General features: G+C 35.2%; 204 protein-coding genes (1 of these 204 only partly in view). 100 read left to right on the forward strand and 104 right to left on the reverse strand.

Annotated elements, in window-relative coordinates; translation table 11 throughout:
- The first annotated feature begins 26 nt into the window (after window positions 1–26).
- The 4 genes from bioA to ACJJVT_RS18010 all read left to right on the forward strand — a co-directional run bounded on the left by bioA (window position 27) and on the right by ACJJVT_RS18010 (window position 4,661).
- Window positions 27–1,295, forward strand: a complete 1,269-nt coding sequence (gene bioA / locus ACJJVT_RS17995; protein WP_405400562.1) for an adenosylmethionine--8-amino-7-oxononanoate transaminase — start codon at window positions 27–29, stop codon at window positions 1,293–1,295.
- Between the two features lie 8 nt (window positions 1,296–1,303).
- Complete coding sequence (locus tag ACJJVT_RS18000; protein WP_405400563.1) at window positions 1,304–2,515, forward strand: beta-ketoacyl synthase N-terminal-like domain-containing protein; 1,212 nt, start codon at window positions 1,304–1,306, stop codon at window positions 2,513–2,515.
- A gap of 113 nt (window positions 2,516–2,628) precedes the next feature.
- The gene (gene bioB, locus ACJJVT_RS18005) at window positions 2,629–3,723 is read left to right on the forward strand and encodes a biotin synthase BioB (protein ID WP_405400564.1); all 1,095 of its coding nucleotides are present in this window, start codon (window positions 2,629–2,631) and stop codon (window positions 3,721–3,723) included.
- Between the two features lie 77 nt (window positions 3,724–3,800).
- Window positions 3,801–4,661 carry a cupin-like domain-containing protein gene (locus ACJJVT_RS18010; protein WP_405400566.1) on the forward strand — a complete coding sequence of 287 codons (861 nt, stop codon included), beginning with the start codon at window positions 3,801–3,803 and terminating at the stop codon, window positions 4,659–4,661.
- Window positions 4,662–4,680: 19 nt separating this feature from the next.
- Here ACJJVT_RS18010 and ACJJVT_RS18015 read toward each other — a convergent pair whose 3' ends face one another.
- The 5 genes from ACJJVT_RS18015 to ACJJVT_RS18035 all read right to left on the reverse strand — a co-directional run bounded on the left by ACJJVT_RS18015 (window position 4,681) and on the right by ACJJVT_RS18035 (window position 9,500).
- Window positions 4,681–5,157 (reverse strand): regulatory protein RecX, encoded by a 477-nt coding sequence (locus tag ACJJVT_RS18015; protein ID WP_405400569.1) that lies wholly within the window; start codon window positions 5,155–5,157, stop codon window positions 4,681–4,683.
- A gap of 35 nt (window positions 5,158–5,192) precedes the next feature.
- Entirely contained in the window at window positions 5,193–5,921 is a 729-nt protein-coding gene (locus ACJJVT_RS18020; protein ID WP_405400571.1) for a DUF3667 domain-containing protein, read from the reverse strand.
- 200 nt (window positions 5,922–6,121) lie between these two features.
- Entirely contained in the window at window positions 6,122–7,309 is a 1,188-nt protein-coding gene (locus tag ACJJVT_RS18025) for a tRNA modification GTPase (protein ID WP_405400572.1), read from the reverse strand.
- Between the two features lie 89 nt (window positions 7,310–7,398).
- A complete protein-coding gene (locus tag ACJJVT_RS18030) occupies window positions 7,399–8,946 on the reverse strand; it encodes an Rne/Rng family ribonuclease (RefSeq protein ID WP_405400573.1) in 1,548 nt (515 codons plus the stop codon).
- A gap of 263 nt (window positions 8,947–9,209) precedes the next feature.
- Window positions 9,210–9,500: an HU family DNA-binding protein gene (locus ACJJVT_RS18035; protein WP_027065813.1), complete on the reverse strand. Its 291-nt coding sequence runs from the start codon at window positions 9,498–9,500 to the stop codon at window positions 9,210–9,212.
- 127 nt (window positions 9,501–9,627) lie between these two features.
- Here ACJJVT_RS18035 and mutY point away from each other — a divergent pair, with 127 nt between their 5' ends.
- Genes mutY through ACJJVT_RS18060 form a run of 5 tightly spaced genes read left to right on the forward strand, consistent with a single transcriptional unit; the run spans window position 9,628 to window position 14,031 of the window.
- On the forward strand, window positions 9,628–10,677 hold the full coding sequence (mutY, locus tag ACJJVT_RS18040; RefSeq protein ID WP_405400574.1) for an A/G-specific adenine glycosylase: 1,050 nt from the start codon (window positions 9,628–9,630) through the stop codon (window positions 10,675–10,677).
- A gap of 27 nt (window positions 10,678–10,704) precedes the next feature.
- The gene (locus ACJJVT_RS18045; protein WP_405400575.1) at window positions 10,705–11,175 is read left to right on the forward strand and encodes a single-stranded DNA-binding protein; all 471 of its coding nucleotides are present in this window, start codon (window positions 10,705–10,707) and stop codon (window positions 11,173–11,175) included.
- Between the two features lie 20 nt (window positions 11,176–11,195).
- Entirely contained in the window at window positions 11,196–12,524 is a 1,329-nt protein-coding gene (locus ACJJVT_RS18050) for a gliding motility-associated protein GldE (RefSeq protein WP_405400576.1), read from the forward strand.
- Window positions 12,514–13,074, forward strand: coding sequence for a gliding motility lipoprotein GldD (gene gldD / locus ACJJVT_RS18055; RefSeq protein ID WP_405400577.1), 561 nt, complete (start codon window positions 12,514–12,516; stop codon window positions 13,072–13,074). The genes ACJJVT_RS18050 and gldD overlap by 11 nt, the downstream gene beginning before the upstream one ends.
- A gap of 9 nt (window positions 13,075–13,083) precedes the next feature.
- Window positions 13,084–14,031, forward strand: a complete 948-nt coding sequence (locus tag ACJJVT_RS18060; protein WP_405401058.1) for a pyridoxal-phosphate dependent enzyme — start codon at window positions 13,084–13,086, stop codon at window positions 14,029–14,031.
- 12 nt (window positions 14,032–14,043) lie between these two features.
- On the opposite strand, the gene ACJJVT_RS18065 is transcribed toward ACJJVT_RS18060, so the two are convergent.
- Both ACJJVT_RS18065 and ACJJVT_RS18070 read right to left on the reverse strand, forming a co-directional pair.
- Window positions 14,044–14,466 (reverse strand): hypothetical protein, encoded by a 423-nt coding sequence (locus ACJJVT_RS18065; RefSeq protein WP_405400578.1) that lies wholly within the window; start codon window positions 14,464–14,466, stop codon window positions 14,044–14,046.
- A gap of 1 nt (window position 14,467) precedes the next feature.
- Window positions 14,468–14,821 (reverse strand): heavy-metal-associated domain-containing protein, encoded by a 354-nt coding sequence (locus ACJJVT_RS18070; protein ID WP_405400580.1) that lies wholly within the window; start codon window positions 14,819–14,821, stop codon window positions 14,468–14,470.
- Between the two features lie 155 nt (window positions 14,822–14,976).
- Here ACJJVT_RS18070 and ACJJVT_RS18075 point away from each other — a divergent pair, with 155 nt between their 5' ends.
- Complete coding sequence (locus ACJJVT_RS18075; RefSeq protein WP_405400581.1) at window positions 14,977–15,867, forward strand: DMT family transporter; 891 nt, start codon at window positions 14,977–14,979, stop codon at window positions 15,865–15,867.
- 68 nt (window positions 15,868–15,935) lie between these two features.
- Entirely contained in the window at window positions 15,936–16,679 is a 744-nt protein-coding gene (locus ACJJVT_RS18080; RefSeq protein WP_405400582.1) for a head GIN domain-containing protein, read from the forward strand.
- A gap of 72 nt (window positions 16,680–16,751) precedes the next feature.
- Here ACJJVT_RS18080 and ACJJVT_RS18085 read toward each other — a convergent pair whose 3' ends face one another.
- A complete protein-coding gene (locus tag ACJJVT_RS18085; protein ID WP_405400583.1) occupies window positions 16,752–18,824 on the reverse strand; it encodes a M16 family metallopeptidase in 2,073 nt (690 codons plus the stop codon).
- Between the two features lie 8 nt (window positions 18,825–18,832).
- A complete protein-coding gene (locus ACJJVT_RS18090; RefSeq protein WP_405400584.1) occupies window positions 18,833–20,155 on the reverse strand; it encodes a M16 family metallopeptidase in 1,323 nt (440 codons plus the stop codon).
- A gap of 184 nt (window positions 20,156–20,339) precedes the next feature.
- Between ACJJVT_RS18090 and ACJJVT_RS18095 the strand changes: the two genes are divergently transcribed.
- From ACJJVT_RS18095 to rpmA, 3 genes are all read left to right on the forward strand, one after another.
- A complete protein-coding gene (locus tag ACJJVT_RS18095) occupies window positions 20,340–20,795 on the forward strand; it encodes a DUF4199 domain-containing protein (protein ID WP_405400585.1) in 456 nt (151 codons plus the stop codon).
- Window positions 20,796–20,892: 97 nt separating this feature from the next.
- The gene (rplU, locus tag ACJJVT_RS18100) at window positions 20,893–21,558 is read left to right on the forward strand and encodes a 50S ribosomal protein L21 (protein WP_405400587.1); all 666 of its coding nucleotides are present in this window, start codon (window positions 20,893–20,895) and stop codon (window positions 21,556–21,558) included.
- Between the two features lie 40 nt (window positions 21,559–21,598).
- The gene (rpmA, locus tag ACJJVT_RS18105; RefSeq protein WP_073240841.1) at window positions 21,599–21,859 is read left to right on the forward strand and encodes a 50S ribosomal protein L27; all 261 of its coding nucleotides are present in this window, start codon (window positions 21,599–21,601) and stop codon (window positions 21,857–21,859) included.
- A gap of 65 nt (window positions 21,860–21,924) precedes the next feature.
- Here the strand turns inward: rpmA and ACJJVT_RS18110 are convergent, their stop codons facing one another.
- Both ACJJVT_RS18110 and ACJJVT_RS18115 read right to left on the reverse strand, forming a co-directional pair.
- Window positions 21,925–23,265 carry a hypothetical protein gene (locus ACJJVT_RS18110; RefSeq protein WP_405400589.1) on the reverse strand — a complete coding sequence of 447 codons (1,341 nt, stop codon included), beginning with the start codon at window positions 23,263–23,265 and terminating at the stop codon, window positions 21,925–21,927.
- 57 nt (window positions 23,266–23,322) lie between these two features.
- A complete protein-coding gene (locus ACJJVT_RS18115; protein WP_405400591.1) occupies window positions 23,323–23,844 on the reverse strand; it encodes a 5' nucleotidase, NT5C type in 522 nt (173 codons plus the stop codon).
- Between the two features lie 145 nt (window positions 23,845–23,989).
- Here ACJJVT_RS18115 and ACJJVT_RS18120 point away from each other — a divergent pair, with 145 nt between their 5' ends.
- A complete protein-coding gene (locus ACJJVT_RS18120; RefSeq protein ID WP_405400593.1) occupies window positions 23,990–24,325 on the forward strand; it encodes a CCC motif membrane protein in 336 nt (111 codons plus the stop codon).
- 38 nt (window positions 24,326–24,363) lie between these two features.
- Here ACJJVT_RS18120 and ACJJVT_RS18125 read toward each other — a convergent pair whose 3' ends face one another.
- A complete protein-coding gene (locus tag ACJJVT_RS18125) occupies window positions 24,364–25,467 on the reverse strand; it encodes an SDR family oxidoreductase (protein ID WP_405400594.1) in 1,104 nt (367 codons plus the stop codon).
- A 232-nt stretch (window positions 25,468–25,699) separates the two neighbouring features.
- On the opposite strand from ACJJVT_RS18125, the gene ACJJVT_RS18130 reads away from it, so the two are divergent.
- Entirely contained in the window at window positions 25,700–26,284 is a 585-nt protein-coding gene (locus tag ACJJVT_RS18130; RefSeq protein WP_405400596.1) for a DUF3332 domain-containing protein, read from the forward strand.
- Window positions 26,285–26,357: 73 nt separating this feature from the next.
- Here ACJJVT_RS18130 and ahcY read toward each other — a convergent pair whose 3' ends face one another.
- Entirely contained in the window at window positions 26,358–27,674 is a 1,317-nt protein-coding gene (gene ahcY, locus ACJJVT_RS18135; protein WP_405400598.1) for an adenosylhomocysteinase, read from the reverse strand.
- Window positions 27,675–27,756: 82 nt separating this feature from the next.
- On the opposite strand from ahcY, the gene ACJJVT_RS18140 reads away from it, so the two are divergent.
- From ACJJVT_RS18140 to ACJJVT_RS18180, 9 genes are all read left to right on the forward strand, one after another.
- Window positions 27,757–28,395: a 4'-phosphopantetheinyl transferase family protein gene (locus ACJJVT_RS18140; RefSeq protein WP_405400599.1), complete on the forward strand. Its 639-nt coding sequence runs from the start codon at window positions 27,757–27,759 to the stop codon at window positions 28,393–28,395.
- 22 nt (window positions 28,396–28,417) lie between these two features.
- Window positions 28,418–28,678 (forward strand): thiamine-binding protein, encoded by a 261-nt coding sequence (locus ACJJVT_RS18145; RefSeq protein WP_133688374.1) that lies wholly within the window; start codon window positions 28,418–28,420, stop codon window positions 28,676–28,678.
- Window positions 28,662–29,294: a nicotinamide riboside transporter PnuC gene (gene pnuC, locus ACJJVT_RS18150; protein WP_405400600.1), complete on the forward strand. Its 633-nt coding sequence runs from the start codon at window positions 28,662–28,664 to the stop codon at window positions 29,292–29,294. The genes ACJJVT_RS18145 and pnuC overlap by 17 nt, the downstream gene beginning before the upstream one ends.
- Window positions 29,255–29,818, forward strand: coding sequence for an AAA family ATPase (locus ACJJVT_RS18155; RefSeq protein ID WP_405400601.1), 564 nt, complete (start codon window positions 29,255–29,257; stop codon window positions 29,816–29,818). Before pnuC ends, ACJJVT_RS18155 begins: the two co-directional genes overlap by 40 nt.
- The gene (locus tag ACJJVT_RS18160) at window positions 29,815–31,353 is read left to right on the forward strand and encodes a DUF4301 family protein (protein ID WP_405400603.1); all 1,539 of its coding nucleotides are present in this window, start codon (window positions 29,815–29,817) and stop codon (window positions 31,351–31,353) included. Before ACJJVT_RS18155 ends, ACJJVT_RS18160 begins: the two co-directional genes overlap by 4 nt.
- A gap of 206 nt (window positions 31,354–31,559) precedes the next feature.
- Complete coding sequence (locus ACJJVT_RS18165) at window positions 31,560–31,862, forward strand: hypothetical protein (RefSeq protein ID WP_405400605.1); 303 nt, start codon at window positions 31,560–31,562, stop codon at window positions 31,860–31,862.
- A 153-nt stretch (window positions 31,863–32,015) separates the two neighbouring features.
- Complete coding sequence (locus ACJJVT_RS18170; protein WP_405400606.1) at window positions 32,016–32,321, forward strand: hypothetical protein; 306 nt, start codon at window positions 32,016–32,018, stop codon at window positions 32,319–32,321.
- 617 nt (window positions 32,322–32,938) lie between these two features.
- Window positions 32,939–33,256: a hypothetical protein gene (locus tag ACJJVT_RS18175; RefSeq protein WP_405400607.1), complete on the forward strand. Its 318-nt coding sequence runs from the start codon at window positions 32,939–32,941 to the stop codon at window positions 33,254–33,256.
- A gap of 179 nt (window positions 33,257–33,435) precedes the next feature.
- Window positions 33,436–34,794 (forward strand): sigma-54-dependent transcriptional regulator, encoded by a 1,359-nt coding sequence (locus ACJJVT_RS18180; RefSeq protein ID WP_405400608.1) that lies wholly within the window; start codon window positions 33,436–33,438, stop codon window positions 34,792–34,794.
- 15 nt (window positions 34,795–34,809) lie between these two features.
- Here the strand turns inward: ACJJVT_RS18180 and ACJJVT_RS18185 are convergent, their stop codons facing one another.
- From ACJJVT_RS18185 to ACJJVT_RS18205, 5 genes are all read right to left on the reverse strand, one after another.
- The gene (locus tag ACJJVT_RS18185; protein ID WP_405400609.1) at window positions 34,810–35,394 is read right to left on the reverse strand and encodes a hypothetical protein; all 585 of its coding nucleotides are present in this window, start codon (window positions 35,392–35,394) and stop codon (window positions 34,810–34,812) included.
- Window positions 35,384–35,851, reverse strand: coding sequence for an RNA polymerase sigma factor (locus ACJJVT_RS18190; RefSeq protein ID WP_405400610.1), 468 nt, complete (start codon window positions 35,849–35,851; stop codon window positions 35,384–35,386). The genes ACJJVT_RS18185 and ACJJVT_RS18190 overlap by 11 nt, the downstream gene beginning before the upstream one ends.
- Before the next feature lie 2 nt (window positions 35,852–35,853).
- Window positions 35,854–36,372, reverse strand: a complete 519-nt coding sequence (locus tag ACJJVT_RS18195; RefSeq protein WP_405400611.1) for an alpha/beta hydrolase — start codon at window positions 36,370–36,372, stop codon at window positions 35,854–35,856.
- A gap of 11 nt (window positions 36,373–36,383) precedes the next feature.
- Window positions 36,384–36,698 carry an alpha/beta fold hydrolase gene (locus ACJJVT_RS18200; RefSeq protein ID WP_405400612.1) on the reverse strand — a complete coding sequence of 105 codons (315 nt, stop codon included), beginning with the start codon at window positions 36,696–36,698 and terminating at the stop codon, window positions 36,384–36,386.
- Window positions 36,699–36,786: 88 nt separating this feature from the next.
- A complete protein-coding gene (locus ACJJVT_RS18205) occupies window positions 36,787–39,213 on the reverse strand; it encodes a hybrid sensor histidine kinase/response regulator (RefSeq protein ID WP_405400614.1) in 2,427 nt (808 codons plus the stop codon).
- A 368-nt stretch (window positions 39,214–39,581) separates the two neighbouring features.
- Between ACJJVT_RS18205 and ACJJVT_RS18210 the strand changes: the two genes are divergently transcribed.
- Complete coding sequence (locus tag ACJJVT_RS18210; RefSeq protein ID WP_405400616.1) at window positions 39,582–41,744, forward strand: TonB-dependent receptor; 2,163 nt, start codon at window positions 39,582–39,584, stop codon at window positions 41,742–41,744.
- 103 nt (window positions 41,745–41,847) lie between these two features.
- Window positions 41,848–42,513, forward strand: coding sequence for a hydrolase (locus ACJJVT_RS18215; protein ID WP_405400617.1), 666 nt, complete (start codon window positions 41,848–41,850; stop codon window positions 42,511–42,513).
- A gap of 3 nt (window positions 42,514–42,516) precedes the next feature.
- On the opposite strand, the gene ACJJVT_RS18220 is transcribed toward ACJJVT_RS18215, so the two are convergent.
- Window positions 42,517–42,954 carry a hypothetical protein gene (locus tag ACJJVT_RS18220; RefSeq protein WP_405400618.1) on the reverse strand — a complete coding sequence of 146 codons (438 nt, stop codon included), beginning with the start codon at window positions 42,952–42,954 and terminating at the stop codon, window positions 42,517–42,519.
- Window positions 42,955–43,086: 132 nt separating this feature from the next.
- Between ACJJVT_RS18220 and greA the strand changes: the two genes are divergently transcribed.
- Both greA and ACJJVT_RS18230 read left to right on the forward strand, forming a co-directional pair.
- Window positions 43,087–43,563, forward strand: a complete 477-nt coding sequence (gene greA / locus ACJJVT_RS18225) for a transcription elongation factor GreA (RefSeq protein WP_405400620.1) — start codon at window positions 43,087–43,089, stop codon at window positions 43,561–43,563.
- 76 nt (window positions 43,564–43,639) lie between these two features.
- Window positions 43,640–44,032: an HIT family protein gene (locus tag ACJJVT_RS18230; protein ID WP_405400621.1), complete on the forward strand. Its 393-nt coding sequence runs from the start codon at window positions 43,640–43,642 to the stop codon at window positions 44,030–44,032.
- Here the strand turns inward: ACJJVT_RS18230 and ACJJVT_RS18235 are convergent.
- Entirely contained in the window at window positions 44,019–44,375 is a 357-nt protein-coding gene (locus ACJJVT_RS18235) for a hypothetical protein (RefSeq protein WP_405400623.1), read from the reverse strand. The two genes, ACJJVT_RS18230 and ACJJVT_RS18235, sit on opposite strands and share 14 nt — an antisense overlap.
- 2 nt (window positions 44,376–44,377) lie before the next feature.
- Window positions 44,378–45,526 (reverse strand): sensor histidine kinase, encoded by a 1,149-nt coding sequence (locus ACJJVT_RS18240; RefSeq protein ID WP_405400625.1) that lies wholly within the window; start codon window positions 45,524–45,526, stop codon window positions 44,378–44,380.
- A gap of 126 nt (window positions 45,527–45,652) precedes the next feature.
- Between ACJJVT_RS18240 and ACJJVT_RS18245 the strand changes: the two genes are divergently transcribed.
- Complete coding sequence (locus ACJJVT_RS18245; RefSeq protein ID WP_299321835.1) at window positions 45,653–46,030, forward strand: DUF3127 domain-containing protein; 378 nt, start codon at window positions 45,653–45,655, stop codon at window positions 46,028–46,030.
- A gap of 133 nt (window positions 46,031–46,163) precedes the next feature.
- Window positions 46,164–46,796 (forward strand): leucyl/phenylalanyl-tRNA--protein transferase, encoded by a 633-nt coding sequence (aat, locus tag ACJJVT_RS18250; RefSeq protein WP_405400627.1) that lies wholly within the window; start codon window positions 46,164–46,166, stop codon window positions 46,794–46,796.
- Here the strand turns inward: aat and ACJJVT_RS18255 are convergent.
- Genes ACJJVT_RS18255 through ACJJVT_RS18265 form a run of 3 tightly spaced genes read right to left on the reverse strand, consistent with a single transcriptional unit; the run spans window position 46,788 to window position 48,633 of the window.
- Window positions 46,788–47,480: a DUF2490 domain-containing protein gene (locus tag ACJJVT_RS18255; RefSeq protein WP_405400629.1), complete on the reverse strand. Its 693-nt coding sequence runs from the start codon at window positions 47,478–47,480 to the stop codon at window positions 46,788–46,790. The genes aat and ACJJVT_RS18255 overlap by 9 nt on opposite strands.
- The gene (locus tag ACJJVT_RS18260) at window positions 47,461–48,048 is read right to left on the reverse strand and encodes a hypothetical protein (protein WP_405400631.1); all 588 of its coding nucleotides are present in this window, start codon (window positions 48,046–48,048) and stop codon (window positions 47,461–47,463) included. The genes ACJJVT_RS18255 and ACJJVT_RS18260 overlap by 20 nt, the downstream gene beginning before the upstream one ends.
- A gap of 21 nt (window positions 48,049–48,069) precedes the next feature.
- Complete coding sequence (locus ACJJVT_RS18265; protein WP_405400633.1) at window positions 48,070–48,633, reverse strand: DNA-3-methyladenine glycosylase I; 564 nt, start codon at window positions 48,631–48,633, stop codon at window positions 48,070–48,072.
- A 222-nt stretch (window positions 48,634–48,855) separates the two neighbouring features.
- Between ACJJVT_RS18265 and ACJJVT_RS18270 the strand changes: the two genes are divergently transcribed.
- The 5 genes from ACJJVT_RS18270 to ACJJVT_RS18290 are packed head-to-tail and all read left to right on the forward strand — an operon-like array spanning window position 48,856 to window position 54,638.
- On the forward strand, window positions 48,856–49,542 hold the full coding sequence (locus tag ACJJVT_RS18270; protein ID WP_405400634.1) for a TetR/AcrR family transcriptional regulator: 687 nt from the start codon (window positions 48,856–48,858) through the stop codon (window positions 49,540–49,542).
- Window positions 49,535–51,217 carry a peptidase domain-containing ABC transporter gene (locus ACJJVT_RS18275; protein WP_405400636.1) on the forward strand — a complete coding sequence of 561 codons (1,683 nt, stop codon included), beginning with the start codon at window positions 49,535–49,537 and terminating at the stop codon, window positions 51,215–51,217. Before ACJJVT_RS18270 ends, ACJJVT_RS18275 begins: the two co-directional genes overlap by 8 nt.
- Window positions 51,210–52,562 carry an HlyD family secretion protein gene (locus tag ACJJVT_RS18280; protein ID WP_299321884.1) on the forward strand — a complete coding sequence of 451 codons (1,353 nt, stop codon included), beginning with the start codon at window positions 51,210–51,212 and terminating at the stop codon, window positions 52,560–52,562. The genes ACJJVT_RS18275 and ACJJVT_RS18280 overlap by 8 nt, the downstream gene beginning before the upstream one ends.
- A gap of 2 nt (window positions 52,563–52,564) precedes the next feature.
- Window positions 52,565–53,968: a TolC family protein gene (locus ACJJVT_RS18285; protein WP_405400637.1), complete on the forward strand. Its 1,404-nt coding sequence runs from the start codon at window positions 52,565–52,567 to the stop codon at window positions 53,966–53,968.
- A 58-nt stretch (window positions 53,969–54,026) separates the two neighbouring features.
- A complete protein-coding gene (locus tag ACJJVT_RS18290) occupies window positions 54,027–54,638 on the forward strand; it encodes a thioredoxin family protein (protein WP_405400638.1) in 612 nt (203 codons plus the stop codon).
- Here the strand turns inward: ACJJVT_RS18290 and ACJJVT_RS18295 are convergent.
- The 7 genes from ACJJVT_RS18295 to ACJJVT_RS18325 all read right to left on the reverse strand — a co-directional run bounded on the left by ACJJVT_RS18295 (window position 54,621) and on the right by ACJJVT_RS18325 (window position 61,179).
- Window positions 54,621–55,349: a hypothetical protein gene (locus ACJJVT_RS18295; protein ID WP_405400640.1), complete on the reverse strand. Its 729-nt coding sequence runs from the start codon at window positions 55,347–55,349 to the stop codon at window positions 54,621–54,623. The two genes, ACJJVT_RS18290 and ACJJVT_RS18295, sit on opposite strands and share 18 nt — an antisense overlap.
- Window positions 55,350–55,417: 68 nt before the next feature.
- A complete protein-coding gene (truB, locus tag ACJJVT_RS18300) occupies window positions 55,418–56,128 on the reverse strand; it encodes a tRNA pseudouridine(55) synthase TruB (RefSeq protein WP_405400642.1) in 711 nt (236 codons plus the stop codon).
- Window positions 56,129–56,150: 22 nt separating this feature from the next.
- Entirely contained in the window at window positions 56,151–56,948 is a 798-nt protein-coding gene (locus tag ACJJVT_RS18305) for an undecaprenyl-diphosphate phosphatase (RefSeq protein ID WP_405400644.1), read from the reverse strand.
- Entirely contained in the window at window positions 56,949–57,212 is a 264-nt protein-coding gene (locus tag ACJJVT_RS18310; protein WP_036157077.1) for a DUF3098 domain-containing protein, read from the reverse strand.
- A 9-nt stretch (window positions 57,213–57,221) separates the two neighbouring features.
- Window positions 57,222–58,100, reverse strand: coding sequence for a permease-like cell division protein FtsX (locus ACJJVT_RS18315; protein ID WP_324025091.1), 879 nt, complete (start codon window positions 58,098–58,100; stop codon window positions 57,222–57,224).
- A 43-nt stretch (window positions 58,101–58,143) separates the two neighbouring features.
- Entirely contained in the window at window positions 58,144–59,274 is a 1,131-nt protein-coding gene (locus tag ACJJVT_RS18320) for a DUF664 domain-containing protein (protein WP_405400645.1), read from the reverse strand.
- A 30-nt stretch (window positions 59,275–59,304) separates the two neighbouring features.
- The gene (locus ACJJVT_RS18325) at window positions 59,305–61,179 is read right to left on the reverse strand and encodes a T9SS type B sorting domain-containing protein (protein WP_405400646.1); all 1,875 of its coding nucleotides are present in this window, start codon (window positions 61,177–61,179) and stop codon (window positions 59,305–59,307) included.
- A 183-nt stretch (window positions 61,180–61,362) separates the two neighbouring features.
- Between ACJJVT_RS18325 and ACJJVT_RS18330 the strand changes: the two genes are divergently transcribed.
- The 6 genes from ACJJVT_RS18330 (at window position 61,363) to ACJJVT_RS18355 (ending at window position 68,346) form a co-directional block, all read left to right on the forward strand.
- Window positions 61,363–62,223: a UbiA family prenyltransferase gene (locus ACJJVT_RS18330; RefSeq protein WP_405400647.1), complete on the forward strand. Its 861-nt coding sequence runs from the start codon at window positions 61,363–61,365 to the stop codon at window positions 62,221–62,223.
- An 83-nt stretch (window positions 62,224–62,306) separates the two neighbouring features.
- A complete protein-coding gene (locus tag ACJJVT_RS18335; RefSeq protein WP_405400648.1) occupies window positions 62,307–65,357 on the forward strand; it encodes a leucine--tRNA ligase in 3,051 nt (1,016 codons plus the stop codon).
- An 87-nt stretch (window positions 65,358–65,444) separates the two neighbouring features.
- A complete protein-coding gene (locus ACJJVT_RS18340) occupies window positions 65,445–65,975 on the forward strand; it encodes a DUF6584 family protein (protein ID WP_405400649.1) in 531 nt (176 codons plus the stop codon).
- Between the two features lie 45 nt (window positions 65,976–66,020).
- Window positions 66,021–66,275, forward strand: coding sequence for a SemiSWEET family sugar transporter (locus ACJJVT_RS18345; protein ID WP_405400651.1), 255 nt, complete (start codon window positions 66,021–66,023; stop codon window positions 66,273–66,275).
- 139 nt (window positions 66,276–66,414) lie between these two features.
- Window positions 66,415–67,515: an alanine dehydrogenase gene (gene ald / locus ACJJVT_RS18350; RefSeq protein ID WP_324025097.1), complete on the forward strand. Its 1,101-nt coding sequence runs from the start codon at window positions 66,415–66,417 to the stop codon at window positions 67,513–67,515.
- Between the two features lie 135 nt (window positions 67,516–67,650).
- Entirely contained in the window at window positions 67,651–68,346 is a 696-nt protein-coding gene (locus ACJJVT_RS18355; protein ID WP_405400653.1) for a zinc metallopeptidase, read from the forward strand.
- Between the two features lie 52 nt (window positions 68,347–68,398).
- Here ACJJVT_RS18355 and ACJJVT_RS18360 read toward each other — a convergent pair whose 3' ends face one another.
- Both ACJJVT_RS18360 and ACJJVT_RS18365 read right to left on the reverse strand, forming a co-directional pair.
- Window positions 68,399–68,869 (reverse strand): Lrp/AsnC ligand binding domain-containing protein, encoded by a 471-nt coding sequence (locus ACJJVT_RS18360; RefSeq protein ID WP_027065872.1) that lies wholly within the window; start codon window positions 68,867–68,869, stop codon window positions 68,399–68,401.
- Between the two features lie 148 nt (window positions 68,870–69,017).
- Window positions 69,018–70,391 (reverse strand): saccharopine dehydrogenase family protein, encoded by a 1,374-nt coding sequence (locus tag ACJJVT_RS18365; protein ID WP_405400656.1) that lies wholly within the window; start codon window positions 70,389–70,391, stop codon window positions 69,018–69,020.
- Between the two features lie 81 nt (window positions 70,392–70,472).
- On the opposite strand from ACJJVT_RS18365, the gene ACJJVT_RS18370 reads away from it, so the two are divergent.
- The 4 genes from ACJJVT_RS18370 (at window position 70,473) to pckA (ending at window position 75,366) form a co-directional block, all read left to right on the forward strand.
- The gene (locus ACJJVT_RS18370; protein WP_405400658.1) at window positions 70,473–70,865 is read left to right on the forward strand and encodes a DUF423 domain-containing protein; all 393 of its coding nucleotides are present in this window, start codon (window positions 70,473–70,475) and stop codon (window positions 70,863–70,865) included.
- 32 nt (window positions 70,866–70,897) lie between these two features.
- Complete coding sequence (locus ACJJVT_RS18375; RefSeq protein WP_405400660.1) at window positions 70,898–72,364, forward strand: SLC13 family permease; 1,467 nt, start codon at window positions 70,898–70,900, stop codon at window positions 72,362–72,364.
- Window positions 72,365–73,492 (forward strand): glycerate kinase, encoded by a 1,128-nt coding sequence (locus ACJJVT_RS18380; RefSeq protein WP_405400661.1) that lies wholly within the window; start codon window positions 72,365–72,367, stop codon window positions 73,490–73,492. It abuts the gene before it with no gap.
- Between the two features lie 257 nt (window positions 73,493–73,749).
- Complete coding sequence (gene pckA / locus ACJJVT_RS18385) at window positions 73,750–75,366, forward strand: phosphoenolpyruvate carboxykinase (ATP) (RefSeq protein ID WP_405400663.1); 1,617 nt, start codon at window positions 73,750–73,752, stop codon at window positions 75,364–75,366.
- Between the two features lie 57 nt (window positions 75,367–75,423).
- Here the strand turns inward: pckA and ACJJVT_RS18390 are convergent, their stop codons facing one another.
- The 3 genes from ACJJVT_RS18390 to ACJJVT_RS18400 are packed head-to-tail and all read right to left on the reverse strand — an operon-like array spanning window position 75,424 to window position 78,502.
- The gene (locus ACJJVT_RS18390; protein WP_405400665.1) at window positions 75,424–76,167 is read right to left on the reverse strand and encodes a uroporphyrinogen-III synthase; all 744 of its coding nucleotides are present in this window, start codon (window positions 76,165–76,167) and stop codon (window positions 75,424–75,426) included.
- A gap of 8 nt (window positions 76,168–76,175) precedes the next feature.
- A complete protein-coding gene (locus tag ACJJVT_RS18395) occupies window positions 76,176–76,829 on the reverse strand; it encodes a DUF4271 domain-containing protein (protein WP_405400667.1) in 654 nt (217 codons plus the stop codon).
- Window positions 76,829–78,502 (reverse strand): ArnT family glycosyltransferase, encoded by a 1,674-nt coding sequence (locus ACJJVT_RS18400; protein WP_405400668.1) that lies wholly within the window; start codon window positions 78,500–78,502, stop codon window positions 76,829–76,831. The genes ACJJVT_RS18395 and ACJJVT_RS18400 overlap by 1 nt, the downstream gene beginning before the upstream one ends.
- Window positions 78,503–78,637: 135 nt before the next feature.
- On the opposite strand from ACJJVT_RS18400, the gene ACJJVT_RS18405 reads away from it, so the two are divergent.
- The 3 genes from ACJJVT_RS18405 to ACJJVT_RS18415 are packed head-to-tail and all read left to right on the forward strand — an operon-like array spanning window position 78,638 to window position 81,137.
- Window positions 78,638–79,366: a polyprenol monophosphomannose synthase gene (locus tag ACJJVT_RS18405; protein ID WP_405400671.1), complete on the forward strand. Its 729-nt coding sequence runs from the start codon at window positions 78,638–78,640 to the stop codon at window positions 79,364–79,366.
- A 2-nt stretch (window positions 79,367–79,368) separates the two neighbouring features.
- Window positions 79,369–80,706: a dihydroorotase gene (locus ACJJVT_RS18410; protein ID WP_405400673.1), complete on the forward strand. Its 1,338-nt coding sequence runs from the start codon at window positions 79,369–79,371 to the stop codon at window positions 80,704–80,706.
- Window positions 80,703–81,137 (forward strand): DUF4296 domain-containing protein, encoded by a 435-nt coding sequence (locus ACJJVT_RS18415; RefSeq protein WP_405400674.1) that lies wholly within the window; start codon window positions 80,703–80,705, stop codon window positions 81,135–81,137. Before ACJJVT_RS18410 ends, ACJJVT_RS18415 begins: the two co-directional genes overlap by 4 nt.
- Here ACJJVT_RS18415 and ACJJVT_RS18420 read toward each other — a convergent pair.
- On the reverse strand, window positions 81,118–82,125 hold the full coding sequence (locus tag ACJJVT_RS18420) for an NAD-dependent epimerase/dehydratase family protein (protein WP_405400676.1): 1,008 nt from the start codon (window positions 82,123–82,125) through the stop codon (window positions 81,118–81,120). The genes ACJJVT_RS18415 and ACJJVT_RS18420 overlap by 20 nt on opposite strands.
- 104 nt (window positions 82,126–82,229) lie before the next feature.
- Between ACJJVT_RS18420 and tyrS the strand changes: the two genes are divergently transcribed.
- The 4 genes from tyrS (at window position 82,230) to ACJJVT_RS18440 (ending at window position 85,062) form a co-directional block, all read left to right on the forward strand.
- Window positions 82,230–83,522, forward strand: a complete 1,293-nt coding sequence (gene tyrS / locus ACJJVT_RS18425) for a tyrosine--tRNA ligase (RefSeq protein WP_405400677.1) — start codon at window positions 82,230–82,232, stop codon at window positions 83,520–83,522.
- Window positions 83,523–83,547: 25 nt separating this feature from the next.
- A complete protein-coding gene (locus ACJJVT_RS18430) occupies window positions 83,548–83,931 on the forward strand; it encodes a hypothetical protein (protein WP_405400679.1) in 384 nt (127 codons plus the stop codon).
- Window positions 83,932–84,009: 78 nt separating this feature from the next.
- Window positions 84,010–84,543: a hypothetical protein gene (locus ACJJVT_RS18435; RefSeq protein ID WP_405400681.1), complete on the forward strand. Its 534-nt coding sequence runs from the start codon at window positions 84,010–84,012 to the stop codon at window positions 84,541–84,543.
- Between the two features lie 69 nt (window positions 84,544–84,612).
- Complete coding sequence (locus ACJJVT_RS18440; RefSeq protein ID WP_405400683.1) at window positions 84,613–85,062, forward strand: hypothetical protein; 450 nt, start codon at window positions 84,613–84,615, stop codon at window positions 85,060–85,062.
- Here ACJJVT_RS18440 and ACJJVT_RS18445 read toward each other — a convergent pair.
- From ACJJVT_RS18445 to ACJJVT_RS18465, 5 genes are all read right to left on the reverse strand, one after another.
- Window positions 85,059–86,036 carry an acyl transferase gene (locus ACJJVT_RS18445; RefSeq protein WP_405400684.1) on the reverse strand — a complete coding sequence of 326 codons (978 nt, stop codon included), beginning with the start codon at window positions 86,034–86,036 and terminating at the stop codon, window positions 85,059–85,061. The genes ACJJVT_RS18440 and ACJJVT_RS18445 overlap by 4 nt on opposite strands.
- A 74-nt stretch (window positions 86,037–86,110) precedes the next feature.
- Window positions 86,111–86,434, reverse strand: coding sequence for a T9SS type A sorting domain-containing protein (locus ACJJVT_RS18450; protein ID WP_405400686.1), 324 nt, complete (start codon window positions 86,432–86,434; stop codon window positions 86,111–86,113).
- Between the two features lie 180 nt (window positions 86,435–86,614).
- A complete protein-coding gene (locus ACJJVT_RS18455) occupies window positions 86,615–86,923 on the reverse strand; it encodes a T9SS type A sorting domain-containing protein (protein WP_036157027.1) in 309 nt (102 codons plus the stop codon).
- Window positions 86,924–87,168: 245 nt separating this feature from the next.
- Window positions 87,169–89,223, reverse strand: coding sequence for a hypothetical protein (locus ACJJVT_RS18460; protein ID WP_405400688.1), 2,055 nt, complete (start codon window positions 89,221–89,223; stop codon window positions 87,169–87,171).
- 55 nt (window positions 89,224–89,278) lie between these two features.
- On the reverse strand, window positions 89,279–92,107 hold the full coding sequence (locus tag ACJJVT_RS18465) for a TonB-dependent receptor domain-containing protein (protein ID WP_405400689.1): 2,829 nt from the start codon (window positions 92,105–92,107) through the stop codon (window positions 89,279–89,281).
- A gap of 184 nt (window positions 92,108–92,291) precedes the next feature.
- On the opposite strand from ACJJVT_RS18465, the gene ACJJVT_RS18470 reads away from it, so the two are divergent.
- From ACJJVT_RS18470 to ACJJVT_RS18490, 5 genes are read left to right on the forward strand one after another with little or no spacing between them, the layout of a single operon-like run.
- Window positions 92,292–92,978 (forward strand): response regulator transcription factor, encoded by a 687-nt coding sequence (locus tag ACJJVT_RS18470; RefSeq protein WP_299800508.1) that lies wholly within the window; start codon window positions 92,292–92,294, stop codon window positions 92,976–92,978.
- The gene (locus ACJJVT_RS18475; RefSeq protein WP_299800509.1) at window positions 92,979–94,049 is read left to right on the forward strand and encodes a cell wall metabolism sensor histidine kinase WalK; all 1,071 of its coding nucleotides are present in this window, start codon (window positions 92,979–92,981) and stop codon (window positions 94,047–94,049) included.
- Between the two features lie 52 nt (window positions 94,050–94,101).
- Window positions 94,102–94,770, forward strand: coding sequence for a tRNA (guanosine(46)-N7)-methyltransferase TrmB (gene trmB / locus ACJJVT_RS18480; RefSeq protein WP_405400691.1), 669 nt, complete (start codon window positions 94,102–94,104; stop codon window positions 94,768–94,770).
- 4 nt (window positions 94,771–94,774) lie between these two features.
- Window positions 94,775–95,401 (forward strand): LysE family transporter, encoded by a 627-nt coding sequence (locus ACJJVT_RS18485; protein WP_405400692.1) that lies wholly within the window; start codon window positions 94,775–94,777, stop codon window positions 95,399–95,401.
- Window positions 95,402–95,414: 13 nt separating this feature from the next.
- Window positions 95,415–95,759: an MGMT family protein gene (locus ACJJVT_RS18490; RefSeq protein WP_027065899.1), complete on the forward strand. Its 345-nt coding sequence runs from the start codon at window positions 95,415–95,417 to the stop codon at window positions 95,757–95,759.
- A 2-nt stretch (window positions 95,760–95,761) separates the two neighbouring features.
- On the opposite strand, the gene ACJJVT_RS18495 is transcribed toward ACJJVT_RS18490, so the two are convergent.
- Both ACJJVT_RS18495 and ACJJVT_RS18500 read right to left on the reverse strand, forming a co-directional pair.
- Window positions 95,762–97,108: a sensor histidine kinase gene (locus tag ACJJVT_RS18495; RefSeq protein WP_405400695.1), complete on the reverse strand. Its 1,347-nt coding sequence runs from the start codon at window positions 97,106–97,108 to the stop codon at window positions 95,762–95,764.
- Window positions 97,108–98,472 (reverse strand): sigma-54-dependent transcriptional regulator, encoded by a 1,365-nt coding sequence (locus ACJJVT_RS18500; RefSeq protein ID WP_405400696.1) that lies wholly within the window; start codon window positions 98,470–98,472, stop codon window positions 97,108–97,110. The genes ACJJVT_RS18495 and ACJJVT_RS18500 overlap by 1 nt, the downstream gene beginning before the upstream one ends.
- Window positions 98,473–98,672: 200 nt before the next feature.
- Here ACJJVT_RS18500 and ACJJVT_RS18505 point away from each other — a divergent pair, with 200 nt between their 5' ends.
- The 12 genes from ACJJVT_RS18505 (at window position 98,673) to ACJJVT_RS18560 (ending at window position 123,128) form a co-directional block, all read left to right on the forward strand.
- On the forward strand, window positions 98,673–100,046 hold the full coding sequence (locus ACJJVT_RS18505) for a TolC family protein (RefSeq protein ID WP_405400698.1): 1,374 nt from the start codon (window positions 98,673–98,675) through the stop codon (window positions 100,044–100,046).
- A 163-nt stretch (window positions 100,047–100,209) separates the two neighbouring features.
- On the forward strand, window positions 100,210–101,460 hold the full coding sequence (locus ACJJVT_RS18510) for an efflux RND transporter periplasmic adaptor subunit (protein WP_405400700.1): 1,251 nt from the start codon (window positions 100,210–100,212) through the stop codon (window positions 101,458–101,460).
- Between the two features lie 152 nt (window positions 101,461–101,612).
- On the forward strand, window positions 101,613–102,308 hold the full coding sequence (locus tag ACJJVT_RS18515) for an ABC transporter ATP-binding protein (protein ID WP_299322055.1): 696 nt from the start codon (window positions 101,613–101,615) through the stop codon (window positions 102,306–102,308).
- Between the two features lie 206 nt (window positions 102,309–102,514).
- Window positions 102,515–104,932, forward strand: coding sequence for an ABC transporter permease (locus ACJJVT_RS18520; RefSeq protein WP_405400702.1), 2,418 nt, complete (start codon window positions 102,515–102,517; stop codon window positions 104,930–104,932).
- A gap of 51 nt (window positions 104,933–104,983) precedes the next feature.
- On the forward strand, window positions 104,984–107,332 hold the full coding sequence (locus tag ACJJVT_RS18525) for an ABC transporter permease (protein ID WP_405400704.1): 2,349 nt from the start codon (window positions 104,984–104,986) through the stop codon (window positions 107,330–107,332).
- A 125-nt stretch (window positions 107,333–107,457) separates the two neighbouring features.
- Window positions 107,458–109,857, forward strand: a complete 2,400-nt coding sequence (locus ACJJVT_RS18530; protein WP_405400706.1) for an ABC transporter permease — start codon at window positions 107,458–107,460, stop codon at window positions 109,855–109,857.
- Between the two features lie 184 nt (window positions 109,858–110,041).
- Window positions 110,042–112,474, forward strand: a complete 2,433-nt coding sequence (locus tag ACJJVT_RS18535; RefSeq protein WP_405400707.1) for an ABC transporter permease — start codon at window positions 110,042–110,044, stop codon at window positions 112,472–112,474.
- Window positions 112,475–112,693: 219 nt separating this feature from the next.
- Complete coding sequence (locus ACJJVT_RS18540) at window positions 112,694–115,078, forward strand: ABC transporter permease (RefSeq protein WP_405400708.1); 2,385 nt, start codon at window positions 112,694–112,696, stop codon at window positions 115,076–115,078.
- 94 nt (window positions 115,079–115,172) lie between these two features.
- Complete coding sequence (locus ACJJVT_RS18545) at window positions 115,173–117,473, forward strand: ABC transporter permease (protein ID WP_405400709.1); 2,301 nt, start codon at window positions 115,173–115,175, stop codon at window positions 117,471–117,473.
- Window positions 117,474–117,509: 36 nt separating this feature from the next.
- On the forward strand, window positions 117,510–119,927 hold the full coding sequence (locus tag ACJJVT_RS18550; RefSeq protein WP_405400711.1) for an FtsX-like permease family protein: 2,418 nt from the start codon (window positions 117,510–117,512) through the stop codon (window positions 119,925–119,927).
- Between the two features lie 15 nt (window positions 119,928–119,942).
- Window positions 119,943–122,396, forward strand: a complete 2,454-nt coding sequence (locus ACJJVT_RS18555) for an ABC transporter permease (protein WP_405400713.1) — start codon at window positions 119,943–119,945, stop codon at window positions 122,394–122,396.
- Window positions 122,397–122,462: 66 nt separating this feature from the next.
- Window positions 122,463–123,128: an ABC transporter ATP-binding protein gene (locus tag ACJJVT_RS18560; RefSeq protein ID WP_348324741.1), complete on the forward strand. Its 666-nt coding sequence runs from the start codon at window positions 122,463–122,465 to the stop codon at window positions 123,126–123,128.
- 123 nt (window positions 123,129–123,251) lie between these two features.
- Here the strand turns inward: ACJJVT_RS18560 and ACJJVT_RS18565 are convergent, their stop codons facing one another.
- On the reverse strand, window positions 123,252–124,928 hold the full coding sequence (locus ACJJVT_RS18565) for an amidase (RefSeq protein WP_405400715.1): 1,677 nt from the start codon (window positions 124,926–124,928) through the stop codon (window positions 123,252–123,254).
- A gap of 193 nt (window positions 124,929–125,121) precedes the next feature.
- Between ACJJVT_RS18565 and ACJJVT_RS18570 the strand changes: the two genes are divergently transcribed.
- The 5 genes from ACJJVT_RS18570 (at window position 125,122) to ACJJVT_RS18590 (ending at window position 128,274) form a co-directional block, all read left to right on the forward strand.
- Window positions 125,122–126,264: a P-loop NTPase gene (locus ACJJVT_RS18570; RefSeq protein ID WP_405400717.1), complete on the forward strand. Its 1,143-nt coding sequence runs from the start codon at window positions 125,122–125,124 to the stop codon at window positions 126,262–126,264.
- Between the two features lie 2 nt (window positions 126,265–126,266).
- A complete protein-coding gene (locus ACJJVT_RS18575) occupies window positions 126,267–126,509 on the forward strand; it encodes a NifU family protein (protein ID WP_303598611.1) in 243 nt (80 codons plus the stop codon).
- A 72-nt stretch (window positions 126,510–126,581) separates the two neighbouring features.
- Window positions 126,582–127,640 (forward strand): NAD(P)/FAD-dependent oxidoreductase, encoded by a 1,059-nt coding sequence (locus ACJJVT_RS18580; RefSeq protein WP_405400718.1) that lies wholly within the window; start codon window positions 126,582–126,584, stop codon window positions 127,638–127,640.
- A gap of 70 nt (window positions 127,641–127,710) precedes the next feature.
- The gene (locus ACJJVT_RS18585; RefSeq protein WP_027065921.1) at window positions 127,711–128,043 is read left to right on the forward strand and encodes a 2Fe-2S iron-sulfur cluster-binding protein; all 333 of its coding nucleotides are present in this window, start codon (window positions 127,711–127,713) and stop codon (window positions 128,041–128,043) included.
- An 84-nt stretch (window positions 128,044–128,127) separates the two neighbouring features.
- Window positions 128,128–128,274, forward strand: coding sequence for a hypothetical protein (locus ACJJVT_RS18590; RefSeq protein ID WP_405400720.1), 147 nt, complete (start codon window positions 128,128–128,130; stop codon window positions 128,272–128,274).
- A gap of 426 nt (window positions 128,275–128,700) precedes the next feature.
- Here the strand turns inward: ACJJVT_RS18590 and ACJJVT_RS18595 are convergent, their stop codons facing one another.
- Window positions 128,701–130,440 (reverse strand): ABC transporter ATP-binding protein, encoded by a 1,740-nt coding sequence (locus tag ACJJVT_RS18595; RefSeq protein WP_405400722.1) that lies wholly within the window; start codon window positions 130,438–130,440, stop codon window positions 128,701–128,703.
- Window positions 130,441–130,604: 164 nt separating this feature from the next.
- Here ACJJVT_RS18595 and ACJJVT_RS18600 point away from each other — a divergent pair, with 164 nt between their 5' ends.
- Both ACJJVT_RS18600 and ACJJVT_RS18605 read left to right on the forward strand, forming a co-directional pair.
- A complete protein-coding gene (locus ACJJVT_RS18600; protein WP_405400724.1) occupies window positions 130,605–131,651 on the forward strand; it encodes a TPM domain-containing protein in 1,047 nt (348 codons plus the stop codon).
- 47 nt (window positions 131,652–131,698) lie between these two features.
- A complete protein-coding gene (locus tag ACJJVT_RS18605; protein WP_405400725.1) occupies window positions 131,699–133,876 on the forward strand; it encodes an acylase in 2,178 nt (725 codons plus the stop codon).
- A gap of 29 nt (window positions 133,877–133,905) precedes the next feature.
- Here the strand turns inward: ACJJVT_RS18605 and ACJJVT_RS18610 are convergent, their stop codons facing one another.
- The 8 genes from ACJJVT_RS18610 to ACJJVT_RS18645 all read right to left on the reverse strand — a co-directional run bounded on the left by ACJJVT_RS18610 (window position 133,906) and on the right by ACJJVT_RS18645 (window position 141,162).
- Complete coding sequence (locus ACJJVT_RS18610; protein ID WP_405400726.1) at window positions 133,906–134,559, reverse strand: hypothetical protein; 654 nt, start codon at window positions 134,557–134,559, stop codon at window positions 133,906–133,908.
- Window positions 134,560–134,925: 366 nt separating this feature from the next.
- Window positions 134,926–135,288, reverse strand: a complete 363-nt coding sequence (locus ACJJVT_RS18615) for a hypothetical protein (RefSeq protein ID WP_405400728.1) — start codon at window positions 135,286–135,288, stop codon at window positions 134,926–134,928.
- Between the two features lie 4 nt (window positions 135,289–135,292).
- Window positions 135,293–136,357 carry a dipeptidase gene (locus ACJJVT_RS18620; RefSeq protein WP_405400730.1) on the reverse strand — a complete coding sequence of 355 codons (1,065 nt, stop codon included), beginning with the start codon at window positions 136,355–136,357 and terminating at the stop codon, window positions 135,293–135,295.
- Between the two features lie 2 nt (window positions 136,358–136,359).
- A complete protein-coding gene (locus tag ACJJVT_RS18625) occupies window positions 136,360–137,472 on the reverse strand; it encodes a D-TA family PLP-dependent enzyme (RefSeq protein WP_405400732.1) in 1,113 nt (370 codons plus the stop codon).
- 5 nt (window positions 137,473–137,477) lie between these two features.
- Window positions 137,478–137,939: a RidA family protein gene (locus ACJJVT_RS18630; RefSeq protein WP_405400733.1), complete on the reverse strand. Its 462-nt coding sequence runs from the start codon at window positions 137,937–137,939 to the stop codon at window positions 137,478–137,480.
- A 17-nt stretch (window positions 137,940–137,956) separates the two neighbouring features.
- Window positions 137,957–139,273 (reverse strand): gluconate:H+ symporter, encoded by a 1,317-nt coding sequence (locus tag ACJJVT_RS18635; RefSeq protein ID WP_405400735.1) that lies wholly within the window; start codon window positions 139,271–139,273, stop codon window positions 137,957–137,959.
- Between the two features lie 101 nt (window positions 139,274–139,374).
- Window positions 139,375–140,067, reverse strand: coding sequence for an aquaporin Z (gene aqpZ / locus ACJJVT_RS18640; RefSeq protein WP_405400736.1), 693 nt, complete (start codon window positions 140,065–140,067; stop codon window positions 139,375–139,377).
- A 195-nt stretch (window positions 140,068–140,262) separates the two neighbouring features.
- Window positions 140,263–141,162 (reverse strand): metallophosphoesterase, encoded by a 900-nt coding sequence (locus ACJJVT_RS18645; protein WP_405400737.1) that lies wholly within the window; start codon window positions 141,160–141,162, stop codon window positions 140,263–140,265.
- A gap of 110 nt (window positions 141,163–141,272) precedes the next feature.
- On the opposite strand from ACJJVT_RS18645, the gene ACJJVT_RS18650 reads away from it, so the two are divergent.
- Window positions 141,273–143,645: a GAF domain-containing protein gene (locus ACJJVT_RS18650; RefSeq protein ID WP_405400738.1), complete on the forward strand. Its 2,373-nt coding sequence runs from the start codon at window positions 141,273–141,275 to the stop codon at window positions 143,643–143,645.
- On the opposite strand, the gene ACJJVT_RS18655 is transcribed toward ACJJVT_RS18650, so the two are convergent.
- A complete protein-coding gene (locus ACJJVT_RS18655) occupies window positions 143,634–144,851 on the reverse strand; it encodes a Pycsar system effector family protein (RefSeq protein ID WP_405400739.1) in 1,218 nt (405 codons plus the stop codon). The genes ACJJVT_RS18650 and ACJJVT_RS18655 overlap by 12 nt on opposite strands.
- Window positions 144,852–144,908: 57 nt before the next feature.
- Between ACJJVT_RS18655 and ACJJVT_RS18660 the strand changes: the two genes are divergently transcribed.
- Complete coding sequence (locus tag ACJJVT_RS18660) at window positions 144,909–148,631, forward strand: metallophosphoesterase (RefSeq protein ID WP_405400741.1); 3,723 nt, start codon at window positions 144,909–144,911, stop codon at window positions 148,629–148,631.
- Between the two features lie 9 nt (window positions 148,632–148,640).
- Here the strand turns inward: ACJJVT_RS18660 and ACJJVT_RS18665 are convergent, their stop codons facing one another.
- From ACJJVT_RS18665 to ACJJVT_RS18685, 5 genes are read right to left on the reverse strand one after another with little or no spacing between them, the layout of a single operon-like run.
- On the reverse strand, window positions 148,641–149,498 hold the full coding sequence (locus ACJJVT_RS18665) for a hypothetical protein (protein ID WP_405400742.1): 858 nt from the start codon (window positions 149,496–149,498) through the stop codon (window positions 148,641–148,643).
- 1 nt (window position 149,499) lies between these two features.
- Complete coding sequence (locus ACJJVT_RS18670) at window positions 149,500–150,390, reverse strand: AraC family transcriptional regulator (RefSeq protein ID WP_405400744.1); 891 nt, start codon at window positions 150,388–150,390, stop codon at window positions 149,500–149,502.
- Window positions 150,391–150,413: 23 nt separating this feature from the next.
- Window positions 150,414–151,745, reverse strand: a complete 1,332-nt coding sequence (locus tag ACJJVT_RS18675) for a vanadium-dependent haloperoxidase (RefSeq protein ID WP_405400745.1) — start codon at window positions 151,743–151,745, stop codon at window positions 150,414–150,416.
- 4 nt (window positions 151,746–151,749) lie between these two features.
- Complete coding sequence (locus ACJJVT_RS18680; protein ID WP_405400746.1) at window positions 151,750–155,001, reverse strand: VCBS repeat-containing protein; 3,252 nt, start codon at window positions 154,999–155,001, stop codon at window positions 151,750–151,752.
- Window positions 154,991–158,347 carry a VCBS repeat-containing protein gene (locus ACJJVT_RS18685; RefSeq protein WP_405400748.1) on the reverse strand — a complete coding sequence of 1,119 codons (3,357 nt, stop codon included), beginning with the start codon at window positions 158,345–158,347 and terminating at the stop codon, window positions 154,991–154,993. Before ACJJVT_RS18685 ends, ACJJVT_RS18680 begins: the two co-directional genes overlap by 11 nt.
- Window positions 158,348–158,623: 276 nt before the next feature.
- On the opposite strand from ACJJVT_RS18685, the gene ACJJVT_RS18690 reads away from it, so the two are divergent.
- A complete protein-coding gene (locus ACJJVT_RS18690; protein WP_405400750.1) occupies window positions 158,624–160,210 on the forward strand; it encodes a solute:sodium symporter family transporter in 1,587 nt (528 codons plus the stop codon).
- A gap of 684 nt (window positions 160,211–160,894) precedes the next feature.
- On the opposite strand, the gene ACJJVT_RS18695 is transcribed toward ACJJVT_RS18690, so the two are convergent.
- Window positions 160,895–162,487, reverse strand: coding sequence for a RagB/SusD family nutrient uptake outer membrane protein (locus tag ACJJVT_RS18695; protein ID WP_405400752.1), 1,593 nt, complete (start codon window positions 162,485–162,487; stop codon window positions 160,895–160,897).
- Window positions 162,488–162,505: 18 nt separating this feature from the next.
- On the reverse strand, window positions 162,506–165,571 hold the full coding sequence (locus ACJJVT_RS18700) for a SusC/RagA family TonB-linked outer membrane protein (protein ID WP_405400753.1): 3,066 nt from the start codon (window positions 165,569–165,571) through the stop codon (window positions 162,506–162,508).
- Between the two features lie 322 nt (window positions 165,572–165,893).
- Between ACJJVT_RS18700 and ACJJVT_RS18705 the strand changes: the two genes are divergently transcribed.
- Genes ACJJVT_RS18705 through ACJJVT_RS18735 form a run of 7 tightly spaced genes read left to right on the forward strand, consistent with a single transcriptional unit; the run spans window position 165,894 to window position 174,351 of the window.
- Entirely contained in the window at window positions 165,894–166,919 is a 1,026-nt protein-coding gene (locus tag ACJJVT_RS18705) for a LacI family DNA-binding transcriptional regulator (protein ID WP_405400754.1), read from the forward strand.
- 10 nt (window positions 166,920–166,929) lie between these two features.
- A complete protein-coding gene (gene pgmB, locus ACJJVT_RS18710; protein ID WP_405400756.1) occupies window positions 166,930–167,598 on the forward strand; it encodes a beta-phosphoglucomutase in 669 nt (222 codons plus the stop codon).
- Window positions 167,599–167,655: 57 nt separating this feature from the next.
- Window positions 167,656–169,959: a glycoside hydrolase family 65 protein gene (locus ACJJVT_RS18715; RefSeq protein WP_405400758.1), complete on the forward strand. Its 2,304-nt coding sequence runs from the start codon at window positions 167,656–167,658 to the stop codon at window positions 169,957–169,959.
- 45 nt (window positions 169,960–170,004) lie between these two features.
- Entirely contained in the window at window positions 170,005–171,780 is a 1,776-nt protein-coding gene (locus ACJJVT_RS18720) for an alpha-amylase family glycosyl hydrolase (RefSeq protein WP_405400759.1), read from the forward strand.
- Window positions 171,781–171,783: 3 nt separating this feature from the next.
- Window positions 171,784–172,530 carry a glycerophosphodiester phosphodiesterase gene (locus ACJJVT_RS18725; RefSeq protein ID WP_405400761.1) on the forward strand — a complete coding sequence of 249 codons (747 nt, stop codon included), beginning with the start codon at window positions 171,784–171,786 and terminating at the stop codon, window positions 172,528–172,530.
- Window positions 172,530–173,810, forward strand: a complete 1,281-nt coding sequence (locus ACJJVT_RS18730; RefSeq protein ID WP_405400762.1) for an NAD(P)/FAD-dependent oxidoreductase — start codon at window positions 172,530–172,532, stop codon at window positions 173,808–173,810. Before ACJJVT_RS18725 ends, ACJJVT_RS18730 begins: the two co-directional genes overlap by 1 nt.
- Before the next feature lies 1 nt (window position 173,811).
- A complete protein-coding gene (locus tag ACJJVT_RS18735) occupies window positions 173,812–174,351 on the forward strand; it encodes a DUF1697 domain-containing protein (RefSeq protein ID WP_405400763.1) in 540 nt (179 codons plus the stop codon).
- A gap of 1 nt (window position 174,352) precedes the next feature.
- Here the strand turns inward: ACJJVT_RS18735 and ACJJVT_RS18740 are convergent, their stop codons facing one another.
- Complete coding sequence (locus tag ACJJVT_RS18740; RefSeq protein ID WP_405400765.1) at window positions 174,353–174,826, reverse strand: TspO/MBR family protein; 474 nt, start codon at window positions 174,824–174,826, stop codon at window positions 174,353–174,355.
- Window positions 174,827–174,907: 81 nt separating this feature from the next.
- Between ACJJVT_RS18740 and ACJJVT_RS18745 the strand changes: the two genes are divergently transcribed.
- The 5 genes from ACJJVT_RS18745 (at window position 174,908) to ACJJVT_RS18765 (ending at window position 180,008) form a co-directional block, all read left to right on the forward strand.
- Entirely contained in the window at window positions 174,908–175,990 is a 1,083-nt protein-coding gene (locus tag ACJJVT_RS18745; RefSeq protein ID WP_405400766.1) for a diphosphomevalonate/mevalonate 3,5-bisphosphate decarboxylase family protein, read from the forward strand.
- A gap of 145 nt (window positions 175,991–176,135) precedes the next feature.
- Entirely contained in the window at window positions 176,136–177,074 is a 939-nt protein-coding gene (locus tag ACJJVT_RS18750) for a mevalonate kinase (RefSeq protein ID WP_405400768.1), read from the forward strand.
- A 13-nt stretch (window positions 177,075–177,087) separates the two neighbouring features.
- Complete coding sequence (locus tag ACJJVT_RS18755; protein ID WP_405400769.1) at window positions 177,088–177,993, forward strand: geranylgeranylglycerol-phosphate geranylgeranyltransferase; 906 nt, start codon at window positions 177,088–177,090, stop codon at window positions 177,991–177,993.
- A gap of 75 nt (window positions 177,994–178,068) precedes the next feature.
- Window positions 178,069–178,911 (forward strand): pseudouridine synthase, encoded by an 843-nt coding sequence (locus ACJJVT_RS18760; protein WP_405400770.1) that lies wholly within the window; start codon window positions 178,069–178,071, stop codon window positions 178,909–178,911.
- Window positions 178,912–178,946: 35 nt separating this feature from the next.
- Window positions 178,947–180,008 (forward strand): putative zinc-binding metallopeptidase, encoded by a 1,062-nt coding sequence (locus ACJJVT_RS18765; protein WP_405400771.1) that lies wholly within the window; start codon window positions 178,947–178,949, stop codon window positions 180,006–180,008.
- Here ACJJVT_RS18765 and ACJJVT_RS18770 read toward each other — a convergent pair.
- On the reverse strand, window positions 180,005–180,931 hold the full coding sequence (locus tag ACJJVT_RS18770; protein WP_405400772.1) for a PorP/SprF family type IX secretion system membrane protein: 927 nt from the start codon (window positions 180,929–180,931) through the stop codon (window positions 180,005–180,007). The two genes, ACJJVT_RS18765 and ACJJVT_RS18770, sit on opposite strands and share 4 nt — an antisense overlap.
- A 4-nt stretch (window positions 180,932–180,935) precedes the next feature.
- Complete coding sequence (locus ACJJVT_RS18775; protein WP_405400774.1) at window positions 180,936–188,510, reverse strand: BspA family leucine-rich repeat surface protein; 7,575 nt, start codon at window positions 188,508–188,510, stop codon at window positions 180,936–180,938.
- Between the two features lie 236 nt (window positions 188,511–188,746).
- Here ACJJVT_RS18775 and ACJJVT_RS18780 point away from each other — a divergent pair, with 236 nt between their 5' ends.
- Window positions 188,747–189,628, forward strand: coding sequence for a YihY/virulence factor BrkB family protein (locus ACJJVT_RS18780; RefSeq protein ID WP_405400775.1), 882 nt, complete (start codon window positions 188,747–188,749; stop codon window positions 189,626–189,628).
- Here ACJJVT_RS18780 and argH read toward each other — a convergent pair.
- The 17 genes from argH to ACJJVT_RS18865 all read right to left on the reverse strand — a co-directional run bounded on the left by argH (window position 189,625) and on the right by ACJJVT_RS18865 (window position 205,171).
- Window positions 189,625–190,902 (reverse strand): argininosuccinate lyase, encoded by a 1,278-nt coding sequence (gene argH, locus ACJJVT_RS18785; RefSeq protein WP_405400777.1) that lies wholly within the window; start codon window positions 190,900–190,902, stop codon window positions 189,625–189,627. The genes ACJJVT_RS18780 and argH overlap by 4 nt on opposite strands.
- A gap of 83 nt (window positions 190,903–190,985) precedes the next feature.
- Window positions 190,986–192,050, reverse strand: a complete 1,065-nt coding sequence (locus tag ACJJVT_RS18790) for a M20 family metallo-hydrolase (protein WP_405400778.1) — start codon at window positions 192,048–192,050, stop codon at window positions 190,986–190,988.
- A 1-nt stretch (window position 192,051) separates the two neighbouring features.
- The gene (gene argB, locus ACJJVT_RS18795) at window positions 192,052–192,831 is read right to left on the reverse strand and encodes an acetylglutamate kinase (RefSeq protein WP_405400779.1); all 780 of its coding nucleotides are present in this window, start codon (window positions 192,829–192,831) and stop codon (window positions 192,052–192,054) included.
- Window positions 192,821–193,003 (reverse strand): hypothetical protein, encoded by a 183-nt coding sequence (locus tag ACJJVT_RS18800; RefSeq protein WP_405400780.1) that lies wholly within the window; start codon window positions 193,001–193,003, stop codon window positions 192,821–192,823. The genes argB and ACJJVT_RS18800 overlap by 11 nt, the downstream gene beginning before the upstream one ends.
- Window positions 192,993–193,934 (reverse strand): acetylornithine carbamoyltransferase, encoded by a 942-nt coding sequence (locus tag ACJJVT_RS18805; RefSeq protein WP_405400781.1) that lies wholly within the window; start codon window positions 193,932–193,934, stop codon window positions 192,993–192,995. The genes ACJJVT_RS18800 and ACJJVT_RS18805 overlap by 11 nt, the downstream gene beginning before the upstream one ends.
- Window positions 193,931–194,698, reverse strand: coding sequence for a glutamate 5-kinase (proB, locus tag ACJJVT_RS18810; RefSeq protein WP_405400783.1), 768 nt, complete (start codon window positions 194,696–194,698; stop codon window positions 193,931–193,933). The genes ACJJVT_RS18805 and proB overlap by 4 nt, the downstream gene beginning before the upstream one ends.
- A gap of 70 nt (window positions 194,699–194,768) precedes the next feature.
- On the reverse strand, window positions 194,769–195,965 hold the full coding sequence (locus tag ACJJVT_RS18815; protein WP_405400784.1) for a glutamate-5-semialdehyde dehydrogenase: 1,197 nt from the start codon (window positions 195,963–195,965) through the stop codon (window positions 194,769–194,771).
- Window positions 195,962–197,086 (reverse strand): aspartate aminotransferase family protein, encoded by a 1,125-nt coding sequence (locus tag ACJJVT_RS18820; protein WP_405400786.1) that lies wholly within the window; start codon window positions 197,084–197,086, stop codon window positions 195,962–195,964. The genes ACJJVT_RS18815 and ACJJVT_RS18820 overlap by 4 nt, the downstream gene beginning before the upstream one ends.
- Before the next feature lie 48 nt (window positions 197,087–197,134).
- A complete protein-coding gene (gene proC / locus ACJJVT_RS18825) occupies window positions 197,135–197,929 on the reverse strand; it encodes a pyrroline-5-carboxylate reductase (RefSeq protein WP_405400788.1) in 795 nt (264 codons plus the stop codon).
- A 49-nt stretch (window positions 197,930–197,978) separates the two neighbouring features.
- On the reverse strand, window positions 197,979–198,953 hold the full coding sequence (gene argC / locus ACJJVT_RS18830; RefSeq protein WP_405400789.1) for an N-acetyl-gamma-glutamyl-phosphate reductase: 975 nt from the start codon (window positions 198,951–198,953) through the stop codon (window positions 197,979–197,981).
- On the reverse strand, window positions 198,946–200,136 hold the full coding sequence (locus ACJJVT_RS18835) for an argininosuccinate synthase (RefSeq protein ID WP_405400791.1): 1,191 nt from the start codon (window positions 200,134–200,136) through the stop codon (window positions 198,946–198,948). The genes argC and ACJJVT_RS18835 overlap by 8 nt, the downstream gene beginning before the upstream one ends.
- 130 nt (window positions 200,137–200,266) lie before the next feature.
- Entirely contained in the window at window positions 200,267–200,881 is a 615-nt protein-coding gene (locus ACJJVT_RS18840) for a GNAT family N-acetyltransferase (protein ID WP_405400793.1), read from the reverse strand.
- Between the two features lie 236 nt (window positions 200,882–201,117).
- Complete coding sequence (locus tag ACJJVT_RS18845; protein ID WP_405400795.1) at window positions 201,118–202,437, reverse strand: mannosyltransferase; 1,320 nt, start codon at window positions 202,435–202,437, stop codon at window positions 201,118–201,120.
- Window positions 202,438–202,515: 78 nt separating this feature from the next.
- Window positions 202,516–203,298, reverse strand: coding sequence for an agmatinase (gene speB / locus ACJJVT_RS18850; RefSeq protein WP_405400796.1), 783 nt, complete (start codon window positions 203,296–203,298; stop codon window positions 202,516–202,518).
- Between the two features lie 27 nt (window positions 203,299–203,325).
- Window positions 203,326–203,703, reverse strand: a complete 378-nt coding sequence (locus tag ACJJVT_RS18855; protein WP_405400797.1) for a nuclear transport factor 2 family protein — start codon at window positions 203,701–203,703, stop codon at window positions 203,326–203,328.
- 10 nt (window positions 203,704–203,713) lie between these two features.
- Window positions 203,714–204,259, reverse strand: coding sequence for a hypothetical protein (locus ACJJVT_RS18860; protein WP_405400799.1), 546 nt, complete (start codon window positions 204,257–204,259; stop codon window positions 203,714–203,716).
- Window positions 204,260–204,295: 36 nt separating this feature from the next.
- Window positions 204,296–205,171 carry an AraC family transcriptional regulator gene (locus ACJJVT_RS18865; RefSeq protein ID WP_405400800.1) on the reverse strand — a complete coding sequence of 292 codons (876 nt, stop codon included), beginning with the start codon at window positions 205,169–205,171 and terminating at the stop codon, window positions 204,296–204,298.
- Window positions 205,172–205,262: 91 nt separating this feature from the next.
- Between ACJJVT_RS18865 and ACJJVT_RS18870 the strand changes: the two genes are divergently transcribed.
- Window positions 205,263–205,613, forward strand: a complete 351-nt coding sequence (locus tag ACJJVT_RS18870) for a DUF983 domain-containing protein (RefSeq protein ID WP_133688221.1) — start codon at window positions 205,263–205,265, stop codon at window positions 205,611–205,613.
- Here the strand turns inward: ACJJVT_RS18870 and ACJJVT_RS18875 are convergent.
- A complete protein-coding gene (locus ACJJVT_RS18875; RefSeq protein WP_405400802.1) occupies window positions 205,610–206,500 on the reverse strand; it encodes a LysR family transcriptional regulator in 891 nt (296 codons plus the stop codon). The genes ACJJVT_RS18870 and ACJJVT_RS18875 overlap by 4 nt on opposite strands.
- A 99-nt stretch (window positions 206,501–206,599) precedes the next feature.
- Here ACJJVT_RS18875 and ACJJVT_RS18880 point away from each other — a divergent pair, with 99 nt between their 5' ends.
- The 4 genes from ACJJVT_RS18880 to ACJJVT_RS18895 all read left to right on the forward strand — a co-directional run bounded on the left by ACJJVT_RS18880 (window position 206,600) and on the right by ACJJVT_RS18895 (window position 210,609).
- Window positions 206,600–207,223 carry a LysE family translocator gene (locus ACJJVT_RS18880; protein ID WP_405400803.1) on the forward strand — a complete coding sequence of 208 codons (624 nt, stop codon included), beginning with the start codon at window positions 206,600–206,602 and terminating at the stop codon, window positions 207,221–207,223.
- A 317-nt stretch (window positions 207,224–207,540) separates the two neighbouring features.
- Window positions 207,541–209,343: a DUF885 domain-containing protein gene (locus ACJJVT_RS18885; RefSeq protein WP_405400805.1), complete on the forward strand. Its 1,803-nt coding sequence runs from the start codon at window positions 207,541–207,543 to the stop codon at window positions 209,341–209,343.
- 78 nt (window positions 209,344–209,421) lie between these two features.
- Window positions 209,422–210,093: a class I SAM-dependent methyltransferase gene (locus ACJJVT_RS18890; RefSeq protein WP_405400806.1), complete on the forward strand. Its 672-nt coding sequence runs from the start codon at window positions 209,422–209,424 to the stop codon at window positions 210,091–210,093.
- 99 nt (window positions 210,094–210,192) lie between these two features.
- Window positions 210,193–210,609 (forward strand): hypothetical protein, encoded by a 417-nt coding sequence (locus ACJJVT_RS18895; protein ID WP_405400807.1) that lies wholly within the window; start codon window positions 210,193–210,195, stop codon window positions 210,607–210,609.
- Between the two features lie 95 nt (window positions 210,610–210,704).
- Here the strand turns inward: ACJJVT_RS18895 and ACJJVT_RS18900 are convergent, their stop codons facing one another.
- From ACJJVT_RS18900 to ACJJVT_RS18955, 12 genes are all read right to left on the reverse strand, one after another.
- Window positions 210,705–210,920, reverse strand: a complete 216-nt coding sequence (locus ACJJVT_RS18900; RefSeq protein WP_405400808.1) for a hypothetical protein — start codon at window positions 210,918–210,920, stop codon at window positions 210,705–210,707.
- An 11-nt stretch (window positions 210,921–210,931) separates the two neighbouring features.
- Window positions 210,932–211,546: a hypothetical protein gene (locus ACJJVT_RS18905; RefSeq protein ID WP_405400809.1), complete on the reverse strand. Its 615-nt coding sequence runs from the start codon at window positions 211,544–211,546 to the stop codon at window positions 210,932–210,934.
- A complete protein-coding gene (locus tag ACJJVT_RS18910; protein WP_405400810.1) occupies window positions 211,536–212,597 on the reverse strand; it encodes a YHYH protein in 1,062 nt (353 codons plus the stop codon). The genes ACJJVT_RS18905 and ACJJVT_RS18910 overlap by 11 nt, the downstream gene beginning before the upstream one ends.
- A 165-nt stretch (window positions 212,598–212,762) precedes the next feature.
- Window positions 212,763–213,623, reverse strand: coding sequence for an SDR family oxidoreductase (locus ACJJVT_RS18915; RefSeq protein ID WP_405400811.1), 861 nt, complete (start codon window positions 213,621–213,623; stop codon window positions 212,763–212,765).
- 50 nt (window positions 213,624–213,673) lie between these two features.
- The gene (locus ACJJVT_RS18920; RefSeq protein WP_405400812.1) at window positions 213,674–214,225 is read right to left on the reverse strand and encodes a TetR/AcrR family transcriptional regulator; all 552 of its coding nucleotides are present in this window, start codon (window positions 214,223–214,225) and stop codon (window positions 213,674–213,676) included.
- A gap of 299 nt (window positions 214,226–214,524) precedes the next feature.
- The gene (locus tag ACJJVT_RS18925; protein WP_405400813.1) at window positions 214,525–214,884 is read right to left on the reverse strand and encodes a hypothetical protein; all 360 of its coding nucleotides are present in this window, start codon (window positions 214,882–214,884) and stop codon (window positions 214,525–214,527) included.
- 9 nt (window positions 214,885–214,893) lie between these two features.
- Complete coding sequence (locus ACJJVT_RS18930) at window positions 214,894–215,493, reverse strand: hypothetical protein (RefSeq protein ID WP_405400814.1); 600 nt, start codon at window positions 215,491–215,493, stop codon at window positions 214,894–214,896.
- A 15-nt stretch (window positions 215,494–215,508) separates the two neighbouring features.
- On the reverse strand, window positions 215,509–216,177 hold the full coding sequence (locus tag ACJJVT_RS18935; protein ID WP_405400815.1) for an SMI1/KNR4 family protein: 669 nt from the start codon (window positions 216,175–216,177) through the stop codon (window positions 215,509–215,511).
- Window positions 216,178–216,323: 146 nt separating this feature from the next.
- A complete protein-coding gene (locus ACJJVT_RS18940) occupies window positions 216,324–216,950 on the reverse strand; it encodes a hypothetical protein (protein ID WP_405400816.1) in 627 nt (208 codons plus the stop codon).
- Window positions 216,951–217,073: 123 nt separating this feature from the next.
- Entirely contained in the window at window positions 217,074–217,646 is a 573-nt protein-coding gene (locus ACJJVT_RS18945) for an SMI1/KNR4 family protein (protein WP_405400817.1), read from the reverse strand.
- A gap of 208 nt (window positions 217,647–217,854) precedes the next feature.
- Window positions 217,855–218,124 (reverse strand): hypothetical protein, encoded by a 270-nt coding sequence (locus ACJJVT_RS18950; RefSeq protein ID WP_405400818.1) that lies wholly within the window; start codon window positions 218,122–218,124, stop codon window positions 217,855–217,857.
- A 50-nt stretch (window positions 218,125–218,174) separates the two neighbouring features.
- Window positions 218,175–218,834, reverse strand: a complete 660-nt coding sequence (locus ACJJVT_RS18955; protein ID WP_405400819.1) for a hypothetical protein — start codon at window positions 218,832–218,834, stop codon at window positions 218,175–218,177.
- Window positions 218,835–219,218: 384 nt separating this feature from the next.
- Here ACJJVT_RS18955 and ACJJVT_RS18960 point away from each other — a divergent pair, with 384 nt between their 5' ends.
- On the forward strand, window positions 219,219–219,425 hold the full coding sequence (locus tag ACJJVT_RS18960) for a hypothetical protein (protein WP_405400820.1): 207 nt from the start codon (window positions 219,219–219,221) through the stop codon (window positions 219,423–219,425).
- 231 nt (window positions 219,426–219,656) lie between these two features.
- Here ACJJVT_RS18960 and ACJJVT_RS18965 read toward each other — a convergent pair whose 3' ends face one another.
- The 3 genes from ACJJVT_RS18965 to ACJJVT_RS18975 form a co-directional block, all read right to left on the reverse strand.
- Window positions 219,657–220,691, reverse strand: a complete 1,035-nt coding sequence (locus ACJJVT_RS18965) for a hypothetical protein (protein ID WP_405400821.1) — start codon at window positions 220,689–220,691, stop codon at window positions 219,657–219,659.
- A gap of 213 nt (window positions 220,692–220,904) precedes the next feature.
- The gene (locus ACJJVT_RS18970; protein ID WP_405400822.1) at window positions 220,905–221,225 is read right to left on the reverse strand and encodes a hypothetical protein; all 321 of its coding nucleotides are present in this window, start codon (window positions 221,223–221,225) and stop codon (window positions 220,905–220,907) included.
- Window positions 221,226–221,353: 128 nt separating this feature from the next.
- A complete protein-coding gene (locus ACJJVT_RS18975) occupies window positions 221,354–221,893 on the reverse strand; it encodes a hypothetical protein (RefSeq protein WP_405400823.1) in 540 nt (179 codons plus the stop codon).
- A 238-nt stretch (window positions 221,894–222,131) separates the two neighbouring features.
- Here ACJJVT_RS18975 and ACJJVT_RS18980 point away from each other — a divergent pair, with 238 nt between their 5' ends.
- Complete coding sequence (locus ACJJVT_RS18980; RefSeq protein ID WP_405400824.1) at window positions 222,132–223,430, forward strand: integrin alpha; 1,299 nt, start codon at window positions 222,132–222,134, stop codon at window positions 223,428–223,430.
- Window positions 223,431–224,046: 616 nt separating this feature from the next.
- Here the strand turns inward: ACJJVT_RS18980 and ACJJVT_RS18985 are convergent.
- From ACJJVT_RS18985 to ACJJVT_RS19010, 6 genes are all read right to left on the reverse strand, one after another.
- Window positions 224,047–224,490 carry a hypothetical protein gene (locus tag ACJJVT_RS18985; protein WP_405400825.1) on the reverse strand — a complete coding sequence of 148 codons (444 nt, stop codon included), beginning with the start codon at window positions 224,488–224,490 and terminating at the stop codon, window positions 224,047–224,049.
- Window positions 224,491–224,761: 271 nt separating this feature from the next.
- Complete coding sequence (locus tag ACJJVT_RS18990; RefSeq protein ID WP_405400826.1) at window positions 224,762–226,246, reverse strand: cellulose synthase family protein; 1,485 nt, start codon at window positions 226,244–226,246, stop codon at window positions 224,762–224,764.
- 1 nt (window position 226,247) lies between these two features.
- Window positions 226,248–226,937 (reverse strand): glycosyltransferase family 2 protein, encoded by a 690-nt coding sequence (locus ACJJVT_RS18995; protein ID WP_405400827.1) that lies wholly within the window; start codon window positions 226,935–226,937, stop codon window positions 226,248–226,250.
- On the reverse strand, window positions 226,937–227,428 hold the full coding sequence (locus ACJJVT_RS19000; protein ID WP_405400828.1) for a toxin-antitoxin system YwqK family antitoxin: 492 nt from the start codon (window positions 227,426–227,428) through the stop codon (window positions 226,937–226,939). Before ACJJVT_RS19000 ends, ACJJVT_RS18995 begins: the two co-directional genes overlap by 1 nt.
- A 55-nt stretch (window positions 227,429–227,483) precedes the next feature.
- Window positions 227,484–229,889, reverse strand: a complete 2,406-nt coding sequence (locus ACJJVT_RS19005) for a hypothetical protein (RefSeq protein WP_405400830.1) — start codon at window positions 229,887–229,889, stop codon at window positions 227,484–227,486.
- 155 nt (window positions 229,890–230,044) lie between these two features.
- On the reverse strand, window positions 230,045–230,686 hold the 3' portion of the coding sequence (locus ACJJVT_RS19010) for a 4Fe-4S dicluster domain-containing protein (RefSeq protein WP_282076124.1). Its footprint extends 942 nt past the window's final position; the window shows 642 of its 1,584 coding nt (coding positions 943–1,584); its start codon lies beyond the right edge, outside the window; the stop codon is at window positions 230,045–230,047.

The raw sequence follows: 230,686 nt of genomic DNA on the forward strand, positions 1-230,686 counted from the left end.
AATGAAGAATTATAAATTCTATGAAAGTGGAAAATCTATCTAGTCGAGATAAAAAATATTTATGGCATCCATTAACCCAGCATAAGTTAGGTAAGCCACAGTTACCTATAACTAAGGCAAAGGGTGCTTTATTGTTTGATGAGGAAGGAAAAGAGTATATTGACGGTATTGCATCTTGGTATACCGTAATGTACGGTCATGCAAATGATTATATTATTTCTGCAATGACCGAGCAAATGCAAAAGTTAGATTTTGTAATGTTCAGTGGCTTAACTCACGAACCGGCAATAGAATTATCTGAAAAATTAATGCCCATTTTGCCTGATAATCAAGCAAAACTATTCTTCAACGATAATGGTTCTACAGCTATTGAGGCAGCTATAAAAATGTCGCTTCAGTATTTTCATAATAACGGAGAAAAAAGAGATACATTAATCGCCTTTGAAGATGGTTTTCATGGCGATACGTTTGGTGCCATGAGTGCATCTGGTCTGTCGTCGTACAACGGTCCGTTTGAAGATTTTCTTTTAAAAGTAATACGAATACCTACTCCGCAAGAAGATAATATTGAAGAAGTAAAAAGCAAGCTATCTGAAATTTTGAAAGATAATAGCTGCGCAGCTTTTGTTTTTGAACCATTAGTACAAGGTGCAGCAGGTATGAAGTTTCATTCAGCTGAAGGTTTAGATGCTTTGATTGGTCTTTGTCAGGAGCATGAGGTGTTATGTATAGCAGATGAAATAATGACGGGTTTTGGTAAAACAGGTAAGAATTTTGCATCCGATAATTTAACGAATAAACCTGATGTTATTTGTTTGAGTAAAGCACTAACAGCAGGTATGTTTCCTTTAAGTATTACTAGTTGTTCGCAGAAAATTTATGATCGTTTTCTTAGTGATGAGGTGCATAAAGGTTTCTTTCATGCGCATACGTTTAGCGCGCATCCTTTAGGGTGTGCAGCTGCATTGGCGGGCATTGAACTTTTGAATTCTCCAGAAATAATAGAAAGAAGAAGTTATATTGAAAATGCCCATAACGCATACGCCAACAAAATTCAGAATCATAAAAAAGTAAAAGAAGTAAGGGTAATGGGTGCTATTCTTGCTATAGACCTTGAAATAAAAATGGAGCGTTATGGTAATTTACGTGATCAACTTTATAACTTCTTTTTAGAAAGAGGGGTTTTATTGCGGCCTTTAGGTAATACCATTTATACATTGCCGCCCTACGTAATTACAGATGCCCAACTCCAGAAAATTTACGACGCCATCAGTGAGGCTTTAGATACATTTTAGATTAGAATTTGAAAGAAAAAATATCCATAACAGCCATAGCTTCGATGTCACCTTTAGGTAGCACATTAGAAGAAATTTGGGCGGCTTATCAGAACAACGAACATTACTTTTCACTGGTTGAAGAGAATGAAGGTAAATCTTGGGTAGCGCCATTATCACTATCTGCACGATTAAAAGTAGATGAACTTAGAGCGTCTGATAGTAAATACAAAAAATTAGATGATAGTGTACTATTCGCAATGGTAGCTTCAAGAATGGCAGTGAAGCAATCGGGTTGGGAAAACACAGCTGAATTCGGAATCAATATGGGTTCGTCTCGTGGGGCAACAAAATTATTTGAGCAGTATCATTCAGAGTATTTAGAAACAGGTATTTCATCAACTTTAAGCTCACCAACAACCACATTGGGTAATATTTCATCATGGGTTTCTCATGATTTAGGAGCAACCGGACCAGAAATATCACATTCCATCACCTGTTCAACAGGCTTACATTCGGTTTTGAACGGAGTGGCTTGGCTTAATAGCGGAATGGCAACTAAGTTTTTGGTAGGTGCCAGTGAAGCTCCGCTGACCAACTTCACCATTGCCCAAATGAAGGCATTAAAAATTTACGCAAAAGCACCAGAGTCAAACACTGGTTCTGTAGTCGATATCTTAACGGTAGTTGAGCGTAGCCGAAACTACCCTTGCCAAGCACTAAACCTAAAGAAAGAATACAATTCTATGATTTTAGGCGAAGCTGCATCAGTAGCATGCCTAGAAACGGGAGTAGTAAAAAATGCCTTAGCTATAATAGACGGAGTAGGGTATGCAACTGAAATATTGAAACATAATACTTCTATTTCGGCTAATGCCGTATGTTTTCAGAAATCTATGAAAATGGCTTTAGGCGACTTCGATATAGCTGAGGTAGATGCAATAGTAATGCACGCGCCAGGCACTATAAAAGGAGATTCATCAGAATATAGTGCCATTAAAGAAGTATTTGGCGATGATATGCCTCAACTAACAACCAATAAATGGAAAATAGGGCATACGTTCGCTACTTCGGGTATGCTAAATCTAGAGTTGGCGGTTTTAATGTTGCAACATAATAAGATGATTACGGTGCCTTTTATTGAAGTAAAACCTAGTAGCAGAAATATTAAAAAAATACTGGTAAACGCAGTTGGTTTTGGTGGTAATGCAGTGAGTATTTTAGTAAGTAAAAACGAATAAACGAAGTTAAAAGAGAACAGATGTTGCGGCTTGGTAATTTTTTTAAAACCTACCAATTATTTTTTCAATTTAAATTCCGTTATTTTTGAACCCTGGTAACAACCTAAGATTATATGAGCGAAGCAAGACACAATTGGTCAAAAGAAGAAATTCTAGATATATACAACAAGCCTTTAATGGAGCTACTTTATGAAGCTGCATCTGTGCATAGAAAAAATCATGACCCTAATACGGTACAAGTTTCAACCTTACTTTCTATAAAAACTGGTGGTTGTCCAGAAGATTGTGGCTATTGTCCACAAGCTGCTCGTTACCACACCGACATTGAAGGAAATGACCTTATGGCTGTTTCTCAAGTTAAAGCTCAAGCGCTAAGGGCTAAGGCATCAGGTAGTTCTCGTGTTTGTATGGGTGCTGCATGGCGAAATGTAAAAGATGGTCCTGAGTTTGACCAAGTTTTAGAAATGGTACGTACCATTAACAAGCTTGACATGGAGGTTTGTTGTACTTTGGGTATGATTACCGAGAATCAGGCAAAGCGTTTAGCAGAAGCAGGCTTATATGCTTACAATCACAATTTAGATACTTCAGAAGATTATTATAAAGATGTAATTTCTACTCGTGCCTTTGAAGATCGTTTAGATACAATTGAAAATGTTCGTAAAAGTAATGTAACCGTTTGTAGCGGTGGTATTATTGGTATGGGTGAAGCATTGGAAGATAGAGCAGGTATGTTAGTTGCTTTGACATCATTGAATCCGCAACCGGAATCAGTGCCAATTAATGCATTGGTTGCCGTAGAAGGTACACCTATGGAAGATATAGAGCCAGTTTCTATATGGGATATGATCCGTATGGTCGCCACTACAAGAATAGTAATGCCAGAGACGCAGGTACGTTTATCTGCAGGTCGTACAGAAATGAGTAGAGAAGGACAGGCAATGTGTTTCTTTGCCGGTGCCAATTCTATTTTTGCAGGCGATAAATTATTGACAACCCCTAATCCAGATGTAAATGAGGATATGGCGATGTTTAAAATGTTAGGTCTAAATCCGCAAAAGCCATTTACAAAGGTATCACAACCTAAAACTGTAGAGGCAGAAGATTCTCAGATTGAATCTTTAGGTGAAAAACCAAAATGGTCTAGACCTGGTCATTCTATTGAGCGTAATGAAACTGCGAAGCAAAAAGCTAAAATTGTTGAATAATACTACATTATTACATTTTTAAGAAATTATTTTCTTAACGTTAATTACCTTTGTTTTCCCTAAAAAACCATGTGTAATTGAAGTTAGCAGATATTCCAAGGGTAAAACATATTACCAAGGAGAACTTTATTAATGATTACTTTAAACCTCAAAAGCCTGTTGTGTTAGAACAGGCTATTGAAGATTGGCCTGCTTTTAAAAAGTGGAATCTAGATTATATTAAGGAAATAGCTGGTGATATCACGGTGCCTTTATATGATGATAGACCTGTACAGCATAAAGATGGTTTCAATGAACCGCATGCCAAAATGAAAATGTCGGCGTATGTGGATTTATTGAAAAAAGAGCCTACCAAGTATAGAATATTTCTTTGGAATATTTTAAAAGAAGTACCGGCATTGCAAAAGGATTATAAGTTTCCTGATTTCGGATTAAGACTTTTAAAAGGGGTGCCAATGATGTTTTTTGGGGGACGTGACTCTTACACTTTCATGCATTACGATATAGATTTGGCGAATATATTTCACTTTCATTTCGATGGAGAAAAGGAAGTAGTACTTTTTCCTCAGTCAGAAACCGAAAAGCTTTATAAAGTTCCGCATTCTCTAATTACCCATGAGAGTATAGATTTCTCGAATCCTGATTATAATAAGTGGCCAGCTTTGAGAAAAGCAAACGGATTTAAAACGACCCTTTGTCATGGTGAAGTCTTATATATGCCAGAAGGTTATTGGCATTATATGAAATACAACACTCCGGGGTTTTCAATGAGTTTACGAGGGTTAGCGCGTAATCCTAAGAATTTGGCTAAAGCATCGTATAACATTGTGATAATGCGTTACTATGATGTGCTAATGCGCAAATTAAAAGGGCAAGATTGGATAGATTGGAAAAATAAAGAAGCAATTTCTAGAACCAACAAAAATCAAAAAGTATAAAGAGAAAATTGAATGCGTATTATTTTATAAGCTCAAATGTTTTCTCATACACTAAATGACTTTCCCAACCACGGTATAAAAGGTAATCGGCTAATTTTTTTCTCCGCTTTTGAATATTGGTTTCTGTAATTTGTTGCAATCTTTTATGAGCTAAATCATCTAAAGTTGTCAAGTAAGCTTCTGGTTCAATTTCTTTCAGGGCGGTGGTAATATTGTATTTAGAGATATTTCTGAATTTCAGCTCCCTAACAATTCTATTCTTACCCCATTTTTTAATATTGAATTTACCACGAGCAAAACTTTTGGCAAAGCGTTCTTCATTTAAGAATCTGTCTTCAATAAGCTGGGCAATAATAGTATCGACGGCTAATGGGATCATACCCATGTCTTTCAATTTCGAAACCACTTCTTTATGGCAACGATCTTGGTAAGCACAGTAGCTTTCTATCTTTTTTGTGGCTTCCTGAACGGTATAGCCTTTAGTTTTTTGGTTCAAATCTGATGTTTAAATAACATTTAAAATAAAGATGATTACGCTGCAAAAATATAACCAAAAGCAAAGGATAAAATAAAAAATACAATAATAGTCCCTACAAGGATAGCTATAAATAGTAAAACTTTAAGAATTGATTCTGCAACGCTTAAATTGTAAAGTTTTCCATAAGCATACGTATAATAAAAAACTAAAAAGAATACTGTTATAAGATAAACAGATGGCGATGTAAAAACTGAAACTGTAAAGATTATAGATGTAACTATAAAAGATATGCTTTGTATGTAAGAATTAATTATCAAATGTTCGGCATAATTATAAGGTTTTCGGTAAACAAGAAAAGCCATATAGGTATAAAGTGGCATTAATAAAATTACTAACAAGTTGAAATACTTTAGCATGAATGAACTTGCATTAGTATTAATTTCTAGAACTTCTTTTTCATATGCTACTTTGTCAAAATTTTCTCCTATTTGTTTCTCCATTATATTTGACATCATGGAAATTGATTGCTTACTTGATTCGAGGTTGAGAGCTAGGTATTGGTCCGCGAAAAAATTAAATAAAAATATTGCTATTGCAGTTGTTAATCCTAGAATGGTAAAAGGATTCATATAGCGCTTTCTTGTGCCGCCAAGATATTCTTTGAAGACAACATGAGGTCTTAATAATAGGTTTTTTATGGTAAAGAAAAATTTATTGTCCCAACCAAAAAGATTATTCGAAAGGTCTGTTGTTAACCCTTTAATAGATAATCTATCATTCACAATTTTAGCACCACATTGATTACAATAAAAGGAATGGTTAACAAGGGTTGAAGAACAGTTTTTGCAAGACATTTACTTTGGTTGATTAGGAATTTGATTGTTAAAATACATAAAAACCTAAAACAAAAAAAGCGACCCTGTTGAGGGTCGCTAGGTTTTTAATATTAGTGCAATACAGCACTACTTTAAATTATCACCTATTATAAAAAGTTATACCCAAGTACTATAGAAAGCACTTTGTAATCAGACGAAATAGCTGCATAGTTACTAAGCAATGCTCTTCTAGGGTTATAGTTCAATTTAATACTAGCATTTTTGTGAGCAAAACCTAATCCAAAATTAAAAGAAGTACGAGGTGCGATTTCAAAATCGCTGCTAGATTCAAAATCTATATTAGAATCTAAAGCTGTGTCAATTTGAAATGCAGAATTTAAAAATATTTTAGAATCGGAATTAAGAAAAAAGTAATGTCTTACCCCAACAGAAGTTTCAATTGATTTGTAATCTACAGAGACCTTTTGAAATTCAAATTGTTTTTCACCTTCAAAAGTTTGATACATAGGTTGGATAAACAATGACCATTTGTTTTTGTTAAAAGGCAAAATAGCTTCTAGTTCGACACCAAATCTTATACTTGAGTTGTTTTCAAGTTCAAAGTTAGTACTTGATTGAGGTGACTTAAAATCCATAGAAGCAGAATTTAAACCAGCACGTATGCCTAAGTTAAATACGTTTTTATTATTGTTTTGTGAGGTGGTAGAGTTTATATAGTTAGGATTTTTACATTGATTGTATAAAGTAAAAAACGAAAGTAATTCAGACTTTCTATAATCAGTAGATTTAACATCGTTAAGAGATAAATTTCCACATTTTAAGTCATCCCACAATTGTTTTTTATATTCAGTGTTCTCTCCAATGCGATTGTTTTCGGTGAGGTATTTTTTATAAATTAATTGTGTTGTAGAAGCGTTGTTTAGGTTGTAAAAGAATCTTATTAGATTACTATCTTCATAGTAAAATAAATTTGCATCACCTTCGGCTAGCTGTTCAAGAAATAAGGTTTCTTGGGTTAATTTAGCTTCTTTTATCTTACTTAATCTTTTAAGAATCGATTTAGACCTATCTATTTTCACCTCTTTTCTTGTGTACTTTTTTCCGTTTTCAATAGAGAATTCGGCTATGTTATGGATTCCACCTTCTTGAACTTCAGCATTGGAATCAATTTTATATTCAAATTTTGTAGGGTTGTTTTTCCAGCCGTTGTTCTTAATAAGACAATTTATCTTTTCTCCAGAATTATCAATAATATATCCTGGTTCAAAAGTAATTTGGCCAAAGGTGTTAAAACTCAAAAAAGTCAATAGAAATACAGATAGATATTTTTTCATCTTCAATTGAAATGGTTAAGATTAGTTAATATGCTTCATTCATTTTTAGCAACAAAAAAAGCGACTCCGTAAGGAAATCGCTTTTTTCATTAATATATTGTTTTGCCGTCTTTGTTTTTAAAACGGTATTCAAGATACGTATACGCATCACGTGGTTGAATTTTAATCCATCTTTTGTATTCTAAGAACCATTTTGTTCTCATTGATGGAAAACCTTTTGTTATATAGGCTGCTATAAACGGGTGTATATTTAGTGTTATACTATTGTCTTTTGCAGGTCCTTTAAGGAGTTTTTCAAGGTCCGATGTAATTTTATCTATTAAAACAATAGGTGCTTCCACCTCTTTCCCTGCATTGTTAGGGTCCTCTTCAGTTGTTTTAATATTCATTTCAGGTCGTACCCTTTGTCGGGTAATCTGAATTAAACCAAATTTACTAGGAGGTAGTATTTTGTGTTTGGCACGATCATCTTTCATCTCATCTCTAAGATGTTCAAATAGCCTTTTTCTATGTTGTGGTTTTACCATATCGATAAAATCTACAACTATAATTCCGCCCATATCACGAAGGCGTAATTGCCTTGCAATTTCTGATGCGGACAAAAGATTTACCTCTAGGGCAGTGTCTTCTTGGTTTTTGGCTTTGTTAGATCGGTTACCACTGTTTACGTCTATTACATGAAGTGCTTCTGTATGCTCTATAATTAAATAGGCGCCTTTGCTCATTGCGGCAGTTCGGCCAAAAGACGTTTTAATTTGTCTTTCAATACCAAATTTTTCAAAAATAGGTACGTTGGTGTTATAGTGCTTAACGATCCTCTCTTTTTCAGGAGCAATTTCCGACACATAGTCCTTAATTTCATTGTATAAGGTGTCGTCATCTACATGTATACCGGTAAAACTATCATTAAATACATCTCTTAAAATAGAAGATGCTCTGTTTAGTTCTACGAATACTTTTGATGGTGTTTGAGCACGATGTAATTTTTTACACATTGCTGTCCATTTGTTCAGCAAGTTTTCTAGATCTTTGTCCAGTTCTGCAACTTTTTGTCCTTCTGCGACTGTTCTAATGATAACACCAAAACCTTTAGGTTTAATGCTTCTAACGAGTCTTTTTAACCTGTCTTTTTCTTCCTTGCTCGCTATCTTTTGAGATACGGAAACACGGTCAGAAAAAGGAACCATTACCAAGTAGCGTCCGGCAATTGATAGCTCAGAACTAATTCTTGGTCCTTTAGTAGATATAGGTTCTTTTACAATTTGAACCAATAATGATTGGTTCGCTTTTATGACATCGGTGATAACACCATTTTTGTCAATATCGGTCTCGGTCGGGAAATTTCCTAAAGTGTAATCATTTAGTTTTCCTGTACTCACTTGTTTTATGAACTTAAGCATAGAAGACAACTGTGGACCAAGGTCATGATAATGCAAGAATGCATCTTTCTCATAACCAACGTTTACAAACGCTGCGTTAAGCCCAGTTACCGGCTTTCTGATTTTGGCAAGAAAAATATCGCCTACAGAAAAGTCGTTACTATTTTCTTCTTTATGCAGTTCAGTGAGTTTTCCGTCCTTTAACAAGGCAAAGTCAACAGATTGGGAACTAGATCTTACGATTAATTCTCTATTCACCTGAATATATTTTTAGTCGCATCGCCTATTAAAATAGGGAACGAACTGATTAAACAATACCATAGACAAATACAGATGTACTTGCCGAAATCCGAATTCTGGATCTCTATGTCAATGAACGTATTTTAAAAAGAAAAAGTAGTTATTAAAACTACTTTTTCTTGTGTCGGTTAGCTCTTCTACGCTTCTTGCGCTTGTGTGTAGCTACCTTATGTCTCTTTCTTTTCTTACCGCTTGGCATAAAGTTCTTTTTTTAAGATTAATTATTTTACGTGTACGTTGCTCTTAACTCCTTCTACAAAAACCTTTGCAGGCTTAAATGCTGGAATGTTGTGAGCGGGTATTTTAATAGTTGTGTTCTTGGAAATATTTCTACCGGTTTTTTCGGCTCTAGTTTTAATGATAAAACTACCAAAACCTCTTAGGTAAACATTATCACCACTTTCTAATGATGTTTTTACCTCTTCCATAAAAGATTCAACAGTTGCCTGTACATCTCCTTTTTCAATTCCCAGCTTATCTGAGATCTTCGATACAATTTCCGCTTTCGTCATCTTTCAATATTAGATTTTCTGTATGTTTTTTCGGGTTGCAAATATATAAATTAAATTCAATCTTTCTTTCTAATGGGTTAATTTTAAGTGTATAAACTGCTACTTTTATCACTTAGTATAGAATAGCATGTCATTTTCGAGTAAAATTTTAGATTGGTATCATGAAAATAAGCGCAGTTTACCATGGCGAGAGAGTACTGATCCATACAAAATTTGGCTATCAGAAATTATTCTTCAGCAGACTCGTGTAGCTCAGGGGACCCCGTATTACTTGAGTTTTGTAGAAAATTTTCCCACTGTTTATGATCTTGCCAATGCAAATGAAGAGCAAATTTTAAAACTTTGGCAAGGACTCGGGTATTATTCACGAGCTAGAAATCTTCATGCAGCTGCAAAAATGGTGGTCAAGCAGTATGATGGTAAATTTCCTGATAATTATAAGAAACTTTTAACACTGAAAGGGGTCGGCGACTATACTGCAAGTGCTATTTCGTCTATTTGTTTCAATGAAGCACAAGCCGTAGTAGACGGAAATGTGTATCGTGTACTCTCTAGATACTATGGTATAGACACACCTATTAATAGTACAGAGGGTATTAAATATTTTAAAAGCTTGGCTCAAAAAGTCATGGATCCCGCTAATATTCGAGATTATAATCAAGGTATTATGGAGTTTGGTGCTATACAATGCTCCCCGAAAAAGCCTTTATGCCTGCATTGTCCTTTAAATGATAGTTGTGTTGCTCTAGAAAAAGGCTTGGTAGATGCTTTGCCAGTAAAGTTGAAGAAGACAAAAGTGCGTAATCGATACTTCAATTTTCTTATACCAATATATAAGGATGCTGAAGGGAATCAATTTACAAGTATACATCAAAGAATCGGTAAAGGTATTTGGCAGAATCTATGGCAGTTTCCTTTACTAGAGTCAGATAATGCATTAGAAATTGAAGATATTACTATAAGGTATAAAGAAGTACTTGTTAATATGCAGTCTAATGAAGTGCTAGCATATAATGAAAATGCAATTGTACATAAGTTGTCGCATCAACACTTACATACAAAGTTCTGGTTAGTATATATAAATGATGATTTTGCAGATAAGATTCCCGTTGAAAAAATAAGCGATTTTCCGGTGCCAGTTTTAATCGCAGATTTTATCAAAGCATTTAAATTTTAGTACTTTTGATTTTTATATCTTTAAGTTATGAGCGGTACATTAAATAAGGTAATGTTGATTGGGCATTTAGGTGATGAAGTTAAAATGCATTATTTTGAAGGAGGCGGTAGTATTGGTAGATTTCCAATAGCTACAAATGAAACATATACCAATAAATCTACTGGTGAACGTGTTACAAATACAGATTGGCACAATGTGGTAGTTAGAAATAAAGCTGCTGAAATTTGTGAAAAATATTTAAGTAAAGGCGATAAGGTATATGTAGAGGGTAGATTGAAAAATCGCCAATGGCAAGGTGAAGATGGTAATACTAGATATTCAACTGAAGTTCATGTGCAAGAATTTACATTTTTGACTACCAAGAAAGAGGGTATGCAAAACAATGGAGGTTCAGCGCCTGCTGCTCAGAAACCAGCAAGTATTGAAAATAAAGCCCCATCTAAAGCGTCTGCACCTGCATCTGCAAGTCCAGATGAGGATGATGATTTACCGTTCTAACAAAATTTAAATAGCAACTATTGGACCCAGACCCCTTACCGTTATTAATGACAACATTGGTTGTAAACGGTGTTTTTGCAATGAATATAGTTGTACTATGCGTACTGCTTGTTTGCTCTGCACTTATTTCGGGAGCAGAAGTGGCTATGTTTGGTCTTTCAACAACTGAAATTAAAGAGTTACAAGACGAAAAATCTGCTAAAAGTTCTATTTTAATTAAGCTTCTAGAGCGCCCTAAAAAATTATTGGCAACTATACTGATAGCGAATAATGCCATTAATATTGGCGTGGTTTTATTGTTTAGTATCATAGGTGACACGCTTTTTGAAAATATAAATCAAGTATTGTTCGGTGTTGTATCGGTACGTTTTCTATTAGAAGTCGTGGTCGCTACTTTTCTTATTTTAATGTTCGGTGAAATTCTGCCAAAAGTATATGCCAACAGAAATAGAATGAGCTTTGCGCATTTAATGGCTTACCCGTTACGTGTGTTAGATTTTATTTTTTCGCCATTGAGTTTGCCAATGCGTTCAGGTACATTGTTTTTATACAACAAGCTTGGTAAGCAGAAATCAAGTTTAAGTGTCGATCAGTTGTCACAAGCTTTAGATTTAACCTCTCATGGCGATACTACTAAAGAAGAGAAAAAGATTTTAGAAGGTATTGTAACCTTTGGTAATACAGATACCAAGCAAGTTATGAGACCTCGAATAGATATTTTTGCCCTTAATGAGCAAATGAAATTTCCTGAAGTTTTAGGAGAAATAAAGAAGAACGGGTATTCTAGAATTCCGGTTTTTGGGGAGAATATCGATACTGTAAAAGGTGTTTTGTATGTAAAAGACTTGTTGCCTTATCTAGATCGAAAAACCTTTAATTGGATGACCTTGATTAGGGAGCCATATTTTGTACCTGAGAATAAAAAGTTAGATGATTTATTGGGTGAGTTTCAAGAGAAGAAGAATCACTTGGCAATAGTTGTAGATGAATATGGTGGTACATCTGGTTTGGTATCTTTAGAAGATATTATTGAAGAAATTGTAGGTGATATAAGTGATGAGTTCGATGATGAAGATTTGATTTTCTCGAAATTAGATGATTTTAATTATGTTTTTGAAGGAAAAACGCCTCTTAAAGATTTTTATAGGGTTATTAAATTAGAGGATAGCGAAATCTTTGAAGAGAACAAAGGGGAGTCAGAAACCTTGGCTGGTTTTGTTTTAGAAAAGGCAGGCAGTTTTCCAAGACGTGGAGAGAAAATAGTATTTGAGTCTTTTACCTTTGTTGTAGAGGCAATGGATAAAAAAAGATTAAAACAAATAAAAGTAACCTTGCCACATGAAGAGTAAGTCGTTCGTTGGATTTTTAGTAGTATTCCTTTTAATGGTTAGTTGTAATAATGAACCTACGCTTCCTAAGCCTAAGGCTAAAATGCGATTAGAATATCCGCAGGGTAAATTGGCAGATTTAGAAACTGAGAACTTTAGTTTTAAGTACAATCAACTGGCAAATGCCGAACCTAATGGCGATCAAGCTTATACCATTTCATATCCTGAAATGAAAGGTGCTATTTTTCTAAGCTATAAAAAGATTGATGGTAATTTGGATCAATTAATTAATGATTCTAAAAGACTTAGCTATGAACATGCTGCTAAGGCAGATAACATTGTAGAGCAACCATACGTAAATCCGGATAATAAAATATATGGTGCTTTATTTGAGGTACAAGGTAATGCAGCTTCGCAATCTCAATTTTTCGTCACCGATAGTACAGAGCACTTTTTAACCGGTTCTGTGTATTTCTATACAAAACCTAATTATGATTCAATTCTACCTGCAGCGTCGTATCTTCAAAATGACATTAGGGGAATCATAGAAACACTTCGTTGGAAAAAATAGAGATGAATGATGACAAAACAAGAACTTTTAGATTGTCATAAACGAATAGCTCCATTTGTTTACGATACAGCTGTTTTAACCTCAAGATTAATTGATAAAGAGGTAGGTGCTCAAGTTTTTTTTAAGTGCGAAAATTTTCAAAGAGCAGGAGCGTATAAAATGCGCGGTGCTACCAATGCTATTTTGCAATTATCAGAAGAGCAAAAGAAAAACGGTGTAGTAACACATTCGTCGGGTAATTTTGCCCAAGCTTTATCGTTGGCAGCACAGAGTGTTGGTGTAACAGCACATATTGTGATGCCAAATACAGCCCCAGAAGTCAAAAAAGTAGGGGTTAGAGAGTATGGCGGTAAAATATATGAGTGCGAGCCTATAGTAGAGGCAAGACAGGCGTATGCTGATCAAATAGGATTAAAAACAGGAGCTACTTTCGTGCATCCATCCAACGATACAAATGTTATTTTAGGGCAGGGTACAGCTGCGTTAGAATTGCTTCAAAAACAACCTGATTTAGATTTTATATTTTGCCCGGTAGGTGGCGGCGGACTCATTGCTGGTTCGGCGTTGGCGTCAAAATATTTTGGAAACAATTGTAAAGTATATGGTGCAGAGCCATTTGAGGCAGATGATGCCTACCGCTCATTACAAAGTGGTAAAATAGAAAGTAATGAAACCACTAATACCATTGCCGATGGATTAAAAACGATGTTGGGTGACAAGAATTTTCCTATTATAAAAGAACTGGTAAGTGGTATCGTTAGAATTACCGAAGATGAGATAGTTGCTGCTATGAAATTAGTTTGGGAACGTATGAAAATTATCATAGAACCCTCTAGTGCGGTAACAGTGGCTGCAGTTTTGAAACAATCAAAAGAGCAGCCAGAAGTTTTTCAAAATAAAAAAATAGGAGTTATAATTTCTGGTGGTAATGTAGACCTTTCTAATTTACCTTTTTAAAACACCTTGTTTTTATTGCTTGCTTAGAATCTCTTCAGCACGCTCTATACTGGAATTGATGTTCTCTTTTACTTGTTGAACTTTCTCTTCCTCTTCTTTTAGCCATGCTTTCTTTTCATCAGAAAGTTCTTTACCGTTCATTATTTCTTCCGAATCGAAACGATCACCAAAACCTTGCATCCAATCCATCATCGATCTATTGGCTTCTTGAAGGTCTTTCATTGCTTTTGCTTCAACCGACTCGGCTCCTAAAGAATCTGCCATTGGTTTTAACTGACCAACTAACTTTCCTAAAGTTCCCATTTTTGGCATAACCTCATCATGTATGCTCATTACATTCTCCATTTTTGAAGGCTCATCTACTTTCTTGGTTTCTTTGCAAGAAGTGAACGTAATTAATGTAGCTATGGCAAGTGTATAAAGTATATTTTTCATTTTAGTTTTCTTGAGGAATAATTGAAGTTATTGTGTACGTGTAATCTTTTACTTTAGTATTGGTAATAACAGCTTTAATATCTTCAATAGTCATAATTGTAGGGTCAAAAGTTATGAGTCCGTTTTTATTTTCAAAACTAATTTCTGAAGAAACTACACCTTCGGTTTCCATTAAATTTGATGAGATTTTGTCTGCACAACCTTCTTGGCAGGCCATACCCTCTATATTAACCAAAACGGTATTCGGGATATTGTTTATAATTTCATCAGGTAAAGCGTCATCTTCTTGAGCGAATGAAACATTGGTTGCTAATGTGAATATGGTCACAAATAGAAATAATACTTTGAATTTCATAACATTGAAGTGATGGTTGCATTGTTAGCGCAAACCTTATTATAAGGTAAAGATACCAAATATGTAAAATGGTTTATCTAATCAATAGTAAAAATTAGTCTGTAACTAGTTGTATTTTTTAGAAAAAACCCCACTTTTGCTGTAAACTAAAAGAATTGAAGAATATTGATCAAAAGTGGATTTACCTAGTAATTCTATCGCTTATATGGGGTTCTTCTTTTATACTTATAAAAAGATCTTTAGTTGGTTATACGCCACTTCAAGTAGGTGGATTAAGAATCGTATTTGCATCTGTCTTATTATTTGTTCTAGGTTTTAAATCTTTGAAGACACTTTCGAAAACCGATTGGAAATGGGTGGGTATCGCAGGGTTGTGCAGTTCATTTTTTCCGCCTTTTTTCTTTGCCTTGGCACAAATGGAAATTAGTAGTGGTATTACGTCTATTTTAAACTCTGTAGCACCTTTGTTTACAACATTGGTGGGTATAGCGCTTTTCGGACTTTCGCTTAAAGGAAGACAGGTGTTGGGGGTTTTGATAGGTCTTTTTGGTACTATAGTGCTTATTGCTGCGGGTATGGAGAATAATGTAAATCAGAATTATTGGTATTCTTTATTTATAATTATTGCTGCGTTGGGCTATGCTTTTAATATCAACATCATTAAGAAGTATTTGTCTCATTTAACGCCCTTGGCTGTTACAACGGCTAGCTTCGGTGTTGCTTTTTTTCCGGCATTGATTATATTGATTTATACGGGAGTATTTCAACAGTTTTCTGGTAATAGTGCTATGCATGAGGCAGTCTGGTATATAATGGCATTGGCATTTTTAGGTACGGCTTTGGCGAATATCCTATTCAATAAATTAATAAAATTATCTAGTCCTGTATTTGCTGCATCAGTAACGTATCTAATTCCGCTTGTAGCAGTGTTATGGGGTTTTCTAGATGGCGAAAATATTAGTATTCTACAACTCTTGGGCGGACTCATTATCTTATTTGGTGTTTGGCTGGTAAATAGAAAAAAAGTGATAGTTCTGGAAAAATAGTTAGGCGTACTGTAACAAAAGCTATTTATGGTTGTCTTTTTATAGAATTAATCAAAAAACTGAAAATCATGAAAAAAATCATATTTACGCTACTTGCAGTAACCTTTGTTGTAGGCGGTATACAGGCTCAAGAAAAAACATTCAACGTAAAATCTTTCGATAAATTAATTGTTAGTCCGCATATAGAATTAAATCTTATTGAAGGTGAAGAAGAAAGTGTTGTGATAGACAATGCAAAAATATCGTTAGATAAAATAAATGTAGAAGTAGAAGGTAGAACGTTGCGTTTGTACTTAGATGGTGCTAAGGTGGTAACCAAATCTGAACGAATTTCAACGGATCAATGGCGTGGTAGCAAATCGCTATACAATGGTACTATGGCTTCTGTAACGGTTACCTATAGAAAACTTGAAAATTTATCGATACGTGGGGAAGAAATTGTACGTTGCAAAAATTTATTCACAGCCGATGATTTTAAAATGTCGCTATACGGAGAAGCTAAAGTGTACTTTGATTCGGTTTCTATAGATGAATTAACAGTATCAATTTATGGTAGTAGCTACTTAGAAGTTGGAGAAGGTACTGTTGCTCGCCAAGTATTTAGAGCTTATGGGGAAAGCGAAGTAAACACTGAAGGTATGGTTGCCGATGAAACTAAAATTACCGCTTATGGCGAAAGTAATTTTAGGGTAAATGTTGTTGAAAGATTGAAAGTAACCTGTTATGGGGAAACAAATATAAACTACACTGGTAACCCAGAAGTAGATAAGGGATTGATCTTCGGAGAAGCAACAATCAGAAAAATAGGATAAGAACTTAACCTGGAAATTGAAAAACAAAAAACCCGCTATTTAGCGGGTTTTTCTATGTATAATAAATTGGATTTATTCAAAATCGGCAGGTGATACACCGTCATTGACTTTGATTTCAGAAACTATGAATTCAAAAGACTGTGGACCAACGGTCTGCATTATTTTATAAGGAAACAATATACCAGATACCTCTTTGTAATCTTCAAAATTAGAAGTACTTGCAATTTGCTGACCTTGCATTTCAGTAACTGTAACCTCTTGTAATTTGAGTCCGGTTTCAGCATCATAAAAAGCAGATTTGTTTTCGCCAACTTTAAGTTTGTAGGTGTTTTTATCGCCAACCATTTCCATACCTTCTAGGGCAATGGTGTTGTCACTTAATAATTGAAGTTCGGTAAAAGGAGCAGATTCTTTTTTAATCGCTTGCAATTCTTTTTCTTCAAGATCCTTACGTTGCCCTTGCATTATCATATAGCCTTTATCACCATTAAGTACTTGCTTACTAACCGAATTACCCATCATTTGTACATCTTGCATTAGTTGATCACTAGATGTTTTTTTGATGTTTAGATTAAGCTTCATGCCTTGCATTTCTGCTTCGGCCATCATTGCTAGGGTGTTGACACCTTCTAATTTCGATTTTCCGCCAATTGCCTCAATATATTTTTTAAGTACGGATTGCGCAGACACATCACTTGGTAATGCGGCATTGTAATCGGGAGTATCAACTCTGTCGGCAGTTTTAGAATAGGCAAGCACCGGAAGTTTTTTTCCTTTGAACTCCACATTTTCTAGGTTGGCTAAAATATCACTTCCCTTACCAACAACAATTACTCTGGCATTGTCAACGTTGAAATATTTTTTAGCAGCACTTTCTACTTCTTCTTTGCTAACCTTATCTAGTTTCTCTAAGAATGTTTTGTAGAAATCTTTAGGTAAATTTTCTTTCTCAACATTCAAAGCATATCTCGCAATGGTTTCTGGATCTTCTAGTGCCATTATGAAACTACCGGCATATAAGGCTTTGGTATTTTTTAATTCCTCATCGGTTACAGGTTTAGTGGTAATAAGTTCAAGTTCTTTTAACATTTCGACTACAGAACTATCGGTGACCATATTTCTAACTTCTGCAGATGCTCTAAATCTAGAAGGACCATATTTGTCGTTACCAATAGAAGAATAGGCACCGTAAGTGTAGCCTTTGTCTTCTCTTAAATTAGAATACAATCTACTATCAGATCCCCCGCCCAAAATTTCGTTGGCTAAAAGGGAAGCTATATAATCATCGTCTTTCATTTTAAGGTTTACAATATTCTGTACTGTAATTTCTGACTGAACGGCATTTGGCATATCAACGAAGTTAATTTGCGTATTCGGTACGTTCTTAGACTGGGAATAAGAGAAACTTGGTGGCACGGCTTTTGTCCAAGATGTAAAATAGGTTTCTGTTAAAGTCTTCACTTCTTCAAAATTTACATCACCAATAACAATTAAATAGGCATTAGCAGGTACAAAGTACTCTCGGTAAAACTCTTCAACATCACCAAGAGTAATATTGTTTACTGTAGCTTCGGTAGTAAATTCTCCATAAGGATGATTTTTACCGTAGGCTAATGCTCTTTGAACTCTACTAGAAATTGAAGAAACTACTTTCTCTTCAGACTTTAATCCGGTAATAAGTTTGTCTTTTTCTTTGTCAAATTCCTCTTGAGTAAAATTCGGATTAATAGCTGCGTCTGCCATAAGTTCCATCATTCTAGAAAAGTATTTAGAAAGAGATTGAGCGTAAGCACCTTGAGAGCTAAAATATAGTCTTGCTCCTAAAAAATCGATTTCTTCATTGAAGGCTTCTTTCGTTATATTTTTAGATCCTAGCCCTAAAAGACTACCAGTTAAACTAGCAGTACCAGCTTTGTCACCTTCTGAAATTGGCGGATTATCAATTGATAATTGCATAGAAACTCTTGGTAGTTTATGGTTTTCGACTATCAATACTTTTAATCCGTTATTGAGGTTAAAAGATTGCGGTTCTCCTAAGTTAATTTCAGGTGCTGGTCCTGGTTTGGGCATAACTGTACGGTCTACCTGTGCTTGAACAGCGAAAAAGGAGAATAATGTTAGTAGTAATATATATGTATTTTTCATAGTTATTTTTAGTTTGCAGTATTTTGTTCAGGTAAATATTCTAGAACCAATCTTTGGTTGGGTTTTAGATACTTATTGGCGACCTCTTTAATTTCTTCTCTTGTAATAGACCTATAAACCTCAATTTCTTTGTTAATTAAAGAAGTGTCACCGTAAAGCATATAGTATTCAGCTAGAGAACTAGCGATGCCTTCAACACTTGAATTACTGTTTACGAATTCATTTTCAAACTTGTTCTGCAATTTTTGATAATCATTTTCAGAAATAAGTCCATCTCTTAATTTTTCTACTTCTGTTTCAATAGAGGTATTAAGTGTGCTTAAGCTAGTCTCGCCCACAGGAAGTGCAAAAACGATATACATACCATAATCTTCTAAGGTTACCGGTATAGCGCCAATTTGTAAGGCCTGCTTTTCTTCGTCAACCATTTTCTTGTAAAGTTTAGAAGATGGTCCGTCAGATAAATAAGTAGAAATCATTTCTAGTACCTGGCTTTCTCTATTTTTTAGACCGGGAGTTCTATAAGCAATCATAGTAGCCGGTATTTGAATATTAGAGTCGTAAGCCTTTGCGTTAATTTCTGATGTTATAGGAGTTTCTTTTGGAAAGTTTCTTGCAATTTCTGCTCCTTTCGGGATATCCTTAAAGTAATCTGAAATTAATTTTTTGGCATTTTCTTTCTCAAAATCGCCAGCAATAACTAATACTGCATTGTTCGGAGAATAGAATTTTTTCTGAAAAGCAATGAACTCATCTAAAGTAGCGGCATCTAAATCTGCCATTTTACCGATTACCGTTTCTTTATAAGGATGGCTTTTAAAAAGGTTTCTCTTTATGTTTTCAATGAATTTACCGTAAGGTGAATTATCAACACGAAGTCTTTTTTCTTCTTTAACAACTTCATTTTGAGTGTCAACCCCTTTTTGATTGATAACAGGATGAAGCATTCTTTCAGATTCTAGCCAAAGTCCTAGTTCTAGGTTGTTGGAAGGAAAAACTTCATAATAGTACGTTCTATCTTCATTGGTGGTAGCATTACCTGATCCGCCATTAGAAGAGACTATTTTATCCCATTGTCCTTTTTTAATGTTCTCGGTGCCTTCAAAAAGAAGATGTTCGAAAAAATGTGCAAATCCGGTTCGTTTTGGATCTTCATCTTTAGATCCAACATGGTATAAAACCGAAATTGAGATAATAGGTGCGGTATTGTCTTGGTGTAGAATAACGTGAAGGTCGTTGTCTAAGTTGTACTCTTCAAAAGCGACCTCTTGTGCGAGTCCGGCAAATCCAAAAAAGGATACTGCCGAAACCAGTAGTAATTTCATTTTCATTTAAACTATTTTAGGTTAGTGTTTAATTGTTCTGTTTTGTTAGTATGTGATTTTATAAAAATGTTACACAAAAAAAATAATTTGTAAGAACAATCTTCAATATAAGTATTCTTTAACAGATTAAATTGAATTAATAGTTGTTTATTGTTTATATTAAAAGTCTAAACAAAAAAATATACTCGTTATGAATAACTATGCTCTACCAATTAGATTTGGCGTCGCTGCCAGTGGCTCTTTGATCGCTTATTTTTTAATCTTATCATTACTTGGGCTACATGTAAATGTGTTTTATAGTCTATTTAATGCTGTAATAACAGGCTTTGCCATTTATGAAGCTATTAAATACTACAAAATAAAAAAGGCAGATGATTTTACGTATGCTGGCGGATTTATGGCAGGTTTAATTACTGGTGGAGTGGCAACCTTAATATTTACCTTGTTTTTTGCGGTGTATTCAACAGAGCTACAGCCGGGCTTTTTAGAGGAATTATCTACCAAGTGGGCTAATACATATCGTAGTTTTGAGGCTATCGTGTTTTTAGTGGTTGCAGTAATGGGTTTTACGACAAGCTTGGTATTAACGCTATCTTTTATGCAACTATTTAAGACTTCGAACACTAGAAGTATGAAGAGTGTGTAAAATTCGTAAAAAAACACTTGTAAATTCACGATTAACAACTATATTTGCACCCGCCTATGGAAAAAATCCATCAGGTTTAATCATTACATTTAACAATATGTACGCAATTGTAGAGATGGCAGGGCAGCAATTTAAAGTTGCAAAAGACCAGAAAGTGTACGTTCACCGTTTACAGGTAGAAGAGGGTAAAAAAGTCACTTTTGACAATGTACTTCTTTTGGCTGATGGATCGAACGTTACTATCGGCGCCCCGGCTATAGACGGAGCCGCAGTAGAGGCTAAAGTCGTTAAACACCTAAGAGGTGACAAAGTAATCGTTTTTCACAAGAAAAGACGTAAAGGTTACAGAAAGAAAAATGGACATCGTCAGTCTCTTACAGAGATTGTAATCGAGTCAATTGTTTCTAAAGGAGCTAAGAAAGCAGAAACTAAAAAAGCTGAACCAAAGGCTAAAAAAGTTGAAGCAAAAGCAGCACCAGTTGCAGCAAAGCCAAAAGCTAAAAAAGCTACAGGTAAAGCTGATGACTTGAAAAAAGTTGAAGGTATCGGACCAAAAATCGCTGAGACCTTAAACAATGCAGGTATTTCTACTTTTGCTGAATTAGCAAAAACAGACGCAGCTAAAATTTCTGAAATTATTGCTGACGTTCGTGGAAATCACGTAACTGACACTTGGCCTAAGCAAGCACAATTAGCTGCTGATGGTAAATGGGATGAGTTACAGAAATGGCAAGACGAATTAGATGGTGGTGTAGCTAAATAAGCTAAACCATTAAGTATAATAAAATTTAAAACCTTAGACAATGGCACATAAGAAAGGTGTAGGTAGTTCGAAAAACGGTAGAGAATCAGAATCAAAACGATTAGGAGTTAAGATTTTTGGTGGTCAAGCTGCAATCGCTGGTAACATTATTGTTAGACAGAGAGGAACAAGACACAATCCTGGTGAAAATGTTTACGCAGGAAAAGACCATACATTACACGCACGTGTAGATGGTTTAGTAAAGTTTACTAAAAAAGCTGGTGGAAAATCATTTGTTTCCATAGAGCCTTTTGAAGCATAAGCTTTAAGCAAATTATTAAAAAAACCCTCTTCAGTAATGAAGAGGGTTTTTTTTATTCTATTATTTTAAATAGAGTCAGAAAATTCTATATTCTTGGAGGGTTGTGGATGTAGAAGTAGGGTATTGATTAATTCAATGTTAGTATTCGGCTCGTTGTTCCGGATAACCGTTAAGGAACCTCCGTAAGTACCACCATGTTCTTCGTAATTGTCAATATAAAAATTATGCTTTTTAATATATAAATCCTTTAATTCTATTTGTTTATTGTCGATTAGTTTAATCAATTTTTTTGAAAGATTATTGATAAGAGTTTTTTGTTTTTTATTTAGAGAATACACCCCAGGTATAAGTGCTCGTTGTTTGAGTTCTAGCTTTATAAGAATTTCTCCTTTCGGTACGTAATCTCTTTTATGTCTTTTGTGAGCTTTTAAATGCTCCGATAACGTTTTTTTTAAATCGTTTTGATAAGTATTCCGTAAAATTTCTAGTTCTAACTTAATATTATTAGGAATCTCTTTTTCAATAGTTTCTCGCCAATTACATAAAACTGGTAAGTGTTGTTTGATTAGGTAATCTAAATAACTCTCAGTTTCTTTTATTTTTTGAATTTTCCCTTTGTTCTCATCATCGAAATAAGAGATTCTTAGCTTTTCATTATGCTCTTGCCATTCTATATATTTTTTAAATTGTTGTTCGCTTAATATGGATTTTTTAAAAGATTTTTCTAATTCCCATTCTTCAAACTCGCTCAAAATTTCTCCACTAGAATCTTTACTGGTTTTGTTTTCTCTGTAATTATAAATTAGCTCGGCTTGCTCGTTTGTTAAATTTAGAGATTCATTCATATTAACTATCAATTCTATTTGACCTTTTAGAATCCAATCTTCATTTAATTGATCTACCTTATAAAACTCTTTTAATTGTTCTTGGTTTAGAAAAGTTTTTAATTTTTCATGGGCTATTTTTAAATATATTTTACGTCTATGGTTTACTGTATAATCTTCTACTTTATAGCCAGATTTATCACTCGTTTCCCATTGACTTTTTTGAAGTATTTCTTGAAGTTCTACTAATTCATTGTCGCTCAGTTTTAAAGAAGCGTATTCCTTTTTTTTGATTTCAAATCTTCTTTTTTCAAAATCTTGTTTTTCGTAATTACTTTTTAACTTTTGTTTTATTTCTCTAAATTGACTTCTTTGTTTAACATTTAATTTTCTGTAAATGGCCTTATAATAGCGCCAGCGTTCTATTTTTTCATCATAATCAGGATCAATACTCCATGCATAATCTTTAAGCTGCTTATAGGTGAGTTCATCAATTTCAAGAATCTGCCTTTTAGATAGGTTTAACTGCTCGCCATACTGATCTGTAACTGTTATTGTGTTCTTAATTTTAGGATGAGCCATAGGGTAAGAATGTAATTAACAAAGTGATTCACTTTAAATATAAATAATTTAAAGTAGTTACAACAACTTCTCCCCAATCTCGAACCAAGTATTAACACGTTCAAAACCTTCTGTATTTACATTGTGTGGTGAGGTGAATTGAAGGCTTCTGCCTTCAAAAGTTTCTAAGTTAAAACTACGATCGTCTATTAAAATATCTCCTTTGAGAATGTGTTTGTGACCACAAAGAATGCGATTTTGCCAAGGTAAAAAAGGAAAGTGTTCATCTAGCCATTCACTTTTTTCTTCCAAAGAATTTGGGAACTGCATTGCGGCGGATGCAATATACACTTCATGCTTATCGGCAAGTTGAGATAATATTTCTTGACTGCCTGCAATGGGTTTTAGATTTCTGAAAAAGCCTCTTCTAGTGGCATGTTTGCGAACACTATCTTGATGTGCCTCTGGCACCATACGCCATACTTCGGTACCCGAGCATAAATCTTTTGTTAGTTCTCCGTTAAATTCAGCATTATAAAGTTCTATATGGGCGCCATAGGTATCAGCGATTACCTCGTCCATGTCAACAAATAGTATCATATTATTTTTTTAAACGAAGTACGTAAAATCGTGGTTAAGAGAAAAGCGATAGTCCAAAAGTTGTTGTAAATCGATAGATATTTTACCAATTGATAAATTAAAATTTATTTAATATTTTTAAATAATTAATTTTTTAAAGCATTGTATGGAAATTAAAAAACTACCTAATTCTTTAACTATTTACCTGCTGGCTATATTAAGCTGTTTTATTTGTTGCTTTGGTGGTATTGGTATTATACCTGCAATTATTTCTTATTATTTAGCATCTAAATCTGAAGGTATTTATATAATGAATCCTGAAAGTTTCAGTAATTTTTCTACGATAAAGAAAAGTAAAATTATAGCTATTATAGGTATAATCTTAAATGTAATTATAATCGGTGTTACCATTTGGACATTGAGTACAATAGGTTGGGATGCCTGGTCAGAAGAGTTCGTAAGAAGATGGAGTGCAGGTATGGAAAGTTCTGGGGGTTATTAATTTTAATGTAGCCAATATGAGTATTTTGGTCAAATTTACTACCATTTTTGATTTCTAAATTCGTTGGTTTTAGCAAAAGTTATCGTGCTTCCTAGATACTCCTCTAGATTATATTTGGGTATGGGCAAAATTTTCTCTAGTTCGGTCGTGTCCCACTCACATGGCTTAGAAGTTAGGTAAGGAGTGATATGGACACCAATAGTTTCGTAATAAAATTTTTCTAATTTAGACTCAAAACCTGTTGTGGCATTTATAATATTTGGCGTAAGCTTAAAGTTTTCAAAATCTACAGTTTCTAATATTCTGGAAACACCTCTTGTAACATGTGTTGTTTTAGAATGTACAATGTTTAATTGTTTTATGGTCGTGTCAAATACTTTTACAATGACCTTGGCTGCATAATCTGTCGGTATAATGTTTAAACCACTATTTGAATTTGCGGTAATTCTAATTATATCTGTTGTAGTGTTGTTATAAAAGAATTTAGCGAATAGATAAAAGACCATGTATTTAGAAATAAAAAAACTAGGCTTGTTAGTTATATTCCCACCTAAAACACTAGGTCTTAAAATTTGTACAGGTATGTTTTGGGCTGCTCCAGTTTGGGTTAAAAATTGCTCTGAAGCAAATTTAGACGCTTCATAATGGTTTCTATGACTTTTAGGTTTCATTTGTAAATAGTCGTTAGAAATGATTCCGCCAATATTGCCAGCTGAAAAGGCGGTACTTATGTAAGTAAACTTCTCAATAAATGGAGTATAGGTTTCAAATATAGATTTAGTGAATTCAAAATTCTCTTTAAATATTTCAGCTTTAGCTTCGGGTCGTGTTGAAAGATTTACAAAACCTGCTAAATGTATAAAATGACTGATTTTTTTGCCATTTAAAAATTGTTCGGGTTTAAAAATATCTTTAGCAGAGATGACTACGGTTTTAACGAGAATGTCCTTAAGATTATTTTTAATGAAACTTGGTGCAAACTCACTATTAAACATATTTAAAATACGTTTCTCTGATGAAATCGTTTTCTTTTCACGTACAGGTAGATATAGTTTTTCTATACCGGAAAACCGTTCTTCTAATAGAGAGAATAAAACCTGAGAACCCAAAGTTCCTGTAGCGCCGGTAATTAAAATTATCATGATAATATTGATTGAGGCTGCAATATCGTACTAAATAAAGAAATTAATAGCGTCTTTTAAGAAAGGAGAGTCTCTTGTGTAGGGTTTGAGCGGATGGGTATTGTAATTTATTTTTGAATAGGTTATTAGATACGCGCATCTATATTTTTGAAGTCAATAAAAATTTTCTTTCGGCTATTTTCATGAAGGGTTAATTTATAAATTAATCTCGTAATCTAAAACAAATCATATCATGAAAAAATCAATTATCTGTGTTGCAATGGCGAGTACATTATTATTCTCTAGTTGCTTAGGATCTTTTAGCGCGTTCAATAATTTAAAAGACTGGAACCAAGGTTTGTCTGATAGTAAGTTTGTAAACAACGTGGTATTTTGGGGCTTAAATATAATTCCGGTATACGGGTTATTCTTTATAGGAGATGCTATTATTTTTAATGTAATAGAGTTTTGGGGCGGGTCTAACCCAATTGCGATGGAAGAAGGAGAGTCGGAGACTCAAATGGTAGAAAGAGATGGAAATACCTTTGAAATGACCGCAACAAAGAATAGAATGCAGGTGACTGTTGTTGACGGACCTAAAAAAGGAAAGAAAATAGATTTAGTTTATAAGCCAAGCGAAAAGTCTTGGAACGCTGTAAGACCTAATGGAGAAATTATTAAATTATCATCTTTTGAAGAAGGTTTTTATATCGTTTATATGCCAAACGGAAAAGAGGTTAAAATTAATCCGTTAAGCTCTAAAGAAGAAGGGTTGGCTCAGATTAAAGAGCAAACAGATTGTTATTACTTAGAAGGTATGTTGGCAGAAAATAACTAATCCGAAGAAAGTATAAAGCATAAAAAAAGTCCTGATTTTCATCAGGACTTTTTTAGTTTCTAAAACCAATGTTTTAGTATCTGTAGTATTCAGGTTTGAAAGGACCTTCAACTGTAACACCGATATAATCGGCTTGGTAATCTTTTAACTCTGTAAGTTCAGCTCCTAAACGAGATAAGTGAAGTTTTGCAACCTTCTCATCTAAATGCTTAGGTAACATGTAAACATCATTCTTGTAGTTGGCACTGTTTTTCCAAAGCTCTATTTGAGCTAGTGTTTGGTTGGTGAATGAATTACTCATTACAAAACTAGGGTGCCCAGTTGCACAACCTAAGTTTACCAATCTACCTTCAGCCAAAATGATTAAATCTTTACCGTTAATAGTATATTTATCAACTTGTGGCTTAATTTCATCTTTAGTATTACCGTGGTTTTTGTTCAACCAAGCCATATCTATTTCATTGTCAAAATGACCAATATTACAAACGATAGCTTTATCCTTTAGGGCTTCAAAATGTTCAGCTCTAATAATATCTTTATTCCCGGTAGTTGTAATTACGATATCAGCGTTACCAATAACCGTTTCTAATTTTTTAACCTCAAATCCGTCCATACAAGCTTGTAATGCACAAATTGGGTCAATTTCAGTAACGGTAACAATAGAACCAGCACCTTTAAAAGAAGCTGCTGTACCTTTACCAACATCTCCGTAACCTGCAACAACTACACGCTTACCTGCAAGCATAGTATCTGTAGCTCTACGTATAGCATCAACAGCACTTTCGCGACATCCGTATTTGTTATCGAATTTAGATTTAGTAACCGAATCATTAACGTTTATAGCAGGCATAGGTAAAGTTCCTTTCTTTACACGCTCGTATAAACGGTGAACACCTGTAGTGGTTTCTTCAGAAAGACCTTTGATTTCTCCGGCCATTTCCGGGTATTTATCTAATACCATATTGGTAAGATCACCACCATCATCTAAGATCATGTTGAGTGGTTTTCTGTCTTCACCAAAGAATAATGTTTGTTCGATACACCAATCAAACTCCTCTTCGTTCATTCCTTTCCAAGCATAAACAGGTACGCCTGTAGCTGCAATAGCTGCAGCAGCTTGATCTTGAGTAGAAAATATGTTACACGAGCTCCAAGTTACATCAGCACCAAGGGCAGTCAATGTTTCGATAAGTACAGCAGTTTGTATCGTCATATGAAGACAACCTGCAATGCGAGCACCTTTTAAAGGCTGCTCATTTTTGTACTCTTCTCTTAGTGCCATTAAACCTGGCATTTCAGCTTCTGCTAATTCGATTTCTTTTCTTCCCCAATCAGCAAGGGATATATCCTTAACCTTATAAGGCACATACGGAATAGTTTTCGTGCTCATATCTTTATTATTTTATACTTTCGTTAATCTGTGTACAGCAATTTTTAATTCGTGCAAAGGTACGAATAACACTAAGAATCCCATGCCGCTTTACAAAACTATAACAGTAAATGAAGAAACCTCCTTAGCAATTTGGAAGGTTGAAGAGACAGAAGAAAACCTTTGGACAGGTATTGAGCTTACACCCTATTGTCAAAATCGATTTGACGGAATGAAATCTGAACTCCATCGTAAGGCATTCTTGAGTATTAGGCACTTACTTGCTAAATATGATTATACAGATGCTGATCTAATCTATGATGAAAACGGAAAACCCCATTTAAAAGATGGAAAGTTGATATCGATTACGCATTCTCATAATTTTACGGGTATCATCATCAGTTCAGCTGAACATGTAGGTATTGATATTGAAATGCAGCGGGATAAGATTTTGAGAATAGCACATAAATTCACTCCGTTTGAAGAGTATAAAACATTGGCAAATACTGCAGCAGTAGTTAGAAAGTTGACCATTGTATGGGGAGCTAAAGAATCGCTTTATAAAATATATGGTCATAGGGGCGTTAGTTTCTTGCATCATATTAATGTGCAAGACTTTAAATTCGCAGCTAACAATACAACCGCTCAGATTATTTTCGAAGGAAATTTATCGAACTATAAGATCAGGTTTTTAGAATTTGAAGAGTTTACCTGCGTTTACGCTACAAGAGATAAAGAATAGAATAAAATATAGCATACTATATATGGATATATCAGTTGAATTGACCTTTTCGCCATTGCAAGACGATTTTGAACAGCACATTATAAACTTTATTAAAAAACTGCGTGAATGTGGCTTAACCGTTTTAGAGAATCCGTTAAGCACGCAAGTATTTGGTTCTTATGATGAAGTAATGAACGTGTTGAATACCGAAATTAAAATAGCATTTGAGTTGATGGACCGCGGACTCTTATTCATGAAAATAGTTAAATCTGATAGAAGCGACTATGAGCCCCATTTTTGATTATCTCTTTGGTCAATATTCCGATTATGATACCTTAGATATTATTCTAGAAATTGTAGCGGTCATTTTCGGGCTGTTATCGGTATGGTTTTCCAAACAGAATAAGATTTTGGTGTACCCAACCGGGTTGGTAAGTACTTCGATATTTGTCTATCTTTTATTAAAATGGGGCTTATTAGGCGATATGATGATCAATGCCTACTATTTTATAATGAGTTTGTATGGTTGGTATATATGGACAAGAAAAGTAGATGCAGAACATTACACACCGATAACAAGAGTAACCAGAAAAGAAAATATCACCTCAGTTTTCATTTTCATAGGTACGATCATTTTTGTTTTTACCGTGTATCAAGTATTTGATAAATGGAATAGTTGGACGGCTTATGTTGATACCATAACAACAGCTGTATTTTTTGTGGGTATGTGGCTGATGGCCAAGAGGAAAGTAGAAAATTGGATATATTGGATCATTGGAGATTTAATATCGATCCCGTTGTACTTTTATAAAGGATTTACGTTTACTAGTTTTCAGTATCTCATTTTTACAATATTGGCCTTTTACGGGTATAATGCATGGAAGAAAAATACAGACAAGAACCTTCAGACGTCTTAAAAGTGGTTCTTTTCGGACCAGAATCTACAGGTAAGACAACCTTGTCAGAACAATTGGCAAGGCACTACCATACCGTTTGGGTGCCCGAATATGCCAGAGATTATCTACAGGATAAATGGAATAATGAGCGAAAAACATGTGAACCTCATGATTTGTTACCTATTGCAGCAGGGCAAATGGCATTAGAAAACAAGTTGGCGAAAAAGGCGACCGACATTCTTATCTGCGACACTGATCTTTTAGAAACTAAAGTATATTCAGAGGCATATTACATTGGTGATTGTGATCCAATATTAGAAAAGTATGCTTTAGAAAATACCTATGATCTTTATTTGCTGACTTATATAGATATCCCATGGGAAGCTGACGACCTAAGAGATAAGCCAAATGAAAGAGAAAAAATGTTCAATTATTTTAAAGATACTTTAGAAAAATACGGCAAAAATTTTATTACCTTGAAGGGGAACAAAAAACAACGTTTAGAAAAAGCCATTAACCATATAGATACCTTATTACATAAATGATTGAACTTACAGATAAAGATATTAAGCAATTAGCAGAAAAAGGAATTTCAAAAGAGCAAATGTTGAGTCATATCAACACCTTTAAAGAAGGCATACCTTTTGTAAAACTAGAGAATGCAGCCGTTATCGGTAATGGTATTCTAAAATTCTCTGAAGCTGAAGAGAAAGAGCTTATTTCGTTTTATGATTCAAAATTAAAAGATCTTGATATTTTAAAGTTTGTACCAGCTAGTGGTGCAGCATCAAGAATGTTTAAAGCGTTATTTAGTTTTTTAGGTGCTTATAGCCCAAGTGAAGAAACTTTAGAAGCTTATTTGACTAGAACTAATGATAAAGATATTAAGAAGTTCTCTGAAGGATTAGAGCGCTTTCCGTTTTACCAAAAGGTGATGGATAGAATAGCTGTGAAATCTGAGGCTCAGGGAGAAAAGGTTTTTAGTTTTATCGCTGAACTATTAGGTGAGAACGCCCTGAACTACGGTTTTTTTCCAAAGGGATTATTACCATTTCATAAATATGAGTCTTCTGCAGCCACTCCTTTTGAAGAACATTTAAAAGAAGGAGCTCTTTATGCAGGCTCTAACGGAAAAGCTAATTTACATTTTACGATATCAGAACAGCATGAAGAAATGTTTGGTGAAGAGTTCAAAGCCTCTGGACCAAAAGTTTCTGCAGATACCGGTATTACATATAACGTAGACTATTCTTTTCAAAAACCATCTACAGATACCTTGGCGGTAGATATGGATAATAACCCATTTAGAAATGAAGATGGTTCTGTGTTGTTTAGACCAGGTGGTCATGGTGCATTGATTCAGAATTTAAATGAGCAGGATGCCGATGTTATTTTTATAAAGAATATTGATAACGTTGCCGTAATGAAAGATGCTAAGGCGGTTGCCGATAGTAAAAAGGTTTTGGCAGGTGTACTTCTAAAAGAGCAAGAAAAAGCATTCGAGTATGCTGCATTACTCGATAAGGGCGATGTAGATGATGCGCAGATCGAAGAAATCAGAAACTTTTTGGTAACAAACTTAAACGTTCGTTTCTCAGATGACTTTGATTCAAAATCTAACAGCGAAAAAATATCCGTACTAAAGGATAAGATTAATAGACCTATTCGTATTTGTGGTATGGTTAAGAATGAAGGTGAGCCAGGTGGTGGTCCTTTTTGGGTGACCAATGGTAAAGGTGAAGTTTCTTTACAGATTATAGAATCTGCCCAAATAGATATGGATAATAAACAACAGGCAGATCTTCTAAAGAATTCTACGCACTTTAATCCCGTAGATTTGGTTTGTGCTGTTCGTAATTATAAAGGTGAGAAATACGACCTATTAAAGTTTGTTGATGAAAAGCAAGGTTTTATTACAGGTAAAACCAAAGACGGTAAAGAATTAAAGGCTCTTGAACTTCCGGGATTATGGAACGGAGCTATGGCATTTTGGAATACAATCTTTGTAGAAGTGCCATTAGTAACCTTTAATCCTGTAAAAAGTGTGGTGGATCTTTTGAAAGATTCGCATCAGGCTTAAATAATAACATATAGTATAGTATAAAAAAGTGTGTAGTTTCTACACACTTTTTTCGTTTACACACATTTTTACCCACAGTTCAAAATGCCTATATAAATGTAATTATTTGATATAGAGTATTTTGCGTGTTATTGATGGGTGTATTTTTTAGTGGCACAGTTTTCCTAATATACTTTACAAGAATGTTTAATTTAAAATATATAAAGATGAAAAAATTAGTTTTTGCCACAGCTTTAGCCATAGGTAGTTTAACAATAGGTACTGCCGCTACCCCAATTATATTTCATGATGGTATAATGGAAGATATCTTTTTACAAGACTATACAGAAGTAGCTGCTTCTGATTTACCGACACCAATTGTAAATGCATTAGCAACCGATTACGAGGGTGCAATGTTGAGTAAAGCGTACGTTGATGATGAAAATAATTATAAATTAGAAATTACTTCACAAGACGGAGTTTCTAGTGTGCTCTATGCAGATGCAGAGGGTAACTGGTTAGAAATGTAATAATTATAAGTTTGAATTAGTTGTTTATGAAAAGCTGCCTAGGCAGCTTTTTTACGTTTAAAATTTTAAAATTTCGTTAAGTGATAATCCATATGTAAGATTACTCCGTAAGTATTTTAAGATTTAGAGTTATTAACGATTAAAATTATTAGCATGAAAAATTACGCATTATTAGTATTCTTGACTTTCGGAATCATGTTTAACGCAGCAGCAAAAACTAGTTTTGACATAGTTGAAACAGTAGCTGTAGTTAAAGCGGCAGATGAATACGTAAAAATTAAATCGAGCGAATTAACACCACCGGTAATTGAAGAAATATTAAAGCAATACCCAACATCTAAACTTGGCGGAGCTTTTAAAAATGATAAAGGAGAATTCAAATTAATAATGGTACTTAAAAGCGGAACAAGAAAGACCGTATACATAGACCAGCACGGTAATTGGATCAATAAAAGATAGTCTGTTTTACGGACAGGAATAAAAAAAAACCGCTAAATGCGGTTTTTTTTTTATTTAAAATGTGACCTATCAGAAAATGTTGTGTCTAAATAAGTGAAGCAAGTTATGAAACAATGGTCACATTAGTATTTATTTTAGTCTTAAGCACAGTTTTGATTTTTTCATTAGGTGTAATATCAAAATTATGTTTGGAGAAATAAATAATTAAAATATCACTTTCGCGTAAACACTAACCGTTAACTATGAAAGTGCCACCAGATAATTGTATTTGAAATAATCCCCCGGATTAGCATTGCCCAATTTTAGTTGTTGTTGAATTGATTGAGGTGTTGATTTAAAATTTTAAGACAAGAGTTTGATAGGTGGTTTGAGGGGGGCTGCAATTTGCAGCTCCTTTTTTTTGTCTTCAATAGTGTTCTAAGGTTATTCTTCAGTGATAATTTAAATGAGTAAAAATTATACAATAGTAGACAGCGGGTACAACTTTACTCAGCTATCTAAAAGATTTTAAAACATAAATATCTGATAGTCAATTGTTTTGTGTGATTTCTTTTTGTGGCACTCTTTTTTCTTTGTTAATAGTATTGATATGTATTATTAACTTAAATATAGAAAAGATGAAGACTTTATTTTTATTAGGAGCAATGACAATAGGAGGTTTTGCAATGAATGCACAAGATGCATTAGTTTCAGAAAATGGAATACAGCATAACCAGGTAAATGAGATTTCAATAGCAACAGAAGATTTCGAAGAGATTTCGGTTGCAGAAGTACCACAGGCAGTAACAGATGCAGTATCTAAGAATTTTCCAACGGCAAATCTAGATAAGGCGTATACAAATGAAAAGAAACAATATAAGCTGGTATTATCTCTTGAAGACGGTACACAAGGTACGGTGTATGCAGATGAAGAAGGTAATTGGATAGATATGTAATTATAGAGAAACTTGTTTGTTCAAGTTGGTTTGGTCAAGGAAAGGATAGCTAAAGGCTATTCTTTCCTTTTTTTATGTGTTTTTTTTAAATGAATGCATAAAACCTTTATGATAATTTTAAAATACAAATAGTCGGCTTATGGTATTTTTACGTAGATACTACGAACACCAAACTATCTATGACTAAAATTCTAATTATTGAAGATGATACTTCATTCGCTCAAATGCTTCAAAAGTTTTTAGCAAGAAATAGTTATGATGTAGTATTAAGTCATACTGGGTTAGATGGCGAAAAACAATTAAAAGAACACGATTTTCAATTAGTAATTACAGACTTACGGTTACCAGACTATGACGGAATTAAATTGGTGTCTGAGTTAAAAGGAAAGATTCCTGTCATTGTAATGACAGGTTATGCAGAAGTTTCTACAGCTGTAAAAGCAATGAAAATGGGAGCTTACGATTATATTTCTAAACCTTTTACTCCGGATCAGATGCTATTGGTTATTGATGGTGCATTGAATTCAAAGCCGGTAGCTTCAAAAGAGAGTCCCGTAGAAATAATTGAAAATTCTAATGATAAAGTAGTCAATAAAGAGCGTGAAGTTCTTTCTGATGAGTTGGTGTTAAATAGCGAGGCAACCCAAAAATTAGAAGAGCATATTATTTTGGTTGCACCTACAGATATGTCAGTTTTAATTATTGGAGAAAGCGGTACAGGTAAAGAAGTTACAGCAAAAGCCATACACCAAAAAAGTACGAGAAAAGAAAAGGCGTTTATAGCACTTGATTGTGGGGCAATACCTAAAGAATTGGCCGCAAGTGAATTCTTCGGACATATAAAAGGAAGTTTCACTGGAGCAGTCGCCGATAAAGTCGGGAGTTTTGAAGCTGCCAACGGTGGTACTTTATTTTTAGATGAGGTAGGTAATCTGTCTTACGAAAATCAAATACAATTATTGAGAGCGTTACAAGAACGTAAAATAAAAAGGATAGGTAGTAATACTGAAATAGAGGTTGATGTTCGAATACTATCTGCCACAAATGAAGATTTAAAAGCTGCAGTTGAAAAAGGTACTTTTCGTGAAGATCTGTACCATCGATTAAATGAGTTTTCATTGCAAATACCTGCTTTAAAAAATAGGCACGGAGATTTATCAGTATTAGCTTCTCACTTTCTAAGGAAGTTCAATGAAAAATTGAACAAACAAATTGTTGATTTTTCTGATGAGGTTTGGGATATTTTCAATGCTTATCATTGGCCTGGTAATATTCGAGAATTACGGAATGTAATACAGCGCGCAGTACTGTTATCGACTTCAGATAAAGTGGAGGCAAAGGTATTACCGACGGAGTTGATGTGTCCGGTTTTAGAGACTGTGGAATTAGGGAGTCTTTCAAAAGCGGATTTCGAAAAAGAACAAATTGTAAATGCTTTAAAACGCACTAATTACAATAAATCTAAAGCAGCTAAATTACTTCAAGTAACTAGAAAAACGCTATATAATAGAATCAACTATTATGATTTAGATCTGTAGCTATTTCTTTTTTTTTTAGGTCTGCTGGCTTATGGTTTCAAATTTTTTAATAATGCTGTCCAATTTATTTTTTTCCTTTTTGATTACTATCGGTCTTAGGTAGAACCAATTAAATGCTATCCATAATAATGTTGCCAAATAAGCAATAATTGACCAAGGAAAAGGTATTAAAGATACATACTCATATATGTATAAGCAGAGTCCAATTGTTAAGGAAATAAAGAAGGTCTGAAGCATTTTGGTTTGTAAAAACTTCTGACGTTCATTAAGTTCTATTAAAGATTTTAAAAAATCACTATTACTTAAATTCTCATTAACTTTTATTAATTCGGGAATAAGTTGATTGTAAACAAATAGATAAGCTAGTATACCAAAAAGAGTGATAATTATACCAATTTTTGTAGTTATTAACTTTGGTTCAAAGTATAACCAAACAAAAATTATAAATGCAATTGTTGCAAACATGATAATGTTGATAGCAATTATTTTGGTTAAATACCTACGCTTAATTTTGCTAAATTTTGAAAATAATTCTTCTTTTTGAGGTGGTATTGTAGTTTGTTTAGACCATAATTCGCTTAAGTTTTTATCATTCATCATACGCTTTGAATTTTATTCTTAATTTTTCTTTGATTCTGTGAATTCTAACTCGAACATTGGTATTTGACAATCCCACTATAGTTGCGATATCTTCCTGTTGAATGTTTTCCAATTCAAGAGATATAATTATTCTATCAGTTTCTTGAAGTTCTGATATGCATTTGTATAAAAACTTAATCTTTGGTTCAATATCAGTTGTGTTTTCTTCTGAAACCTGTTTTGAGATTTCATCTTTTGAATAACGATGTTGCCGTTCGATTTGTCGCAAGCAAATATTCGATGCAATTCTAAAAATCCAAGTACTTATTTTTGCTTCGTTCCTAAATTCTGGAAGTTTTTTGAATACAATTATAAATGTTTCCTGAGCAAGATCTTTTGCTAAGTCATTGTCATTTACATAGCCCATGCATAAACGATAGATTCTTTGCCAGTACTTGTTGTAGATTTCTTCGAACACGTTTAATTGTTGTCTAAAAAATTAGCTAATTGACTAAAGTACCATTCTTTGTCATCATACATAATGAAGTGAAGTCCTTTATTGGCATATTGTAAATTTGTAGACTCGAGATTTTTATATTGATTTTCAATGGAAGGTTTAAAATTTTTAAAGTATGATTCTAGAAGAATTAAGCTAGGACATTTTATAGTTGCAATCTTCTTTCTTAAATCTGTATTTGAAAAATCGCAATACATTTCTGCAAAAGTCTGTCTGTTTGACTGTACACTCCAATTTAATACGGTTTCTGCCATTTCTGTATTTTGAATAAGTTGAGGTATTGTCATTTTTTGCATTTGAAAAAATTGTTCTTCTGATAATGCTGTAATCTGATGTATTGCAATTGAGCAATCAATGTTTTCTTGTTGTTTAAAATCAGGATTGGTTAATGCAGCTAAACATGGTAAGGCGTCTACAATAATTATTTTTTCAATAAGCTCTGGGTAGTCGGCAGCTAAAGCCATAGCCAAACCTCCGCCCATACTGTGTCCAATTAAAATTGTTTTTCTATATTCATTTCCTTGATGTAGTCAGCAATTCTATTTTTCCAATTTTCAAAGCTAGGATGAGGTTGCGCTTTAACATCAGCAAATCCTGCCATGGTTAAGGTGAAACAGGTGAATTCTTTTTCATAAATTTTCTTTGTTTCTGTCCAAACTTTTCCTGAGCTCGCAAAACCAGGTATAAAAAGAATTGATTGAATTCCATTTCCGCTTTTTTCCACTTCAAAAGGATAATCTGAAATTGTTTGCCCAAAAGTAGGTGTGAGAATTATTAAAAGGATGAGAGAGAATAGTTTGTTTTTCATTTTATAGTTTTAGCTCATTTATCTTTTAGATACGAGGAACTATAAAATGTTACAAAGGCTATTATAATTTTTATCGATTAGAACTAAATCATTTAATGATTTCAAGAAGTTTTTTAATCTCCCTTTGTAATTCTACGTTCTTTGCCTTGAGTTGTTGGTCAGAAATATCATCGCTATTCAATACTTCCAATTTTTCTAAAATAGGAATAGCATTTTTAACATCTAGCTGCCGGAACATCGGCAGCATTTTATGAGCTACTTTATTTACTTGTAAAATATCAAAAGCAGCCATTGCGTTACGAAGTAAAAGAGCATTCTCTTCGGTGTCTTTTTTGAAAATAAGTAACACTTCGTCAATAGCATTTTGGTCATCACCCAAAAACATTTTTAAGGAATTCAAGCTATATAGTTGCTGAGAATCAGTGGCTATACGAGTGTCCTTGGTAGGGATAATTTCATCCGCATTATTTAAAAGAACATGAAGTTTTTGTAGTAGGTCTGTTTTAGAAAAAGGCTTACGAATAAGATTAGAGAAACCTTGTTCAGTAAAATGTTCTAAAGTTAAATCGCGTCGCCCGGTCATTGCCAAAATCGGTTGATTGTTGAAATTTTTAAATTCGCCAGATTTCAGCTGATTAACTATTTCATAACCCGTAACCGTAGGCATTTCAATATCTGTCAAAACCACATCAAAATAGAAATTTTCATTAGGTTTATACTCGTTGAAGTCTGAAAATAGTCGAGCTTCAATTCCTTCAGACTTCAGCATTTCTCCAATAAGTTTTAAGAATGAAGTGTCGTCGTCGAATACAATCATTTTCAGATTCTTAAAACCAATAAATGGCTCTAAAACTTCTTCTAATTGTTCTCCAAACGCAACAGGTATTTGAAGTGTAAAGGTGCTTCCTTTAGCAAGTTCACTTTCCAGTAAAATAGAGCCTTCAAGCAGTTCTGTAAGCTTTTTTGTGATTGTAAGTCCTAATCCGTAACCACCATACTTTTTGTCGGTATCATTTTCTGCCTGTGTAAATTCTTTAAAAATGAGTTCTTGTTTTTCCTTTGAGATACCAATACCGGTATCTGTTATTTCAAAGCTTAAAATGTTGGCTTTAGTGATAGATCCAGTCAATGTAATCGTTCCCTTTTTAGTGAATTTATAGGCGTTACCTAATAAGTTTGAAATGATTTGACGTAAACGAAAAGCATCCGAAATAATAGGGTGTTTTAGAGAATCATCCAAATTCAAAATTAGCTTAATATGCTTGTTTTGGTATTGAGATGATATATTTCTAGCGCTTTCCTCTATCAGTTTATCCACCCTGAAAGTAGAATTTTTAGTAACCATTTTACCTGCTTCTAGCTGTGAGAAATCTAATAAATCATTTACTAGATTGTTAACATAAGCAGTAGCAGATTTAATATGGCTAATATGGCTAATATGTTCTTTGTTATCCTTTTGGTTGTCACTTTCTTCAATAATATTGGCGTAACCACTAATAGTATTTAAGGGAGTGCGTAAATCGTGACTAACAGTAGCAATTAATTGCTCTCTACTTTTTAATAGCGATTCTGAAAATGCCTTTTCTTTTTCAAGTTTTTCTCGGTATACGTTTGCTTTCCAAAAATCACGATTCAATATAAAAGTAAAAATAGCTACCACTAAAAAGCCAAGTATGGCAGCGATAACAGCGAGTCGAATACTCCGTTTTAATAGCGTTTCTTTTTTGATAGAAGTTACTATGCTGTTCATTACAATCTCTTGTTCAAAAGAAGAAAGTATAGACCGTAATTGCTGAGAGAGTTCAATATCGGTTCTATTAATCGTCGATTCGCGTACGGTCAAAGATTTTTCTTTTAAGGTGTTTTCTTGCTGCACATCTTTTAGTAGGTTTTTAGAAACTTGAACCACACTGTCTATAGTTTGTGCATTCTGTTGCGGGTTATTCTCTGTAGGCACATTGGCATTTAGATAGTCTGCCATTTTTTTAATAGCATCTTGTGCTTTGGGTGAAAGCTCATCAAGATTTGGAGCTAAATCTTGGGGTTTAATAATTCCCAAAGACTCTTCAAGTTTATCGAACTCTTTTAAGGCAGAATTAATCGCTGTACCCGTTTGGTCGCTCAATCTTATGGAGCGCATAGCATTAATATTCGTCACTTTCTTGCTTAAAAGTGAGCTAAGACTATCTAAAAGTCCGTGTTGATAGTCACTTTCCGTAAGCGTTTTTAACTCTTCAATATTGATGTAGATAGAGTCTATTTTGTTTTCGTAAGCCGTAAAATTAATTTTACTTTTTGTTTGTAGTGCTAGTTTAGACAAGCTTTCAGCTTCATACAGTTGCGCAAGAAAAGAGTTTGTTTTAAGTAGTTTATTGTCTTTTTCATCGGTCGTTTCTGTTGTAATATATTCTTGAACTTCAGTGTAGATGTAATATGAAGCTATAGCCCCTAGAATAATTAATAATAGGTAGCTAATGGTAATTTTAAGGGTGAATGTATTTTTTTGTGCTTTCATAAATAAGGTCAATGCGCTTGTTATACGTACGTTAAAACACAGATGTTAAGTTGTAAAATGGTGTTAATTAAACAGATTGTTATTTTTTTAAATTTCTTTATGAGAGATGAATTATGTGTATTACATTTGCGGCATCTCAAAGGGGTGCCGAGTTCTTTATTTAGAACAAAGCTGAGATTATACCCAAAGAACCTGGGCGGGTAATGCTGCCAAGGGATAATCCAAAAAGTTTATTTTAATTTTTTTGGAATAAGATGTAGTATGATCATTTTTGGTCATATGTAGTCTTTTGGAAATCGAGCGTAGTTGCTCAAAAATCAATTTTAACATTAGAATAATAGCCCCTTTTATTCGTAATTATTTTACGAATGAAACTATCTATTTTCACAATTGCGGCGTTTTTTGCGCTGAGTATGGGTGTCTGTGCCCAAGAACAGGAAACCGACTCTTTAGAGGGTAAAAAAGTAGTGTTGGACGAAGTGTTCGTCTCAGCGATTAGGGTAACCAAGAAATCTCCGGTTACATTTTCAAATCTTACAAAAGAGGATATCAAGCCTAGAAATTTAGGTCAAGACATTCCTGTTTTAATGAATTTTTTGCCATCTGTAGTAACAACGACCGATGCAGGTGCAGGAGTTGGTTACACGGGTATTCGCGTAAGAGGTAGCGATGCTACGCGTGTAAACGTAACCATTAACGGCATACCTTATAACGATGCAGAGTCGCAAGGTACCTTTTGGGTAAACATGCCAGATTTTGCTTCATCAACAGAGAGCTTGCAATTGCAACGTGGTGTAGGTACATCAACAAACGGTGCAGGTGCATTTGGGGCAAGTTTAAATGTGTTGACCGACGGATTCTCGCAAGATGCATACGGACAAATATCCACCTCAATTGGTAGCTACAGTACCTTAAGAAATAACCTAAAATTCAGCACGGGACTATTAAACGACCACGTTGAGATTTCTGGGAGGTTATCTAAAATTAAATCTGATGGATATATCGATAGAGCCCGCTCAGACTTAGATTCTTACTTTTTGCAAGGGGCGTACAAAGATGATAATACGCTCATTAAAGCAATAATATTCGGTGGTCATGAAGTTACGTATCAAGCATGGTATGGTATAGACGGTCAAACTTTACAGGACGATAGAACGTTTAATCCTTCAGGTATTTATACAGATTTAAATGGTAATACTCAATTTCATAATAACGAGGTAGATAATTATAAGCAAGATCATGCTCAAGTATTATGGAACGAGCAAATTTCAGATTTTTGGAGTACTAATGTCGCTTTACATTATACTAGAGGTAGAGGGTATTTTGAGCAATATAGAGAGGCAGATGACTTTTCGACCTATGGTTTTGAACCGATAATAGTTGATGGTAGTGAAGTAAATACCACAGACCTCATTAGAAGACGTTGGTTAGATAATGATTTTTACGGTACTGTATTTTCTGTAAATTATAAGAAAGACAAACTAGATTTAATTATTGGCGGTGGGTTAAATAAATACGAAGGTGATCATTTTGGTGAAGTTATTTGGGCTAGAGATGCAAGTAACAGTAGCTACCGAGATAGTTACTATGATGACAGTTCGTCTAAAATTGATTTTAATTTATATGCCAAAGAAAACATTCAAATTAATGATAAATGGTCATTATTTGCTGATATTCAATATAGAAGAGTAGTTTACAGAGCAAATGGAAACGAAACAGGTTTAGTAGATGATACCTTCAATTTCTTCAACCCTAAAGCAGGGGTTACATTCGATTTAAATGCGAATAATAATTTTTTCTTATATACAGGAATCGCAAGTAGAGAACCAAATCGAAATGACTATGAAAGTGGAAATCCTGTGCCAGAGAGATTAAATGATTTAGAATTAGGCTGGCGATACGTATCTGCCAATGTACAGGTAAATACCAACCTTTATTACATGAAATATAAAGATCAGTTAGTGGTTACGGGCGAGTTAAATGATGTTGGTGCGCCTTTAAGAGAGAATGTTGGTGATAGCTACAGATTTGGTTTAGAGATTGATGCCAATATTAAATTGGGCGATAAGTTTGCGGTTCGACCTAATATTGCAATCAGTGATAATAAAAACAAAGATTTCTTTATTGATAGAGATGGTCTATTACAAGGTTTAGGTGATACTAATATTGCATATTCGCCAGGTTTGGTAGCAGGTAATATTCTTAGTTATATGCCTTGTGATGCAATGAGTATTTCGCTGTATTCAAAGTTTGTTGGCGAACAGTATTTGAGTAATACAGAAACAGAAGCCTCAAAATTAGATTCTTATTTCACGAACGATTTCAACATTACTTATGAAATCAAAATGAATAATGTAGTGAAGTCGATTGTGTTTTCTGGTTTGGTAAATAATATCTTAAACGAGAAGTATGTATCTAATGGTTATACCTATTTAGATAGTTGGTCTACGCCAGGTAATACTTTTGAAGTTCAAGGCTATTATCCACAAGCGGGTACAAACTTTTTATTGGGAGCAACGATTAATTTTTAAAATAGAGGCTAAGGTAATCCGTTACAAATTTGTCTTAAATATTTACTTAAAACGTACGGCGCGTAGAAGAATAATCTAAATTAGAACTCTAATATACAGGGTTATGGAGCGCAATATTCCGGTTTTTGGTAGTAGGTTAAGAAATAACATTGTAACGGTGCCAGAAGTAATTTCGCAATGCTCGGGTATACGTGTCTTCGGGCAATCGATAAAGTCATTTCTGTTTAGTACAGATGTAGCGATTATAAGAAATACAAATGCCAATGCGATTATAGCGGTGTACCCTTTTACACCACAACCTATAATTTCTAATGCATTAATCCTAGCTGCCGACAAACCTATTTTTTGCGGAGTAGGTGGCGGATTAACAACCGGATTACGATCATTAGAATTAGCAATACATGCAGAATTTCAAGGTGCTTTAGGGGTAGTTTTAAATAAACCTACCCCTAATAGCCTTATAACTATGCTCAAAGAAAAAATTGACATACCAGTAACCATCACCGTAGTATCTGAAAAAGATGATTTCAAAGGAAGGTTAGCTGCAGGTGTTGATATTTTTAATGTATCAGGAGCAGGTAAAACAGGCGATATCATTAAAAGAATAAGAGATTTAGACGCCAATGTTGGTATCATTGCAACAGGTGGTAAAACTGAAGAAACTATAGTTCAAGCTATAGATGCTGGTGCAAATGCTATATCGTATACTCCGCCAAGTACGGGCGAATTATTCAAAGAAATAATGGACAGGTATCGGTCAGAAGAATAGTGCTTAGTTAGATATCACTACACTACCGCCACTAAAACTTGCGCGGTATTCTAGCATGTCATAATAACGATTTTCATCATCGGGTCTATTCAATAGTTGACCGGTAAATAAACTATACTCATAATCATCACATGAGCAGGTGGCAACTTGTCCGCTAAAAGACATCGTAGAGCAATCATTAGGAGCATGATTTGGGCAACTACCTTCAAAAGCTCTAAATTGATCAAAGCCAGAGTTGATAACAAAAACACCTCTCGTGCCAGCAAGATCACTATTAATATAAACAGCACTGCCAGTATTTGTAAGAGGACTGTAGGAAGGGAGATTTAAGTTAGCTTCAAAACGAAAACCTATTTCCTGTAAATACGGATTCCTGTTTGTGCCATCATTACTACAAGCGGTGATAATCAATAGAATTACGATGGTTAATCTCTTCATCATGCTTAAATTTAGTTTTAAAAAACTTCAGCAAATGTGCGTAAAAATTATGTATATTTGTGTTAAATCCTCGCTTAAAAAGCCGAATTAACAGGCAATTGCAGAGGATTTGTCTATTTATAAAACGAGGAAGTTATGAGTAACATATCATACTATACAGTCGAGGGGTTAAAAAAACTCAAGGCAGAACTAAATCATTTACGGGATATTGAGCGCCCAAAGGCGTCTCAAGCCATTGGAGAAGCAAGAGATAAAGGCGATTTGTCAGAAAATGCTGAATACGATGCTGCAAAAGAAGCGCAAGGTCTTTTAGAAATGAAAATTTCAAAAATGGAGAATACGGTTGCCAATGCACGTTTAATTGACGAGTCTCAATTAGATACTTCAAAGGTTTTGGTATTATCTACAGTGAAATTGAAAAACCAGAATAATGGCATGGAAATGTCTTATAAGTTAGTAGCCGAAAGTGAAGCTGATACAAAAACAGGAAAAATTTCTGTGAATTCACCAATTGGTAAGGGACTACTTGGTAAAAAGGTAGGGGATACTGCAGAGATAGCAGTGCCAAGCGGAGCTATTAAATTTGAAATTCTTGAAATTACAAGAGCTTAAATTTTTTAAATAACTATATTTAATCCTATCCTTATTAAAGGGTAGGATTTTTTATTACCACTAAATACGAATTACTATGCCGACAATATTTACTAAGATTATAAATGGTGAAATTCCATGTTTTAAAGTAGCCGAAGATGAAAATTTCTTAGCTTTTTTAGATATCAATCCCAATGCAAAAGGGCATACATTGTGTATACCTAAAAAAGAGGTCAATAAAATTTTAGATTTAGATGAAGAAACCTATTTGGGTTTAATGTCTTTTTCTAGAAAAGTAGGTAAGGCATTAGAGAAAACGGTTGATTGCAAACGTGTAGGTATGTCTGTTATAGGTTTAGAAGTACCACATGTACATGTTCATTTAATACCCCTAAATGAAATGAAAGATGCTACTTTTCAGCATAAAGTAAAATTGAGTAATGAAGAGCTTAGTGATCTGGCTAAAGCAATAGGTTCTAAAGTTGAATAGCGCCAGAAATAAACAAGTATACTACACCAGCTACTAAAGCTATAAGAATCAAAATAAGGCTATAAAAAAGCAATGTTGGTTTAGATGATTTTTTAGCGGGTATAGCTGTTTTTTGATAGTAGTTGAACATGCGTTCAATATCATCTGTCCAGGTTACTGGGTAAATAGTAGAATGGCAGGTATTGCAAACTAATTTATTGCTTAGTTCACCTGTAATTTTATGAAAGAAGCTACCATAAGTATGTTTTTGATAAAAAGTAAGATTTAAATCTTGATTAAAACATTCAGGACAGTTATTACTTAGATTGGCTTCCTTAATAACTTCTAATTTTTCCTTGGCCATAATTAGTGAGACACTTTTAAAGAAATTTGCATTATAGTTCCTTCTTTGCCAGATGATAACACCTTTATTTTTCCATCGTGGTATTCTTCCACAATTCGCTTAACCAAAGAAAGTCCTAAGCCCCAACCTCTCTTTTTAGAGGTAAAGCCGGGTGTAAAGATACTATTATAGTTGCTTTTAGAAATACCATGTCCGGTATCGGCTATTAAAATGTTCACAAATTTGTTGTCTTGCACAATTTCAATGGCAATACTACCCTTGCCTCTCATAGCATCGATTCCGTTTTTAACTAAATTTTCTATGGTCCAATTATATAACGAACTGTTCATCATAACTGGTAGGTGCTCCACCTTGGTGCTAAAAGAAAAGTGAATAAGTTTAGAGCTTCTTCGCTTTAAATAGTCAAATGCATCTCGGGTTTCTTTTACAATATCGCTTTCTTCAAGTTTGGGTAATGATCCAATTTTAGAAAAGCGCTCGGTTATGGTCTGTAATCGATCAATATCTTTCTCTATTTCTTTTGTAATACTAGGGTTGATATCTTCAGATTTCAGAAGTTCGTTCCATCCCAAAAGAGAAGAAAGTGGTGTGCCGATTTGGTGTGCAGTTTCTTTGGCCATACCCGCCCATAGTTTATTCTGCTCTGAAGCTTTATTCGTTTTAAAAAGAAAATAAATTACCGCTGCAAAAAGAAAAATAATAAGTAGTAAGGCAATTGGGTAAAATTTTAATTTGGTCAGAACATCTGAGTTGCCGTAATAAAGCGTTGCTAAATGTTCTCCTTGTTGGTCAATAGATATAGGTATGTTTTCGTTTTTGAATTTTCTAAGTTGGCTTTGAATATAGACCGAGTCTTTTGACTTGTTCGGCGGAAAATTGTTTACCCTGATCGATTTATCTTTATTGATAAGGATCATTGGAGTTGAGGTATTGTTTTGAAAAACTTTTAAATGAAGGCTTCCTAAATCTACGGTTTCAGAAGATTGTAAAAATTCTGATTGTGCAGTAGCCCAAATTTCCATTTTAAGGCGCTCTTCTTCCTTAAATTGTTTGAAAAAGCTATTGGTGTTCCATAAGATTAGACTCACTACTACGAAGGAGCCTATCAATAGAAAAATGTTGGAAATTTTGTTTTTAGGAATAAAGTTCATCCAATAGTTATCTAATACTAAAGATAACCCTAATTGTGAATAATTGTTGTGTTGTTATCGCTGTACCATGTTTTATTAACGCATCATTTTATGTATTTTTGAACTCTATTGTAAAAAGAGTTCAAGATGGAAATAGAAGGTAAAGTAAAATTGATAGGAGAAACTCAAACTTTTGGGTCTAATGGGTTTAGAAAAAGAGAGTTAGTTGTTACTACAGATGAGCAATATCCACAGCACATCATGGTAGAATTTGTTCAAGATAAATGTGATTTATTGAATAGCTATGGTGTAGGGCAAGATGTAAAAGTGAGCATTAACCTTAGAGGAAGAGAGTGGACAAACCCACAAGGTCAAGTAAAGTACTTTAACTCAATTCAAGGGTGGCGTATAGAAGGCGCATCTGCTGGAGCACCAGCTGGTGGTATGCCTCCGGTAGCACCAATGGAGGCTTTTGAGCCTGCAGATAATTTGAATGAAGAGGATCATGATGATCTTCCTTTCTAAGAATTAAAATGAAATTATATAAGGCGTTATGTCTTTATAGTAAGAAACTTGTTTAGCTTAAATAGTTAAACAAGTTTTTTTGTTTTATGACCTTTATTTATTTTGAACGAAAATTAAAAAGCCTCAGCTAGTCATGTATTTTTTGACCGATGAACTTATTTTTCCACCAGTAGATAATGCCAATGTAGAAGGTTTGTTGGCTGTGGGCGGTGACCTCTCTCCAGAACGATTGCTATTGGCGTACCAAAGCGGGATTTTCCCTTGGTTCGATAATGATTCTATTATATTATGGTGGAGTCCGGATCCTAGAATGATACTTTTTCCTGATCAAATAAAAATTTCAAAAAGCATGAAGAAAGTTATTCGTAACGATCAGTTTCGATTAACCAAAAACACCTGTTTTAAAGAAGTGTTAGAGTATTGCTCATCTGTGCCACGCGAAGGTCAAGATGGTACATGGATTACCGATGACATGAAAAACGCTTACATAGCATTACATGAAAAAGATATTGCAAAATCATATGAAGTTTGGGAGGGCGATACTTTAGTTGGTGGTTTATATGGGGTTGATTTAGGTGATGTATTTTGTGGAGAAAGTATGTTCAGCTTAACATCTAATGCATCGAAATTTGCTTTCATAAAACTAGCCGAAGAATTACAAGCTAAAAATTATAAGGTGATTGATTGCCAATTACATACGGATCATCTAGAAAGCATGGGCGCACAAGAAATACCAAGAAAAGAATTTATGAAGTTTTTAGATTGAGATAACCAGACTGTTTAAGAAAAAGAAAACATGTTCTGTATGCTCGGTATAATTCTCCATTCTAAACTGAACTCCTAATTGCGCTTTTAGGTGTTCTGAAATAGACCAGCCAATTTGTGAAGTCAGTCGTTGATCGTACATAGGTTTTATGCTTTTACCTATACTCAACAAAGATTCTGTAGTAGCGACTAAATAGGGTTCGCCAATATCCATTTTTAAACCTTTTAATGGAATATCTACGGCAAAACGATATCTAAAACGATGCACAAGATTAGAAGGTTGAATGCGTTGCTCAATTCTAAAACGGTTACCAAAACGAGCAATATTCGTTTTTTTAACGATATTAAATTGCTGGGTAAGCCTGAGTTCATTTTCCTTGTTGCTTTCAAATGCTTCTCTAAATCGGTATTGAATACCTAGACCTATACTCTTATATGGGTCAATTGTTAAAGAGGAAAAATGCGCAATTTCTATTTGCCGTATCGTTAGTTGAGACTTGTTATTATGGTACGTATAATTTCTGTTCGATAAAGAAAAGTTTTGTTTAAGTAATGGGGTTAGCTTATAGTTTAAAGCAACTTCAGGCTCCCAATACGCGGTTGTATTATTTTGCGATCGAGCGTAAGTAGCACCTAACAATAATACGGCTATAATGAACCGAAATTTAGTACAGAACGTGATCATAGTTTGGAGGAAGAGAAGTTCTTATTTTTTTGAAATTGCCGTCAGCATCGAATAGAATTTCATAATCTAAATACCCTTTATCTTTTTTACCGACAATAACAATTTCGTAGTTATTAGTAGGTAGAATAAGGTTTTGAAAAGCGTTCTTGAAAATTTCATCAACGTTATCATTATTTGAAGGATATTGCTGTTGAAGCCTCTTTATTCTATATTTTGTGAAATTATCATTCAAATATGCTACTATTTTGGCATACGTATCATTAGGTACATCTGTAGGTTTTATAAGAATTTCTATATCTTCTAATGTGCCTTCTTCATTGAATTCAATGCTGTACCAAAGCTTGGCTTTTTTAAGTTTAGCTTCATAACTAATTTTAGTACTGTCGGTCTCCTTATAGAATTTAATACGCTTAAAGTCCGCTACATTTTCATCAATGTTCGCGATAGCCAAAGCCGGAAATTGAGATTTAAGAATACGATACTCCCTTTCATATTTGTATTGAGAATGACCCAATTGAAAACAAAATAGACAAGCAGCGATTATTAATTTTATAAGATTATTTTTCATGTTAATTGAAATTGATTTATGCTATACTTGATTATACCTAAAACAATCTAATTGGTGATCGTTTACCATACCTGTTGCCTGCATGAATGCATAAATTATCGTGCTGCCTACAAATTTGAATCCGCGTTTTTTTAGGTCTTTACTAATAGTGTCAGAAATAGGAGTGTTAGCAGGAGCTTCTTTGTAATTAATTACTTCATTGGTAATAGGTTCATTGTTTACAAATTTCCAAATATAGTTGCTAAAGCTCCCAAATTCTTTTTGGATTTCTTGATATGCTATGGCATTGGTAACAGTTGCTCTAACTTTTAATTTGTTTCTGATAATCCCTTCATCCTGCAGTAAAGACAAGATTTTAGTTTCTGGATATTTTGCAATTTTCTTGTAATCAAAATGATCAAATGCAACTCTGAAATTCTCTCTTCTTTTTAAAATGGTGATCCAACTTAAACCAGCTTGAAACGTTTCTAGTACTAAAAATTCAAACAAAAGTTCATCATCTTTTACAGGAACACCCCATTCTTGATCGTGATAAGCTTCGTAAAGCGAATCGCCTTTGCACCAGCCACATCTATTAGGTTCCATAGTAGAATATTTAAGTAACAAAAGTATTGAAAATGAGTTGAAATACGATGTACTTGGGTGTGTTGAGATATGATATTTATGATTTAAATAGGATTGCAATTCTTGTTAAAAAGATTCATATGAGTTACAAATTAATTGTATAGAGTTCTTTATTAAATGTTAAACTATTATATGTTGATAGTATTACTATTATATTTGCAATCGAATTAATTTCAGTCGATTATGGATAGATTGCTGCAGAGTGTACAAATAAGAATCAATGAGAAGCTTTTTCTAAAAGACCCCGAATCTTCTGATTTGGGTAGAAAAATCATTGAAATCAGTATTCAGATGATTAACGAAATAGGCTTTGAGAACTTCACGTTTAAAAAGTTAGGTGTGCAAATAAAATCTAATGAAAGCTCTATTTATCGCTATTTTGAAAACAAGCATAAACTACTGGTGTATCTAACATCGTGGTATTGGGGTTGGATGGAGTATCAACTCGTATTTGCGACCAACAGCATAAAAAATCCGAAAGAGAAATTGCTGAAATCTATTTTAATTATCACACGAGAGGTAAAAGAAGATTCATCGTTTTCGCATATCAACGAGGTATTGTTGAATAAGATTGTAATCAACGAGTATTCAAAATCATATTTAACTAAAGAAGTAGATACCGAGAACAAAGAAGGATTTTACGCTATCTATAAGAGGTTAGTAGGGCGATTAGCTGAAATGATTTCTGAGGTTGACGCTGAATATGAATACCCTACCAGTTTAGCAAGTACTATTCTTGAGAATGGTTTGCATCAACATTATTTAAAAGAACATTTTCCATCACTAACAGACTGTACCAATAAGATAACGCCAACACAATACTTAACACATCTAGTGTTTAACACCCTAAATAATACGATACATGAATAAAAATATACTAACCGCCTGGCAGCGTTTTTTAGGTCTTTTAAAATTAGACAAGAAAGACATATTTCAGGTATTCTACTACGCCATATTCGCAGGTGTTGTCAATCTTTCTTTGCCTTTAGGTATACAGGCAATTATCAACTTAATGCAAGGTGCGCAAATAAGCTCATCATGGGTAGTATTGGTAATAGGGGTAACCGTAGGTGTGGCTTTTGTAGGTATTCTGCAATTAATGCAAATACGAATTATTGAAAATGTACAGCAAAAGATATTTACTAGGGCATCGTTCGAATTTGCGTATCGCTTCCCAAAGATAAAGATGAGCGAACTTCATAATTACTATCCGCCAGAATTGGCGAATCGATTTTTTGATACATTAACCATTCAGAAATCGTTGTCAAAGGTTTTAATAGATTTCCCTGCGGCGTTATTACAGATAGTTTTCGGCTTATTGCTGTTATCTTTTTATCATCCATTCTTCATTGTGTATGGTATGCTGTTGCTTTTGTTGATATACGTGGTTTTTAAGTTTACGGCACAACGAGGTTTAGATACTAGTCTAGATGAATCTAAGCGTAAATATAAAGTAGCGCACTGGCTTCAAGAGATTGCTCGTTCTATTGTTAGTTTCAAATTATCGGGTAAAACTTCACATGCATTAGATAAGAACGACACCTTGGTGGTTGAATATTTGAATGCGAGAGAAAGTCATTTTAGAGTGATTGTATTGCAATTTATACAGATGATTGGATTTAAAGTTTTGGTAACGGCTGGGCTTTTACTTATTGGTGGTTTACTGGTACTAAATCAAGAAATGAACATTGGGCAATTTGTAGCTGCAGAAATTATCATTCTTTTGGTGATTAACTCGGTAGAAAAATTGATTGTGGGGCTAGAAACATTTTATGATCTATTGACATCATTAGAGAAAATGGGTCAGGTAGTAGATAAAGAGTTAGAAACACAAGAAGGAGAAAAACCATTCTTGGAAAATCAAGCATTTACAGTAGAATTAAGCGATATTTCGTATAGTGTTCCTGAGCCAAAAAGAGAGATAATTTCTAATTTAAGTTTAACTATTTCACCCACTTGTACTATTCTTTTAAGGGGAAATAGTGGGTCTGGAAAGAATACTTTATTGAGACTTATTGCAGGGATTATTGAGCCAGATAGTGGCGGAGTTTATGTAAACGGAGTCTCTTTAAAAGGGATGAATTTAAATTACTATCGTTCACATCTCGGTCAATCATTGCCAGAAGAATCACCTTTCGAGGGAACTATTCTTCATAATATCACTTTCGGTGATAAAGAAACAACTAATGAGCAAGTGTATTGGGCGTTGGATAAAGTTGGACTTACAGATTTTGTCAAGAAACAACCAGAAGGATTAAATACAATTTTATATCCCGAAGGAAAACAGATTCCGCATACGGTATCTAAAAAAATTGTGCTGGCAAGAAGCATTGTTCGTAAACCTAAACTACTTATTCTAAAAGATCCATTAGATCAATTTAATAGTGAAGAGGCTGATCGGATTTTGAACTTTTTAAGTGATTCATCTAACGGGTGGGCATTACTTGTAGTAAGTGAAAACGATAAGTGGATTAAAAAATGTTCTCGAATTATAACGATGGACAAAGGACAGATTATTAACGAAATCTCAGGAAAAGATGCTTAATATATCTCATAAGAAATTAAACGAAAAGGTGTCGATTGAGCGATTTAAATCCGTTCAAAAAGTAAATCACCAAAGGCATTACAAGCATTTTAATCGCTTTTTGTTCGCTTTTGCAGTGGTAGGTGTAATTGTATTGTTTCTACCATGGACGCAAACGATTAATGCTAGAGGATTTTTGACTACGCTAACCCCTGGTCAAAGACCACAAACTATTCAATCTCAAATACCGGGTAGAATAGAAGAATGGTATGTACAAGAGGGTGATTATGTAAAAAAGGGCGATACCATCCTTTTTATATCAGAAGTAAAATCAGAATATTTTGATCCAGATTTAGTAGAAAGAACAGGACAGCAATTAAAGTCGAAAAATTCTTCTGTAACATCATATGGTGATAAAGTAAAGTCTTTAGATAATCAAGTTGCTGCACTTTTTAATGAAAGAAGGTTAAAGCTAGAACAGGCTAAAAACAAGTTGCTGCAATCAAAATTGAAAGCACAAAGTGATAGTATAGATTTTGAAGCTGCTAAAACCAATATTAAAATAGCAGAGCGCCAATACGAGCGTACGGCTCTTTTACAAAGTGAAGGTTTAAAGGCAGTAACCGATGTTGAAGAAAAAAGGTTGAAGCTTCAAGAGACTCAGGCAAAGTTACTTTCTCAAGAGAATAAACTGTTGGCGGCTAAAAATGAAATCATCAATGCAGAGGTAGAAATTAATAGTGTTCAAGCCTCATATACCGATAAGATTTCAAAGGCGCAGAGTGATAAGTTTACGGCAATGTCAAATCAGTTTGATTCTGAGGCGCAGGTAAGTAAATTAGAAAATGATTATACAAATTACCAAATGCGAAGTGCGCTACGTTACATTCGAGCGCCGCAAAATGGTTATATCAATAAAGTACTCACGGCAGGCATTGGCGAGACTTTTAAAGAAGGTACCCCGTTAGTAGGTATTATGCCGGCCGAGTATGATATGGCTGTAGAAACTTTTGTGAACCCTATAGATTTACCGTTGATCCATTTAGGGGAAACGGTAAGAATTCAGTTTGATGGTTGGCCTGCAATTGTATTTAGCGGTTGGCCAAATGCATCTTACGGTACATATGCCGGTAAGGTGGTGGCTATTGAAACCTTTATAAACCCGAATGGGAAATATCGAATATTATTGTCGCCTGATAAAGAAGATCAAGCATGGCCAGAAGCTTTACGTGTAGGTTCTGGTGCAAATACTATTGCTTTATTAGAAGATGTGCCAATCTGGTATGAACTATGGCGTCAGCTGAACGGATTCCCTGCCAATTATTACCAGCCAGAAGGGGCTCAAGATAAACCTGTAAAAAAATAACGATGAAGAGAATTGTTGTCTTTTTATATCTAATTGCTGGGCTATTTTCTAATGCTCAGACTGCAGATTCTGTACAGCTAAATTTTAGAGAGTATTTGGGTTATGTGAAAAAGTATCATCCTATTGCTAAACAAGCAGAGATGGTCATGAGCATAGGTCAGGCAAATCTAATGAAAGCACGTGGTGGTTTTGACCCCAAAATTTCTTTAGACTATTCTACCAAAGAGTTCAAAGGTTCCGAGTATTACGATTTATTGAATTCCACCTTCAAAGTTCCTACGTGGTATGGTATAGAGTTGAAGGGAGAATTTGAGCAATATTCTGGTGAATACTTGAACGCAGAAAGAAATGTACCCGATGATGGCTTATATAGTGCCGGAGTTGCGCTATCGTTAGGTCGTGGCTCTTGGATAAACGAGCGTATGGCTACCGTAAAAAAAGCAAAATTCTTTAGGGAGCAGTCAAAAGCAGATAAAGATTTATTGGTAAATCAGATATTGTTCGATGCATCTTTGGCGTATTTCAATTGGTTACAAGCGTATAGAAATAGTTTATTGTTCAATGATTTTTTATTGAATGCTAAAGTCCGTTTGAAGGGTGTTAACCGAAGTGCACAAGCAGGTGAAATTGCTGCTATTGATACTGTAGAAGCAAAGATTTCAGTACAGAATAGAGCTTTAGAGCTTGAGCAGGCCAATGTTACTTTACGTAATGCCAGATTAGAACTTTCTAATTACCTGTGGATGGGAGAAAACATACCGATGGAATTGCAGCAAGATGTTGTGCCAGATACATCTTTAGATACCGAGATAGATCAGGCTTTAGAAATTTTAGGAAAACCACTGGATAGTTTCGTGTTAGAGAATCATCCGAAGTTAAAATCATTAGGCTATAAAATTGATGGTCTGGTTGTAGATAAACGACTAAAAACAAATAAGCTCTTGCCTAGAATAGATGTGGAGTATAAGTTTATTACAGATGAGCCAGAGTACTTGAATTCATTTGAAACACAGAATTATAAAGCAGGATTAAATTTTGAACTTCCGCTATTTCTTAGAAAAGAGCGTGGAGATTTAAAATTGGCGAAATTGAAATTAAAAGACGCTCAATTCGAGCTAGATAATGCTGAGGTTCAGATTCAGAATAAAGTAACTGCTATTTATAATGAGTTAAATTCTTTTGAAAATCAGAATGTGTTAATAGATGATATTGTAGCCAGTTATGAAGCGTTACTTGCTGCCGAAGAACGAAAGTTTAGTTTTGGTGAAAGTTCACTTTTCTTGATTAATTCAAGAGAAACCAAATTGATAGATGCAGTTCTAAAACAAAACCAGGTAGAGAATAAATACTTTACGGCAAAGGCTAAGTTGTTCAACAGTTTGGCGGTAAACCCTGAGAATTTGTAAGCATTGTACTTTTATTACTACTAAAGCGTTCGATTATAGTATATAAATTAGCATTCGCATGGAATTAGTAATAGAAGATTTGATTAAAAAAGGACTAGCGTCAAGTTATAGTTATTCAGCATATAGAACATTGGTTTCAGATTTGGCTGAAAAAGGTGAGGCTACTGGTCCTGAACAATCAGAGGCATTATCGCAGTATACCCAATTAAATAATAGCCGCATGCGCCGATGGGATAAAACCTTGAAGTTTAGTGATGAGGCTGTAGCTAAAATTAAAGCTGTCGATCAGAAAATTTCGTGGTTGGTATTATCAGAAAGCTGGTGTGGCGACGCTTCACCTGCATTACCTGTAATGAACAAGATCACAGAAATTAATCCGAATATATCGTTGTCTATAATTCTTCGCGATGAGAATTTAGATATCATGAACCAGTTTTTAACCAATGGTGGTATGTCTATACCAAAGTTAATTGCGATAGATGAAGAGGAAAGTGCCGTGGTGGCAACTTGGGGACCTAGGTCAATGAAGGCAACACAATTGGTAGAAGATTATAAAGCCGAACATGGTAAATTAACACCTGAGTTTAAACAAGACTTACAGGTTTTTTATAATAAAGATAAAGGGCAAAGTATTTTAGAAGATCTGCTGAAGTTACTTCCCTTGAAATAAGTAAGTAATCGTTCCTTTCTGAGAATCTTTATCAGAAGAATTAAATCTTGCTTTTAAAGCGTAATTAATAGCGTTTTCAACAAGGCATCCGTTAGAAGTGCCAGAACTTTTTTCATTATAATCTGCTTCGGTAACATAACCCAAAGCATTTACTTCAATATTTATAACAACTTTTCCTCCCTCGATACAAGTATATATCGGAGGGGGTAATTTATAATTATTTCTATCTACTAAAGAATACGAAACTGAAGTTCTTCTTGCCGCAAGGTTATTCGTAAACTCTTTCTTTTGCGCTTCCTTTTCGCCTAAAAGTTGTTTTTTCTCTTCTCGCTTTTTAGCTAATGCTTTTACTCTCTCAGAATAACCTGAGTCAGAAATTAGATTTTCGGTAGGGTCGCCATCGCTCATCTCATTACGCTCTTCCATTAACTCTTCTAGCGTTTGTAACGGCTCTGGATTGCCATAACTAGGTTTTGCAGTTTCGTTAAAGGCTAAATGACTTTTAATAGGGTCAGATGCTACTTGTTCTTCTAGTGGTTCTTCTTCTTTTAGAATTTCTTCAAGAACCTCTGGGTCCATGACCATTTCAACAACATAATCTTCTTTAGATTCTTCTTGACCGCCAAACTGAATATTATACAATACCAACACTACAATAGACATGCTAAAGATAGTGGCAAGTAATGATAATTGTTTTCTGTTCAGATTCATGGATATATAACCTTAATAATACCAAAATATTTTAGAAGATCGATAAAGAGTAATCAATAGTTTATTGTCTACTTTTCTTCTGGACCTAGTAATAAATCGGCAAAGACTAAAGGGTCTTGAGCATTATCTACGTTAAAATCACCTATTTTGGTTCTTCTTAATGCCGTTAAATGTGCACCAGAATTCAGAGCTTTTCCGAAATCGTGGGCAATAGATCGAATATAGGTGCCTTTGCTACAAGCGATTCTAAAGTGAATATTCAGGCCATCGATATCGGTAATTTCAAAAGCACTTACATTTACTTTTCGCTTTGGTATATCAACTGTTTTTCCTTCGCGAGCCAATTCATAAAGTCGCTTGCCATCTTTTTTTAAGGCAGAGAAGACAGGCGGAGCCTGTTCGATATCACCTATAAATTGATGGGTAGCAGTTTTTATACTATCAGGCGTAATGTGATCTGTTGCGAAAGTTTCGTTTATCTCTGTTTCAAGGTCGTAAGAAGCTGTGGTGCCGCCTAAGGTAAAGATACCTGTGTATTCTTTTTCTTGTCCTTGATATTCGGTAATTTTCTTGGTGAATTTACCAGTACAAATAATAAGGAGTCCTGTTGCTAATGGATCCAATGTACCTGCGTGTCCGATTTTAAATTTCTTTAAACTGAACTTTTTTCTAATTGCCCATTTCAATTTATTTACCGCCTGAAAAGAGGACCATTCTAGTGGTTTGTCGATCAATAATACTTGACCGTTTAAATAGTCTTCTTGGGTCAAATCTTTCATGAATTTGGGAGTTTAGGTAGTACTACGGATTAGTGAATCCGTATATAACGGCAATCAATCCTACAACAAGGCAATAGATGGCAAAATAGGATAGTTTGCTTTTTCGAACCAATTTAATCATCCAAGTACAAGCGGCAAGACCAGCAACAAAGGCAGCGATAAAACCTGCGCCCATGGCTACATTATTTTCTCCGTCAAAAGTTAAATCTCCGCTCATAAGATCCTTGGCAATTTTACCAAAAATTAACGGTACAACCATTAAGAAAGAAAAGCGAGCAGCTTTCGATTTGTCTACACCTAAAAGAACAGAAGTAGAAATGGTAGCTCCACTACGAGAAATACCAGGTAGCATTGCAATTGCTTGAGAAATACCTACAATAAAAGCATTTTTAAAACTCACCTTTTTTTCAGTATCCTTGGCTTTATCTGCGAAATATAGAAGTACTGCCGTAATGATCAGCATAAAGCCTACAAATCGAATATTGCCTCCGAAAAACGCCTCTAACTGTTCTTCAAAAAATAAGCCTACAAATACGGCCGGAAGCATAGAGATAATAATTTTGGCAGAAAACTGACTTTCTTCGTTCCATTTAAACTGAAACAAGCCGCTTAAAATTTCCCAAATGTCTTTTCTAAAAACAACAATGGTGCTTAATGCGGTCGCAAAGTGAAGTACTACTGTAAATAATAAACTTTCTTCTTGAACAGAGTTGTCTCCTAAAATGGCTTTACCCAATTCTAAATGCCCACTTGAAGAAACGGGTAGAAACTCGGTTAATCCTTGAATAATGCCGAGTATAATAGCGTCTAAAGTATCCAATTAATCTTTCTTTTTGTGAGGGTTTAATAAAATGGCATAAATTTCTATACCTAAGCCAATAAGCACTAAAGTTGGTGCAAGTCTAATTCTTCTAAAATTATAAATTTCAGGATTAAATACGTTGGGGTCATCGCTGCCGCCACCGCTCATTAAAATAAAACCTATCGCAATACAGGCAAGACCAATGAACATGAACATGTAATTTTTCTTCTGAAAAATAAATTCTTGTTTAGAGTGCTGTTCCACTTTGTTGTTTTTACTCATGCCGCAAATTTAATAATATAATTCGTCCGTTCTAAGATTTAAGAAGCGTTGGGTCGCGAAATAGGTGCTAATGAACGAAATAAGTATTCCCAACAGAAAAACGCTAACAAATAAAATGACTAAAATATAAGGTTCATCGAATAACCCTAAATCTTGAAAATTAGTATTTACATAGTATACGACACCACCAATAGCCAATAAAGCAATTGCGGCGCCGATCATGCCTAGTTTAATATTTTGCCATATAAACGGCCTTCTGATGAAGGTCTTTGTCGCCCCGACCATTTGCATGGTTTTGATGATAAATCTTTTAGAATAGATAGATAAACGTATAGAACTGTTGATTAATAGAACTGCGATAAAGGTAAATATGGCGCTGGCTACTAAAATCCAGAACCCAATTTGTTCAACACTTTTGGCTACCATGCTTACCAATACCTTGTCATAACTAACTTCATCGACAAAACTCTTTTCTGAAAGGGTATCGGCAATTTCTTGTACTTTTTCGGCAGTAACAAAATCTGCATTTAACTTTACGTCGATAGAGTTCTTTAGCGGGTTGTAGCCTAAATAATCAACAAAGTCTTCACCGATTTCTTCGCTATGCTGTTCTGCAGCTTCTTCTTTAGATACGTATGTAGAAGATTTTGTGTATTCAGACATTGCCAATGTCTTTTGAAGCTGTTCGATCTCAATTTCTTTGGTGTTTTCTTTTAAAAAGACAGAGATGGTGATTTGTTCTTTAGAACGATCTGCCATTTTTTTGGTATTTAAAACCAGTAATCCTAATATACCTAATAGGAATAAGACCAATGCAATACTTAGCACCACAGAAAAATAGGAGGAGATGAGTTTGCGTCTTTGATAATTTTCGAAGGAGTTCGCCATAAACTTAAAATTCTCTGTAAAAATAACAAAGTAACCTTATACTTTAGTTTTTATTTAGTTTAGGAAGCGTTAAAGGTTCAGGAGCTGGCGGAATTCTTTTTCTTAATAAAAGCATTTGACCAAGATGACTAGATTGATGTTCCATTACATGAAACCATGAAAAGTGATTGTTAATGTTTGATCCTGGGTAAACTTCTGCTAACCAAGCATCATCTCGAGCTTTGAAATTTTCTTTAGTTTTTGCTCTAACTTTTTTCCATAGATTAAAATAGTAGCTAGCTTCTTTCCCGTTGATACTGTTACGTGCATCCTCTCCAAGAGCCATTGCGATATCTAATTGTTTAGTGTCTTCCTCATCATATTCCATTTCATCAAAAGTTATGTTTTGGTAATATACTTCGGTAGCAATCAAGTGCATGATAAGTGCCCCTATAGAATTTGCTTCTTTATCCATGATGTAATCTAATTCCCTGACATCTAAAGAGCTCATTTGCTTTTCTATTCTAATGCTTAAGTTGTCTAGCATGGTAATTAAAGTGCCGATTTGTGGAGAATACCCATCAATAGGACCTATAAGGTTCGATTTATCTTCTACTACACCCTCGCCGACAATAACAATAGCATTTTTGCCATCAGTAGTATCACTGGTGTTTTTGAAAGTGAACTCTTTTATTTTTACAGGATTGTCTTGGCTAATGCCGCTAATCCATCCTAAGATTCCTTTGTCATCTAAACGTGTTTCAAAATTTGGATTTTTAATATCCAATTTTTCAAATGAACCATCTGACTTTTCTGTTTCAACAACAAAATTGTCATAATAGAATTCTCCGTTACCACTGCATAGTCCGCCGAATACCAAAGCTTTGGCGTTCTCGTCTATTTCACCTTCAATAGTGTATGAATTCCAATCTTTAGAAAGAATAGGTCGGTCTCCCATGTTATCAAAAAAACCATTTTCACCGTTTTTAGTATCTACTCTAGCCCAAAGTCCAGACCAGCTGTCAGTATTCTTGCCAATAGTTTTAGCCGATGCGGTTACTCTAAATTTAATTTTTTGGTCTGTAGTAATGGTAATAGTTTGAGCAAAAGAAGTCCATTCACGAGATATTTCTTTCTGTGAAAAAGATATAAATGTTGATAGCGTAAGAGTTAATACAAGAAGTTTAGTTTTCATCAATCATTTTTTTTAAATAGATAGTTTGTCTCAACGTTTTAAACTGAAGTGTCCCTTAAATTGAGTAGAATCAGCCTTAATTAGATACCAATAGTCATCTTCTGGCAAGCGTTCACCTTGAAAAGTACCATCCCAAGATGTGGAATTTGTATTGCCGAATTTTAAGAGCTTCCCGTAGCGGTCAAAAATTGAAATCGTAACAGTGCTAAAGACCTCTAATCCATCAGGTTCAAAAATATCATTAAAAGTATCTCCGTTCGGTGTAAAGAATTTTTGAATGACCAAGTGATAAAAATCTTGGGTTACTACGCCGCAATCTGTATTATCTTGAACGTAAACAGTGTAGAATCCGCCTTCTACAGCATCAAAAACGGGGCTAGGCTGAAATAAAATTCCGTCTAAAGAATATTCAAAATTTCCATTGTTAGAAGTAGAAACAACTATTGACGGTCCGTCAGATACTATTTTATCAATTTGTGGTAAATCTATTTGTTTGACAGTAAAATTGCGAGTAGCAGAGCATCCATTTGTATTGGTAATAATGACATCATAATCGCCAGCTTCGGTAATATCTATTGTTTGAGTGGTCGCACCAGTAGACCATTGGTAGGTGACATTCTCAACCTCGGCATCTAAAGTGATAAAAGAATCTTCACATAGAAAAGCATTAGAATCATCAGGAACTATGGGTAACGGATTAATGGTTAGTGTAACTGCAGTTCTTGTAGTAGATGCACATTCAATTTCTGTGGAGTTAGCTTCTGCATAATAGGTGCCAGCAATGCCGATTTCTAAGTTTCGATTATCAGATAAAACTAAATTACCGCCAGTAGCGGTATCATACCAATTGATAGCATATGCATTTTGTGTATTGACCGATAAAGTGCCTAATTCCCCTTCGCAAATTTCAACATCTCCGTTACTTGTTGGGGCAGGTGGAATAGGTAGAACAGTGATATCAAAAACATCAGATACCACATTGCACAAATCGTTATTGACATTGGCGATATCTTCTGCAATTTTTGTTCTAAAATAAGTGGTGCTAGTAACTGCCGGAGTGTTTAGAATTGCACTATTCTCGCCAGGTATGTCCGTCCATATTTGTTGATCTGTACTTTGCTGCCATTGGTAAGCGTGACTACTAAAAACGGAAGCATCTGGTGTTGCGGTCAACGTTCTTGACACACTGCCTTGGTCTTCGCAAACAACTAAGCTAGCTTCATTGGCTGCAGTAGCAATAGTAACATTATCGCCGCAGGATCTAAACAAAATATCATCAATGGCTACATCATTTCCACAGCCGCCATTACTATTGTTTCTCATTTTTAGAATAACCGATGTTTGCCCAGGTGCGGTTTTAAAAACTAAGGCATATTGTTCCCATGTTAACGTGCCGGTGCCAGGTATGCTTCCGGTATCGCCTTGTGCAAGCATATTGGTGTCTGTTTGATCCCATATTTGAAAACGAACATTAACAGGTATGCTATTGCCTTCGCAACTGCCTGCGGGTTGTAAGTTTATAAGCCATGATGAAAACTCATAGGTAGTATTTTCACACAAGCCTGTTACTTGACGTTGGTAAAATTCCCTAGCAGTAAAACTTGCGTTGACAATAAAAAGCTTTCCGTTACTATCGCCTGGTGTGTGGTCTTGAATAGAAAGCCAGTCGTAATAATTGGTAGAACTAGAAATAGTGTAATCACCATCAGCCGGTGTGCCGGTAGTGAAATTATAAGTGGTGGTGCCAGCTGGTAATGCTGGTCCGTCGGAGGTGCCAGACCCAAAATCTTCGGTAAAAATTGGGTCACCAGAATTACCACCACAAAAACCTAGTTGCGCGTGCAATGAAGTTATGCCGCAACACGTTAGTAGAATAGTAAGTAGAAAAAATCTGGAGTACATCATATTCACTGGTTAAAGATATACTTTTTACTACGATGAATAAATAATCTCAATTCAAGATACAGAGCCTATTTTGAGATTGGTATTTTTATGCGATAATCGAGATTTAAATAAAATTTTCAATTCATTGCTTCGCGGACTTGCCACGAGGTTGTTAACCAAAGTGATCACCTAATTTTTGATAATATGTTTAATCTATTGGATTTAAAAATATCCAGACCCGGACTTTGGTTTCCTACTATTTGGATTTATTTAGTTCCTTTTGCAAATCAGGTAGATTATTGGCAGTCAGTTAATTTTTGGCTCGGTTTGTTCTTCGTCACCTTCCCTTTAAATTATTTGGTCTACGGTCTAAATGATTTCAATGATGTTAGTGCAGATGCGGTAAACGATAGAAAAGGAAATTTTCTATTTGGCGCCAAGGCTTCAAAATCGCAACTCAAAGGTGTGCTAACTAAAATTACCATTCTCACAGCTGTATTTGTAATTGCCTTCACCTTTATTTCTGGGTTGAAAATGTTCTTTCTGCTGCTGTTTATGGTAGTCGTAAACATCCTTTATAATTTTAAGCCGTTCAGAATTAAAGAACGACCACCTTTTGAAATTCTAATTCAGGTAGGGTATGTGGTTACGGTATTCTTTTCAACAGAACTAAATAATTTAGAAACGCTGCCATGGCAGACCTTGGTCTATTTGTCATTATTTGCATTTCAAGCACATATTGCTGGCGAAATAATGGATGTTGAGCCAGATTTAGCTTCGGGTAAACGAACTACAGCTACTTTGATAGGGCGTAAAAATTCAAAATTATTGATGCTTTTGATATTGGTATGCGAATCTGTTTTGGTTTGGTATTGGTTCGAAGATTTGGTGTTGGCATCATTTCTTGGTCTTTTTTCGGCATTTATGGTATTAGATATTTTTGTGATATTTAAGGGTAGGGCGTATACCTTGCCAGAAATGAAATTGTTTGGTTATCTCATTAACTTATCGGCATTGGCATCTATGCTTTGGGTACTCTACGGCGGAAAGTTATTGATGGTTTAACCGAAACAGTATCAATGATGTTATTCTTTCGCTTTTAGCAGAATAAACCTATTTTTGCGACTTACAGAAAAGAAGTAAAGATCATGCAATACAATTTCAACGAAATTGAAGCCAAATGGCAAAAATACTGGGCAGAAAATCAAACATTTAAAGCAGAGAACGATTCTGAAAAAGAAAAATTCTATGTGCTGGATATGTTTCCTTATCCGTCTGGTGCGGGGCTCCATGTAGGGCATCCGTTAGGGTATATTGCAAGTGATATTTATGCACGTTACAAAAGACATAAAGGGTTTAATGTATTGCATCCGCAAGGCTACGATTCTTTTGGTTTGCCTGCAGAGCAGTACGCTATACAAACTGGGCAGCACCCTGCAGTTACTACAGCAGCAAATATTAAGACCTACAGAAGACAATTAGATCAACTAGGTTTTTCTTTTGATTGGAGTAGAGAGGTAAGAACTTCTAGTCCGGAGTATTACAAATGGACGCAGTGGATATTTATTCAGATTTTCAATTCTTGGTATAATACCGATACTGATAAAGCTGAAGATATAGAAACTTTGATTTCTAAGTTTTCTTCGGATGGAAATGCCAACGTAAAAGCTGTTTGTGATGATATTACATTATTTTCTGCGGATGATTGGAAAGCTTTTTCTGATGTCAAAAAACAGGAAATATTATTACAATATAGATTAACGTATTTGGCGGATACTGAGGTAAACTGGTGCCCAGCACTAGGTACGGTATTGGCAAATGACGAAATAGTAAACGGAGTATCAGAACGTGGTGGTCACCCAGTGGTTCGTAAAAAAATGACCCAGTGGAGTATGCGTATTTCTGCATATGCACAGCGTTTGTTAGATGGTTTGGCGAAAATCGATTGGCCACAGCCATTAAAAGATTCACAAACCAATTGGATTGGTCGTTCTCAAGGAGCTTCAGCTGTTTTTAATGTGAAGGACCATGATGAGAAAATAGAAGTTTTTACCACTAGGCCCGATACTATTTTTGGAGTTTCTTTTATGACTTTGGCGCCAGAGCATGAGATGGTTTCTAGAATAACGACTGCAGACCAGAAAGCTGAGGTTGAAGCATATATTGAGGCAACCGCAAAACGTTCTGAGCGTGATCGTATGGCAGATGTAAAAACCATTTCAGGTGCTTTTACAGGTGCATATGCAGAACATCCATTTACAAAAGAGCCTATTCCGATCTGGATTGGTGATTACGTATTGGCAGGTTATGGTACAGGAGCTGTAATGTCCGTTCCATGTGGAGATCAACGCGATTATGATTTTGCCAAGCATTTCAATATTGATATTCCTAATGTATTTGAAGACGTAGATATTTCTGAGGAGGCATATGCAGATAAGGATAAAACGGTAATAGCTAATTCAGATTTCTTAAACGGATTACCATATAAGAAAGCTATGAAATTAGCGATATATGAGTTGGAGAAAATTGGACATGGCGAAGGAAAAATAAACTACCGTTTACGCGATGCTGTATTTAGTCGTCAAAGATATTGGGGAGAACCATTCCCAGTATATTATGTAGACGGAATGCCACAAATGTTTTCTCCAGAACATTTGCCGATTGCCTTGCCAGAGGTTGAAAAGTATTTACCAACAGAAACTGGCGAGCCACCTTTGGGTAATGCTGAGGTTTGGGCTTGGGATACTGTAGCAAATAAGGTTGTAAATAATAGTGAGATAAATAATACCACTATTTTTCCATTAGAATTGAATACCATGCCAGGTTGGGCTGGTAGTTCTCAGTATTTCAATAGATACATGGATCCAGAGAATAGTGAAGAAATATTCTCACAGAAAGCCATTAATTACTGGCAAGATGTAGATTTATATATAGGTGGTAGCGAGCACGCAACAGGGCACTTGTTATATTCTCGTTTCTGGCAAAAATTCATGTTCGATAAAGGTTTGGTGCCTAAAGATGAATTTGCTAAAAAGCTTATTAATCAAGGAATGATTACGGGGACTAGTGCTTTTGTTTACAAGGTGCTATGGGAAATTACTCAAGCTGATGAACATTATAGTAAGGATGAAGTTGTAAAGTTTCATTCCGAGTTGATAAATAATAATCAAATTTTTATTTCTAAAAGTGTTAGGAGTAAACTTGTTCATTCTGAGAATCCTGATGATTTTAAGGAATTAATTGATGAGGTAAAAGGAATACTGAATAAGTTAGAAGAGGTTGCAAGAAAGAGGTTTCCAAAAACTGAAATAATACGTGTTGAATTGGATTTGGGTAAAAATTTCGCAATACCTATTCATGTTGATGTATCGATGGTTAATGGTTCTGATGAATTAGATGTCGAATCTTTTAAAAAATGGCGAAGTGAATATAAGGATGCTATTTTGATTGGTGAGGCGGGTAGCATTATTCAAGAAAAGAATGACAAATACATTGTTGGTCGCGAAGTCGAAAAAATGTCCAAATCTAAATACAACGTTGTAAACCCTGATGCTATTTGTGAGGAGTACGGTGCAGATAGTTTGCGTTTGTATGAAATGTTCTTAGGTCCGTTAGAGCAATCTAAACCTTGGAACACTGCTGGTATTACCGGTACACATTCTTTCTTGAAGAAATTATGGAGACAATTTCATACAAGTGAAAATGCTTCCTTTTTGGTTAGCGAAGACGAGCCTTCAAAAGAATCGTGGAAAACTTTACACAAAACAATTAAGAAGGTAGAAGAAGATATTGAGAACTTTAGTTTCAATACATCGGTATCCACATTTATGATTTGTGTAAATGAACTTTCATCTCAAAAATGTGTAAGCAGACAAATATTAGAGCCTTTGGCTATTTTAGTATCACCTTATGCACCACATATAGCAGAAGAGCTTTGGAGTAAATTGGGTCATACAGAATCTATAGCCACTGCAGCTTTTCCGAAGTTTGAAAAAAAGTATTTGGTAGAGAGTAGTAAAGAATACCCTATTTCTTTCAATGGTAAAATGAAGTTCACTTTAGAGCTTTCTTTAGATTTATCAAAAGATGAAATAGAAGCAGCGGTAATGGCAAATGAAAAAACACAGCAACAGTTACAAGGTCGCGAACCTAAAAAGGTAATTGTAGTGCCTGGTAAAATTGTCAATATTGTAGGGTAGTCATTAGAATATAAGTAAAGTGAGAGGCGATGATAATCGCCTCTTTTTGTTTCTTAGATTTGTTAGGATGTATTTAATTCTGTTGTATTGGATTTAAAAGAAAAATTAGATAAAATAGATTCTGAAATTGAAAAGGGTTTGAAATTTAAATCCTCGGATAGATTACGAAATCTAATACAGGATAATCCTAACGAAATTCAATTATGGTATAAACTTGCTGAATTATATTATGAAAGTGGTTTTTTGGATGCTGCGGGAAAATATTGGATTTTGACTGAGCCAACAGAAGAGCGAATTAGAAAATGTGTTTCCATTTATGAAAAATCTGTTAATTATTCAGGTTATCAAATATTACAGGATATAGTTTTTCGAGGTGACAAATCAAAATTAAATGATTATGCAAAAAGCAAACTCGCAGAATTAGAGTTAAGCAGTAGAGAGCAGGTTAATTACATTCCAGAATATAAACCCAAAAGAAAGAAAAGTAGAGTTAAGAAAGGAAATTCAAAAATCAATTTTAAGGATAAACTAATATCATACGCTATTTATGGGATTTTAATTTTGTTATTGATTTCTATGTTGATTGGATTGGTGACTTTAGTTGGATGGCTTTTTTAATATGAGAACTTAGTGTAAAGATTAGTTTGAAAATAGATTATAATTATGGACAGTGTTGAAATTTTAGGTTTGGTTGCAGCTACGTTGACCACAGCGGCATTTGTACCGCAGGTGTATAAAACTTGGAAAAAGAAATCTGTCGAAGATATTTCCCTTACCATGTACACTGTATTATTAATAGGAGTCTTGCTTTGGTTGGTTTATGGTGTTAATATCAATAGTCTTCCTGTTATTTTAGCAAATGGAATTACATCTGCCCTGTTAATTTTAATGATTATAATGAAATTTAAGTATAAATAATAATATACCCCCTAATTTTATAGGGGTCAATACGTATAAATACATATTTTTATCAATCAACCCCTACGTTTTATCGATTTTATGTTTGATATATGCATAATTAGCTTCAATTTTGCAATGAAACATAAATTGATAAATCATGATTGTTGGTATTCCAAAAGAAATTAAGAACAATGAAAGCAGGGTAGGTATGACGCCTGGCGGGGTTTTCGAATTGGTAAAGAACAACCACAAAGTATATGTCCAGTCAGATGCTGGTGAAGGCAGTGGTTTCTTCAATCAAGATTATCAACAAGCAGGGGCTATAATTCTAGATACTATTGGTCAGGTATATGCCATGAGCGAAATGATCGTAAAAGTAAAGGAGCCTATTGAAGAAGAATATAATTTAATTCAAGAAGGTCAAATACTTTTTACTTATTTCCACTTTGCATCGAGCGAAGCTTTAACGAAGGCAATGATCAAACAAAAAGCGGTTTGTATCGCTTATGAAACGGTAGAAGATGAAGAAGGTACTTTACCACTTTTAACACCAATGTCAGAAGTTGCTGGTAGAATGGCTATTCAGCAAGGTGCTAAATATTTAGAGAAACCTGTAAAAGGTCGTGGTGTATTATTAGGTGGCGTGCCAGGTGTAGCTCCAGGTAAGGTTTTAGTCTTAGGTGCTGGTGTAGTGGGTATACAGGCTGCTAAAATGGCAGCAGGTTTAGGTGCTCATGTAACGATACTAGATGTGAACATGAAACGTTTACGTTATGCTAACGATGTAATGCCGCCGCATGTAGTAACAGAATTTTCAAACGAATTTAATATTCGAAGACTTATAAAAACACATGATCTAATTATTGGTGGTGTTTTATTGAAAGGAGCTAAAGCTCCGAATTTGATTACTAGAGACATGTTAAAAGAAATGAGACCTGGTACGGTAATCGTAGATGTTGCTGTGGATCAAGGCGGATGTGTAGAAACAACCAAGCCTACCACACATGAAGACCCTATTTATATTATAGATGATGTAGTGCATTACTCCGTTGCAAATATGCCGGGTGCAGTACCTTATACATCAACAATGGCATTAACCAATGTAACACTTCCTTTCGCTTTGAAATTGGCAAACTTAGGATGGGAAGCAGCATGTGAGAAAGATGCATCTTTAAAGAAAGGATTAAATATCGTAGAAGGAAAAATAGTGCTCCAAGAAATTATTGAAGCCTTTGGTTGGGAAGAAGTAGTTGCCTAGTTAATACATTCTGTCAGTATAATAGACCTCGCCAATTCTGAAAAGGAATTTGGCGGGGTTTTTGCTTTTATATAAATAGATTCTTAAAAAGTAAGGATCTTTAGTATATTTAATCGATTTAAAAATTGAAAAGTTATGATGGGATATTATATACTGATTGGGGTAATTGCTTTGGTCAGCTGGTTAGTAAGTAATAAGTTAAAGAGTAAGTTTAAGTTCTATTCAAAAGTTCATTTGCAAAACGGAATGAGCGGGGCTGAGATTGCAGAAAAAATGTTGGCAGATCATGGTATTAGAGATGTAAAAGTAGTTTCTACACCTGGTATGCTTACGGATCATTACAATCCTGCTAATAAAACAGTGAATTTAAGTGAGGGAGTTTATAATCAAAGAAATGCTTCGGCTGCTGCAGTTGCTGCTCATGAAGTTGGGCATGCGGTTCAACATGCAGAAGCTTATCAATGGTTGGGTCTACGTTCAAAATTAGTGCCCGTAGTTAGTGTAACATCTAGCATGTCTATGTGGGTCGTATTTGGTGGTTTGGCATTAGGTGCCGCTGCTGGTGTAGGCTTCGGTTATTGGGTAGCTGTCGCTGGTTTGGTAATGATGGGTATGGCAACTTTATTCAGTTTTGTTACTTTACCTGTAGAATATGATGCCAGTAATAGAGCATTGGCATGGTTAAAGAATAAGCATATAGTTACCCCTCAAGAATATGAGGGTTCTGAAGATGCATTAAAATGGGCTGCACGTACTTATTTGGTTGCTGCAATTGGCTCATTGGCAACTTTGGTTTACTGGGGACTTCAAGTTTTTGGTGGTAGAGATTAAGCTGCTATTAGTATCGAATATAAAAAAAACCTTCCCATTTGGGAAGGTTTTTTTATATACTTATTTGTCTATCAATTTGTTGTGCTAATGATATAAAGGTTTCTGTTCTTGAAACGCCTTCTATGGCTTGTATTTCTTTATTCAATACCTGCATTAAATGTTCGTTATCTCTACATAATACTTTTATGAGAATAGACCAGTTACCGGTAGTGTAGTGGCATTCCAAAACTTCAGGTATTTTTTCTAGCTGTTTTACTGCCATTGGGTTGCTCATTGCTTTGTCTAGGTAAATGCCAATATATGCCATGGTAGTATATCCTAATGATTTAGGATTGACAATGAACTTAGAGCCAGATAGTAGTCCTGATGCTTCTAGTTTTCTTAAACGTTGATGTATGGCTGCGCCAGATATTCCAATACTTCTTGCAATTTCAAGAACCGGTTTACGGGCGTCTTCCATTAGAAAACGCAAGATTTTTTTATCTATACCATCTATTTTAGCCAAAGAAGTCGGTGTTTTCATGTTTTTTCAAATCAATAACCTCGACCCAAGGGTGCGAGGTTTGTCTATCAATATATCATTTCGAGGCAAACCTCGAGGAATTAAGTCCTCAATGAGGGTTTAAAACATAAATGTACTTATTTGGTTTTAATATGATAGTTAAAAAGCACTAGTTAACTACAGAATTCGGATTATAGCCTAAATACGGTATTTCGTATTCTTTAAAATTGACTCCGTAATCCTCAAGCTCCTTTAGAATAGGTTCGTACACTTCTTTGGTAATAGGGATTTGTACACCTGGGGTCGTAATATCGCCGTTCAATATTTTTAGAGCAGCCATGGCTACTGGTAAACCTACAGTTTTTGCCATTGCCGTAAACGTTTGGTTTTCGCCTGTAACTACCAGTTTAGAATCTATTTGTTTCTTTTCTCCGTTTAATTCGTAACCGAATTTATGATACATAACAATCATATCTTTCTCTTCGGCTTTAAGCGTCCAGCTGTCTTCTAGAATTTTTTGAAGCGCTTGTGCCGGTGTGGCATTCGGTATGCCTATCAGTTTGGTGTTATCAAAAATGTTCAGCTCTAATAATTTATCCCAACGGATATCATCTTGATCCAATTTCAGGTAATGCCTAAGTTTTAATTCAACAGAATCGGTAGGTGAATATGGAAGAAATAGATTAATGAATTCACGATAACTCATTTTTTCAGAGTTTTCGATCGCATACGTATCGTCGGTAGCGCCTAATTGAATAAACATATTCCATGCTTTCGAAAATCCTACACGACGCATGGTACCTCTGTATATGGTTAAGGCGTCTTGTAATTTATAAGCATCTCTGTAGTTTAAAGAATCGCGATTGGCATATCCTTCAAAACGACCATATCCTTCAATTTCAAAGAATTCGGTACGTCTAAACAAACGGTGGTAAGGTATGTATTTATAGGTGCCTTCTTGTAAGAATTTCGCGGTACCACCTTGACCTGCAAGCACTACGTTTCTTGGGTTCCAGGTAAACTTATAGTTCCAAAGATTGTTATCGTATTCAGGGGCAACGAGTCCGCCACAAAAAGATTCGAACAAAATTATTTTACCACCTTTATCGCGAATACGATCGATCACCTGCATGGCACTCATGTGGTCTACGCCAGGATCTAATCCTATTTCATTCATGAATACGAGACCCGCTTCTTTAACTTCTTTATCAAGAGCCAGTAATTCTGGACTTACATATGAGGCGGTAACCAAATGCTTTTTAAGGCGAACACAATCTTCTGCAACCTTTATATGAAAACGGGCAGGAAGCATAGAGATAACAATGTCTGAGTTTTCAATAGCCTTTTGCCTTGCCGTTTCCTCAAAAATATCAAGTTTTATAACATTGCAATGTTTATGATTTGCAATAGAAGGGGCAATTGCGGCAGGGTTGATATCACCAATGGTGATTTCTAAATTTTCGGTTTCAGATTTACCTAAAAGGTAATCTAATAAATAAGAGGTTGATTTACCTGCGCCTATTACAAGAATTTTTCGCATCATTCGATTTCAGTATTTTTGATTACTAACGATTTACTAAGGTATCAAATTGTTACATTTATAAAGAAAGTTATAGAAAAAGTTATGAAAAAAACAATTTTAGGTACGGCGTGCCTGTTTGGAATGCTGGCGGTAGTGCTAGGTGCGTTTGGTGCACACGGGTTAAAAAATTTAGTGGATGTACAAGCGGTAGCTACTTTTGAAACGGGAGTTCGGTACCAAATGTACCATGCATTTTTTCTATTTGCACTTGGGTTATTGCCTACAGGCTTATTGAAGTCTAAAAAAGCGATTTATATCTGTACGGTAGTTGGTGTGGTGCTATTTTCTTTTTCCATATACCTTTTGGCATTGAATTCTTTGGTAGCATTCGATTTTAAGATATTAGGTATTGTTACCCCTATAGGTGGTTTATTTTTAATTGCAGCTTGGGCAATGATGGGCTTCGGAATTATGAAATCTAAAATTGAGAATTAAATAGCGTATTTTCATGCTATAATGACAATTTTATGAGTAAGACTAAATTATTGGGACTAGTCTTGGGTCCGCTTTCATTTATACTAATTCTTTTCTTTTTTCATCCGGTCGGACTTTCAGAGCAAGCCAATGCAGTATTAGCTTCTACAGCTTGGATCGCTATTTGGTGGATTACCGAAGCGATACCTATTGCAGTAACAGCATTGTTGCCATTAGTGCTGTTTCCGCTATCTGGTGGGTTAGATTTATCATCAACCTCTGGCTCTTTTGGTCACAAGTATGTATTTCTATATATGGGAGGATTCATAATTGCCATTGCCATAGAAAAATGGAATCTACATAGAAGAATAGCATTGAATATTATCAATTTTATAGGGTCAGATGTTCGAAAGATAATTCTGGGCTTTATGATGGCAACTGCATTTTTATCAATGTGGATATCTAATACGGCAACTGCCGTAATGATGCTGCCCATTGGCTTGGCGATAATTAAACAATTAGAAGATAATCCGGATACGGTAGAAGATGAAAACAAGACTTTTGGTAAAGCGTTAATGCTGGCAATCGCCTATAGTGCTTCTATTGGTGGTGTGGCGACATTAATAGGTACTCCGCCAAATTTGGTTTTAGCCGGTGTAGTGCTCGATACCTATGGTTATGAAATTACCTTTATACAATGGTTCGCGTTCGGGTTACCTATATCTATCATTTTAATTTTTATATGTTGGAAATACTTGACCAAATATGCCTTTCAGTTTAAGCAGAAATCCTTCCCGGGAGGAAAACAAGAAATACAACGTCTTCTGTCTAATCTTGGTAAAATATCATATGAAGAGAAAGTAGTAGCATTTGTTTTCGCATTAACGGCATTCTGTTGGATCACGCGTTCGTTTCTATTGCAAAAAATATTACCTGGTTTAGATGATACCATTATAGCTATATTTTTTGCGATTGTATTGTTCTTGATCCCTTCAAAGAAAAGAGGAGAGCAAATTATAAATTGGGAAGAAGCGGTAAAAATGCCTTGGGGAATAATTCTCTTGTTCGGCGGCGGTATGGCTTTAGCAAAAGGATTTGAAGTTAGTGGTTTGGCAGTTTGGATCGGTAGTCAAATGACAACATTAGCTGGTTTGCCTATAATTGTTTTGATATTAGTGTTGATAGCTGCAGTAAACTTCTTAACCGAAATAACCTCGAATTTGGCAACAACGGCAATGCTGTTACCCGTTTTGGCGCCAATGGCATTGACGATAGACGTACACCCATTTGTATTAATGGTAGGCGCAGCGGTTGCGGCATCATGTGCTTTTATGTTGCCGGTAGCCACGCCACCAAATGCTGTGGTTTTTGGTTCAGGGTACCTGAGAATTCCTGATATGGTGGGCAAAGGATTCTTTATGAATATTATTTCTATCATTATATTAACCTTTTTCGTATATTTTGTTCTCCCAGAGTTATGGGATATTTCAATAAATAGTTTCCCCAACAAATTCAAATAAATGAGACTATTACTTATACCAGATAAATTTAAAGGATCGCTAACCAGTGAAGCTTTTACGAAGGCTTTTATTTCGGGTGTAGAGAAATCGGGTGTTTCTTTTACTTCTCATTTCATAAAAGCATCAGATGGTGGTGACGGTTTTATGAATGCCGTGGCAAGCTATAGACCATGCATTGCTATGCAGGTAATTAGTGAAAATCCATTAGGTAGGTTAATTCAATCGTACTATCTGTATAATCAGAAAACTAAATCTGCTTATATAGAATTGGCAAATACTTCGGGTATGGAGTTGCTGAAGCCAGAAGAACGAAATCCAATGTTAACGTCTACATATGGTACTGGCTTGCAGATTAAGGATGCCATAGATAAAGGTGTTGAACATATTTTTATAGGTCTAGGCGGTAGTGCCACAAATGACGGTGGTATTGGTATAGCACAGGCATTGGGCTATGTTTTCTATAATGATAAAGGAGAAGAGTTGGCACCCATAGGGTCTAGTTTGCAATTAATACATAGTATCGATGATTCGGCTGTTTCAGATAGCGTGAAGCAGGCAAATTTTTATGCGGTTAATGATGTTACCAATCCGTTATTCGGCGAAAATGGAGCGTCTTATGTATATGCAAGGCAAAAGGGAGCTACAGATGTTATTATTGAAGATTTAGATAAGGGACTTAGAAATTTAGATGGTGTGGTTTCTAAAAAATACAAAGTTAATAACGGAGAATTGCCAGGTGCAGGTGCAGCGGGAGGAACAGCCTTTGGATTAAAATCTTTTTTTGATGCAGAAATGTTGAGCGGTATAGATTTTATTTTAGAACTATCGGATGTACATAAATTATTGGCTCGTGAGAAATTTGATTATATCATAACCGGTGAAGGTAGAATTGATGAGCAAACATTAAATGGTAAATTATTACAAGGGATACTTAATTTGGGTAAAAAATACCATCTGCCTGTAATTGCTATTTGTGGAACATTAGAAATTTCTAAAGAAGCATTACTGGAGAGTGGTGTTTTTGATGTATTTGAAATTCAAGATGAGCGTAAGGATCTTGATTATAATATGAAGCACGCAGCGCTGCTTTTAGCTACAAAAACAGCTGATTATTTCAATGTAAAGTAAAAATAACGGTTCAAAAAATAGGTTCTTTTTTTATTCATTTCTTAAAATTATACACACAAAATAGCAATAATGTATTTAAAATACGTTATTCCTTTATAATGTGTATTAAAAGGGATAAAGTGTCTGCGAATATTTTTCATTTATATTGATTCTTTAATTGAATTCGTATTTCGACGATAAATGACGCTAATTGAGCTCTGAAAATCAGTGGTTCAGCTTTTATTTTTTTAGTTTTACACGAACAAATTTTCTAAAGCATGAAAAGCTCAATGACAAATGCGAATACCATATCCCTTAAAAATTATGGGATTACACACGCCAATTTTCATTATCAGGAAACACCAGAAGAACTTCAGAAAGCCACTCTAGAAATGGATATGGGAGTTGAAACCAGCAATGGAACACTTGCGGTCAATACAGGTGAATTTACAGGTAGATCCCCTAAAGATAGATTTATTGTAAAAGATAATATCACAAAAGATAAAGTCTGGTGGGGCGACATTAATATTCCGTTTGAAAAGGAAAAATTTGATGCATTATACACTAAGGTTATTTCTTATTTAAACGAAAAAGAACTTTTTGTTAGAGATAGTTATGCATGTGCAGATGAAGATTATAAACTGAACATTAGGGTTATCAATGAGTATCCTTGGTCGAATATGTTCGCTTATAATATGTTTTTACGCCCTACGGAAGAAGAATTGAAAGATTTCACCCCTGAGTGGACAGTAATCAACGCACCAGGCTTTATGGCCGATGCAGAAGTTGACGGTACAAGACAGCATAATTTTGCAATCTTAAACTTTACCGATAAAATAGCCCTAATTGGAGGAACAGGATATACCGGAGAAATCAAAAAAGGAATTTTCTCTGCCTTAAACTTTATTTTACCAGTATACAAAGAGACTTTGCCAATGCACTGTTCTTCTAATATTGGAGAAGACGGAGATACAGCAATCTTTTTCGGATTATCAGGAACAGGAAAAACAACTTTATCAACAGATCCTAATAGAAAATTAATAGGTGATGATGAACACGGTTGGACGAGTAGAAACACCGTTTTCAATTTTGAAGGTGGCTGTTATGCAAAAGTTATCAATTTATCTGAAGAGCAAGAACCAGAAATTTACGGTGCTATCAAGCCAGGTGCAATATTAGAAAATGTTGTATTGGATGATAATGGCAATGTAGATTTTGCTGATACTTCAATTACACAAAATACAAGAGTTAGTTACCCAATTCATCATATCGACAACATTCAACAGCCATCTATTGGTAAGAATGTAAAGAATATCTTCTTTTTAACTGCCGATGCATTTGGTGTACTGCCTCCAATATCAAAGCTTACTCCTAGTCAGGCTGCATATCACTTTATTTCTGGTTATACTGCTAAGGTTGCAGGTACAGAAGCAGGTGTTGTAGAACCGGTACCATCATTTTCTGCATGTTTCGGTGCGCCATTTATGCCATTGCACCCAACAAAGTATGCTGAAATGTTGAGTATGAAAATGAAAGAATCTGGTGTAGATGTATGGCTTGTAAATACAGGCTGGACAGGTGGACCTTACGGAGTTGGAACTCGTATGAAATTGAAATATACAAGAGCAATGATATCTGCCGCATTAAACGGTGATCTTGGTCTGTATTCTTATGATAAGTACCACATTCACTCTGTATTTGGTGTAGCGCAACCTAGAGAGTGTCCGGGTGTGCCAACGTCAGTATTGAGTCCGAGAGCAACTTGGAACGATGATGAGAAATATTACACCACTGCATTTAAATTGACAAATGCGTTTAGAGAAAACTTTAAAAAGTTTGAAAGTTATGCCAGTGAAGAAATAAGAAGAGGCGGACCGCAACGGTACGCATTTTAAGACAATAAAAAAGCCTTGCATTGCAAGGCTTTTTTTATATAAAGTTATTTGAGTGTATTATTTATTTACGCTCATAATATATTTCTGCAATGCCATCGTCATAGATGGTGTCTCAGGCGTTGGTGCTTTAATATCTATACGTAAGCCAGCATCTGTTGCTGCATCTACCGTAGAGTTGCCGAAAACAGCTATTCTAGTTTCCTTTTGATCGAAATCTGGAAAATTCTGTAATAAGGATTCAATACCAGACGGACTAAAAAATACCAAAATGTCATAGTATACATTTCTTAAATCAGAAAGGTCGCTAATTACAGTTTTGTAAAAGATGGCTCTTTTCCAATTGATACTTAAAGAATCTAAGGTATCAGGTACATCTTGTTTAAGTACATCTGAAGAAGGAAGTAAGAATTTTTCATCCTTATATTTCTTGATCAATGGTACTAAATCTGTAAATAATCTTTTCCCAACGTAAATTTTACGTTTTCTATAGACGACGTATTTTTGAAGGTAATAGGCTACCGCTTCAGATTGGCAGAAATATTTCATAGAATCTGGCACTTTAAAGCGCATTTCGTCTGCGATTCTAAAGAAGTGGTCCACTGCGTTTCTGCTTGTTAATATAATCGCGGTAAAATCATTCAAATCTATCTTTTGCTGTCGCACTGTTTTTGCGTCAACTCCTTCTACATGAATGAATGGTCTAAAATCAACCTTTACTTTCTCTTTGTCAATAAGCTTGGAATAGGGGGAGTTTTCCATTTTCGGCTCAGGTTGAGAGACCAAAATCGTTTTTACTTTCATATGCTGCACTATTTTAGAAAGCTTCCCATAATAACTAAGGGTGCAATTTCGAGTGCGCAAAGGTACAAAATAAAATAGAAAAAATAGGTGCTTATAAATTTTTGATAATTCCTGAGGACTGTTACCCAACCAATTATATTGATGACGAAAAACAGAATTAGGGCAATAACAATTACGATTTGTGAGTCAATAAAAACATAGGCTAAAAATATATTAGCAATGAAAAGAACAATGCCTGCATAGTTCAAGTAAGTTAGTTTCTTAAAAATCAACTCGTTAAAGGTATTGTATGAATTAAATATGAATCCGTTGAACAGTTGCGCCATTGTTTTCGTAGTTATAAATAAGAAAACACCTGCAAGAAGTAAGGGAAAAATATAGGGGTTTTTTGCTTCGGTAGGGTTTAAATATGAACGCCAAATAAAAAAAATAAATAAGGTGGTATTTATGATTTGAAACACGCTCATTTGAAAATGAAACCAATTAAACAGCTTTTCTTTCTTCGTATACATCGTAATGTACTTGTTGTTAAAAGGAAGAATAATGAAGTTTAAAAAGCGGGTGTAATAGATACTTTTGGCAATTAAGGGGAACAGCAAGCTGACCATAAGTGTTATGGTGATCCAATCAGTCTGCTCAAAAGTTCTTGCAATAGGTTCCATTATTTGATAGGAATTGCTTTTCCGTTGAGACCGTATAAAAGGTCGTTCTCAGAAATAACTACTCTAAAGTAACCAATGTTTTCCTTTTTTGTTTTAGGCAGTTGAAATATAAAATTAGTAGTGTCTTGTTGTTTTAAGAATGTGATGCCAGTTTGGGTGGTTTCTGGAGTCATTTGCAGCGTTTCTTGAGGACTTTTATAATCATCCATATAACTGATAGCAAATTTCAGTTTTTTAAGATCTATATCTTCTTGGTATGGATTGTAGATTTTAAGTTCAATACTTTCTTCTGAGTTCAAAGCAACAGGAATGTCTTCAACAATGCAATCTAATTTTCGGTACGATTGAAAGTTTGCGATGTATTTGCCTTTGTATAAGCCGCCATCTTCTCTGGTGTACGTAAATGTTGGGTTATTTGCATATTTAGAGACATAAGCCACGTCTTTACCGCGAACCTGCTCTTCAGAGCCATCAATTGAATATTGATTTTTGCGATACATGAAGTTATTCAAAGAAAAGGTCGGTGTGGCATTGGTATAAAAAGAGTACATAGGTGCGTTTCTATACGAGTTTTCAAATACCACAGGTATATTGCCAACTTCCTCTTCAATCGCCCCTGCCCATTCTTTATTACCGTGGCTTTCATAATAGAAATTAAAAAGTAAAGGTTGGTAGGCTAGACCCATTCTTAAATAAATAATAAGAACAGTATTGATGAGGCCTAATCTGAAAATCCAGGTTAGGGCCTGCTTGTTTTGCAGCATGTAGTTAAAGGCGATAATCACTAACGGAATGCAAACAATAATAATCCATTGTGTTTGAACCCTTCTATTAAAACTAGAAACAAAAAAGAAAATAAGTACACCGTATGTTAGGTAGATAAGCGCTTTGTTGTACAAGTCGCTTCCTTTGGCTTTAAACAGTGCCTTATAAATAAACGGAAAGGTTAAACCGAATATGGCAACCAAATTGACAAAGAAACCTAGGGTGTATTTTTCGAAACGATATGCACCGTTGGGGCGTTCATATAAATGATATTTTATAGATACAAAGTCATTTTCATATAGCCAATAAAAATGCGGGGCATAGCAAAACAAAGCAACTGCTACGGCTAGCCATGCATATTTGTTGGTAGTAAGTTTAAGGTTTGATAGTAGTGCAAAGAATATGACCAGTACGGCATGGTATTTACTGTACATTAAGGCAGCCATAAATATACCCATCACTATAGCTAAAGCTGCGGTTGGTTTTTTAATGAAGTACTTATATGTTAATAAAAAGCAACTCGTAAAAAATAATAGGGGTGTATCTGGTAATGTGAAAAATCCGTAAGCATTTAACAGCGTCATGGAAAAAACTAATACAAAGAAATGTTGGATGTATTCGTTCTTTTTTGGGTTGTCTATCATCAACCAAAGAAGAATGATATTGACGGTAGATAGTACGCAGCTCATGAAGCGAACACCGAGTTCGCCATTAAAAAAGAAACTACTTATTTTTACTAATAATGCCACCATCGGCGGGTGGTCAAAGTAACCCCAAGCCATATTCTGACTGTAGTACCAGTAATAAGCTTCATCAAAAATGAGTTGCGTAAAACTAGATTGTATAAGATTTAGAATGAATATCGCAGCTAAAAAAAAGTAAAACTGCTTCGGAATTTTAGTCAACATTTGCATCGATTACTAAATGGCAAAATTACAAATTTAAGGTTAGCTACCTAGTGTAAAAATTTCATAAAGGTATTGTTGTCCATTTTAATAAGACTTTTAAAACCTTACTTTTGTCGAAACACCTATAAATAATATATGTCTAGTAGTATCGTAATCATACCTACGTATAACGAAATTGAGAATGTAGAGGCTATAATTCGTGCGGTATTTGATTTGCAGAAAGAATTTCATGTGCTCATAGTGGATGATAATTCTCCAGACAAAACAGGAGATTGTGTTCGCGGTCTTCAAGAAGAGTTTAAGGGGAAATTGTTTTTAGAGACTAGACTAGAGAAATCAGGTTTAGGTACTGCATACATTCACGGTTTTAAATGGGCGATAGCGAAGGGTTACGACTATATATTTGAAATGGATGCTGATTTTTCGCATACACCATCAGATCTATTGAGATTGCTGAAAGCCTGTGAGAACGGTGCTGATTTGGCTGTGGGTTCTCGATATAAAAAAGGGGTGAATGTAGTCAATTGGCCACTACACAGAGTCTTGTTGTCATATGGTGCTTCAATATATGTAAAGCTGATTACCGGTATGCGGGTAGATGACCCTACCGCTGGTTTTGTATGTTATAGAAGAAAAGTATTAGAAGCTATAGATTTAGATTCGGTTCGTTTTGTGGGTTATGCATTTCAAATTGAAATGAAGTTTAGAGCGTATTTAAAGCACTTTAAAATAGAAGAAGTTTCTATTATTTTTAGAGACCGTGTATTAGGGAAGTCAAAAATGAGTTCCTCGATTATTAGTGAAGCTATTTGGGGTGTATTTGTAATGAAAATGAGAAGTCTATTTTTGAAAAATAAGTTTTAGTTATGGGTAAAATTTTATTGAAAAACGGAATAATAGTTAATGAGGGAGTAGCGCAAGAAAGTGATATTCTAATTGTTGATGACATTATCGCAAAAATCGGAAAAGACCTATCTGATGCAGATGCTGAGGTTATAGACGTGACGGGTAAACACATATTACCTGGTGTTATAGATGATCAAGTTCATTTTAGAGAACCAGGTCTTACCCATAAAGGCACTATAGCAACAGAAAGTAGAGCAGCACTTGCTGGTGGTATTACCACTTTTATGGAGCAGCCTAACACAACGCCACAAACGACCACAATAGAAAAGTTAGAAGAAAAGTTTGCAACTGCAGCGAATTCTGCATTTGCCAATTATTCTTTTCTATTTGGTGGTACCAATGATAATCTTGAAGAATTAAAGAAACTTGATAAAAATGCCTGTTCAGGTATCAAATTGTTTTTAGGATCATCGACAGGTAATATGTTGGTCGATGACGAAAAGGTAATTGAAAGTATATTCAGTAATACCGAAATGGTAATCTCTGCACATTGCGAAGATGAAACGACCATTCGTAAAAACATGGCGAAATATAAGGCAGAGTACGGTGATGATATTCCTATTGCTATGCATCCTATTATTAGAAGTGAAGAAGCATGTTATCTTTCTTCATCAAGGGCAATCGCTTTAGCTAAGAAAACAGGTGCCAGGTTACATGTTTTTCATTTATCCACCGGAAAAGAAACCGATTTATTCCGTAATGATATTCCGTTAGAGGAAAAGAAAATTACTGCAGAGGTTTGTATACATCATCTTTGGTTTTCTGATGCCGACTATGCAAAGAAAGGAACGTTGATCAAATGGAACCCTGCGGTGAAAACAGCTAAGGATAGAGATATGCTTTGGGATGCGCTGTTAGATGACCGAATAGATGTCATCGCAACCGATCATGCGCCTCATTTATTAGAGGAAAAAGACAATGTGTATACCAAAGCACCTTCTGGCGGCCCATTAGTGCAACATGCATTAAATGCCATGTTAGAGAAAGTGAAAGAGGGGAAGATCACACTAGAGAAAATGGTACAGAAAATGTGTCATAACCCAGCGATTTTATTTCAAATAGAAAAGCGTGGGTATATACGTGAAGGCTATTATGCCGATTTGGTAGTAGCAGATTTAAATAGTTCTTGGACGGTTACAAAAGAAAATATCGCTTATAAATGTAAATGGTCACCTTTTGAGGATACTACATTCTCATCTAAGATTGTACATACGTTCATTAACGGACATTTAGGGTATAGTAACGGACAGTTTTCTGAGAAGCGAAATGCAAAAAGGCTAACATTCAATAGACCATGAAGCACTTATTCTTTTTAGTGGTAGCGATGTTAATGCTTTCTTCGTGTGCAGAAGAATTAGTAGAAAAGCCAGATAATTTAATACCAGAAGATAAGATGGTAGCGGTTATTAAAGAGATGGCTATTGTTAATGCTGCAAAAGCGACGAATCTTTCTAAACTACGTGAAAATGGTGTGGAACCAACATCTTTCATATTTAAGAAGTTTGAAATCGATAGTGCCCAATTTGTAGATAGTGACAGGTACTATGCGTCAAAACCTTTACGATACGAAAATATGTATAAGAAGGTGGAGTCTGATCTTGAAGAGCAACGTTTAAAATTAGAGGCAGAGAAAAAAGTTAGAGATAGTTTAAGTCTTGTAGAGAAATCTAAAAAGAACATTGATATTAAAGCGAAAGACTCGGTATCGTCTAAGAGTGTTCAGAAATAAATAGCTTCGAAGAAAATTTCACTTGTTCGTCTAAGTCCTCAAATTCCATATTCAGCGTTTTCTTTATCTTCTCGTTATTGAATGTAGTAGGGTTTTTTAGTCCGTAGATAGTATTTGTTGTTATCGTTCTTGGGCTTCCGGTTATTAAGTTTCTAAGCCTATCTGCAAACTTCCCGATATTTAACTGCCAAAATTTTAAAGATGTAGAAGGTGGCTTTTTATCCATCGATAATGCAATTTTCTTCAGTATCTCTTGATACGTCAAGTTTTCTGCTACCAGTATAAAACGTTCATTATAAATATCAGAATTCATAAGTGCGATCATAATATTGGTAACGTCGTTTACGGTTACAAATCCTGATCCGCCTGGTGGGTAGTACTTATATCCTTTAGAAGCGGTTTTGAAGAAAGAACCACTACCACTATTCCAAAATCCTGGACCAAGAATCACTCCTGGGTTTACAATTACGACTTCAAGATTTTCTTGGGCACCACGCCAAACTTCCATTTCGGCAAGGTGTTTTGTTATCGCGTATGGGTTGGCATTCTGTCGTGTCCACTCCGTTTCTTCGTCAGCGTGTTCATCAGTAATCGTTCTGCCAATGGTGCCAATGGTACTTACGTGACATAATTTTTTAATACCGTTCGCAATACAGATATTTACAATGTTAGCGGTGCCTTCTCTATTTATACGTTCCAATTTTTTGAAATCTGACGGGTCAAAAGAAATATATGCCGCACAGTGGTAAACATAGGTAATGCTTTCGAAAGCATTTTCTAAAGAAGGTATATCTAAAATATCACCCTGTACCCAATCAATTTTAGCAAATAAAGAAGCAGAATCGTCAGCATAGTAAGAGAAGATTTTTTTTACCTGAGTAAGCTTGTCTTCAGTTCTATACAAAGCCCGAACAGCTGTATTGTTCATCGTTAATTTCAGTAGCAAATGCGACCCCACCAAACCCGTGCCTCCTGTAACTAATACCATAATTCAAATTTAGGAAATACAGATGGATAAATTCATGCTTTAATCTACTGTGTACTGGCAAGAATTCCATTTATATTTGCACTTCAATTAAAATTCAGGAAGAGATGACAAATTTTGTCAAGGAGTTACAATGGCGCGGAATGTTGCATGATGCAATGCCAGGAACAGAAGAACATTTATTAGAAAATATGCAGTCTGCGTATGTGGGTATAGATCCAACGGCAGATTCTTTACATATAGGTCACTTGGTAGGGGTAATGATGCTTCGTCATTTTCAATTGGCAGGGCATAAACCATATGCTTTAATAGGTGGTGCAACAGGTATGATAGGTGATCCTTCTGGTAAATCTGCAGAACGTAATTTACTTGACGAGAAAACACTACGTCATAATCAGAATGCCTTAAAAGAGCAATTATCTCGTTTTTTAGATTTTTCTGGAGACGGAGAAAATGCTGCTGTTTTGGTCAATAATTATGACTGGATGAAAGACTTCTCATTCTTAGAATTCATTAGAGACGTAGGTAAGCATATTACGGTAAACTACATGATGTCTAAAGACTCTGTGAAAAAGCGACTTTCATCAGAAGCTAAGGAAGGTATGTCATTTACTGAATTTACCTACCAATTGGTTCAAGGGTATGATTTTCTGCACTTGTACAGAGAACATAATTGTAGCCTTCAAATGGGCGGTAGTGATCAGTGGGGTAATATTACCACGGGTACAGAATTAATTAGAAGAATAGCCGGTGGTAAAGGGTATGCACTTACGTGCCCGTTAATTACAAAGGCAGATGGTACTAAGTTCGGTAAAACAGAAGGCGGTAACGTTTGGTTGGATGCTGAAAGAACATCACCATATAAATTTTACCAATACTGGTTGAACACATCAGATGATGATGCCAATAAATACATAAAGATTTTTACTTTTTTAGGTCAACAAGAAATTGAAGATTTAATAAAAGAACATGCAGAGGCACCGCATTTAAGAATACTTCAAAAGAGATTGGCCGACGAAATTACCGTTATGGTACACTCTAAAGATGATTTAGATAATGCAGAACGTGCAAGTCAAATTCTGTTCGGTAAGTCTACAGCGTCTGATTTAAAAGGATTGAATGAAAAAACATTCTTAGAAATTTTTGATGGCGTACCGCAAGCAGAACTTTCAAAATCTGAACTGACAGACGGTCTAGATATGATTGGGGCATTAGCAGCCAAAACTAACTTTTTAGGATCTAATGGTGAGGCAAGAAGAGAATTAAAGCAAAATTCGATTTCGGTAAATAAAGAGAAAGTAAAAGAAGCGTTTTTGATTACTACCGATGATTTGATCAATGATAAGTTTGTCTTGTTACAAAGAGGTAAGAAGAACTACTTTGTATTGGTATTTAACTAGATAAAACTTTTTTAGACTGTATTTTATGAAGTTGAAACTTGTAGCAGTATTGTTCTTGTTATTTATTTCTTGTAGTGATGATTATCCATTAATTGCAGATGCTGAATTAGAAGGCGAATGGACGCTTTCTGATGTTATCTGTTATTGCGGATTCGAATCTGATATTGATTTTTCTTTGACGACAATAAGTTTTAATCCAAATAGAAATAGCGTAACCGTTACCAGTGAAGGTGAATACTCTTTTTTTAGAAATAATGGAGACCATACTTATGGCGGACAAGCCAATAGAATTAATTTTTCTGACGGCTCTGTATACTTTTTCGAAACTAAAGGTGAGCAACTTAAGCTTACGTATGAGGACAATCCTGATATTGCCGATGATGAAGTAACTTATGTATTTACGCGCTAAGAAAGATTAGGTCATTTAGCGTAGCAATTTTTAAATATTTCTTGCAGATAAGCGTTTGTTAGCATAAACCCCCAAGTTATGTTTAAGAAGAGTATTGCTATTATCTGTTTGTTTACAATATTTACTGCTTGCGATAAGCTCGATGAGTTGACAAAGTTCGATATGGAATATAGCCAACGAGCTACCATACCTTCTTCTGCAGGAATTGATTTGCCTTTCGATGTTTTTACTCCAGAAATGGAGACGAATTCAGAATCTACTTTTGAAGTAAACGATACCCGAAAAGACCTTATTGAAGAAATTAAGTTGACCGAATTAGAATTGGTTATCATTTCGCCAGAAAGTGCTGATTTCAGCTTTTTAAATTCTATAGAAGTGTATATCTCTGCGGATGGATTAGAAGAAATTAGAATTGCGAGTTTAGACGAAGTTCCTGAAGATGCTGGTAATAAAATAACTTTAGATACTTCAGATACAGATTTGAAAGAGTATATAAAGAGCGATGAATTCAGCTTGCGATTAAATACCGTTACCGACGAGTTAATGAGCAGCGACCACGAATTAGAGGTGAATTCCACCTTTTTTGTAGATGCCAAAATATTAGGACTTTAATTTAAGATTGTCTTAACGCAACTATTTTCTAAGTTGGGTATCTTGTAATTAGTTAAACATCTTTGTTCTATGAAAAGATATGCCCTTTTGTTCTTGTTTCTTGTATTTCTTGCCTCTTGTGCTAATGACGATGATTTCGGTTTAGAGTCAACACAATTTGTATTCTCAGAGCAAAAATGGGAGTTAACTCAAATGTCTGGCAGTTTTCAAAACTCAGAAACTGCAGGAGAGGAAATGGAATGGCAAGAATATTACATTTTTTCACCAGAAGGTACTTTTGTAAAATCGAGAACTATTGGTGATGAGCTTGTTGAGGCTACGGGTAATTTTGAGGTCGTAGAATATGAAAATGATCTTAATCACTACCTAGAACTTACTTTTGAAACCGGTAACGAATTAGCAGGTAATTGTACGGGCGACGATAAAGAGCTTTTAATGTACAGAAATTCAACCACGATTTCAAGCCTGTGGATGGCTTGCGACGGACCTGGGTTAGATTATTCGCTGAGTAAGAATTAAAGCACCATTAAATTGCACCCTCTAATATCAGAATTATCGAATCTTCCGATAATTTCAAAAGTGCTGTCTTGGTTTATTTTACCTAAATCTTGAGTGGCAATAAAGGAGCATGAATTGATGTTTGCTAAATCGATTACATTGATTCCGCCAGATTTGCCATTGTTTAAATAGCTAAGTGGGTCTTCGGTATCGCGCACTAAAATCTTCATCCAAGCTGGGCAGTCGAAAACCCCATTTCCTTTAGAGTATGCTTGCGACAAAAGTTCTGTCATTCCGTATTCAGAATGTATGTTTTGTACACCAAATCCTGTTGATAGCAACTCATGTAATTCTTGACGTACAATTTCTTTTCTTCGCCCTTTCATTCCGCCAGTTTCCATAACAATAGTGTTATGGAAAGACATCTGGTATTGCTCGGTAAATTCTAGCAAGGCAAAAGAAACACCTATAATCAATATTTTAGTGTCCGTTTTTTGAAGTTCAATAAGTAGCTCGTGCAGTTGTTCGTATTCATTTAAAAAGAATCCGCTATTTGGGTGATTCGATTTTTTAATCAAATCATCTGCCATATAGATTAATGAAGAGCCTGTGCGTTCTAGATAAGAGGGTAACAGAGCAAGAACACAATAGTCGGCAATATCTCCGTAAAAGTGGTTGAAAGCCTTTAAATAACTCTGCTCGTAGAGATTTAAGTCGGTAACAAAGTGCTTACTGGTTTCACTACCTGTGGTGCCGCTACTGGTAAATGTAATTTCTGGTGTATCGGTCGTGCTAAGAACATCTTTAGACTTAAAGAATTCTATAGGTAAAAAAGGAATCTGTTCTAAAGTTTGAACAGCATCTGGTTGCACGTTTAAATACGTGCAAAAATTTTGATAGACTATGTTGTTTTGGTATTGAAACTTGAAGATACGCAATGCTTGGGTTAGAAAATCCCCATCCGTTTGTATATCAAAAATAGCATTATGCTTCATGTTCGGTACCAATTCTGGTAAAGGTACTGAACCAAATTATTTTAATTGTTTTGAGATGAAAATATGTAGGTTATTTATTTCACCACAAGCTTGCGGGTAATTGATTTTTCGTTTTCAGTTACTTGAACAACATAAACACCAGGTGATAATCTAGAAATGTTCATTGCCTTTGTAGATAATTTTTCGGTTAAGACTAGCTCACCGAATACATCATAAACTCTAACCTCTTTAAGGTTGTTGTTTTGTGTTGTTACATAAACAACATCTGCTATTGCTGGGTTGGGGTATAATTTGAAACCGACAATTTCATCGTTACGTAGGTTGTTGATATCTATAGTGTCTTGGGCATATACCCCAACGGAGACTACCATAAATAGCATAAAGTAGATTTTCTTCATTTGATATTGATTTGGGATCAACACTTCAAAGGTATGGTTAAGTGTAGCTTGAACACCGAAAATGTTGTGAAAGCTAAATTTATGTAGGTCAATGAAATACGTGAAGTATTTCGTCGTAAAAACGTGTAGTTAACCGATAGTGGTTAATTGAAAATGAGAGAAGGAAAACGTATAATTGGGCTATTTTACAATTAACTTACGTGTACACATCTTGTTTTTTTCAAGAACACGTAATACGTAAACACCGGCATCTAGATCAGAAAGGTTTAATTCTTTACCTAAAATCGTTGTCTTTAATAACAACGTACCAAATACATCGTAGATGAAAATTTCTTTAGGTGCGTTAATATTTGTGGAGATATAAACTTTACCTGTAGTAACCGGATTTGGATACATACTAAAACCATCAATATCTCCATTGCTTTGGGTACTTTGTCCATAGCTGAAAGAAATAATAAAAAAGAAGATGATTAGGTAAAGGTGCTTCATATATAGCTGGTTACAAATGCTATGCCACAAATATAGGAATTTAACAGTCCTTTTTATTTTTGTAAGAGTAGATATTGTGAAAAGATCGATGAAATGCAATATAATCGATGAAATGCACTATTTATGACCTTAACTACCTATTTTATTGTGGTTTTAAGTAGCGTGTAGTCTTTAATTGTAAGAATTATTCTAAACAAAAAAAGCCCGCAATTTGCGGGCTTTTAAAATATATATAATACTGTTAATTAGTTTCCAGTTGCCCAAGCAAAAATTGCAACATCAACTGCAGTTCCATTAAAAACATCGTCTTCAGCTGTAGTAAGTGCAGTTTCGTCAACAATTACATTTTCTAAAGGACCATTGTCTTTCATGTCTACATTAGTATCATAACCAGATAGGCTTACGTTAGTTAAGGTAGCACCAGAAGTCGCTTTGAATTGTAAAGCAGTACCGCCAACAGTAGAAACAGCAGTAAAGTCAATTAACTTAGGATTACCGTTTGCTTTATCAGCTTCAACAGCAGTTGAAAAACCTTCAACATTATGTAGTACATAAGCAGTTGTTACAGTTCCGTTCCAACCTTCTGTCCAGTCAATAGAATCATCTTGGTTGTTTTCGAAATACAAGTTAGTAGCAGAAACTGTTCCGCCAAAGAACTCAACTCCGTCATCTTCACCATCGATCATAGCAACATTGTCAATAGTTGTTCCAGAGCCTATAGCGTAAAGTGTAAGTCCGTTGTACTGAGATTCAGCATCAATTTGAGCACCAGCATTCTTAATTATCAAGTAGCTAATTGAACCAGAATTGTCATCATCAGTAGTACCACCATATTTAAAGTTACCTACTTCAGCAGTTGCATCTACTCCTTCTGTAGTAGTGGCATCACCTAAAATCACTAATCCGCCCCAATCTCCAGGATTATCGTTTGTAGAAGTCATAACTACTGGGTTAGCAGCAGTACCTTCTATTGAAATCATTCCACCTTTTTGTACTACAATATAAGTTTCAGTTTCGTCGCCAGACTCAACTTGAGCAGTAATTTTTGTACCTGCAGGTATTGTAAGTGTAGCGCCATCTTCAACGCTTAAGTTTTTAGATAAGAAGTAGTTTATACCTGCATCTAAAGTAAGGTCGCTAGTTAAGTTACCTGTTAAAATGCTGCTACCTACGGCTGCATCTGTATTTACCCAATCAAAAATTGCGATATCAACTGTTGCATTTGCATTGTAGCTATTGTCTGGGTTACCAGCTTCACCTTCTATAATTACGTTAGCCAAAGGACCATCGTCTTTCATGTCAATCGAAGTTTCGTAACCACTCAAAGAAAGTCCGGTTATCGTTGCTCCAGAAGTTGCTTTGAATTGTAAAGCAGTACCACCTACAGTAGAAACGGCAGTAAAGTTTATTAATTGAGGATTTCCATTCGCTTTATCAGCTTCAACAGCTGTAGAGAAACCTTCTTTAGTATGAAGAACATATGCATTGGTAACAGTACCGTTCCAACCTTCTGTCCAGTCGATAGAGTCATCTTGGTTGTTCTCGAAGTATAAGTTAGTAGCAGAAACAGTTCCGCCAAAAAACTCAACACCATCATCATCACCATCGATCATTGCAACGTTGTCAATAGTTGTACCAGAACCTACAGCATAAAGCGTAAGACCATTGTATTGAGATTCTGCATCGATTTGAGCACCTGCATGCTTTATAATTAAATATGAAATTGAACCAGAATTATCATCATTTGTAGATCCACCATATTTAAAGTTACCAACTTCTGCAGTTGCGTCAACACCTTCGGTAGTAGTTGCATCACCTAAGATTACTAATCCGCCCCATTGACCAGGTTGACCACCTGTAGATTGCATAGTTACAGGAGCAACAGCTGTACCCTGTACATCTATTTCACCACCTCTTTGAACAACAATGTATGTTGAAGTTTCGTCACCTGTTTCAACAGTTGCGTTGATTACGGTTCCTGCAGGTATAATTAATTTAGCCCCAGCTTCAATACTATAATTTTTTTCTAATGAATAGGTTTTAGTAGCGTCAAGTGTTCTTTCTTCAGTTAATTCACCAGTTAAAACTGTGCTTTCTTCTGGGTTTGTTGCTTCGCAAGCAGTACAAGAACCACCACAATCTACACCTGTTTCATCACCATTTTTTATACCATCGGTACAAGTCGGTGCTACAGCATCTGGTCCATTATCTGGATCATTATCATCACTACTACAACTGGCAAAGGTAATAGCTGCTGCAAGAGCAAAAACTTTTACAAAATTTTTCGTTTTCAATTTCATAATAAACATTTTAAAAGATTAAAATTAAAGATTAGTGAGTATTGAGAGTTTCTAATTAGAATTTGTAATTAAGCCCTAAGCTTATTCCCATACCGGTAGAGTAAGAGCTAACAGTTTGCTCTAATTCTATTTCAGTTACCGGATTGCGAATTAATTGTGTTTGTTTTATTTCTGGATTTAATAAGTTTTTACCTGTAAGGCTTACTTTAATATGCTCACCAAATTCTTTACTGATTTGGGCATTTAAGACTACGAAACCATTTTCAACGATAGCGTCATCATAAAAAATGTCTCTATTGGTTTGATCGGTAGGTACCCCTAAAGAATAAATTTTGTCTGATGCGTAATTTGCATTTATAGATGCTGCAAATGGATTGTCACCAGCAGTATCATAATTTAAACTAGTATTGAAAATCCAATCAGAAGCACCTTGAAGATCGGTTTTGGTGATACCTTTATATTGAAAGCTTCTTAACAAATTACCTTCATCGTTATAAATTTCTTTTAAATCTTGTTGATGCCACATACGGGTTACATTAAGAACCATGTTAAGGTTGTAACCAGATTCTGAACCATCGTCATCGTTGTAAGAAGGAGTTACTAAATCTAATTTAGTTTCTGCTTCAAGACCAAAAATTTCAGCTTTCTCACCAGAGTTGAAGTAAGAGAAAATACCTGCAGAACCTCTTTCTCTAACTCTGTTGATTGGGTCAGATATATCTTTATAGAATGCAGCAACAGAAACAAGTTGAGCGGCAGACGGAAAGTATTCCCATTTTAAATCTAGATTAATATCTTTTGAAGCTATTAAATCTGGATTACCTCTAGTTATTTGACCAGTAGGAGAAACATAGTTAAAAGGCGCTATTTCTTTAAATTCTGGTAATGTAATCGTGCGGCTAACTGCTAAACGTAATGCGTTTAGTTCGTTAATAGTGTACTTTATATTTAAGCTAGGGTAGAAGTTGCTGTAATCTTGATTGCTGTCTCCTGTTCTAGGCGAAAGGTTTCCTATATCGTAAGCAACTTTAATTTCATCTCTTTGAAAACGTAGGCCTGCATCAAAATTCCATTGTTCAAGTCCGACATTAAAAGAAAAGAATGCAGCTTTAGAATCTAAAGTTCCTAAATAGATGTCTTTTCTTTCGTCATTTGCATTTGAGCCTAAAAGATTAATTTCTAAGAGTCCCGCATCAAAATAAGATTGACGAAAAACTGCACCAAGATCATCAATAGATGATGGGTTAACTGCATTTGTATTCACTTCTTCTACACCAACAAATTCAGAACTAAAATCTCGTTCTTTATTTCTATAGGAAAGACCAAAGTTTAACTTAAAGTTTCTTGTTTCCTCATCAATGATTTTTAATTCGTCTTTTAAGTAAGCACTGAATTCGTTGTCCTCAATTTTTTGACTCGACTTACGTTGTTGAAAACCACCATTTCTACCTAGTTGAACAAGTGTGCCATCTGGATCAAAATTGACTTCATTTCTAATTCTATTTGGTTCATCGGCATTTAATAGGTTATAACCTGCAGCCCAATTCAGTGTGTTTTTCTCACCAATTTGATGTCTACCTATTAATTGCGTTACTAATAGTCTAGTTTGTTTTGTGTTCTGATCTCTAATAAATTGAAAAAGTCCTTCACTAGGGCTAGTTTCTTCAAAGATTGTTGCCTCGCCATTACGACCGCCTTCAAAAACATTTTCATCTAGTTTATTAACGAAAAAGGTGCTTGACTTAATTTTGTTTTTAGCGTTGGCTAAATAAGTAATATCTAATAACCCCGTATTTACAATTTTCTTTTGATACGTAGTTGCATCTGTAATTGTATCATCTATAAAGTTAGAACGGTATTGTCTAAAGACCCCTTCTCTATGCTCAAAAGATCTTGAGTGAGAAGCTGTAAAGAATATAGCAAGCTTATCTGCTATTTTCTTACCTGCTGCGATAGACATAGAATAGTCCATCGGGTTTTCTTGTCGTAAAGTATTCCACCCTTGGTTAGTAATTAACTGTTGTGTCGAAAGATTTTGGTCGTAGAAACCGAATGTTGTATTCTTAGAATTCTGTGATATTCTAAAGTTATCGTAAACTCCGCTTTTAGCTACATTAGAATTTACACCACCAGAAACGCCAATTGCTAGTTCACTAGAACCCGCTAATTCTCTAGAAGTAATATTTACTGTACCAGAAGCTTGATCGGCAGACCCTTCTACTCCGTATGTTTTACTGATACTTACATTCTGAAGAACACGTGTTGGGAATAAAGAAAGGTTGATATTCTTTTTGTCAATATCATCAGACGGCACAGGAAGTCCGTTTAGTGTAGAAGATAAATATCTATCACCTAATCCTCTAACGAAAACATCGCCAGAGGCTTCGCTACTAGATACCCCAGATATTTTTGTAGTTGCAGTAGCAGCATCAGATACTCCGATCTTAGCAAGTTCAACAGCACCTATGCTTTCTTTAATTTCGATAGCTCTTTTCTGATCCAATAATAACGCTGTCTCAGAATCTTTACGGGCTACAGTTGTTACTGTTACCTCGTCTAAAGAAACACCTTGCGATGCGCTAAGTGAAACATTAATAGTGGTAGACTTACCTGCTACAATTTCAACATTCGGCATTTCAACAGTTTCGTATCCTAAATAACTAAATGATATAGTATAGGTACCAGGCTCAATGTCTGAAATCTCATATAATCCGTCAAAATCAGAAGTAGTACCTTTAGTAGTACCTTTTAATAATACGTTTGCAAATGGTAATGGTTCGTCGTTTAATTCTTTGTCTGTAAGTGTTCCAACAATGCTTCCTGTGTCTTGTGCACTAGAAATAATAGCGATAAAAAGGAATGTAAAAAATAGTAACTTGTTCATTAGATATATCGATTCTTTAATCAGCGGCAAAGAAACAGAGAGGTTGTAATGTTCGGGTTAGATCCATGTTAAACATTTATTTTGTTAATGTTATGTAAACGTTACTACATTAAATCAATGTTAACTGACGTTGCAGTAATAGTATTATCTTTACTTTTGAGCGAATCAATCTAATTTGAAAACCATGAAAAAGAAGGACATTAAGATACTCTTAGTTGATGATGAACCAGATATTCTAGAGATAGTGGCTTATAATTTATCTGCTGAAGGGTACGATGTGTATACTGCTAAAAATGGAGCTGATGGTGTTGCCAAGGCAAAAAAGAAAATGCCACACCTTATTATACTAGATGTAATGATGCCCGAGATGGATGGTATTGAAGCTTGTGAGATTCTAAGAAGAACGCCTGGTATGGAAAATACTATTATTACCTTCTTAACTGCTAGAGGAGAAGATTATTCTCAAGTAGCAGGTTTTGATGCAGGTGCAGACGATTACATTACTAAGCCTATAAAACCAAAAGTTTTGGTTAGTAAAGTAAATGCACTTCTTAGACGATTAAAAAATGATGAAAATGCTCAAGAAGATATTACTCAGGTAGGTGATATCGTTATTAATAGAGAAGAGTACAAAATTATTAAGAAAGGTAAAGAGATCATTTTACCAAGAAAAGAGTTTGAGCTTCTTGCTTTATTAACTTCAAAACCTAGCAAAGTATTCAAAAGAGAAGTAATTCTTGATAAAGTTTGGGGTAATGAAGTGGTTGTTGGTGGTCGTACAATAGATGTACATATTAGAAAGCTTCGTGAAAAAATTGGAGAAGACCATTTTAAAACCGTTAAGGGAGTAGGATATAAGTTTGTACTCTAAATGGCTGCTAAAGTTCGTTCAAGAAAATCATATCGTTTTGCGTTTCGCTCATCGCTTTATATTGTAATAATCGGCATAGCTGTGCTAGCATTATTACAATGGCGATTTAGTACCATAAATTGGGGTATTTTGCTATTTGCAGCGTTGTTCTTTTTCATTATTTCTTTTATCACCTTACAATTAAGAATTGAAAAATTCATCTACAAACGAATCAAGAAAATTTATGACGATGTAGAGTTGTTAGAATCTAGTACTATACTCTCGTATCCTGTTACTACTGATATGAGAACCTTAACTGCGGAAATTGAAAAATTTGCGAAGGATAAGAAAATTGAAATAGACACCTTAAAGATTCGTGAAGAATACCGTAAAGACTTTTTAGGTAATGTTTCGCATGAACTTAAAACACCATTATTTACTGTTCAGGGGTATCTAGAAACTTTGTTAGATGGTGCTATTGATGATAAAAATGTTCGTAAAAAGTATCTAATTAGAGCTAATAAAGCGGTAGATCGATTAATTTATATTGTAAAAGATTTAGACCTAATAACCAAGTTAGAAGTTGGGCATCTTACTCTTGAAAAGCATTCGTTCGATATTATAGATTTAATACAAAGTGTATTTGATCTATTGGAGATGAAAGCGGCGAAGAAAAATATAACCCTGACTTTTGATATGGAATATGTTGATCCCATATTCGTATTTGCCGATAAAGAGAAAATACAACAGGTGCTAACCAATTTGCTGGTTAACTCCATTAAGTACGGCAATGACAATGGTACAACCGAAGTAAGTGTAGAAAACTTGGTCAAGAACAAGGTTATTGTAAGAGTAACTGATAATGGTGAAGGTATACCTGCGGTTCATATTCCTCGACTTTTTGAACGTTTTTACAGGGTAGATCAAAGTGGTAGTCGTCGTGAAGGTGGCTCTGGGTTGGGTCTTGCCATTGTAAAACATGTAATAGAAGCACACGGAGAAAAAATCTACGTAGAAAGCGCTGTTGAGGTCGGTTCAGAGTTTTCTTTTACCCTAGAGAAAAGTATCGTTCAAATAGAGGAAGTACAATAATCGCTAACCCTCTCTTTTTTCTTAGATTTGCCGCAGTTTAGATGTAATAATTGTGGGAAGTAAAAATAAATTAAAGAGATTTCAAGAAAACGAGACGTTTTCAAACGTAATTCAACCAACAAGAGAAGAAGTGGTAGGCGGTTTCCCGTTGAAGGGAAAGTGGAATACCCATTTCAAAAACGATAACCCTATTGTATTGGAATTGGGTTGTGGTAAAGGAGAGTACACCGTTGGTTTGGCGAAAAAATTTCCGAATAAGAATTTTATCGGAATTGATATAAAAGGCGCCCGATTTTGGAAAGGAGCGAAAGAGGCTGTAGAGGGAGATTTACCTAATGTTTGTTTTATTCGAACTCAAATCGAATTGGTGGATCATCTTTTTGGTAAAGAAGAGGTATCTGAAATTTGGATCACCTTCCCTGATCCACAGATAAAATATAAGCGTACTAAACACCGTATGACCAATGCGGTATTTTTAGAGCGCTACAAGCAAGTACTAAAACCTGAAGGAACCGTAAATCTTAAAACAGATAGTGAGTTCATGCATGGGTATACTTTAGGTTTGTTACATGGTCTTGGTTTAGAGGTGCTTTATGCCAACCACGATGTGTATAAGAATGAAGGTAGCCCTAAAGAAGTCTTAGAAATACAGACTTTCTATGAAAATCAGTATCTTGAAAAGGGAAAGCCTATTACTTTTATTAGGTTCAAGGTAAACTGATTCAATGCAACAATTACCTATTTTATTTGTATTCACTTTAGGTGCGGCTTTCTTCGCGTCACTACCACCCGGTTTGCTGAATTTAAATGCGGCAAAGACCAGTGTAGAAAAGGGAAAAGCAAATGGAATAATTTTTAGTTTGGGTGTTGCACTTGCCGTAATGTTGCAAACGTATGTATCGGTACGAATTGCCAAACTAATTTCTAGAAATCAGCATGTTATAGAAATATTAATGCAATTGGCATTGGGTATTTTCTTTGTGTTGGCAATAGTATTTTTTATAAAGGGCAAAAAGCAAGAGAATAAGCCGTTCATACTTACCGAGACTAAAAAACGAAATAGTTTTTCTAAAGGCGTATTCTTGGCACTTATTAATCTTTTGGCGATACCATATTATAGCGGTTTGAATACGGTTTTTCATTCGCAAGGGTTTATGACCTTTAAAATAATAGATGAGGTTTTGTTTATTCTTGCTGCAGGTAGTGGCACTTTTCTGGCTATGTATTTATATGTCATCTATTTTAATAAGTGGGAGCATAAAACAAAATCATTCTCTAAGAATAGTAATTTTATTTTAAGCGGATTAATGGTGTTGCTATTTGTAATCACTGCTTTTAGATTGTTTAATTAAACGGATGTAGCCGATGAAACCTGAAAATGAGAATTTCTTTGAAAGAGTATATCAGGTAGCGCGGTTAATACCTGAAGGGCGTGTAACTTCTTACGGCGCTATAGCTAAATATTTAGGTGCGGCACGTAGTGCAAGAATGGTAGGTTGGGCAATGAATGCATCGCATAATATGGATGACATTCCTGCACATAGGGTGGTCAATAAAGCAGGTTTACTTACTGGAAAACATCATTTTGATGGTACCAATCTCATGCAACAACTGTTGGAAGGTGAGGGAGTAGTAATTAAAGACTTACAAATAGTACAATTAGAAAATTACTTTTGGGATCCATTTACAGAGCTCAAGGCGGAATTATAAGACTATTGAAATGTCAAAGTAAATGTTGTCTTTTCATTCGATACTACCCGAATTGACCCACCGTGCATTCGCATAATTTGCTTGCTTAAGCTTAAACCGATACCTGTTCCAGTATTTTTTGTGGTGAAAAACGGAACAAATATTTCATCTAATAACTCCGCAGAAACCCCAGGACCGTTATCGGTAACCGTAATATATTTTTTACCCTGCGCATCTTCTTCAGCTTTTATAATGATGCTACCTTGATCTTGACCTTCAAGCGCTTGTTGGGCATTTTTGCCAAGGTTTAAAAGTATTTGGGTAATCTGTTTTTCGTCAATATAAAGTTCTAGATTTTCAGGTTCAGATGATACTTCTAAGGTAATATTATGTCCGTTGGTATACTCTTGTAATAATAACCGTACTCTTTCTAAAATCTTGCTAGCGGGTATTAATTCTCGATCAGGTTCAGGTACACTTAAAAATGTTCGGTACGACTGTACAAAACTCATTAAATCATTGCCTTGTTCTTTAATAACCTCTAAACCTTTTGCAGAATTTTTTATTTGAAGTTCTCCGAATTCTTCGGGCGTAGAAAGCACATTTCCTTTTTTAAAGTATTTTAAGATAGACTCAGAAATAGAAGTAATCGGAGTAATGGTATTCATGATTTCATGGGTTAGAACACGAATTAGTTTCACCCAAGAATCAGTTTCTTTATCATCTAATTCTTTTTGAATATCATGAACAATGACCAATAATAACTGCTTGCCTTCAATTGCTATGGGCGTACATTTTAAGGTCAATTCCTTTTTGCCACGTTCATTGCCTAAAGAATATAGCGTGCTTTCAAAAGGCTCTAAAGATTCAAATAGACTATAGAGATTAGGGTCTATTTGCTTTAATTGCTTAACATGATTTAAGGGCCTGTAATTTAATAAGTTTTGTACCGTGGGGTTCGCGTATAAAATATGCCCCTTGTCATTAACGGTAAAAATACCAATGTCTGCTTGCCTTAATATTTCTTGGTAATACTGCTCTTGGGCTTGTTTTTTTACATGAATATCTTGAATCATTCCATTCAGCATATTCAAGCTTTGGTTGAGTTCTTCAATAGATTTTACACTCAGTTTTTCAGGAAAACGTAAGGTAAAATCTTCATTCTTTATCGCATCAAAGAAATAAGCAATTTTTCTATTGGTCTGATTCACGTAATGTATGAGTCCGTATGTCTGTCCTATAAAAACAAGACTTAAAATAACACTGAGCAGGTAATGTTCTTTAAAAAATAGAAATGCGGTGAGTAGCGCACAAACGGCTATCAGAATAATCCTGAAAACAAGCTGGTAGTATATACTTTTGCTGACCATTATTTACCCGATTTTTTAAGTTTATTGTAAAGCGTTTGTCTCGAAATACCCAATTGATCGGCAGCGGCACTGTAATTTCCTTCATGGTCGTTCAGCGCTTTATTGATCATCACCAGTTCCATTTCTTCTAGCGTTTTTGGTCCGCCTTCAATGGTTACCGTAGTCTTGGTATCTAACAGAAAATCGGTTGGTTTTAATACATTTCCTTCAGAAAGTATAACAGCACGTTCCATGGTATGTAAAAGCTCTCTTACATTACCAGGCCAGGGGTAGCTCATTAATTTCTCTTGTGCAGATTGATTGATTTTTAAACTAGGTTTGCCGTATTTATTGGCGAATTTTTTCAAGAAGAAATCAGATAATACTAAAACATCATTGTCACGATCGCGCAATGCAGGTACCTGTACTTGTATGGTGTTTATTCGGTATAAAAGATCTTCACGAAACAATCCGTCAGCAACCATTTGGTCTAGATTGCAATTGGTAGCGCAAACCAATCTTATATCTACTGGTACAGGTTTATTGGAGCCTACACGCACAACAACCCTATTTTGAATAACAGATAATAGTTTTGCTTGCATTTGTAAAGAAAGGTTTCCTATTTCATCTAAGAAAAGCGTACCTCCATTTGCAGCTTCAAACTTACCTGCGCGATCATCTTTAGCATCTGTAAAAGACCCTTTTACATGACCAAAAAGTTCACTCTCGAATAAATTCTCTGATATGGAACCCATATCTACCGAGATAAAAACCTCGTTATTTCTAACAGATGATTTATGAAGCTCTCGGGCGATGAGTTCTTTTCCTGTGCCATTCTCGCCAGTAACTAAAATATTCACATCGGTTTTGGCAACTTTCTGTACTAGAGTAAGAACACTGTTCAATGCTTTAGAATTCCCGATAATGTAATTTGAATTCTGATTTATGACTTGCTTAAGGTTATTCTCTTTTTGTTTTAAATGCTGAACTTCTTTCTGTGACTTTCTAAGCTCATAGGCAGATTTTACGGTAGTTAATAGTCGCTCATTGTTCCAAGGTTTCAATACAAAATCGGTAGCGCCTTCTTTTATGGCTTCAACCGCAAGTTCAACGGCACCATAAGCTGTCATCATAATGACCGATATATGTGAAGCTTTCTTTTTTATCTCTCGTAACCAATATAATCCTTCGTTACCGGTATTCACTCCCGCAGAAAAGTTCATATCCAATAAAATGATATCAATTTCATTTAGGTTCGGGAAAGAGGTAAGCAGGTTGGGATTTGATATGGTTTGAACACTTTTATATTCAAACTGTAATAATATCTCTAAAGCGCTCAATACACTTTTGGTATCATCTACTACAAGTATTTTAGCATCTATCATGGTAAATTCTATTAACTGATTTAAATCTACACATAGAAGTTTATATTTTCATGGCAGTGTAAAAATTTTTGACATTATCTGTACAACATTTTTACACTGGTAAATAAGTGGCGATTATTTTAATGTTGTAATAAGCTGTTAATCAATATTTTAAAATTATGGCACGTATATAGTATAGAGAATGGCATACCAATGAAGAAATGAATCAAAAATTTAAAATAACGACACTTTTACTACTCTCTATTTGGGGGTCTATACATGCTCAAGAAAACTGGACATTAGATGAATGTGTTTCTTATGCAATGGGGCATAATTTGCAGTTGAACGACTTTAAATATACCAATCAATCTAACAGAGAAACCTACAGGCAATCGGTTCGTAATTTGTTGCCATCGGTAAATGCTTCTTCAAGCTATCTTATTAATTATGGTAGAGCAGAAGATCCTAACACAGGTACATTCGTAAATCTAGATTTTTACTCGAATAACTACTCTTTAGAATCTTCGATTGATTTGTTTCAGGGGTTTCAAAAAATAAATTCCATAAAAGCTTCTAAGTTGTTATTTAAGGCAACACAAGAAGAAGTATTACAGCAAAAGTATTTATTGGCATTTAGAGTCATGCAAGCTTTTTATGATATTCAGTTTTTTGAAGGATTGGTAGAAATATCAAAAGAGCAATTAACGGTATCGCAATCGAACTATAGCTTAGTTGAGAAGCAGGTAGAGTTGGGGTTGAAAGCAGGTGCAGATTTATATGAAGCAGAATCTTTACTATTGACAGATAAATTGAACGTAACTCAAAGCAAAAATCAATTGGCTTCAGCGAAGTTGACCTTGATTCAAGAAATGAATTTAGAGAACACTTCAGATATAACGATCCAGAAAGACTTAGAAGAAATAGTATCAGAATTTAATAGTCAAGAAATGAAATCTGATTCCGTTTACACCGAGGCAAGGGAGTTTATACCTATGATAAAAGCACAAGAATTTAGAGCAGAGGCGGCTAAAAAACAAGTGGCGGTTTCTAGAGGTAGATTATATCCTTCGCTATCGTTCTTTGCAGGTATTGGTACGGGGTATTTCGAAACTTTTAGAGATACATTAGGCAATACATTACCATTTAGAGAGCAGTTTCGAGATAATACCTCGCAATATATTGGTGTCAATTTAAATGTACCAATAAGTAATGGTTGGTCAGCAAGATCTAGAATAAAGCAATCTAAAATTGAAAAACTAAGAGCAGAGAATAATTTAAAAACGCAAGAACAAGTACTTTTTCAAGCCATACAAAAATTAGTGCAAGATTATAATTCTTTGCTGGTAGAATTGGTACAGAGCAATCAGAAAATGGAAGCGCAGAATTTAGCCTTTACCATAGCACAAAAACGATATGAAAAAGGATTGATAAATGCATTAGAACTTTTTACAGCTAAAAACTTATATGCGAGTGCGCAGAACGAAAACTTACAAGTAAAATTAAGATCAGAAATCAATAAGAGTACATTAGATTTTTATAGAGGCTTGCCAGTTTTTAATATTGAAGCCCCTAGCCCCCAAAGGGGGAACCAATAAAGCAAAACGTCTTTGCGAGGCACGAAGCAAACTGACGAACATAGAAGGAGCTGTTTTAAAAAAAGAAATGAAATTTTAATAAACAACATTATTGTTGGAGATAATTAAGTAACGAAAAACTATTAACCAACAACGAACAACGAACAAAGAATAAACGATTACGATGGATATAAAATTAGAAAAGAAAAAAGGATTGAAGCCAAAACATTTCGGCTATATCGCATTAGGTATACTGCTTTTATTTGTTGGGTATCAGCTATTGTTTGCCAGTTCTGTGTCAACCTTTAGAACAGAAAAAGATAAGCTTTCAATCGCTGAGGTTTCTGCAGGCAAATTTGATGATTATATTACTATTAACGGTAGTGTTGCGCCAATAGCCACCATTTATATGGATGCTTATGAAGGTGGTCGGGTAAGTGAGAAACTTATAGAAGAGGGTGCCATGGTAAAGAAAGGTGATATCATCTTGAAGCTAGAGAACATGAATTTGTACGAGCAGATTTTGGCTAGCGAAAGTAACTTGGCATTAAAGCAAAATGATTTAAGGTCAACCAAAATGAGTTTCGATTCAAGACAGGTAGAAGGCAGAAGGTCATTGGCGACGGCAAGTACAGACTTACAACGTTTGAAAAGAAATTATGAGCAGAACAAAGCCCTGTTCGATGATGAATTGATTTCTAGAGAAGCATTTCAGTTATCAAAAGAAAATTATGAATTATCTCAAAAACAGCATGAAATTATTAAAGTACAAACTGTACAAGATGATGAATTACGCTCAACATCATTAAAAGGTTTGGATACAGATTTAGACCGTATGCAAAAGACTTTGGGTATGGTTTACCAAAGACTAGATCACTTAAATGTTCGCGCTCCTGCAGATGGTCAATTAGGATTTTTAGATGCCGAAATTGGGCAAAGTATAGCACAAGGGCAGCGAATAGGGCAGATTAATGTACTTACTGATTATAAGATTGAAGCAGAAATCGATGAGCATTATATTGATAGGGTTAAAAGAGATTTAGTTGCGGTTTTAGAGCGTAACGGAACAGAGTTCCCGTTACGATTAAGAAAAGTATATCCTGAGGTTAGAAACGGTAGGTTTAAGGTTGATTTGGTTTTTACCGATAGCAAACCAGAGACCATTCGTTCAGGTCAGAGCTATAATATTAAATTACAGTTAGGCGAATCTAACGACGCACTATTATTACCAAAAGGTAGCTTCTTTCAAAGCACTGGCGGACAATGGATTTTTGTAGTAAACCCTGATGGAGGAGAAGCAATTAAGAGAAACATTAGAATAGGAAAACAGAATTCTAGATTCTATGAGGTTTTAGAAGGCTTAGAACCTGGAGAAAAAGTAATTACAAGTAACTATGATAATTTCGGTGAAGCTGAAAGAATAGTGTTGAAATAGCTTCGGCTTCGCTCAGCTACCTATAAAGTTCAGTTTCGAACCCTGAGCGTAGCCGAAGGGTGAAAAGGACGAAAGAATAGTATTAAAATAGAAAACCAACTGTCACATTTGGGGAAACTCAATGTCACTATAACAATCAAAAAAGTCGGAATATGATAACCATTACGAACCTTAAAAAAAGTTTTAGAACAGAAGAAGTAGAAACCTTGGCATTGAATAGTGTCAACCTAAAAGTAGAAGACGGTGAGTTTGTGGCTATCATGGGTCCGTCTGGTTGTGGTAAATCTACGTTGTTGAACATTATTGGAATGTTAGATAACCCAACAGATGGCAGCTACAATTTTGCAGGTAATGAAGTAGGCGGATTAAAAGAGAGTCAGCGTACCCAATTACGTAAAGGAAATTTAGGTTTCGTTTTTCAAAGCTTTAATCTTATCGATGAGTTAACAGTATTTGAAAATGTAGAGCTCCCATTAATCTATTTAAAGATGGGTAAGGCAGAGCGTAAAGAAAAAGTAATGAAAGTGTTAGAGCGTATGAAAATAGCGCATAGAGAAAAGCATTTTCCGCAGCAATTATCAGGTGGTCAGCAACAACGTGTGGCAATATCGAGAGCAGTAGTAACTAATCCGAAATTAATACTTGCCGATGAGCCAACAGGAAACTTAGATTCTAAAAACGGAATCGAGGTAATGAACCTATTAACAGAACTAAACCAAGAGGGAACCACAATAGTGATGGTAACGCATTCAGACAGAGATTCGCACTATGCTCACCGAGTAGTAAATCTATTCGATGGTCAAATTGTAACTGAAAGCCAGAACCGAGCAATCGGAGCCATGATGTAATCCCCCATGCCCCCGAAGGGGGTTGTTAGGAGTTTATTCATCAATCAATTATTGGCTATGTTCATTGAACAGAACCGAAGTGAAGACAACTAATCAGCCAAAAAACCAAACCTATCCCTTAATCACGGATAATAGAGTATCATCAATCAATCACCAAACCAATCCCCCTCCTTCGGAGGGGTTAGGGGAGGAAAAATCAAAAAATCATGTTTAGAAACCATCTTAAAATTGCTTGGAGAAGTTTAAAGAAAGATAAGCTCTTTGCCGCTATAAAAATTGGCGGTTTCGCTGTAGGTATTGCGGCATGTCTTTTAATTGCATTGTTCATTCGCAATGAGGTGGGTTTTGATCAACACTATGCCAATAAGGGTCAAATGTACCGTGTAGTTCTAGAAGGTATGTATAAGGGTGAAGTAATGAAAAGCACACACTTTCAATTACCTTTTGCAGATGCCTTGCAAAGCGATTTTCCTGAAATTATAAAAGCAGGAAAAGTTAATACAACAGGAATATTTGGAGCAGGTAAACGTGGTATTAGATTAGCTGGTGAGAAACAAAATAACCTAGAAGACGGATTTTTACTTGCAGACCAAGAAGCATTTGAGATCTTAGAAGTTCAGCTCGAACAAGGTAATGCAAGCACGGCATTGGCAAATCCGAAGAGTATTGTTATCTCAGAATCTAAAGCAGCAAAATATTTTAAAGGCGGTACGATTATAGGCGAAACAATCATTTTAGACAATGATGCTACAAAGCCATATACCGTAACCGGTGTTATGAAAGATGCACCTAAAAATTCACATTTAGCATACGATTTTTTAATTCCCATTGAGAACACCAATTCCAGTTGGACCAACCAAAACTACTTCACTTATATTCTAGTAGATCCAAATACAGATGTTCAGCAACTAGAGAAAAAAATGGTTTCTATTGTTGAGGACTATATCATTCCCGCACAACGAGAAAGAGGGCGCGCACCAGATTTTATTGATGTGCTAAGAACCATGGAATATAAGCTTCAGCCTATCACTGATATTCACTTGTATTCAGATATTAAAATGGCAGATGGACTAAAGCATGGCGATATTAGATTCGTTTGGCTATTTGCGGCTATTGCAGGTTTCGTGCTGCTGTTAGCGGTGATCAATTTTATAAATCTTTCTACCGCAAAATCAGCAAACAGGGCAAAAGAAGTGGGACTTAGAAAAACTATTGGTGCTTATAAAAGCAACTTGGTGGTTCAGTTCATGACCGAATCAATACTGTTCAGTTTTGTCTCTTTTATATTAGGGGTTTTATTGTCTTGGGCATTATTACCTTCTTTTAATACTATCGCATCAAAAACAATTGAAATGCCGTGGTCGGCGTGGTGGTTCATGCCAATTATATTAATTGCTGCGCTGTTAGTAGGTTCTTTGGCAGGGCTTTATCCTGCATTTTATTTGTCAGCTTTTAAACCAGTTAATGTATTAAAAGGAAGTTTGAGCATTGGTAGTAAAAGTGGAAAATTAAGAAGCGGACTCGTTATTTTTCAATTTTCTACATCTGTAATTCTGATTATAGCCACATTGATTATTTACCAACAAATGGACTTTATACTTCAAAAAGAATTGGGCTATGATAAAGAACAAGTGGTCATTCTAGAAGGAACAGGAGTTTTAGGAAATAGTGCCGAAAATTTTAAAGAACAATTACTGCAATTGCCACAGGTAAAATCGGCGACCATATCTAATTATTTGCCGGTAGATGGTGGCAGTAGAAACGGTAATACATTTAGAAGAGAAGATGAAGGTAATGAAGGTAGAGGCATACCTGCTCAAATTTGGAGAGTAGATTACGATTACATAAAAACCTTGGGAATTACAGTAAAATCAGGTAGGGATTTTTCTAGACAGTTTGCTTCAGACTCTTTGAATTCCATCATTATAAATGCCAATATGCAAAGAGAGCTTGGCTTGGATAATGCCGTTGGAAAAGAGATCAATAACAACGGACAACTATTTACGGTTATAGGGGTGGTTGATGATTTTCATTTTAAATCTCTAAAAGAAGATATTTCTTCATTGTCTTTAGTAATTGGTAAAGATCTGGGGTCCATATCGTTGAAGTTGGAAAAAGGAAATGTGAATCAGGCATTGGCATCTATCGAATCTGTATGGAATAAAAACATTCCCAATCAGTCTATAAATTATAGCTTTTTAGACCAAGAGTTTAGTCGTATGCATGACGATGTAGAGCGTATGGGTAAGATATTCAACAGCTTTGCACTGTTCGCCATATTGGTAGCATGTTTAGGGTTGTTTGCACTCTCTGCCTTTATGGTAGAACAACGTAAAAAAGAGATCAGTATTAGGTTAGTTTTAGGTGCACCATTTAAAAGTATATACCGACTACTAACGTTAGATTTTATGAAGCTTATTTTGATATCCATCATTATTGCAATCCCTATTGGTTGGTACATTATGAGCCGTTGGTTACAAGATTTCGCCTATCATATCACCATCGGTTGGGGCATATTTCTAGCTGCAGGTTTAATTGCGTTAACCATTGCAATACTGACTATAAGTTATCAATCTGTTGGTGCAGCATTAATACAACCTTTGAAAAGTTTACGAAAAGAATAAATATCCCATCCCCAGCCCATCCCGAAGGGAAGGGAGTAAAAAACGAGAACTATGTTTAAGAACTATATAAAAATCGCTTGGCGAAATCTTTGGAAGAATAAAGGCTATAGCCTATTGAATATTTTTGGTCTGGCAATAGGGATAACCTGTGCCGCTATGATCTTACTTTGGGTAGAAGATGAGGTAGGATATGATAAAGATTTTGCGAAACAAGATGTGGTGTATTACATACCTACCAACCAACAATACGATGGAGAATGGAGAACATTTTTTCAAGCTACTCCCGGTCCGTTAGCAGAAGTATTAAAGCAAGAAGTTCCAGGAATTGTAGGAGCTGCAAGAACAAAAAGTGATGATTTTTTGTTTCAGGTAGATGATACTTCTATTAATAAAAACGGACGATTTGCTGATCCAGATTTTTTAAGCATGTTCAGTCTAACTTTTGTAGAAGGCAATTTAGAAAGGGCTTTTAAAGATGTAGATGCCATTGTTATCTCACAAGAAACGGCTATCCAATTATTTGGAGAAAACACATCAGCCATTAATAAAGTGGTAAAAATAAATAACGAAACTAATTATACTGTCTCTGGTGTTTATGAAGATTTGCCAAACAATGTCACCTATACTTTTGACTGGTTGGCACCGTTTGAAAGATTTGCTGAGGGTAAAGAGTGGATGAAAGATTATGGGTCTAATTTTTCAGACACTTTTGTAGAACTTTCTCCAGAGGCAAATTTTGATGTTGTCAATAATAAAGTAAAAGCAATACTTCCTATGAAAACGGAAGATGACGAAACCATAGCATTTTTGTTTTCTATGAAAGACTGGCATTTACGGTCAGCTTTTGAAGGAGGCAAAAATATAGGAGGACAAATCACGTATGTAAGATTGTTCAGCCTTATTGCAATAATCATATTATTGATTGCCTGCATCAATTTCATGAATTTGGCTACCGCTAGAAGTGAAAAAAGAGCAAATGAAGTGGGTGTACGAAAAGTATTAGGCTCGGGAAGAAAAGGTTTAATATCTCAGTTTATGGCAGAGGCTGTAATCACAGCTTTGTTATCTGCTGTAATTAGTGTTTTGTTATTAAAATTACTGGTGCCACAGTTTAATATCATGATAGATAAACAACTAGACTTTAGTTTATTTAATACTACTCATATTTTAACCTTGGTCGGCATAACACTGGTGTGTGGTATTGTTGCGGGCTGGTATCCGGCGTTCTATTTATCTTCTTTTAAACCTGTAGATGTGTTGAAAGGAGCACGCAAAACAAAAGGGAGCGCATCATTTATTAGAAAAGGATTAGTAGCTACACAATTTGTAGTTTCCATCGTATTTATCATATGTACTATTATCGTCTACCAACAAGTACAATATGTAAAAGGACGTGACTTAGGATATGATAAAGAAAACCTGGTTAAGATACCCGTAACCGGAGATATGATTAAAAACTTCACCCCAATAGAAGAAGACATGAAAGCTTCGGGAATGATTGAAAGCATCGGACTCATTAATTCTGATATTTTATCCGGTGGAAATAATACATCTAATTTAGAATGGCAAGGAGGTGTCGATACAGAAAATGTGCTGGTATCTATTAGAAGTATTACATCAGATTTCTTTAATACCGCTGGGATGGAGATTGTAGAAGGTAGAGGATTTAGTAACAACCCTGTTCAAGACAGTACCAATATTATTATAAGTGAATCTTTTGCAAAGTTGATGGGTAGTGGCAGTGCTATAGGCAAAACGGTAGAAGGTGATTACCCAGTAATTGGTGTGGTAAAAGATTATTTATACGATGACATGTACGGATCTAGTGATCCGGTTATATTTTTTAATAACCCTAGTGATGCAAGTTTTATGTACGTAAAAGCGAAGTCTGGTATAGCAACAACATCGGCTTTGACAGCTATGGAAGCGTCTTTAAAAAAGTTTAATCCCGCATTTCCTTTCGAGTACGAATTTGTAGATGACACCTATGATGCGAAGTTTAAAAGTGAAAAGTTGATAGGTAGCCTTTCTCAGGTTTTTGCATTACTCGCCATTTTGATTTCATGTTTAGGCTTGTTCGGGTTATCAGCCTTTACAGCAGATCAACGTAGAAAAGAAATTGGAGTTCGTAAAGTATTAGGATCTAGCATTACAGGTATTGTAGGCTTGTTGTCTAAAGATTTTATGCAATTGGTAGTGATAGCAATTTTAATTGCTAGTCCGCTTGCATGGCTATTAATGCAAAATTGGTTAGAAGGGTATTCTTATCGTATTTCTATAGATCTATGGGCTTTTGTAATTGCAGGTTTTGTCGCTATTGTTATAGCGTTAGTAACGATAAGCTTCCAAGCTTTAAAAGCAGCTAGAGCGAATCCGGTTAAAAGTTTACGTACAGAGTAAAATCCCATCCCCCAACCCTTCCGAAGGGAAGGGAGTAAATAATAATCACCAAGCCATTCCCCCTCCACTTGTGCTGAGCGTAGCCGAAGTATTGGAGGGGTTAGGGGGAGGAAAAAACGAGAATCATGTTCAAAAACTATCTAAAAATTGCTTGGCGTAACCTAACTAAGAATAAAGGCTATTCAATTATTAATATTGGCGGACTGGCAATTGGTATGGCTTGTTTTCTAATGATTTTGATGTTCATTAATAACGAACTTTCATATGATGGCTATCATGAAAAGGGAGATAACATCTATAGGGTTGTGCATCACATGGATTCTAATAATGCAAAAGATAAATGGATTTGGGGAAATGCCCCTGTTGGTCCAGCACTCAAAGAAGATTTTTCAGAGGTTATTGAGAAAGTACAATTTTCGGGAAGGTCAGATGTATTGTTAGAATACAACTCCAATTCATTTCAAGAGAGTGATTGCTTTTATGTAGATGCTTCTGTTTTTAATGTATTTACTTGGCCTTTAATTTCTGGTAATCCAGAAACGGCATTAGAGGCGCCATATTCCATCGTACTGACCGAAACCACGGCGAAAAAGTATTTTGGTAATGAGGATCCTATGGGTAAAGTAATTGAAGGTGTTGGTGGTAGGGCCAATGATGGGCAGTACACGGTTACCGGTATTATGAAAGACGTACCTCAGAATTCACATTTTAGTTTTGATGTATTGCTTTCCATGAGTTCATTTTATCAATCTAGACCCGAGATATTTGATGCTTGGGGCTACGTAGATTTTTACACCTACTTTTTGGTAGGCAAAAATTTTAATGTCGATGCCTTTCAATCAAAAATGCCAGATTTTTTAGATAAACGCCGAGATGAAGAGGAAAAAGAGTATTTCTATAATCTTAGTTTCGAACCATTAAAAGATGCCTATTTAAAATCTAGTGCCGTTCGTCAACCAGGTATTGTAGGTAGTCTGCCAAACATTTACATTTTTGCTATAATCGGTCTTTTTATACTTGTAATAGCGAGTATAAATTTTATGAATTTGGCTACCGCAAGATCTATGGAGCGGGCAAAAGAAGTAGGGGTCAGAAAAGTTATTGGTGCCGATAAAAAAGGACTTGTTTACCAATTCTTAGGTGAGTCTTTGGTTATGGTAATAATATCTGCAATTATAGGTTTGGTATTGGTTTTTATGTGTATTCCATGGTTGTCTAGCATTACGGGAAAGCAATTTAATATCAACGAAATTTTTAACTCTTACATGTTGCCATTGTATTTTGGTACAGCTATCATTACCGGTTTATTTTCAGGTAGTTATCCCGCGTTTATTTTATCAAGCTTTAAGCCTGCCAGTGTCTTAAAAGGGTTAATAAGCTCATCGCCACAAGGAGTGAACCTTAGAAAAGGCTTGGTGATATTTCAATTCAGTTTGTCTATTGCTTTGATCGCGAGTACGGTTATCGTGTATTTTCAATTAGGGTTTATGCTAAACAAAAATTTAGGTTTTGACAATGAGCAACAATTAGTGCTAGATTTCAATTGGGATGGTCAAATACTTGACAACATTGAAACGGTAAAAGATGAACTTAAAAGTATACCAGAAGTCATTTCGGTTGCAGGGTCAAGAACGGTACCTGGCGGTCATTTTCCGGCAGCAGGAACAGAAATAGAAACTTTTGAAGGGAGTATGAAGCACTTTGAACCTTTTCTGTATGAAATTGATTTTGATTTTATTCCTCATTATGAAATAGAAGTAGTGGCGGGTAGACCTTACTCAAGAGAATTTGTAACAGATTCGGTACAGGCAATGATTGTGAATGAAGCTGCCGTTAAAGCATTTGGCTATGCTGACCCAGCGGATATCATTGGAAAAAAGTTTCAGCAATGGGGTAGAGAAGGGACTGTTGTAGGTGTTGTAAAAGATTTTAATTATTTATCGCTTCATCAAGAAGTAGCACCATTGTCCATGCGATACTCACGATTCGGGAGGTATATATCTTTAAAAGTAAAGACGGATAATATGCAACAGGCTATTGCCAGTATTGAACAAAAATGGGCGGAGTTAGCACCGCATAGACCATTTTTATATAGTTTTTTAGATGATAGTTTCAATGAACAGTATCAAGCCGATTTTATGTTTAAAAAGCTTTTTACCATTTTCTCTTTTTTAGCAATTTTAATAGCATGTTTGGGTCTGTTTGGTTTAGCTACGTATAGCGCTATGTTGCGCACTAAAGAAATAGGAATACGAAAAGTATTAGGTGCTGAAGTTTCCAGTATCGTAACACTGTTATCAAAAGATTTTATAAGATTAGTATTGATATCCATAGTAATTGCAACACCTTTTGCGTGGTACGCCATGAATAAATGGCTGAATGTGTATGCCTATAAAATTGATATTAGTTGGTGGGTGTTTGCTTTGGCGGGTCTAATTGCAGTGACAGTTGCTGTACTTACAGTAAGTTATCACGCTGTGAAATCTGCAAGGGCTAATCCGGTAAAAAGCTTACGGTCGGAGTAATATTAGCTGTAAATATATTAGACATAATCTGTCTAAATATTTGACACTTAGTAATTTGGTTTGAAATGTAATAAACTGTAAATCAGAAAATTGAATTAATGGCATGGAAATGGAATTTGACAAGCAGTAATCAAGTATCATCAACTAGTGCTTATCAATAATAAAGCATCAAAAAACGAGAATCATGTTCAAAAACTATCTGAAAATCGCCTGGAGAAGCTTAAAGAAGCAAGCCTTTTTTACCTTCCTAAATACATTCGGACTAGCCATTGGTATGGCTGGGGCATTGGTTATATCGTTATATATCTACGACGAGCTTAGTTATGATAAAATGTTTACCGATGCAGATAGGATTTATCGTATAGATACAGATATAAAATTTGGTGGAGCTGAAATGAAAGCAGGTGAAGCAGCCGCACCAATGGCAGAAACCTTAAAAAGAGATTATCCGCAAGTAGAATCAACTGTTCGTCTTAGAACTATAGGTAGTGCGTATGTGAAAAAAGAAGGAGGAAACAGAAGTGCCAAAGAAAACCATATAGCCTTCGCCGATTCTACAATGTTCGATTTTTTCGGAATAGAGTTGCTCGCAGGTAACGCTAAAACGGCATTGACCGGCACCAACTCGTTAGTCTTGACCAAAAGTGCAGCAGAGAAACATTTTGGTGATACAGATGTTATTGGTCAAAATTTACTTTTAGACAATACCGATACTTATACGGTAACCGGTGTGATTGAAGACATGCCCCAAAATTCCTATTTCAATGACTATAGTGTGTTTTTGGCAATGGCGGGCAACGTGGCATCTAGAGAAGATAATTGGGGTGGTAATAATTATTTTACGTTTGTAAAATTAATTCCTGAAGCCAATGCAGAAGATTTTCACAAGCCCTTGCAAGACATGTTAGAAAGGTATATGTTACCATGGTCACAAAAGTATTTTCCGGGTATGACGGCAGAGTCGTTTGCGGCATCTGGTAATTATATTAGGTACCATACCATGCCATTGACCAATATTCATTTGTATTCTGATAGAGATACGGAAATGAATGCAACAAGTAGTATTCAAAATATTTACATTTTATCATTTATTGGATTGTTTTTGATCATTTTGGCAAGTGTGAATTTTATGAACTTGTCTACGGCACATTCTTTAAAGAGAGCCAAAGAAGTTGGAGTTAGAAAGACTTTGGGTTCCAACAGAATGAATTTGGTTTTTCAGTTTTTGACAGAATCAGGTTTAATAGCATTTGTGTCTTTGTTAGCGGCACTAATAATTTCAATGATAGCTTTGCCTTTTTTCAATAGCTTCACGGGCAAATCAATTGTTATTCCGTTTACTCAGCCCTTATTTTGGTTGGCGTTATTGGGGGCAACCTTTTTACTAGGATTATTTTCAGGCAGTTACCCTGCATTTTTCATGTCAAGATTTACTGCCGTTAAAAGCTTAAAAGGTAGTAGTGCAGAAAGTGTAGGTAATGGTAGGGTGCGTAATGCCTTGGTCATATTTCAATTTTCAATTTCGGTATTTCTCATCGTAAGCACTTTGGTAGTTTTTCAACAATTAAATTATATACAGAACAAAGATTTGGGTTTTTCCAAAGATCGGGTGCTGTTAATTAACGAAATAGGGGCGCTAGAATCAAAGACCAAAGCTTTTAAAGAACAAATTGCTAACATGGCTTTTGTGGAAAGCGTTACGTTAAGCGATTACTATCCAACACCATCTTGGAGGTCAAATACCTCGTTCTTTGAAGAAGGTGCAAGAGATCAAGAATTTGCCATTCAAATGCAAGAATGGAAGGTAGATTCAGATTACTTAAAAACTATGGAAATGGAGATAGTTGCTGGGCGAGATTTTAATCCGAAATATGTATCAGATTCTACGGCTATCATTATAAATGAAGCTACGTTGCCTATTATGAATGTCAACGCAGAAGAAGCTTTGGGTATGCGAATATCAGAAGAAATAGAACTCGAAAACCCTACCTACTATACTATCATCGGCGTAGTTAAAGACTTTCATTTTACATCTTTGCGTAATAATATAGAGGCACTAGGTATACAACTTAAATCTGATGCCGAAAATATGGCGGTTAGAATGAGCGGCGGAAACTTTGTAAATAATATTTCAGCAATAGAAAGTACATGGAACGCCATGGCACCAGGTCAACCATTTGATTATCGCTTTATGGACGAAGCTTTCAATACCACCTATGAAGCGGAACAAAAACTGAGTAAGATATTTTTCATTTTTACTATGCTGTCCATTTTTATTGCTTGTTTGGGATTATTTGGATTAGCTGCCTTTAATGCCGAAAAACGAACAAAAGAAATCGGTGTTAGAAAAGTGTTGGGAGCTACTGTAAGTCAAATTTCTTACCGACTTACAGTAGATTTTCTAAAATTGGTTGGGGTGGCAATTTTAGTGTCATTGCCTCTAGGCTGGTTCGCCATGAACAAATGGCTAGAAGATTTCTCGTACCGAATAGAAATAGGATTTGGCATTTTCGCCCTTGCAGCACTACTTGCGATTATAGTGGCTATTGTAACAGTTAGTTATCAAAGTATAAAAGCGGCGGTTGTAAATCCGGTGAAGAGTTTACGGTCAGAGTAACGTACTATAGATTGCACTCGTTCTTATAAAGATGATGCAGAGGTTAATGTAACAATCCGTTTTTTAAATAGTCTATGTAAATATATTGTACATGTTTTGTCAAATTATTTGACACTACAATATTTAGTTTTTGTTGTAACTTATTGATATTATGTTCATTATGATAATGGCACGGATTTAGTTTTAATTTTTACATCATCAATCAAAAAACGCGCAATCATGCTAAAAAACCACCTAAAGTTATCTTTTCGGAATCTCTGGAAAAATAGAATGCTTTCCTCCTTAAATCTTTTAGGGTTAAGTATTGGTATTGGTGGTGTATTAACGCTTATGTTTTCGGTGTATGCTTATTATGTAGCAGATAATATGATTCCCGATCAGGATCAAATTTTTTATCTAAAGACACATTTGGCAGACGGTAATGACTACAATGAAGCCGTTTATCCGTTATTGGATAAAATAAAAAGCACCTCTCCAGAAGTAGTTGCTGGCACACATTTACATGGGTGGGGCAATATTTGGTTAGAGGTTGATGATAATGAATTTCAAAAAACAACTACATATGCCGACCCAGAATTTTTTGATGTTTTTGAATTGCCTTTAAAATATGGAAATCATAGTACTGCTTTAAATGAAAAGTATTCTATTGTTTTAACCGATAAGGTAAGCAAGCAGTTATTCGGAGAAGAGAATCCGGTTGGTAAAAATTTGATTGCTGCAGATACCTTAAACTTAACTATTACAGGGGTTTTAGAACCAATAAGTCCTTACTCTTCATTTCGGTTAGATGTTTTAATGCCGAATACCATTTTAAAAGACAATGTAAGTTTTAAAAATCAAAACAATTGGGATGACAGTTTTTCGCCAGTATTTATAAAACTTCGACCAGATGCGAATATTCCAGAATTTGAGAAGCGCGTAGGTCAATTAGTGAAAGAAAATTACAAAGACCCTACGGTAATTTCACGAATGGAGGTAATACCGCATACTGAGGTTCGTATGGATTCTATACCCGTAGTTGAAATTATTATAGCGGGTAACATAGCAACATCTTTCTTTGTGCTGCTTCTAGTTCTTGTAAACCTTTTGAACTTGAATACCTCTACCATGTACCGTAGAACAAAGGATATTGCAGTACGTAAAATATTAGGTGGAAGTAAAAAAGGTGTGATTACGCAATTTTGTTTGGAAAACGGAATTTTAGTGTTGTTATCAATATTAATTTCTGGCGGACTTTTCTTTGGCTTCTTACTGCCCAAAATGAATGATATTTTTGGGGCTGATTTTGGTGAGATTAAATTTAGTTTAGCAAATGATTATCCTGTGGTTTTAGGAGCCATTTTATTAGGTGTTTTGGTAACGTTGGTGGTTAGTATATTACCTACTTTACGCTTTATTTCCTTGCCGGTTTCCCAAGGGATAAAAGGAAAATTAGATAGTGCTAAAGGCAGTTTTATTTTAAGAAATACATTCATCATTTTTCAGTTTTCCATAGCCATTCTTTTTATCTGTGTTGCTGTTATCTTAAACAGTCAGATCAAGTTTATGAAAAAGGCAGATTTAGGTTTTGAAAGAGAACATGTAATTGTGGGCAACATTGATCTTGATTATAAAGATATGGATGCTGCCAATTCTAGTTTCAGAACACTTTTAAATGACCTAGAGGCAAATGCGTATGTGACAGATGTTGCTACAAGTCAGGCTATACCATCAGATTATTATTTTAATTATACCAGATATTATGACGCCGATACAGATACAGATGTGCGTCTTCGTCGATCATTTGCCGATGCGGGTTATTTAAGCACACTAAAAATTCCGATTGTATTAGGGAGAGATTTTAATGAGGAAATGGATAATGGAGACGAGAGACCTGTAATTATTAATCGTAGTGCAATGAAAGCATTTGGTTGGTCAACTATAGAAGGAAAGCGTTTAAAATATAAAAATGATGATTTTGTAGGTAATCCGGTAGTGGGTATTATGGAAGATTTTCATTATCAAGACTTGCAAAATGCCGTTGAACCATTGGTAAATTATTATAGAAGTGAAGATGATTTAGAAAAACATCGCTATTTGTCTGTAAGGGTAATAGAAGGTAAAGAAAAAGAGGTTAGAGATATGATTGCTTTAGCATTCTCAAAAATAGATTCCAGAAAAAACTATGCACAAAGTAATCTTGGAGAAAAAGTAAGCGGACAGTATCGTTTAATGGACGGCATGCTTAAAACCGTAAATGTGGTAGCATTACTTACCATATTTATTTCATGTTTGGGTATGTTCGGTCTTATCTCATTTATGGCAAAAAGGAGAATTAAAGAAATTGGTATCCGTAAAGTTTTAGGAGCAAGCGTTTTAAAAATAGTGGTGTTACTTTCAAAAGATTATATGATTTTGGTAAGCATTGGGGCTATAATTGCATTCCCGGTTGCATGGTATATGATGAACGCGTGGTTAGGTGGTTTTGCATATAGTGTGCCAATACAGTTTTGGATGTTTGCCCTAGCTGGTTGTATAGCATTTTGCATAACGGCATTTACATTGGGTATTCAAGCCATAAAAGCAGCAAAAGCAAACCCTGTAAAAAGCTTACGAACAGAGTAGTGTAAGGATTATCAATCAATCAAAAATAACAATCATGTTTAGAAACTATCTGAAAGTAGCTTGGCGGAATTTAATTCGGAATAAAAGTTTTTCGGTGTTAAACATTGTAGGGCTCTCGATAGGGTTAACTGTTTTTACACTAATTGTTCTTTGGATAAATTTTGAATTAGGCTTCGATAGATTTCATGAAAACCAAGAGCGTATTTATGAAGTAAATAATCAGTATGATGTAGATGGGGAAATTTGGACATGGAATTCCACACCTAAGGCAATGGCCCTTGCCATTAAAAAAGATTACCCAGAAGTAGAGCGGGTATCTAGATACTATTATGATACGCCTTTTTTGTTCTCTGTAGATGACAAACGAATTAAGGGGAATGGAACGATAGTAGATCCAGATTTCTTACATATTTTCAGTTTTCCTTTAGTTCAGGGAGATATCGAGAGCGTATTAAGCGACGTAAACTCGGTAGTAATTACAGAAACATTCGCAAAAAAGATATTCGGTGAAAAAGACCCTATTGGTCAATTGGTTAAAATTGATAATGCCGATAGCTTTAAGGTTACAGGAGTATTAAAAGACCTGCCCGATAATACCGATTTTACTTTCGAGTTTTTAGTCCCTTGGGATTATTTAATTCAAAAAGACTGGGATGATAACAACTGGGGGAACAATTCTGTAGCAACCTATGTAAAACTTAAAGAGGGTGTTGATTTCACTCAGTTTTCAGCAAAGATTAAGACCCTTCGTGAGAATTATGATAAAGACTCGCCAGATATGGAAACGCTATTATATCCATATTCAAGAACCTATTTATATTCAGAATTTGAAAACGGAAAAGAAATAGGTGGTAGAATAGAATTAATACGGATGTTCGGTTTTATAGCAGCGATCATATTACTCATCGCCTGTATTAATTTCATGAATTTAAGTACCGCTAGAAGTGAGAAAAGAGCTAAAGAAGTAGGCGTTCGAAAAGTAATGGGAGCTCCTAAAAAGTATTTGATATATCAGTTTTTGGGCGAATCAATGTTGATTTCTTCTATTGCGGCGCTACTCGCTTTTGTAATCATACTTCTAGTATTACCCGCATTTGGTAATTTGGTAGGTAAAGAGCTCGCCATAGATTTTACAAGTAAATGGTTTTGGTTATCTGCAATAGGTATTGTGTTATTTACAGGAATATTGGCAGGTAGTTATCCTGCATTATACTTATCTGCTTTTAAACCATCTGCAGTATTAAAAGGAACATTTCATAAAGTAAATACATTAATTACCCCTAGAAAAGTATTAGTTGTTGTTCAATTTTCGGTAGCTATAATTTTAATTACCGCAACATTAATTATTACACAACAATTAGAAAAAGTACAGGATAGGCAATTGGGCTACGCAAAAGATAATCTTGTTTACACTTTCATGGAGGGTGATATTGAAAAAAACTATGATGCCCTAAGAGAAGAACTTTTAAAGTCTGGCGCTGCCACTTCAGTAACTAAAACAAGCTCTCCAATAACAGAAAGTTGGAGCAATACTTGGGGTGTAGAATGGGAAGGTAAAAAAGAGAATAATAAAACAATCATTTTAAGAATGATGGCTGATGATGCCGTTGTTCGAACGTTAGGCTTTGAACTTTTGGAAGGAAGAGATTTAGACCTGCAAAAATTCCCGACAGATTCGACAGCAGTAATATTAAACGAAGCTTCGGTAGCGCTAATGGGTTTTGAAGATCCAATAGGGAAAATTATTAACGATAATGGCAAAAAATGGCATGTAATTGGTGTTGTTAAAGATTTTGTCTTCAATTCTCCTTTTCAAAAGATTGAACCTTTGGTTATTGAAGGGGCAATGGGTTGGTTCAACGTTGTTCATATGAAATTAAACGAGGCAAATACCACGGCAAATAATTTGGCTACGATAGAACGCGTGTACAAAAACTATAACCCAGAGTATCCATTTAATTATGACTTTGTAGATGGCGAGTATGCTAAGAAATTCATTGATCAACAGATTACAAGTAAGCTAGCCGGACTATTTACGTTGCTAACCATATTAATTTCTTGTTTAGGTTTATTTGGTTTGGCTAGCTATATGGCAGAAAATAGAATTAAAGAAGTAGGTATTAGAAAAGTATTAGGTGCTTCGGTTGGTACAATTGTAACACTATTATCAAAAGATTTTTTAAAACTAGTAGGTATTTCCATTTTAATTGCAATACCTATTTCGTGGTATTATATGTCTAATTGGTTAGAAGACTTTGCTTTTAGAATAGCTATTTCGTGGTGGGTTTTTGCAATCGCTGGTTTATTAACACTGGTGATCGCTTTAATCACTGTAAGTTTCCAAGCGATAAAAGCAGCAAAAGCAAACCCGGTAAAGAGTCTAAGAACAGAGTAGTTTAAAATCATCAATCAATCATTATAAAATCAAATCATGTTTAAGAATTATATAAAAATCGCTTGGCGAAACTTGTTTAAGAATAGGGTGTTTACCGCTGCAAATATTGTTGGACTTACTTTAGCATTTGCGGTGGCGTTGTTGTTGACCATGACAGCTTTATTTGAGTTGTCTTATGATCAATTTCATGTAAATAAGGCATCTACCTATCAAGTGTATTATTCAAACCAGACACCAAAAGGTCCAGATATTTCTACTGCCAACCCTGTACCTTTTGCTCCGGCATTAAAAGAAGAAGTTCCGGGTGTAAAACATATTACTAGAGCATTGAGTGAAAATGTCTTGGTGTCATATGGCGAGAACGATTTTAATTTAGATGCTGAATATGTAGATACAGATTTTTTTTCCATTTTTAATTATCCAACACTTGCGGGCGATAACAATAAACCCATACAAGATCAAAACTCAATAACACTTACAGAAGAGGCATCTAAAAAGTTATTTGGTACTACAGATGCTATAGGTAAAATGGTGAAAGTGCTCATAGGTAAAGACGAAAAACCATTTACGGTTTCAAGCATTCTAAAAAGTATACCAGATAATAGTAGTGTTAGTTTTGATATTGCTATCCCTTTCGATAGTCATTGGGAATACAAAGAGAATATAGATGTTTGGGATGCTCGTAATCACCCGGTATATGTTCAATTGGAAGACGGAATTTCTAAATCTCAGTTTGAAAAAAGTACGGTAGATTTCACTTTACTGCATAACGAAGAGTTAATAAATAATATGAAACGCGATGGCGCACAGCCAGATATTAATGGTAATTATGCTCAACTAGGCTTGTTGTCGTATACCGACAAACGTTTTGCGAACATTAATTCGGGCGTATTGCAGATAAAAAAAACCTTTCCGTATATGATTTTGGGTATTGCCTTTTTAATCATTTTCATAGCCTGTGCCAATTTTGTCAACATGAATATTGCTTTAGGCGAAAAACGTTTGAAAGAAATAGGCATGAGAAAAACATTAGGTGCTGTAAAAGGGCAACTTTTTAGTCAATTTTGGTTAGAAAGTCTACTGGTATTTGCAATATCAATTGTTCTAGCGTTGGTACTATCTAATTTGCTTATAAATCCATATAAGACCTTGTTCAATACAGATGCAACTTTTGCAAACTTAATGACACCAACAATTCTTGGTAGTTTTTTGTTAGGTATTTTATTGGTGACTTTGGTTACAGGCGGGTATCCGGCTTTACTACTTAGTAAATTGAATACATTAAAGGCATTAAAGGGTAAATGGGAATTGGGTAAAAACGGAGTTAGAAATGCTTTGATTGTAGTGCAATTTGTAATTGCAATTGTACTGATAACGGGTACTTTGGTTTTTCAAGGTCAAATTCAATTCATGAGAAATAAAAATCTCGGATTCAATAAAGAACAAGTAATATCGATACCCTTAAACGGAAAGAAAGATAGTTATCGCGTGGTAGAACTTCTACGAAATGAGCTGCAGGGCAATGGTAATATTTTAGCGGTTAGTGGATCAGATAATAATTTAGGGCGTGGTAAAGATGGGAGTATCTCAAGCAGTGTTTTAGGTTTTGAATACAAGGGTAGAATTGTACATAGTAATGTTCTTACGGTAGATTATGACTATGCAAAAACCTTAGATTTACAGTTAGTAGAAGGTCGTATGTTCAGTAAAGAATATAGTGCAGATAGCTTAAGTATGGTTATTAACGAAGCAATGGTGAGGGAGTTGAATGAAAAAGAAAACCCGTTAGCGACAAGAGTATATTTTGATGAAGATTCTGTAGCGTATAATGTCATCGGAGTATTAAAAGATTTCAATCATCAAGATATTAGTAAAAGCATAGAGCCGCTCACCTTTTTTCTAGATAGAGATTATGAGTTGTATTACGCTTATGTAAAAGTAGCACCTGCAGATATGGCAAGATCTTTCGATGCAATCAAAAATGCATGGCAAAAAATTGAGCCTAATGCTGAGTTTCTGGGATCTTTCTTAGATGAGAATATAGATAGAACCTTTAGACGAGAGAAAACCATGGCAACCATTGTAACGGCAGGTTCTGTTTTAGGTATAGTACTTAGCTGTATAGGTTTGTTCGCTATGTCATTATTGGTAGTTGCCCAGCGCACAAAAGAAATAGGTGTGCGTAAGGTCATTGGTGCAAGTACATCGTCAATAACCATATTATTAACCAAAGACTTTTTAAAATTGGTAGGTATAGCATTTGTTATAGGAACACCAATTTCATGGTATGTTTTGGATCAATGGCTACAAGATTATGCATTTAGAGTTCCGTTAAGTGTCTGGTTTTTTATCGGCGCAGGATTGTTAGCTGCTTTAATAGCATTATTGACCGTTGGTGCAAGAACCATGAAAGCAGCAGCAGCAAACCCCGTAAAAAGTTTAAGAACAGAATAGTTAATTGCAGAAACTATGTTAAGAAATTACATCAAGATTGCTTTTAGAAACATTTGGAAGAACAAGGTGTTTTCTTTGATTAATATTCTGGGTCTCTCCATTGGATTAAGTGCTTCATTCGTAATTGGTGCTATGGTTTTTTATGACCTGACTTTTGATAAATTTCATCCTGATGGTGATAGAATCTATAGGGTAACAACTTCGTTTGAAGGTAGTTCTGATGTGTTCTATAATGCAGGTGTTACGGTCCCTTTAGCTCAAGAACTTAAGAACTTGAAGGTGAATGATATTGAAACAGTGGCTCCGTTCTTTACAGCATATCCATTACATGTTGAAAATCAACAAACGGGAAATAAATTCAAAGAACCCGATTTTGTGATTTATACAGAACCTTCATATTTTAAAACTTTTGAATATGATTGGTTGGCAGGCGATATAAATAGTGCTTTGGTAGAGCCAAATATGGTGGTGCTGACTAAAGAACGAGCCATAAAATATTTTCCAAATCAAGAATTAGGTAACGTTGTAGGGAAGTCGCTTGTTTATAATGACAGTATACATGCTACTGTTTCAGGTATTGTTGATGGTTTTGAGGGTCGTACAGACATTGTTTTTGAAGAATTTATTTCATTAAAAACAGCCGTTACTCAAGATATGACCAATGTAGTAAATGAATCAGGATGGGATAATTCAAATTCTGCCTCGCAACTATTTCTTAAACTTTCAGAAAACGCTATTTCAAATAATGTTCAAAAAATATTAACACGAATTGCAAAAGAACATGATGAGCCAGAAAATTTGCATACGGGTGCTAGTAAAAGTAGATTCATGTTACAACCTTTAAGCGATATTCATCTAAACCCTAATTACGGGACCTTTGATTTTAATGATAGCCGAACGACTAAGGCAGCGCTGAAAAGCCTTCTTTTGTTAGCATTTATTCTATTGATATTAGGCTGTATTAATTTCATCAATTTAAATACCGCGCAAGCAATAAAAAGAGCGAAAGAAATTGGTATTAGAAAAACTTTAGGGAGTTCTAGATTGCAATTGATTTATCAGTATTTAGGAGAAACATTTCTGTTGACAATAACAGCAGCAGTAGTATCTGTTTTTCTGTCAAAATGGTTGTTGCTTTTGTTTTCAGATTTTGTTCCTGCAGGGTTAAGCTTTGATGTTTTTTTGAATCCATGGTTATTGCTAGGTGTTTTTCTGTTGCTAAGTTTGGTAACTGTTTTATCTGGATTTTATCCAGCGATAGTATTATCGAAATATAAACCAGTTTCCGTTTTAAAGCAACAAATTACCCCTAATTCAGATAAAGGTCTGTTAAGAAAGTATTTGACGGTATTTCAATTTGTAATCGCACAAATATTTATCATAGCCACATTAATGGTGGGGAAACAGTTGAGCTATATCATGAAAAAAGATATGGGTTTCAATACAGAGGCAATTGCATATTTTAAAACTCCGTGGCAAGATACATCTGCAGTAAAACGAACAAGGTTTGTAAAAAGAATACAAGATTTACCAGGCATATCAAGTGCGGTATTAGCAGGTAATCCTCCAGCTTCATTTACTACTATGACCATGGGGGTGAAATATATAAAAGATAGTACAGAAGTAAATTCATATTTACAACTTATGTATGGCACTGCTAATTATTTTGATTTGTATAATTTAAAACTATTGGCAGGTAGAATTCCTTTGAATGATTCTATTAGGGAATATGTGGTAAATAAATCTTATTTAAAAGAAATAGGTATAGAAAATCCTGCAGATATAGTCGGTGAGAATTTAAAAGTAGATGATGATAACTTACCTATAGTCGGCGTCATGGAAGATTTTAATCAGCATTCGCTAAAATATGGAGTATCTCCTATGGCATTTACTGGAAGTTCATATACAGGTAAGTGGACACAGTTTAAAACAATACATTTTAAGTTGAATCCAAGTGAAGTTTCTAATTGGTCAGAAACTATATCATCTATAGAAAGTATATGGAAAGAAATCTATCCTGAGTCGGATTTTGATTATGCTTTTATGGACGATACTGTAAAACGATTTTATGAAAGCGAACAAAAAACCGCAACATTGTTACAATGGGCTACGGGATTGGCTATTTTAATTAGTTGTTTGGGGTTATTTGGGTTGGTTATACATACCACTGAGCGCAGAACCAAAGAAATAGGAATTCGAAAAATACTAGGCGCCAATATATTTCAGCTTAATTTTTTACTGTCAAAGGATTTTTTGAAATTGGTCTTAATAGCTTTTATAATCGCAGCACCAATTGCATGGTACGGACTACATAACTGGTTAGAAGAATTTGCCAATAAAACAGAATTAAGTTGGTGGATTTTTGCTTTAAGCGGAGCCTCTATGGTGGTAATTTCATTATTGATTATGACCATTAAAACCTTAAATTCAGCCAAATCTAACCCTGTAAAAAGTTTAAGAACTGAATAATAATTAAGATATTTAACCAACAACCAACAACCACTATTTCACTAACAAACTAATTCACTAAATAAGATGTTACTACAATTAAGAAATATTTTCAAATGGGTACAGCAAGGCGGTCAACGTATTTTTTTGCTGAAGGATATTAATTTAGAAGTTCAAGAAGGGGAGTTCATTTCAATTATGGGTCCGTCGGGATCTGGGAAATCTACATTGCTTAATGTGATTGGAATGCTAGATACGTTTGATGAAGGAGAGTATGATTTCTTGAACGAATCGGTTCATACTTTAAAAGAGAAATACCGCTCTAACTTGTATAAAGAGTATATCGGTTTCGTATTTCAGTCTTATCATTTATTGGATGACCTCACGGTAGAAGAAAACCTAGAAATGCCTCTATTATATAAGAAAGTGAAGGGTTCTGAACGTAAGGCTTTGGTAGCCGATATGTTGGATAGATTCAATATTGTAGGTAAAAAAGATTTGTTTCCAGCACAATTAAGTGGGGGGCAGCAGCAACTAGTTGGTGTGGCACGTGCACTTATTGCAAATCCTAAACTGATTCTGGCAGATGAACCAACAGGAAACCTAAACTCGCAACAAAGCGAAGAAATCATGCAGCTTTTTAAGAAGTTGAACGAAGAAGAGGGAGTCACTATTATTCAAGTTACACACTCCGAAAAGAATGCAGAATACGGTTCAAGAATCATCAACCTTTTAGATGGCAGAAAGATTTAGTTTTTGAAATGATGATTTATCCTAATTTTTTGAAAATTAGGATAAATCATCACAAATAAATAGTTCTCGACTGAAAAAATGCAATATTCCAACAACCAACAACCAACAACCAACAACCAACAACTAATCCGTATACCCTTCAGGATGCATTTCATCAAACTCCGTTTGGTCTTGAAAAGCCTTTGCTAGTAAAAGAATACTTGCTTCATCGTACAGATTGCCAACTAGGGTAATACTTGTTGGGTGTTTCTCTTTATCTAGTCCGGTAGGTATGGCAATAACTGGGTGACCGGTAAGGTTGGTAATAATTAATTGTCTATTTCCGAAAGTTGGGGATATCAGCACATCGTAATCTTTCATGATAACCTGCATTTTCTCAATAAGCACTTGTCGGTGTCTATTTGCTTGTAGGTATTCTACAGCAGGTATAAATCGAGCCTGACGTAAAGAGTTTGCACGTGATCGTTGGTCTTGTTCTACCATTTTATCAACTTCCTCCGCGCGAACCATATCATCAAAAAATGCTCCGGCTTCTGCTCTTAAAATTACATCAAAACTGTTGTAGGGAATATCTTCTGGCAGTTCCACTTCGTTTAAAGTCAGTCCCATTTCTCTAAAAGTCTTCAAAGCTTTTTCAAGGTTGACTTTACTTAGAGAAGTGTCTTTGTCGATATCCTTTTTTAGGTATCCGATTCTTAGCGATTTGTAATCTTTTTTAGGTTCGAATCCGTCAGGGTAATCAGTGGTCATTCCGTCTTTTGGGTCTTTGCCGGTAATTACGCTATACACAATGGCACAATCTTCGGCACTTCTTGCCATAGGTCCCACTTTATCCATAGACCAACTCAAACTCATTACTCCGTGTCTACTAACTCGACCATATGTTGGGCGTAAACCGGTAATTCCGTTTCTATTACTTGGCGATGTAATTGAACCTAATGTTTCTGTACCTAAAGCAAAAGGAACCAATCCTGCTGAGGTTGCAGATCCCGAACCTGCAGATGAGCCGGTGGCACCTTGTTTCGTATCCCACGGATTTTTTGTTTTTCCATCGAACCAAACATCACCACGTGCCAATGAACCAGATACAAGCTTGGCAACTAAAACTCCGCCAGCAGCTTGCAATTTTTCAACTACCGTAGCTGTCATTTCAATTTGTTGATCACGGTAGGGTTCTGCACCCCATGTGGTTTTATAACCTTCGACCGCCATAAGATCTTTTACGCCGTATGGTATGCCGTGTAAAATTCCGCGGTAGTTTCCTGCAGCTAGTTCAGCATCTAAAAGTTTAGCTTGTTCTAAAGCCATTTCTTCGGTTATGGTAATGGTACATTCTAAAATAGGATTATATTTTTTTAATCGGGCTATAAAGAACTGGGTCAATTCTAACGAACTTATTTTTTTGCTTTTAATGAGTGAAGCAAGCTGAGGTATGGAGTAAAAAGCAAGATCAGCTTCTTTGTTTGGTAGTTCTACGTTATCGGCAATTTCCCATACAGGGAATCCCGCTTGTGCTTTTGGGGTAAAGTTTAGGGGTAGGGGATTAAACTGTATTGCAGGTACGACGTCGTTGTCTAAGGTGTATTTTCGCAGGGTATCAAAACCTTCTTTGTTCCTTTTTAGATAGGGGTATAGGGTGTCAATAAATTTTTTATCGAAATCTAATCCCACTAATTTTTGGGATCGTTTTACATCTTTTTTAGAGAATTCATTTTTTGAACTAGAGCAAGATGTAATGAGTAAGAATGTAAAGAGACCAAGAAATGAAAATAAAGCTATTCTTTTGGTAGGTTGGTACATGAGTTGCGTTTTAAAGAAGATTCTAAAATACGGTTTTTAGATAGTTTAATTCTGCTTGAAAATCATAAATAATTGAGAATTGAATTTCTGTTAATAAGAGGTTTTAATTATAATGGCATCTTCATTTTCAATACGCTAACTTCATAATCTAACATCTAAGGATTATCTTTGTTGTTTAGAATGAATTTATATAATGAAGATAGATAAGAAGGATATTTTAAAGGCATTGGAACATATTACCGTTCCTGGTGAAGGTCAAAACATGGTAGAAAGTGGTGCAGTTACCAATATCCAAATTTTTGGCGATGAGGTTGAGGTAGATATTACTATTACAAACCCAAGCCTGCAAGCACGTAAAAAGACTGAAGTAGAGATTTTAAAAATTATTCATAAAGAAGTTTATGAAAAAGCGAAAATTAAAATCAATATTAAGGTTGATGCTCCTGCTGCAAAGCCGAAAGTAAATGAGATAAAAGGTAAAGCAATACCAGGTATTTCTAATATTATAGCGGTAGCCTCTGGTAAAGGAGGGGTAGGTAAATCTACCGTAACGGCTAACTTGGCAGTTACTTTGGCAAAAATGGGCTTCAAAGTAGGTTTGTTAGATGCCGATATCTACGGGCCATCAATGCCTATAATGTTCGATGTCGCTAATGATAAACCACTTGCAGTAAATGTAGATGGTAAATCTAAAATGAAGCCGGTAGAAAGTTATGGGGTTAAACTATTGTCAATTGGCTTTTTTACACAAAGAGACCAAGCGGTAATTTGGAGAGGACCAATGGCTTCTAAGGCACTAAATCAAATGATTTTTGATGCACATTGGGGCGATTTAGACTTTATGTTGATCGATTTACCACCGGGTACTGGCGATATACACTTAAGTATTATGCAGGCATTACCGATAACTGGGGCTGTTGTAGTGAGTACACCACAAGAAGTTGCACTTGCCGATGCTAGAAAAGGTGTGGCAATGTTTCAACAAGATTCTATAAACGTACCTGTTTTGGGAATTGTTGAGAATATGGCATACTTTACACCTGCAGAGTTGCCAGATAATAAATATTATATTTTTGGTAAAGAAGGTGCAAAACACCTTGCGGAAGATTTAAATGTACCTTTTTTAGGAGAAATGCCATTAGTACAAAGTATTCGTGAAGCTGGTGATGTTGGTAGACCGGCAGCATTACAAACGGCAACACCTGTAGAAAAAGCATTTGAAGAATTGACAAAAAAGATTGTCAGTGAGGTAGTTTCTAGAAATAAAACATTACCACCTACAGAAGCAATTAAGATTACAACGATGGCGGGTTGTTCGCCTGTTAATAAAAAATAGATATGACATCAGCAGAACTAAAATTAAATGTTGAAAAAGCATTAGAAGAAATCAGACCTTTTTTACAAAGTGATGGTGGTGATATTACATTAGTTTCTATTGATGATGAATCTTCTGTTAAAGTAAGACTAGAAGGTGCTTGTGTTGGTTGTAGTGTAAATCAAATGACCTTAAAAAGTGGTGTTGAAATGACGATAAAAAAATACGCACCACAGATACAAGAAGTTATTAATATTGCAGGTTAAATCCTGATAATTGTCATAATTTTTAAGACCATAGATTGATAATTTTGAAGGGTATTACAAAGAATTGAAGTAATGATTAAGACCGATATATTGATTATTGGCGCGGGACCTACGGGTCTTTTTGCCGTTTTTGAAGCAGGACTTCTAAAACTAAAATGCCATTTAATAGATGCTTTGCCGCAGGCAGGCGGACAGTGTTCTGAAATTTATCCTAAAAAACCGATTTATGATATTCCTGGTTTTCCAGAGGTATTGGCGGGCGATTTGGTAGATAATTTAATGGAGCAAATTAAGTCTTTTCAACCTGGGTTTACGCTAGGTGAGCGTGCAGAAACAATCAAAAAATTAGATGACGGTACATTTGTGGTTACCACAAATAAAGGAACGGAGCACCATGCTCCGGTTGTTGCTATAGCTGGTGGATTAGGGAGTTTTGAGCCAAGAAAACCATTGTTAGATAATTTGTCAAAATTTGAAGATAACGGTGTAGCTTATATGATCAAAGATCCTGAGGTGTATCGTGATAAGAAAGTAGTCATAGCCGGTGGTGGAGATTCTGCCCTAGACTGGAGTATTTTTTTAGCTGATGTAGCCTCTCAAGTAACTTTGGTACATAGAAGAAACGAATTTAGAGGTGCCCTGGATTCTGTTGAGAAAGTTCAGGAATTGAAAAATTCAGGAAAATTGAACTTGATTACCCCAGCAGAAATTATAGCTCTAAATGGAGAAGAGAAATTAGAATCTGTTTTAATCAGAAAGATTTCTGATGCTAAGGAAGAGATTACTTTAGAGGTAGATAACTTTATTCCTTTATTCGGACTCTCTCCAAAATTAGGTCCCATTGGCGACTGGGGATTAGAGATAGAGAAAAATGCTATTAAAGTAGATACGTTCGATTATCAAACCAATATTCCAGGAATATATGCCATAGGTGATGTAAATACATACCCAGGCAAATTGAAACTAATTCTTTGTGGTTTCCACGAAGCAACGTTAATGTGCCAAAGTGCCTTTCAAAAAATTCATCCAGATAAAAAGTATGTGATGAAATATACTACCGTAGGTGGAGTAAGCGGTTTTGATGGAACAAAAAAAGAAGCGCCAAAAGCAGTAGTAAAAGCGATAGAATAAATAAACTAAAATGTCATCCTGAGCGCAGTCGAAAGGCTACAACGCTATAAGTTTGAAAAATTATTATTGAATGACCGACATCAAAATAAAAATTACAGACCGCGACGGAGTCTTACATGAGATAGATGCGCCGACCGATATGAATATGAATCTAATGGAAGTGGTTCGTTCATATGAGCTTGCTCCAGAAGGAACAATTGGAATTTGTGGAGGTATGGCTATGTGTGCTTCTTGTCAATGTTATGTGTTGTCAGATACCGAACTTCCAGAAATGGGTGATGATGAAGAAGCGATGTTATCTGAAGCATTTAATGTAAAGGATAACTCACGTTTAGGCTGTCAATTACATATCACCGAAGATATGGACGGACTAGAAGTAGAGCTAGCTCCAGAGGAATTATAAGAGTCTAGTCATTGCGAGAAAACGAGATGCAATCGAAATTGACGAAGCAATCTGTTTGATTGATTTCAAAAGCTCGTAATAGACTTGTGTTGGAAAATAAATTTTTATTTTCCAACAGCCAACAGCCAACAGCCAACAGCCAACAGCCAACAGCCAACAGCCAACAGCCAACAGCCAACAGCCAACAGCCAACAGCCAACAGCCAACAGCCAACAGCCATTAAGCAGATAGGTGTTCCAAACAAACAGATAGCCACGCTTTGCTCACTATGACGAAAAGATTATTGCTTCCGTCATTGCGAGAAGCATTTCGCGACGAAGCAATCTATTAAAGTCGTGTTCCTAAGTTTTTTGACTGCGCTTATAACAAGACATATTTTTTTTGCAGTTGAGTGTCAATATAGAATCGTATTGAAAGGGGTTTAGGTTCTGGCGAAGGTTCTCGATACTAATTTTCTCATACTTCGAAAATTCACTCAAACTGACATTTTTTTATTTTCCAACAACCAACAACAATTTTCGAACTTGAACTTGAACTTGTTTTTTGAATTAGTATTTATTTTTTTTCCTAACTCCTAACTCCTAACTCCTAACTCCTAACTCCTAACTCCTAACTCCTAACTCCTAACTCCTAACTCCTAACTCCTAACTCCTAAAATTATATCCTAGCCTGATACGTAAACAAGTTATGATATCTCCCTTCTTTTGCAATCAGTTCTTCATGCGTGCCTTGTTCTGCAATGCGTCCGTTTTCGATTACTAAAATCTGATTCGCTTTTCTGATTGTGCTTAAACGGTGGGCGATAACGAAAGTGGTTCTTCCTTTGGTTAATTCTGCTAAACTTTTTTGAATTAAAGCTTCACTTTCAGTATCCAGATTAGAGGTAGCTTCATCTAGAATTAGTATTCTAGGGTTTGCCAATACAGCTCTAGCAATCGCAATACGTTGGCGTTGACCCCCAGATAATTTTACGCCGCGTTCCCCAATAACCGTATTTAATCCTTCTTCAAATCGGTCTGTAAATTCATCAACATATGCTGCTTTAATTGCGGACTGTAATTCTTCTTCGGAAGCACCTGGTCTTGGGAAAAGGATATTTTCTCTAATAGTACCTTCAAAAAGAAAATCGTCTTGTAAAACAACACCTAAATACTGTCTAAAGCTGGTAAGGTCAACTTTTGATAAATCGGTGCCATCAATGGTAATTTCTCCCGAATCAGGATTCAAGAAACTAGCCGCCAATCCTGCGATGGTAGATTTTCCTGAGCCAGAACTACCTACAAGGGCAATCACATCACCAGATTTTGCTTCAAAACTGATGTTATGTAAAACATCTTTATCTTCTTCGTAGGCAAATGAAACATCTTTAAAGACCATATCACCTTTAATGTTTGAAAGTGTAATGGTTCTATCTTTTTCGTCAGATTCAGAAACTTTGTTCATTAACTCTTCGGTGCGATCTAGTCCTGCCAAGGCTTCGGTCAATTGGCTTCCTATATTACTCATTTGAACAATAGGCGCTACCATTAGGGCAAGTAGAAAAGTAAACTCAAAATATTCACCAGTGGTAAGCTCGCCCTGCATCATTTTATAACCGCCAAAGCCCATCATAATACCTGTTGTTGCGAGTCCTAATAAAAAAGTAGAAGCACTGGTCATAAATGCCGTAGCTGTTAAACTCTTCTTCACATTTTGGAATAATTTATCTACACCCTCTTCAAAAACCTTGCTTTCTTGTTCTTCGGCATTAAAACCTTTTATAACACGAATACCACCAAGGGTTTCTGTCAATCTTCCTTTTACTTCCGCATTAATTTTTCCGCGTTCTCGAAAAACAGGTCTAATAATTTTAAATGCTTTTAATGCAATCAGTGCAAAAAGAATAAGAGGTACAAAAGTCAAAAGTGTCATAGTAGGGCTAATTCTTAGTAATAAAATTAGAGACACTACTGCGGTAATTGTACCACCAACAAGTTGCACGAGTCCGGTACCGATTAAGTTTCTTACCCCTTCAACATCGCTCATAATTCTAGAAACCAAAGAACCAGATTTAGTGTTGTCAAAAAAGCGAATAGGCAATGATAGTACTTGTTTCTGCACTTGAGATCGTAATTCAGAAATCATATATTGAGCTTGTATACTCAGTACTTTGGTCAATAAAAATGACATGACCGCTTGCACTAAAAAAGCAAAGATCACAACCGCGACCAATATTTTTAATAAGTCGTAATCTTTATTGGGTACAATATCATCTAAAAAATAACGTAGCGAGACCGGAGCAACAAAACTTGCTGCTTTACTAATTACAATGAGTAATAAACCTAGCAAAACCAGTTTTCTACGTGGCCATATAATAGTCTTAAATGCGGTTAATATGCTTACTTTTTTTTCTGCCATATGTGTTTAATTTTTCACTGTCTTGTCGAGCGAAGTCGAGACTAAAAGACAACAAGTCGCAAGTTACTTCAATTCTAAAGTTTTACCGAATCTAGAATAGGTTTTGATAATCACTATTTGTGTCAATAAAGGTTTTTATATTTGAGTATCCTGATTGCCGACCGATGCTTAAAAAAATCATTTTCTTTTTTTTGTTAGTTACGTTTTACGCGAATGCGCAAGACCAATACTATGAGTTACGAGATTTTGTAACTGATAGTGCACACATATTCACCGCTAGTCAAGTACTAGAATTAAATCAGCGTTTGGTAGCATTAGAGGAGAATACTACCAATCAACTAGTAATAGTTACGATTGAAGAATTAGGGTATGATACCATTGAAACCTATGCAAATGCATTATTCAATCAAAACGGAATCGGTCAAGAAGGTAAAGATAATGGGCTATTAATTCTATTCTCAGAATTAGACAGAGAAGTTAGAATAGAGGTTGGCTATGGATTAGAACCGTACATTACAGATGCCGTTGCCTCAAGAATTATTAGAAATACGATGATTCCTAATTTTAAAGAAGAGGCGTATTTTGAGGGTATTAACGAGGCTAGTAATCAGCTTATAGAATTTCTTAATAATCCAGAAGCACTTGACGAGTTTAAACAAGAAATTGAAGACGAAGAAAGTAATAACCAGCTTATAGGGTATATATTTCTTGGTTTTTTTCTTTTGATATTTGTCGGCGTAGGCGGTTTTTTCTTTTATAGAAGTTATAAGAATATCATTGAAGTTTTTCGTGGAATGCTCATGGGTAAACTTGGCGTATTACCAGGATTGTTTATGCTGATTGCAGGTTCATTATCATCTCTATTCGGTTTGCTTTTTATGCTAGGTCCAGCAAGTACTGCTTTTAGTATACTTACGTCTAGCCAATCTATAATGGGAGAGATTGTAGACAATCCAAAATTGTTGTTATGGGTATTACTTCCATTTTTTGGTATTGCTGTAATCATTGCGTTTATAAAACTAAAAATATCGGGTAAAGACGATTTGAATATATCATGGGTTAAAAATGATAAATCATACTTTAGAAAAACATTCTCTTCTTCAGGCACACATTCTTTCAGTTCGGGCAGTAGTTCTTCTGGCGGTAGTTCAAGTTCATTTTCCGGTGGCGGAGGAAGTTCTGGCGGTGGCGGATCTAGCGGTAGTTGGTAAAAATCAAGTACATTTATACATCTCAAGAATTTATTAAAATAGTAGCAATGAACAGAATTATTTATTTGTTGGCATTCATATTGGTTTTATCATGTAAGACTAATAAGCCAGAGAAGGGTGAAATTGAAAAATGGGAAGCTCAGGCTGCGAATGTTGAAATAATAAGAGATGATTTTGGGGTGCCCCATATTTATGGTAAGTCAGACGCCGATGCTGTTTTTGGTTTGTTATATGCGCAGTGCGAAGATGATTTTAATCGTGTAGAGCAAAACTATATTTGGGCAACAGGTAGGCTGGCAGAAGTAGATGGGGAAGAGGCTTTGTATAGCGATTTGCGTGCAAAATTGTTCATGACAGAAGAAGAGGCTAAAGCGAATTATGAGAAAAGTCCCGCTTGGTTAAAAGAATTATGTGATGCCTTTGCCGATGGAGTAAATTACTATTTATATACACACCCAAAAGTAAAACCAAGATTACTGACACATTTTGAACCGTGGATGCCGATGTACTTCAGCGAAGGTTCAATTGGCGGAGATATTGAGCGTATTTCAACAAAAAAGATAGCTGCTTTTTATGATAGCAATATGGCTTTGCCAGAAATGGAAGCAATACAGTTAAAGAAGGAGAAAGAAGCAGAAGAGCCACAAGGGTCGAACGGAATCGCTATTTCAGGTAAATTAACCCAATCTGGTAATCCGTTATTATTGATAAATCCGCATACCTCATTTTATTTTAGGGGAGAAGTTCATGTAGTTTCAGAGGAAGGATTAAATGCCTACGGTGCGGTAACTTGGGGTCAGTTTTTCGTCTACCAAGGATTCAATGAGAAAACGGGATGGATGCATACATCAACATATACTGATGTTATGGATGAATTCAAGGAGACAATAGTTAAGAACGATGATAATTTATTCTATCAATACGGTGAAGAATTACGACCGGTGCAATCATCTGAGATAGTGTTGAAATATCTTGATGGTAAAAAGCTGAAAGAGAAAAAGTACCCGGCATATAGAACGCACCACGGACCAATAACTCACGTTGCCGAAGGGCAGTGGACAGCATCTGCCATGATGTGGGAACCGGTAAAAGCATTAGAGCAGTCCTTTATACGATCTAAGCAAAGTGGCTATAAAGGATTTCGGGAGATGATGGATATCCGCACCAATTCAAGTAATAACACCGTGTATGCAGATGCGGAAGGTAACATCGCTTATTTTCATGGTAATTACGTTCCAAAACGAGATGTTCAGTTTAATTATACGGAACCTGTAGATGGTAGTAATCCTAAAACAGATTGGCAAGGCTTACATTCCGTTGATGAAAATATTCTAGTGTTGAATCCTAAAAATGGCTGGATACAAAACTGTAATTCCACACCGTATACATCGGCTTTAGAATTCAGTCCGAAGAAAGAAGACTATCCGAATTACATGTCAAAAGACCAAGAAAATTTTAGGGGAGTACACGCAATTGAATTGTTGACAGATAGAAAAGGATATACTGTAGATAGCTTAATTCAATTAGCGCATGATCCATATTTACCAGCATTCAAAGCTTTGATACCTGGGTTGGTGAAAGCATATAATGCACATGACGATAAGAATCCGAAATTGAGAGAGCCAATAAAGATTCTTGAAGAATGGGATTATACAACGGGTGAAGATCAGGTCGCTATGACCTTGGCACATTTTTATGGTACCGCAATGGGTAGTAGGGCGAAGCACCCAGATAATATGAGTGATATGGAACGCATGACCTATTTTGGTACCCATACAGAAGAATCTTTAAAAATATTCGAAGAAGTGATTGATCAACTAACGGCGGACTTCGTGACTTGGAAAATGCCTTGGGGAGAAGTGAATAGATATCAACGTATAACAGGAGATATCAAACAGCATTTTGATGATTCTAAACCAAGTATCCCAATTGGTTTCGCTTCTGGTAGATGGGGAGCGTTAGCTGCTTATGGTGCTCGTTACACCACAGAAGGGGCAAAGAAAATATACGGTACCAGAGGTAATAGTTTTGTGGCGGTCGTAGAATTTGGTGATACCGTAAAAGCTAAAAGTATGTTAGCTGGCGGGCAAAGTGGAGACCCAGCTTCACCACATTTCGATGATCAAATTATTAGATATAAGAATGTAGATTGGAAAGAAGTTCCTTTTTATCGTGAAGATGTTTTAAAAAGGGCAGAAGAAACCTATATACCTGGTAAGCGATAATTTTAAAGGTGAATTAAAGCAGAACAGTTTTACATAGATTCTTTAGTAACAATCAAAGTTGCCTTAGAACCAGCAGATAAAAGCCATTTGTTAGAATAGATCAATTCACCTTTATCATTGTATACATCTACCTGTGCGGTATTCGGTGCTGAAGAACCATGGTTTAGAGCTTCAAAATCTAAGCGATTAAAGCCGTCTTGTAAATCAACATTAATGCCTTTAAATGCTCCTGTTAACAGAAGGTTCTGTTCAACAACCATATCGTTCATGTAAATTTTCACACGATCACCATCTACATATTCGTGGTCTCTGCAAACAATGCCTATAAACTTTCCGCTACTCTTTACATCACCCAAATATTGGTCGGCAAAATACTGACCAGAACCACCTAATCGCTCACCAGGACCAATTCGCGGGTCAATTTTCATACCTGCGCCCGCTTGCACCAATTCTTCATCGCGTAACATTTTTACAGGATTAGGTGCTGTCATATCTACACTAGGCTGTTCTTTGATTAAATTGGGCATATTCAGAACTGATCCTTTATTTGGAGTGCCACTAGAGTTAATAGGGTTTACTCTATCAATTTTAAGCGGTTTGGATGTAGGTAAATCTGTTTGAGCAGAAACCTGAACCGCAGAAAAAGAGAATAAAATAATAAAAAGAAAAAAAAGTTTTCTCATCGAATCTTAAATATGATGAAATAAAGATAACAAATACCCTGCCATGCGTGCTTAAGGCTTCGTTAAAAAACTGTCGATTGAACTATAATTCGTTGAAATGATTGTTCTAACGGACTTAATCAGAATCTTCTTCTTGTTTTTGCTCAGTTTTGATAAAATTGCCGTTGATCATTTTTTCTTCTTCATATATAACATTTGATATGCCTACCATAAATGCGGCAATGAGGAGTATTAGCTTTCTTTTTAACCAAAGAAAGGCTTTATTTATTTTTTTGAAATACATAATAGTGATGATAAATGGTGAATACTAGTTATCATATGTGTACGCTTGGTACACATTAAAATAGCTGAAGAAGCTATGTTCTATTATGCGGTTCTTTGGTGTTTAGAAGTGATTTTTTTAGTAAGAAATACGGCGTTGTCAATGGTTGATTGGTAGACTAAGAGGTTGTCATTTTGAACGCTTATAGCTTGTTTAGTGCTAATGCCGTAATTTTTAGATAAAATGATAAAAGCAATATAAACGTCAGCAATAGAAGAGATAAATGCAGTACTGTTAATTTCATATGTCGCAGCATTGTTTTCTAAATGTTGGGCATGTTGAGAGGGAGTGTATAAAGAAATTTCAAAATGAGTACGCGTAGTATGTCTATAATTAAGATTGCAGTGCTGTACTGTAAGTCCGATTAAAAGACATAGCGATACTAAATATGTAAAAATCTTCTTCACTAAACTATTTTAAATTTCGTCTTAGAAAGTTAATGAAATTTCCATTCATAATTTTCTCAATGTCCGGTTGCCCATAACCTCTATCTTCTAGCAATCCTATGATTTTCTGTAAATCAGCAATAGTATCGACATCTGCGGGGCCTTGTTCTGTTCCGAATCCGCCATCAAGATCAGAGCCTATACCAACGTGATTTGCGTTACCAGCTAATTGGCAAATATGGTCGATATTATCTAGTATCTGCTGTAGACTTACGTTTGCAGATTGCGGAGTAGAAACACCTCTTTCCCAAGTTGGTGTCATCATCCAAGCATCTAAGACCACACCGATAACCCCTTTTCTACCAATAATTTCCTTTAACTGCTCATCGGTAAATTGTCTGTGATGATCTACTAAAGCTCTGCAATTATTATGGCTTGCCCAAAGTGGTCCGTCATAATTTACCATCGTTTCCCAAAAACTTAAGTCGCATAAATGGGTAACATCAAGTATAATACCTAGTCGTTGAATTTCTTTAAGAAGTTCTCTTCCTTTAGTTCCGATTCCGCCTACTGAATTTGTTCCGTAAGCATAAGTACCCGGACCATAATGTGCAGGACCAATAGCTCGTAAACCCGAATCGTAAGCTTTCTGAAGGTATGAGATATCTACGATAGAATCTGCACCTTCAAGACTAAGTAAGTAGCCGATAGGCTTTTTTTCTTCGTCCGTTTTCCAAAGTGCTAAGTGGGCATCAAGTTGAGTTTTATTGGTAATCTGAACCATTTCACCGGCATCTTCCATGCTTTTGTACCACGCTAGCTGCCCTTGAGTATGTGCCCATGCCTGTTGCGGCGATTTCCATCCCGGTAGGGAATTATCCTTATGTACAAAACGAGCAATTTGCGTCGCCATACAAAGTCCGACATTCCCTTTTCTCATCGCTTCTAAAGAAACCGTATTAGTACCACGACCAGGTTTATCGGTTAAACCTTGTTCACTTTTTCTAATTTCGTCAATAGACCAAGTCAGGTCGCGATTCCAGTCCATCGCATTCATGGACAAGTCTAAATGGGCATCAAATATAAACATGCTTAAATAGTAGATTTTTGTGTTCTCGCAGTCACCGGCCAATAGTCGACAACCGCGTTATCTTTTATTACAGTTAGGGTGTCGTATTTCGCCACTGTTGGACAAATGTGCTTTGGTATGGCGTAATGAGCGTCACCAACCTCTGGTATGGTTAAATCATCATACTCCACCACCAAGTGTTCTTCAGACTGACTTATTTGTTTGCTGTGTTTTAAATCTAAAAACTCAATTCTAGGAAAAGGCATTTCAGGAGCGACCGATTTATGACCGAGATCAAAACAGAGAATCCCGGTTGTTGGTTTGCTTATAATTCTTGTAAAGAGTACTGCAGCTGGTAAAAAGCCCATTTCTGGAAATAGGTTTCCATAACCAGAATCCCAAAGAAGGGTAGTGCCAGGGCTGGCATCAACATCTTGGCGTTTACAATGAAAAGGAAACGTTGGCGAACCGCCAGCCACTATTTTTGGGCTAGCGATGTTTTTATCTTCAATACTTTTCTTTAAGTCGATTACCGCTTCAAAAGCTGTATTACATTCTTGCTCTCGTATTTTAGGATCTGAATTACGGAGATGACCGTCATAAACATGTAAACCTTCAGCAATTAAATATTCATTTTCATGTAATTGAGTATAAAATTCTAGAGCATCGTGGTCAGGAATGATTCCTGTTCTGTTCATACCATTATTTATATCCATCCAAAGGGAAATTCTAATGTTGTTGGATGCTGCCAGTTCACTTAAAATGGATAACGTTTTAGAATTATCTACAAGGGTTGAAAACTTGGTATTCGGGTATTTTTTAATCAATTCAATAAAACGCTTTGCATTTGCACCAACAGGTTGCATTGCTAATAAAACGTCAACAGCATTGCAGTCACCAAGTAGTTCTGCTTCAGCAATAGTGGCACATTTGAATTTTTGAATTCCGCGTTCCATCTGCATCTTAATGATATTGGCATTTTTATAGGTTTTTACATGCGGACGTAGCCGATTTACATCGCCTGTCATGGAAATCATCAAGTCGATGTTATGTTGAATTCTATCTGGATACACCAATAAAGAAGGAGAAATCACTCCCTCGGGATGATTAATTGAATACCAATTTTCGTTTGCCATAATTTTTAATGATGTAGTTCGAAATGAGCCTCAATTTCAACAGGTATACCGCCAGGTAAAATCATACCAACGGCACTACGAACACCTACACCGTTGTCGGGTCCGAAAATGTCTGCCATGAGTTCGCTAAAACCGTTAATGACCAAAGGTTGTTGACCAAAATCGGGAGTGGAGTTGACCATTCCCAAGGTTTTTACAATCCTTTTAATTCTGTCGATATCTCCGAAATGTGTTTGTATCGTAGAAAGCATGGTAAGTGCAACTTGCCTTGCAGCAATTTTAGCTTCTTCCATTGTCATATCATGACCGGCTCTGCCGACAATCAATGAACCATCATTTTGCATAGGACCTTGACCAGAAATATATAAAAAATGGTCAACGACTAAAACAGGTTTGTACAAACCTGCAGGAGGTGGAGCAGGTGGTAAAATCAACCCCAATTCTTTAATTATTTCAGAAGGTTTCATTTGCAAATTATTTAATATTAAATAAATGTATTTATAACGAGAACACCAATAAGCCCCATAACGCCAACGGTAGTTTCCATCACGGTCCAGCTTTTTAATGTATCTTTAACCGATAGATTAAAGTACTCTTTAAATAACCAAAATCCGCTATCGTTAACATGAGAAAGCATTAAACTACCAGAACCTATTGCCAATACCATTAATTCAGGACTAGCCCCTGTACCTTGAACCAAAGGAAGAACGATTCCCGCAGCGGTTAAACCAGCTACAGTGGCAGAACCAACACAAACACGTATAATGGTGGCAATCAGCCAAGCTAATATTAATGGTGAGATTGATGATTGCTCTAATATTCCACCAATATATTCACTTACACCGCTATCGATCAAAACTTGCTTTAATGCGCCAGAGCCAGCAATTATTAGTAGCACCATAGTTATGCCCGTAATAGCACTGCCAACAGAATCCATAACCTCTTTCATACTTTTGCCCTGACCTAAGCCTAAAGTATAAATAGCAACTAAAACGGCAATAAGCATTGCAATAGCTGGGTTACCCATAAAAATTAAAATCTTGGTAAGAAAGAAATCTGCAGGGAGTAAAAGTTGAGCCAATGCGGCAACTGCAATTAGAATAACGGGTAAAAGTGCACTGATAATGCTATTTGCCATACTTGGCATTTCGTCGTCCTTTAAAACTACAGGGTTAAGAAATTCTTTAAGTGGTGTTGCGTTAATACCTTTTAAAGTTCTTGAAAGTAATGGTCCTGCAACAATAATTGCCGGTATGGCAACTATGATGCCGTATAGCAAAGTTTTACCAATATCTGCATTGAACATAGATGCAAGAGCTGTAGGAGCAGGATGCGGAGGTAGATAACCATGTGTTACTGATAAAGAAGCTAGCATTGGTAGACCTACATATAAAAGAGGTAAGCCGGTTGCTGCTGCAATCGTGAAAACTAGAGGAACCAGAATTACAAAACCTACAGAATAAAACATAGGTATACCAACAATGAAGCCGGTTAATACGACCGCCCATTGAATGTTCTTTTTTCCGAATTTCTCAACCAGTTTTGTGGTAATTCGTTGCGCTGCACCACTATCGGCAACCAACTTACCTAGCATGGCACCAAGACCTAAAATAATGACAAGAAATCCTAAAATGTTACCAATACCTTTTTGAATGGAATCGACCACACTAATGGGTTCCATACCTTCTGCGATACCAACGAATAAAGAGACGATGATGAAAGTGATAAAGGCATTTAGTTTAAATTTTGCAATGAGAATGAATAGGAGAAGAATTCCTAGAATAACAATAAATAAAGGCATATTTTAATAGAGTTAGTTTAGTTGATTCTCTAAATATACCATAAAAAAAAAGCTCATCATATTTAAACTAAACATGATGAGCTTGAACTAAAAAAAAGTTATTATTTATCAGTTATTTCTGGTGAAATAGCTTTGTAAACTATTCCGGCTAAAACAGCTCCAACAATAGGTGCTAGCCAAAATAACCAAAGTTGATCTATAGCCCAACCACCAGCGAATAAAGCCTGACTTGTACTACGTGCAGGATTTACCGATGTATTGGTAACAGGTATGCTTATTAAGTGTATTAGTGTAAGACAAAGACCGATTGCCAAACCGGCAAATCCTCTTGGTGCTTTTGTATAGGTAGAACCTAAAATAACAAATAAGAACATAAACGTCATAGCTACTTCTATGATTAAAGCAGAAGTCATACTGTATCCGCCAGGTGAATGTTCTCCGAATCCGTTAGAAGCAAATCCGCCTAAAACGAAATCTGATTTACCTGAAGCTATAAGAAAAAGTATGGCTGCACCTGCAATACCGCCCATTACCTGAGCAACGATATATGGAAAAACATCTTTTCCATCAAAACGCCCGCCTACCCAAACGCCAATTGTTACAGCTGGGTTTAAATGACAGCCAGAAATATGACCAATGGCGTATGCCATAGTAACTACGGTTAAACCAAAGGCTAAAGCGACGCCGGCAAAGCCAATACCTAGTTCTGGATAACCTGCGGCAAGTACGGCACTACCGCAACCACCTAATACCAGCCAAAGTGTGCCGATAAACTCTGCAATAAATTTTTTCATTTTAATAAGGTTTAATTGATTGTACTTATTAAGAAACCAATATTTTAATAAAGTCACAATTATTTTAATGATTTATTGGTTAATTTAAAATAAAATTGACTTATTAAGTAAGTATTCTTATTAAAATGATTTTATTAGTAAGTATTTAATAATTGTTAGGAAAGTGCTGTTTGAGATAGTGAAGCGTTTTTCAGCTTATTTATTTTCGATATAATCTTTTAGTTTTTGCGGACCTTCCAATAAAATGCGAACTACTCGTAATGTGCCGTCATCAGTAGTATTTATTTGCCATTTAATTAACGAAATGCATCCTTTTTCAATTTCAATACCGGTAATACTTCTTGGGTGAACACAGCTACCGTCATTAAAAAGAGGAATATCACCAGGCTCAGGAAAACGTGGTCTATGCGTATGGCCTACAACGGTAATTTTTAAGTCATTTTTTAGAATCCACTTTTTTGTACGACGCTCTACTTTTATAAGTTCTGTGTAGTTTTTGGCGGGTGAAGTTGGGTCGGCAATACCCCAAACTTGTAAGGGCTTCCAAAGAACACGTACCAAAAATCGTCCCCAGCGCCAAAAAGTGTAGTTCCACCAATCTGCTTGATGCCCATGGGTAAGAAAAACTTCTTGTTGGGTTTTTTTATGTTTTAAAATAAGTGCCTCATGATATTTTATACCTTCAAAAAGAGATTTGTCTTTGTCGTCTATAGGCTCAAAATAGCTAGAAAGGTGTTTTTTAACATAGGCTTCATCTTTGTAGACCATATCATGATTGCCCCATATCATATGCAGTTTATGTTCTAAATGAAATTGCTTTAAGAGCTTAAATACATTTTTATGCGCTTCAAAAATAGACTCGAAATGAATGTTCTCCCAAAGTTCATCGCCATCACCAAGTTCGCAGTAATCAAACCCTTCAGCATAGTAGAATTTTAACGCATGATAATAGATATTTCTATTGTTGGCAAATTCATCGGCAAAACTGTTGTCTCCTCTATGGCAATCGCTAAAAAGTATGAATTTAGAAGAGTCGTCGAACGGAATAACTTTAGCATTATTGTAAGCTCTAGTAAGTCTACTATCCGATGACATGGGCTATTTTTCGTTAAATATCCGAAAATCCAGTCAACCATAGGGCTTAGAGCCTTAAAAAACTTGGTATATTTTGTAACTTTACACACAATTAGTAGACTAACTGAACCATGGGAAAGCACGAGAGAAAGATAATGCCGGTTAAGCACCTCATAAGTTTTGAAAAACTTCTAGAGAAGTATGATGAACATTTGAAGGGTGATGATCCTTTTTTGGCGGCTACTGCTGAAAGAATATTATCTATTGAAAAAGGTTTTCCTGAGCTGCGAGATGGTTTTTCAGATTTTACTTTATTAGAGAAGAACAAAGATCTTATTAATCGTATTCTACAAGATACATTTACAGAAGCGTTAAGTGGTAACGAGATAAAGGTAGCAACGTTACCTTATCAAGATATGATCATAAAGTCTTCAAACCGGTTTCAAAAAATTATTGAAGAAGCGGGTGATAATTATGTGCCAGAATTAAGAAATGTTGGCGATGATATGGATTATATCATGAGCTGTGTAGTGGTGTTAAATTATTACTACGGTTATCATTTAGATTTTAGTCGCCCTTATTTTTATGACATTCCAGATGCAAATGGGGTAATGCGCCATTATCGTATTTTATACAATGCAGATTTTATTGATATAATCCCTACCGATAAATCTAAAGAAGTTACACAAGAAGATGTTGATGAATTATTGGCTAGTCCAAATGATATTAAGCTTTGGATGGAGAAGATTCCGCCAGAGAGTTTTATATCCAAAGGTTTTGTAATTGCCAATTTGTTCGATGTAACTATGGAACAGGCAATTTCGAATATTAAGTCAAAATTGATTTCTAAGAATACGATACAGCCAACAAATTTCATGCACGATTTGCAGGAAACTTTTAAGTCGTTTTTTAGATTACCGAATATTAAAGTAGGTTTTGCATCTTTTGATGCTAAGAACAATGAGTTTGAAGAAGTCTCAGGTATGGGCTTTGAAAGTTTTCTATTAGGTGGTGAGCATCATATGAACTGTAAAAGTGCATTATGTGAAGATTCATATGAGAAATTAATTGATAGGAACTCATATTTTACTATTACCGATATGGATCGTAAAGTAGAGCAATCTGGGAATATGAATCCGTACAAGGGGTTGAAAGAGCAGGGCATACAAAGTGCCATTTTTGCTCCTATAGCTTATGAAAATAATCTTTTAGGGGTATTAGAAATCGTATCTGAAAAGAAGGGTGTGCTTAATGGTGTAAATGCCCAAAAGCTAGATGATGTATTGCCATTTATTGTCTCTGCTGTAGTACGTGCCAAAAATGAAGAAAATAATAGAATAGACGCTATTATACAGAATGAGTGTACTTCTGTGCATTCATCGGTTTATTGGAAGTTTCAAGAGGAGGCTAAAAAATTCATGTTAGACGAAACTGAAGGTAGGTCTCCTTCATTTAAAGAAATCGTTTTTAAAGATGTCTATCCGCTATTTGGTCAAATAGATATTAAAGATTCTTCGCAAGCTAGAAATTTAGCCATTCAGCGCGATTTAATGATACAGCTTTCAGAAATAGATAATGTGTTGAATATTGCTGTAAAAACATGGGATCTGCCAATCTATGAGGAATTAATTTTCAGGGTAAATAATCATCTAGAAAGTATAAAGGAAATGCTTTATACGAATAGCGAGCAGGCTATTTTTGATTTTGTTCATGACGAAATATCTCCTGTTTTTGAGCACCTTAAAAAATCGAATAAAGACATAGAGAAGCATATTTTAAAATATGAGTCTAAAATTGATATGGGTACGGGCTCTTACTATGACCATAGAAAGAACTATGATGAAAGTGTAACATTAATCAATAAAAAGCTTTCATCTGTTATTGATAAAAGACAAGAAAGTGCACAGGCAATGTTTCCTCATTATTATGAGCGTTACAAAACAGATGGTGTAGAACATAATCTATACATTGGTGCTTCAATATCAGAAAGCAAGGAATATAATCCATTATACCTTAATAATTTAAGATTATGGCAATTACAGGTAATGGTTGAAATGGAAAATGCACATTACGCACTAAAGCCAAAATTACCGGTACAGTTAGATGCCGCTTCGCTGATATTGGTGTATAATACATCATTATCTATTCGCTTTAGAATGGATGAAAAACAGTTTGATGTTGATGGTACTTATAATGCACGTTATGAGGTAATAAAAAAGAGAATCGATAAATCGTACATAAAAGGAACTGACGAGAGATTAACTCAAAAAGGGGTGCTTTCTATTGTGTATTCTCAAAAGAAAGATGAATTAGAATATCTAAGATATATCAAATTCTTAAAGTCTAAAGGCTGTTTTACCAATAAAATAGAAATTGTAGAGCTAGAAGGTCTGCAGGGTGTATCTGGTTTAAAAGCTATACGTGCAGAGATTCTATATCAAAGAGAACAAGAACCTGAAAAGACATATACGTACCAAGATTTAATGGATGCTTTAAAAGAATAAAACTTCACTTAGTAATTGTATTTTACGATCAGGGCCAAAGAATTTAAATGAAACGGCAAATGCTATTACAGATAATATCATGCCAATCATGAATATAGTATAGGTCCAACGTAAAAGTGAATATTTTCTATTTAGAACTATTCCAAGAAAATAGAGATCTTTAGTTAAAGAGTTATAGATGTAATCTTTGTCCTTTAGCATTTCTTTTATTGCCCATTCATACTCGCTTAATGCCATTTTATGGAAGTTGCCGAAGAACAATAAGTTAACATTTTTGTTGGCGACATCTTCTTTAGTAAACTCACCGCTAGTAACATTTGGTCTTGTGGCCATTACAGCTAGTACCATAGAAACGACGCTAAAGAATACAAATATTACGGTAGGGTAAATAAGGTAATCGTTAGAAGGGTTGTCTAATTTAGGGATAAGATTAGATAGTGCTAAAGAAATAATAATGGCATTTACAGATAATAAAATGTTCGCCTTGGTATCTGCAATATCGCTAAGTGTAATATGGTTTTTTAGTGTTACACGATAAAGTGTTTGTATGCCTCGGTCGGGACTTTCGCTTTTAAATTGCGCTTTAAGTTTCTCTTTCTTAGCAAGTTTCTTTTCAGACTTTTTTTCTTTTATCAGTTTTCTTAAATTCTTATCTTTTTTCTCAAGCCAATGTTCTTTGGCGTAATCTGTATAGTATTGGTGATCGGTTCTGAATAATTGTATATTGAGTTCTAGCCATTCTTTTTGGCTGTAATTCTTAACTCCGAAAAGCTTTAGTTCTTCACGCAGTAGATCAGAAGTTTCTAGGTAGCTGCTCTGTGCAAAATGAGAACAGTCGGCATCGCGTATAATTTCTTCCATTAAATTATTCGGCTTTGCATCCCATTTTGTAGCGCGTATACACGATTTAATTTTTTCAATTCCGTCTTTGTTATAGCCCTGTTCAGTTAAAAATTTCTCTGCAATTTCGCAGCTACTTTCTTCGTGTTCATTGATTCCTTTTGTGAATCCCGTATCGTGAAACCAGGCTACGATTTCTAAAAGCTCTTTATCCTGATTGGATAGAGAACATGAATCAAGTAATTGTTTAGTACTTTTAACGACTCTTTGTGTATGTCTTAGATTATGGTATAGAAACTTCTTATCCAAATGATTGGTAAGTAAGTCGATTACAAATTGTTGTGAGTTATCTAAGATTTTTGACATAGAAGAAATGGATTTGAAATATCCAAATTACAAAATTTTAAAGAGGGCAACGTTACTATGAAAAAATTATATGCATATCTGTCGGTTTTTATATTCATTACTAGCTGTGCTACGTACAATACTAAATATGTAGATGAAAAATATGCTGTAGATGTAACCGATTCAAAAGAAGTTTCACATACTTTTTATTTAATTGGTGATGCGGGTTTATCACCAATGGGCGGAATGAATCCTGCATTAAAGATATTCAAGAATAGATTAAATAAGGCAGATAAGAACAGTACGGCAATATTTTTAGGTGATAATATTTACCCAGCTGGGCTACCAGACCCTAAAGATTCTACTGAAGCATATAGAACAGCAAAAAATCATTTAGATGCGCAGTTGAATACATTGAATGATTTTAAGGGAAGACCACTTTTTATACCCGGTAATCACGATTGGTATACAGAAGGTTTAGTAGGTCTTGAAAGGGAAGAGAATTATATTAAGAAAGCCCTTAAAGAAAAAGAAAAGGATCCTTTTTTACCAGAAAACGGATGCCCTATTGATGTTGTGGAAATAGGTGATGATGTTGCTATAATTACCATAGATACAGAATGGTATTTGACCAATTGGGACAATCGCCCAGATATTAATGATAAGTGTGATATAAAAAGTAGAGCAAAGTTTTTCTTAGAGCTTGAAGATGCGATAAAAGGCTTTCGCGACCGCACAACGGTTATTGCAATGCATCATCCTAGTAATAGTTATGGAGAGCACGGTGGTCAATATTCAATGAGAAAACAATTTTATCCTAAAGAAATGGCAGTGCCTTTGCCTATTTTAGGAAGCTTTATTAATGTGCTTAGAAGTACTTCGGGTGCATCTGTTGAAGATGTAAACAACAAACGATATAGAGAGTTGATGAATAGGGTAACAACCTTGGCACAATATTCTGATCGTGTAATATTTGCATCTGGGCATGAGCATACTTTGCAATATTTGGTTGAAAATAATACTCCGCAGATTGTAAGTGGTTCTGGGTCGAAAGAAGGTTTTACGCGATTGTTGAACGGTTCTCAGTTCAATACCGGTAAAATGGGATATGCGACTTTAGAAGTATACACCGATGGTTCATCTAGAGTACGTTTTTATGGCGTAGACGATGATGAGAGCGAAGAGTTTTTGTTTACCAATGAAGTATTACCGCCAACTAAAAAAGAATATATAGGTGAATTTACCGGTCAGTTTCCTGATAGTGTTAAAGCTTCTGTGTATACCAAAGAAGAAATTGATAAAAGCGGATTTTATAAAGGAATTTGGGGTGATCGTTACCGCGAGTATTATGGTACAGAAGTGAAAGTGCCGACTGTAAATTTAGATTCTTTGATGGGTGGTTTGGAACCTGTTAAAAAAGGAGGCGGACACCAATCAAAATCATTGCGTTTACGTGCAAAAGACGGTAGGGAGTATGTAATGCGAGCTTTAAGAAAAAGCGCAGAATTGTATTTGCAGTCGATGGCATTTCAAGATCAATATGTTCTTGACGATTTAAAGGAGACCTATACTCAAGAAATATTACAAGACTTTTATACGGGATCACACCCCTATGGTCCGTTTACAACAGCTGGTTTGTCAGATGCTGTTGGTGTTTACCATACCAATCCTGTACTGTATTACGTGCCTAAACAACCAGCATTAAAAGAGTATAATGAGACATTTGGTGATGAGTTGTATATGATTGAAGAGCATACAGGCGATGGTCATGGAGATTTAGCAAGTTTTGGGTATTCAAATAATTTAACCAGTACCGATGGTATGCTTGAAGACCTTCGAGATGATGAAAAATACGAAGTCGATAAAGACCTTTATTTGAGAGCACGACTTTTTGATATGATTCTTGGCGATTGGGATCGACATGTTGATCAATGGCGTTGGGCAGAATTTAAAGATGAGAAAAAAGGTAAAACTGTGTATAGACCAATACCTAGAGATCGTGATCAGGTATTCTCGAAAATGGGCGATGGTGCATTAATGAAAATAGCTACTCGTATTATACCTGGCTTACGACTAATGGAAGGTTTTAATGAAGATATTAGAAGTGTAAAAGGATTCAACTCTTCGCCTATGACCTATGTGTTAGACTTAACATTGTTAGGTGAAACCGAAAAAAGTCAGTGGATGGCGCAGGCAAAATACCTACAAGAAAACTTAACCCCTAGTGATATTGATCAGGCATTTAAATCTTTTCCTGTAGAAGTTCGTGATGAAACGGTAGATGAAATTAAAGAAATTCTCTTGGCACGGTTAAGCCATATTCAAGAAACTGCTAATGAGTACTACCAGATATTAAATAAATATGCTGTAGTTGCAGGTACAGATAAAGATGATTGGTTTGAGATCAATAGACTGAACGATAAAGAAACCGAAGTAAAAGTATTTAGAAATATTGGCGATAAGAAAAAGCGTCTGTTTTATTATAAGGTATTCACAAAAGAAGATACAAAAGAACTATGGGTATTTGGTTTAGATGACGATGATATTTTCGAGGTTAAAAATCCGTCTAATTACGCTGGTGTCAAAGTCAGAATTATTGGTGGTCATAATAATGATATTTATAGGGTAGAAGATGGTAGAAATGTCGCTTTGTATGATTTTAAAAGTAAGAAAAATACGTTTGAAGAAACTGGTGGTGCAAAAGTAAAACTGTCAGATGATTATGAGTTGAACACCTACCAGCCGTTAAAGTTGAGAAATAGTTTCAACCAAATTATCCCTACGATAGGGTTTAACCCAGATGATGGTATGCGAATAGGTTTCGTAAATACCTATACATATAACGGTTTTAGGCAGAATCCATTTACCCAACAACATACTTTTGCCGCATCTTATTATTTTGCGACTAGCGGATTTGATTTTAAGTATCAAGGTGAATTTGCACATGTATTCGAAAATTGGAATGCTGAGTTGAAAGCACGATTTACGAGTCCGAATTTTGCCATTAATTTCTTCGGATTTGGGAATAATACTGAAAATTTTGATGACGATTTAGAACTAGATTATAATAGGGTAAAACTACGACAGATAGATTTTTCGCCTTCATTGGTTTGGAGAGGGCAATTAGGGGCAAAGGTGAAATTAGGCGTGTCTTATGAAAATATTAGTGTTGAAGAAACCAACGATAGATTCATTAATACATTTTATCAACAGAACGGAGAAGAGACGAATAGTGATTTTGTTGGTGCTCATGCTGCCTATACTTATGAAAATAGGGATAATGAAGCATTCCCAACCTTAGGGATGGAATCATCATTAGAAGCTGGATATAAAGAGAACCTTTCAAAAGAAGGAGGAAGTTTTGGTTACATAATTCCTAGCCTAGGTTTTGATTACAAATTGATACCCAATGGTAGGTTGGTATTAGCAACTAAATGGAAAGCACATTTTAATATTGGCGATGAATACGAATTTTACCAAGCCGCAAGTATTGGTGGTTTAGATGGACTTCGCGGATTTAGAAATCAACGTTTTACCGGTAAAACATCGTATTATCAGAATACAGATATAAGATTTAGTCTAAAAAAGAAACGTACCAGATTATTACCAACAGCAATGGGTCTTTTTGGCGGGTTTGATTACGGTAGAGTATGGATGCCTGAAATGAGTTCTGGTCGTTGGCACACTTCATATGGCGGAGGGTTCTTTTTAAATGCCTCTGATATCATTTCTATTAACACAGCCATATTCGCTAGTGAAGACGGACCAAGATTTACTTTCGGACTAGGGTTCGGTTTTTAGATAAACCAGTTATTTTAAAGAGTAGGTGTAAAGATTTCCACCTTCAGCGTGTGCTTGTTCATCAGAAATTAGTAGGGTGTCGTCATTAAGAAAGCAAACAGATTCTAATTGAGAGCGGGCACCTAAATCAATTTCTTGCATATTTCCTTTAGAGAAATCATCCCAAGTGAAATCTGTGAAAACGAAAAGCTTACCGTAACTAAGTGCTATAATTTTATCGCCTTTTGGCGATATGTCAATAGAAGTTATTTGGCAAATCTTCCAATCTGGACAAGGTGTAAACGAGCCCACTAGAGTAGCTTCGTAATTACCTTTGGTATCAGGTACGGAATAAATATGGGCTTCACCGGTAAACGATTTTGACCTGTTTTTAGTTACAATATACAATTTGTTGCCATGGTGGAAAATAGCTTCTGAATCATAGAAAAGATGATCTTTCTTTGGTGGAAAGTCTTTTTGGTCAGGGTAGCGTAGCTCGATTTTTTCAGCGTCAATTTTATCGCCTGGTTCAATAGTCGGGTTTGGTAATTTAAGAATGACCAAGTTTTTACGGTCATTAACGTTATTACCGGTATCAGCTATATAGAGATTGCCAGCTTTATCTTTGGTGAGATCTTCCCAGTCATGATTTTTACCGTTTTTAACCTCTAAACTTTTAAGAATTTCCCCTTTAAAGTTTATCTGGTAAATTTCGTCTTTGTTACCGGCATCTTCAATAACCCATAAGGTAGAGTCATTGTATGTTGCTAGACCAGAATTTTCATCTAAACTACCGGGTAGGTCTGCAATCACTTTAAGTTGCCCGTAATTATTACACGAAATAAGTGTAATTGATAATACAAGAGTCGTTACAATTAATTTGTTCATATTATTCTGCTATTGGCATGAATACCTCGGTCTTCCAATATAAAGCATCACCACCCATATTCGGATTACTATAAAAGAATTCTACAGGTTTAGGGCTTACTTTTATATTATTTTTGTCAGCGTAATCTAATAGCGCGTACCATGCTCTATCTGAGGTTATATAATTCCCATTATAAATAGCTTTAAGAGATTTTGTACCTTTAAATTCTTTATAATTAATATCCTTTATAACCGGAAGAGAATCAGGTTTTATTATTGGATAACAAAAATTAAATATAAGGCTGTCTTTGTTAATGTTCCAGTCTATAATTTCAATAAAAGGAACGCCATTTAGTTGCAAACCATTACCTACAAGTACAGAGTTCAAAAACGGATAACTGTCTTTCATTGCAGTAGCTTTTTTCGTCTGAATAGTTTTGTGTTTAATACAGGCGCAATAGGTTGATGGTAATTCCTCTTCTTCTAAAATAGTTACTTTAAATTCTTTTCTATGCTTATTTAAATATGACATAAAATCAGTAACAAGTTTTCTTGACCCCTTTTCAAAATCGGTGTCTGTAAAGGGAATTGATAATCTATTTTTGAAACTATTGTCTTTGTCAGTTACATCTACCTTAAGTTGAGAGGTAGAGTCATTAATTGGGGAAATATTCCATGTATACGTATGGGTAGAATCTCCAGATACTATAGTTTGCTTGAGATGTTTTATGTCTTCAAGTTGTTTAATTGAAGCATTGTTAAATGAAGTATTCCAGGCTTTCAATGACTGATTTATTGTCCCTGGAAAGGTTTTGGCTACGACCCTTATTTGATAATCTTGTGGCTTTATGAAAAAATACCAAAGTAAACCAATACAAATAATGGTAATTGTAATTGAAAGCGCTTTTTTCATGATGATTTAAAATGTGCTAAAAATTAATTTTTCTTCATTTTAATTTTAGAATTCAGTAGTGCACCAATTTTTCGACCTTGACCAACACCGACTTCAACAGCTGATCTGTAGTGAATACCGCCATACATTCTACTAATAGCGGCTTCATCTGCGGCTTCGTTGAAAGAATTGAATTTTCTAATAGGCAGGCCATACGGCGTTTCGGTATCATCTTCAAAACTAAAATCTTCACCAAAAATGCTAGTAAGAGCAATTCCTGCAGCACCTGAAACAACACTATGTCCACTTGTGTATTCAGGGAAAGGAGGTGTTTGTAAAATAGGCTTCCAATTCTCGTCTATATGTTGGTTAATTAACGTTTCTGGTCTAATTAAATTACTGCGATATTTTTCATCCCAGCAGCTAATAAATCCGTCAGCAATCGCCATTGAAGTTTTTGTATAGGCAAAAACAGTATCGTCGAAATTACTATTGGTTTTTTTACTGGCAATTTTTGTAATACCTATCCAATGTGCACCTGGGGTAATCTTTTTGGTAGCGAACATGAGGTGACCTCTAGTTACGGAAACGTACGGATTACAATCCCAGAATTTAGCAATGGCAACTTCGTCAGATTCGTCACCGTTTTTTGTGATGTCATTGCTAATATTATAAACTTCTATAAGTTCTTTGTAGAAATCTGAGTCTTTTTCTAGTGAAAACGGTGGTGGTGGAACTGGTTTAAACTGCGAAGCTGAATCTATAATAAAAGGGCGAATTTTGTTCCAGTGCGGCTCAATACCATCCATGTAGGCTGGTGGTGTTGGTTGCCATCTGGTAGGGTCGTCTGTATTTACAGTGAATTTTGGCATGGTACGCGTTTGGCTGTAATTGTCCTTGCCCATCCATTCTTTAATATGGTCTGCAACTTTTAATCCGTATGCTTTAGAAGCTTCGAATTCAGGTTCGTTCATTGACTTCCATTGTGTGAAAAGACTATCCTGTAAAACATCAAATTTATCTTCAGAGAATATCAATTGTCTGCTAATATTCATGTGCGCAATTAAAGCAGATAATTGAGGATTTATACCTGAAACGGTATCTATCGCAGGTATAGGTTTTAAATCTTTTAGTTGACCTGCTAATGATTGATAATCAGGGTTTACTTGGGCAACAATTTCATAGGCTGCAATATTGGGGTAAGCAAATATTCTACTCGCTACCGGTGGAGAGAATATATCATGAATCATGATATCTATAATCTTGTCAATAGAGTTGTGTAATTGATCAGGAGATATTACTATGGGTTCTTGCTTCTTTTCTGTGCAGTTCGCTAATAATACCCCTGCGATTAAGATGATTAAATACCTTTTCATTGTACTATGGTTTGAGAATGCTATACACTTCTGCTGCTTCATTATTAAAAGTAAGCAAAAGGTATGTGTTGTTGTTTGAGTTTATAATGTTCATGCTTCGAATCGATTTTCCTGTTAAATCGAGTCCTATTTCATTCGCTAAGGTAACATTGTTGCCAGTACTTATCAATGCCCCTGGAAAAGAATCAAAACGACCATGATATGGTTTTACGCCAAAATAATTTCCTGCAGCGAGTACTTCGGTTTTGTTATCACCATTAAAATCATATGCTAAAAATGCCATAATGGGTGCCAACTGTAATTGATAACTAAATGGCACAAAAGTGAACTTGCCATTATTGTTTTGTAGATAACCTGAACTTAGGGTATGTACTTCTTGAATTTCTGCGTTTGGTAACATTTCCTTGCCAAGAATTTCTTCCATCGATTTTCCTGCAAAAGCACTATAGGTATTGAATTTTTTTCGAAGAGAAACCAATTGGCTTGATAATTCTTTTAATCCGTCTATGGGGTAGTCTTTACCGTCTTTATAGGTGCTGACAATAGTTTCCGTTGCTCCGTTTTTATCAAGGTCACCGTAATACATTTTCATCGGATGCTTTTGTGAAGCTGTAAACTTGGTATTGATTCCCCAGTTGCCTAAAAGGTAGTCTTGGTCTCCGTCGCCATCAATGTCAAAACTAGTAACAGCTTGCCATAAGCCATTAATGTCTTCATTTTCTAATGGATTTGTTTCTTCAAATTCACCTTGGTTGTTTTGAAAAAATCTAGGTGACATCCATTCTCCAACAAATAATATATCTTCCCAACCATCATTATTGAAATCGGTAACAATAGCGTCTGTTATCATACCTAAGTTCTCAAACGGATTTGACGCTACATTAAAATTGCCATTCTCATTTTCTAAAATATAGCTGTTAGGTTTGTTTCCATAATCGGCACTGATAGATTGATTACAGATAATGATATCTAAATCATTATCATGATCATAATCTAGTTTTAGAAGGACAGATGCATTCTCAAATAACTCAGGAAATTCATTTTGAGTAAAAGTGCTATCACTTGCTATATAGTACGACTCAGTTAATGGCTTCATTTCATTAAAGAAGTCTGCCCCGCCTGTACCTACTATGATATCGTTTTTGCCGTCACTATTGAAATCACCTATTATAGAAGCGATGTCTTCTTTAATACTGTCTTTTTTAATTTCAGGGTAAATTTTTAACTGAAAAGTGGAATCCCCTTGTATGTAAATTTGCGACGGAATATATTTAGCTCCTCCAAAGAAAATATCTTCTTTTCCATCAGCATTTAAATCACCAATACTCACAGCAGGACCTCTATCTGACATTTGATAAGGAATAAGCTTTTGGCGTAAATAATCGCTGTAGGCATCTTCAATGTGTGTGTAGTTTATGCCTATATTGTTCGATGTTTTTTGAAATAGGTTCTGCTGTTTAGGGTGTAAAGAAGAATAGTCGAAAGGTTGTACTTTATCAGGACTAAGATAAAGTGTTTGGTTGACGGCGATATTTTTTACCAATTGATAACTTTTATCTGGCCATATAATTTTTAACGAATCAATATTTTTAAGTTCGTCGTAACCAAAATGTATAATGGGTTCAGAAGAGGCTTGAAATCCACGTACGGTATACATTTCTTTAAACTGTTGAATTCCGTTGGCATATGAAAATACCTTGGTGCCAATGCCGAATTTGTTTTTATCAGAAAAGTTCAGTTTAATTTTTAGCCAGTTTCGTTTGCTGTTAGTGGTGTTCTCTTGAATATTTGCCGGACTAAATAGATTGTTGGTTACTAAATCTAAATCGCCATCATTATCTAAATCACTATAGGCAGTAGCCCCAGAAATAATAGTATCTTGAGTTATCCAAGATTTAGATTCATCTATAAATTTAAGGTCTGCAGCTCCTTTAAAAATCATGTTGCCTATAAAACCAGAAGGCATCATTGTAAGAGCTTTATGGTCTACAAGATTAGTATTGTTGATCTTAGATTGCATATTATCATTTGAAATGTAATTGATGTAATCTAAGTCATTTGGACGTTTTGGTATGCCATTACTAATATATAAATCTTGTTCCCCATCTTGATCATAATCACCGAATAGCGCACTCCAGCTCCAATCTGTGGCTGCCACACCACTTTGTAAAGCTGTTTCTAAGAATTCACCATTTGGTTGGTTAACAAATAGCATATTTCTAGTATACTGATTGTGATAACCAAATTTTTCGGTTTTCATTTTTTGAATTTGAATATCATCATCGCCCTCAGATGATTTTAATACAATTTCGTCTTTAGCTAGCATGTCTAAAGAAATTAAATCTGGCAGCCCGTCATGGTTAATATCAGCAACATCGCTACCCATCGAAAATCTGGTGGTATGCCCAAATGCTTCTTTAAGACTTTCTTTAAAGGTACCGTCACCATTATTTAAATAGTAATAATCATCTTCGTGAAAGTCGTTGCCAATGTACAAATCAGGATATCCGTCTTGATCAAAATCAGAAACTGCAATTCCTAATCCGTATCCATTTACACCACCATAAATACCAGCCTCTTCACTAACATCTATAAATTTGCCACTGTCGTTCCGTAGTAGTTTATCGCCAGTTTCATATACCCTTTTGTAACGAATTTGTGCGTTACCATAAGAATCTTGTGTGTGTATGGCATGATTAAGAAGATACATATCTAAATCGCCATCTAAGTCGTAATCTAGAAAAGCAGCCGAAGAACTGTACGATTCAAAATCCAATCCATATTCAGCGGCACTTTCCTTAAAAGTGGTATCGCCTTGGTTTATAAAAAGCTCGTTATAACCATTAAAACCGTTTAACCCGACAACAGTACATACATAAATATCTAGAAGTCCGTCACCATTAACATCGCCCATTATGGTGCCTGTATTCCAAGAACTATTTCCTGCGACACCGGCTGTTTCGGTAATATCTTCAAACTGTAAATTACCTTTGTTTAGGTATAATTTATTCTTTACTTGATTGCCCGAAAAATAAATATCAGGTAGGCTATCGTTGTTAATGTCGCCTATAGCGACACCACCACCATTATAAAAATAGAGGTAATCTAAAATACTAAGGTCTTTAGATTCTGTAAGTGTATTTTCAAAAGTTATACCTGTCTCTTCTGTAGAATGTTTTACGAACAACTCACCAGAATTTTCGGTACAACCAATCAGTAATATCAATAAACATAGGTATAGTATGTTATTTTTCATGTAGTCGATACATTTTTGGAGTGTCGTTATTGATAGCTGCAATAATGAATTGATTGCCTTTTTTGTCTTTTACTATTTTTAATTGTTTTACCTCATTGCGAATATAGAAACCACTATCAGAATAATTTTGCCATTCAAAGTTCAATTTTCCATCGCCAAGAAGAACATTTCCGTAATTGGCATCTAGCCTAGAATATTGAGGTTTAAACTCGAAGTTATTCCCGGCCATAACCAAATCTAAGTTTCCATCTTTATTGACATCAAGACATTGAATACCACAAATACATGAAAATTGAACTTGAGGTGGTAATATTTTAATAGTAAAGTTGCCATTACCATCGTTTATCGCAATTATTGACTCAGAAATGTTAGACTGTTTTAGTATAGTATTGTCTATAACGTTCTTTGGAAATAGCTCTTGTATGGTTTTAGAAGCATATTCAGAAGCTTTAATATTTTTCTTCTTCAACGCAAGAATTTGGGTTGTTAATTCTTTCTTTTGGTGAAGAGGATAATCACCGCCATCGTAGTTTTGAGTAGTAATCTGTTCTATAGTACCATCATTATCAAAATCATTCACCCACATTTTCATGGGTTGCCCAGGTTTTGGTTTGTAATGGAGGTTGCTACCCATGTTGCCTAAAATTAGATCTTGGTCGCCATCATTGTCTAAGTCATACCCTTCAACAGCACCCCACCAACCACTAAGGCTGTCTAGAGAACTTTTTGAGTCGCTAAGCCTTCTGCCAGAGTTTTTGTAGATTTTTGGGCTACCCCAATCAGATACTGTTACTAAGTCATCTTTACCATCGCCATCAATGTCAATCCATTTAGCATCAGTTACCATACCCGCATCTTTTAAATCATAAGCAGCGCGTTCAGTAATATCAGTAAAAGTTCCGTCTCCGTTATTTGATATAAATAGGTGATCAGGATTTATGCCATAGGTGCCAACAACGCTTCTAGAGCCAACAAAAACATCAATATCACCATCTGCATCAAAATCTGAAGGAGCGATTACGGCAACATTTTTATTGATACTTGGTAGTTTGTTTGTGCTCAATGAGAAATTACCTTTGGCGTCGTTTAGGTAAAGTCGAATTCCGTAATTGCCTTGCATGCCTAATTCGTTACCGCCAGTACCGACCATAAGATCTAAATCGCCATCATTATCTGAATCAAAAAAGGATGCAGTGGTATCTTCTAATAGGGCTTCTGCCTCGAAATATTTTACAATAGGTTTAGAAAGTGATCCATTACCATTATGTAGATATAATGCACCAGCTTGGTTTTTTGCTCCGCCAATAAAAATATCATCATTGCCATCGCCATTTACGTCCCCAACCGCTAAACCAGGTCCTTCTTCTGCTAAGGACTTAGAAATTAATCCCTCATTATCAAAATCCATATAGCTATTCTCTTTATGGGTTAAAAAGGTATTATTCTCAATAGTTTCTAAAAGAGTAGGGGTTTCTGTTTTTTTGATTTTAAATATCTCTTTTGCCTCTTCTTGCTTAAATGTAATGGTTTGGTTCGCTTTTACATTTTTCAATTTCATTGTCGCGTCATTGGGCCATATAATGCGAATGGAGTCTAACATTTCTGTAGCGCCCAAACCGATAGTCATAGGGTATTCTACTGATGATTGAAAACCTCTAGAAGGCATCAGTGTTTGGTCGATAATATTATCTGGGTAGTATAGGCGCGCAACGGTCCCTATTCCAAATTTGTTACCATTGGCACCATCGAATTTTAACTTTATGTAGTTGTTTTTAGATTGCGATTCAGAATTGTTGCGGTACACAAAAGTCTCCATATTTACGTTATTGACCACAAGATCTAAATCACCATCATTATCTAGGTCACCATATGCAGAACCGTTTGAGCGACTCGGTATTTCAAATCCCCATTGTTTGTTGTAATTACTAAAGGTAATGTCGCCATTGTTACGATAGGCGTAGTTTGGTAGTGGCGTAACAGGCATTTTGTTGATGATAGAATCAATAGATTCTTTTCTGCCAGTCAAAGCCATTTTCTGAATAATGTCGTTAGCAAAGAAATCTATAAAATCTAAATCGGTAAGATCATGATTAATGCCATTGGTAATATAAATATCTTTTAGTCCATCATTATCCATGTCGAATAAGAGTCCAGACCAGCTCCAATCAGTAGCTTCAACACCGCTGTAATAGGCGACTTCAGAAAAAGAACCATTACCGTTGTTTAGTTGTAAGGTATTTTGAATATACTGTTGATGAAAATCTTTGCTCTGCTTTAGCTTGAAAATGTTGTAACCTTCAAATTCCATAACAGATTTTACACGTTGATCTGGTTCAGGTAGCATATCGGTAATGAAGATATCTGTAAGTCCGTCATTATTGATATCAGCCATATCTACACCCATAGCAGATAAACTCAAGTGATTTGTCCATTTTTGAACTTCTTCTCTAAAAGTGCCATCTTGGTTGTTGATGTATAAATAATCTCTTTCGTAAAAATCGTTAGAAACATATATGTCTGGGTACAGGTCATTGTTAATATCTACGACCATGACGCCAAGACCAAAACCGATAAGGCTACCGTAGATGCCTGCTTTTTCGCTAACATCGACAAATTTACCGTTATCGTTTCTTAGCAGCATATCCCCTACACCTCTAAATATTTTTGGTACACCTTCCCAATCTTGAGCCCTAACTTCGCGCTGTTCTGCATACCCAAGGCTGCTAACAGGAATATTACTATTGTTTAGAATGTAGGCATCTAAATCGCCGTCTTTGTCATAATCGAAGAAAGATGCGTGGGTAGAGAACCCTGTTTCTGCTAAATTATATTCATGGGCTTTTTCGGTGAAAGTACCGTCTCCGTTATTGATGTATAGGTCGTTGTCATGGTTGTTGCCTTCCATGTTACCGGCATTACTCACATAAATATCTAGAAATCCGTCATTATTGATGTCTGCCATCACAACACCTGTAGACCAAGGTTTATTTCCTGATATTCCAGCGGTTTCCGAAATATCTTCAAATTTCATATCACCTTTATTAAGAAAAAGTTTGTTAGGCTCCATGTTTCCGGTCAGAAAAACATCCGATAATCCATCATTATTAATATCTCCGATGGCAACACCACCACCGTTATAAAAGTTGCGGTATTTAAATATGTTGAATTCTTTTGAGTTGGCAACTTTATTTACAAATGAAATACCTGTTTCTTCGGGTTGTAAAAGGGTGAATAATGTTGGTTCTTTTTTTTCTTCTGATGTATTTGCATCTTCTTTAGATCCGCAAGAATATAAGAGAGAGAAAAATAAACCAAGACAGCTTAGTTTAAGCAAATTAGAGTTCATTCTTGAGTATGTTTAAAATAGCACTTTGAGTTATTTTGTAAGCTATTAAAGTTGAGTTAGTAACCTTTGTAATAGTTCGTTCAAAATTAATTTGCAATATAGCCAAATACCTACTATTTGTTAAGCTTATTTAGTAAAAGTCAGCGTTAAAATTTAAAGAAAACGTTATAGGATTGGTCGTTTAATATGAATAATGAGATTTTGCACCAAGTTTTTAGAAGTAATGGAAATAATCCAATATATTTAACCTTGACTTAACAACAAACAACTCAACCAATGATAGGAATTTTATCTTTTTTAGGCTTTACCATTTTGGTGGCCGTAATTGCATATTTCGCAACAAGATCAACAAACGAACAAACTTCTGACGGTTATTTTCTTGGAGGGCGTAGTTTAACAGCAGGAGTCATAGCGGGGTCATTGTTGTTAACCAACTTATCTACAGAGCAAATTGTTGGTCTGAACGGTAATGCTTATAGTGATGGAATTTTAGTAATGGCTTGGGAAACCTTGGCAGCTATTGCAATGGTAATTTGTGCTATTTACTTGTTGCCAAGATATTTAAAAGGAGGTATAAGTACCATACCAACATATTTAGAAAGAAGGTTTGACACTACTACCAAGGCAATGACATCTGGGTTGTTTTTAAGTGGGTATGCAATTGTTCTTTTGCCTATAGTTTTGTACTCTGGTTCTTTAGCTATTAGTGGAATGTTCGATTTACCTGCTAAATTGGGAATTTCTGAATGGGCATCAATATGGGTATGTGTTTGGAGTATAGGTATCATAGGTAGTATTTATGCCATATTCGGAGGCTTAAAAGCTGTTGCGGTTTCTGATACTATTAATGCTATAGGGTTGTTGATAGGTGGTTTGTTGATACCAATATTCGGATTATACGCTATTAGTGATGATAACAGTATTTTAGGAGGTTTGTCAAAACTTACGACCGAGCATCCAGAAAAGTTTAATGCAATAGGTTCAGAATCTTCAAGTATACCTTTTGCTACCATATTTACCGGTATGGTTTTAGTACAATTATTTTACTGGGGTACCAATCAGCAAATAATACAAAGGGCTCTAGCGGCAAAAAACTTGAAGGAAGGTCAGAAAGGGGTAATGCTTGCTGCCTGTTTTAAGATTTTAGGTCCATTAATTGTGGTTTTACCTGGTATTATAGCTTTTCATATGTTTGATGGTCAATTGGATAGAGCAGATCAGGCTTATCCTAAATTAGTGGCAGCTGTTTTGCCTGTTACTTTGGTTGGTTTTTTTGCTGCAGTACTTTTTGGAGCAATACTTAGTTCTTTCAATAGTGCTTTAAATAGTTGTGTTACCTTATTTGGTTTAGATATTTACAAGGAGTATGTAAATAAAGATGCTTCAGAAAGTAAAGTCGTTTCAGTCGGAAAACGCTTTGGTGTATTACTTGCATTATTTTCAATGGTTTTAGCTCCTTTTCTGTATTATGCATCAGATGGTCTTTTTGGTTATTTGCAACAGGTAAACGGTGCTTATAGTATTCCTATTTTATCGGTAATTGTAATAGGGTTCTTAACGAAAAGAGTACCGGCTATAGCAGCCAAGGTAGGGATAGTATTTGCCGTTGTAGTTTATGTTATTTATATATTTATGCAACGAGGTCTTGGGGTAGAATGGTTACCACATATGTTGCATGTACAAGCGATAACTTTTGTGCTGACAATAACTTTAATGTTGGTAATAGGTTATTTAAAACCTAGAGCTAGTGATTACATACAGGAATATACAAATGAGGTCGATATTACAAGTTGGAAGTATGTAAAGCCTGTAGGTTTAATTATTACACTAATTGTAATAAGCACTTATATTATTTTTAGATAAGATATCATAGTCTATAATAAATTGTAGCTTTTACTTTTAGGAGTTTTTCTAAATGAGTTTGGAAAATTCAAGCTATATAATTGTATAGAAAACGCAACATTCCTTTATGCAAAAGCAATAAAAGAATGTTGCGTTTTTTTATTTGCGCCCAATAAAATGTTCATTTTAAATTAGGAGTAATCTCTTAATTTTTTCGAATTTAATGACTTTAGAGCGATTTGAGAATTTGAAGAAGTTAGAGGTGTTTAAAATTTCTATAGCCTATTACTGATACGGTATCTGTAATACTTTTTTAAAATTATAGAATACGGCTAGTAATAAATGTTAAGAAGGATGCTATTAAGTCCTACAAAAGCTATTTTCCGTATTTGTAAGCCATGATTATGATAGTAATGCCTGTGGGTCAGCAATTATAGATTCGATATACCTAGTTTTTTTATTCTTAGATGAATTGAGTCGTATTCATTTTTTACACTGCCCAAACAAATCATTCTAGTCAAACGAGTGTTTAGTAGGTATTTTTTTGAGCTTGCATTGCTATTGAATGCATTAGCTCAAAATAATCCTTCATGATTTAGACGACGTATAATGCGTGCTGATTACTATTTTTATTAGATATTGAAAATAAAAAGGCCTCCAAAATGAATTGGAGGCCTTTCAACTTAAACTTTAAATTATATATGCTTAGTATCCTGGGTTTTGAACCAAATTAGGATTAGCTAATATATCTGCAAAAGGAATAGGAAATATTATAGATCTAACATCGGTAGCATCTTTAAGATTCCATGCTCTCAAATACTCGTCAAATCTTACCAAATCTTGTCTTCTAGTTAATTCGGCATACATTTCTCTACCACGTTCTGCTAAAAGGTCAGATTCAACTACAGAACCTAGTGCAGTTGCACCTCTTATAACTCTTAATGTATTAATCATGCCGGTAACGTCTTGCCCCATTCTGAACATAGCCTCAGCTCTCATTAGGTAGTCGTCAGCAAATCTATAACGTACAGTATGTGCTCTTTGATCTCCACCTTCTTCGTTAGGGTGGTATTTAATCATTCTTGTACCATCAGTTTCTAATACTGCGTTATCTGCAGGTGCAGTGTATTCAGCTTTTGTTACTTCTTTAGTGAATACTAAAGGAACACTACCAACATTGTCTCTTGCAGTTAATGGGGTACCATCTTGTTCATATTGTTGACCAATAAGAAAACCATATCCTATACCTAAGTTGTCTGCATTTGCAGTTTCCGCATCTGGAACCCATCCTCTTCTTTCTTCTTGACCATCACCAACATAATTAGTATCAGGATCACCTTCAAATAATTGATAGAATTCAGAAAGTGTAGCGAAACCGTTCCATCCTCCACCATCGTTAGATCCTGGAAAGTTTAAGTTGTAATGTAACGTATTCCATATTCTAGGACCAGTAGCTGCTGGTGACCACCAAATAGTTTCTACATCATTACTAGGTCTAAAAATATCAAAGAAATCTCCAGCTGCTGCTAAAGTATATCCATCAGCTTCAATCGCGTCAACAGCATCAATTACAACTTGCATATCTGCATTATCAGGAGAAGTCTCCAAATAAATATGCTTGTTTAAGTGTAGTTTAGCCATTAAATGGTTTGCAGCTGCTTTGGTTGGTGTCTGCTTTAATTCAATTCCGTTACCCGCAGTAACTTGTGGTAAATCTCTAATCGCGATATTAAGATCTGCAACAATACTATCAATTGCAACCTGACCTGTAAGTACAGAAGGTATTTCACTATTAGGTGCATTGACATTTCTGTAAGGTACTTGTCTCCACATATCTAAAATCCAGCTCATCGCCCAAGCTCTATAGAATCTTGCTTCAGCTTTCAATTCAGTAACATCACCACCGGCAGTAGAAACACTACCTGGATCAATTACACGTGTAGCATTAATTGTAATACTATTCAAAGCTTGCCAAGATAAACGTATATCTTGTAAGTCTGCATTCCATGAATGTTGGTGCATGGCTAACCATCTACCATTATCTCCCCAATCTGTACCCCTTGTAGCTACTACATATTCATCTGTAGTTACTTCATTTAAAGCATATAGACCATCTTGGTTACCTAAATTACCTCCAGCGATTATATTGGAAATATTTGCAACTTCACCTTGTACGTTTGCTACTCCTGCAAAACCTTCAGATATCAAAGAATCTGTAGGCTCAATCTCTAAGTCTGTACAAGAAAATGCCAGTGCTATTGGGAGTGCGAAACATAAATAATTTACTATTTTTTTCATAATCCTATTTTTTTATTTTTAAAATGTAACGTTAAATCCAACACTGAAAGTTACTGGTCTTGGATATGATAGGTAGTCTATCGAAGCAGATGGGAATCCATTAGATGGAATATCTGAAGTACTAACTTCAGGATCTAATCCACTGTAGCCTGTTAACAAAAATAGATTTTGACCTACCGCACTTAAACGCATAGTTTTAAATGTACCTTCACCACTTAATGGTACATTATACCCTATAGAAGCCGTTTGAAGTCTTACAAAATCGCCTTTTTCTAAAAAGAATGTACTTGGGTTAGTGGCTGATAATGAGATATTATCGTCCAAAACGCTACGTAAATTATTTCTACTTCCAATTTGTGGTGCTGCAAATAATGCATTTGCTGTATTGTTATACACATAAAAACCGAATTGCCCAGAAAAGAATAACGATGCATCCCAGTTTTTATAGCTCATACTAGTAGATAAACCAGAAACTATTTTTGGTAATGCAGACTTATCAAGAATAGTTGGATCCGTATCTACTTGGAAATTTTCGTCAACCAAACGTAACTCATAAGTATATAGAGGTTTTCCATCAGTTAATACTTGAGATGTTGTACCTGTTAAGCCTTGTCCGTATAAATTACCAGCTTGAATATTTGGGCCATCATAGTCGGTCAATTCATTTTGGTTGTAAGAAATATTGAAATTAGCATTCCAAACAAAGTCATCCGTTGCAACTAGATCATAATCAAGCCCTAATTCAACACCTTGGTTAACAATGGTTCCGTCAATATTTTGGAACACAAAAGGAGAAGTGGCCGGTTGTACTGCTGGTAAATTTAAAAGAATATCATTTGTTTCTTTTCTGTAAAGGTCTACAGTAGCAGTAAAACGATCATTATTGAAACCAAAATCAAAACCTAAACCGTATTGTGTGGTAGATTCCCATTTAAGATCTGGGTTGGCAAATGCTACTTCACTTGTAGCAGGTGCTGATAATTGAGAATTACTTCCAATACCTAAACCATCCCATCTTGTTCTGTTTAAGTATGCACCATAGCCAAGACCGTCTTGGTTACCTGTAATACCCCAACTTGCTCTTAATTTAAGAGTTGAAAAAGTCTCATCATTTATAAAATCTTCTTGATTAAGCTTCCAAGCGAAAGCTGCAGAAGGAAAAATTCCGTATTTATTGTTATCACCAAATTTAGAAGAGCCATCTGCTCTTACCGTACCAGTAAATAAATATTTGTCATGAAGAGTATAATTCAATCTACCAAAGAAAGATTGTAATTCATCTGTAAAATCAAAAGTGTCTACAGAGAATGCAGTGATAGGTATATTTGGTAAACTACCACTCGTAGTTGAGTTAATGTTTGGAGTCAATCCTAAAATTCGGAATTGATCACCGTTTCCAGGAAGATCATTGAAAGTACCAATACCGTAACCTTGATAATTACTTGCAAGGTTACGAGTGTCTTCATAAGCTTGTTCAGTAACCGAAATTATTTGATTCATATCAGTAGTACTATACCCTTGACCAACTAAATTTTGACCACTTCTATTAAAATCTTGAAATGAATAACCTACAAGTGCATCTAATTTAGAATTTTCAAATTCTTTGTTATAGTTAATGGTAAGTTCCATTAATTTACTATCCGTATCTAAGTTGCTTACAACTGCACGACCGTTTCCAATTACACCGTTTGTAAAACCAAGAATATTTGGGCTCACTACCTGCCCTCTTGTTGATTCAGACGTATCAAGTCCAAAATTAATTTTAGCAGAAAGTTCATCGGTAAAAGAATAATTTAAAGATACATTTCCAAGAAATCTGTCAGTATTTGAGTTATCGTCATAATACGTTAAAAGATTTGCAGGATTTCTATCTGGATCTGCTCCAATATTTGGATTAGCATTTAATGTAGGATTAGAATAATAAGTAGCAGCTAATAAATCTCCAGTACTTCCTGAAGTTCTACTAATAAAAGGTGCTCTATCATTAATTCTAGATACCGTTCCTTGAGCGTTCAATGTTAGCTTATTGTCAAAAAAACGTTGAGTTAGGTTTATTCTACCTGAAATACGTTCAAAATCAGTGTTTTCAATGATACCAAATTGTTTTGAGTAACCAAATGTAGCTCTAACATTACCTGATCCGTAGTTTTGAGAATAAGAAAGGTTGTTGTCAGTAGAAGCTGTTGTTCTAAAAAGATATTCTTGCCAGTCAGTTGAGCCACCAAGGTCAGCACCACCTCTTTCTACAAATTCATCAGAAGATAAAAGGTCATATTTATTTGCTACTGTTGCAATATTCAAAGTACTAGAGAAGCCCCATTGACCTGAAGTACCTCCACCTTTTCCAGATTTAGTTGTAATTACAACTACACCATTTGCACCTCTAGAACCGTAGATAGCCGTTGCAGAAGCATCTTTAAGGACACTCATGCTTTCGATGTCGTTAGGGTTTAAGAAGTTTAATGGGTTTTTTGCACCACTACTACCAGCACCTAAATCTCCACCTGAAGCAGAAACACTTTCGTTTGATACAGGTACACCGTCAATTACAAACAACGGGCTATTGTTTCCACGTACAGAACCAGCGCCTCTAATTCTCAATGTAATACCAGCACCTGGTTCGCCACTAGCTTGTGAAATTTGAACACCAGCAGTTTTACCTTGTATTAATTGTTCTGGAGATGAAATAATACCTCCGTTAAAATCTTCTGATGTAACAGAAGATACAGAACCGGTTGCATCTTTCACTGTGGTTGTTCCGTAACCGATAATTACAACTTCTTCCAACGCTTGCGCATCTTCTTCAAGAGTAACATTGATTGAAGTTCTACCGTTAATTGCTACTTCTTGAGTTTTGTAGCCGATATAACTAACAATAAGTACAGCACCTTCTTCAGCGGTCAATGTGTAATTACCGTCAAAATCAGTTTGCGTACCATTCGTTGTTCCTTTTTCAAGAACACTAGCTCCTGGTAAAGGTCCACTTGCATCTGAAACAGTTCCAGATACTTCTTGTGCCTGTATGGATCCAAAGCACAAAAATGCACCGAGAACTAACAGACTTTTTAGGAATGTAATCTTCATAAATTGTTAATTTAAGTTGAGTTAATTTAATTTCAATTGTTAAAAATATGTAAAAAGGTGTGTTAACAATGGATTAGGCAAGGTTAAAAAGTTACGAAAACGGTTTCGTGTTAATAACTTTTATTTTTTGCGAGTATAATGAATGATACAGGGTGATTTTATGATATTCTTAATTGATTAAGGGGTTAAATATGAATATGTGATAATAATGCAAATATATAAAAAATACTTTTTTCTATATATTTACGATTTGCCAGCCATTTTAGAACTTTAACTTTTAGAATAATTTAAGTTCTTATCTTAAAATTTAAAATCCTTTTTTTTGAAACCAAAAATCACATTAAAAGACATTGCTAGAGAACTTGATGTATCTATTTCTACGGTATCAAAAGCCTTAAAAAATAGTAAGGAGATTAGTAAAGACACGAAAGATAGAATTAAGGCATTTGCCAAATTTTATAATTACCGTCCTAATAATATAGCTCTTAGCCTTAAGAACAGAAGAACCAAAAACATTGGCGTAGTAATACCAGATATTGTACACCATTTTTTTACCACAGTATTTAGGGGTATAGAAAAGTATGCCAATAGTATGGGGTATAATGTAATTATTTGTATTTCTGATGAATCATTTGATAAAGAGGTCATTAATATGGAGATGTTGGCAAATGGTAGTATAGACGGTTTTATTCTTTCATTGAGTGCTGAAACGCAACGAAGAAACGACTATACTCATTTAAAGGAGTTGTTAGATCAAGGAATACCCATTGTGCTTTTTGATCGTGTTACCGAAGAAATTGCTTGTGATAAGGTGGTGTTGAACGATAAGGGGATATCAATAGAAGCTGTCGAGCATTTTGTTGGTGCCGGATCAAAAAAAATCGCTTTGATAACGACCGAGAATTTTTTTAACGTAAGTGAAAGTAGAAAGGAAGGTTATTTACAAGGTTTAAAGGAAAATAACATTCCAATAGATGAAAATTTAATATTGACCTTGCCCCATGGTTTGGACAATACAAATCTAATAACTGAGTTTTTTCAAAAAAATGAAATTGATGCTATACTGTGCGTTAACGAGATTTTTGCTGTTCAATGTATGAGCATAATTCAGCATTTAGGATATAATGTTCCAAATGATATATCCATAATTGGATTTACTGATGGTATTCTGTCAAAATACTCATCGCCAAAATTAACAACAGTAGCGCAACATGGTGAAAATATGGGAGAAAAAGCTGCGAAATTTTTAATAGATAGAATGGAATCTGTTGAAATGGAAGAAGCGCCTTTTATAACCGAGGTTATCAATGCAACCTTAATTAAACGTGGTTCTACAATCAATAAATAGAAGTAAGAAAATGGAAAAAGTAGGTTTTATATTTGACTTAGATGGTGTTATAATTGATACGGCTAAATATCATTATTTGGCATGGCGAAAGCTAGCCAATGAATTAGGGTTTGAATTTACCAAAGAGCAGAACGAACTCTTTAAAGGCGTAAGTAGAAAAAGATGTTTAGAAATTCTTTTAGATATTGGCAATATAACAGCTACACAAGATCAGTTTGATACCTGGATGGTGGAGAAAAATGTAGATTACCTTGCTTATATCGAAAAGATGGATTCAAGTGAGATTCTACCAGATGTAACTCGGGTGTTACAATATTTGAAGAATAAGAATATTCCGATTGCACTAGGCTCGGCAAGCAAAAATGCAAGACCTATTTTAGAGAAGGTTGATTTATTGCCATATTTCGATAGTATTGTCGATGGTAATAGCGTGACAAAAGCTAAGCCAGATCCTGAGGTGTTTTTGATTGCAGCTGATAATTTGGGCGTTGCAGCAAATTCATGTGTAGTTTTTGAAGATGCAGTTGCTGGTATACAAGCGGCTAATGCTGCCAGTATGGTAAGCATTGGTATTGGAGATGCTGAAATACTAAACGAAGCAAATTATAATTTTAACGACTTTACCGAAATGAGCGATGATTTTTTAGAATCATTAATCAACAAAGAACATAAAGAATAAATTAAGGTAGCTGTATTTTAATTTTATTTTTTCATATTTCAATTCAATATAAATTTTATGAATCAAGATTATATAAAACCAGATAATTGGTGCATCATAGAAGAAGGTTTCGATCAAGAAAACGTAAAGTCTTCTGAAAGTATATTTAGTATAGGTAACGGTGCCATGGGGCAACGTGCCAATTTTGAAGAAACCTATACAGGTGAAACTTTTCAAGGTAGTTATATTGCAGGAGTATATTATCCTGACAAAACTCGTGTGGGTTGGTGGAAAAACGGCTATCCAGAATATTTTGCAAAGGTTTTGAACGCTCCTAATTGGATCGGAATCAAAATTTATATTAATAAGGTAGAGTTCGATTTGGCAACGAGTAAGAAAGTGTCAAATTTTAGACGAGAATTGAATATGAAAGAGGGTGTTTACACTCGTAGCTTTCACGCAGTAACTGCTAATAATGTAGAAATAGAGGTTGTTGTAAAACGGTTTTTAAGTATAGATGTTGATGCTGTAGGGGCTATAGCTTATACGGTTAAGGTTTTAAATACTGATGCTACAATAGTGTTTGAGCCTTATTTAGATAGTGGTATTACAAATGAAGATAGTAACTGGGATGATAAATTCTGGAATACCACAAATGTAACTGCTGTTGATAATCGTGCTTTTGTAGAGGCACATACTATGAAAACAGAATTCAAGACCTGTACGTTTATGCAGGTTTCTTTTCAGTATGGTGGTGCTGAAGTAACAGGTGTTCCTTCGGAAAAGACAGATAATTTTGTGTCTTTAAAATTTGAGCAAGACGTAAAAGCCAATACGGCTGTTACCTTAACAAAATTTGGTGGATACACTGTTGCAAGAAATCATCCAAATGAAGAACTCAAACAAGTAGCCAATAATAGTTTAGATGAAGTAAGTGCTTTAGGATTTGACCAATTATTGCAAAAACAAAAAGATGCTTGGGCTGCTATTTGGGACATGAGCGATATTGTAATTGAAGGCGATGTAAAGGCGCAACAAGGTATTCGCTTTAATATTTTTCAATTAAACCAGACATATTTAGGTACGGATTCTAGGCTAAATATTGGTCCGAAGGGGTTTACCGGTGAAAAATACGGTGGTAGTACCTATTGGGATACCGAAGCATACTGTATTCCTTTCTATATGGCTACCAAAGATGATAAGGTTGCAAGAAAGTTATTGAAATATCGATACAACCATTTAGAAAAGGCCATTGAAAATGCGAAGAAATTAGGATTCTCTAATGGTGCGGCATTGTACCCAATGGTAACCATGAATGGTGAAGAATGCCATAACGAATGGGAAATAACCTTTGAAGAAATTCATAGAAACGGAGCGATTGCTTTTGCAATCCATAACTATTTTAGATATACGGGCGATTATAGCTACATACCTGAAATGGGATTAGAAGTGCTTATCGGTATTTCTAGATTCTGGCATCAACGTGTTAACTTATCTAAGGATAAAAATAAATATGTGATGCTTGGGGTTACAGGACCTAATGAGTATGAGAACAATGTAAATAATAACTGGTATACCAACTATTTAGCAAAATGGTGTATCAACTATACGCTAACTCAGCTAGACAAAGTTAAGAGCGGTTATTCAGATGATTATCATAGAATAATTGGTAAAACTCAGCTTACCGATAGAGAGTGCGAAAAATGGAAGAAAGTAGCCAGTAAAATGTATTTTCCATATTCGAAAGAGCATGGAGTATTTTTACAGCAAGATGGCTTTTTAGATAAAGATTTGGTAAGGGTAGATGATTTACCAAAAACAGAAAGACCTATTAATCAAAAATGGAGTTGGGACAGAATTTTAAGATCTCCGTATATAAAACAAGCAGATGTTCTACAGGGATTTTACTTTTTTGAGGAAGACTTCTCTACTGAAGATTTAGAAAAACATTTCGATTTCTATGAGCCTTTTACCGTTCATGAATCTTCTTTGTCGCCATGTGTACATAGTATTCAGGCAGCGAAATTGGGTAGAATGGAACAGGCGTATAATTTCTATTTAAGAACATCTAGATTAGATTTAGATGATTATAATAAAGAGGTAGAAGAAGGTTTACACATTACGTCTATGGCTGGTACTTGGATGAGTATTGTGGAAGGATTTGGAGGTATGCGTGTTATAAATGATAAATTATCATTTAAGCCTCAAATACCGAATCAGTGGAGTGCATATTCATTTAAGGTTAATTTTAGAAATAGAATTATTAAAGTAAATGTAAGTGCTAAAGAGACTACTTTTCATCTGACAGGAACTGAAGAGGTGACCATTCGTGTAAATGGAAAGAAAGTAGCTTTATTTCCAGATGAATTGACTACTGTGTAATAAGTCTTTAGTTTAGTACTTTAAAGTTTAAAATTGAACTGCCCCATGAATAATAAGATTGTAATTTATCATGTATTTACCAGACTTTTTGGTAACACGAATACCAATAACAAACCATGGGGCACTATAGAAGAAAATGGAGTAGGGAAGTTTGCTGATTTTAATAAAAAAGCGCTTACAGAAATTAAAGATTTAGGTGTTACCCATATTTGGTATACCGGTATTCCTCATCACGCTGTAATCAATGACTATACCGAAATTGGTATTTCTAATGATGATCCAGATGTGGTAAAGGGTAGAGCAGGATCGCCTTATGCGGTTAAAGATTATTACAATGTTAACCCTGATTTGGCAAAAGACCCTTCAAAAAGGTTAAAAGAGTTCAAATCACTTATTGATCGTACGCATAAAGCGGGTATGAAGGTGATTATTGATATTGTGCCGAATCATGTAGCGAGAAAGTATGAAGGAAAGACGAACCCTAAAGGGGTTTCTGATTTCGGATTTGGAGATGATACATCGGTAGAATATGAAAAGGACAATAATTTTTATTACATCCCGGGAACGGAATTTAAAACTCCACAATGGCGAGATGGTTATGTTCCATTAGGTGGCGACGTTCCAGATTTTTCATGTGCTAAATTAGAGGAGATTCCTGCGAAATGGACAGGTAATGGTTCTCGTAGTCCACAACCAGATATGAACGATTGGTATGAGACCGTTCGTATAAATTACGGTGTTAGACCAGATGGCAAATTAGATTTTGATATGCTGCCGAATGATTTTGGGGAGAAAGATTATGAAGAGCATTTTAATTACTGGGTAAAAAGAGTTGTGCCTAGTTCTTGGCGCAAGTTTAGAGATGTTACCTTGTATTGGCTATCAATAGGTGTTGATGGTTTTAGATATGATATGGCAGAAATGGTTCCGGTAGAGTTTTGGAGTTTTATGAATTCATCCATAAAAATGAAAAACCCTGATGCTTTTATAATGGCAGAGGTGTATAATCCAGATTTATATAGAACCTATATCCATAAAGGAAAAATGGATTATTTATATGACAAGGTCGATTTTTATGACGGTCTTAAGCATATAATGAAGGGTTACGGTTGGTCTGATCATTTGCCAGTAGTGCAAAATGGTTTGCATGATATAGAGCATAACATGCTTCACTTTTTAGAAAATCATGACGAGCAGCGAATTGCTAGTCCAGAATTTGTGGGCAATGCTGAAATAGGTAGACCTGCAATGGTCGTTTCTGCAACAATAAGTACATCGCCAACGATGATTTATTTCGGGCAAGAAGTTGGTGAGCCAGCTGCTGAACATGCAGGTTTTGGTAGTCCGTCAAGAACGTCCATATTTGATTACATAGGTGTTCCTCATCACCAGCGATGGGTAAATAATAAAAAATTCGATGGTGGTCAATCTACCCCAGAAGAAGCTTCATTAAGAGACTTCTATAAGCGACTGTTGAATTTTACTGTTGGTAGTGAAGCATTAATGGGTGCTTATCGCGAGATTCATTTTTACAATAAAGAAATTACTGAAAATTACAACCACCGGGTGTTATCATATGTTCGTTGGTCAGAGTATCAAAAACTGATAGTTGTTTCAAATTTTGATGTCAATGATCATTTTTCGTTCGATTTAAAATTACCGGTTGATTTAATGAATACATGGCAATTAAAAGAAGGAAATTATCAATTACTTGATGCACTTTATGGTCATGAGAATTCATTACGAGTAGAAAATGGAGAAGGTCATGTCGCAATCAACTTAAATCCTTTAGAATCCTTTATTTTTGAATTAAAATCTTAAGATATGCTCAAAAGAATTGCCTTAGCTTTTATTTGTATCACTTTAGCATCTTGTAATATGAAAGAAGAACCGTTAGTAATTGGTCATAGAGGTGCTATGGGGCACGAAACTGAAAATACCTTGCCGTCTATTCAAAAAGCAATGGATTTAGGTGTTGATATGATAGAAATCGATGTTTTTAAAATTAAAAGTGGGGAGATTGTTGTTTTTCATGATGATAAGCTTGATCGATTAACAAATGCACCAGGTAGTATTGAAGATTATTATATTGTTGATCTAATGCAGGTAGTCGTTGAGGGCGGACATAAAATACCAATGCTTCAAGATGTCTTAAAGTTAATTGATAATAAAGTAGCCTTGAACATAGAGCTTAAAGGTGCGGGTACTGCAGATAAGGTTAACCATATCATGAATTACTATATCGAACAAAGAAACTGGTCACCAGAAAACTTTATAATCTCAAGTTTTAATTGGGACGAACTGAAGGAAATGCGTATACATAATCCGAATGTTGCTATCGCAGTTTTGACCGAAGAAAACCCTGTAGATGCAATACCTGTGGCTAAAGAATTGAACGCAGTAGCTATTAATCCGTATTTCAAAAATCTAGATTTAGAAAAGGCAAATGAGATTAGAGATGCCGGATTTAAAATATATACTTGGACGGTTAATGAACCTGCAGATATTGAAGCTATGAAGCGTATATCGGTAGATGGTATTATTACAAACTTTCCTGAACGGGTAAAATAATGTACGAGGTTTTAGTAATTGGTGGTGGTGCAGCAGGTTTCTATGCGGCAATACATATCGCAGAAAAAAGACCAAATACTAAAATAGCTATTTTAGAACGTGGTAAAGATGTGCTGACCAAGGTGAAAATTTCTGGTGGTGGTCGTTGTAATGTTACCCATGCAGAATTTAATCCGGCAGATTTAAGCAAGAACTATCCAAGAGGAGAAAAAGAACTTTTAGGTCCTTTTCATACCTATGCCAGCGGCGATACCGTCGGTTTTTTCGAAGAACGTGGTGTTGCTTTAAAAATCGAGGAAGATGGTAGAATGTTTCCGGTCAGTAATTCATCACAGACCATTATAGACTGTTTTATTTCTGAGGCAGATAGATTAGGGATTCAAGTAAAAACACTTTGTTCTGTCATCGGAATAGAGCAAACTGAGGAAGAAGGAGCTAAGATTTGGAAGGTTGCCGTTGGCGAGAGTTTTATGTACTGCAAAAAGCTCATTTTGGCAACAGGAAGCAATCCTAAAATTTGGAAATATATTGAAGCGTTAGGGCATACCATTATTCCTCCTGTACCGTCATTGTTCACTTTTAATATCAAAGATGAGCGTATATCAAATATACCCGGTGTGGCTACACATGCTGAGGTCAACGTAATACCAAAAAAGAATTTTGGTAAAAAGACAGGAAAAACAAAATTAGATACATCTGGTTTAAGCTCAGACGGACCATTATTGGTTACCCATTGGGGAATGAGCGGACCGGCAATTTTAAAGCTATCTGCATGGGGAGCGAGAATTTTAGAGCAGTATAATTATCAATTTAAAATTCAGGTGAATTGGGTTCCCGAATATCACCAGAACGGATTATTGGAATTACTTTTAAAGGTAAAGCAGGTAGAAAAGAAAACTATTTTAAGAACCAAGGTGCTAGATATCCCCAAACGTTTATGGGCAAACTTGGTGAAAGCAGCTGGTATTGATGATACCACCACATGGCCAGAAGTGTCAAAGCAGCAATTAACTTCATTAGCAGAACAACTGACTGCGGGTGTTTTTCAAGTTAACGGTAAAAGTACTTTTAAAGAAGAATTTGTAACCGCTGGTGGTTTAGATTTAAAGGAAATCAATTTTAAAACCTACGAAAGTAAAATGCTGCCAAGTCTTTATTTTGCTGGGGAAATTATAAATATAGATGCCATTACAGGCGGATTCAATTTTCAAAATGCCTGGACAGGTGGTTACATTGCAGCGAACGGAGTGGTAGAAAGTTTGAATGCAGATCAATCATAAAATGAAGACTTACATCGCATTTTTAAGAGGAATAAATGTCAGCGGAAAACATAAAATACCGATGGCTGAACTTCGAGAACTGTGCGATGGTTTAAAATTCGAAGAAGTTAAAACTTACATTCAAAGTGGTAATGTAGTTTTTAAAAGTGAACTGCAGAATACATCAGAATTAGAAGCATTGATTGCTAAAGCTATTTTTAAAAGTTTTGGTTTCGAAGTACCTGTAATAGTAAAGACTACTTCACAATTACGCGATGTTCTTAATGATAATCCGTTCGAATCAGAAGATGAGATTATAAGAAAGCAAGTCTATTTTGTACTGTTAAATGAGGTTCCGAAAGTTGATGAACTTACTACGTTTAAAGTACAATCGTACGAGAACGAAGAGTTTTCAATTTCTGATAATTGTATTTATTTGAAGTGTAAAGCTGGGTATGGCAAAGCAAGGCTGAATAATAATTTGATAGAGCGAAAGTTAAAAGTTTTAGCAACTACCAGAAATTATAGAACCATGCACAAATTATTAGAATTGAGTAATTAGGTTAATTCAGTTCCCAGATTTTGTAATTCAATGCCGTAGCGAAACAAACCCAAAGTAAATACGGAATTAGCAATATGGCTGCAAATTTGCTAACTACATTGAACCATTTAATAGTAAGAGATAAAACGACGAGAAGCGCCATAATTACGAGCAGTCCATAAAATGGTTGTTTTAGACCGAAAAATATAATACTCCACAGTCCATTTAAAAGTAATTGAAAACCAAAATGATATAATCCCGTTTTTACATATTTATGATGAAAGCCTTTTGCCCAGACCCAACCGGCAGATATGCCCATCATAATATATAAAGCACTCCAAACGGGAGCGAAAATCCAGTTTGGCGGATTAAAACTGGGCTTGTTCAATGTCATATACCATCCGTTTACAGAGCTTTGCGTGACCACGCTGCTAAGAAATCCGATAGCTGAACAAATGACAATACCAATAAGAATGTATGTAAGCTTTCTTTTCAATTGGTTGGTGTTTAGCTCTAAAATAAGGAATTATTTTAATTGATAGTCCTAAAAACTATATTTGCACAAATTGAATATTCAATGTCAGAAAAAGAATTTATTCCAGCGTCATATACCACATTGAAAGAAGAAGGCATAGTATCGTATTCTTCGCCCAGTAACATTGCTTTGGTAAAGTATTGGGGTAAGAGAGCGAATCAGATTCCCGCTAACCCATCAATCAGTTTTACTTTAGCGGCATGCGTTACTAAAACTAGTGTTCAGTATAAAAAGAAGAGTCAAAAAAGCGATGAGTTTTCGTTCGACCTATTGTTTGAGGGTGAAGCGAAGGAGGAATTTAAGCCGAAAATAAATACATTTTTAAAAAGAATAGAACTCTATCTGCCGTTTTTAAAAGAGTATCATTTTGTGATAAACACTTCAAATTCTTTTCCGCATAGTAGTGGAATAGCATCATCAGCAAGTGGAATGTCTGCTTTGGCATTATGTTTTATGGAGATGGAAAGGTCATTCTCAGACGCTATTTCTGATGAAGATTTCAATAGAAAAACTTCGTTCTTATCTCGTTTAGGTTCAGGTAGCGCATGTCGCAGTATTGAAGGGCCATTGGTGCAATGGGGCGAAACAGCTTCAATTGAAGGAAGCTCAAACTTATTCGGTATAAAGTATCCATACGCAGTACATGAGGTATTCAATAATTTTCATGATACTATTCTATTGGTTGATAAGGGAGAGAAACAAGTAAGTAGTACTGTTGGGCATGAGTTAATGCACGGTCACCCGTTTGCAACTCAGCGGTTTGATCAGGCGCACACCAATTTAGAGAAGTTGAAATCGGTTTTGTCAGATGGTAATTTAGATACTTTCATAAATATTGTAGAAAGCGAAGCACTTACATTACATGCGATGATGATGACAAGTAATCCGTATTTCATACTAATGAAGCCGAATACCCTATCTATAATTAATGCGATTTGGAAATTTAGACAAGAATCTAATACACATATTTGCTTTACGTTAGATGCAGGTGCGAACGTGCATGTATTATATCCGGAAAATGAAAAGGATATCGTTTTTCCATTTATAAAAGAGAAGTTAGTGCCTTTTTGTCAAAATGGGCAGTATATTTGTGATCGAATTGGTCTGGGTGCTAAGAAGTTGTAGGTAATTAATGTACTATTTTTTTATAAAAAACGTTTGTAAAAGAATGATTCATCTACTTTGTTTAACCTTTTAAGGTAAAACGTTCAACTTTATGTGAATCTTTGACTATATTTATATAAGTTTCAATATTAGCTTAGTTTTTAAAATGAAAGGACCTCTTTTTTATTCAAAAATTCTTCTCTTCGGAGAGTACGGTATCATTAAAGATTCCAAAGGATTATCAATACCCTATAATTTTTATAAGGGAGCTTTGAAATCTGATGCCAGTGTTTCAAAAGAGGCAACAAAATCTAACGAAAGTTTAGCAGCATTTGCTCTTTATTTAGAAGAGCTAACTGTTGAAGAACCTAGTTTAGTTTCTTTCGATTTAGACCTTCTAAAAGCTGATGTTACTGAAGGTATGTATTTTGATAGCTCAATACCACAAGGGTATGGTGTAGGTAGTAGTGGTGCTTTAGTCGCAGCTATTTATGATAAATATGCACAAGATAAAATAACAGTTCTAGAGAACTTAACCAGAGAAAAATTATTGAAGCTTAAAACGATATTCGGTAAAATGGAATCGTTTTTTCATGGTAAATCATCTGGTCTAGATCCATTGAATAGTTATTTAAGTCTTCCGATTCTTATAAACTCTAAAGATAATATTGAGTCTACCAGCATTCCATCACAAAATGCAGAAGGTAAAGGAGCTGTATTTTTATTAGACAGCGGAATTATTGGTGAAACTGCACCAATGGTTCAGATTTTCATGGAGCAAATGAAGAATGACGGTTTTCGAAAAATGCTAAAAAATCAATTCATAAAGCATACAGATGCCTGTGTAGAAGATTTTGTAAATGGCAATATTCAGTCATTGTTCGGTAATTTAAAGCAATTATCTCATGTTGTTTTAGATAATTTTAAACCTATGATTCCTGCAAAGTTTCATGCCTTATGGAAAAACGGAATCGATACTAACGATTACTATTTAAAGCTTTGTGGCTCAGGTGGTGGTGGTTATATTTTAGGTTTTACCGAAGATTTTGAAAAAGCTAAAACTGCGTTAAAAGACTATAAACTTGAAGTAGTCTATAATTTTTAGGTAATTTTCATAAATGCTTAATAGAAGAAATAAACTCTTACTTTTAAAAGTACTGAGTCTGTTTTCAGTGGTTAGAGGATATAACATTCTAGTTATAGCACTAGCTCAATATTTAGCGTCTATTTATATTTTAGCGCCAGAACTTCCTGTTCGTAAAGTAGTTTTTGACGTTAATCTTTTCGTCATTGTAATAGCCTCTGCTATGGTTATTGCTGCGGGTTATATTATCAATAATTTCTACGACGCAGAAAAAGACCTCATTAATAAACCACGAAAAAGTATGTTGGATCGCTTGGTAAGCCAGCGATTTAAGCTAACAACGTATTTTGTGCTCAATTTTCTAGCAGTAATAGCAGCCAGTTATGTTTCTTTTAGAGCTGTTTTCTTTTTCTCATTATACATTTTCGGCATTTGGATCTATTCTCATAAGTTGAAGAAAATTCCGTTTTTAGGGAATTTTATTTCAGCCACTTTGGCAATTACACCATTCTTTGTGGTTTTTATTTACTACAAGAATATTCAGCCAGTGATTTTTATGCATGCAGTATTTCTTTTTTTATTGATACTAGCTCGAGAAATGATTAAAGATTTAGAAAATATTTCAGGAGATTTAGCTCAGAATTATAGAACTATTCCGATAATTTACGGAGCACGAACTTCTAAAGTTCTTATCAGCTTATTGATTTTATTGACCCTAGTGCCATCGTTACTTCTAATTTTTAAGTTCGATGTGGGGTATATGAACTTTTATTTCATGCTTTGTGTGGTATTGCTAGTCCTTTTTATATTTCTTTTATTCAAGGCAAACGCCCGTAAAGACTATGTTTGGCTGCACAATATTCTAAAATTAATTATAGTAATGGGTGTCTTTGGTATTCTCCTCATAGACGTTGACCTTGTTTTAAACAGAATACTATAGTTGTTCGTAATATGTTTCATATAACTATTTGAACGACAACGCAATTTGCTACCTTTGTGCAAAATTGGTACAGTTATGAGTAGGGATGATTCTAGTAGGGGAAAAAATGCTTCAGGTAGGCAAGGTGGTAATTTTAAAAAGAAGAGCTTCGCTCGTGGTAATGCGCCCATTAAGAAAAATGTGACGCCAGCTAAACCACAAGACCCAAATTCTATTAGATTAAATAAATATGTAGCCAACTCTGGGGTATGTTCTCGAAGAGATGCAGATATATACATTGCTGCCGGTAATGTAACTGTAAATGGAAAGCCTATTATAGAAATGGGATATAAGGTTAAGTTGAGCGATGAAGTAAAATTCGATGGTCAATTATTAAATCCTGTGAAGAGAGAGTATGTATTGCTGAACAAACCTAAAGACTTTGTTACAACTGTACGCGATGAAAAAGGGAAAAGACACGTTTCTGGGTTAATATCAAGTGCATCTAAGTCAAAATTACTTCCTGTAGATAAATTGGAAAAAGAACATACGGGTTTACTTTTGTTCACCAATGATGGTAGTATGACCAAGGTATTGAAAAGCCCTGTAAACGGCATGCGTAAAATTTATCATTTGGTTTTAGACCAAGAATTAAGAAGTGCCGATTTAAAGAAGATTCAAGAAGGTGTAGTTGTTGACGAAAAGGCAGTTCGTGTTCAAGATGTAAGTTTTATTGCTGATGCTCCAAAAAGAGAAGTCGGTATTGAGATTTACAGTTCTAGAAATAAAATTGTAGAACGCATTTTTGAAAATTTAGGGTATAAGATTCAAAGAATGGATAGGGTTGTTTATGGAGGTCTTACCAAAAAAGATTTACCAAGAGGACACTGGAGGTATTTGACCGATCAAGAGGTTATAAATCTTAAGATGATCAAGTAATACAATGTCCTTGTCTATTTAAAAGGCTATAGGATATGAAATTATTTCAGTGCACGAACTGTAAGAATACAGTTGTTTTCGAAAATAACGTATGTGTAAATTGTGGCTATTTTTTAGGCTATTCTTCTTATTATAATAAGATAGTCGCCTTAGATACGAATATGTCTAAATGGGAAATCCCTGAATTGGATGGCAAAACCTATGAGTATTGTGAAAATTACAAGCACAAGGTTTGTAATTGGCTGGTAGATACTTCAAGAGGACGAAAATTTTGTCTGGCCTGTTCCTTAAATAGAACCATTCCCCATATATTAGATGATGCTAATTTAGCCAAGTGGAAGCATATTGAAATAGCTAAGCACAGGCTGGTTTATCAATTATTGCATTTTTCATTGCCAGTGGTTAGTAAAATAGAGGATGAACTAAAGGGTTTTTGTTTTGATTTTTTGGCTAAAGAAGATTTGCCTGAAGAATCAAAAGACACTAAAACTGGGCATGCCAATGGTGTCATTACCCTTTTAATATCAGAAGCAGATCCGGTTGTTCGTGAGCAGGTTAAACAGCAAATGGCTGAACGTTATAGAACTTTACTAGGTCATTTTAGACATGAGGTAGGACATTATTTTTGGGACTTGCTTATTCGTGATAATCCTGAAGTTTTAGCGGATTTTAGAAACATTTTTGGTGATGAATCCAAATCCTATGCAGATGCATTGACCAATCACTATAACAATGGTCCGCAGGCAAATTGGCAGCAAAATTTTATAAGTAAGTATGCCTCTTCTCATCCTTGGGAGGATTGGGCGGAAACTTGGTCACATTATTTACATTTGACAGATATTTTGGAGACCGCCTATAATTTCGGATTAAAATCAAATCCTAAGATTACCGCAAAGCAAAATATAAAAATGAATGCTAGTTTTGATCCTTATAAGGAGACTAGTTTTGAAAAAATAATGGATACCGGTATCCCATTATTGTTTACGTTAAATAGTATGAACAGGTCAATGGGTGAAGATGACCCTTATCCTTTTATTATATCAAAACCGGTAAAGAATAAATTAGAGTTCATTCATAGATTGTTGAAAAAGGACTAATCTCTACTAAATCCTTCGCCAAAACGGTATGTAGCAATAATACCGTGTGTATTTCCTAAAGGAGAATCTTTCATAGCTAAATTATAACTATATATAGCTCTAATATTTTTAAAAAGATAAACACCTGCTAAAAGGTTAATGGACGAATTAGTTCTATAGCCTGTTCCTAGTTCAAATCTGTTTCTGTAACTAACGGCGATATTCATATCTACTTGAAATGGAGCGCCATTTTCATACTTCAATAATAAGTTTGGCTTAACCATTAATTCTTCAAATTTGTTTGAAAAAAAACGATATCCTAAATACCCATAATACGGTACGTTGATTTCAACATTATCTTCGGTAACCAGCATATCGCCTATAATATTTGGTGTAGAGACACCTACATAGACATCGGCGAGATTTAAAAGAAACCCTAGTCCGATTGTGGGGATTGTAGCATTAATGTTCATGGCAAAGTTGGGGTCGCCCATAATGCCTAATTCAAGGAGGTTTTCTTGATACTGTTGTACACCAGGAGATATAGAAAATGATAAAGAATTAGGAGTGTAAATTTGCCAATAAGGTCTGTTACTTTTGGTATCGAAAAAGATTTTATAAGAATACGTAGCAAAAGCACTAGTAGAAGTAGTAACACCTACTTCGTCACGAATAAGTCCTGCGCCTAAACCAATTTTACCTCGGTTTAATGGAGTATGGAAACTTAAGGCAAAACTTTTTGGACTACCTTCAAATTGATTGAAAGTTCCAGTATTACTAATACCTATTTCTGCACTTGGGGCAAGTCCTGCAAAGGCAGAATTCACTAAATACGGATTGTAGTTATATTCCGAAAATGTTGGAGTTTGCTGTGCCATTGAAGTATTGGTCAATGCTACTAGAACGAATGCTATTATAACGATATTTTTTTTAAAATTCTGCATGCTATTATCGCTTTAAAACAAGGAATCCTTGCGTTTTTCTTAAAATAGTTTCACCGTCTATTTCAATGTTAAAGAAATAGGTGCCTGTTGGTAATTGATCTGCACCTATTTTAGTACGCATATTGGCAGTACCTGAAAACACGTTTGATGCATTGTCATAATTTTCAACCTGAAAGACCATATCTCCCCACCTATTATAAATGCTGACAACATTTTCGGGATAATAATCTATGTTTTCAATATGCCAATATTCGTTTATTCCATCTCCGTCTGGTGAGAAGCCGTATTTAGTTTCATCTTCAGGAATCATTGTTGTAAACGATTGTTGTTCACAACCTATAGCATCACCGGCGCTATTATAAGAGGTAATAGTAACATAGATTTCAGTGTCAAAAGGAAATTCTTGTTCATGTGAATAGCTAGTAGCCATACCCATATCTACAGTATTTAAAATGTCATTTGCTTCTGCAGATGTCCCAATAGAGATTCTGTAACCATCTGTTTTTTCAATTTCTTCCCAAGAGATGGTACTTTCTAAAGAAACATTGTTTTCTCCGTTAGCCGGACTCAATAATTGTGCACAATCAGGAGCTACAACTTCTGTAGTGAAGCTTTCTGAAACACAACCTTCTGCTTCACCAGAAGAATTATAAGGTGTAATAGTTACATAAACTAATGTATCAGAAGGTAAATCTTCATTAAGGATGTAACTATTCAATGAAGCAACATCTTCATTAGTAACAATATCATTTCCGCCAGCAGTTGTACCAATTGAAATGTAATAGCCATCTGCTTGATCGGCAACGTTCCATTCAATATCTGTAGTAACAGAAATATCATCCCCGTTTTGCAATGATGAGATAAGAGTCGTACAAGAAGGTAAAGGTCTTATCGTAAAGCTTTCAGAAGTACAACCACTAGCATCACCAACCTCGTTGAATGGAATAATGGTCACCGTAATAATTTCACCAATATTAAATTCATTAGGGAAAGCGTAGGTGGTATCTAAAACCTCCAAGTCGGTTACATTATTTATAGTGCTGTTATCAGCGGTAATAGTTAACTTATAACCATCTGCATCAGCTACCGTATTCCATGTAATTTCACTTACTTCTGCTCGTACATCATTATTAATAGGCGAAATTAAAGTTGTGCAATCAGGTATTGATTTAATAGTAAAAGTTTCGCTAGAACAATTTATAGCTTCACCTGCATTGTTGTAAGGTGTTATGTTTACCGTTACCGTTTCGCCTTGTTCAAAATCGCTGGTAAAATCATAGGTGTTTCCAGTAGTGATATCTAATTCTGACACGTTGTTTGTGGTATTGTTACTTCCTGAAACAGAAAGTAAATACCCAACAGCTTCAGGTACTACCATCCATTCTAAGTTAGAATTTACAGCTACATCAACATCACCGTTAGCAGGTGAAGTTAATGTTGTACATAAAGGGACAGCTTCAATAGTAAACGTTTCAGTAGCACAACCGATAGCATTACCAGATTCATTATACGGAGTTATGGTTACTGAAACTGTTTTGCCCTGTGTAAAATCATTATCAAAATCTAACGTGGTCGCCGTTGTCTTTCGGTCCATAAAATTGTTAGCAGTACTATTGCTCGCATTCACGGTTACGAAATACCCTATTGCATCTGCCACGGTATTCCAGGTAATTGAAGTACCGATGTTAACTGCTGTATCTCCATTTAATGGCATGCTTAAGTTAGTGCAAGAAGTTACTGGTTTAATAGTAAATGATTCTGAAGTACAATCTACTGCTTCGCCAGTATCATTGAAGGGTTTAATTGTTACTGTAACCGTTTCACCTTGTATAAAATCATTCGTAAAATCATACGAAGTTGCGATAACATCTATCTCATTTAAATTATTGACAGAGCTTTCACTTGCCGTCACCGTAATTGTGTAGCCAGTTGCACCGGTTACGGCATTCCAACTAAGATCTGTATCAATATCAACATCTAAAGCATCATTTAAAGGAGAAATTAAAGATGTACATGATGGTAATGGTGGTGGTATAATTGTAAAACTTTCAGAAGAACAACTATCGGCATTGCCGTTTGTATTAAAAGGGGTGATTGTTACGGTAACCGTTTCTCCTTGTATGAAATCGTTAGCGAAATCAATGGTGGTATCTGCAGTAACTTCAAAGTCTGTCATGTTATTAGCTGTACTATTACTGGCGATCACTGTCACCTTATAACCATCGGCATCAGCAACGGCATTCCATTCAATAGAAGTGTCTATTGCGATATTCGTATCATTATTTGCGGGACTAATTAGGGTTGTGCACTCTGGCGGACCTGCTGTTTCAAATGTATATTCTGTACAACCTGAAGAAGGACCATTTATGTTATAGGCAATAATAGAAACGTATATAGTTTCATTTTCAGGTAGGTCGTTTACGAAATCATATGTAGTTACATCACCAAGATCGTTTGTAAATATCTCTGAACCACCAGATGTTGTGCCTACAGTAATTCTATAGCCATCTGCTGAACCTGACCCGTTCCAGCTTAAGTTAGTGTCTATGGCAACTTGAGTGGCGCCAGCAATAGGTGAGCTTAAAATAGGGCAAGATGGGGGACTGGTAGAATCACCAGTGGTAAAGCTTTCTTCAATACAGCCTGTCGCATCATCAACATCGTTATATGGTATTATGGTGACATAGTATGTTCTGCTTTCAAGTAAATCGTCTGGGATGTCGTACGTAGTGTTAAGTGCTACATCAACATTGTTTACAACTTCATTACCGCCTTCAGTAGTACCAACAATTACTAAATACCCTGTGGCTTCAGGTACTGCTGTCCAACTTAAGTTTGTATCAATAGGAACGTCTGTATCTAAATGAGCAGGGCTTATTAAATTAGTACACGTAGGTGCTACAGGTATTGTTTCGGTATGAAAAAATTCTTCACTACAACTGTCTGCAGGACCTTGCTCATTATAAGGTATGATAGTGATGAAAATATCGCTGTCCTCCTGCAAGTCTGATATCAGATCATAAGTAGTCACATTTTCTACATCTATATTATTAAGAATGTCATTGTTTCCTGTAGATGTACCAATGGTTAATCTATAACCATCTGCATTAGAAATGGCGTTCCAGGTTAAATCTGAAGTAACTAAAACATCGCTGTCACCAATAGCAGGTGAAATCAAAGAAGTGCATTCAGGTATGGTAGGTAATGTATTTGATAAAACAAAACTCTCTTCAGTACAAGTGCCGGCTACACCTTCGTCGTTAAAAGGTGTAATGGTTACATAAACTGTATCGCCAGTATTAAAATCTGAAGCAAATTCATAAGATGTTTCATTAGTGATAGTTTCATTATTTACAACATCATTTCCACCAACTGAAGTACCTACGGTTAAATAATAAGCTTGTGCAAACTGCGCTGCATCCCAAGTGAGGTTAGTATTTATAGGTACATCTGTAGCTCCATTTAAGGGTGATGCTAATTGCGTACACTCTGGTATAGGGCAATCTCGAACATCTTGACTAAAAGTCCATCCATAAGTATCTATCATAGATTGTCTTTCTTCTTGTGCGTCGCAATACGGTAATCCTTCAGCACCAAGAGTTAATCCGCTAGTTAAAGTTTGCTCAGACCAAGCAATTAAGGTATTGTCATAGTTTTCTCGAATAAGAGCCGTGTTATCGAGAATGTCTCGCATATCAGACACACCGCTAATATCCCAATCTCCTAAATATTGGTCTAAGACCGTGGCATTATAGAATGTAGATCTCATGCTTACGTTACCTAAATTCCATAGATTCATGGGTTGGTTGTAAGCAGATGCTCCATTGAACATAAAATCCATATTGTCTACACTAGTTACACGCCAATCATTTATGATTTGGTTGAATGCTACAGCACCACTAAACATGTCTTCCATAGTGGTAACACCTCTTACATTCCAATCCCCAATAGTTTCGTTAAATGTAATAGCGCCTTTAAACATATCTTCCATGGTTGTTACTGAGGCTACGTTCCAAGAGTTCATGCTTTGATTGTAACTGGTAGCTTCGTTGAACATAGCTTCCATTGTGGTTACAAATGAGACATCCCAAGTGTCTATATTTTGATTAAAGACAGTTGCACCGCTAAACATTTCTTGCATGGTTAATGCTTCTCCAGTATTCCAGTTGGTAAGTGGTTCATTAAAAGCGGATGCATTTTTAAACATCGCTGCAAAGTTGGTTACCACCCCAGTGTTCCAATTGTTTAAAGGTTGATTAAAAGTTGTAGCGCTTTCGAACATAAAAGGCATTAATGTAACCGATGATACGTTCCAATTATTTAGCGGTTGATCAAACAGTAAGGCATTTTTAAACATAGATGTCATGTTAGCTACAGCACTTACATCCCAATCTGTTAGAGGTTGATTAAAAACTTCTGCCCCATTGAACATTTCAGACATGTTCACTACAGAGTTTACGTCCCAACTATTTAATGGTTCGTTAAAGCTGAGCGCTGAATTAAACATGGAAGACATGTCTGTTACATTCGTTACGGACCAGCTATCTATATCTTGGTTAAAATTATAAGCATTGTAAAACATAGAACCCATATTAGTTACCGAGTTTACATTCCAATTGTTTAGAGGTTGATTAAATACTTCAGCGTTGTTAAACATATAATTCATGGTAGTAACCAATGATACGTTCCAATCATTTAGAGGTTGATTAAATGCTTCAGCGCTTCTGAACATAGAGCTCATGTTGGTAACTGAAGAGGTGTCCCAATCGTTTATGTTTTGGTTAAAGAGCTCCGTATATCCAAACATGCTATACATAGAGGTAACTTTAGATACATCCCAATCTAATGGCTGATTGAATACTTCTGCATCATAGAACATAGAACCCATATCTGTAACTTCACTAGTTATCCAGGAGTCTAAAGGTTGATCAAATTCTCTAGCGCTAGAGAACATACTGCCCATGTTAGTAACATTGCTAACATCCCAGGTGTTTAAGGGTTCGTTAAAAACATGGGTTCCTTTGAAGGTAGAATCCATGTTCGTTACATTACTAACATTCCAACTATTTAAATTGCCATTAAATAAATGAGCATCTTCAAACATTTCGGACATATCGGTTACAAGGGTAAGGTCTGGAACATCAGTAGCATTGTACTCCATGTTTTCACAGCCAAAACAAGCTCTTTGCATAGACTGATACTCATGTGTACCCCACTGGTCAATAGATATGACTTCGTCCGAATCTCCGTAATAGTGATAAGGAGCGGGAAAGTCGCCAATAATAGCTATCGTATAGATTCCAGGGGTATTGTATATGTGCCTAAGATCACTTGTAACATTATTGTTGTATTCGCTATCTCCCCAATCAACGGAATAATTGTAGCTGTAGCTAGAGTTTCTTTGAATTCTAAAATCAAATTGATCAGTACCGTAAGTAGATCCGAGGCTAGTGTCAATCGTAAATTTATAGGCAGCTGGACTATTGACCCATGAGGGTACAACGGTAAAGCTAAATTCTTCACAGCCAACTGCCGGACCTTCACCATTATAAGGTGTAACGGTTATGAAAATAGTATCGCCAGGAGTAAATTCGTTGGTAAAAGTTAAAATTTCTACGTTACCAACATCATAATTATTTGCAGGGCTTCCACTGATATTTACAAAGCTACGGACTCCGCCTCTTTCAACCTCTAAGTCAATATAGTAACCAGTTGCATTTGGTGCGGCAGCCCAGTGTATGTTGGAGTTTGCAGGAACATTTGTATCTCCTTCGGCTGGATTTGTAATTGTTGTGCAGAACACATTGGAACAGTTAACAATGTCTCCGGTTATAGCCCAATTATGGTTATCAATAAGTTCTAGTCTTGCAAGTCTACCATCACAATATTTTAAGCCTGTTGCTCCTAAGTCAACATCATCTTCTACTGTTTGGGTAGCCCAACCGATTAAAGTAGCATCATAATTTTCCTCAGATAATCCAGAATTGGATAATAGAGATGTCATAGATGTAACGGAGGAAATGTCCCAAGATGATAGGTCCTGATCAAAAGCATCCGCATTCAGAAATGTATTTCTCATTCTGGTTACAGCTGAAGTATTCCAATTGTCTAAAGGTTGGTTGAACAGCGGTGTATTTGCGAAAATACCATCTAAATTGGTGAGCGAGGTAATTAACCAATTGTTAAGTGGCTGATTAAATAGTGTTGCGTTGTCGAACATACTATTCATATTCGTAACATTAGAAACGTCCCAGCCTTCAATAGCTTGGTTAAAACGAGAATCATGAAACATATTACTCATGTTCGTAACGCTGCTTACGTCCCAAAGGTCTAGTGGTTGGTTATAAGCAGTTATGTATGTAGATGCCCAACCGGCAAACATATTGCTCATATTGGTTACGTTACTAACATCCCAACCATTTAATGGTTGGTTAAAAGAAGAGCTTTCAAACATGCCTGTCATGGTAGTTACATTACTAACATCCCATTGATCCAAAGGTTGGTTAAAATCTTTTAAGCTACCGGCACTACCAAATGTCCGGCTCATGTCCGTTACATTACTTACGTCCCAATCATTTAAAGGTTGATTAAAATTGTTGTTTTGAGCAAACGTACCCGATAAGGTTGTTACATTGCTAACATCCCATAAATTTAAGGGCTGATTGAACGAGCTATTTCGAAACATTCCAGAAATGTCCGTTACATTACTAATATTCCAATTGTTTATTGGTTGGTCAAAGGGTGTTAGGTAAAACATGCTCGCCATTGTGGTTACATTACTTACGTCCCATAAGTTCAATGGCTGATTAAAAACTCTGGCATAGTAAAACAGATTGGACATGTCCGTTACATTGCTAACGTTCCAATTGTTGATGTTTTGATTAAAATCTTCAGCATGATAAAACAGGTTGGACATTGTAGTTACTGCAGATGTATTCCAACTATCCAATGGCTCATTAAATAGTTCGGCTTCGTAAAAAGTATAGGACATATCTGTTACTGCCCCGATATTCCAATTTGCTAAAGGTCTATTAAATGTTTCTGCTTCATAAAATAAGCCAGAGATATTATTAATAGTACTGGTATCCCAATTATTGACAATTCCATTAAACGAAGTACAACCTCTAAACATCTGTTTTAAAGAAGTCACTTGAGCAAGGTCGGGGTCGTCAATTAAATCAAAATTCAAGTTTTCACAACCATAAAAAGCATTTTCCATGGTTTGCCATTGAACGGTGCCCCAGCTTAAAATTTCAATGATTTTAAGTTTATCACTTCCCGTTTCATCATTAAAATAAATTGACGGAAATGTGCCGTTAATTGCAATGGTTTTAAGTCCTGGCGTTGCATAATCGTGGGTGATATTTCCTGTTACTCCGGTGTCTGATGAACCATCGCCCCAATCTACATCATAGTTATATGTGGTGTAAGTTGAATTTGTTGGGATGGTTACCTGATTAATTGTTGAAGAACCAGATTCTATATTATTGGTGTTCCAAATAGAGGTGAAAGACTGAGCAGATAGATTAACGCTTAAAAATAAAAGAAAAAGGGTAATACTTTTTTTAAATAATGGCATGCCGTTGGTTTGATGAGGTGTGTTCATCAAATATGCCTAATGAATAACAAATGTTAAAATTAATTGTTGTGAATATATGTTAAACAGTTGTGTAAGGGATTTCTTTGTTGAAATAGATTAAAAATTAACTAGTTGTATTTTTAGGTAAACTGTTTAAGAGATAGTATTTTCTTGGATAGGATTAGAGTTGAAATTACATCTTTGCTATTTTTAATGAAGCAAAAAAAGTATAATTCATGGCTACTAAAACGAAAGAAAACAACTTTGAATTTAAGCTTACTCATCTACCTAAGTTACTGGTGAAAACCTATAACGAATGGATGGAGAAAGAGCCATTTCAAATAAGTGCGGTTATAGCGTATTATGCAATTCTCTCTTTGCCAGGTTTATTGGTTTTGATATTGGAATTGGTAGGCGGGATTTGGGGTAAAGAAATCGTACGTGGTGAGTTGTTTGCTGAAATTTCGTCGGCTATGGGACCCGATACGGCACAATCAATTCAAGAAATGATTGCAGACCGCGGTAGTCAACAAACATCGTTAGTAGCAACTCTTTTGGGGGTTGGAGTACTGATATATGGTGCAACCGGAGTTTTTTACCAGTTACAAAATTCTTTGAATGACATTTGGGAGGTAAAACCAAAATACTCGAACGAGGTGTTGTCTACTTTATTTATGAGATTAAAGGGCTTCGGGTTTATAATAATTATAGGCTTTCTATTACTGGTCAGTTTCGTGCTCACATCATTATTGTCCGCATTTTCATCACAGCTTTCTAAGCTTTTGCCAGACGGAATGTTAGAGTTAGGTTTTGGTTTAGATATAATATTATCTCTAGGTTTTATATACCTCTTATTTGGAGCAATGTTTAAATACCTGCCCAGCACTCATGTGCGATGGAAAGCGGTTAAGGTTGGTGCAGCACTTACTGCACTTCTATTCTTAATAGGTAAATATGCTCTTGCGTTCTATTTTGGTAAAGCAGAGCCAGGTTCAACCTATGGTGCCGCAGGAAGCATAATTTTAGTAATGCTATGGGTCTCGTACTCTAGTTTAATTGTCACTTTCGGAGCCCAGTTTACCAAAATTTATTCAGATAGCTATTTGAAGGAAAATTAAATTTCCTTCATTTTATCATTAATTTCCTTTAAGCAAAGATTACCTAAACTACCCTCATGTGTGTGGTGAATATCTCTTTTAGGGGTAAAAGTGCCTTCGTTAATTTCTTGTCCCATTTTCTTGTATGCATCTCTAAAAGGCATGCCATTTTGTACAAGTTCATTTAAAGTATCAACGCTAAATAAGTAATCGTACTTTGGGTCTTCTAAGATGTCATTATTAACTTTAATTTCTTTTAAACTAAATGTCAGTATTTCTAAACATGCTTTCATGTCTTGAATTGCCGGTACAATAATTTCCTTTACCAATTGTAGATCTCTATGGTATCCACTTGGTAGGTTATTGATGATTAAAGTAAGTTGATTTGGTATAGACTGTAATTTATTACACTTACCTCGTACCAATTCAAAAACATCAGGATTCTTCTTATGTGGCATAATGCTAGAACCCGTAGTCAACTCATCTGGGAAAGAAATGAAGTTGAAGTTCTGACTCATATACAAACAAATGTCCATAGCCATTTTAGAAAGCGTTGCAGCAATATTTGCGATGCCAAATGCAGTTGCTTTTTCCACTTTTCCTCTACTCATTTGAGCGGCAATTACATTATATTTTAGTGTGCTAAAGCCCATTTCTTTAGTAGTAAATCTACGATCAATAGCAAATGAACTACCATAACCAGCAGCACTGCCTAGCGGGTTTTGGTCGGCAACTTTGTAGGCCGCTTCAATAAAATAAAGGTCGTCAATTAAACTTTCTGCATAAGCGGAAAACCATAGCCCGAAAGAAGAAGGCATGGCAATTTGTAAATGCGTATACCCTGGTAACATAACATCTTTATGTTCTTGGGCTTTTACTAAAAGAAGATTAAAGAGTGACTTTGTCATCGATTTAATTTCTGTTAACTCATCTTTTAGATAAAGGTGCATAGCCACTAAAACTTGATCGTTTCTAGAGCGTGCGGTATGTATTTTTTTGCCAGTATCACCTAAACTAAGGGTAAGCATGTATTCTATTTTAGAATGCATGTCTTCAAAAGAATTTTCGATAGTAAAAGTTCCTTTTTCTATTCGTGCAGCGATAGTATTCAACTCTCTTACGAGGTCTTGAGTTTCTTTAGGTGTGATCAATCCGATTTCGCCTAACATTTTGGCATGAGCTCTAGATGCAATAACATCGTACTTAGCCAATAGTAAATCTAGTTCTCTGTCATTACCTACGGTGAAATGATCAATTTTTTTATCAGTGCTAAATCCTTTATCCCAGAGTTTCATAATTCAAGTGTCAAGTTCAAGTGTCAAGCTCAGATATCAAGCTCAAAACATAAATGATTTTTAATTTATAATTAGCCGCACGCTTAGTGCAGAAATCCTTTTAGTATTTTAATATACAAGTCTATGCCTTCTTCAATTTCATGTACATAGATAAATTCATTTGCTGAGTGAGAACGTGTGCTGTCTCCAGGTCCTAGTTTCAATGACTGGCAACTTAAAGCTGCTTGGTCAGAGAGGGTAGGTGAGCCGTAAGTTGTTCTACCTAAAGCAATACCCGATTTCACTAACGGATGGTCTTTATCTATTTTCGACGAATTCAGGCGTAAAGATCGCTCCTTTAATTCGCATGGCGCATCCTTCTTCAGTAAATCTGCAATTTCTTTGTTGCTATAAGCGTCATTTACACGAACATCGATCACCATATCAACCTGAGCCGGAACTACGTTGTGTTGTGAACCTGCATTAATTTGGGTAACGGTCATTTTTACATCTCCCAATGCCTCAGATGATTTTTCAAATGTGAAGTTTTTGAACCATTCTAAAACTTTAATAGAGTTGTAGATGGAATTATCATCATTAGGATGCGCTGCGTGCGAGGGAGTTCCTTTCACTACAGCATCAAAAACTACTAGTCCCTTTTCTGCAATAGCTAGTTGCATCAATGTTGGTTCGCCAACGATAGCTACATCAATATGGGGCAATCTTGGTAACAATCCGCGTAAGCTATTCTCACCGGCATTTTCTTCTTCTGCAGAAGCAACCATTAAAATATTATGATTGAGATTTTCATTATGGTAGTAATTCACGAAAGTTGCAAGAAGAGACACTAAAGGTCCGCCAGCATCATTGCTTCCCAACCCAAATAATTTACCATCTTCAATGTGGGGCAAAAAAGGGTCTTTTGTATACGCTTTATTAGGTTTAACGGTATCGTGATGCGAGTTTAAAAGAAGGGTCGATTTAGAATCGTCCCAAAATTTATTCTTCGCTATAATATTGTTGCCATCTCTTTCTGTAGGGATGTCGTATTTTGCCAACCACGCTTGTAAAGCATCGGCAGTCTTGTCTTCTGCCTTAGAAAAAGATTCTATTGAAATTAATTCTTTCAATAATGCTATCGCGCTTTCTGTTAGTTCTGTTTGATTCATTTTATAGGGTTAATGTGGTGAACAGTTCGGTGTTTTTATCTAACATAGTTACATCGCCCAAACATACTTTTTCAACGGTATTGTTTAGTGCATGAAAGCAATTATGAAGTTTAGGTAGCATGCCGTCAGCAATTACGCCTGCTGATAATAGTTCTTTATATGTATTTGTATTGATTTTTTTTACAACACTATTATCATCGGCAATATCTAGTAAAACACCCTTTTTCTCAAAACAGTAATAAAGGGTAGTTTCGTAGGTTGATGCCATGCCGATTGCAATTTCAGAAGCAATGGTATCTGCATTGGTGTTTAATAATTGCCCAGCGCCATCATGCGATAATGCGCAGAAAATAGGCGTAAGGTTGATGGATAATAGGTTGCTAATTAATTCAGAATTTACACTATCAATATCACCTACAAATCCGTAATCAATTTCTTTTACGGGGCGTTTATGCGCCTGTATGCTATCGCCATCAGCACCACTTAAACCGATTGTATTAATATTTTTTGCTTGAAGCTGGGCAACGATTTTCTTGTTTGCCAAGCCGCCATAAACCATAGTAATAATATCGACAGTTTCAGCATCTGTAATGCGTCTGCCGTCTATCATTTTAGATTCGACACCTAATTTAGTGGCTAGTTGAGTAGCTAGTTTTCCGCCACCATGTACGAGTATTTTTAATCCGTCTAGTTTGGCAAATGCAGTAAGAAAAATAGCTAAAGCCTTTTCATCTTCAATGACGTTACCGCCAATTTTTACAACACTTAGTTTATTTTTCATCGTCAGAAAATTTAAACATGAGTACCATGGCAACAATAAGAATTATGTTACTAACGGGACCCATATAGGCTTTCCAATGTGCAGTGCTATGGTCAATATCTGTCAAGTTGACTACAAATAATATGAACGCAAATAATGCGATGCCAATATATATCCATCTATTAATTTTCATTGCTTTCCAGTATTTTCTTTAGAACCAATTGTGCTGCGTATGTTCTGTTATTCGCTTGTTCAATTACCAATGATTGCGCACTATCTAAAACGTCATCGGCAACCACTACATTTCTACGTACGGGTAAACAATGCATAAATTTAGCCTTTCCTAATTTTTTTAGGGTCATTTGCCAAGTAGTATCTTGAGATTTTATTTGACCGTAATCGGTATAACTGCTCCAGTTTTTTACATAAACAAAATCGGCATTTTCTAGTGCCTTCTCTTGATTGTATTCAATCTTAGCATCTTTGGTAATATTAGGGTCTAGCTCATAACCTTTAGGATGAGTAATCACAAATTCGGCATTTTGCTTCTGCATCATTTGAATAAAAGAATTCGCAACTGCGTGTGGTAAAGCTCTTGGGTGTGGTGCCCATGACAAAACTATTTTTGGGTTGTTCTTAAAATTATGTTCTTCTAAAGTAATGGCATCGGTAAGTGCCTGTAATGGGTGCCCCACAGAACTCTCCATATTCACGATAGGCACAGATGCGTATGTCTTAAATCCGTTCAAAACTTCTTCAGCCTCATCTAATGTTTTGTCTTTTAACCCAGCAAAAGCACGGATGGCAATGATGTCGCAATATTGAGAAATTACTTGAGCAGCCTCTTTTATATGTTCAGAAGTACCTTGGTCCATAACAGTACCGTCGGCATATTCTAAAGCCCAACCTTCACTGCCAAAGTTCATAACAATAACTTCCATACCTAAATTCATTGCCGCTTTTTGAGTACTTAAACGTGTACGAAGCGAGTTGTTGAAAAATAGGAGTCCGATAGTTTTGTCACTACCCAAGGCTTTAAATTTCTTTGATTGTTTTTTAAGCAATATAGCTTCTTTTACCCAAGTAGATAAAGAGTCGATATCATTTATAGAAAGGTAATTCATGATGCTTTAATTTTTGTAAATGTGCTTTTATTATCAATGGCGTCGGTTATAAAGTGGTCTTTTAAGCCATTTGTGATCCAAGTTTCAATACCTGCTTTTTGGGCGATGGTTGCAGCATCTATTTTAGATTGCATTCCGCCTGTGCCATGTGTAGATTTAGATTCTCCGATTTCTTTTAATAGGATGCTTAGATCCGATACTGATTCAATTGTTTTCGGTGTAGCAGTCGATAAGGACGATTTCGTATAAATACCATCAGTATTGGTGGCAATAATTAGAATATCTGCGGATAAAAGAGAGGCTGTTAGTCCTGCTAATTTATCATTATCACCAAACTTAATTTCATCGGTTGCTACCGTGTCATTTTCATTAATGATAGGGATGAAATTATTAGCGACTAGAACGTTTATCGTGTTTTTGATATTCACTCTAGTTTGCTCTTTTTCAAAGTCGGAATACGATAGTAAACACTGTGATGTAAAAAGACCTAATTCTCTAAAATTCTCTTGAAAAATACGCATTAAGTGCGGCTGACCAATAGATGCCAATGCCTGTTTTACATTGATTTCTTCGCCATTATGCTCCAGTTTTACAAATTGTTTCGCTGCGGCAATAGCACCAGAACTCACAATAATGAATTCATATTGATCTTTTAAAGCTGCTATTTGCCTACCAATATCTTCAATTTTACCACGAGAAATATGGTCAGTATCCTTAGTTAAGGTATTGGAACCCAATTTTAATAAAATTCTCTTTTTCAACATGCTTGTCTCATTTTTGCTAGGATGAGTTTTAATTTCTCCTAACTCCTAACTCCTAACTCCTAACTCCTAACTATCTAATCTGTCCATTCCCTTTTACGTACCATTTATTGGTCACTAGGTGTTGCAGCCCAATTGGTCCCCGTTGGTGTAATTTATCGGTACTGATAGCTAGTTCACCACCTAAACCAAATTGTCCGCCATCAGTAAAACGGGTAGATGCATTGTGGTATACAGCCGCAGTATCTACTGATTGCATAAAAGTATCTGCCTCTTCTTCATCTTTTGTGATGATAGCAGCTGAATGTCCGCCACCGTAGGTATTGATAAATTGTATAGCCTCATCAACATCGGGCACTTGCCCAATAACAATTTTATAATCTAGAAATTCTTCATGCCAAACAGCTTCATCTTCCATCTGCGAAGTACCTTCTAATCCGGCTAGTTTGGCATCGGTCAAAATTTCTACATTGTGCTTTTTAAGGGTTTTGACCAAATGATTTAGAAACTCCATTTTACGGGGTAAGTCTCTTGAGATAATCACTTTGTCAACTGCATTGCATGCCGATATTTTTGTGGTCTTAGCATTGACAATTACGTCTAAAGCCATTTGTAAATCTGCTTCATGAGAAACATATACAAAGTTGTTTCCACGACCGCTAACAATTACTGGGCATTGCGCATGTTGTTTTACAAATGCAATTAATTTTTCTCCACCACGCGGTACAATTAAATCTAGTTTTTGAGTTGGTTTTTCAAGAAACTGCTGCGTTTCTGTTCTTGAATAATTCAAGTACGTAATCCAATCTTCAGAACAGTCACAAGATTCTAAAGCTTTATGCCACAAATTGACCAAAACCAAGTTTGAGTTCAACGATTCTTTACCACCTTTTAATAATATTTTATTTCCAGATTTAAAAGCAATACCGGCAGCTTCAATAGTTACGTCTGGTCTAGATTCATAAATGATCATGATAGTGCCGAACGGAGCTGTTTTGTTGCTAATTTCTAATCCGTTGTCATGCGTAAATTGAATACGTTCTACATGCAAAGGGTCTGGTAGCGCGGCTAATTTTTTTAAGGAAGAAACCATTTCTCTAACCTTATCTTTATTCACCTTTAAGCGATCAATCATTGCTATGTCGGCAGATTCGAAAGAATTTAAATCTTTCTCATTTGCAGATATTAAAATTGATTCTTCTTGTTGAACCAATTCTGCCATACGTTTTAGAACGGCATTTCTTTTTTCTAAGCTGAGTGTTTTTATCATGATAAAGCAGTCTTAAGAGCGGTGAAAAACACGTCTAAATCTTGTTTTGTAATGTTTAATGCGGGTAAAATTCTAAGTACCGTTTTGTCTTTGGCGCCACCGGTAAAAAGGTGGTGCTCGTAAATTAATTTTTTGCGAAGATCAGCCACCTGAAAATCGAACTCCAGCCCAAGCATTAGTCCCCTACCTTTTACGCGTTTTACTTGCGGAATTTCTTTTGCCTTCTCATTGAAATAAACTCCCAGTTCTTCGGCATTGGTGATTAAGTTTTCTTTCTCAATAACTTCTAAAACTGCCATTGTAGCTACACATGCCAAGTGGTTTCCCCCAAAAGTAGTACCTAACATTCCGTATTTCGCTTTTATACTTTCGTGAATAAGAACGCCACCAACAGGAAATCCGTTACCCATTCCTTTGGCAATACTAATAATATCAGGTTGTATATTATGATGTTGAAATCCGAAGAATTTACCACTTCTACCGAATCCGCATTGCACCTCATCAGCAATTAATAAGGCATCATTTTCTTTACATAGCAAAGCCACTTGTTGTAAAAATTCTGTTGTCGGTTCATCCAATCCGCCTACGCCTTGTATCGATTCTATGATTACGCCGCAGACATTCTTTGAAATCTCTCTTTCAAAACCTTTGATATCGTTGAGGTCAAGAAATACCACCTCATGCTGCTGATTAAGTTCAGCATTGATAGACGGATTGTCGGTTGCCGCTACTGCGGCAGAAGTACGCCCGTGAAATCCGTTATTGAAAGCGATAACTTTAGATTTTCCGGTAACAAAAGATGCCATTTTAAGTGCATTCTCATTTGCCTCAGCACCAGAATTACACAGAAATAAGTTGTAATCTTCACAGCCGGAAGCGACACCTAATTTTTCGGCTAATTCTACTTGAAGCGGATTCTGAACGGCGTTGCTGTAAAATCCGATTTTATCTAATTGGTCTTTTAAACGTTGTACATAATGTGGATGTGAATGACCAATTGAAATTACAGCATGACCGCCATAAAAATCTAAATAATCTTGACCTTTGTCATCGGTTACTACAATGCCTTTTGCAGAAACGGGAGTAACATTATATAGTGGGTAAACATCGAATAATTTCATAATTCAAAAGGATTCAAGTTCGTTAAGAACTGATTTGATGATAGACTTTTATTTGGTTTTAAATTCGGTAATCTTATCGTACGATGCGATAATACCGCGTATTAACGATGAGCTTAAACCTTGGTGTTCCATTTCATTTAAGCCGGTAATTGTACAGCCCATTGGCGTGGTCACTCGGTCAATCTCTTCTTCGGGATGATTACCTGAATCTATTAATAGACTTGCAGCACCATTACAAGTATGCATTGCTAGTTCTTGTGCTTCTTTAGCATCGAAGCCTAATTGAATGGCACCTTGGGTAGTGGCGCGAATAAGGCGCATCCAAAACGCTACGCCACTTGCACAAATAACTGTTGCGGCTTGCATTTGGTTTTCAGGTATTTCCATAGAATGACCCATTCTATTGAAGATAGCTTTTGTTAAATCGATACGTTTTTTACCTTTTTCATTACTACAGATACACGTCATAGATTTACCTACAGAAATGGCTGTATTGGGCATACTTCTAACAATGTAATTGTCTTTGCCGATAACTGCTTCTATTTTTTCAATTCCGAAACCGGTTATTGTAGATATAATTACATGATTTTCGGTCAATAAATCTTTTACGCTTTCTAAGATGGCAGCAAAATGAACAGGTTGTACCGCAAAGATTAAGATATCTGAATTTTGAACCGCCAAACGGTTATCGTTGGTAACCGTAACCTTATCAAATTTCTCAAAGTGGGCAATAGCATTTGTGTCTCTTTTAGTAAGGTACATGCTAGTGGCACCATTACTTTTTAGAATTCCGTTTGCAATAGAAAGTCCTAAATTCCCTGCACCTATAATGGCTATTTTCATGTTTTATTTTTTACTTGTACTAAATGCATAGCACTTTTTATTTTTATATCTAAAAGACACCTGCCTTTAGGTTCAAACCTAGATTTTCTTCTAATCCGAATATTAAATTCATGTTCTGTACCGCTTGTCCAGATGCTCCTTTCAACAAATTATCAATGGCAGAAGTAATCAGCAATACATCTTCATGTTTGTGTAGATGAATGTGACACTGATTAGTATTTACAACCTGCTTTAGATTAATGGGCTCTTCGGAAATTTGGGTAAAAACAGCATCCTTATAAAATTCCTGATATATTTTCTTGGCATCCGCTAAAGTGCCATCAAATTTGGTATATGATGTAGCTAAAATTCCACGCGTGAAATTCCCCCTGTTCGGAATAAAAAATAAGTTGCCCGTATTCTCTTGAAGTGAATGCAAACTCTCGTTAATTTCACCTAAATGTTGATGGGTAAAAGGCTTGTACCAGCTTACATTATTATTTCTCCATGAAAAGTGAGAAGTTGCAGACGGACTAACACCTGCTCCTGTACTGCCAGTTACGGCATTTATATGTACTTCATTTTCCAGTAGATTTGCTTTTGCTAATGGCAGCAACGCTAGTTGAATAGCAGTGGCAAAACAACCAGGGTTGGCGATGTATTTTGCGTTCTCTATGTTGCTTTTGTTCAATTCAGGTAATCCGTATACAAAGTGCTTTCCTTCAAAATCAGCATCGGCATCAAGTCTGAAATCATTACTTAAATCGATGATAATAGTATCTGTAGAAAAGCTATGTTCCTTTAAAAAAGCCGTAGAGTTACCATGACCTAAACATAGAAAAACAACATTCACATCTAAATTCACATCACCTGTAAATTCAAGGTTTGTAGTACCTAGTAAATCTGGGTGTGTCGTAGTTACCTTTTTACCTGCTCTAGTAGTACTGAAAACAAAATCTATTTCCGTTGCCGGATGGTTCAATAGAATTCGAATAAGTTCCCCACCTGTATATCCAGAACCGCCAATAATACCTGCTTTAATCATTGTTTCCGTTTACATGGTTATATATCTTTCCTGAATTAGAAAGTATTTTTATAAAGCCCTTAGCATCATCTGCAGTCCAACCTTTATTGACTTCACCGTATTTGCCAAAGGCATCTGTCATTAAATCATGTTTAGATGAAATACCATGTAATCTAAATTGAAAAGGGTATAAGCCAACGAATACATCGCCAGAAACTGTTTTTTGGGTATCTGTCAAGAAAGTTTCTATATTTCTCATTACAGGATCTAGGTAGTTACCTTCATGCAATAACATACCGTAGAAATTACCTTGTTGTTCTTTTTGATATTGTTGCCATTTTGTAAGCGTATGCTTTTCTAATAGGTGGTGTGCTTTTATGATGATTAATGAAGCAGGAGCTTCAAAACCAACTCTTCCCTTAGTGCCTATAATAGTATCGCCCACATGGATATCTCTACCAATAGCATATTTGGAGGCTAACGCTTCTAACTTTTCAATATTAACAACGGGAGTATCTTTTATTCCATCAATAGCAATCAGCTCACCTTTTTCGAAAGTCAGTTTTACATCCGTGGGGTTCTTTTCTTGTAACTGGCTTGGGTAAGCACTATCTGGCAAGGCTTTATCTGAAGTTAAAGTTTCTTCGCCACCTACAGATGTTCCCCATAGACCTTTGTTGATAGAGTATTTAGCTTTCTCCCAAGGGTAATCGACTCCGTTTTCTTTTAGGTATGCAATCTCTTCTTCTCTTGCTAATTTATTATCTCTAATAGGAGTGATGATTTCAATTTCTGGTGCAATGATTTGAAAAATCATATCGAAACGAACTTGGTCATTTCCTGCACCTGTACTACCGTGAGCGATGTAACCTGCACCTACTTTTTTAGCATAGTTTACAATCTCAATAGCTTGTACAATACGTTCTGCACTTACAGAAAGTGGGTAGGTATTATTTTTTAGTACATTACCAAAAATAAGGTACTTCACTACTTTATCATAAAAGGTCTGTACGGCATCGATTGATGTATATGAAGTGGCGCCTAATTCAATCGCTTTTTTTTCGATTTCTTTTATTTCATCCGAAGAAAATCCGCCAGTATTTACACTTACTGCATGAACTTCAAATCCTTTGTCTTTTGATAAATGTTTAGCGCAATAAGATGTATCTAATCCGCCGCTGTATGCTAGTACTAATTTTTTCATTATAATATGTTCAAATCCCGTAGTGCTGGGTAATTATTTTTTTTTTTGATAGAGGTTCTTAGACGAGAATTGAGAAAATAGATTTAAAATTTTCAGCATTCAGTTCGTTTTTTTTAAATCTCTATATTCCTTATTTCTTTTTAAGAAACAAACTCTCTTTAATACTTTTTAATCTTGTAAAAGCTTTGCCGTTCATTTCTTTTGACTCTTCGGTTTTTTTCTTAGTAGTACCATCATAGAGCATACCTGTACATAAGCACATTTTCTGCTCGGTTCTTGTAAGAATATCAAAGTTTTTGCAGGTTTGACAACCTTTCCAGAATTCTGGGTCATCTGTAAGTTCAGAGAATGTTACAGGTTTATAACCAAGGTCATTATTGATTTTCATAACTGCCAAACCGGTAGTAATTCCAAATATTTTAGCATCAGGAAATTTCTCTCTACTAAGATCAAAAATTTTAGCTTTTATTTTCTTGGCAAGTCCCTGACCTCTGTAGTCTGGGTGTACTATGAGTCCGGAGTTGGCAACAAATTTCTCGTGCCCCCAAATCTCAATATAACAGAACCCTGCAAATTTTTCTCCGTCCAAAGCTAAAATAGCATTGCCGTTAGAAAGTTTTCTTTGAATATATTCAGGGGTACGTTTTGCAATACCAGTTCCACGAACTTTAGCAGAATCGGCTATAGTATCGCAAATATCCTGAGCGTATTTAAAATGTGATTCGTTAGCAACAATTAAGTTCATTGCCAGTTAGATTTAAATGTGTAAAAAAAGTTTTGATTTGTTGTGCGGAAATGGACTCACCTAATTCCATAATTATATCTTACCCTTACGGGCGACGACGGCGAGATGTGAACGGGCGCGCTAGAGCCAATGGGCTCACGGTGCTATATAAAAAGTAGTTTATTTCGTTCATTACGGGGTAAATGTACAAATTATATTTATTTGACATCACACATCGCATAATTTTTACAAAAACTTCACTTTTTGTTATTATGTGCAATAATTTCATAAATAATGAAGCTGTACACTGAAATATACTCAATAGCAAGAAGCCAGAGGTTTTCTTTAAAATCTGCCTGAGAATAAGCGAAGTAGCTCAGTACAATAGCGGCAGACCAAATGATAGCATATCTATACGTGGTAAAAATAGAAAGTAACACCAGAAAAATGGCGTACCATGGGTGTACCGTCGTAGACATAAAGTAATAGATAGTTAAAACCCACATCATCGACCAGAGTACCCTGTTTAGATCATATCTTTTTGGTAAAAATGTAAATAGACCAACGGTGGCTATGGTAAGTAACGGGGTAATTTTGCCGTATTCTTTAATAAACTCCCACGGTTTTGCATCAAAATGGATGGCAGTTTTTTTAGCGATATTATAGATGCTAGCATTGAATTCAAAATTTGAAAACCAAAGCTTCAGGGTTTTAGAATAGTTGTCAATAAACTCTGGGGTATTGAATGGTAGAAAAAGAACAATAGACGTTATGCCGATGATAGCATAGAAAATGATACTTTTTTTCCATCCTAAGTACTTAAAGAAAAGTGGTAAGAATAATAGCGGTACGAGTTTTATTGAAATAGAACAAGCTATAACTATACCTGCGGTTTTCCATTTATCTATTGATAAAAGAAACATAGCTAGAATGAAGAAAAATAGCATAACACCTTCGAAATGAAGATTGCCGGTAAGCTCTACAATTACAAGCGGATTTAAAAAGTACCAGAATATTAAATGCGGAGATCTATTTAGGTTTTTTAGCAGTTTTCTGCCGAAATAAAATATACCAATATCGGCAAGAATAATTATCGCCCTCATAACTACTAACGAGCCGAACATACTTTTGCCGCCGATAAGCGCTGCTAGGGCGAATAACAGTTGATTTAAAGGTGGGTAATTACTATAGTGGCGTGCACTTAAACTGCCCATACCTTCATAAAGAGTATTGGCATTTGGTATCATAGATACCATGTTTTCCATTAATTGGTCTGGGGTGTGTAAATAGGGGTTGGCACCGCTAGACACCAAATGACCGTCCCAAATAAAACGGTAAAAATCTTGAGACAGATTAGGTTCTATACATAGAAAAATAAGCCTAAAAATTACTCCTATGCCAAGTAGAAATCTAAAGTTGAGTTTTTCGAACTGTATAAGTTTAAAACAGAAAAAGAAAAGTGCAACAAAGAGCGTAAGTAGCTTTATGAAATCTGTTCGCTGCAAGTGATATGCAAAGGTGTAATAGAATACAAAACTCAATACCGCCAATATCAAGGAAACCCTATGGAGTTTCATAAAATTTTTAAAGGAAAACGGCATTAGGGGTTTGGGTTTAGTAAAAGGTCAATTTAATGGTTTTTATTGAAATATGTTTTAACGTTCCATCATTTTACCAATAAGTTCTTTCATCATTTTTGCTGCCAAATAAGCGGTCATGTCATGAAAATCGCGATCAGGGTTGTATTCCACGATATCGGCACCTACTACTTCGGTATCAATACTATGAATTAAATCTAAAACTTGACGCGATGAGAGTCCGCCTGGCTCATGATGAGAAACTCCCGGTGCAAAGGCTGGGTCAAAGCCGTCCATATCTAAAGAAATATACAGTGGATTCTCAAATTTCGGAATATTATTTAGGTCTAGGTTCCGCATTTCATGAACATCTACATTGTACTTTTTTGCTTGTGCAGCCTGATGCGGATTCAAAGTTCTTATACCAACTTGAACCAATTTTACGGCAAAACCATTTTCCATAATACGAGCAAAAGGGCATGCGTGAGAATATGGGTCGCCCTCATAATCATGGTACAGATCTGCATGGGCATCGATATGTAGAATGTCTAGTTTTGGGTAATACTCATCAAAGGCTTTTATAATAGGAAAAGTAACCGAATGATCACCACCTAATGAAAGTAGCTTAGCACCAGATTCAATATTCTTTCTCGTAATATCAGTAATGTCAAAATACTCATTTATGGTAAAATCACCTTTATCGGTTACGGTATCGTTTTCAATTGAAACTCCAAATTCGGTACATAGGTTCATCGAATCGCTGTACAATGCTTTTCTGATTAAGTTAGGAGCCTTCGCCGGACCTTGTTGAAAAGAGGACTTGGCGTCCCAGTTTATACCTTGAATATTGATGTTTTGCATGAGTGTTGTTGTTAGTTGATATTAAAATTAATACATGGTATTAGGGTTTTCAGACTTTTCGGGTATTTGCTGAATAGAATCCCAGTGTTCGCAAATTTTACCGTTGTCGTCAAACCTAAAAAAATCCATAGTAATATATTGGTCATTACCAGGCCATGTTTGGTGCGTGTGTAAGGCAACAAGGTTGCCTTCTGCAATACTGCGCACAAATTCAATAGATTTTTGTGGGTATTCTTCTTGCATGCGTTCAAAGTAATCGATGAAGCCTTGTGTGCCGTTCGCTACTGCTGGGTTGTGCTGAATATATTCGTTACCTACATATTTCTCTATAGCCAATTTTGGTTGTCCTAAATAAGCTGTTTTGTAAAAAGCAATGGCATTTTCTTTATTTTTCTGTAAGTCCATAATTTGAAATTTAGTCCTTTAAGATTTCAGTAATCGGAAGTTTAAATTTTTTATACTCATTAGGTAGGTCAACAAAAGCCTCATTAGTAAAGCTAAATGTACTGCCTCCGTCAAAAATCCAATAATTACCTTCTAATTTACCGTTTTCGCTAGTGGTATGCTCTCTTGGAACATTATTAATTGAATATTGATTTTTCTCTTTGTTATACCAAATACCCAGGGCACGTAAATCATTTTCATCAGTATAATTTAAAGAAATACGTGGTGCTATGGCTCCTTCAATATTTACAATAGTTACATTTTTATTGGTGAAATTTTCTAACTCTTTAGCCCACGGCAGTTTGTTTTCTTTCCAATTTGCTAATTGCTCCCATTGTGCCAAGGTCAGTGCGGTATCTTTTTCTGTTTGTATGATGGTAAAAAGATGTTCTTGTACAATCTCAATTTTATGGTCTTCTGGATAAATGGTTACGGTGTTTTTGTCTGCCGCAATTTTACTTTCTTCAATACCAAAGAATGATGCTAAGAGAAAGAATATGATTTTTATTTGTTCCATTTATAGTTCGTTAGTATTAATTAAAGTTAAATTGATTTAGTGAAAATACATTTTTCTAAATTCCATTGGGGTCATTCCGATTTTAGATTTGAAGAATTTTGAAAAATAAGCATAATCAGAAAACTCAAGTGTATTTGCAATACCAGCTAAATTGTCGCTAGAATGTACAATTAATCTTTTTGCTTCAAGTAATATGCGTTCAGAGATTAATTGACTGGTGGTTTTGTTAATGGTTTTTTGGACCACTCTGTTCAAGTGTTTTGTAGTGATATTTAGTTGCGACGCGTAAAATTTAGGTAGCTTCTGACTGTAAAAATGGATATTGATTAACGTTTCTAGTTGCTCTAGTATCTGAGCATAACTAGTGGATCCCAATTTTTCTATGGTAACATCTGCGGTATAAACACGAGTCAGTTCTATATAAATGTAATTGATAAGATTCGTGATTTTAGCTTCACGAAGGATATTGTTTTCTCGGTATTCTTTATAAAGTTCGGTAAAGTGAATTGAGATATCCACTAGTTTTTCTGTGGATAGTTGTAGAAATGGCGGATTCTGATTTGAATAGTAAAACGGAAAAGAGCTCAAGGTATGGTCTAAATACTTTAGTTCATAAAACTCTTGCGAATGAAAGAAAATGAACCCTTCGGGCTTTGTATCGAACTTCCAGAAATGTATTTGACCCGGTTTTAAGAAAAAAACCATACCAGGTTCAATGGTGTAGCTGTTAAAATCAATTTCATGGGTGCCGGTACCTTTGGTAAATAGAACGCACAAGTAGAAATTATGGCTGTGTGGTCTATTAATCAAATTTTGGTTAAGTACAATATGAGTAGCAAAAGAGTTGACGTACAGGCTGTCTAAAGGCTTTTTATCTAAGAATTGTTGAATATTTAAAGCGGGTATTTTCATAACAATGTCTTAAAAGTACAAATAATGGAGCGAATAATATAACTGAATCAAGAAGTTTGTGTCTTAATTTTGCAGTATTATAATCGTAGTTATGAGCAAAGTTGTAGATGTATTAAAGTGCAAGTGTCCTAAGTGCAGAAAAGGAGACGTTTTTAGCGAGGGCGGAAATATATTTTTGTTTAAAATGCCTAAAATGAACCCGAGGTGTACCGAATGCGATTTCAAGTTCGAAAAAGAGACGGGTTTCTTTTTTGGTGCTATGTTCGTGAGTTATGCATTATCGGTAGCGCAAATGATCATAAGCTTAGTACTCTTCTGGCACTTTGTAGATTTGTCACCTGTTAGGGTGTATGCTATAATAGCATGTGTAGCAATTTTGTTGAGCACCTTAAACTTTAGACTGTCTCGGTCAATATGGATTTATATTTTCTACAAGAATTAATTTATTAGTTGATTCTGGTAATTAATATTTTTTGCAAGTTCGATTACTTTCTGTGTAGTTCTATTAGGGTCACTTTTTCTCCAGTTTATAAACAGATCAATTTCTTCGTTTAGTTTAATAAACCGCACATTTTGTGCTTTTGAGAAAGTGTAAGAGTACGGTAAAATCGAAATACCAAGCTCTTGGGCAACGAGATTTAAAATCATTCCGCCAAAATCAGATTCAATAATGGTTTTAGGTTCAAATCCGTTTTTGTTAAATAAATCTCTTAAAAGAGACGGAAAGTAGGTACTTCTGTGGAGTCCTGAAATAATAAATTTTTCATCCTTCAGGTCATTAAAATTACCAAAATTTTTTTCGGTTAGCCAATGGTTGGTAGGTACTACAATGCAAATGGATTCAGAAAACAGTTTATGAGAGGTAATATGCGTGTTCTTTATTTCGTCTCTATTAAAAGCGATATCAGTTTCGTATTCTAATAACAATTTCTCGTGATTTTCATCGGTAGGCTCGGTCAGTTCTAATTTTAGATCGGGCAGCGTAGTGTTCAATTTTTCTAAAAAAGGGGGTAAATAGCTAAATGCAATGGATCCTGGGTAAGATATAGACAAGAACCCAGAGGTGCCCTGATCTATTTTTTTTGCCTGTTTATGAATATGGTCAAGCTCATTTATGGTAGTTGACCATTTTTTTTGTAAAAACTTACCGGCATCGGTCAATTTTACATTCCTTTTATCTCGCTCAAATAATTGAACATTCAGCTCATCTTCTAGCGCTTTTATTTGCCTAGTTAATGTCGATTGAGAAATAAAAATCTTCTCGGCAGTCTTCCAGAAATGAAGTTCGTTAGCAAGATTTAAAAAATACTTGATTTGTTGTATCGTCATAATTAATGCGTTTTTTGCATTAGTTGATCAAAAATATGTATTTTTTGAGAGGGTGTGAAATCTTTCCTTTGTCCTTTGGTTTTAAAAAATTATAAAACTATGGGTATAGAAAATTTTATCACATTCATGATTACGGCATTATTATTCGTCATGACACCTGGTTTAGATACCATTTTTATATTAAACAAGTCAATTGGTCAAGGTAGAAAATCGGGAGTGTATGCTTCGTTAGGCATAAATACAGGGGTAATAACGCATACGTTACTCGCTGCATTGGGTCTATCGGTAGTACTGGCAAGTTCACCTTATGCCTTTTTGATCATTAAGTATGCAGGTGCTTTTTATCTATTTTTTCTAGGCATCACTTCTTTAAGAAAAAGGGGCGGATCATTTCAAATACAAGAAGAAATTAATGGTATTCAAAATTCAAAAAAAGATTTTTTATCTGGTTTTTTGACAAATACATTAAATCCGAAAGTTGCATTATTCTTTATAGCATTCTTTCCGCAGTTTATCACTCCTACGCAAATTAATAATCCTGTGCCATATTTGCTTTTGGGTTTTACTTATGCCTTGATCGGTATTGCATGGTGTATTCTAATAGCGTTATTCGCAAGTGGGTTTTCTTTGAAAATAAAGAATAATCCCAATGCAGGTATTTGGTTGAATAAGATTGGTGCTGTAGTGTTTATTATAATGGGTTTGAAAATAGCATTTACGTAGTTGCAATAGCATATAATCACTACCATTATCTGGGTATAACTGTCTAGATAAAACCATGAATAGGGAAATTTGTACGCAAACCAATTTTATGTTTTCAGGTTACGGTAGTGATTTTTTATTAAGATGAATGATGTGTTGTTATTAAAACGAGGTAAAGATTTCAATAACTGATTTTTAGAGATGGGGTGTGTGGATGGTGATCTAATATTAAGTCTAAATTCATGGCAAATTGATTATCTTTAAATCTTCCCCAGCTGCTGTTCAATAGTAGCTTATAACAGCAGAATTATAACAAACTAAATCTAAAATCAATTTTCATGAAAAAAATTATTTCTACGAGCATTGCAACTAGCTTTTCTATTGCTTTTTTGTTGCTATCTTCTTGTAAAGAAGAACCAAAGGTTGAGGTAGATCAAACGGTAGCATTGAACAAATGGTTCGATGATAAGTACGAAGAGCAACTACAGATGAGTCCGTTAGGGTTGACCGCTCAAGGTCGAAAAGATCAATATGATAAAATTGATGATTTAAGTAAGGCAGCTGAAGAAAAAGAGTTGGCGTGGTACGCAGAAGCTACCAACGAATTGAAAGAGAAATTCGATTACGATAAGCTAAACGACGCCGATAAAACGTCTTACGATTTATGGGTTTATCAATACGAAACATTAAAAGAAGGTGCCAAGTTTGAGAATTTAGATTACGTTTTTGACCAAATGCGCGGTATGCATACGCGTTTACCAAGTTATTTGATCAATTTTCATAAGGTCGATAGTCTGTCAGATATGAACGCTTATATCTCTAGGGTAAAAGAAGCATCTAGAGGTATTGATCAATTGGTGGTAAGAGCAAAAGAACAAGCTACGGCAGGTAATCTTCCTCCAAAATTTGCATTTACTACGGTTATCGCTCAAACCAAATCATTAAGCGATGGTAATCCGTTATTAAATGATATGAATGCTAAAATTGATGCCCTTGTTGCATCAGAAGAGATAACGGCAGAAGAAGCAACTTCACTTAAAGAGCAATCTGAACAGGTACTTAATGATTATTTTAAACCATCGTATGAAAAGCTATTAGCTTGGCTAGAAACTGAAATAGATAATGCCGAAGAAAGTCCAACGGGAGTAAGCCGTCATGAGAACGGTAAAGACTTTTATAACTACAGATTAAAGGTCTTTACAACTACCGGAATGACAGCCGATGAGATCCATGAAATCGGACTCCAAGAAGTGGCTAGAATTAAGGGGGAAATGATGGCAATTAAAGAAAAAGTAGGCTTTGATGGCGATTTAAATGCTTTTTTCAAATTTGTAAATACAGACCCACAATTCTTTTTTCCAAATACAGACGAAGGCAGACAGGGGTATTTAGATGAGTCGACAAAGTATCTAGATGATCTAACGAAGAAGTTACCAGACTACTTTGGTATTTTACCAAAAGCAAAGTTGCAGGTAAAAAGGGTTGAGGCATTTCGTGAGCAAGATGGTGCGCCACAGCACTATTCTGCGGGTACACCAGACGGTTCTAGAAAAGGTACGTATTATGTGCATTTATCTGATATGAATGCGATGCCGAAAACTACGATGGAAGGTGTTGCGTATCATGAAGGTAGCCCAGGGCACCACATGCAAATTTCTATAGCACAAGAATTAGAGGCGGTACCTAAGTTTAGAACTCAAGCAGGTTTTAGTGTCTACAGCGAAGGTTGGGGCTTATACTCAGAAGCATTAGCAAAAGAAATGGGCGGATACCAGAATCCGTATTACGATTTTGGTCGTTTGGTAAATGAAATTTGGAGAGCTATTCGTTTGGTAGTAGATACAGGTTTACATGCAAAAGGATGGACAGAAGCCGATGCAATCAAATATTTCACAGAGAATTCTTCTATTTCTCAAGGTGCTATTGTAGCAGAGGTTCAGCGTTATATGGTAATGCCAGGGCAAGCAACCTCTTATAAAATAGGAATGCTTAAAATTCAAGAATTGCGTAAAATGGCGGAGACCGAGTTAGGCGATAAATTTGATATTAAGGGCTTTCATGATACTATTCTTGGTGGCGGTGCTTTACCTTTAAATTTATTAGAGCGCAGGGTAAAAGCTTGGATAGCAACCCAGAAATAATAAGAATTTATCTATTTAAAGTATATTAACACGCCATAAACGAATGTTTATGGCGTGTTTTTTTTAATAGGAGTCCCGGTGGATAAAAAAGAAAATATATCGAAACGAAATAAAAAACCATGGCCTACCAAAGATGCCATGCAGCAGGTCTATGAAAAGAATCTGTGGGGTAGTGGTACTTCAGATTTTTACTCGGGTGAAGGATCACATAAGCCAGAAATTGTAAAACCTTATATCGATACATTAATTACTTTTTTAACATCCTTCGAAAACCCTATTTCAGTGTGCGATTTAGGATGCGGAGATTTTAATGTAGGTAAAGAATTGGTGCAGTACACCAAAAACTATATAGCTGTAGATATTGTTCCAGAACTGATGGAGCGCAACAGCGAGAAATTTCAAGTTTCAAATTTAGAATTTCAATGTTTAGATATCGCCAAGGACGCACTGCCTAATGCAGATTGTGCTATTGTTAGACAAGTATTGCAGCATATCTCTAATGATGAGATAAAGCAAGTGGTGGCTAAGTTAGCTAGCTATGAATATGTAATAGTTACAGAACATCTGCCTAAAGGTAATTTTACGCCCAATAAAGATATTATCTCAGGTCAAGGCACTCGTTTAAAAAAGCAGAGTGGTATCAATCTTTTGTTGGCACCATTTAGTTTTAAGATGCTTGAAGAGCGCGTATTGCTGTCTGTTACTGATGAAAACGGCTTAATTGTAACCACTTTGTATCGTTGTAGGTAAAACTTGTTTTTAAGCATATTTTTTTTCAATCCTGATAAATATCATAGTATACATTAGCGGTGTAATCTAGCTTTGTTGGTATCATAAAAACAAACGTAGATGAGCAAAGTAGAAATAAATCAAGGAGAAATAAAAGTAAAATTTAATGAACCAACTTCAGGTAAATTATCTTTTGAAGAATTAGGAATTTCTAATGAAGGTGCAACGTTAGAAGGCGGATTACTTCGTTTAGTTTTTGATTTAGAAGGTATTGGTGAGCATGATTATTACCAAGTACCAACTTTAGAATTGTTTTACGAAGAGAATATGTCTGAAACCCATTGGGTATGTGAGTTCAACGGAAAAACTATTCTAGATAAATTAGATCACTACGGTCATTCAACCATATTATTGTTGAATAGAGATGTGTTGAGTAAACTAGAGCAGCATCATGAAAATGTGTTGATCGTTCATGCTGAGTTTCCGCAACCGGCAAAATTAAATTTGAAAGAATCTTCTATTCGTTTATTTAAGTAAACGGGAATATATTTTTTAAGAAGAGGATAGCGAAAGGTTTGTTTGTTTTACAGTGGTAGTTCATAATAAGCAGACCATTTAGATTGTTGTTTAGTTCACAGGTCATTTTCGCTATCCTTCTTTTTTACAGCCTCTTGCTGCATATATCCGAGAGCCCAAATAAGGATTCCTGTCCAGAAAAATAGCTGATTGAATTGGGTAATATCAGGTATGGGATCTTCTCCAAAAACACCCATTTCCATAAATTGAAAGACTAGCCCTACTACAACGATGGCTAAAGCAATATAGATTGCTGTGTTTGGTTTTTTCATTAGTGATATTTTTATTTTTTAGATAAAAAGAGAAGTAGACCTCCAATTATTAAGGTAATAAGATAAGGTAAATACTTCAAGGATGTATGGTCACTTTTAGCTGTTGGCACAATCCAATCTTCATCTTCTAAAATAATGCTTAGTTCGTGTTTGTTATCGCGCTGTAAAGTGAATTTTTCTTTTGGAAATCCATCCAATAAAAATATAACTACAGTTTGACTATTGTGTAGGTCTTTGAACATTTTATTTTTCAAATGAATGGATGTAATTTCTGTTGTTATGCCAGTAATTTCGGTAATTATTTTGGTTTCATGACCTAAAAGTACTTTTAGATTCTTAAACTTAATGGTGTCATTGTTATTTAGAATTAAAGAGAATCTAGACTTGAAGAGCTGAAGTACGAGGTCTTGAAATTCTTCGGGAGATGTATAAGCTCCTTCACCGTTTACATAATTTACTTCTTGCTGAAAAGCCGTTAAAGAACTGGTTATTTGTAAAACAATTTGCCCGTTTTCGGTTTTAGAGATGATGATACTAGAAAAATCAGGACTATGGGCAAGTGCTGTAGTGCTGACCCATAGAAAACTGAAAAGTAAAAATTTTAGCGCAGTGTTTTTATAAAGCATATTCACCACGTAAGCCGTCAATAAAATTATTGTTTCCGGCTTGATCTACATGATAATGGTATCCTCTAATTTCATCGTAATGACCACGAGATTCATCTAAATCTTCATATGATTTTCCTTCCGCATTAGTGTTTCCGAAGATTCCGTATCCATCGAAAGCATAGCCGATCATAGCGGCGTGATTGTCTGACTGTTCAATTTTTTTAGAAACTCCTGTTGCTGCATGGTAATGGTAGCCAGCGTTTAAATTTATATGTCCGCCTGCATCATCAAAAGGAGCAATGGTATATGCACCTAGAATATTATCTACAGGTGCCGGAGCGTTAAAAATAACACCGTTAAAAGCCAAACCTCTATCCGATGGCATAGTAGAACCGCCATCAGGTCTGTCATGACCTTCAGGTCCGCCATTTGGTGGTGGTCCCGGTCTTTCATGTCCGTCATCTGGTCCGCCTCCAGGAGGAGGTCCGCCACCAGGTCCATTAGAAAAAGCATATGGTTTAGCCGCTTTTTTAGGAGTAACAGGTATGTAATAAGTATGCGTTATTTCACCCAAATATGATGGTAAACATTCTACACAAAAATTCTCATATTCTTCGCCAACATTAGGGTTTGCGGCATCTTCACATTCTTGTTTTGAACTTGTTTTAGTAATCGCACCAGTTTCGCTGTTATACATCATCCAGGTATCATCATCATAAAAGGTACTTAGGTTTTTTACAAAAGTACCATCTACATCATATACTTTGCCGTCTTCTAACCAAATACCACCGGCAGATGCATCATCAGAAATATTATTAGGACACCAAGGGCCCATTTCGTGATCAGTAGGGGTTGAGGTCACCACAATTTTAAAACAATCGGCAGTAGAGCCATCAGAAAGTTCTCTACTTACAATAGATATGGGCTCAGCAAATCCGCCAGAAAGAAAATGATCTTTTTTTACCGAAATGGTTACTTCGTCAGTATTAGCTGTCGATTTTGTGTCTTTGCACGCTGTAAAAACGAATAGCAATACAGGTATCGCTAAAATCTTAAAATGATTTTTCATTGTAACTCCCTTCTTGTGGTTAGTACCTTAAAGTTAAGCACTTTGCATCTTTTGGCGTTTATTGTAGCAACTTATCTGTCAGAAAAGAGATTGATTTATATTATTACTAGTGAATAGCACTTTAAATTTTGTAATACTATAAATCAGACATGTTTTGATGTTCTATTATAAAAAAGTCTTGCTAATTTGTTGCACCAGTTTAGTGCCATCTGGATCTGCTTTTGTTTTTAAGTTACAAAAGTCTTCTGCCCATTTAGAAGTACGAATACGCAATGGTGGCTGTTCATTTTGTGCTACTTCTAAGGCAACTGTGGCTACTTCTAAACCAGTCTGGTAAACTTGTTCTTTACTTTCTTGTGCCCTTTTTTGATTCCCGGCCATATATCTTTCAAAAATCGGAAGGTATTCACCAGTTGCGAACTCACCATCGACAGCGGTTTTACCAATAGCAGAAGTCATAAATTCAGTTGAAATTCCGCCAGGTTCAATACAGGTAAATTTAATATTAAAGGCGCCGCCTACATAAGTAGCAAGACCTTCCATAAAACCTTCAACGGCAAATTTTGCACCACAATACAGTTCGTTAAAAGGCTGACCAACCAAGCCACCAACGGAAGTAGTGGATATGATCTGACCAGATTTTTGCTTTCTCATATAAGGTAATACCGCTTGTGTACAGAAAACTACACCTAAATAGTTGACATCGGTAACCCATCTAATTTCAGCCTCTGTGCTTTGTTCAGTTGTTTTTGCAAAACCGGCACCGGCATTATTATAAAGCACATCTATTTTACCATCTTTTTCAATAATAGTCTTAACAGCGGCATTAATAGAATCAATTTTTGTTACATCTAAAGAAAGAATCTCAATATCTAGGATTTCTTCTGCAATTCGTTTCTCTAATTCAACAGCTTTTTTAAGATTACGCATACTAGCGTATACTTTAAAATTATTTTTAGCAAATAAGATGGCGCTTTCAAAACCTACGCCTGTTGATGTTCCTGTAATTAATACGTTTTTTTTCATAATTATAATTTTACTGGAGTGAATGTTCATTCCAATTATTAGACAAATTTTTATGCTTTAATTCCGTCCCAAACCAATTGTACTTGATTTTTAAGGGATGATTTTTTAATTTCAGACTGATTAAAATACCATCTTAAATACGATACCACCGCACCACCAATAAACATCAATAACTCATCAACTTCAATAGCTTTGATAATACGTTCTTGTTTTCCTTTAACTAATAAATCTTTTACCGGATTGATGGCTTTTGCACCCTCTGTTCGTATTTCTTCTGTAATAATGGGCGAAGCCTGTAACTGCTCCATAAACTTAAAACTCTCTGAATTTTCAATAAAAAAGTCAATTATAGCGGTAAAATAAGTCTCAAATTGAGTTTTTATAGGTTGATCGACATCGAATTCCAGAAAGATTTCTTTTTCTTTATTCTTGATGCTGATGTAAATTTCATTGATTAGAATATCTTTGTTTGGGAAGTAATTATAAATAGTTCCCATACCAGTGCCGGCAGCTTTCGCAATAGCCGACATCGGGGTATTGTGTACTCCATTTTCGGTAAGTAATTTAAGTGCAGATGATAATATGGCTTCTTTCTTATTCACGAAGCAAAGATATGCAATGTTGGAATGATTATTCCAAAATTATTAATTTTATTTTGATTTTGATTTTTTCTTGCTAATTAAAACTAATAGGGCAACCAACAAGTTCCAGATGAAAAAATAAATCCAAATATTGTTAGCAAACGCTGTGCGGCAAGGAGGGCAAGTGTAACCAGACATACAGGGTTCGCATAGAATTAGATATGGGTCAATTAAAAACCTTATTAAAAGCAAGATGTTTCCAATAACCCAAAGGGTAATAATGCGATTCTTATTTTTCATTTTGATCTGAATTTTAATTTTTAATAAAATTCAATCTCACAAGCAAATAAACTAAATTGCCTACCATCAGATAATTCAATATTCCCGTCAATTATTTTACCGGTAATAAGATTTAATTTTTTTGCGCCTAAAGTAATTTCTTTACGCCAGCCTTCAATATCTCCTTTATATGATAATGCATGAAATAATTCTCCGATAGGTAATGTTAGCCTGCAGTTTTCAGAAATGATGCCGCCATGTTTAGCGATTTCAAATTGTGAAGTGATTAGGTCAAACAAACCGTTTTTGTTATTTGTAAAATTGTCATTTCCATTATCACTGATGTATTTAACCTCTCTACCTTCAATTATTGTTTCTCCAGGAATTAATCGTTTATTCATACTTCTTTTTTAACACTGCCATAAAAATTTGCTTGTATTGCCTTTTCGACAATCGAATAAATAGCCGACACCAGCGCCGCCAAAGTTCATGGCTGTTTTGTGGTCAGGACCTTCTTCTAATTGAGCTACGAACCTCATTTTTTCGTCACAACAGTCGCAGTTTGGTGTTTCATCATTTTGAATCCAATCTGGTTCACCATATAAAGCACCTAATATATCTCTAGGGCTTTCTTCGCATTTTTCTCGTGCTTCATCATAACTATCGGCTTCAATTTCAAATATGGTAGCACTATATGCTGTATTTCTTGTTGTATTTGTTTCTGTTTCCGGATTAAAATATTCAAGATTTTCATCTGCGATAACAAGCACTTTATTTCCGCCTTCATTAGCATCCCATTCATCGCACATACCTGGGTCGTTTTGGCACATAAAAATTAATTCTAACCCAATGTCTGTTTTTATTTTTCCTTGATATTCCATTTCAGAACTACAGGTTTCACATTTTGGCCATTTAATATCTTGATCTACCCCTTTTACTGGGAGTCCACCAAAATTGGTGCTATTAGGTTGCTTTTCTTTTGAAGGTGTGTTTATTAATAATTTTATCATGGTTAAAATTGATTGTTATTTTATGAATTGTTGATACCAATTAAAAAATTCATCTTCTGAAGTTTCACTATCCATTGTCGCAGGATGTTTTACAATTTCTAAAGCCGTCTTCGGAATGTTTTGATGAAATGTTTCTTGAACCCATTTTTGGAATTCTAGATTTGGTTTTACGATAAATTCTTCGCCATTTTCATTGGGTGGATATGGAAAATTTTCATCCCAACATATTTCATCATAGCCAATAGCTAAAAGTCGTATAAAATCAATCATATTATCAGCTAAAACACATGATAACATTGAGCCAGATCCCGAACCCATATGAACAATTTTTAATTCGTTCTGATTATTTAACCAAAGGGCAGATTCAGAACCTTCAGCACCGCTTTGAGCAAAAACACATAATCTAGCGTTGATTTCTTCATTGTCTTCACCACCGAACCAATATTTTAAATTTTCTGTTCCACCTGCTGCAAATTCAATTTCAGTACCACCTTCTCTTTCGGTATCGGTCCAGCTTTCTTTTAACTTTTTTTCTGGGTATAGAAAACCAATTCTATATCCATTTTTATTGTCAACATACAGGTTGTTGTTTTCAATCCATTCATATAAAAGATATAACTCTTTGGGTATGGTCATACCTTCTGGGAGTACCTTTTCTAATTGAGTTATTAATTTATTTGTCATGTGACGGATTTGTTTTTAATAAAATTCATTAATTGGGAAACTATTAATGTTGCTAAACCTAATTTTATGTACAGCTAGACTTAAAATTCTGGGCAAGAGCCAATTATTTTTTTATTTTCAAATTTAAATCAAGCTTAAAGAAGCTATTAAACCTTTAAAATGTTTGAACCATTCTCGCCGATTATTTGAAATAATTTATCGTTTTTATATTCAATTAAATAAGAAAAATTATGGTCAGGTACATTGCTGATTCCGTCTATCGTATCAATTGTTTCATTTATGTAATCTATTCTTTTAGATATTTTAATTTCTATTAATTGATCATTCGAGTATATATAATGTTCTGTAAATGCACCGTATATACTTGCTTGTGTTTTATCTACTATCTTATTATTTTGGATAGAAAAAATGGTAAGTCCCCTTAATTCTTGGTCATCTTCATCAATAGAAACACTTATTATTTTAATCTTGTTGCTTTGATCATATGAAAATACAGACATTCCTGTTAATACGTTACCGTTCCAGTTTTTTAATGTGACTAACTTATTCTTGTGATATACCGCCTCTGTTATTATTGCTGTTTTAGGTTTTTCTTCAGATATATCAGTAAAGGACAAGTTACCTCTTGAGCGTTCAATATGTAAAGGAGTAAAATCAAACATCGCATTAGAAGACCATTTTGAATTTTCACCTTCTATTGGTTGTAGAATTAATTCTTCTGATTCAACTTTTTTATATGTCTTAAAAAAATCTAATTGTATTTGATCTAGCATTTATGATTTTTATTGTTCGTTTACGAATAGGTAAAAACAAGTTAACATATTTAAAAACACACAGACCTTTGCTTTAAAATATATTTTGATGAAATTGGCAATGAAACATGATATAAGAGGTCTTTATATCCAATCATCTTTAAAAATTATGATAGGTTCATCTTCTTCAGTTTCATAATCTTTACTTTCTAGTTTATGCATTAGTATTTCGCTAAATTCAAGAAACGAATCTGCTAAAACAATAGTATTGTCTTCGTAATCCATGCCTGAAAATAGTTGAAAAACTTGGCCAGATACACCATTTTCACCAGGGTTCATATCTAAAATTAAATAGCTAGAACCTTCACTTGCGATAGGAAGCCATTTTTTGTCCCATTGTTTTGGTTGTATTTTATTTTCAGAGATCGAAGCTATAGGTTCTTCATCTGCCCATAATTCATTTTGCATTTTTACTATTTCAAGTATTTCTTTTACAGGAATAAAGGCATAATAACTAAAGGGTTGAATTTCAAAGTTATTATGGTTTTGGCCATTATATACTCTTAAATAGGTAATAAACTCATTCGGAATTTTTTGATTAAAATGAGAGTTTAGAAAATTTATTTCAGAATCTGTGGCGGGTCGGTTGAAAGAGTTGCCTGATTTATGATCAATTGAATTTATTTTAAATTGAATACTGTTCCATATGTTTTTCATTCGATATATTTTTATTAATTAAATGACAATGGGGTTGATTTTAATAAGTAATTCAGGCAAAGTAATTCTTTAGTTCCTCTCGACATTAGTAATCCCTTTTTGCCGCCTCAATGTTTCTTTTTGGCAGCTTTAGCTATCCTGAATTTTTTTGTAGAATCTTTAAGCGTTAGTTTAAGGTCAGAAATTTCCACAAATAGTAAATGTTTTTCTATGTAGTATTTACTTTTTCTTTGAACCATTTCAATTCTGTTTCATCCATAAATTCTATTTTTTTGGTTCTAATAAATTCTATTAGTTTATTTATTTTTTTATCATCGTATGTAGTCAAAAAAGTGAGAATATGAACAAGTTCAGGTTTACTGCCGCCGACATATATCACATTCGTTTTTCTTTTTTTAGAAAGTATATTTTTTGCTCTTTTGATTAATAGGTCAATAACACTTTCATCTCCTAATTCACAAAGTACCTGAGTAATCATAGACTTAACATCATTATTTCGGTTGGTCTGAAAAATTTCAATAAAGAATTCTAATTTTTTGTACCGCTAATTTCTCTCACTGCATTTATGGCTGAATTTACAGTAAAAGCCTTGCTATTATTTATAGCGATTTCTTTTATTTGTGGAATTGATTTTACGGTACCGTGTTTGGCTAACACTCTGCAAATGGAGCTTAGTTCATGTGGCTTTTTCTGATTTTTCTCTATTAAGTCTAAGCAAACACCTTCTATTCTATTAGAATATGATTTATCTAGTTTCTTCAATAACCCTAAAGCACTTAATTTGATTTGCCAATCTTTGTCCTTAATTAATTCAAACAGGTATTCTTTCTCGTTTATAATTTCAAGTTCTGAATCATTTAAAGAAGACAAGGCAACATCGCGAACCCACCTAGTTTTTTCTTGTTTTATAAATGTAATGATATAATCTGCTATTGAATTTTCTTTGTTTTTATCAGCTAACGGTATTAAAACGTGAATGATATTTATTTTCTCTATGGTTACCTTTTCTTTATTTAAACGTTCTTTTAATGGACTAATCCATTTAGGATCAGAGAGCTTCTTTGATTCAATTCTTGCCTTCCAAGAAACCGTTAAGTTAGACTGATATGTAACCCCTTCAGGTAGTGTTAGACCAGGTCTCAAATCATTGTTTTCTAACCTTTCAAATAAATCGTCTAAATAATTCATAGTATATTTCTGTTGCATTTTCAATTACAAGAACGTCTTAATTATTTTTACAGTGGCAGTAAGATTACTTTATGCTTCTATCTATTCTACTGTCTAAAGCTTTTTACTTGCCTGTGCCGAACGATTGCGCTCACTGGGGTAATCCTTATTTGAAGTTTCGTTAAATGCACGTTAGACTTTGAATATAATATTTTATGACCTATTTCTTAATGCTGTTTTTAACTTTTGCAGTAAGTTTTCGGTAGGTGTTTGATTTTTATTTCATTTGGTATTTTGTGTTAGTTGAGAAGCTTGCGAAACAGATTTGACTTGTTTTAGACTATCTGCTAAAACTAACTTAAGTAGTTTTTTTAAAGTATCTTAAACTTTTGAAAATTCATTTTTATGTCAAGAAAAATTGTAATATTATTTGTCTTTGGAATTTGTCTTTTAGGGTGTGAAAGTGATTTCGAGCAAGGAAAATGTGATGAAGGTTATTTTGAACAAGATAATGGGCAAGGAACTGGAGGTTCGTATTGTGTGCCGATTAGCGGGGAAGATGGCTTAGAAAAAACCATTAATGACAATAAAAATTTGAATAAGGTAGATTGATAAATTACTGTAGTGCTTTTATTTCTTTTCAAAAGCTTAATTCAACGCCAATAGGTATTGTATTTGGTTGCTTTATAAGTGTAGGTATTCAAAGTTATTGTGATTTTATTTTGACCAGTAACAGTTAGTTTGCAGTTATTCTATTCAGTAATAATAGACACTGTATATTTCTAGTCAACAATTACTGTTTAAATCAACTAATAAAGCTTCGTATTAAGACTTAATATATTATTACAATGAAAGCTTAAATTGTTCTTCATTTGAGTAGAGTATTATAGTTTTTTTATCTGGCATTAAATACGTTACTATAATTTCATCATCATATAAGTTTTTAGCTTCTAGCTTAAAAGAAGTTTTTTCATTTTTAAAGTTAAGCTCGTAGTATTGAATACCGCTTTGACTTAAGTTAGTGTTAAATCGACCGCCTCCAAGATAATTACCTTGAACAGCCCGATCAAAAACATGTATGTTTTCCGTTATTTCTAATGAGCTATTTTTTAACGGCTTGTATTCCTTATAATCTTTTAATAAATCAATAGGGGATCTGCCTTCTTCTGTTTCATTATGCCAAAAAGGGGCGTTTTTAAGAATAACCTCTCTGTTTTCATATTGCAATAAGAAAGAATGGTGATTTGATTGCAAACTTATTTCGGTAACTTTTTGTAGGCCTTTTAAAATAGTAGATTTAAACTTTTTATTAATTTCTCTTTCTACAGAATCTATTCTTTTAGATCTGATTTCCATTACTAAACTATCAGAAAGATGTGTTAGCTGTTTTTCATATGTTCTGTTTATCTCGAATATATTTTGATGTTCTTCACCGTAGTCATATTTAAGATAATCTATATGCTTCTTCTTGCCTGTCTTAATATTAATTCTAGTTACTTTATTATTTTCATAATATTCATCATCACTTTTAGAGCTGAAATTATAAGAATATAAAAAACCACTTTCCTCAATATAGTAATGGTCGTTATCAAGAAGAATAGAATCTGTTTTAGTTGTTAAATCATCTTTATATGAAAAAATATAAATATCAAGTGGGGAATGTTCGTTAAGCTTTGCTCCTATGTTGAAGTAAGTTTCATCAATTTTATAAAAGCTATCAGGATAAAAATCTATCTTCTCAAATTTAATTTTAGTGTCAGTTGTTTCTGGAAAGAAAGGCAGCTCAGGGTGTTTGTCCTTTTCTGTTTCTTTACGACCACATGAGATTAAGGGTACTATTAAAAATGTAAAAAAAACAATTCGAACGACTAAATTCATAAAAAGGATTAAATTAATTTCTAATAAACGATTGATTTTTAATTATAAAAGCTATGAGAATAGAATAGTATTATCTCAGATTGAACATTATGTTTGTTTTTTACTTGTTTATGTACAAAGCTGAATTAAGGTCCAATAGATGTTGCTTTATTAATTTTTAAGCAAGTAGGTTTTACCCTGTAATTCTTAGCAGGGAAAATACTTTTTATATTTTTAGTTCAAGTATTCTTTAAAATAATTTAAAGATAAAAAGACTATTGTTGGCAAAATCCCAATAATAACGAGACCAACAATTGAAATCCAATATTGATAATTTTTTTTCTCTTTTTTTATACTACTAAAAATTATAAAAATCAGACACAATAAAAGTAAAACTGTTTCTAAGATTCCAAAGTAAAAATAAGCTTCTGCTGTGTTGTTTCCGTTATGAAATATACTTGTATAGCTGCTTGTAAGATAAAGGGTAATTACTTTAATTATTAAAATCCAAATCATGAAATGGAATGCCCATTTTTTGAAATTTATAGTATTCATTTAGGTTTATTTTTTCTTTTATTGTTTAAAACAAAATCCCAAAGATTTTACGAATTTGTAAATAGACAACAACTTTTGGGTTAAACACTAATCGCCTAATTTGCTATATATAGTGTTATAAACAGGCTTTAATCAGTTGATATCCATTCTTTATTTAGGTTTCCATAATGTAAATCATATCCATAATAGGATTTGAATCCAATGCTGTAATTTCCGTTTTTAAAAATTTCATATGAGTATTTTGTACCCAAAGCTGTCCATTTTGGAATATTCGAGTTCATTTTTTGTTCAATTTCAGAGAGCGATTTTGGATAAATTCCATAATTCATTTTATATTTTTCCACTAAATTAACTATACTCATTCCTTTGTTTTTAGAATAATCAATTTGCCAATTCCTTAGAGGTATAGATAGTAACCAGATAATTAAAAGCTGAGTAAATGAAATGATGAAATAAAATTTAAGTTTTGATTTCTTTTTTTTGTCAATTTTTATAGAAATCAGAATTCCGATAAACAGAATAGCTAATAAAAATATAATATAGAAAACTACACTAAATACAAATTCCCATGTAAAAGAAAAGTGTCTAACATATAAAGTCAAAATCACAAATGATAAAAGACTAAAGAGTAGCAGAGTATTCTTTTTTGGATGTAAAATCCTTTTCAATTCAGTTAGTTTTTAGCTTGTTTACAACGGTTTGTATATAGTTATTTGCGTGGTTCAGCAACTAATTTAGCAAAAGGAAACCAAACGTTAGAAAAATCCGAAGGATTTTCCGAGTACACACTGACTTGAGCAGTTAATTATACACGTTGTTATCTCTTGTTTTTAGTTTTTTTAAAATTTTATATTAAACCTTTAATGTAAAGTAAAGTCAAAGGTGATATAACTCAAATAAAAAAATATGATTCATAAAACCCTAGTTTTCGTATGTTTTCTAGTACTGTTTTTAAGCTGTAGTAGTGATAATGATACAATACTAAATGAAGAAATAGTTGATGAAAATGAATTGCCTTATCAAGCAGAAGGATTTGTGAAAATTGAAAATGGTTCCGGAGGTTTTTCCGCAAATTTAGAAAGTGGAGATAGATTTAGTAGAGATCACGATAAAATAGGAGATGTTAATGGAGATGGTGTTATAGATCTTGTTATTGGTGCACGATCAGACGATGATGGTGGTGTTGATGCAGGAGCTGTTTATATTTTATTTATGAATAGTGACGGAACTGTGCAAAGCAACCAAAGAATATCGATGCTTGAAGGAGGGTTTAATGAAACGTTAAATGCTGGAAATTTCTTTGGTTATGGTGTTGCAGGTATTGGTGACTATGATAATGATGGAATTCCTGATATTGCAGTATCTTCTCCAGTACCACCAAATAATTCATTATATATTATTCACCTTAATGTTGATGGTACTGTTAAAGATTATGTAAAAAATGAAAATATTATAGCAAATGGTTTAACGGCTATTGGTGATATTGATGGAGATAATCGAGTAGATTTAGTAGCTTGTAATCCAGGGTCTGATGCTGGTGGAACTAATCGTGGCGCTATTGATATTTTATTTTTAAATGAAGCATCGCAAATAATGTATACAAATACGGTTACTATAAATTCTATACAAGGAGGTTTGGGAGTAGGACTTGAAGATGGTGATCAGTTTGGAGGTAGAGAAGTAGCTATGCTTGGAGATATTGATAACGATGGAACAAAAGAATTGGCAGTTGGAGCTTTTATGTCTGATGGAGGGAAAGGTGCCATTTGGGTTTTATCTTTAAACAGCACAACTTTCAATGTAGAATCTAAAGTCAAAATTACTGAAGGTACGAACGGATTTACCGATGAGCTAGTAACCGATTTAAACCCTAACGTAACATTTGGTGGGCAGTTTGGTCATGCAATGTGTGCTGCGGGAGATATAGATGGAGATGGTATTAACGAGTTAATTACAGGAGCAAATCAGCAAAATGAAGGTTTGGCTTATGTATTGTATTTAAATGCCGATAAGACAGTTAAATCATTTACAAGAATAAATAATACTGATGGAGGTTTTAATTTGACTTTAGATTCAGAAGAGCGATTTTCTCGTTCAATATCATATGTTGGAGATTTAAGAGGTGATGGCTCAATTGCTATCAATATTGGAGGAGGTGCAGGAGGAACTGGAACACTATTTACGCTGTTTTTTAGACCACAGTAATCTTTAAAGTATAATCAATAATTTTGATTAAGAAAATGTTTTTTTTGTATTGACTATATTTTTTGTTCAAATAAGAGATAACGGTCTAGCTCTGAACGGTACGGGAGCAAACTAGCGTTTGCTTTCCGCCATGCACATAGCAAAATCTTTTTGTTTTGTTTTTCTTTTCCTTGTCAAAGCAAAATCCCAAAGATTTTGCGGACATTATAAATATACACAAACCATCGGTTAATCCTGAAGCCCGAATTGTTTATAGCATTGATGAAAAAGCAGCAAGTCGAGTATCTTTAAAGTTCTCTAAAACAATAAGATATGAACACTCAACAAACTGCTTACCCGAAGTTATACATTGGTATCGATATTCACAAACGAAGCTGGAAAGTACATTGTGCAACAGATCTGTTCGCTGGTAAGTCTTTCAGTATGTCGCCCGACCCAAAGCAATTACATAGTTATGTTTCAAAACATTTCAAGGAGTATNTCGAACCGATCACACATAGGAGTGCGAGCAAGTTATATTAAAAGAAAAAAAGGTGGTTTAAGGCAAAAAAGAAAATATTAATTAACTTTAAGAAACTGGACTAAGGCTTTTCATAGGAGGTTTTGTTGGCAATAGTTATTTTTCCTCAATGTATGGTTTAGCGACGTTCGCAATCATCGTAATCCATTCCATTAGCGCATGGTTATTATCGACAAGTCTCTCATTTCTAAGATATGTTTTGAATTCCGTTCTGTTAATTTCTAATTTTACAAGGTAGCCATAGCTATGAGAAACGGACAAAGTAGGTTTTGAAATAGGGCTTGAGATGTCTTTTATATTTTCAAAATAGTAGTCCAGCATTTTTGAGAATTCTGGACATTCTTTAGAATCAAATTCCTTAACTCCATTCTTTTTAGCATTTTTTATCGCCTTAACAAAGCTTTTCCCTTGCTCTGTCCAAAAAAATAGTTTAGTGGCATCAGCTCCTCGTCCATTGTCAAACAGATAGAAAGCCTGCATTATGGTATCCACTTTCTTTCGAGAAAGTTCAGATTCAAACTCCGCGGCAACTTGGTCCATTTTAAAGGTATATTTTGGCTTTTCCCTTTGTCCGTATGAGACAAATGAAAACACCATAAATAATAAAAAAAGCAAATATTTGAAATTGTTCTTCATAATTATTGCCAACAATTGTATAAAGTAACAAGTTACTTTATACGCTATTTAAGACAAATAAGATAACAAGTAATCTTATTCCTATTTTATGTGAAAGTTAAACAAATGAGAATAATAAAAATAAAAAAAGGGACAGCCAATGGCTATCCCTTTTTTTATTTTGTTTAAAACTGTTTTACGCTCTTGAGGTCAATGATTTAAAGAATACAAACCCAAAGCCCAAGAATAACATAAAGTGAAACGGAAACAGTCCGAAATCATTTAACGGTATTGCGCTATACATGCCAAACATGAAATAGACCATTAAGGCAAATTCTAAAATCATGTTGGGTGATAATTTTTTAGCAAGGTATTTATTGCCTTTCCAGCTTTGTTTTAAGGTGCTGATATTAAATTTTGGTGTACGTACAAATTCACTTCGTTTACCCATATGACCTTCAATTACAGCAATAGTGTTGTGTAATGAGAAGCCTAATGCAACAGAGAAGAAAGTGAAGAATATACGTATGTAATCTACAAAGTTATTAAAGCCGCTGCCTTGTATGCTCTTATAGGTAAACCAATAACAAACAAATAAGATAATAGTACTTACCGTAAACAAGCTTAATAGAGAGAATACCCAATCTAAATGACCATAGGTGTTTTTAATATAAAGCGATGGTATACTTAATAAAGCAACTAAGAATACACATAAGAACATTGAACTGTTCAGTAAGTGCATTACCCCGTGAAACTTCGTTTTAAAAGGGATGTTCTTTGCAGTAACAACGCTCCATACTGTTTTTCTAAAGTTCTCTGCACCACCTTTGTTCCAACGAAATTGTTGCGAACGTGCGGCACTAATAACTACAGGTAACTCTGCAGGAGTCTCTACATTTTCTAAATACTTGAATTTCCAGTCTTTCAACTGTGCACGGTAGCTCAAATCTAAATCTTCTGTCAGAGTATCACCTTCCCAGTTTCCAGCATCGATAATACATTCTTTACGCCAAATACCAGCGGTACCGTTAAAGTTGATGAAATGTCCTTTACTATTACGACCTACTTGTTCTAAAGTAAAATGTGCATCTAAGGCGAACGCCTGTATTTTAGTTAAAGTAGAGTAGTCGCGGTTCAAGTGGCCCCAACGGGTTTGTACCACACCAATCTCTTCATCTTTAAAATAGATAACGGTTTTCTTCAACCAATCTGAAGCCGGTAAAAAATCGGCATCAAAAATGGCGATGAACTCACCTTTTGCTACTTTAAGTCCTTCTTTTAAAGCACCCGCTTTAAAACCAGAACGATCAGTTCTTGTTATATGTTGAATATCTAAACCGGTCTCTTGTAATTTAGCAACAGTGGCAGCAGTAGTAATTACAGTGTCATCTGTAGAGTCATCTAAAACCTGAATCTCTAATTTACTTTTAGGGTATTCTATTTTAGCAATATTTTCCAATAAACGATCCATAACATATTCCTCATTAAATACAGGAAGTTGAATGGTTACGAACGGAATTTCTTTTGGGTCTAACAGGTTAAATTTAGGTGCTGTTTGGTTCTGTCTTTTTTGAGATAAGTAGTTGATTAGCAGATTCAGCTGCGCCAAGCTATAAAAGAAAATTAATAGTAATGAGATACTATAAATTATGATAATAAAATAAGCTAACGCTAGTGCCATATTATTTAATGCTGTATTTGAAGATCCACCCCAAAATTTTTATGCCTGCAAATATACTACCTTTTACGGTTCCTGATACTTTAGAGATGCCAATTCTTCGTTTGTAACGTACTGGTACTTCGGTATATGTCATTTTTTTCTTAAGAATTTTCAGTTGCATTTCAACCGTCCATCCATAAGTTTTGTCTTCCATGTTCAATTCCTTGAGCTTTTCGTATTTAATTGCTCTAAAAGGGCCTAAATCCGTAAATTTTGCGCCAAAAAATAATCGCATTAAAAATGTCGCTAACCAGTTGCCAAAAATCTGTTGCGGCGTCATCGAACCTTCTTCTCGCAAGCTTTTTGTTCTGGCACCGACCACAAAATCAATGTTATCTTTTAAAATAGGGGCAACTATCTTGTCCAGTTCCTCTGGGTAATCAGAATAGTCTCCATCAATAAATACGATTATGTCAGGTTGTTTAGATGTCGATGCAACATAATCCAAACCTTTCAGGCAGGCATAACCATAGCCTTTTCTGGTCTCGGTAAGTACTGTAGCCCCTGCAGCTTCTGCATTTTTTACGGTATCGTCTGTAGAATTATTGTTCACAACGATTACCTCAGATACCGATTTTGGTATTTCGTTGATGACATGTGCAATGGAATCTGCTTCGTTAAAAGCTGGTATAATTACTTTAATGTCTGTCATTATTTTAAATCTGATAAACTATTTTCACTGGTGAAAGCGCGAAAAGATGTCCATTCTTTTACTTTTTCACCTTTGCTATATTTCTCTGCAGATATCAATTTTGTGTCCTTGTATTTTAGGCAATATCCGTCTTTAATTCCTTTTGTTAACTGGCATTTATGGTTTACGCGTCCCTTTTTGTCGTAAAACAACCACCAACCTATTTCTTTGTTTTCTACGAATTTCCCCTCTTTGGTTCTAATACGGTCTTCGTTAAAAAAGAACCAATATTTCTCTTTCTTGCCATATGCATAAAAACCTTGCTCAGATTTGTAACCGTTTGGGTGGTAGAAAGTCCAATAATCCGTTTTTGTACTATAGCGAATCCAACCTTCACTTTCTAAGGTGCCGTCATCGTAATAGGTACGTTCGTAGCGTTTGTCTTCAGGATTTATAAAAGCTAACAATCCTAAGCAAATAAGTGCGGCGTAAAAGAGTTTAAATAGCTTCATTTTTTTAATATTTCAAGTTTATTGCTGTATCGAAACAGACACCGAAAATGCTATATTATTTAGCGCTTTTTAGGGTATATGTATTCTTTCCAGGTTTTAGTTCAACCACTGTTCCCTGCCAAACTACCTTTCCTTTTATAGTTGTTGGAAGGGTTATTTCTGCGGATAATTTATGCTTGTTTCTTTTCAGGTTAAATTCAATATTCCCTTTTGATGTAGGAAGCAAACCTATAATTTCATTTAGTTTTCCGAATGCCGGAGCAATTTCTACCTCTTCAAAATCATTTTGTACAGACCGGATGCCTGCCAAATAATTAAAATAAAAATATGCAGGCGATGCGCTCCATGGGTGTACCTCTGATCTAGTTGGTTTCTCTACACTTTCAAAACGCTCTAAAGTAGTGGTCATATGATCATTGATCATTTGCTCCCAAGGTTTTTGGGCAACATCGAACAGTTCTGGAGCACCTACTTTTTTAATCGCCTCAAAAAGATAAAAACGGTAGTAATAGGTTGCTTGTAATAAATCTTCTTCGTTTAGAATTTTATCTAAAAGTGCCCGCTGCTCATTTTCTGGTATTGCATCTGTCAATATCGCCATGATATTGGTATGCTGATCATAAATAGTTTTGTCTGGGCGCTCTGCAAAAAGATTTCTATCCGTATCATAACAAAGCTCGTAAACAGATTTGATAATCTCTTGCGCTCTATTTTTGTAGTTGATAGCAGTTTGCTGATCACCAATTTCACTGAAAACTCGCGACGCATTCTGTAGCGCATGCACATAGTGCAAACTAACCACGGCGGAGTTTAGTCCGTCATTCTTAGTAGCGGTTCCGCTTCCGTTATTAGGTCCGGTATACCAATCTATAAAATAGCGGTATGGTGTTTTGTTGACCAAATTAAGGTCGTTCATGTTTTTTTCAAATCCCGCTAGCGTATTAATAATTCCATCTTTGTAGGTATGTATAAATTCTTTGTCGCCAGAGGTGTTGTACTGATCGGCAATCATATCTACCCACACTAAGGAGTAGGTAGGGTATATAAATGTAGATCGTAAAGGGTAGGCACCTAAAATATTACCGTCAGAATCTCTAGAATGGTCAAACTGGCGAATCGCATTTTTGGTATGTTCGGCATTACCGCTGAGCGCTTCCCAAATTAAACCTTGTATTTTTGTGTCGCCCACATACTGCATAGTTTCATAATAGGCATCACTTAAAAAGTAATCTTGTGTGCAAATATCAATAGTACGCTTACAGATTTCGAAAATTTCATTGTACATGTCGTCATCTGAAGAGAATTTTGCAATTGAAGGAATAGTAGTTCTTGATCTATGGTTTACGAAATTTTCCAGCACAAGTTCTTGATCTTTGGTTTCAATTTCAAACTCAATAAACCGAAACGTACGCATCCAATTCGGAATGAATTTCTGTGCGTCTTTTCCGTTAGAAATAATTTCATCGTAGTAGCCTAAAAGCTTTTTGTTCTCTAAGTCGTTTCGGTCCCCTTTTTCATTGTTGTCACCGAAAAGGTTCTCAGCATACTTAATAGTAATTATTGATGATTTTCCTTTGCTGAATAAAAGTTCAGGAAAACCGTTGGTAACATATTGCTGATCTAATAGAAAAGTAGTTGTTGTATTCGGGGCTAGTGTCAAAGTACCCAATACCGGGAATTCTGTGGTAAGTGGCGTAGAAGAACGAACAATACTTGCTATTCTTTCCTCATCCCATGAAAGCAATGGTAAATTACGTGGTTCTAATAAATAAGCAATAGAGCCGCCCATGCTACTGGCATTCTCAAAAAATTCAACTTTTTTCCAGTTAGTATCATCAAAGTCTAATGTTTCCCAATGAGTAGGGTAGTTGTTCATGTCCACTATATCGGTAGGGTTGTTGGCATAAAAACCGCCAACGATAGCCTTCTCACCATCTCCTCTCCAGATAACTTCGTTCGCTTTGTACGATTCGTCGACAGTGCTTACCCAAGTATCATTGAATCCGGTGGTATTAATGATTTTGGCATTGTCTGTAACGCCGTTCACCATTAAGCTGGTGAATATAGATTGCATACCTAAAAATCTTCTTTTTCCAAAATTGATCACCTTAACGGCGATAACATTTTCCCCTTGCTTTAGGTAATCTTTTAGGTTTAAGGTTTCGAATTTGTAGTGTTGAATGTCGCTCAATTGCGGTCCGTGAGTAATAAACTGACCGTTTACATAAAGGTAATAATGATTGTCTGCAGAAATATTGATGATAAAATCAGCTTTTGTATCTGCTACTTTAAAGGTGTTACGAAACAACACGGCAGTATCTTCGCCGCCTTTAGTATCTGGGTGACTTACCCAGCTGGCGCTGATATTTTCTTTGCCATAAATAACTTCAGGGTAATTGACTTCCGTTTGCGATTGAACAGAAAGAGATACTAAAAGTAAGAGGATTAAAAAGCGATTCATGCAATGAATTTGTTGATGTTAGTAGGTTGTAAAGATCATGAAAGATTAGTAAAAACCAGTCTTTCATGAACTTTTTCCTGTTATATAATTTAAGTGCACCTGAGTTTATAAGTCATAATGCAAAAAAATAGCATATTCCATTTTAGGAATGACATCTATTTTTTATTCACTAAATCCATTAAATCAACATCGTTGCCTAATAAAACATCTTGAGAATTAATACGTCCTTTTTCTGGTCCGTTTTCTAATTTTAAAACTCCCCTTGGGCAAACCGCAGAACAAATACCGCAGCCTACACAACTAGAACGTACAATGTTTTCACCCTTTTGAGCATATGCACGTACATCGATACCCATTTCACAATAGGTAGAGCAGTTACCACAAGAAATACATTGACCACCATTGGTCGTAATTCTAAATTTAGAGAACATACGTTGTTGAAAACCTAACATCGCTGCCATTGGGCAACCGAACCTACACCAAACACGATTACCTAAAATAGGGTAGAATCCTGTTCCTATAACTCCAGAGAAAATACTACCGATTAAAAAGCTGTATGTGGTACGTAATGTTTCTGCTTTGAAGATGAATATGTTTGCTGAGTCACTAAAAAAGTGCATACCTATTAATACGGCGATAATAGTGAAATATCCGATAGCACCATACTTGGCATCTTTAGCCAGTTCTTCTCTTTTATAAATCATCACCCAGGCAAAAACAGCCGTCAAAATAACTGCCACACCAGAGATGAACATTGTTTTTGTTAACCAGTATTTACTACTATCATTACCTAAATA

The sequence above is a fragment of the Maribacter sp. Asnod2-G09 genome, assembly GCF_045063795.1.
Classification (GTDB): Bacteria; Bacteroidota; Bacteroidia; order Flavobacteriales; family Flavobacteriaceae; genus Maribacter.

Excerpts from the sequence above, each read along its gene's own strand:
- bioB (WP_405400564.1), top strand. The coding sequence starts at position 2,629 with ATGAGCGAAGCAAGACACAATTGGTCAAAAGAAGAAATTCTAGATATA.
- ACJJVT_RS18025 (WP_405400572.1), bottom strand. The coding sequence starts at position 7,309 with ATGAAAAAATATCTATCTGTATTTCTATTGACTTTTTTGAGTTTTAAC.
- ACJJVT_RS18035 (WP_027065813.1), bottom strand. The coding sequence starts at position 9,500 with ATGACGAAAGCGGAAATTGTATCGAAGATCTCAGATAAGCTGGGAATT.
- mutY (WP_405400574.1), top strand. The coding sequence starts at position 9,628 with ATGTCATTTTCGAGTAAAATTTTAGATTGGTATCATGAAAATAAGCGC.
- ACJJVT_RS18045 (WP_405400575.1), top strand. The coding sequence starts at position 10,705 with ATGAGCGGTACATTAAATAAGGTAATGTTGATTGGGCATTTAGGTGAT.
- gldD (WP_405400577.1), top strand. The coding sequence starts at position 12,514 with ATGAAGAGTAAGTCGTTCGTTGGATTTTTAGTAGTATTCCTTTTAATG.
- ACJJVT_RS18060 (WP_405401058.1), top strand. The coding sequence starts at position 13,084 with ATGACAAAACAAGAACTTTTAGATTGTCATAAACGAATAGCTCCATTT.
- ACJJVT_RS18065 (WP_405400578.1), bottom strand. The coding sequence starts at position 14,466 with ATGAAAAATATACTTTATACACTTGCCATAGCTACATTAATTACGTTC.
- ACJJVT_RS18070 (WP_405400580.1), bottom strand. The coding sequence starts at position 14,821 with ATGAAATTCAAAGTATTATTTCTATTTGTGACCATATTCACATTAGCA.
- ACJJVT_RS18080 (WP_405400582.1), top strand. The coding sequence starts at position 15,936 with ATGAAAAAAATCATATTTACGCTACTTGCAGTAACCTTTGTTGTAGGC.
- ACJJVT_RS18085 (WP_405400583.1), bottom strand. The coding sequence starts at position 18,824 with ATGAAAAATACATATATATTACTACTAACATTATTCTCCTTTTTCGCT.
- ACJJVT_RS18090 (WP_405400584.1), bottom strand. The coding sequence starts at position 20,155 with ATGAAAATGAAATTACTACTGGTTTCGGCAGTATCCTTTTTTGGATTT.
- ACJJVT_RS18095 (WP_405400585.1), top strand. The coding sequence starts at position 20,340 with ATGAATAACTATGCTCTACCAATTAGATTTGGCGTCGCTGCCAGTGGC.
- rplU (WP_405400587.1), top strand. The coding sequence starts at position 20,893 with ATGTACGCAATTGTAGAGATGGCAGGGCAGCAATTTAAAGTTGCAAAA.
- rpmA (WP_073240841.1), top strand. The coding sequence starts at position 21,599 with ATGGCACATAAGAAAGGTGTAGGTAGTTCGAAAAACGGTAGAGAATCA.
- ACJJVT_RS18110 (WP_405400589.1), bottom strand. The coding sequence starts at position 23,265 with ATGGCTCATCCTAAAATTAAGAACACAATAACAGTTACAGATCAGTAT.
- ACJJVT_RS18115 (WP_405400591.1), bottom strand. The coding sequence starts at position 23,844 with ATGATACTATTTGTTGACATGGACGAGGTAATCGCTGATACCTATGGC.
- ACJJVT_RS18120 (WP_405400593.1), top strand. The coding sequence starts at position 23,990 with ATGGAAATTAAAAAACTACCTAATTCTTTAACTATTTACCTGCTGGCT.
- ACJJVT_RS18125 (WP_405400594.1), bottom strand. The coding sequence starts at position 25,467 with ATGATAATTTTAATTACCGGCGCTACAGGAACTTTGGGTTCTCAGGTT.
- ACJJVT_RS18130 (WP_405400596.1), top strand. The coding sequence starts at position 25,700 with ATGAAAAAATCAATTATCTGTGTTGCAATGGCGAGTACATTATTATTC.
- ahcY (WP_405400598.1), bottom strand. The coding sequence starts at position 27,674 with ATGAGCACGAAAACTATTCCGTATGTGCCTTATAAGGTTAAGGATATA.
- ACJJVT_RS18140 (WP_405400599.1), top strand. The coding sequence starts at position 27,757 with ATGCCGCTTTACAAAACTATAACAGTAAATGAAGAAACCTCCTTAGCA.
- ACJJVT_RS18145 (WP_133688374.1), top strand. The coding sequence starts at position 28,418 with ATGGATATATCAGTTGAATTGACCTTTTCGCCATTGCAAGACGATTTT.
- pnuC (WP_405400600.1), top strand. The coding sequence starts at position 28,662 with ATGAGCCCCATTTTTGATTATCTCTTTGGTCAATATTCCGATTATGAT.
- ACJJVT_RS18155 (WP_405400601.1), top strand. The coding sequence starts at position 29,255 with ATGGAAGAAAAATACAGACAAGAACCTTCAGACGTCTTAAAAGTGGTT.
- ACJJVT_RS18160 (WP_405400603.1), top strand. The coding sequence starts at position 29,815 with ATGATTGAACTTACAGATAAAGATATTAAGCAATTAGCAGAAAAAGGA.
- ACJJVT_RS18165 (WP_405400605.1), top strand. The coding sequence starts at position 31,560 with ATGAAAAAATTAGTTTTTGCCACAGCTTTAGCCATAGGTAGTTTAACA.
- ACJJVT_RS18170 (WP_405400606.1), top strand. The coding sequence starts at position 32,016 with ATGAAAAATTACGCATTATTAGTATTCTTGACTTTCGGAATCATGTTT.
- ACJJVT_RS18175 (WP_405400607.1), top strand. The coding sequence starts at position 32,939 with ATGAAGACTTTATTTTTATTAGGAGCAATGACAATAGGAGGTTTTGCA.
- ACJJVT_RS18180 (WP_405400608.1), top strand. The coding sequence starts at position 33,436 with ATGACTAAAATTCTAATTATTGAAGATGATACTTCATTCGCTCAAATG.
- ACJJVT_RS18185 (WP_405400609.1), bottom strand. The coding sequence starts at position 35,394 with ATGATGAATGATAAAAACTTAAGCGAATTATGGTCTAAACAAACTACA.
- ACJJVT_RS18195 (WP_405400611.1), bottom strand. The coding sequence starts at position 36,372 with ATGGGCGGAGGTTTGGCTATGGCTTTAGCTGCCGACTACCCAGAGCTT.
- ACJJVT_RS18200 (WP_405400612.1), bottom strand. The coding sequence starts at position 36,698 with ATGAAAAACAAACTATTCTCTCTCATCCTTTTAATAATTCTCACACCT.
- ACJJVT_RS18205 (WP_405400614.1), bottom strand. The coding sequence starts at position 39,213 with ATGAAAGCACAAAAAAATACATTCACCCTTAAAATTACCATTAGCTAC.
- ACJJVT_RS18210 (WP_405400616.1), top strand. The coding sequence starts at position 39,582 with ATGAAACTATCTATTTTCACAATTGCGGCGTTTTTTGCGCTGAGTATG.
- ACJJVT_RS18215 (WP_405400617.1), top strand. The coding sequence starts at position 41,848 with ATGGAGCGCAATATTCCGGTTTTTGGTAGTAGGTTAAGAAATAACATT.
- ACJJVT_RS18220 (WP_405400618.1), bottom strand. The coding sequence starts at position 42,954 with ATGATGAAGAGATTAACCATCGTAATTCTATTGATTATCACCGCTTGT.
- greA (WP_405400620.1), top strand. The coding sequence starts at position 43,087 with ATGAGTAACATATCATACTATACAGTCGAGGGGTTAAAAAAACTCAAG.
- ACJJVT_RS18230 (WP_405400621.1), top strand. The coding sequence starts at position 43,640 with ATGCCGACAATATTTACTAAGATTATAAATGGTGAAATTCCATGTTTT.
- ACJJVT_RS18235 (WP_405400623.1), bottom strand. The coding sequence starts at position 44,375 with ATGGCCAAGGAAAAATTAGAAGTTATTAAGGAAGCCAATCTAAGTAAT.
- ACJJVT_RS18240 (WP_405400625.1), bottom strand. The coding sequence starts at position 45,526 with ATGAACTTTATTCCTAAAAACAAAATTTCCAACATTTTTCTATTGATA.
- ACJJVT_RS18245 (WP_299321835.1), top strand. The coding sequence starts at position 45,653 with ATGGAAATAGAAGGTAAAGTAAAATTGATAGGAGAAACTCAAACTTTT.
- aat (WP_405400627.1), top strand. The coding sequence starts at position 46,164 with ATGTATTTTTTGACCGATGAACTTATTTTTCCACCAGTAGATAATGCC.
- ACJJVT_RS18255 (WP_405400629.1), bottom strand. The coding sequence starts at position 47,480 with ATGATCACGTTCTGTACTAAATTTCGGTTCATTATAGCCGTATTATTG.
- ACJJVT_RS18260 (WP_405400631.1), bottom strand. The coding sequence starts at position 48,048 with ATGAAAAATAATCTTATAAAATTAATAATCGCTGCTTGTCTATTTTGT.
- ACJJVT_RS18265 (WP_405400633.1), bottom strand. The coding sequence starts at position 48,633 with ATGGAACCTAATAGATGTGGCTGGTGCAAAGGCGATTCGCTTTACGAA.
- ACJJVT_RS18270 (WP_405400634.1), top strand. The coding sequence starts at position 48,856 with ATGGATAGATTGCTGCAGAGTGTACAAATAAGAATCAATGAGAAGCTT.
- ACJJVT_RS18275 (WP_405400636.1), top strand. The coding sequence starts at position 49,535 with ATGAATAAAAATATACTAACCGCCTGGCAGCGTTTTTTAGGTCTTTTA.
- ACJJVT_RS18280 (WP_299321884.1), top strand. The coding sequence starts at position 51,210 with ATGCTTAATATATCTCATAAGAAATTAAACGAAAAGGTGTCGATTGAG.
- ACJJVT_RS18285 (WP_405400637.1), top strand. The coding sequence starts at position 52,565 with ATGAAGAGAATTGTTGTCTTTTTATATCTAATTGCTGGGCTATTTTCT.
- ACJJVT_RS18290 (WP_405400638.1), top strand. The coding sequence starts at position 54,027 with ATGGAATTAGTAATAGAAGATTTGATTAAAAAAGGACTAGCGTCAAGT.
- ACJJVT_RS18295 (WP_405400640.1), bottom strand. The coding sequence starts at position 55,349 with ATGAATCTGAACAGAAAACAATTATCATTACTTGCCACTATCTTTAGC.
- truB (WP_405400642.1), bottom strand. The coding sequence starts at position 56,128 with ATGAAAGATTTGACCCAAGAAGACTATTTAAACGGTCAAGTATTATTG.
- ACJJVT_RS18310 (WP_036157077.1), bottom strand. The coding sequence starts at position 57,212 with ATGAGTAAAAACAACAAAGTGGAACAGCACTCTAAACAAGAATTTATT.
- ACJJVT_RS18315 (WP_324025091.1), bottom strand. The coding sequence starts at position 58,100 with ATGGCGAACTCCTTCGAAAATTATCAAAGACGCAAACTCATCTCCTCC.
- ACJJVT_RS18320 (WP_405400645.1), bottom strand. The coding sequence starts at position 59,274 with ATGAAAACTAAACTTCTTGTATTAACTCTTACGCTATCAACATTTATA.
- ACJJVT_RS18325 (WP_405400646.1), bottom strand. The coding sequence starts at position 61,179 with ATGATGTACTCCAGATTTTTTCTACTTACTATTCTACTAACGTGTTGC.
- ACJJVT_RS18330 (WP_405400647.1), top strand. The coding sequence starts at position 61,363 with ATGTTTAATCTATTGGATTTAAAAATATCCAGACCCGGACTTTGGTTT.
- ACJJVT_RS18335 (WP_405400648.1), top strand. The coding sequence starts at position 62,307 with ATGCAATACAATTTCAACGAAATTGAAGCCAAATGGCAAAAATACTGG.
- ACJJVT_RS18345 (WP_405400651.1), top strand. The coding sequence starts at position 66,021 with ATGGACAGTGTTGAAATTTTAGGTTTGGTTGCAGCTACGTTGACCACA.
- ald (WP_324025097.1), top strand. The coding sequence starts at position 66,415 with ATGATTGTTGGTATTCCAAAAGAAATTAAGAACAATGAAAGCAGGGTA.
- ACJJVT_RS18355 (WP_405400653.1), top strand. The coding sequence starts at position 67,651 with ATGATGGGATATTATATACTGATTGGGGTAATTGCTTTGGTCAGCTGG.
- ACJJVT_RS18360 (WP_027065872.1), bottom strand. The coding sequence starts at position 68,869 with ATGAAAACACCGACTTCTTTGGCTAAAATAGATGGTATAGATAAAAAA.
- ACJJVT_RS18365 (WP_405400656.1), bottom strand. The coding sequence starts at position 70,391 with ATGATGCGAAAAATTCTTGTAATAGGCGCAGGTAAATCAACCTCTTAT.
- ACJJVT_RS18370 (WP_405400658.1), top strand. The coding sequence starts at position 70,473 with ATGAAAAAAACAATTTTAGGTACGGCGTGCCTGTTTGGAATGCTGGCG.
- ACJJVT_RS18375 (WP_405400660.1), top strand. The coding sequence starts at position 70,898 with ATGAGTAAGACTAAATTATTGGGACTAGTCTTGGGTCCGCTTTCATTT.
- ACJJVT_RS18380 (WP_405400661.1), top strand. The coding sequence starts at position 72,365 with ATGAGACTATTACTTATACCAGATAAATTTAAAGGATCGCTAACCAGT.
- pckA (WP_405400663.1), top strand. The coding sequence starts at position 73,750 with ATGAAAAGCTCAATGACAAATGCGAATACCATATCCCTTAAAAATTAT.
- ACJJVT_RS18390 (WP_405400665.1), bottom strand. The coding sequence starts at position 76,167 with ATGAAAGTAAAAACGATTTTGGTCTCTCAACCTGAGCCGAAAATGGAA.
- ACJJVT_RS18395 (WP_405400667.1), bottom strand. The coding sequence starts at position 76,829 with ATGGAACCTATTGCAAGAACTTTTGAGCAGACTGATTGGATCACCATA.
- ACJJVT_RS18400 (WP_405400668.1), bottom strand. The coding sequence starts at position 78,502 with ATGTTGACTAAAATTCCGAAGCAGTTTTACTTTTTTTTAGCTGCGATA.
- ACJJVT_RS18405 (WP_405400671.1), top strand. The coding sequence starts at position 78,638 with ATGTCTAGTAGTATCGTAATCATACCTACGTATAACGAAATTGAGAAT.
- ACJJVT_RS18410 (WP_405400673.1), top strand. The coding sequence starts at position 79,369 with ATGGGTAAAATTTTATTGAAAAACGGAATAATAGTTAATGAGGGAGTA.
- ACJJVT_RS18415 (WP_405400674.1), top strand. The coding sequence starts at position 80,703 with ATGAAGCACTTATTCTTTTTAGTGGTAGCGATGTTAATGCTTTCTTCG.
- ACJJVT_RS18420 (WP_405400676.1), bottom strand. The coding sequence starts at position 82,125 with ATGGTATTAGTTACAGGAGGCACGGGTTTGGTGGGGTCGCATTTGCTA.
- tyrS (WP_405400677.1), top strand. The coding sequence starts at position 82,230 with ATGACAAATTTTGTCAAGGAGTTACAATGGCGCGGAATGTTGCATGAT.
- ACJJVT_RS18430 (WP_405400679.1), top strand. The coding sequence starts at position 83,548 with ATGAAGTTGAAACTTGTAGCAGTATTGTTCTTGTTATTTATTTCTTGT.
- ACJJVT_RS18435 (WP_405400681.1), top strand. The coding sequence starts at position 84,010 with ATGTTTAAGAAGAGTATTGCTATTATCTGTTTGTTTACAATATTTACT.
- ACJJVT_RS18440 (WP_405400683.1), top strand. The coding sequence starts at position 84,613 with ATGAAAAGATATGCCCTTTTGTTCTTGTTTCTTGTATTTCTTGCCTCT.
- ACJJVT_RS18445 (WP_405400684.1), bottom strand. The coding sequence starts at position 86,036 with ATGAAGCATAATGCTATTTTTGATATACAAACGGATGGGGATTTTCTA.
- ACJJVT_RS18450 (WP_405400686.1), bottom strand. The coding sequence starts at position 86,434 with ATGAAGAAAATCTACTTTATGCTATTTATGGTAGTCTCCGTTGGGGTA.
- ACJJVT_RS18455 (WP_036157027.1), bottom strand. The coding sequence starts at position 86,923 with ATGAAGCACCTTTACCTAATCATCTTCTTTTTTATTATTTCTTTCAGC.
- ACJJVT_RS18460 (WP_405400688.1), bottom strand. The coding sequence starts at position 89,223 with ATGAAATTGAAAACGAAAAATTTTGTAAAAGTTTTTGCTCTTGCAGCA.
- ACJJVT_RS18465 (WP_405400689.1), bottom strand. The coding sequence starts at position 92,107 with ATGAACAAGTTACTATTTTTTACATTCCTTTTTATCGCTATTATTTCT.
- ACJJVT_RS18470 (WP_299800508.1), top strand. The coding sequence starts at position 92,292 with ATGAAAAAGAAGGACATTAAGATACTCTTAGTTGATGATGAACCAGAT.
- ACJJVT_RS18475 (WP_299800509.1), top strand. The coding sequence starts at position 92,979 with ATGGCTGCTAAAGTTCGTTCAAGAAAATCATATCGTTTTGCGTTTCGC.
- ACJJVT_RS18485 (WP_405400692.1), top strand. The coding sequence starts at position 94,775 with ATGCAACAATTACCTATTTTATTTGTATTCACTTTAGGTGCGGCTTTC.
- ACJJVT_RS18490 (WP_027065899.1), top strand. The coding sequence starts at position 95,415 with ATGAAACCTGAAAATGAGAATTTCTTTGAAAGAGTATATCAGGTAGCG.
- ACJJVT_RS18495 (WP_405400695.1), bottom strand. The coding sequence starts at position 97,108 with ATGGTCAGCAAAAGTATATACTACCAGCTTGTTTTCAGGATTATTCTG.
- ACJJVT_RS18500 (WP_405400696.1), bottom strand. The coding sequence starts at position 98,472 with ATGATAGATGCTAAAATACTTGTAGTAGATGATACCAAAAGTGTATTG.
- ACJJVT_RS18505 (WP_405400698.1), top strand. The coding sequence starts at position 98,673 with ATGAATCAAAAATTTAAAATAACGACACTTTTACTACTCTCTATTTGG.
- ACJJVT_RS18510 (WP_405400700.1), top strand. The coding sequence starts at position 100,210 with ATGGATATAAAATTAGAAAAGAAAAAAGGATTGAAGCCAAAACATTTC.
- ACJJVT_RS18515 (WP_299322055.1), top strand. The coding sequence starts at position 101,613 with ATGATAACCATTACGAACCTTAAAAAAAGTTTTAGAACAGAAGAAGTA.
- ACJJVT_RS18520 (WP_405400702.1), top strand. The coding sequence starts at position 102,515 with ATGTTTAGAAACCATCTTAAAATTGCTTGGAGAAGTTTAAAGAAAGAT.
- ACJJVT_RS18525 (WP_405400704.1), top strand. The coding sequence starts at position 104,984 with ATGTTTAAGAACTATATAAAAATCGCTTGGCGAAATCTTTGGAAGAAT.
- ACJJVT_RS18530 (WP_405400706.1), top strand. The coding sequence starts at position 107,458 with ATGTTCAAAAACTATCTAAAAATTGCTTGGCGTAACCTAACTAAGAAT.
- ACJJVT_RS18535 (WP_405400707.1), top strand. The coding sequence starts at position 110,042 with ATGTTCAAAAACTATCTGAAAATCGCCTGGAGAAGCTTAAAGAAGCAA.
- ACJJVT_RS18540 (WP_405400708.1), top strand. The coding sequence starts at position 112,694 with ATGCTAAAAAACCACCTAAAGTTATCTTTTCGGAATCTCTGGAAAAAT.
- ACJJVT_RS18550 (WP_405400711.1), top strand. The coding sequence starts at position 117,510 with ATGTTTAAGAATTATATAAAAATCGCTTGGCGAAACTTGTTTAAGAAT.
- ACJJVT_RS18555 (WP_405400713.1), top strand. The coding sequence starts at position 119,943 with ATGTTAAGAAATTACATCAAGATTGCTTTTAGAAACATTTGGAAGAAC.
- ACJJVT_RS18560 (WP_348324741.1), top strand. The coding sequence starts at position 122,463 with ATGTTACTACAATTAAGAAATATTTTCAAATGGGTACAGCAAGGCGGT.
- ACJJVT_RS18565 (WP_405400715.1), bottom strand. The coding sequence starts at position 124,928 with ATGTACCAACCTACCAAAAGAATAGCTTTATTTTCATTTCTTGGTCTC.
- ACJJVT_RS18570 (WP_405400717.1), top strand. The coding sequence starts at position 125,122 with ATGAAGATAGATAAGAAGGATATTTTAAAGGCATTGGAACATATTACC.
- ACJJVT_RS18575 (WP_303598611.1), top strand. The coding sequence starts at position 126,267 with ATGACATCAGCAGAACTAAAATTAAATGTTGAAAAAGCATTAGAAGAA.
- ACJJVT_RS18580 (WP_405400718.1), top strand. The coding sequence starts at position 126,582 with ATGATTAAGACCGATATATTGATTATTGGCGCGGGACCTACGGGTCTT.
- ACJJVT_RS18585 (WP_027065921.1), top strand. The coding sequence starts at position 127,711 with ATGACCGACATCAAAATAAAAATTACAGACCGCGACGGAGTCTTACAT.
- ACJJVT_RS18595 (WP_405400722.1), bottom strand. The coding sequence starts at position 130,440 with ATGGCAGAAAAAAAAGTAAGCATATTAACCGCATTTAAGACTATTATA.
- ACJJVT_RS18600 (WP_405400724.1), top strand. The coding sequence starts at position 130,605 with ATGCTTAAAAAAATCATTTTCTTTTTTTTGTTAGTTACGTTTTACGCG.
- ACJJVT_RS18605 (WP_405400725.1), top strand. The coding sequence starts at position 131,699 with ATGAACAGAATTATTTATTTGTTGGCATTCATATTGGTTTTATCATGT.
- ACJJVT_RS18610 (WP_405400726.1), bottom strand. The coding sequence starts at position 134,559 with ATGAGAAAACTTTTTTTTCTTTTTATTATTTTATTCTCTTTTTCTGCG.
- ACJJVT_RS18620 (WP_405400730.1), bottom strand. The coding sequence starts at position 136,357 with ATGTTTATATTTGATGCCCATTTAGACTTGTCCATGAATGCGATGGAC.
- ACJJVT_RS18625 (WP_405400732.1), bottom strand. The coding sequence starts at position 137,472 with ATGGCAAACGAAAATTGGTATTCAATTAATCATCCCGAGGGAGTGATT.
- ACJJVT_RS18630 (WP_405400733.1), bottom strand. The coding sequence starts at position 137,939 with ATGAAACCTTCTGAAATAATTAAAGAATTGGGGTTGATTTTACCACCT.
- ACJJVT_RS18635 (WP_405400735.1), bottom strand. The coding sequence starts at position 139,273 with ATGCCTTTATTTATTGTTATTCTAGGAATTCTTCTCCTATTCATTCTC.
- aqpZ (WP_405400736.1), bottom strand. The coding sequence starts at position 140,067 with ATGAAAAAATTTATTGCAGAGTTTATCGGCACACTTTGGCTGGTATTA.
- ACJJVT_RS18645 (WP_405400737.1), bottom strand. The coding sequence starts at position 141,162 with ATGTCATCGGATAGTAGACTTACTAGAGCTTACAATAATGCTAAAGTT.
- ACJJVT_RS18650 (WP_405400738.1), top strand. The coding sequence starts at position 141,273 with ATGGGAAAGCACGAGAGAAAGATAATGCCGGTTAAGCACCTCATAAGT.
- ACJJVT_RS18655 (WP_405400739.1), bottom strand. The coding sequence starts at position 144,851 with ATGTCAAAAATCTTAGATAACTCACAACAATTTGTAATCGACTTACTT.
- ACJJVT_RS18660 (WP_405400741.1), top strand. The coding sequence starts at position 144,909 with ATGAAAAAATTATATGCATATCTGTCGGTTTTTATATTCATTACTAGC.
- ACJJVT_RS18665 (WP_405400742.1), bottom strand. The coding sequence starts at position 149,498 with ATGAACAAATTAATTGTAACGACTCTTGTATTATCAATTACACTTATT.
- ACJJVT_RS18670 (WP_405400744.1), bottom strand. The coding sequence starts at position 150,390 with ATGAAAAAAGCGCTTTCAATTACAATTACCATTATTTGTATTGGTTTA.
- ACJJVT_RS18675 (WP_405400745.1), bottom strand. The coding sequence starts at position 151,745 with ATGAAAAGGTATTTAATCATCTTAATCGCAGGGGTATTATTAGCGAAC.
- ACJJVT_RS18680 (WP_405400746.1), bottom strand. The coding sequence starts at position 155,001 with ATGAAAAATAACATACTATACCTATGTTTATTGATATTACTGATTGGT.
- ACJJVT_RS18685 (WP_405400748.1), bottom strand. The coding sequence starts at position 158,347 with ATGAACTCTAATTTGCTTAAACTAAGCTGTCTTGGTTTATTTTTCTCT.
- ACJJVT_RS18690 (WP_405400750.1), top strand. The coding sequence starts at position 158,624 with ATGATAGGAATTTTATCTTTTTTAGGCTTTACCATTTTGGTGGCCGTA.
- ACJJVT_RS18695 (WP_405400752.1), bottom strand. The coding sequence starts at position 162,487 with ATGAAAAAAATAGTAAATTATTTATGTTTCGCACTCCCAATAGCACTG.
- ACJJVT_RS18700 (WP_405400753.1), bottom strand. The coding sequence starts at position 165,571 with ATGAAGATTACATTCCTAAAAAGTCTGTTAGTTCTCGGTGCATTTTTG.
- pgmB (WP_405400756.1), top strand. The coding sequence starts at position 166,930 with ATGGAAAAAGTAGGTTTTATATTTGACTTAGATGGTGTTATAATTGAT.
- ACJJVT_RS18715 (WP_405400758.1), top strand. The coding sequence starts at position 167,656 with ATGAATCAAGATTATATAAAACCAGATAATTGGTGCATCATAGAAGAA.
- ACJJVT_RS18720 (WP_405400759.1), top strand. The coding sequence starts at position 170,005 with ATGAATAATAAGATTGTAATTTATCATGTATTTACCAGACTTTTTGGT.
- ACJJVT_RS18725 (WP_405400761.1), top strand. The coding sequence starts at position 171,784 with ATGCTCAAAAGAATTGCCTTAGCTTTTATTTGTATCACTTTAGCATCT.
- ACJJVT_RS18730 (WP_405400762.1), top strand. The coding sequence starts at position 172,530 with ATGTACGAGGTTTTAGTAATTGGTGGTGGTGCAGCAGGTTTCTATGCG.
- ACJJVT_RS18735 (WP_405400763.1), top strand. The coding sequence starts at position 173,812 with ATGAAGACTTACATCGCATTTTTAAGAGGAATAAATGTCAGCGGAAAA.
- ACJJVT_RS18745 (WP_405400766.1), top strand. The coding sequence starts at position 174,908 with ATGTCAGAAAAAGAATTTATTCCAGCGTCATATACCACATTGAAAGAA.
- ACJJVT_RS18750 (WP_405400768.1), top strand. The coding sequence starts at position 176,136 with ATGAAAGGACCTCTTTTTTATTCAAAAATTCTTCTCTTCGGAGAGTAC.
- ACJJVT_RS18755 (WP_405400769.1), top strand. The coding sequence starts at position 177,088 with ATGCTTAATAGAAGAAATAAACTCTTACTTTTAAAAGTACTGAGTCTG.
- ACJJVT_RS18760 (WP_405400770.1), top strand. The coding sequence starts at position 178,069 with ATGAGTAGGGATGATTCTAGTAGGGGAAAAAATGCTTCAGGTAGGCAA.
- ACJJVT_RS18765 (WP_405400771.1), top strand. The coding sequence starts at position 178,947 with ATGAAATTATTTCAGTGCACGAACTGTAAGAATACAGTTGTTTTCGAA.
- ACJJVT_RS18770 (WP_405400772.1), bottom strand. The coding sequence starts at position 180,931 with ATGCAGAATTTTAAAAAAAATATCGTTATAATAGCATTCGTTCTAGTA.
- ACJJVT_RS18775 (WP_405400774.1), bottom strand. The coding sequence starts at position 188,510 with ATGCCATTATTTAAAAAAAGTATTACCCTTTTTCTTTTATTTTTAAGC.
- ACJJVT_RS18780 (WP_405400775.1), top strand. The coding sequence starts at position 188,747 with ATGGCTACTAAAACGAAAGAAAACAACTTTGAATTTAAGCTTACTCAT.
- argH (WP_405400777.1), bottom strand. The coding sequence starts at position 190,902 with ATGAAACTCTGGGATAAAGGATTTAGCACTGATAAAAAAATTGATCAT.
- ACJJVT_RS18790 (WP_405400778.1), bottom strand. The coding sequence starts at position 192,050 with ATGAATCAAACAGAACTAACAGAAAGCGCGATAGCATTATTGAAAGAA.
- argB (WP_405400779.1), bottom strand. The coding sequence starts at position 192,831 with ATGAAAAATAAACTAAGTGTTGTAAAAATTGGCGGTAACGTCATTGAA.
- ACJJVT_RS18800 (WP_405400780.1), bottom strand. The coding sequence starts at position 193,003 with ATGAAAATTAATAGATGGATATATATTGGCATCGCATTATTTGCGTTC.
- ACJJVT_RS18805 (WP_405400781.1), bottom strand. The coding sequence starts at position 193,934 with ATGAATTACCTTTCTATAAATGATATCGACTCTTTATCTACTTGGGTA.
- proB (WP_405400783.1), bottom strand. The coding sequence starts at position 194,698 with ATGTTGAAAAAGAGAATTTTATTAAAATTGGGTTCCAATACCTTAACT.
- ACJJVT_RS18815 (WP_405400784.1), bottom strand. The coding sequence starts at position 195,965 with ATGATAAAAACACTCAGCTTAGAAAAAAGAAATGCCGTTCTAAAACGT.
- ACJJVT_RS18820 (WP_405400786.1), bottom strand. The coding sequence starts at position 197,086 with ATGAAATTATTCGATGTTTACCCACTATATAATGTTACTCCCGTTTCT.
- proC (WP_405400788.1), bottom strand. The coding sequence starts at position 197,929 with ATGAAAATAGCCATTATAGGTGCAGGGAATTTAGGACTTTCTATTGCA.
- argC (WP_405400789.1), bottom strand. The coding sequence starts at position 198,953 with ATGATTAAAGCAGGTATTATTGGCGGTTCTGGATATACAGGTGGGGAA.
- ACJJVT_RS18835 (WP_405400791.1), bottom strand. The coding sequence starts at position 200,136 with ATGAAAAAATTAGTACTAGCATACAGCGGCGGATTAGATACATCTTAT.
- ACJJVT_RS18840 (WP_405400793.1), bottom strand. The coding sequence starts at position 200,881 with ATGAACTTAATTGTTGCTAACGAATCACATTTTAAATACGCTCAGGAT.
- ACJJVT_RS18845 (WP_405400795.1), bottom strand. The coding sequence starts at position 202,437 with ATGAAACTCCATAGGGTTTCCTTGATATTGGCGGTATTGAGTTTTGTA.
- speB (WP_405400796.1), bottom strand. The coding sequence starts at position 203,298 with ATGCAAAACATCAATATTCAAGGTATAAACTGGGACGCCAAGTCCTCT.
- ACJJVT_RS18855 (WP_405400797.1), bottom strand. The coding sequence starts at position 203,703 with ATGGACTTACAGAAAAATAAAGAAAATGCCATTGCTTTTTACAAAACA.
- ACJJVT_RS18860 (WP_405400799.1), bottom strand. The coding sequence starts at position 204,259 with ATGGAACAAATAAAAATCATATTCTTTCTCTTAGCATCATTCTTTGGT.
- ACJJVT_RS18865 (WP_405400800.1), bottom strand. The coding sequence starts at position 205,171 with ATGAAAATACCCGCTTTAAATATTCAACAATTCTTAGATAAAAAGCCT.
- ACJJVT_RS18870 (WP_133688221.1), top strand. The coding sequence starts at position 205,263 with ATGAGCAAAGTTGTAGATGTATTAAAGTGCAAGTGTCCTAAGTGCAGA.
- ACJJVT_RS18875 (WP_405400802.1), bottom strand. The coding sequence starts at position 206,500 with ATGACGATACAACAAATCAAGTATTTTTTAAATCTTGCTAACGAACTT.
- ACJJVT_RS18880 (WP_405400803.1), top strand. The coding sequence starts at position 206,600 with ATGGGTATAGAAAATTTTATCACATTCATGATTACGGCATTATTATTC.
- ACJJVT_RS18885 (WP_405400805.1), top strand. The coding sequence starts at position 207,541 with ATGAAAAAAATTATTTCTACGAGCATTGCAACTAGCTTTTCTATTGCT.
- ACJJVT_RS18895 (WP_405400807.1), top strand. The coding sequence starts at position 210,193 with ATGAGCAAAGTAGAAATAAATCAAGGAGAAATAAAAGTAAAATTTAAT.
- ACJJVT_RS18900 (WP_405400808.1), bottom strand. The coding sequence starts at position 210,920 with ATGAAAAAACCAAACACAGCAATCTATATTGCTTTAGCCATCGTTGTA.
- ACJJVT_RS18905 (WP_405400809.1), bottom strand. The coding sequence starts at position 211,546 with ATGCTTTATAAAAACACTGCGCTAAAATTTTTACTTTTCAGTTTTCTA.
- ACJJVT_RS18910 (WP_405400810.1), bottom strand. The coding sequence starts at position 212,597 with ATGAAAAATCATTTTAAGATTTTAGCGATACCTGTATTGCTATTCGTT.
- ACJJVT_RS18915 (WP_405400811.1), bottom strand. The coding sequence starts at position 213,623 with ATGAAAAAAAACGTATTAATTACAGGAACATCAACAGGCGTAGGTTTT.
- ACJJVT_RS18925 (WP_405400813.1), bottom strand. The coding sequence starts at position 214,884 with ATGAATAAACGATTAATTCCTGGAGAAACAATAATTGAAGGTAGAGAG.
- ACJJVT_RS18930 (WP_405400814.1), bottom strand. The coding sequence starts at position 215,493 with ATGATAAAATTATTAATAAACACACCTTCAAAAGAAAAGCAACCTAAT.
- ACJJVT_RS18935 (WP_405400815.1), bottom strand. The coding sequence starts at position 216,177 with ATGACAAATAAATTAATAACTCAATTAGAAAAGGTACTCCCAGAAGGT.
- ACJJVT_RS18940 (WP_405400816.1), bottom strand. The coding sequence starts at position 216,950 with ATGCTAGATCAAATACAATTAGATTTTTTTAAGACATATAAAAAAGTT.
- ACJJVT_RS18945 (WP_405400817.1), bottom strand. The coding sequence starts at position 217,646 with ATGAAAAACATATGGAACAGTATTCAATTTAAAATAAATTCAATTGAT.
- ACJJVT_RS18950 (WP_405400818.1), bottom strand. The coding sequence starts at position 218,124 with ATGATTACTCAGGTACTTTGTGAATTAGGAGATGAAAGTGTTATTGAC.
- ACJJVT_RS18955 (WP_405400819.1), bottom strand. The coding sequence starts at position 218,834 with ATGAATTATTTAGACGATTTATTTGAAAGGTTAGAAAACAATGATTTG.
- ACJJVT_RS18960 (WP_405400820.1), top strand. The coding sequence starts at position 219,219 with ATGTCAAGAAAAATTGTAATATTATTTGTCTTTGGAATTTGTCTTTTA.
- ACJJVT_RS18965 (WP_405400821.1), bottom strand. The coding sequence starts at position 220,691 with ATGAATTTAGTCGTTCGAATTGTTTTTTTTACATTTTTAATAGTACCC.
- ACJJVT_RS18970 (WP_405400822.1), bottom strand. The coding sequence starts at position 221,225 with ATGAATACTATAAATTTCAAAAAATGGGCATTCCATTTCATGATTTGG.
- ACJJVT_RS18980 (WP_405400824.1), top strand. The coding sequence starts at position 222,132 with ATGATTCATAAAACCCTAGTTTTCGTATGTTTTCTAGTACTGTTTTTA.
- ACJJVT_RS18985 (WP_405400825.1), bottom strand. The coding sequence starts at position 224,490 with ATGGACCAAGTTGCCGCGGAGTTTGAATCTGAACTTTCTCGAAAGAAA.
- ACJJVT_RS18990 (WP_405400826.1), bottom strand. The coding sequence starts at position 226,246 with ATGGCACTAGCGTTAGCTTATTTTATTATCATAATTTATAGTATCTCA.
- ACJJVT_RS18995 (WP_405400827.1), bottom strand. The coding sequence starts at position 226,937 with ATGACAGACATTAAAGTAATTATACCAGCTTTTAACGAAGCAGATTCC.
- ACJJVT_RS19000 (WP_405400828.1), bottom strand. The coding sequence starts at position 227,428 with ATGAAGCTATTTAAACTCTTTTACGCCGCACTTATTTGCTTAGGATTG.
- ACJJVT_RS19005 (WP_405400830.1), bottom strand. The coding sequence starts at position 229,889 with ATGAATCGCTTTTTAATCCTCTTACTTTTAGTATCTCTTTCTGTTCAA.